This is a genomic window from Agromyces sp. P2_B3, assembly GCF_056404815.1.
This window is the reverse complement of sequence record NZ_JBFUDH010000004.1, coordinates 1-224,674: the sequence shown is the minus strand read 5'-3', so window position 1 is coordinate 224,674 and position 224,674 is coordinate 1. Positions and strand designations below refer to the sequence as shown.

At 70.5% G+C, this 224,674-nt stretch carries 211 protein-coding genes, 3 tRNA genes and 2 pseudogenes (1 of these 216 cut by a window edge); 124 read left to right on the top strand and 92 right to left on the bottom strand.

Going from position 1 to position 224,674, the window contains the following annotated elements:
* The 8 genes from AC1DZA_RS09190 to pknB form a co-directional block, all read left to right on the top strand.
* Positions 1-460 carry the final stretch of a glycoside hydrolase family 65 protein gene (locus AC1DZA_RS09190; RefSeq protein ID WP_476772493.1) on the top strand. 2,054 nt of this gene lie to the left of the window's left edge, so 460 of the gene's 2,514 nt are visible here — the last part of the coding sequence; its start codon lies beyond the left edge, outside the window; it ends in the stop codon at positions 458-460.
* Positions 461-525: 65 nt separating this feature from the next.
* The gene (locus AC1DZA_RS09185; RefSeq protein WP_476760907.1) at positions 526-1,272 is read left to right on the top strand and encodes an FhaA domain-containing protein; all 747 of its coding nucleotides are present in this window, start codon (positions 526-528) and stop codon (positions 1,270-1,272) included.
* Positions 1,269-1,841 (top strand): FHA domain-containing protein FhaB/FipA, encoded by a 573-nt coding sequence (locus AC1DZA_RS09180; protein WP_309975678.1) that lies wholly within the window; start codon positions 1,269-1,271, stop codon positions 1,839-1,841. Before AC1DZA_RS09185 ends, AC1DZA_RS09180 begins: the two co-directional genes overlap by 4 nt.
* A gap of 5 nt (positions 1,842-1,846) precedes the next feature.
* Positions 1,847-3,079 carry a PP2C family protein-serine/threonine phosphatase gene (locus AC1DZA_RS09175; RefSeq protein WP_476772492.1) on the top strand — a complete coding sequence of 411 codons (1,233 nt, stop codon included), beginning with the start codon at positions 1,847-1,849 and terminating at the stop codon, positions 3,077-3,079.
* A gap of 70 nt (positions 3,080-3,149) precedes the next feature.
* The gene (locus AC1DZA_RS09170; RefSeq protein ID WP_476772575.1) at positions 3,150-4,484 is read left to right on the top strand and encodes an FtsW/RodA/SpoVE family cell cycle protein; all 1,335 of its coding nucleotides are present in this window, start codon (positions 3,150-3,152) and stop codon (positions 4,482-4,484) included.
* Complete coding sequence (locus AC1DZA_RS09165) at positions 4,481-5,935, top strand: peptidoglycan D,D-transpeptidase FtsI family protein (RefSeq protein ID WP_476772491.1); 1,455 nt, start codon at positions 4,481-4,483, stop codon at positions 5,933-5,935. Before AC1DZA_RS09170 ends, AC1DZA_RS09165 begins: the two co-directional genes overlap by 4 nt.
* Positions 5,932-7,629 (top strand): protein kinase domain-containing protein, encoded by a 1,698-nt coding sequence (locus AC1DZA_RS09160; protein WP_476760910.1) that lies wholly within the window; start codon positions 5,932-5,934, stop codon positions 7,627-7,629. Before AC1DZA_RS09165 ends, AC1DZA_RS09160 begins: the two co-directional genes overlap by 4 nt.
* Before the next feature lie 55 nt (positions 7,630-7,684).
* Positions 7,685-9,379, top strand: a complete 1,695-nt coding sequence (pknB, locus tag AC1DZA_RS09155) for a Stk1 family PASTA domain-containing Ser/Thr kinase (protein ID WP_476760911.1) — start codon at positions 7,685-7,687, stop codon at positions 9,377-9,379.
* Between the two features lie 19 nt (positions 9,380-9,398).
* Here the strand turns inward: pknB and AC1DZA_RS09150 are convergent, their stop codons facing one another.
* The 3 genes from AC1DZA_RS09150 to AC1DZA_RS09140 are packed head-to-tail and all read right to left on the bottom strand — an operon-like array spanning position 9,399 to position 10,999.
* Positions 9,399-10,037: an anthranilate synthase component II gene (locus tag AC1DZA_RS09150; protein WP_476772490.1), complete on the bottom strand. Its 639-nt coding sequence runs from the start codon at positions 10,035-10,037 to the stop codon at positions 9,399-9,401.
* On the bottom strand, positions 10,034-10,171 hold the full coding sequence (locus AC1DZA_RS09145) for a hypothetical protein (RefSeq protein WP_476760919.1): 138 nt from the start codon (positions 10,169-10,171) through the stop codon (positions 10,034-10,036). Before AC1DZA_RS09145 ends, AC1DZA_RS09150 begins: the two co-directional genes overlap by 4 nt.
* A gap of 24 nt (positions 10,172-10,195) precedes the next feature.
* Complete coding sequence (locus AC1DZA_RS09140) at positions 10,196-10,999, bottom strand: class E sortase (protein WP_476760913.1); 804 nt, start codon at positions 10,997-10,999, stop codon at positions 10,196-10,198.
* Between the two features lie 71 nt (positions 11,000-11,070).
* On the opposite strand from AC1DZA_RS09140, the gene AC1DZA_RS09135 reads away from it, so the two are divergent.
* Entirely contained in the window at positions 11,071-11,310 is a 240-nt protein-coding gene (locus AC1DZA_RS09135; RefSeq protein ID WP_148733012.1) for a cell division protein CrgA, read from the top strand.
* A gap of 157 nt (positions 11,311-11,467) precedes the next feature.
* On the opposite strand, the gene AC1DZA_RS09130 is transcribed toward AC1DZA_RS09135, so the two are convergent.
* Together AC1DZA_RS09130 and AC1DZA_RS09125 are read right to left on the bottom strand one after the other, a co-directional pair.
* Positions 11,468-12,331, bottom strand: coding sequence for a rhomboid family intramembrane serine protease (locus tag AC1DZA_RS09130; protein WP_476760914.1), 864 nt, complete (start codon positions 12,329-12,331; stop codon positions 11,468-11,470).
* Positions 12,332-12,338: 7 nt separating this feature from the next.
* Positions 12,339-12,878, bottom strand: a complete 540-nt coding sequence (locus AC1DZA_RS09125; protein ID WP_309975698.1) for a peptidylprolyl isomerase — start codon at positions 12,876-12,878, stop codon at positions 12,339-12,341.
* Positions 12,879-12,985: 107 nt separating this feature from the next.
* Here AC1DZA_RS09125 and AC1DZA_RS09120 point away from each other — a divergent pair, with 107 nt between their 5' ends.
* Positions 12,986-13,540: a hypothetical protein gene (locus AC1DZA_RS09120; protein ID WP_476772489.1), complete on the top strand. Its 555-nt coding sequence runs from the start codon at positions 12,986-12,988 to the stop codon at positions 13,538-13,540.
* A gap of 613 nt (positions 13,541-14,153) precedes the next feature.
* The gene (locus tag AC1DZA_RS09115) at positions 14,154-14,402 is read left to right on the top strand and encodes a hypothetical protein (RefSeq protein WP_476760916.1); all 249 of its coding nucleotides are present in this window, start codon (positions 14,154-14,156) and stop codon (positions 14,400-14,402) included.
* 162 nt (positions 14,403-14,564) lie between these two features.
* Here AC1DZA_RS09115 and AC1DZA_RS09110 read toward each other — a convergent pair whose 3' ends face one another.
* From AC1DZA_RS09110 to dnaA, 11 genes are all read right to left on the bottom strand, one after another.
* Positions 14,565-15,041 carry an NUDIX hydrolase gene (locus tag AC1DZA_RS09110; protein ID WP_476772488.1) on the bottom strand — a complete coding sequence of 159 codons (477 nt, stop codon included), beginning with the start codon at positions 15,039-15,041 and terminating at the stop codon, positions 14,565-14,567.
* Between the two features lie 39 nt (positions 15,042-15,080).
* The gene (locus AC1DZA_RS09105) at positions 15,081-15,794 is read right to left on the bottom strand and encodes a hypothetical protein (protein ID WP_476772487.1); all 714 of its coding nucleotides are present in this window, start codon (positions 15,792-15,794) and stop codon (positions 15,081-15,083) included.
* A 296-nt stretch (positions 15,795-16,090) separates the two neighbouring features.
* A tRNA-Ala gene (locus AC1DZA_RS09100) sits at positions 16,091-16,163 on the bottom strand.
* A 42-nt stretch (positions 16,164-16,205) separates the two neighbouring features.
* Positions 16,206-16,279 (bottom strand) — tRNA-Ile (locus tag AC1DZA_RS09095).
* 65 nt (positions 16,280-16,344) lie between these two features.
* Positions 16,345-16,749, bottom strand: coding sequence for a DUF3566 domain-containing protein (locus tag AC1DZA_RS09090; protein ID WP_159601224.1), 405 nt, complete (start codon positions 16,747-16,749; stop codon positions 16,345-16,347).
* 6 nt (positions 16,750-16,755) lie between these two features.
* Positions 16,756-19,278 (bottom strand): DNA gyrase subunit A, encoded by a 2,523-nt coding sequence (gene gyrA / locus AC1DZA_RS09085; protein WP_476772574.1) that lies wholly within the window; start codon positions 19,276-19,278, stop codon positions 16,756-16,758.
* A gap of 82 nt (positions 19,279-19,360) precedes the next feature.
* Entirely contained in the window at positions 19,361-21,373 is a 2,013-nt protein-coding gene (gene gyrB, locus AC1DZA_RS09080) for a DNA topoisomerase (ATP-hydrolyzing) subunit B (RefSeq protein WP_476761184.1), read from the bottom strand.
* Between the two features lie 123 nt (positions 21,374-21,496).
* A complete protein-coding gene (locus AC1DZA_RS09075) occupies positions 21,497-21,988 on the bottom strand; it encodes a DciA family protein (RefSeq protein WP_476761183.1) in 492 nt (163 codons plus the stop codon).
* Positions 21,981-23,201 (bottom strand): DNA replication/repair protein RecF, encoded by a 1,221-nt coding sequence (gene recF / locus AC1DZA_RS09070; RefSeq protein WP_476772486.1) that lies wholly within the window; start codon positions 23,199-23,201, stop codon positions 21,981-21,983. Before recF ends, AC1DZA_RS09075 begins: the two co-directional genes overlap by 8 nt.
* Positions 23,202-23,289: 88 nt before the next feature.
* Positions 23,290-24,441 carry a DNA polymerase III subunit beta gene (gene dnaN, locus AC1DZA_RS09065; protein ID WP_476772485.1) on the bottom strand — a complete coding sequence of 384 codons (1,152 nt, stop codon included), beginning with the start codon at positions 24,439-24,441 and terminating at the stop codon, positions 23,290-23,292.
* Between the two features lie 474 nt (positions 24,442-24,915).
* Positions 24,916-26,262, bottom strand: a complete 1,347-nt coding sequence (gene dnaA / locus AC1DZA_RS09060) for a chromosomal replication initiator protein DnaA (RefSeq protein WP_476761187.1) — start codon at positions 26,260-26,262, stop codon at positions 24,916-24,918.
* A gap of 503 nt (positions 26,263-26,765) precedes the next feature.
* Between dnaA and rpmH the strand changes: the two genes are divergently transcribed.
* The 8 genes and pseudogenes from rpmH to AC1DZA_RS09020 all read left to right on the top strand — a co-directional run bounded on the left by rpmH (position 26,766) and on the right by AC1DZA_RS09020 (position 35,229).
* Positions 26,766-26,903 (top strand): 50S ribosomal protein L34, encoded by a 138-nt coding sequence (rpmH, locus tag AC1DZA_RS09055; RefSeq protein ID WP_022889115.1) that lies wholly within the window; start codon positions 26,766-26,768, stop codon positions 26,901-26,903.
* 8 nt (positions 26,904-26,911) lie between these two features.
* Positions 26,912-27,292 (top strand): ribonuclease P protein component, encoded by a 381-nt coding sequence (rnpA, locus tag AC1DZA_RS09050; protein ID WP_476772484.1) that lies wholly within the window; start codon positions 26,912-26,914, stop codon positions 27,290-27,292.
* A 1-nt stretch (position 27,293) separates the two neighbouring features.
* Positions 27,294-27,584 (top strand): annotated as a pseudogene (gene yidD, locus AC1DZA_RS09045) (membrane protein insertion efficiency factor YidD); the annotation flags it as partial.
* 173 nt (positions 27,585-27,757) lie between these two features.
* Positions 27,758-28,726, top strand: coding sequence for a membrane protein insertase YidC (gene yidC, locus AC1DZA_RS09040; RefSeq protein WP_309975734.1), 969 nt, complete (start codon positions 27,758-27,760; stop codon positions 28,724-28,726).
* 3 nt (positions 28,727-28,729) lie between these two features.
* Positions 28,730-29,227 (top strand): Jag family protein, encoded by a 498-nt coding sequence (locus AC1DZA_RS09035; protein WP_476761179.1) that lies wholly within the window; start codon positions 28,730-28,732, stop codon positions 29,225-29,227.
* A gap of 16 nt (positions 29,228-29,243) precedes the next feature.
* Positions 29,244-29,873, top strand: a complete 630-nt coding sequence (rsmG, locus tag AC1DZA_RS09030) for a 16S rRNA (guanine(527)-N(7))-methyltransferase RsmG (protein WP_476772483.1) — start codon at positions 29,244-29,246, stop codon at positions 29,871-29,873.
* A 3,446-nt stretch (positions 29,874-33,319) separates the two neighbouring features.
* Positions 33,320-34,246: a ParA family protein gene (locus AC1DZA_RS09025; protein ID WP_476761923.1), complete on the top strand. Its 927-nt coding sequence runs from the start codon at positions 33,320-33,322 to the stop codon at positions 34,244-34,246.
* Entirely contained in the window at positions 34,246-35,229 is a 984-nt protein-coding gene (locus AC1DZA_RS09020) for a ParB/RepB/Spo0J family partition protein (protein ID WP_476772482.1), read from the top strand. The genes AC1DZA_RS09025 and AC1DZA_RS09020 overlap by 1 nt, the downstream gene beginning before the upstream one ends.
* A 71-nt stretch (positions 35,230-35,300) precedes the next feature.
* Here AC1DZA_RS09020 and AC1DZA_RS09015 read toward each other — a convergent pair whose 3' ends face one another.
* The 6 genes from AC1DZA_RS09015 to AC1DZA_RS08990 all read right to left on the bottom strand — a co-directional run bounded on the left by AC1DZA_RS09015 (position 35,301) and on the right by AC1DZA_RS08990 (position 43,326).
* Positions 35,301-36,260 carry a D-alanine--D-alanine ligase family protein gene (locus AC1DZA_RS09015; protein WP_476772481.1) on the bottom strand — a complete coding sequence of 320 codons (960 nt, stop codon included), beginning with the start codon at positions 36,258-36,260 and terminating at the stop codon, positions 35,301-35,303.
* Between the two features lie 17 nt (positions 36,261-36,277).
* Positions 36,278-37,600, bottom strand: a complete 1,323-nt coding sequence (locus AC1DZA_RS09010; protein WP_309975744.1) for an aminotransferase-like domain-containing protein — start codon at positions 37,598-37,600, stop codon at positions 36,278-36,280.
* A 191-nt stretch (positions 37,601-37,791) separates the two neighbouring features.
* The gene (trxA, locus tag AC1DZA_RS09005) at positions 37,792-38,115 is read right to left on the bottom strand and encodes a thioredoxin (RefSeq protein WP_309975746.1); all 324 of its coding nucleotides are present in this window, start codon (positions 38,113-38,115) and stop codon (positions 37,792-37,794) included.
* Between the two features lie 38 nt (positions 38,116-38,153).
* Positions 38,154-39,128, bottom strand: a complete 975-nt coding sequence (gene trxB, locus AC1DZA_RS09000) for a thioredoxin-disulfide reductase (protein ID WP_309975748.1) — start codon at positions 39,126-39,128, stop codon at positions 38,154-38,156.
* Positions 39,129-39,257: 129 nt separating this feature from the next.
* Positions 39,258-40,886 carry a murein biosynthesis integral membrane protein MurJ gene (gene murJ / locus AC1DZA_RS08995; RefSeq protein ID WP_476772480.1) on the bottom strand — a complete coding sequence of 543 codons (1,629 nt, stop codon included), beginning with the start codon at positions 40,884-40,886 and terminating at the stop codon, positions 39,258-39,260.
* Positions 40,879-43,326 carry a DUF6049 family protein gene (locus tag AC1DZA_RS08990; RefSeq protein WP_476772479.1) on the bottom strand — a complete coding sequence of 816 codons (2,448 nt, stop codon included), beginning with the start codon at positions 43,324-43,326 and terminating at the stop codon, positions 40,879-40,881. The genes murJ and AC1DZA_RS08990 overlap by 8 nt, the downstream gene beginning before the upstream one ends.
* Positions 43,327-43,423: 97 nt before the next feature.
* Here AC1DZA_RS08990 and AC1DZA_RS08985 point away from each other — a divergent pair, with 97 nt between their 5' ends.
* Positions 43,424-44,854, top strand: coding sequence for a CCA tRNA nucleotidyltransferase (locus AC1DZA_RS08985; protein WP_476772478.1), 1,431 nt, complete (start codon positions 43,424-43,426; stop codon positions 44,852-44,854).
* 23 nt (positions 44,855-44,877) lie between these two features.
* Here the strand turns inward: AC1DZA_RS08985 and AC1DZA_RS08980 are convergent, their stop codons facing one another.
* Complete coding sequence (locus AC1DZA_RS08980; protein WP_476760976.1) at positions 44,878-45,507, bottom strand: class I SAM-dependent methyltransferase; 630 nt, start codon at positions 45,505-45,507, stop codon at positions 44,878-44,880.
* A gap of 199 nt (positions 45,508-45,706) precedes the next feature.
* Here AC1DZA_RS08980 and rpsF point away from each other — a divergent pair, with 199 nt between their 5' ends.
* The 5 genes from rpsF to dnaB all read left to right on the top strand — a co-directional run bounded on the left by rpsF (position 45,707) and on the right by dnaB (position 49,371).
* A complete protein-coding gene (gene rpsF / locus AC1DZA_RS08975; protein ID WP_159601047.1) occupies positions 45,707-46,120 on the top strand; it encodes a 30S ribosomal protein S6 in 414 nt (137 codons plus the stop codon).
* A 5-nt stretch (positions 46,121-46,125) separates the two neighbouring features.
* Positions 46,126-46,644, top strand: coding sequence for a single-stranded DNA-binding protein (locus tag AC1DZA_RS08970; RefSeq protein ID WP_309975761.1), 519 nt, complete (start codon positions 46,126-46,128; stop codon positions 46,642-46,644).
* Between the two features lie 63 nt (positions 46,645-46,707).
* Entirely contained in the window at positions 46,708-46,968 is a 261-nt protein-coding gene (gene rpsR / locus AC1DZA_RS08965; RefSeq protein ID WP_056727560.1) for a 30S ribosomal protein S18, read from the top strand.
* 11 nt (positions 46,969-46,979) lie between these two features.
* Complete coding sequence (gene rplI, locus AC1DZA_RS08960; protein ID WP_159601043.1) at positions 46,980-47,432, top strand: 50S ribosomal protein L9; 453 nt, start codon at positions 46,980-46,982, stop codon at positions 47,430-47,432.
* Between the two features lie 568 nt (positions 47,433-48,000).
* Positions 48,001-49,371 (top strand): replicative DNA helicase, encoded by a 1,371-nt coding sequence (dnaB, locus tag AC1DZA_RS08955; RefSeq protein WP_309977856.1) that lies wholly within the window; start codon positions 48,001-48,003, stop codon positions 49,369-49,371.
* 12 nt (positions 49,372-49,383) lie between these two features.
* On the opposite strand, the gene AC1DZA_RS08950 is transcribed toward dnaB, so the two are convergent.
* Entirely contained in the window at positions 49,384-49,737 is a 354-nt protein-coding gene (locus AC1DZA_RS08950; RefSeq protein WP_476760973.1) for a MerR family transcriptional regulator, read from the bottom strand.
* 91 nt (positions 49,738-49,828) lie between these two features.
* Here AC1DZA_RS08950 and AC1DZA_RS08945 point away from each other — a divergent pair, with 91 nt between their 5' ends.
* Together AC1DZA_RS08945 and AC1DZA_RS08940 are read left to right on the top strand one after the other, a co-directional pair.
* Positions 49,829-50,746 carry an NAD-dependent epimerase/dehydratase family protein gene (locus AC1DZA_RS08945; RefSeq protein ID WP_476772477.1) on the top strand — a complete coding sequence of 306 codons (918 nt, stop codon included), beginning with the start codon at positions 49,829-49,831 and terminating at the stop codon, positions 50,744-50,746.
* A 131-nt stretch (positions 50,747-50,877) separates the two neighbouring features.
* A complete protein-coding gene (locus tag AC1DZA_RS08940; RefSeq protein ID WP_476760971.1) occupies positions 50,878-51,672 on the top strand; it encodes an alpha/beta hydrolase in 795 nt (264 codons plus the stop codon).
* Between the two features lie 46 nt (positions 51,673-51,718).
* Here AC1DZA_RS08940 and AC1DZA_RS08935 read toward each other — a convergent pair whose 3' ends face one another.
* Positions 51,719-52,330 (bottom strand): dihydrofolate reductase family protein, encoded by a 612-nt coding sequence (locus AC1DZA_RS08935; RefSeq protein WP_476760970.1) that lies wholly within the window; start codon positions 52,328-52,330, stop codon positions 51,719-51,721.
* Between the two features lie 57 nt (positions 52,331-52,387).
* Complete coding sequence (locus tag AC1DZA_RS08930; RefSeq protein ID WP_476772476.1) at positions 52,388-53,278, bottom strand: LysR family transcriptional regulator; 891 nt, start codon at positions 53,276-53,278, stop codon at positions 52,388-52,390.
* A gap of 182 nt (positions 53,279-53,460) precedes the next feature.
* Between AC1DZA_RS08930 and AC1DZA_RS08925 the strand changes: the two genes are divergently transcribed.
* The 4 genes from AC1DZA_RS08925 to AC1DZA_RS08910 are packed head-to-tail and all read left to right on the top strand — an operon-like array spanning position 53,461 to position 55,767.
* Entirely contained in the window at positions 53,461-53,811 is a 351-nt protein-coding gene (locus AC1DZA_RS08925; RefSeq protein WP_476760968.1) for a PadR family transcriptional regulator, read from the top strand.
* 2 nt (positions 53,812-53,813) lie between these two features.
* The gene (locus tag AC1DZA_RS08920) at positions 53,814-54,188 is read left to right on the top strand and encodes a DUF1048 domain-containing protein (RefSeq protein ID WP_476760967.1); all 375 of its coding nucleotides are present in this window, start codon (positions 53,814-53,816) and stop codon (positions 54,186-54,188) included.
* Positions 54,185-55,006 (top strand): ABC transporter ATP-binding protein, encoded by an 822-nt coding sequence (locus tag AC1DZA_RS08915; protein WP_476760966.1) that lies wholly within the window; start codon positions 54,185-54,187, stop codon positions 55,004-55,006. The genes AC1DZA_RS08920 and AC1DZA_RS08915 overlap by 4 nt, the downstream gene beginning before the upstream one ends.
* Positions 55,003-55,767 carry an ABC transporter permease gene (locus AC1DZA_RS08910; RefSeq protein ID WP_476772475.1) on the top strand — a complete coding sequence of 255 codons (765 nt, stop codon included), beginning with the start codon at positions 55,003-55,005 and terminating at the stop codon, positions 55,765-55,767. The genes AC1DZA_RS08915 and AC1DZA_RS08910 overlap by 4 nt, the downstream gene beginning before the upstream one ends.
* Positions 55,768-55,859: 92 nt before the next feature.
* Here the strand turns inward: AC1DZA_RS08910 and AC1DZA_RS08905 are convergent, their stop codons facing one another.
* A complete protein-coding gene (locus tag AC1DZA_RS08905) occupies positions 55,860-57,050 on the bottom strand; it encodes an enolase C-terminal domain-like protein (RefSeq protein ID WP_476772474.1) in 1,191 nt (396 codons plus the stop codon).
* Positions 57,051-57,153: 103 nt separating this feature from the next.
* Between AC1DZA_RS08905 and AC1DZA_RS08900 the strand changes: the two genes are divergently transcribed.
* On the top strand, positions 57,154-57,855 hold the full coding sequence (locus AC1DZA_RS08900) for an RraA family protein (protein ID WP_476772473.1): 702 nt from the start codon (positions 57,154-57,156) through the stop codon (positions 57,853-57,855).
* 52 nt (positions 57,856-57,907) lie between these two features.
* Complete coding sequence (locus AC1DZA_RS08895; protein ID WP_476772472.1) at positions 57,908-58,666, top strand: SDR family NAD(P)-dependent oxidoreductase; 759 nt, start codon at positions 57,908-57,910, stop codon at positions 58,664-58,666.
* Positions 58,667-58,696: 30 nt separating this feature from the next.
* Here AC1DZA_RS08895 and AC1DZA_RS08890 read toward each other — a convergent pair whose 3' ends face one another.
* Positions 58,697-59,470: an IclR family transcriptional regulator gene (locus tag AC1DZA_RS08890; protein WP_476772471.1), complete on the bottom strand. Its 774-nt coding sequence runs from the start codon at positions 59,468-59,470 to the stop codon at positions 58,697-58,699.
* Between the two features lie 198 nt (positions 59,471-59,668).
* On the opposite strand from AC1DZA_RS08890, the gene AC1DZA_RS08885 reads away from it, so the two are divergent.
* The 11 genes from AC1DZA_RS08885 to AC1DZA_RS08835 all read left to right on the top strand — a co-directional run bounded on the left by AC1DZA_RS08885 (position 59,669) and on the right by AC1DZA_RS08835 (position 71,848).
* A complete protein-coding gene (locus AC1DZA_RS08885; RefSeq protein ID WP_476760960.1) occupies positions 59,669-60,619 on the top strand; it encodes a carbohydrate ABC transporter permease in 951 nt (316 codons plus the stop codon).
* Positions 60,609-61,532 carry a carbohydrate ABC transporter permease gene (locus AC1DZA_RS08880; protein WP_476772470.1) on the top strand — a complete coding sequence of 308 codons (924 nt, stop codon included), beginning with the start codon at positions 60,609-60,611 and terminating at the stop codon, positions 61,530-61,532. Before AC1DZA_RS08885 ends, AC1DZA_RS08880 begins: the two co-directional genes overlap by 11 nt.
* A 58-nt stretch (positions 61,533-61,590) precedes the next feature.
* The gene (locus AC1DZA_RS08875) at positions 61,591-62,886 is read left to right on the top strand and encodes an ABC transporter substrate-binding protein (protein WP_476772469.1); all 1,296 of its coding nucleotides are present in this window, start codon (positions 61,591-61,593) and stop codon (positions 62,884-62,886) included.
* The gene (locus AC1DZA_RS08870; protein WP_476772468.1) at positions 62,883-64,169 is read left to right on the top strand and encodes a hypothetical protein; all 1,287 of its coding nucleotides are present in this window, start codon (positions 62,883-62,885) and stop codon (positions 64,167-64,169) included. The genes AC1DZA_RS08875 and AC1DZA_RS08870 overlap by 4 nt, the downstream gene beginning before the upstream one ends.
* A 257-nt stretch (positions 64,170-64,426) precedes the next feature.
* The gene (locus AC1DZA_RS08865) at positions 64,427-65,140 is read left to right on the top strand and encodes a hypothetical protein (RefSeq protein ID WP_476772467.1); all 714 of its coding nucleotides are present in this window, start codon (positions 64,427-64,429) and stop codon (positions 65,138-65,140) included.
* A 139-nt stretch (positions 65,141-65,279) separates the two neighbouring features.
* Positions 65,280-66,440, top strand: a complete 1,161-nt coding sequence (locus tag AC1DZA_RS08860) for a Re/Si-specific NAD(P)(+) transhydrogenase subunit alpha (RefSeq protein ID WP_476772466.1) — start codon at positions 65,280-65,282, stop codon at positions 66,438-66,440.
* Positions 66,440-66,730 (top strand): NAD(P) transhydrogenase subunit alpha part 2, encoded by a 291-nt coding sequence (locus tag AC1DZA_RS08855; protein ID WP_476761486.1) that lies wholly within the window; start codon positions 66,440-66,442, stop codon positions 66,728-66,730. The genes AC1DZA_RS08860 and AC1DZA_RS08855 overlap by 1 nt, the downstream gene beginning before the upstream one ends.
* Positions 66,727-68,100: an NAD(P)(+) transhydrogenase (Re/Si-specific) subunit beta gene (locus AC1DZA_RS08850; protein ID WP_476772465.1), complete on the top strand. Its 1,374-nt coding sequence runs from the start codon at positions 66,727-66,729 to the stop codon at positions 68,098-68,100. The genes AC1DZA_RS08855 and AC1DZA_RS08850 overlap by 4 nt, the downstream gene beginning before the upstream one ends.
* A gap of 255 nt (positions 68,101-68,355) precedes the next feature.
* On the top strand, positions 68,356-70,731 hold the full coding sequence (locus AC1DZA_RS08845) for a 5'-nucleotidase C-terminal domain-containing protein (protein ID WP_476772464.1): 2,376 nt from the start codon (positions 68,356-68,358) through the stop codon (positions 70,729-70,731).
* Positions 70,732-70,919: 188 nt separating this feature from the next.
* Positions 70,920-71,504, top strand: a complete 585-nt coding sequence (locus tag AC1DZA_RS08840) for an HdeD family acid-resistance protein (RefSeq protein ID WP_476761483.1) — start codon at positions 70,920-70,922, stop codon at positions 71,502-71,504.
* Complete coding sequence (locus AC1DZA_RS08835) at positions 71,501-71,848, top strand: hypothetical protein (protein WP_476772463.1); 348 nt, start codon at positions 71,501-71,503, stop codon at positions 71,846-71,848. The genes AC1DZA_RS08840 and AC1DZA_RS08835 overlap by 4 nt, the downstream gene beginning before the upstream one ends.
* A gap of 21 nt (positions 71,849-71,869) precedes the next feature.
* Here the strand turns inward: AC1DZA_RS08835 and purB are convergent, their stop codons facing one another.
* Positions 71,870-73,249: an adenylosuccinate lyase gene (gene purB, locus AC1DZA_RS08830; RefSeq protein WP_476761481.1), complete on the bottom strand. Its 1,380-nt coding sequence runs from the start codon at positions 73,247-73,249 to the stop codon at positions 71,870-71,872.
* Positions 73,246-73,773: a low molecular weight protein-tyrosine-phosphatase gene (locus AC1DZA_RS08825; protein WP_476761480.1), complete on the bottom strand. Its 528-nt coding sequence runs from the start codon at positions 73,771-73,773 to the stop codon at positions 73,246-73,248. The genes purB and AC1DZA_RS08825 overlap by 4 nt, the downstream gene beginning before the upstream one ends.
* Positions 73,774-73,883: 110 nt before the next feature.
* Between AC1DZA_RS08825 and AC1DZA_RS08820 the strand changes: the two genes are divergently transcribed.
* From AC1DZA_RS08820 to AC1DZA_RS08810, 3 genes are all read left to right on the top strand, one after another.
* Entirely contained in the window at positions 73,884-74,792 is a 909-nt protein-coding gene (locus AC1DZA_RS08820; protein WP_476772462.1) for an aminoglycoside phosphotransferase family protein, read from the top strand.
* Positions 74,793-74,893: 101 nt separating this feature from the next.
* Positions 74,894-75,211 carry a hypothetical protein gene (locus AC1DZA_RS08815; RefSeq protein ID WP_476772461.1) on the top strand — a complete coding sequence of 106 codons (318 nt, stop codon included), beginning with the start codon at positions 74,894-74,896 and terminating at the stop codon, positions 75,209-75,211.
* 62 nt (positions 75,212-75,273) lie between these two features.
* Positions 75,274-76,779: a hypothetical protein gene (locus AC1DZA_RS08810; RefSeq protein ID WP_476772460.1), complete on the top strand. Its 1,506-nt coding sequence runs from the start codon at positions 75,274-75,276 to the stop codon at positions 76,777-76,779.
* On the opposite strand, the gene AC1DZA_RS08805 is transcribed toward AC1DZA_RS08810, so the two are convergent.
* Positions 76,754-77,137 carry a phage holin family protein gene (locus tag AC1DZA_RS08805; protein ID WP_476761476.1) on the bottom strand — a complete coding sequence of 128 codons (384 nt, stop codon included), beginning with the start codon at positions 77,135-77,137 and terminating at the stop codon, positions 76,754-76,756. The genes AC1DZA_RS08810 and AC1DZA_RS08805 overlap by 26 nt on opposite strands.
* Before the next feature lie 93 nt (positions 77,138-77,230).
* On the opposite strand from AC1DZA_RS08805, the gene AC1DZA_RS08800 reads away from it, so the two are divergent.
* The 4 genes from AC1DZA_RS08800 (at position 77,231) to AC1DZA_RS08785 (ending at position 82,090) form a co-directional block, all read left to right on the top strand.
* Positions 77,231-78,322 carry a histidinol-phosphate transaminase gene (locus tag AC1DZA_RS08800; protein WP_476772573.1) on the top strand — a complete coding sequence of 364 codons (1,092 nt, stop codon included), beginning with the start codon at positions 77,231-77,233 and terminating at the stop codon, positions 78,320-78,322.
* Positions 78,323-78,338: 16 nt separating this feature from the next.
* Positions 78,339-79,472, top strand: a complete 1,134-nt coding sequence (locus AC1DZA_RS08795; RefSeq protein WP_476761475.1) for a thiamine pyrophosphate-dependent enzyme — start codon at positions 78,339-78,341, stop codon at positions 79,470-79,472.
* Positions 79,473-79,603: 131 nt separating this feature from the next.
* Complete coding sequence (locus AC1DZA_RS08790) at positions 79,604-80,587, top strand: alpha-ketoacid dehydrogenase subunit beta (protein WP_309977860.1); 984 nt, start codon at positions 79,604-79,606, stop codon at positions 80,585-80,587.
* A gap of 54 nt (positions 80,588-80,641) precedes the next feature.
* Positions 80,642-82,090, top strand: a complete 1,449-nt coding sequence (locus AC1DZA_RS08785; protein ID WP_476772459.1) for a dihydrolipoamide acetyltransferase family protein — start codon at positions 80,642-80,644, stop codon at positions 82,088-82,090.
* Positions 82,091-82,096: 6 nt separating this feature from the next.
* Here the strand turns inward: AC1DZA_RS08785 and AC1DZA_RS08780 are convergent, their stop codons facing one another.
* The gene (locus AC1DZA_RS08780; RefSeq protein WP_476772458.1) at positions 82,097-82,582 is read right to left on the bottom strand and encodes a GNAT family N-acetyltransferase; all 486 of its coding nucleotides are present in this window, start codon (positions 82,580-82,582) and stop codon (positions 82,097-82,099) included.
* A gap of 147 nt (positions 82,583-82,729) precedes the next feature.
* Between AC1DZA_RS08780 and AC1DZA_RS08775 the strand changes: the two genes are divergently transcribed.
* The 6 genes from AC1DZA_RS08775 to AC1DZA_RS08750 are packed head-to-tail and all read left to right on the top strand — an operon-like array spanning position 82,730 to position 87,513.
* The gene (locus tag AC1DZA_RS08775; protein ID WP_476772457.1) at positions 82,730-83,809 is read left to right on the top strand and encodes a metal ABC transporter substrate-binding protein; all 1,080 of its coding nucleotides are present in this window, start codon (positions 82,730-82,732) and stop codon (positions 83,807-83,809) included.
* Between the two features lie 4 nt (positions 83,810-83,813).
* Positions 83,814-84,581 (top strand): metal ABC transporter ATP-binding protein, encoded by a 768-nt coding sequence (locus AC1DZA_RS08770; protein WP_476772456.1) that lies wholly within the window; start codon positions 83,814-83,816, stop codon positions 84,579-84,581.
* Between the two features lie 58 nt (positions 84,582-84,639).
* On the top strand, positions 84,640-85,566 hold the full coding sequence (locus AC1DZA_RS08765) for a metal ABC transporter permease (protein ID WP_476772455.1): 927 nt from the start codon (positions 84,640-84,642) through the stop codon (positions 85,564-85,566).
* Positions 85,566-86,408, top strand: a complete 843-nt coding sequence (locus AC1DZA_RS08760; protein ID WP_476772454.1) for a metal ABC transporter permease — start codon at positions 85,566-85,568, stop codon at positions 86,406-86,408. Before AC1DZA_RS08765 ends, AC1DZA_RS08760 begins: the two co-directional genes overlap by 1 nt.
* On the top strand, positions 86,405-86,830 hold the full coding sequence (locus AC1DZA_RS08755; RefSeq protein ID WP_476761094.1) for a Fur family transcriptional regulator: 426 nt from the start codon (positions 86,405-86,407) through the stop codon (positions 86,828-86,830). The genes AC1DZA_RS08760 and AC1DZA_RS08755 overlap by 4 nt, the downstream gene beginning before the upstream one ends.
* Positions 86,831-86,832: 2 nt before the next feature.
* Entirely contained in the window at positions 86,833-87,513 is a 681-nt protein-coding gene (locus AC1DZA_RS08750; protein WP_476772453.1) for a hypothetical protein, read from the top strand.
* Here the strand turns inward: AC1DZA_RS08750 and AC1DZA_RS08745 are convergent.
* Entirely contained in the window at positions 87,510-87,902 is a 393-nt protein-coding gene (locus AC1DZA_RS08745; RefSeq protein WP_476761096.1) for an MmcQ/YjbR family DNA-binding protein, read from the bottom strand. The genes AC1DZA_RS08750 and AC1DZA_RS08745 overlap by 4 nt on opposite strands.
* A 281-nt stretch (positions 87,903-88,183) precedes the next feature.
* On the opposite strand from AC1DZA_RS08745, the gene rpmB reads away from it, so the two are divergent.
* The 5 genes from rpmB to AC1DZA_RS08720 all read left to right on the top strand — a co-directional run bounded on the left by rpmB (position 88,184) and on the right by AC1DZA_RS08720 (position 91,608).
* Positions 88,184-88,420 (top strand): 50S ribosomal protein L28, encoded by a 237-nt coding sequence (gene rpmB / locus AC1DZA_RS08740; protein ID WP_056727420.1) that lies wholly within the window; start codon positions 88,184-88,186, stop codon positions 88,418-88,420.
* Positions 88,420-88,587, top strand: a complete 168-nt coding sequence (rpmG, locus tag AC1DZA_RS08735) for a 50S ribosomal protein L33 (protein WP_021760158.1) — start codon at positions 88,420-88,422, stop codon at positions 88,585-88,587. The genes rpmB and rpmG overlap by 1 nt, the downstream gene beginning before the upstream one ends.
* 3 nt (positions 88,588-88,590) lie before the next feature.
* Positions 88,591-88,896: a 30S ribosomal protein S14 gene (gene rpsN / locus AC1DZA_RS08730; protein ID WP_159601729.1), complete on the top strand. Its 306-nt coding sequence runs from the start codon at positions 88,591-88,593 to the stop codon at positions 88,894-88,896.
* A 305-nt stretch (positions 88,897-89,201) separates the two neighbouring features.
* The gene (locus AC1DZA_RS08725) at positions 89,202-89,489 is read left to right on the top strand and encodes an HU family DNA-binding protein (RefSeq protein WP_309975872.1); all 288 of its coding nucleotides are present in this window, start codon (positions 89,202-89,204) and stop codon (positions 89,487-89,489) included.
* A gap of 142 nt (positions 89,490-89,631) precedes the next feature.
* Complete coding sequence (locus tag AC1DZA_RS08720; RefSeq protein ID WP_476772452.1) at positions 89,632-91,608, top strand: bifunctional copper resistance protein CopD/cytochrome c oxidase assembly protein; 1,977 nt, start codon at positions 89,632-89,634, stop codon at positions 91,606-91,608.
* A 35-nt stretch (positions 91,609-91,643) separates the two neighbouring features.
* Here AC1DZA_RS08720 and AC1DZA_RS08715 read toward each other — a convergent pair whose 3' ends face one another.
* Entirely contained in the window at positions 91,644-92,690 is a 1,047-nt protein-coding gene (locus AC1DZA_RS08715; RefSeq protein WP_476772451.1) for a hypothetical protein, read from the bottom strand.
* Positions 92,691-92,877: 187 nt separating this feature from the next.
* On the opposite strand from AC1DZA_RS08715, the gene AC1DZA_RS08710 reads away from it, so the two are divergent.
* On the top strand, positions 92,878-94,224 hold the full coding sequence (locus AC1DZA_RS08710; protein ID WP_476772450.1) for an ATP-dependent DNA helicase: 1,347 nt from the start codon (positions 92,878-92,880) through the stop codon (positions 94,222-94,224).
* A 181-nt stretch (positions 94,225-94,405) separates the two neighbouring features.
* On the opposite strand, the gene AC1DZA_RS08705 is transcribed toward AC1DZA_RS08710, so the two are convergent.
* On the bottom strand, positions 94,406-94,981 hold the full coding sequence (locus AC1DZA_RS08705) for a hypothetical protein (RefSeq protein ID WP_476772449.1): 576 nt from the start codon (positions 94,979-94,981) through the stop codon (positions 94,406-94,408).
* A gap of 11 nt (positions 94,982-94,992) precedes the next feature.
* Positions 94,993-95,400: a DUF4383 domain-containing protein gene (locus AC1DZA_RS08700; RefSeq protein ID WP_476772448.1), complete on the bottom strand. Its 408-nt coding sequence runs from the start codon at positions 95,398-95,400 to the stop codon at positions 94,993-94,995.
* 194 nt (positions 95,401-95,594) lie between these two features.
* On the opposite strand from AC1DZA_RS08700, the gene AC1DZA_RS08695 reads away from it, so the two are divergent.
* The 4 genes from AC1DZA_RS08695 to AC1DZA_RS08680 all read left to right on the top strand — a co-directional run bounded on the left by AC1DZA_RS08695 (position 95,595) and on the right by AC1DZA_RS08680 (position 100,665).
* Positions 95,595-96,881 (top strand): serine hydrolase domain-containing protein, encoded by a 1,287-nt coding sequence (locus AC1DZA_RS08695; RefSeq protein ID WP_476761102.1) that lies wholly within the window; start codon positions 95,595-95,597, stop codon positions 96,879-96,881.
* Positions 96,882-96,896: 15 nt separating this feature from the next.
* Positions 96,897-97,463 (top strand): dihydrofolate reductase family protein, encoded by a 567-nt coding sequence (locus AC1DZA_RS08690; RefSeq protein ID WP_476772447.1) that lies wholly within the window; start codon positions 96,897-96,899, stop codon positions 97,461-97,463.
* Positions 97,464-97,564: 101 nt separating this feature from the next.
* Positions 97,565-99,202 (top strand): MFS transporter, encoded by a 1,638-nt coding sequence (locus AC1DZA_RS08685; RefSeq protein WP_476772446.1) that lies wholly within the window; start codon positions 97,565-97,567, stop codon positions 99,200-99,202.
* Positions 99,199-100,665, top strand: a complete 1,467-nt coding sequence (locus AC1DZA_RS08680; protein ID WP_476772445.1) for a DUF2252 domain-containing protein — start codon at positions 99,199-99,201, stop codon at positions 100,663-100,665. Before AC1DZA_RS08685 ends, AC1DZA_RS08680 begins: the two co-directional genes overlap by 4 nt.
* On the opposite strand, the gene AC1DZA_RS08675 is transcribed toward AC1DZA_RS08680, so the two are convergent.
* Positions 100,662-102,512, bottom strand: a complete 1,851-nt coding sequence (locus AC1DZA_RS08675) for a glycosyltransferase (protein ID WP_476772444.1) — start codon at positions 102,510-102,512, stop codon at positions 100,662-100,664. The genes AC1DZA_RS08680 and AC1DZA_RS08675 overlap by 4 nt on opposite strands.
* Positions 102,513-102,732: 220 nt before the next feature.
* Here AC1DZA_RS08675 and gad point away from each other — a divergent pair, with 220 nt between their 5' ends.
* From gad to AC1DZA_RS08635, 8 genes are all read left to right on the top strand, one after another.
* Positions 102,733-104,190 (top strand): glutamate decarboxylase, encoded by a 1,458-nt coding sequence (gad, locus tag AC1DZA_RS08670; RefSeq protein WP_476761646.1) that lies wholly within the window; start codon positions 102,733-102,735, stop codon positions 104,188-104,190.
* 11 nt (positions 104,191-104,201) lie between these two features.
* The gene (gadC, locus tag AC1DZA_RS08665; RefSeq protein WP_476772443.1) at positions 104,202-105,836 is read left to right on the top strand and encodes a glutamate/gamma-aminobutyrate antiporter GadC; all 1,635 of its coding nucleotides are present in this window, start codon (positions 104,202-104,204) and stop codon (positions 105,834-105,836) included.
* 201 nt (positions 105,837-106,037) lie between these two features.
* A complete protein-coding gene (locus tag AC1DZA_RS08660) occupies positions 106,038-106,808 on the top strand; it encodes a phosphatase PAP2 family protein (protein WP_476772442.1) in 771 nt (256 codons plus the stop codon).
* Between the two features lie 5 nt (positions 106,809-106,813).
* A complete protein-coding gene (locus AC1DZA_RS08655) occupies positions 106,814-107,596 on the top strand; it encodes a phosphatase PAP2 family protein (RefSeq protein ID WP_476772441.1) in 783 nt (260 codons plus the stop codon).
* Positions 107,597-107,691: 95 nt separating this feature from the next.
* Positions 107,692-107,883 carry a hypothetical protein gene (locus tag AC1DZA_RS08650; protein ID WP_476761641.1) on the top strand — a complete coding sequence of 64 codons (192 nt, stop codon included), beginning with the start codon at positions 107,692-107,694 and terminating at the stop codon, positions 107,881-107,883.
* A gap of 81 nt (positions 107,884-107,964) precedes the next feature.
* The gene (locus AC1DZA_RS08645) at positions 107,965-108,315 is read left to right on the top strand and encodes a PadR family transcriptional regulator (protein ID WP_476772440.1); all 351 of its coding nucleotides are present in this window, start codon (positions 107,965-107,967) and stop codon (positions 108,313-108,315) included.
* 56 nt (positions 108,316-108,371) lie between these two features.
* On the top strand, positions 108,372-109,049 hold the full coding sequence (locus AC1DZA_RS08640) for a hypothetical protein (protein WP_476772439.1): 678 nt from the start codon (positions 108,372-108,374) through the stop codon (positions 109,047-109,049).
* A complete protein-coding gene (locus tag AC1DZA_RS08635; protein ID WP_476772438.1) occupies positions 109,042-109,731 on the top strand; it encodes a hypothetical protein in 690 nt (229 codons plus the stop codon). Before AC1DZA_RS08640 ends, AC1DZA_RS08635 begins: the two co-directional genes overlap by 8 nt.
* A 29-nt stretch (positions 109,732-109,760) precedes the next feature.
* On the opposite strand, the gene AC1DZA_RS08630 is transcribed toward AC1DZA_RS08635, so the two are convergent.
* From AC1DZA_RS08630 to AC1DZA_RS08615, 4 genes are all read right to left on the bottom strand, one after another.
* Positions 109,761-110,588: a DivIVA domain-containing protein gene (locus AC1DZA_RS08630; RefSeq protein WP_476772437.1), complete on the bottom strand. Its 828-nt coding sequence runs from the start codon at positions 110,586-110,588 to the stop codon at positions 109,761-109,763.
* A complete protein-coding gene (locus tag AC1DZA_RS08625) occupies positions 110,585-111,793 on the bottom strand; it encodes a globin domain-containing protein (RefSeq protein ID WP_476772436.1) in 1,209 nt (402 codons plus the stop codon). The genes AC1DZA_RS08630 and AC1DZA_RS08625 overlap by 4 nt, the downstream gene beginning before the upstream one ends.
* 4 nt (positions 111,794-111,797) lie before the next feature.
* Positions 111,798-112,208 carry a group I truncated hemoglobin gene (locus AC1DZA_RS08620; protein WP_476772435.1) on the bottom strand — a complete coding sequence of 137 codons (411 nt, stop codon included), beginning with the start codon at positions 112,206-112,208 and terminating at the stop codon, positions 111,798-111,800.
* Positions 112,209-112,366: 158 nt separating this feature from the next.
* Positions 112,367-112,440, bottom strand: a tRNA-Gly gene (locus AC1DZA_RS08615).
* A 78-nt stretch (positions 112,441-112,518) separates the two neighbouring features.
* Between AC1DZA_RS08615 and dcd the strand changes: the two genes are divergently transcribed.
* The gene (dcd, locus tag AC1DZA_RS08610) at positions 112,519-113,124 is read left to right on the top strand and encodes a dCTP deaminase (protein ID WP_159602929.1); all 606 of its coding nucleotides are present in this window, start codon (positions 112,519-112,521) and stop codon (positions 113,122-113,124) included.
* Between the two features lie 152 nt (positions 113,125-113,276).
* Here the strand turns inward: dcd and fdxA are convergent, their stop codons facing one another.
* The 12 genes from fdxA to AC1DZA_RS08550 form a co-directional block, all read right to left on the bottom strand.
* On the bottom strand, positions 113,277-113,603 hold the full coding sequence (gene fdxA, locus AC1DZA_RS08605) for a ferredoxin (protein ID WP_159604961.1): 327 nt from the start codon (positions 113,601-113,603) through the stop codon (positions 113,277-113,279).
* Positions 113,600-115,033: an FAD-dependent oxidoreductase gene (locus AC1DZA_RS08600; protein WP_476761637.1), complete on the bottom strand. Its 1,434-nt coding sequence runs from the start codon at positions 115,031-115,033 to the stop codon at positions 113,600-113,602. Before AC1DZA_RS08600 ends, fdxA begins: the two co-directional genes overlap by 4 nt.
* Positions 115,034-115,081: 48 nt before the next feature.
* Positions 115,082-115,957, bottom strand: a complete 876-nt coding sequence (gene cobA, locus AC1DZA_RS08595) for a uroporphyrinogen-III C-methyltransferase (protein ID WP_476772434.1) — start codon at positions 115,955-115,957, stop codon at positions 115,082-115,084.
* On the bottom strand, positions 115,954-116,949 hold the full coding sequence (locus AC1DZA_RS08590; RefSeq protein WP_476772433.1) for an ABC transporter permease: 996 nt from the start codon (positions 116,947-116,949) through the stop codon (positions 115,954-115,956). Before AC1DZA_RS08590 ends, cobA begins: the two co-directional genes overlap by 4 nt.
* A complete protein-coding gene (locus tag AC1DZA_RS08585) occupies positions 116,939-117,682 on the bottom strand; it encodes an ABC transporter ATP-binding protein (RefSeq protein ID WP_476772432.1) in 744 nt (247 codons plus the stop codon). The genes AC1DZA_RS08590 and AC1DZA_RS08585 overlap by 11 nt, the downstream gene beginning before the upstream one ends.
* A 9-nt stretch (positions 117,683-117,691) precedes the next feature.
* Positions 117,692-118,816 (bottom strand): ABC transporter substrate-binding protein, encoded by a 1,125-nt coding sequence (locus tag AC1DZA_RS08580; RefSeq protein ID WP_476772431.1) that lies wholly within the window; start codon positions 118,814-118,816, stop codon positions 117,692-117,694.
* The gene (locus AC1DZA_RS08575) at positions 118,813-120,222 is read right to left on the bottom strand and encodes a sulfate adenylyltransferase subunit 1 (RefSeq protein ID WP_476772572.1); all 1,410 of its coding nucleotides are present in this window, start codon (positions 120,220-120,222) and stop codon (positions 118,813-118,815) included. Before AC1DZA_RS08575 ends, AC1DZA_RS08580 begins: the two co-directional genes overlap by 4 nt.
* 11 nt (positions 120,223-120,233) lie before the next feature.
* Positions 120,234-121,157: a sulfate adenylyltransferase subunit CysD gene (gene cysD / locus AC1DZA_RS08570; RefSeq protein ID WP_476772430.1), complete on the bottom strand. Its 924-nt coding sequence runs from the start codon at positions 121,155-121,157 to the stop codon at positions 120,234-120,236.
* A complete protein-coding gene (locus tag AC1DZA_RS08565; protein ID WP_476772429.1) occupies positions 121,154-121,897 on the bottom strand; it encodes a phosphoadenylyl-sulfate reductase in 744 nt (247 codons plus the stop codon). The genes cysD and AC1DZA_RS08565 overlap by 4 nt, the downstream gene beginning before the upstream one ends.
* The gene (locus AC1DZA_RS08560) at positions 121,894-123,681 is read right to left on the bottom strand and encodes a nitrite/sulfite reductase (protein ID WP_476772428.1); all 1,788 of its coding nucleotides are present in this window, start codon (positions 123,679-123,681) and stop codon (positions 121,894-121,896) included. Before AC1DZA_RS08560 ends, AC1DZA_RS08565 begins: the two co-directional genes overlap by 4 nt.
* 240 nt (positions 123,682-123,921) lie before the next feature.
* Positions 123,922-124,674: a sirohydrochlorin chelatase gene (locus tag AC1DZA_RS08555; RefSeq protein WP_476772427.1), complete on the bottom strand. Its 753-nt coding sequence runs from the start codon at positions 124,672-124,674 to the stop codon at positions 123,922-123,924.
* Positions 124,675-125,149: 475 nt separating this feature from the next.
* A complete protein-coding gene (locus tag AC1DZA_RS08550; RefSeq protein ID WP_476772426.1) occupies positions 125,150-126,049 on the bottom strand; it encodes an alpha/beta hydrolase family protein in 900 nt (299 codons plus the stop codon).
* A gap of 96 nt (positions 126,050-126,145) precedes the next feature.
* On the opposite strand from AC1DZA_RS08550, the gene AC1DZA_RS08545 reads away from it, so the two are divergent.
* Entirely contained in the window at positions 126,146-126,802 is a 657-nt protein-coding gene (locus AC1DZA_RS08545) for a TetR/AcrR family transcriptional regulator (RefSeq protein ID WP_476763578.1), read from the top strand.
* Between the two features lie 42 nt (positions 126,803-126,844).
* Here the strand turns inward: AC1DZA_RS08545 and AC1DZA_RS08540 are convergent, their stop codons facing one another.
* Together AC1DZA_RS08540 and AC1DZA_RS08535 are read right to left on the bottom strand one after the other, a co-directional pair.
* Positions 126,845-127,654 (bottom strand): PDC sensor domain-containing protein, encoded by an 810-nt coding sequence (locus AC1DZA_RS08540; RefSeq protein WP_476772425.1) that lies wholly within the window; start codon positions 127,652-127,654, stop codon positions 126,845-126,847.
* Positions 127,651-128,484: a FadR/GntR family transcriptional regulator gene (locus AC1DZA_RS08535; RefSeq protein WP_476772424.1), complete on the bottom strand. Its 834-nt coding sequence runs from the start codon at positions 128,482-128,484 to the stop codon at positions 127,651-127,653. The genes AC1DZA_RS08540 and AC1DZA_RS08535 overlap by 4 nt, the downstream gene beginning before the upstream one ends.
* Before the next feature lie 131 nt (positions 128,485-128,615).
* Here AC1DZA_RS08535 and AC1DZA_RS08530 point away from each other — a divergent pair, with 131 nt between their 5' ends.
* The 5 genes from AC1DZA_RS08530 to AC1DZA_RS08510 all read left to right on the top strand — a co-directional run bounded on the left by AC1DZA_RS08530 (position 128,616) and on the right by AC1DZA_RS08510 (position 136,270).
* Positions 128,616-129,665, top strand: coding sequence for an ABC transporter ATP-binding protein (locus AC1DZA_RS08530; RefSeq protein ID WP_476772423.1), 1,050 nt, complete (start codon positions 128,616-128,618; stop codon positions 129,663-129,665).
* Between the two features lie 123 nt (positions 129,666-129,788).
* Positions 129,789-130,970 (top strand): ABC transporter substrate-binding protein, encoded by a 1,182-nt coding sequence (locus tag AC1DZA_RS08525; protein ID WP_476763919.1) that lies wholly within the window; start codon positions 129,789-129,791, stop codon positions 130,968-130,970.
* Positions 130,971-131,089: 119 nt separating this feature from the next.
* The gene (locus AC1DZA_RS08520) at positions 131,090-132,040 is read left to right on the top strand and encodes an ABC transporter permease (RefSeq protein ID WP_476772422.1); all 951 of its coding nucleotides are present in this window, start codon (positions 131,090-131,092) and stop codon (positions 132,038-132,040) included.
* Positions 132,041-132,049: 9 nt separating this feature from the next.
* Complete coding sequence (locus AC1DZA_RS08515; protein WP_476761510.1) at positions 132,050-132,850, top strand: ABC transporter permease; 801 nt, start codon at positions 132,050-132,052, stop codon at positions 132,848-132,850.
* A gap of 210 nt (positions 132,851-133,060) precedes the next feature.
* Complete coding sequence (locus AC1DZA_RS08510; protein WP_476772421.1) at positions 133,061-136,270, top strand: ExeM/NucH family extracellular endonuclease; 3,210 nt, start codon at positions 133,061-133,063, stop codon at positions 136,268-136,270.
* Positions 136,271-136,401: 131 nt separating this feature from the next.
* On the opposite strand, the gene AC1DZA_RS08505 is transcribed toward AC1DZA_RS08510, so the two are convergent.
* Both AC1DZA_RS08505 and AC1DZA_RS08500 read right to left on the bottom strand, forming a co-directional pair.
* Positions 136,402-138,321 carry a vWA domain-containing protein gene (locus AC1DZA_RS08505; protein WP_476772420.1) on the bottom strand — a complete coding sequence of 640 codons (1,920 nt, stop codon included), beginning with the start codon at positions 138,319-138,321 and terminating at the stop codon, positions 136,402-136,404.
* A 244-nt stretch (positions 138,322-138,565) separates the two neighbouring features.
* Positions 138,566-139,120, bottom strand: coding sequence for a hypothetical protein (locus AC1DZA_RS08500; protein WP_476761507.1), 555 nt, complete (start codon positions 139,118-139,120; stop codon positions 138,566-138,568).
* Between the two features lie 105 nt (positions 139,121-139,225).
* On the opposite strand from AC1DZA_RS08500, the gene AC1DZA_RS08495 reads away from it, so the two are divergent.
* A complete protein-coding gene (locus AC1DZA_RS08495; RefSeq protein ID WP_476772419.1) occupies positions 139,226-139,831 on the top strand; it encodes a nucleoside deaminase in 606 nt (201 codons plus the stop codon).
* Between the two features lie 108 nt (positions 139,832-139,939).
* Here AC1DZA_RS08495 and AC1DZA_RS08490 read toward each other — a convergent pair whose 3' ends face one another.
* Entirely contained in the window at positions 139,940-140,734 is a 795-nt protein-coding gene (locus AC1DZA_RS08490; RefSeq protein WP_476772418.1) for a MarR family winged helix-turn-helix transcriptional regulator, read from the bottom strand.
* Positions 140,735-141,214: 480 nt separating this feature from the next.
* Between AC1DZA_RS08490 and AC1DZA_RS08485 the strand changes: the two genes are divergently transcribed.
* A complete protein-coding gene (locus AC1DZA_RS08485; RefSeq protein ID WP_476772571.1) occupies positions 141,215-141,535 on the top strand; it encodes a MarR family winged helix-turn-helix transcriptional regulator in 321 nt (106 codons plus the stop codon).
* Positions 141,536-141,724: 189 nt separating this feature from the next.
* On the opposite strand, the gene AC1DZA_RS08480 is transcribed toward AC1DZA_RS08485, so the two are convergent.
* The 6 genes from AC1DZA_RS08480 to AC1DZA_RS08455 all read right to left on the bottom strand — a co-directional run bounded on the left by AC1DZA_RS08480 (position 141,725) and on the right by AC1DZA_RS08455 (position 150,290).
* Positions 141,725-142,861 carry an ABC transporter ATP-binding protein gene (locus AC1DZA_RS08480; RefSeq protein ID WP_476772417.1) on the bottom strand — a complete coding sequence of 379 codons (1,137 nt, stop codon included), beginning with the start codon at positions 142,859-142,861 and terminating at the stop codon, positions 141,725-141,727.
* Positions 142,858-143,889 carry an ABC transporter permease gene (locus AC1DZA_RS08475; protein WP_476772416.1) on the bottom strand — a complete coding sequence of 344 codons (1,032 nt, stop codon included), beginning with the start codon at positions 143,887-143,889 and terminating at the stop codon, positions 142,858-142,860. Before AC1DZA_RS08475 ends, AC1DZA_RS08480 begins: the two co-directional genes overlap by 4 nt.
* Before the next feature lies 1 nt (position 143,890).
* On the bottom strand, positions 143,891-144,871 hold the full coding sequence (locus AC1DZA_RS08470) for an ABC transporter permease (RefSeq protein ID WP_476772415.1): 981 nt from the start codon (positions 144,869-144,871) through the stop codon (positions 143,891-143,893).
* Positions 144,868-145,908 (bottom strand): ABC transporter ATP-binding protein, encoded by a 1,041-nt coding sequence (locus AC1DZA_RS08465; RefSeq protein ID WP_476772414.1) that lies wholly within the window; start codon positions 145,906-145,908, stop codon positions 144,868-144,870. The genes AC1DZA_RS08470 and AC1DZA_RS08465 overlap by 4 nt, the downstream gene beginning before the upstream one ends.
* 73 nt (positions 145,909-145,981) lie before the next feature.
* On the bottom strand, positions 145,982-147,640 hold the full coding sequence (locus AC1DZA_RS08460) for an ABC transporter substrate-binding protein (RefSeq protein WP_476761523.1): 1,659 nt from the start codon (positions 147,638-147,640) through the stop codon (positions 145,982-145,984).
* A gap of 52 nt (positions 147,641-147,692) precedes the next feature.
* The gene (locus AC1DZA_RS08455; RefSeq protein ID WP_476772413.1) at positions 147,693-150,290 is read right to left on the bottom strand and encodes a beta-glucosidase; all 2,598 of its coding nucleotides are present in this window, start codon (positions 150,288-150,290) and stop codon (positions 147,693-147,695) included.
* 221 nt (positions 150,291-150,511) lie between these two features.
* Here AC1DZA_RS08455 and AC1DZA_RS08450 point away from each other — a divergent pair, with 221 nt between their 5' ends.
* Together AC1DZA_RS08450 and AC1DZA_RS08445 are read left to right on the top strand one after the other, a co-directional pair.
* The gene (locus tag AC1DZA_RS08450) at positions 150,512-151,150 is read left to right on the top strand and encodes a TetR/AcrR family transcriptional regulator (protein ID WP_476761525.1); all 639 of its coding nucleotides are present in this window, start codon (positions 150,512-150,514) and stop codon (positions 151,148-151,150) included.
* Positions 151,151-151,162: 12 nt separating this feature from the next.
* Entirely contained in the window at positions 151,163-152,302 is a 1,140-nt protein-coding gene (locus tag AC1DZA_RS08445; protein ID WP_476772412.1) for a M20 family metallopeptidase, read from the top strand.
* Here AC1DZA_RS08445 and AC1DZA_RS08440 read toward each other — a convergent pair.
* The 3 genes from AC1DZA_RS08440 to AC1DZA_RS08430 all read right to left on the bottom strand — a co-directional run bounded on the left by AC1DZA_RS08440 (position 152,265) and on the right by AC1DZA_RS08430 (position 158,584).
* Positions 152,265-153,698, bottom strand: coding sequence for an MFS transporter (locus AC1DZA_RS08440; RefSeq protein ID WP_476772411.1), 1,434 nt, complete (start codon positions 153,696-153,698; stop codon positions 152,265-152,267). The genes AC1DZA_RS08445 and AC1DZA_RS08440 overlap by 38 nt on opposite strands.
* A gap of 109 nt (positions 153,699-153,807) precedes the next feature.
* Entirely contained in the window at positions 153,808-154,590 is a 783-nt protein-coding gene (locus tag AC1DZA_RS08435) for an endonuclease/exonuclease/phosphatase family protein (RefSeq protein WP_476772410.1), read from the bottom strand.
* Positions 154,591-154,738: 148 nt separating this feature from the next.
* Positions 154,739-158,584: a S8 family serine peptidase gene (locus AC1DZA_RS08430; RefSeq protein WP_476772409.1), complete on the bottom strand. Its 3,846-nt coding sequence runs from the start codon at positions 158,582-158,584 to the stop codon at positions 154,739-154,741.
* 191 nt (positions 158,585-158,775) lie between these two features.
* Here AC1DZA_RS08430 and AC1DZA_RS08425 point away from each other — a divergent pair, with 191 nt between their 5' ends.
* Positions 158,776-161,697, top strand: coding sequence for an ATP-binding protein (locus AC1DZA_RS08425; RefSeq protein ID WP_476772408.1), 2,922 nt, complete (start codon positions 158,776-158,778; stop codon positions 161,695-161,697).
* On the opposite strand, the gene AC1DZA_RS08420 is transcribed toward AC1DZA_RS08425, so the two are convergent.
* Positions 161,694-162,584, bottom strand: a complete 891-nt coding sequence (locus AC1DZA_RS08420; RefSeq protein WP_476772407.1) for a serine protein kinase RIO — start codon at positions 162,582-162,584, stop codon at positions 161,694-161,696. The two genes, AC1DZA_RS08425 and AC1DZA_RS08420, sit on opposite strands and share 4 nt — an antisense overlap.
* A 247-nt stretch (positions 162,585-162,831) precedes the next feature.
* On the opposite strand from AC1DZA_RS08420, the gene AC1DZA_RS08415 reads away from it, so the two are divergent.
* On the top strand, positions 162,832-164,415 hold the full coding sequence (locus AC1DZA_RS08415) for an MFS transporter (protein WP_476772406.1): 1,584 nt from the start codon (positions 162,832-162,834) through the stop codon (positions 164,413-164,415).
* Complete coding sequence (locus tag AC1DZA_RS08410; protein ID WP_476772405.1) at positions 164,412-165,038, top strand: TOPRIM nucleotidyl transferase/hydrolase domain-containing protein; 627 nt, start codon at positions 164,412-164,414, stop codon at positions 165,036-165,038. The genes AC1DZA_RS08415 and AC1DZA_RS08410 overlap by 4 nt, the downstream gene beginning before the upstream one ends.
* Positions 165,039-165,040: 2 nt before the next feature.
* On the opposite strand, the gene AC1DZA_RS08405 is transcribed toward AC1DZA_RS08410, so the two are convergent.
* Complete coding sequence (locus AC1DZA_RS08405) at positions 165,041-165,307, bottom strand: hypothetical protein (RefSeq protein ID WP_476762040.1); 267 nt, start codon at positions 165,305-165,307, stop codon at positions 165,041-165,043.
* A 104-nt stretch (positions 165,308-165,411) separates the two neighbouring features.
* Positions 165,412-165,966 (bottom strand): hypothetical protein, encoded by a 555-nt coding sequence (locus AC1DZA_RS08400; protein WP_476772404.1) that lies wholly within the window; start codon positions 165,964-165,966, stop codon positions 165,412-165,414.
* Positions 165,967-166,267: 301 nt separating this feature from the next.
* On the opposite strand from AC1DZA_RS08400, the gene dnaK reads away from it, so the two are divergent.
* The 4 genes from dnaK to AC1DZA_RS08380 all read left to right on the top strand — a co-directional run bounded on the left by dnaK (position 166,268) and on the right by AC1DZA_RS08380 (position 170,329).
* On the top strand, positions 166,268-168,145 hold the full coding sequence (gene dnaK, locus AC1DZA_RS08395) for a molecular chaperone DnaK (RefSeq protein ID WP_476762038.1): 1,878 nt from the start codon (positions 166,268-166,270) through the stop codon (positions 168,143-168,145).
* Between the two features lie 2 nt (positions 168,146-168,147).
* Entirely contained in the window at positions 168,148-168,804 is a 657-nt protein-coding gene (locus AC1DZA_RS08390) for a nucleotide exchange factor GrpE (RefSeq protein WP_476772403.1), read from the top strand.
* 91 nt (positions 168,805-168,895) lie between these two features.
* Positions 168,896-169,897 (top strand): DnaJ C-terminal domain-containing protein, encoded by a 1,002-nt coding sequence (locus tag AC1DZA_RS08385; protein ID WP_476772402.1) that lies wholly within the window; start codon positions 168,896-168,898, stop codon positions 169,895-169,897.
* A gap of 15 nt (positions 169,898-169,912) precedes the next feature.
* Entirely contained in the window at positions 169,913-170,329 is a 417-nt protein-coding gene (locus AC1DZA_RS08380; protein ID WP_309977864.1) for a heat shock protein transcriptional repressor HspR, read from the top strand.
* A gap of 46 nt (positions 170,330-170,375) precedes the next feature.
* Here AC1DZA_RS08380 and AC1DZA_RS08375 read toward each other — a convergent pair whose 3' ends face one another.
* Entirely contained in the window at positions 170,376-171,185 is an 810-nt protein-coding gene (locus AC1DZA_RS08375; protein ID WP_476772401.1) for a hypothetical protein, read from the bottom strand.
* An 86-nt stretch (positions 171,186-171,271) separates the two neighbouring features.
* Between AC1DZA_RS08375 and AC1DZA_RS08370 the strand changes: the two genes are divergently transcribed.
* From AC1DZA_RS08370 to AC1DZA_RS08360, 3 genes are read left to right on the top strand one after another with little or no spacing between them, the layout of a single operon-like run.
* Positions 171,272-172,417, top strand: coding sequence for a class I SAM-dependent methyltransferase (locus AC1DZA_RS08370; protein ID WP_476772400.1), 1,146 nt, complete (start codon positions 171,272-171,274; stop codon positions 172,415-172,417).
* Between the two features lie 19 nt (positions 172,418-172,436).
* Positions 172,437-173,375, top strand: a complete 939-nt coding sequence (locus AC1DZA_RS08365) for a DUF817 domain-containing protein (RefSeq protein WP_476772399.1) — start codon at positions 172,437-172,439, stop codon at positions 173,373-173,375.
* A gap of 40 nt (positions 173,376-173,415) precedes the next feature.
* Positions 173,416-174,285, top strand: coding sequence for an EAL domain-containing protein (locus AC1DZA_RS08360; protein ID WP_476763315.1), 870 nt, complete (start codon positions 173,416-173,418; stop codon positions 174,283-174,285).
* Here AC1DZA_RS08360 and AC1DZA_RS08355 read toward each other — a convergent pair.
* The 5 genes from AC1DZA_RS08355 to AC1DZA_RS08335 are packed head-to-tail and all read right to left on the bottom strand — an operon-like array spanning position 174,270 to position 177,608.
* On the bottom strand, positions 174,270-174,539 hold the full coding sequence (locus AC1DZA_RS08355) for a hypothetical protein (RefSeq protein WP_309976020.1): 270 nt from the start codon (positions 174,537-174,539) through the stop codon (positions 174,270-174,272). The genes AC1DZA_RS08360 and AC1DZA_RS08355 overlap by 16 nt on opposite strands.
* Before the next feature lie 43 nt (positions 174,540-174,582).
* A complete protein-coding gene (locus AC1DZA_RS08350) occupies positions 174,583-174,945 on the bottom strand; it encodes a DUF7882 family protein (protein ID WP_476772398.1) in 363 nt (120 codons plus the stop codon).
* A 4-nt stretch (positions 174,946-174,949) separates the two neighbouring features.
* Entirely contained in the window at positions 174,950-175,255 is a 306-nt protein-coding gene (locus AC1DZA_RS08345; RefSeq protein WP_309976023.1) for a DUF7882 family protein, read from the bottom strand.
* Positions 175,243-176,790 (bottom strand): sensor domain-containing diguanylate cyclase, encoded by a 1,548-nt coding sequence (locus tag AC1DZA_RS08340; RefSeq protein ID WP_476772397.1) that lies wholly within the window; start codon positions 176,788-176,790, stop codon positions 175,243-175,245. Before AC1DZA_RS08340 ends, AC1DZA_RS08345 begins: the two co-directional genes overlap by 13 nt.
* Positions 176,787-177,608, bottom strand: a complete 822-nt coding sequence (locus AC1DZA_RS08335; RefSeq protein WP_476762057.1) for an alpha/beta fold hydrolase — start codon at positions 177,606-177,608, stop codon at positions 176,787-176,789. The genes AC1DZA_RS08340 and AC1DZA_RS08335 overlap by 4 nt, the downstream gene beginning before the upstream one ends.
* Before the next feature lie 245 nt (positions 177,609-177,853).
* Here AC1DZA_RS08335 and clpS point away from each other — a divergent pair, with 245 nt between their 5' ends.
* The 3 genes from clpS (at position 177,854) to AC1DZA_RS08320 (ending at position 179,939) form a co-directional block, all read left to right on the top strand.
* Positions 177,854-178,156, top strand: coding sequence for an ATP-dependent Clp protease adapter ClpS (gene clpS / locus AC1DZA_RS08330; RefSeq protein WP_476772396.1), 303 nt, complete (start codon positions 177,854-177,856; stop codon positions 178,154-178,156).
* Complete coding sequence (locus tag AC1DZA_RS08325; protein WP_309976029.1) at positions 178,153-178,647, top strand: DUF2017 family protein; 495 nt, start codon at positions 178,153-178,155, stop codon at positions 178,645-178,647. Before clpS ends, AC1DZA_RS08325 begins: the two co-directional genes overlap by 4 nt.
* Positions 178,648-178,760: 113 nt before the next feature.
* Positions 178,761-179,939, top strand: a complete 1,179-nt coding sequence (locus AC1DZA_RS08320) for a DUF998 domain-containing protein (RefSeq protein ID WP_476772395.1) — start codon at positions 178,761-178,763, stop codon at positions 179,937-179,939.
* A 4-nt stretch (positions 179,940-179,943) separates the two neighbouring features.
* Here AC1DZA_RS08320 and AC1DZA_RS08315 read toward each other — a convergent pair whose 3' ends face one another.
* A complete protein-coding gene (locus tag AC1DZA_RS08315; protein ID WP_476762060.1) occupies positions 179,944-180,345 on the bottom strand; it encodes an SHOCT domain-containing protein in 402 nt (133 codons plus the stop codon).
* Between the two features lie 176 nt (positions 180,346-180,521).
* Between AC1DZA_RS08315 and AC1DZA_RS08310 the strand changes: the two genes are divergently transcribed.
* The 9 genes from AC1DZA_RS08310 (at position 180,522) to AC1DZA_RS08270 (ending at position 189,310) form a co-directional block, all read left to right on the top strand.
* Complete coding sequence (locus tag AC1DZA_RS08310; RefSeq protein WP_476762061.1) at positions 180,522-181,865, top strand: ion channel protein; 1,344 nt, start codon at positions 180,522-180,524, stop codon at positions 181,863-181,865.
* A gap of 24 nt (positions 181,866-181,889) precedes the next feature.
* Positions 181,890-183,560: a SulP family inorganic anion transporter gene (locus tag AC1DZA_RS08305; RefSeq protein WP_476772394.1), complete on the top strand. Its 1,671-nt coding sequence runs from the start codon at positions 181,890-181,892 to the stop codon at positions 183,558-183,560.
* Between the two features lie 35 nt (positions 183,561-183,595).
* A complete protein-coding gene (locus AC1DZA_RS08300) occupies positions 183,596-184,267 on the top strand; it encodes a GAP family protein (protein WP_476772393.1) in 672 nt (223 codons plus the stop codon).
* A 2-nt stretch (positions 184,268-184,269) separates the two neighbouring features.
* Positions 184,270-185,316 carry an AI-2E family transporter gene (locus AC1DZA_RS08295; protein WP_476772392.1) on the top strand — a complete coding sequence of 349 codons (1,047 nt, stop codon included), beginning with the start codon at positions 184,270-184,272 and terminating at the stop codon, positions 185,314-185,316.
* 110 nt (positions 185,317-185,426) lie between these two features.
* Positions 185,427-185,861, top strand: coding sequence for a DUF6325 family protein (locus tag AC1DZA_RS08290; RefSeq protein WP_476772391.1), 435 nt, complete (start codon positions 185,427-185,429; stop codon positions 185,859-185,861).
* Positions 185,862-185,865: 4 nt separating this feature from the next.
* On the top strand, positions 185,866-186,234 hold the full coding sequence (locus AC1DZA_RS08285; protein ID WP_476772390.1) for an SHOCT domain-containing protein: 369 nt from the start codon (positions 185,866-185,868) through the stop codon (positions 186,232-186,234).
* Positions 186,231-187,373 (top strand): type III polyketide synthase, encoded by a 1,143-nt coding sequence (locus AC1DZA_RS08280; RefSeq protein WP_476772389.1) that lies wholly within the window; start codon positions 186,231-186,233, stop codon positions 187,371-187,373. Before AC1DZA_RS08285 ends, AC1DZA_RS08280 begins: the two co-directional genes overlap by 4 nt.
* A gap of 19 nt (positions 187,374-187,392) precedes the next feature.
* Complete coding sequence (locus AC1DZA_RS08275; RefSeq protein ID WP_476772388.1) at positions 187,393-188,133, top strand: methyltransferase domain-containing protein; 741 nt, start codon at positions 187,393-187,395, stop codon at positions 188,131-188,133.
* Positions 188,126-189,310: an FAD-dependent oxidoreductase gene (locus AC1DZA_RS08270; protein ID WP_476772387.1), complete on the top strand. Its 1,185-nt coding sequence runs from the start codon at positions 188,126-188,128 to the stop codon at positions 189,308-189,310. The genes AC1DZA_RS08275 and AC1DZA_RS08270 overlap by 8 nt, the downstream gene beginning before the upstream one ends.
* A gap of 24 nt (positions 189,311-189,334) precedes the next feature.
* Here AC1DZA_RS08270 and AC1DZA_RS08265 read toward each other — a convergent pair whose 3' ends face one another.
* On the bottom strand, positions 189,335-189,775 hold the full coding sequence (locus AC1DZA_RS08265) for a nitroreductase family deazaflavin-dependent oxidoreductase (RefSeq protein ID WP_476772386.1): 441 nt from the start codon (positions 189,773-189,775) through the stop codon (positions 189,335-189,337).
* A 78-nt stretch (positions 189,776-189,853) separates the two neighbouring features.
* On the opposite strand from AC1DZA_RS08265, the gene AC1DZA_RS08260 reads away from it, so the two are divergent.
* Positions 189,854-190,354, top strand: coding sequence for a hypothetical protein (locus AC1DZA_RS08260; protein WP_476772385.1), 501 nt, complete (start codon positions 189,854-189,856; stop codon positions 190,352-190,354).
* 160 nt (positions 190,355-190,514) lie between these two features.
* Complete coding sequence (locus AC1DZA_RS08255) at positions 190,515-192,749, top strand: ATP-dependent Clp protease ATP-binding subunit (protein WP_476772570.1); 2,235 nt, start codon at positions 190,515-190,517, stop codon at positions 192,747-192,749.
* A gap of 19 nt (positions 192,750-192,768) precedes the next feature.
* Here the strand turns inward: AC1DZA_RS08255 and AC1DZA_RS08250 are convergent, their stop codons facing one another.
* A complete protein-coding gene (locus AC1DZA_RS08250) occupies positions 192,769-194,022 on the bottom strand; it encodes an MFS transporter (protein ID WP_476761938.1) in 1,254 nt (417 codons plus the stop codon).
* Positions 194,023-194,125: 103 nt separating this feature from the next.
* On the opposite strand from AC1DZA_RS08250, the gene AC1DZA_RS08245 reads away from it, so the two are divergent.
* From AC1DZA_RS08245 to AC1DZA_RS08235, 3 genes are read left to right on the top strand one after another with little or no spacing between them, the layout of a single operon-like run.
* On the top strand, positions 194,126-195,682 hold the full coding sequence (locus tag AC1DZA_RS08245) for a carboxylesterase/lipase family protein (RefSeq protein ID WP_476772384.1): 1,557 nt from the start codon (positions 194,126-194,128) through the stop codon (positions 195,680-195,682).
* 24 nt (positions 195,683-195,706) lie between these two features.
* Entirely contained in the window at positions 195,707-196,756 is a 1,050-nt protein-coding gene (locus AC1DZA_RS08240) for a zinc-dependent alcohol dehydrogenase family protein (protein WP_476761940.1), read from the top strand.
* Positions 196,753-197,226, top strand: a complete 474-nt coding sequence (locus AC1DZA_RS08235) for a heme-degrading domain-containing protein (protein ID WP_476772383.1) — start codon at positions 196,753-196,755, stop codon at positions 197,224-197,226. Before AC1DZA_RS08240 ends, AC1DZA_RS08235 begins: the two co-directional genes overlap by 4 nt.
* A gap of 183 nt (positions 197,227-197,409) precedes the next feature.
* On the opposite strand, the gene AC1DZA_RS08230 is transcribed toward AC1DZA_RS08235, so the two are convergent.
* Complete coding sequence (locus tag AC1DZA_RS08230) at positions 197,410-198,003, bottom strand: nitroreductase family protein (RefSeq protein ID WP_476772382.1); 594 nt, start codon at positions 198,001-198,003, stop codon at positions 197,410-197,412.
* Between the two features lie 143 nt (positions 198,004-198,146).
* Positions 198,147-199,226 (bottom strand): threonine aldolase family protein, encoded by a 1,080-nt coding sequence (locus AC1DZA_RS08225; RefSeq protein WP_476772381.1) that lies wholly within the window; start codon positions 199,224-199,226, stop codon positions 198,147-198,149.
* 110 nt (positions 199,227-199,336) lie between these two features.
* Between AC1DZA_RS08225 and AC1DZA_RS08220 the strand changes: the two genes are divergently transcribed.
* Positions 199,337-203,299, top strand: a complete 3,963-nt coding sequence (locus tag AC1DZA_RS08220) for a hypothetical protein (RefSeq protein ID WP_476772380.1) — start codon at positions 199,337-199,339, stop codon at positions 203,297-203,299.
* 185 nt (positions 203,300-203,484) lie between these two features.
* On the opposite strand, the gene AC1DZA_RS08215 is transcribed toward AC1DZA_RS08220, so the two are convergent.
* Both AC1DZA_RS08215 and AC1DZA_RS08210 read right to left on the bottom strand, forming a co-directional pair.
* Positions 203,485-204,612, bottom strand: a complete 1,128-nt coding sequence (locus AC1DZA_RS08215; protein WP_476772379.1) for an ABC transporter permease — start codon at positions 204,610-204,612, stop codon at positions 203,485-203,487.
* Positions 204,609-205,493, bottom strand: coding sequence for an ABC transporter ATP-binding protein (locus AC1DZA_RS08210; RefSeq protein ID WP_476772378.1), 885 nt, complete (start codon positions 205,491-205,493; stop codon positions 204,609-204,611). Before AC1DZA_RS08210 ends, AC1DZA_RS08215 begins: the two co-directional genes overlap by 4 nt.
* 180 nt (positions 205,494-205,673) lie before the next feature.
* On the opposite strand from AC1DZA_RS08210, the gene AC1DZA_RS08205 reads away from it, so the two are divergent.
* On the top strand, positions 205,674-207,098 hold the full coding sequence (locus AC1DZA_RS08205) for an MFS transporter (protein WP_476772569.1): 1,425 nt from the start codon (positions 205,674-205,676) through the stop codon (positions 207,096-207,098).
* Here the strand turns inward: AC1DZA_RS08205 and AC1DZA_RS08200 are convergent.
* Genes AC1DZA_RS08200 through AC1DZA_RS08190 form a run of 3 tightly spaced genes read right to left on the bottom strand, consistent with a single transcriptional unit; the run spans position 207,083 to position 208,489 of the window.
* Positions 207,083-207,643 carry a dihydrofolate reductase family protein gene (locus AC1DZA_RS08200; RefSeq protein WP_476772377.1) on the bottom strand — a complete coding sequence of 187 codons (561 nt, stop codon included), beginning with the start codon at positions 207,641-207,643 and terminating at the stop codon, positions 207,083-207,085. The genes AC1DZA_RS08205 and AC1DZA_RS08200 overlap by 16 nt on opposite strands.
* Complete coding sequence (locus AC1DZA_RS08195; protein WP_476772376.1) at positions 207,643-208,155, bottom strand: SRPBCC family protein; 513 nt, start codon at positions 208,153-208,155, stop codon at positions 207,643-207,645. The genes AC1DZA_RS08200 and AC1DZA_RS08195 overlap by 1 nt, the downstream gene beginning before the upstream one ends.
* Complete coding sequence (locus AC1DZA_RS08190) at positions 208,148-208,489, bottom strand: ArsR/SmtB family transcription factor (RefSeq protein WP_476762003.1); 342 nt, start codon at positions 208,487-208,489, stop codon at positions 208,148-208,150. The genes AC1DZA_RS08195 and AC1DZA_RS08190 overlap by 8 nt, the downstream gene beginning before the upstream one ends.
* A gap of 212 nt (positions 208,490-208,701) precedes the next feature.
* Between AC1DZA_RS08190 and AC1DZA_RS08185 the strand changes: the two genes are divergently transcribed.
* Positions 208,702-209,067, top strand: a complete 366-nt coding sequence (locus AC1DZA_RS08185; protein WP_476772375.1) for a cupin domain-containing protein — start codon at positions 208,702-208,704, stop codon at positions 209,065-209,067.
* A gap of 109 nt (positions 209,068-209,176) precedes the next feature.
* Here the strand turns inward: AC1DZA_RS08185 and AC1DZA_RS08180 are convergent, their stop codons facing one another.
* Together AC1DZA_RS08180 and AC1DZA_RS08175 are read right to left on the bottom strand one after the other, a co-directional pair.
* The gene (locus AC1DZA_RS08180; protein ID WP_476772374.1) at positions 209,177-209,914 is read right to left on the bottom strand and encodes a response regulator; all 738 of its coding nucleotides are present in this window, start codon (positions 209,912-209,914) and stop codon (positions 209,177-209,179) included.
* Complete coding sequence (locus tag AC1DZA_RS08175) at positions 209,911-211,308, bottom strand: sensor histidine kinase (RefSeq protein WP_476772373.1); 1,398 nt, start codon at positions 211,306-211,308, stop codon at positions 209,911-209,913. The genes AC1DZA_RS08180 and AC1DZA_RS08175 overlap by 4 nt, the downstream gene beginning before the upstream one ends.
* A gap of 201 nt (positions 211,309-211,509) precedes the next feature.
* Here AC1DZA_RS08175 and AC1DZA_RS08170 point away from each other — a divergent pair, with 201 nt between their 5' ends.
* Together AC1DZA_RS08170 and AC1DZA_RS08165 are read left to right on the top strand one after the other, a co-directional pair.
* The gene (locus AC1DZA_RS08170; RefSeq protein ID WP_476772372.1) at positions 211,510-214,680 is read left to right on the top strand and encodes an NPCBM/NEW2 domain-containing protein; all 3,171 of its coding nucleotides are present in this window, start codon (positions 211,510-211,512) and stop codon (positions 214,678-214,680) included.
* A gap of 108 nt (positions 214,681-214,788) precedes the next feature.
* Positions 214,789-215,601, top strand: coding sequence for a DeoR/GlpR family DNA-binding transcription regulator (locus tag AC1DZA_RS08165; protein ID WP_476772371.1), 813 nt, complete (start codon positions 214,789-214,791; stop codon positions 215,599-215,601).
* Between the two features lie 13 nt (positions 215,602-215,614).
* Here the strand turns inward: AC1DZA_RS08165 and AC1DZA_RS08160 are convergent, their stop codons facing one another.
* Together AC1DZA_RS08160 and AC1DZA_RS08155 are read right to left on the bottom strand one after the other, a co-directional pair.
* Positions 215,615-216,880 (bottom strand): RNA polymerase sigma factor, encoded by a 1,266-nt coding sequence (locus AC1DZA_RS08160; protein ID WP_476772370.1) that lies wholly within the window; start codon positions 216,878-216,880, stop codon positions 215,615-215,617.
* A complete protein-coding gene (locus tag AC1DZA_RS08155) occupies positions 216,880-217,212 on the bottom strand; it encodes a YciI family protein (protein WP_476772369.1) in 333 nt (110 codons plus the stop codon). The genes AC1DZA_RS08160 and AC1DZA_RS08155 overlap by 1 nt, the downstream gene beginning before the upstream one ends.
* Positions 217,213-217,356: 144 nt before the next feature.
* On the opposite strand from AC1DZA_RS08155, the gene AC1DZA_RS08150 reads away from it, so the two are divergent.
* The 4 genes from AC1DZA_RS08150 to AC1DZA_RS08135 are packed head-to-tail and all read left to right on the top strand — an operon-like array spanning position 217,357 to position 221,494.
* The gene (locus AC1DZA_RS08150; protein ID WP_476772368.1) at positions 217,357-217,932 is read left to right on the top strand and encodes an EXPERA domain-containing protein; all 576 of its coding nucleotides are present in this window, start codon (positions 217,357-217,359) and stop codon (positions 217,930-217,932) included.
* 42 nt (positions 217,933-217,974) lie between these two features.
* Complete coding sequence (locus AC1DZA_RS08145) at positions 217,975-218,340, top strand: UBP-type zinc finger domain-containing protein (protein ID WP_476772367.1); 366 nt, start codon at positions 217,975-217,977, stop codon at positions 218,338-218,340.
* Positions 218,341-218,345: 5 nt separating this feature from the next.
* A complete protein-coding gene (locus AC1DZA_RS08140; protein WP_476772366.1) occupies positions 218,346-219,734 on the top strand; it encodes an FAD-binding oxidoreductase in 1,389 nt (462 codons plus the stop codon).
* A gap of 50 nt (positions 219,735-219,784) precedes the next feature.
* Positions 219,785-221,494, top strand: coding sequence for a SulP family inorganic anion transporter (locus AC1DZA_RS08135; RefSeq protein WP_476772365.1), 1,710 nt, complete (start codon positions 219,785-219,787; stop codon positions 221,492-221,494).
* A 4-nt stretch (positions 221,495-221,498) separates the two neighbouring features.
* Here AC1DZA_RS08135 and AC1DZA_RS08130 read toward each other — a convergent pair whose 3' ends face one another.
* Together AC1DZA_RS08130 and AC1DZA_RS08125 are read right to left on the bottom strand one after the other, a co-directional pair.
* Positions 221,499-222,308 (bottom strand): alpha/beta fold hydrolase, encoded by an 810-nt coding sequence (locus AC1DZA_RS08130; protein WP_476772364.1) that lies wholly within the window; start codon positions 222,306-222,308, stop codon positions 221,499-221,501.
* 84 nt (positions 222,309-222,392) lie between these two features.
* On the bottom strand, positions 222,393-222,779 hold the full coding sequence (locus tag AC1DZA_RS08125; protein WP_476772363.1) for a phage holin family protein: 387 nt from the start codon (positions 222,777-222,779) through the stop codon (positions 222,393-222,395).
* A 135-nt stretch (positions 222,780-222,914) separates the two neighbouring features.
* Here AC1DZA_RS08125 and AC1DZA_RS08120 point away from each other — a divergent pair, with 135 nt between their 5' ends.
* Complete coding sequence (locus AC1DZA_RS08120; protein WP_476772362.1) at positions 222,915-224,237, top strand: MFS transporter; 1,323 nt, start codon at positions 222,915-222,917, stop codon at positions 224,235-224,237.
* A gap of 142 nt (positions 224,238-224,379) precedes the next feature.
* Positions 224,380-224,674: pseudogene (locus AC1DZA_RS08115) on the top strand (hypothetical protein); the annotation flags it as partial.

Sequence of the window (224,674 nt, the reverse complement as noted above, 5' to 3'; positions counted from 1 at the left end):
CGTCGACCTCGCCGACCTGCACCACAACGCCGCCGACGGCGTGCACGTCGCCTCGACGGGCGGCGTGTGGAGCGCGCTGGTGTCCGGGTTCGGCGGATTCCGCGACCACAACGGCGTCTTCACGTTCGACCCGCGCCTCCCCGACGAGTGGAAGGAACTGGTGTTCCGCATCACGCTGCGCGACACCAGGGTGCGCGTGACCCTGCGCCCGCAGTCGATCGAGTTCACGGTCGAGGTCGGCGACGAGGCCCGGGTCCGGGTGCGCGGCGCCGAGGTGCTGGTGACGAGTGAGGCGCCGGTGACGGTGCCGCTCGAGGGCCAGGGGCCGCGGCTCTACGGCGCCCCGACGATGCGCGACGTCACCGGCTCGCGGCGCGCCGACGGCACGTATCTCACCGCGTCGATCCCGACGCTCTCACTCGACGTCGACGAGGAGGAAACGGCGATTCCGGTCGACTGAACGAGGGGGTTCTCAGCCGCTGCGGCTAGCATGTCACACAATCACGGAACGGGATCGGGAGACCTGTGGGCCTACTGGACAACTTCGAGAAGGGTCTCGAACGCGCGGTCAACGGCGCCTTCGCGAAGACCTTCCGCTCGGGGCTGCAGCCCGTCGAGATCACCGCGGCGCTGAAGCGCGAGATCGACACGAAGGCCGCAGTGGTGTCACGCGACCGCGTGCTCGTGCCGAACATGTTCACCGTGCGGATGTCGCCGACCGACCACGACCGCATGGCCGGCCTTGGCCCGGCCCTCATCGACGAGCTCACCGACCTCGTGCAGAAGCACGCCGCCAGCCAGCGCTTCCAGTTCGCGGGGGGCATCTCGATCAGCCTCCGGCCCGACGAGGGCCTCGCCGAGGGCATGGTGCAGGTCGACTCGAGCAACGTGAAGGGCCAGGTCGCGTGGACGCCGGTGCTCGACGTCGCCGGCAAGCGCTATCCGATCCTGAAGGGTCGCACCGTGATCGGGCGCGGCAGCGAGGCCGACGTCACCCTCGACGACTCGGGCGCCTCGCGGCGGCACGTCGAGGTGCAATGGGACGGCACCCGGGCGCGCGTCCGCGACCTCGGGTCCACGAACGGCACCCAGTTGAACGGCGCTCCCGTGAAGGACGCGGTGCTCGAGCCCGACTCGGTGATCACGATCGGCCGCTCCCGCATCGTCTTCCGCGTCCTCGCGCAGGCTTCCGGGCCTGCCGCGGGTCGAGCCGCCGCCGACCCGGCCACCCAGCGCCACGACATGGGCGGGTTCTGGGGGCCCGGCGAATGAGCGAACTCACCCTCCTGGTCCTCCAGCTCGGATTCCTGCTGCTGCTCTGGGTCTTCATCTTCGCGATCGTCTACTCGCTGCGCAGCGACCTGTTCGGCCAGCGCGTGCGAAAGCTGCAGCCGGATGCCGCGGCCGCGTCGCCTGCGCCGGCTGCGGCGTTCCCCGTGGCCGCCGCGGCGCCGGTCGCTGCTGGCGCATCGCCGTCCGCCCCGACCGCGGCCGTGTCCCATCCGGCCGCGCCCGCATCCGTCGGAGGCAACGAGACCGCGTCCACCGAGAACGCCACCCGCCTGGTGATCACGAGCGGGCAGAAGGCCGGCGCCGAGTTCCCGCTCGGGCGCGACGAGATCACCATCGGCCGCTCCAGCGACTCGGCGATCATCATCCGCGACGACTACACCTCCACGCACCACGCCCGACTCATGCTGTGGAACGGCCGCTGGATGATCCAGGACCTCGACTCCACGAACGGCACCTTCCTCAACGGCTCCCGAGTGACCGTGCCGACGCCAATCCCGCTCGGAGCCACCGTCAAGGTCGGAGCGACGACGTTCGAGCTGCGGCGGTAGCGCCCATGGCCACGGTCAAGGCGAGCGCTGCGGTCTCGCACGTCGGACGGATCCGCGCGAACAACCAGGACTCCGGCTACGCCGGGCGCAACCTGTTCCTCGTCGCCGACGGCATGGGCGGGCACGCCGGCGGCGACGTCGCGAGCGCGATCGCCACGCGGCGCATCGCGGAGGCCGACGACGACTACGAATCCGCGCCGGTCGCCGCGGCCGCGCTCGAGGGCGCCCTGATCGCGGCGAACCGCCAGCTCGCCGAGACCGTCGCCGAGCACTCCGAGCTCACCGGCATGGGAACGACCGTGAGCGCCCTGCTGCTCGACGGCGATCGCGTGGTCATCTCCCACATCGGCGACTCGCGCATCTACCTCCTGCGTTCGGGCGAGCTCAGCCAGATCTCGATCGACCACACCTTCGTGCAGCGACTCGTCGACGCCGGCCGCATCACCGCCGAGGAGGCGATGGTCCACCCCCGCCGGTCGGTGCTCATGCGCGTGCTCGGCGACGTCGAGGCCTCCCCTGAGATCGACTCGATGGTGCTCGACACGCGCGCCGGCGACCGGTGGATGCTCTGCTCCGACGGTCTCTCGGGCGTCGTTTCGTTCGACGAGATCCTCGAGATCATGGCGTCCGACGCCGGTGCCAAGCAGGTGGCCGACCGCCTCGTGAAGGCGTCGCTCGACGGCGGAGCCCCCGACAACGTCACCGTCGTCGTCGTGGACATCGGCGACCCGCCCGCGCCCGCGACCCCGCCGCTCGTGGTCGGCTCGGCGGCGGCCCCGCTCGCGTTCGGTGCGGCGGCCGAGCCGGCGCGTGCCCGCGGCATCCGTCTCGCGCCGTTCCGGCCGCACCCCGTGCAGGAGACGCACTTCGAGCCCGACTCGGCCGACTACTTCGACGAGCTGATCGAGGAGGACGCCCGCCGTCGCCGCCGCCGCCGCCTGGTGTGGAGCTTCTGGATCGTGCTGCTCGTTGCGGCGATCGTGGCGGTGTTCGTGCTCGGCTACCAGTGGACGCAGACCCGGTACTACGTGGGCGAGTCCAACGGCCGGGTCGCGATCTTCCAGGGCATCCAGCAGGACCTCGGCCCCATCTCGCTGCACGAGCTGCACACCGAGACCACGGTCGACGTCGCCGATCTGCGCACCTACGACCAGCAGCGCGTGGAGCAGACGATCAGCGCCGGCTCGTTCTCCGAGGCCTACCGCATCGTGCAGCGACTGGAGGACTCCGTTGACTGACCGCGCCGGCCGCATCGCCGAGGCGTCGCCCGCCGGAGGGCCGCCCACGACTCCCGTGCGCCGCATCCGCATGCCGCAGAAGCTGCGCAACATGGAGCTCTGGCTGCTCATCGTCGCCTGCTTCATCAACGCCTCGGCGATCGTGCTCGTGCAGCTCGGTGCGATGGGGCGCGTCGACACGCAGCTGGTGCTGCTCGGCGCGGGGCTGTCGGCCCTCGTCTTCGGACTGCACATCGCCATGCGATTCGTCGCGCGCGACGCCGACCCGTTCCTGCTGCCGATCGCGACCGTGCTCAACGGGCTCGGCATCGCGATGATCTATCGCATCGACATCGCCGACGGCGAGACCGGGTGGGAGAGCGCCTCGGTGCGGCAGATCGCCTGGAGCGCGATCGCGATCATCGCCGCCATCGTGACCATCCTCGTCATCCGCAATCACCGGGTGCTGTTCCGCTACACCTATGTCTCGGGGCTCCTCGCGATCGTGCTGCTCCTGCTCCCCCTCGTGCCAGGCATCGGCCGCGAGGTGAGCGGGGCGAGGGTCTGGATCGGGTTCGGCGACATCGCGACCTTCCAGCCCGGTGAGATCGCGAAGATCGCCCTCGCCGTGTTCTTCGCAGGCTACCTGGTGCGCAACCGCGACTCGCTCTCGATGGTCGGACGTAAGTTCCTCGGTATGCGGTTCCCGCGTGCTCGCGACCTCGGGCCGCTGCTCGTGGTGTGGGCCCTGTCGATGGCGGTCATCGTCTTCCAACGCGACCTCGGAACGGCGCTCCTGTACTTCGGACTGTTCCTCGTCATGCTCTACGTGGCCACCAGCCGGCTCTCCTGGGTCGTGCTCGGGCTGAGCCTGTTCATCGGCGGCGCCCTCGTGGCCAGCCAGACGCTCGACTACGTGGGCAACCGCTTCGCGAACTGGCTCGACCCGTTCAGCCCCGAGCGCTTCGACCAGGAGTTCGGCGGCAGCTACCAGCTCGTGCAGGGCCTGTTCGGCCTGGCGAACGGCGGCCTCATCGGCACCGGATGGGGCGAGGGCCGGCCCGACATCACGCCCGTGCCGCAGAGCGACTACATCATCGCCAGCCTCGGCGAGGAGCTCGGGCTCGCGGGCGTGTTCGCGATCCTCGCGCTCTACGTGCTCTTCGTCGCCCGCGGCTTCCGCATCGGGTTCGCCGGACAGGACGACTTCGGCAAGCTCCTCGGGGTGGGCCTCGCCTTCGTGCTGGCGCTGCAGGTGTTCATCGTGGTCGGCGGCGTCACCCGCGTGATCCCGCTGACGGGCCTCACGACGCCCTTCCTCGCGGCGGGCGGCTCGTCGCTCGTCGCCAACTGGATCATCGTGGCGCTGCTGCTGCGGCTGTCCGACACCGTTCGCAACCATCCGAGGCTGGTGATCGACGGATGAATCGTGAGCTCAAGCGCGTGACGATCGTCGCGCTCCTCATGTTCCTCGCCCTGTTCGTCTCGTCGACGATCATCCAGTACGTGCAGGCCGACGCCCTCGCGGCCGACCCGCGCAACTCCCGCACGTTGTACGAGAGCTACTCCGTGGAGCGCGGGCCGATCCTCGTGGGCGGCGAGCCCATCGCCTACTCGACTCCCACCGACGACAACTACAAGTTCCAGCGCGTCTACACCCCGGGCGCACTCTACGCGGCCGTGACGGGCTACATCCCGGTGAACGGTGAGGCCACCGGCCTCGAGCGGTCGCTCAACTCCTATCTGAGCGGGCAGTCGTCCAGCCAGTTCTTCGACTCGCTGAACCGCATCATCTCCGGGCAGGACCCGATGGGGGCATCCGTCGAGGTGGCCATCGACCCGGTCGCCCAGCAGGCCGCGTGGGACGCCCTGGGCGACTACACCGGCTCGGTCGTGGTCACCGAACCGTCGACCGGGCGAATCCTCGCCATGGTCTCGAAGCCGACGTACGACCCCAACACCCTCGTCGTACACGACGCCGAGCAGGTGCAGGCCACGTACGACGCGCTCCTCGCCGACCCGAGCGACCCGCTGACCAACCGCGCGACGGGCGGCGACATGAACCCGCCCGGATCCACGTTCAAGCTCGTCGTGGTGGCGGCCGCCCTCGAGTCGGGCAAGTACACGCCCGAGTCGACGTTCCCCAACCCTGCGTCGCTGACGCTGCCCGGCACCGACGCAGTGGTCCGCAACTCCGGCGGTGGCACGTGCGGCCCTGGCGCCGAGGTGACCCTCGCCGACGCGCTGCGGCTGTCGTGCAACATCCCCATGGCCGAGCTCGGCATGGAGCTCGGCGACGCCGCGATCCGCGAGCAGGCCGAGAAGTTCGGGTTCAACCACGAGTTCGAGATCCCCACGGCGACCGAGCCAAGCGTCTACCCGCGCGCGCTCGACGAACCGCAGACGGCGCTCACCGCGTTCGGACAGGGCGACGTGCGTGCGACCCCCCTGCAGATGGCGATGGTCTCGGCCGCGATCGCCAACGGCGGCATCGTCATGGAGCCCGATCTGGTCGACGCGATCACGGCGCCCGACTTCTCGCCGCTGCAGGAGTTCGAGCCGGTCGAATACGGCCGTGCGATCAGCCAGGAGACGGCCGCCACCATGGTGCAGATGATGACCAACGGCGTCGAAAACGGGGCTGCGAGTAATGCAAGAATAGACGGCGTCAGCGTGGCCGGTAAGACCGGTACCGCAGAGAACGGAGAGAGTGACCCCTACACTCTCTGGTTCACGGGTTTTGCCCCCGCCGACGACCCTCAGTATGCGATCACGGTACTCGTGGAGGATGGCGGGGGACTTGGTCAGGAGGGGTACGGCAATCTCATCGCCGCACCCATCGCAAAGCAGGTACTAGAGGCGGTGCTGAACAAATGAGACCGAGCGCAGGGCTCACCTTCGGAGGGCGCTACGAGCTGCAGTCCCGGATCGCCATCGGCGGCATGGGCGAAGTGTGGCAGGCCACCGACCTCGTGATCGGCCGCCAGGTGGCGATCAAGATCCTGAAGGATGAGTACCTCGGCGACCCCGGATTCCTCGAGCGCTTCCGCGCCGAGGCCCGGCACGCCGCACTCGTCAACCACGAGGGCATCGCGAACGTCTTCGACTACGGCGAAGAAGATGGCAGCGCCTACCTCGTGATGGAGCTCGTGCCCGGCGAGGCGCTCTCGACCATCCTCGAGCGCGAGCACGTGCTCTCGACCGACAAGGTGCTCGACATCGTCGCGCAGACGGCGGCGGCGCTGCAGGCCGCGCACGCAGCCGGCCTCGTGCACCGCGACATCAAGCCCGGCAACCTCCTCATCACGCCCGATGGGCGGGTGAAGATCACCGACTTCGGCATCGCCCGCATCGCCGACCAGGTGCCGCTCACCGCCACCGGCCAGGTCATGGGCACCGTGCAGTACCTCTCGCCCGAGCAGGCCTCGGGTCACCCTGCCTCGCCGACCACCGACATCTACTCGCTGGGCATCGTCGCGTACGAGGCCCTCGCGGGCCGTCGCCCCTTCACGGGCGAGTCCCAGGTCGCCATCGCGATGGCGCAGATCAACGAGACGCCGCCCGACCTCCCCGTCACCGTGTCCGAGCCGGTGCGCAACCTCGTCTACGCCTGCATCGCCAAGAACCCCGCCGACCGTCCGCAGTCGGCGGCCCACCTCGCACGCGCGGCCACAGCCCTGCGGCGTGGCGACGTGCAGGGCGCTGCGGCCGCGGTGCCCGCGGTGCTCGGCGCTGCGGGCCTCACCGCGGCGACCATGCTCATGCCCCAGTCGGGTGCGACCGCCGCCACCACCGTGTTGCCGTCTGCCGCTGCCGGCGGGGTGGTCGACGCCGAGGTCATCGAGGACGAGCCCGCGAAGAAGAAGCGCAGCCCGTGGACCTGGCCGCTGATCGTGCTCATCGCGATCCTCGCGATCGTCCTGATCGGCACCATCATCGCCCTCGCCATGAACAACAACGGCGGCAAGGACCCCGCATCCACGTCGAGCCGCCCGACGGCGAGCACGACGACGACGACCCCGCCGACGAGCGCGCCGCCCACGACCGAGGCGCCGCAGACCATCCAGATCGACCGCAACTCCTACATCGGCATGAACGTCGACGATGCAGCGGCGCAGATCGAGGCGCTCGGCCTGCCCGTCGTCCGCGAGGCCGGCGGCGCCGCGACCGAGCCCGGACTCGCGAACACCGTCTCCGAGGTCAACCCGAGCGGCCCCGTGCAGCCCGGCACGACCATCACGCTGACGTACCTCACCGAGCCCGAGGCCCCGAGCGCGCCGACCGCCGCGCCCACCACGACGGCGAGCAACCCGGTCAAGCCGAACGTCGGCCAGATCACGGTCAACTGGACGACCCAGTCGTGCCCGGCCGGCCAGACGCTGAGCGGCTACGAGGTCTCGGTCACCGGCGACGCCACCGTGCCGAACAACCCGGTCTTCGGTCCGGGCACCACCAGCGCACAGGTCAACGTCAACAACACCCCGGGCGGGTCGTTCGACGTGACCTACCGCTACTTCTGCGGCCAGCTCGACTCGCCGTTCTCCCCTGCCCTCACGGTCGAGATCGAATAGCATCGGCGTTCGACCCTGACGGGCCCACGAGACGACACGAGGAGGGAGCTGCACGGTGAGCGATGAAGGACGCGTGCTCGCGGGGCGCTACCGCGTGGGCGCGCTCATCGGTCGCGGCGGGATGTCCGACGTCCACGTCGGAAGCGACACCCGGCTGGGCCGGCAGGTCGCCATCAAGCTGCTGAAGCCGCAGCTCGCGACCGATCCGGCCTTCCGCATGCGGTTCCGCCAAGAGGCGCAGTCGGCAGCCCGCATGGCGCACCCGACCATCGTGCGCGTGTTCGACGCGGGCGAGGAGACCGTCATCGACGGCCGCGGCCACGAGGTGCAGTTGCCGTTCATCGTGATGGAGTACGTCGAAGGACGCCTCCTCAAGGACATCATCCACGACGGTCCACTCGAGCCCGTTGCGGCCGTGCGCGTCATCGACGGGGTGCTCACCGCGCTCGAGTACTCGCACCGCGCCGGCGTCGTGCACCGCGACATCAAGCCGGGCAACATCATGATCACCACCACCGGCCAGGTGAAGGTGATGGACTTCGGCATCGCGCGAGCGGTGTCCGACTCGGCGACCACCGTCGCGCAGACCACGGCGATCCTCGGCACGGCGTCCTACTTCTCGCCCGAGCAGGCGAAGGGCGAGACCGTCGACGCCCGCACCGACCTGTACTCGACGGGCGTGGTGCTCTTCGAGATGCTCACCGGTCGCCCGCCGTTCCGGGGCGACACCCCGGTCGCGGTCGCGTACCAGCACGTGAGCGAGCGTCCGGTCAAGCCGAGCGTGATCAACCCCAAGGTCTCGCCGGCACTCGACGCGGTCGTGCTGCACGCCCTCTCGAAGAACCGGGAGCAGCGCTACCAGAGCGCGGCCGAGTTCCGGGCCGACGTCGACACCGCGGCATCCGGTCGCGTTCCCGTGCACCGCCAGCCCGATGAGGCGACGATGCTCTTCGGCGCACCCACCGGCTCCCTCTCCAGCTCAGAACTGGCACTGCGCCAGCTCACCGAGGACGAGACGATGACCCGCACCCAACGCCGTCCGCCGGCCATCTGGATCTGGTCGGGCATCATCGGCGTGATCGTGATCGTCGTGGCGGTCATGTACTGGGCGTTCAACCTCCAGCCGACCGACGATCTCCCGTCGAACGCGCGTGAGATCCCGGTGCTCACCGGCAGCACCTACGAGCAGGCGGTGCAGCAGCTCCAAGAGCTGGGACTGCCGGCGACCCGCATCGACGAGTCCAACGACACCGTGCCGGCCGACCAGGTCATCCGCACGGATCCGCCGAGCGGCGAGATCGTCGACACCGGAACGGCCGTCACGGTCTACGTGTCCACCGGCAAGGAGCCCGTGACGGTTCCCGATGTGCGCAACAAGCCGCTCGACCAGGCGAAGGCCGACGTGCAGGCGGCGGGGCTGACTCCCGGCACCGAGAATCGGGAGAACTCCCCCACGGTGCCGGCCGACACCGTGCTCGGCACGACGCCCGAGGCGGGCACCTCCGCCGAGTCGGGGTCATCGGTCGACTTCCGCATCTCGAGCGGACTCGTGACGCTGACCGACCTGACGGGCCAGACCCTGTCAGCAGCGTCGTCCTACCTGTCCGCCGAGAACCTGCAGCTCACGCCGGTGCCCAAGCCCGACGCGTCGTGCAAGTCGCAGCCGGGCTCGCCGGTGACACAGCAGTCGCTCGCGCCAGGGGACGTGCCGCAGAAGTCGTCGGTCGAGCTCACCTACTGCGCGGGCTGACCCACGCGGTCGAGCCGGATCAGCTCGCCCGCATCAGCGGGTTGAGGTGCTCCGCGCGCTCTCGCGCCGAGGGCAGTCCGGCGACGGCCAGCCAGTTGCCGAGCATCCGGTAGCCGCCCTCGGTGAGCACGGACTCGGGGTGGAACTGCACCCCGAAGATGGGTGCGCTCTCGTGGCGCAGGCCCATGATCACCCCACCCTGCGTGCGGCTGGTGATGACGAGGTCGTTCGGCACGGTGCCGTCGACGACGGCGAGCGAGTGGTAGCGCGTCGCCGTGAACGGCTGGGGGACCCCGTCGTAGAAGTCGCTGTCGTCGTGGGTGATGCGCGAGGTCTTGCCGTGCATGAGCTCCTCGGCGTTCGTGACCGTCGCACCGAACGCCTCCGCGATCGCCTGGTGTCCGAGGCACACCCCGAGGATCGGCTGCCCCGAGGCCAGCGCCGCGTTCACCACCGGGATCGAGACGCCGGCGTCCGACGGCTTGCCGGGCCCGGGCGAGATGAGCACCGCGTCGTACTCCGCGATGCGCGCGGGCACGTCGGTCACGGCGATGTCGTCGTTGCGCACCACCTCGGTCTCGGCACCGAGCTCCTGCAGGTAGCCGTTCAGGGTGTAGACGAAGCTGTCGTAGTTGTCGACGACGAGTACTCGGGTCATGTGTCCACCGTGACTTCGATCGGGTTGATGATGGCGTCGACCCAGGGGAACACCCAGGTGAAGAGGACGAAGACGACGGCGACGAGGAGGATGAGCACGAGGAGGATCCGCACCCACACCGGTCCGGGAAGCACACGCCACAGCGCACCGTACATGGCTCAGGACCCCCAGGTGGCGACGACGTCGGCGATCTCGGCCGGCGGACCGGCGGTGCTCGGCTGCCACGATTCGAGCACGCCGTAGGCGATGATGCGCTCCGCCGTGGAGTAGAGCGGGTTGCAACTCGTGAGCGTCACGATGCGATCGGTCGGCTGCAGGTCGGGATGGTGCGGCACCGGCGCGAGCACGTCCACGGTCGAGGGGGTCACGTACTCGAAGTCACGGAAGCGGTAGGTGTACCAGCCGTCGGCGGTCTGGATGTAGATCGCGTCGCCCAGCTGCAGCTGTTCGATCTCGTGCATGCCGCCGCCGTAGGCGCTGCGGTGCGAGGCGATCGCGAAGTTGCCCACCTGGCCGGGCATCTGCGTGCCCGGGTAGTGCCCGATGCCGAGCTCGGTGCTGTTCAGCACGTTCAGGCCGGTGCCCTCAGCCACGCGTCGCTGGGAGTCCTCGCCGAAGCGCGGCACGTACATCACCGCGAACGCCTCGCCGTCGCCGTAGGTGGCGGGCCCGACGACCGGGTCGCCATACGCCGCGGGGTCTGGGGCAGGGGCGTCGCCGCGTGCCGCCTTGCCCTCCTCGAGCCATTCCGCGCCGAGGTCGGATGCCGCGGCCGACTGCTGGCTCGCCATGATCGCGTCGTTCCACCACAACTGCCAGCCGAGGAAGAGGAGGATCAGCGCGCCGGCCGTGAGCAGCAGCTCACCGAGGATGCCGACGACGCTCACCCGCCGAGGGCGCGCTGCACCCTCGTCGCGCGCGGCCGCGCGCGACGCGTGGCGCGGCGGCGGTTCGGCGGACATGAGGACGATTCTATTCGTCGCGGGCGACCCTCGGCTGGGAGTACCCGTCCGGCTCGGCTAGAATCGCCCGCATGGCACGTACGAAATCATCGAAGCCCGCGCGCGCGGAGCAGGCGAGCGGCGAAGAAGCCCCCAATCCCGTCTGGTTCAAGCCCGTCATGTTCGGCTTCATGCTGCTCGGGCTCGCCTGGATCATCGTCTTCTACGTGAGCCAGGGCCGGCTGCCCATCGCCGACCTCGGTTCATGGAACATCCTCATCGGCTTCGGCATCGCGTTCGTCGGGTTCCTCATGACGACGCGCTGGCGCTGACTCACCAGCACTGAGAGCGGGCGGATGCTGCGGCATCCGCCCGCTCTGTGCGTGTTCTCCACAGGTTATGCACACCCTTGAATGTGCCCGTGTCCCCTGTATTGGCGTCAACTACAGCCGTGTAATTCTCCCCAGCTGTGGATGCGGCTGTGGATAACTAGAAGGCGCCGATCTTCCACCGGGCGACGACCGTGCCGATGACGAAGAGCACGACGGTGAGCCCGATGAGCAGGCCGATCTGCAGGCCGCGCCGCGATCGGTTGCGGGTCTCGAGGAGGATCAGCCCCACGAGGGCGCCACCGATCAGACCGCCGAGGTGCGCCTGCCACGAGATGTTCGCGCCGGGAATGAACCCGATGGCGAGGTTGATCGCCAGCAGGATGTACAGCTGCGTCATGTTGCCGCCGAGGCGGCGCTGGATGACGACGAACGCGCCCATGAGGCCGAAGATCGCTCCGGATGCCCCGAGCACCTGCGTCGTCGGCGCGGCGAACACGACGACCCCGACCGATCCGGCCAGCCCGCTGATGAGATAGAGCGCCAGGAATCGGATGCGGCCGAGCATCGGCTCGAGCAGCCGCCCGAAGATCCACAGCGTGTACATGTTCAGGATGATGTGCACGAACAGCGACGTTGAGTGCAGGAACACCGACGTGATCGCACGCCATGGCTCGGGCAGCACCTCGGTCATGAAGACCGGGCTGAAGAACAGCGCGTTCGTCACGCCGAGCCCGGGGATCCACTGCAGCAGGTAGACCAGCGCGGTGATGCCGATGAGGGAATACGTGACCACCGGAGCACCGCGCCCGGCGGCCGAGCGCACGCGCGTCCATGCCGCGGGCTTGGTGCGCGGGGCCGTCGCCCGCTGCTCCCGCATGCACTCGGGGCAGATCACGCCGACGGGCGCCTGCGTCTGGCACTCGGGGCAGATGGTGCGCCCGCACCGCTGGCAGAGGATGTAGCTCTGCCGGTCGGGATGCCGGTAGCAGAAGTTCGTGCGATCGGTTCCCGCGTCACTCACCGGAGCGTCAGGCCTGCTCGATCGTGATGCTCTCGATGACGACGTCCTCGAGCGGGCGGTCACGACCGTCGGTGGGCACCGAGGCCAGCTTGTCGACGACGGCCTGGCTCGCGGCATCCGTCACCTTGCCGAAGATGGAGTGCTTGCCCTGCAGCCACGTGGTGGGGCCGACGGTGATGAAGAACTGCGAGCCGTTCGTGCCGCGCCCGCCCTGGATGCCGGCGTTGGCCATCGCGAGCACGTAGGGCTCGGTGAAGTCGAGCTCGGAGTTGATCTCGTCGTCGAACTGGTAGCCGGGGCCGCCCACGCCCTGGCCCAGCGGGTCGCCGCCCTGGATCATGAAGCCGGGGATGATGCGGTGGAAGACGACGCCGTCGTACAGCGGGTCGTTCGACTTCTCGCCCGTGGCGGGGTGGGTCCACTCGATCTCGCCGGTCGCGAGGCCGACGAAGTTCTTGACGGTCTTCGGGGCCTGGTGCCCGTACAGGTCGACCTTGATGGGTCCGAGGTTGGTGTTGAGGGTCGCGACTGCGGTGGGAATCGGCATGCCCTTATTCTGTCACGCGTGGATTCGTCAAGCGGCATGAAGGATTCCGACTCCCACCCCGTTTCCAGCCGTTTCGGTGGCAAGATGGAGGGGTTCGCTGCACAACGATGGAGGTCGAGATGAGCCTGTCACGCAAGCGCCGGAAGGAACTCAAGCGGCTGCGCAGCAGTGCGGAGGAACTTTGGGGGGTCCAGCAGGATGTGCTGGAGCGCGCCAATGACGTCGCACAGGAGGCCAAGCGTCAGCTCGGCTATCTGACGCGCGAGGAGGTCGTTCCGCGCGTGCGCACCGGCTACGAGAGCTACGTGCGTCCCGGAGTGGAGCAGGCCAAGGGCTACGTACGTGTCGCCGGCGGCTCTGCCGAGCGCACGCTGGGCAACGCACTCGGCTCGGTGCTCTCCATCGGCGACATCGCCAACGACGCGCGCGTTCGCCGTGCCGTCGAGCGCATCTCGCCGCGGGCCGCTGCCGTCGTCAAGGAGAAGAAGGGCACCGGGGTCGGCACCTACCTGGCGATCGGCGCGGGCATCATCGCCGCGGCGGGCGTCGCGTACGCCGTCTGGCAGACCTTCCGCGCCGACGACGAGCTGTGGGTCGCCGACGATGAGCCGACGCCGTCGACAAGTGCGACGACGAGCAGCTCGACGACGCCGACGATCTGAGATGAATCTCGAAGGCCCCGCCTGTGACGCAGGCGGGGCCTTCGTCATGCCCGGATGCTGCTCGCCGGAGCGCCGAGCCGGCACCCACGCTCAGGGCTGACACTGATTTCCGACGAATCTGGGAAATCGCCTTGCGTCGGGCCTGAATTCCCCGCTAGTCTCAACTCTCGGTCAGACACACGCAGAACCTGAGAGGAGTTGATACCCATGATGCAGTCACAGCAGCCCATCTTCACGGCGCGGCGCACGGGAGTCCTCCTCACGCAGCCGGCCTGCTAGTTCGCCCCGTCGTCACGCGCTCCTGCGCCTGACCGGCACCGCGCCTCACTCGGCGTGACCGCGCGGCATTCGTGCCGCGGCATCCGTCGCCTCGCGATCTGTTCGATCGTCGGGCCCGCGGTCGCCACCGCCAATCGGGATCCTCCGATTGCCACTCCACACTCCGCCATCGCGCCCTCGCGTGCCCGGAGTCTTCGACGTGCGTTGCTCGCGACCGGTCCGTCCGCGAGCCGCCGGCACCACCGCACACCGCACCACCGACGGACCGTTCGCTCGCTCGGCACCGTGTCGACGGGCTTCATCACCCGCACCACCATCCAACGAAGGAATCACCGTGAACACGAGTTCTCTCACCGCCGGTTCGGCTCACCAGGGCCAAGCCACCGAACTGCGTGCCCAGGCACGCCAACTGCACGAGCGCCTCGCGCGTCGTGCGGGTCTCGCGCTGCTCGCGTGGACCCGCCGACAGGACGAGCGCCGTGCGCATGACGCGGTGCACCTGCGCCGTCACACCGCTCGGTCCGCCGAGCGTGCACACCAGGACCAGTACCGTCTGGTCACCCTCGCCACCCCGCTCGCCTGATCATGGGTGGCGGCATCACCGAGCCCCCCGCGGAGCGACCTCGTCTCGAGGAGAAGATCCGCGGGGGCCTCGGCTGCACAGGCCGGCGTCGAGAGCGCATCGGCGGGCCTCGCCGCTGCGTTGTCGACGCCGGCCTGCGCGCGTGAGGCGACCCGTCGCTCGTCAGTCCTCGGCCGGAGGGGCCGGAGGGGCCGGGGGCGCCGGGGGCGCCACGCCGTCGGCGGGCTCGGCTTCGTTGAGCCGAAGCCCGACGTCGAGCAGGCTCACCCGGTGCAACCGGGGCACCTCGGCGACCGGGAACCAACGCGCCTCGTCGCTCGAGCCGCCGACCTCGTTGCGGAGGTCGCCGCCGACCACCGTCGCGCGGTACACGATCCGCATGGCGTAGAGCGGATCGGTGCCCGAGTGGCGTCGGGCCGCGGGCACGACCATGGTGTCGATGCCGAGCAGTTGGTCGATGGATGCCTCGTAGCCGGTCTCCTCGAAGATCTCGCGCTTCGCCGCGGCGACGGGATGCTCCGCTTCCTCGATGCCACCCCCGGGCAGGGTCCAGCCCGACCGTCCGTGCTCGTTCCAGTGCGAGAGCAGGATCTGCCCGTCGCGGATGATCACGCCATACGCGGCGATGCGGATGTCCATCCCGACACTGTACCCGTGGCCCGTCGCAGCCCGTCCGCGTCACCCGCCCCAGAAGATCCCACCGCCGTGGGGCAGCAACGGTACGGCGAGGAACCGGAAGTCCGCGTGGGCGACCCCGAGCGGTTCGGCGACGCTCGAGTCGCCCGGCAGCAGCTCACCGGGTTCCCCTGCGGAGTCTCCCGGCGCCCGCGTCTGCGACCAGACCGCTCGCGCCTGGGCCGGACTCAGCACGAAGCAGGCCGTCCCGGGACCTCGTTCGATGTGATGGCCGTCCTGCCCGAGGTAGGGGCTGGTGTCGTCGGCCGCATCGACCGCGAAGCTGAGGACGCGGCCGGCACGGAAGAGCGCCTGCTGCTCGGCAGGCAGGCGACGCCAGATCGATCCCACGTCTCCCAGCACCTCTCCGTGCTGGGAAGTGCCGTCCGCGTCGATCTTGCACACGGCATACCGCTCGGGCAGGACGACATCGGGGATCGGGTCGGACCACGCCGAGGCAGGCACGGTCATGCTCAGGTACAGCTCCAGATCCTGTGGCTCGAGAATCCCGCGGCGGATGAGGTCGACGCCGTGGAGGCTGAGGTGGCGTTCGAGGATGGGGCCGACATCACGATGGGAGAGCACCCGTCCGTCGTCGTACACGAAGATCCAGCCCTGGTGCATCCTGGCCCACACGGCGACGACGTCGGGCGGGTCCGTGGTGGTGGGAGCCGCGGGTATCCCGCCGTGCACGACGACGACCTCTGGCGTGGCCATCGTCGTGCGAGCCGCGGATGTCCCGCCGCCGTGCGCGTCAGGCCCGTCCGCCGGAGGGCCGGCCTGCCCCGCTATGATCCCGATCGCACCTGCCGCCAAGGCGAGCGCCGAGGCTGCGGCGATCCGCGCCAACCGGGCTCGGCCCGGTCGTCTCGGTGGTTCAGCGGTGGTCATCGTCGCCTGCTCCAACCAATGAAGATTCTTCATCAGTAGCACCATCAGATGTGAACCACGACCGAACGGTCTGACGAGGTGCTGCGAGTGATGCGCCGGCGCCGGGAATGCCGTGAATACTGTGGAGCCTAGGAGATTCGAACTCCTGACATCCTGCTTGCAAAGCAGGCGCTCTACCAACTGAGCTAAGGCCCCGGAGCGGATGCCGTGACATCCGCGGCTTTGGAATTATCGGAGTGGGGATACGAGGACTTGAACCTCGGACCTCTTCGTTATCAGCGAAGCGCTCTAACCGCCTGAGCTATATCCCCGAATTTCGGCCGAAGGAAAGACTACCTGACGCTGCAGGAATCTCCGAATCGAGCCGAGCCTCGGGTCAGTTGTTGGTGAACCCGACGAGCAGGCCGCCGGTGATCTTGACACTGAGGTTGTAGAGCACGGCGATGATCGCGCCGAGCGCGGTGGTCACGACGAGGTTGAGCAGGGCCGCCACGACCGCGAAGCCCATGACGTTGCCGAGCGAGAGCACCGACGTGAGGTCGCCACTCGAGCCCGCGACATCCTGCACCAGCGAGTTGACCTGCTCGAAGATGCCGGTGGAGCTCAGCACCGTGTGGATGAGGAACGTCACGACGATGCTGATCACCGCGAAGCAGACGGCCACGAGGAACGAGAGCTTCACCGCCGACCAGAAGTCGATGTAGACCAGGCGCAGGCGCACCTGCTTTGCCGGGGGCCGGCGGTTGGACTTGCGGGCCAGCTTCTCGGCGACGCTACTCATAGACGGTTACTCCTCTCCCGCGGGCTCGGCCGCTTCGGACTCTGCGGCCTCCTCCACGAGATTCCGTTCGGAATTCTTCGCGATGGCGATGATCCGGTCGTCGTCCGCGAACTTCGCGAAGACGACGCCCATCGTGTCCCTGCCCTTGGCGGGAACCTCGGCGACGTCAGAGCGTACCACCTTGCCGCTGGCAAGAACCACCAGCACCTCGTCGGCCCGCGAGGCAATGAGCGCGCCGGCGAGATCGCCGCGGTCGTCGCTCAGCTTGGCCACCTTGATGCCGAGTCCGCCGCGCTGCTGCTTGCGGTAGTCCTCGACGCGCGTGCGCTTCGCGAAGCCGCCCTCGGTGACGACGAACACGTAGGTGTCGGATGGGCTGAGCTTCTGGCCGGCGTCGTCGGGGCCGGATTCCGGGGTCTCGACCTCGGTGTCACCGTTCGAATGCGCGACCACGGATGCCTCGAGCAGGCTGTCTCCGTCGCGGAAGCTCATGCCCTTCACGCCCGACGTCGAACGGCCCATGGGCCGCAGCGCCTCGTCGGTCGCCTCGAAGCGGAGTGACATGCCCTTCTTCGACACGAGCAGGATCTCGTCGTCCTCGTCGGCGAGCATCGCCGAGACGAGCTCGTCGCCCTCGCGGAGGTTGATCGCGATGACCCCGCGCGAGCGGTTCGTGTCGTAGGCGGTGAGCTCCGTCTTCTTCACGAGGCCGTCGTGCGTGGCGAGCACCAGGTACTTCGCCACCTCGTAGTCGCGGATGTCGAGGATCTCGGCGATCTGCTCGTCGGGCTGCATCTCGAGCAGGTTGGCGACGTGCTGGCCCTTCGCGTCGCGTCCGCCCTCGGCGATCTCGTACGCCTTCGCCCGGTACACGCGGCCCATGTTCGTGAAGAAGAGGAGCCAGTGATGCGTCGTGGTCACGAAGAAGTGCTCGACCACGTCGTCGGCGCGAAGCTGAGCGCCCTTCACGCCCTTGCCGCCGCGGTGCTGCGAGCGGTAGTTGTCGCTGCGAGTGCGCTTGACGTAGCCGCCGCGCGTGACGGTGACGACCATCTCCTCTTCGGGGATGAGGTCCTCGACCGACATGTCGCCGTCGTAGCCCGGCAGGATGTGCGTGCGCCGGTCGTCGCCGAACTTCGCGACGATCTCGGCGAGCTCGTCGGACACGATCGTGCGCTGGCGGGCAGGCGAGGCGATGATCTCGCGGTAGTCCGCGATCTCGGCCTCGAGCTTCTCGGCCTCCTCGATGATCTTCTGCCGCTCGAGGGCCGCGAGGCGGCGGAGCTGCAGCTCGAGGATCGCGCGAGCCTGGAGCTCGTCGATGTCGAGCAGCTCGATGAGGCCGTCGCGGGCCTCCTCGACGGTGGGCGAGCGGCGGATGAGCGCGATGACCTCGTCGAGCGCGTCGAGCGCCTTGAGGTAGCCGCGCAGGATGTGCATGCGCGCCTCGGCCTCGCGGAGGAGGAACTGGGTGCGCCGCACGATGACGTCGATCTGGTGGTCGACCCAGTGCGCGATGAAGCCGTCGATCGAGAGTGTGCGGGGCACGCCGTCGACGATCGCCAGCATGTTCGCGCCGAAGTTGTCCTGCAGCTGGGTGTGCTTGTACAGGTTGTTCAGCACGACCTTCGCCACCGCGTCGCGCTTCAGCACGATGACGAGGCGCTGGCCGGTGCGGCCCGAGGTCTCGTCACGGATGTCGGCGATGCCGCCGATCTTGCCGTCCTTCACGAGGTCGGCGATCTTGATCGCGAGGTTGTCGGGGTTCACCTGGTACGGCAGCTCGGTGACGACGAGGCAGGTGCGACCCTGCAGCTCCTCGACCGAGACGACGGCGCGCATGGTGATCGACCCGCGGCCGGTGCGGTACGCGTCGGTGATGCCCTTGACGCCGAGGATCTGGGCGCCGGTCGGGAAGTCGGGCCCCTTGATGCGCTGCATGAGCGCTTCCTGCAGCTCCTCGCGGGAGGCCTCGGGGTGCTCCAGATACCACTGGGCGCCGGATGCCACCTCACGGAGGTTGTGCGGCGGGATGTTCGTCGCCATGCCGACGGCGATGCCGACGGAGCCGTTGACGAGGAGATTCGGGAACCGCGAGGGCAGGATCGACGGCTCCTGCGTGTGGCCGTCGTAGTTGTCCTGGAAGTCGACGGTGTCCTTCTCGATGTCGCGCACCATCTCGAGCGCGAGCGGGGCCATCTTCGTCTCGGTGTACCGGGGGGCGGCCGCACCGTCGTTGCCCGGCGAGCCGAAGTTGCCCTGTCCGAGCGCGAGCGGGTAGCGCAGGCTCCAGGGCTGCACGAGGCGCACGAGGGCGTCGTAGATCGCGGTGTCACCGTGCGGGTGGAACTGCCCCATCACGTCGCCGACCACGCGAGCGCACTTCGAGAACGACTTGTCGGGGCGGTATCCGCCGTCGTACATCGCGTAGATCACGCGGCGGTGCACAGGCTTCAGGCCGTCGCGCACGTCGGGCAGCGCGCGCCCGACGATCACGCTCATCGCGTAGTCGAGGTACGACCGCTGCATCTCGAGCTGCAGGTCGACCTGGTCGATCCGGCCGTGGATGCCGGGGCCCTCGTCGTTCGCGTCGGTGCCGGGGTTCACGGTGTCAGATGTCAAGGAAGCGCACGTCCTTCGCGTTCTTCTGGATGAAGTTGCGGCGGCTCTCGACGTCCTCGCCCATCAGGGTCGAGAAGATCTCGTCGGCGGCGGCCGCGTCGTCCATGGTCACCTGGAGCAGGGTGCGGGTCTCGGGATTCATCGTGGTCTCCCAGAGCTCCTGGTGGTTCATCTCGCCGAGACCCTTGTAGCGCTGGATCCCGTTGTCCTTGGGGATGCGCCAGCCCTTCGCCGTGCCGTCGGCGAGCAGCGCGTCGCGCTCCTTGTCGGAGTACACGAACTGGTGCTCGGCGTTGGTCCACTTGAGGCGGTACAGCGGCGGCTGCGCGAGGTACACGTAGCCGAGCTCGATGAGCGGGCGCATGTAACGGAACACCAGCGTGAGCAGCAGCGTCGTGATGTGCTGGCCGTCGACGTCGGCGTCGGCCATGAGCACGATTTTGTGGTACCTGGCCTTCTCGGGGTTGAAGTCCTCGCCGATGCCGGCGCCGAACGCCGTGATCATGGCCTGCACCTCGTTGTTCGCGAGGGCCCGGTCGAGGCGCGCCTTCTCGACGTTGAGGATCTTGCCGCGCAGCGGCAGGATCGCCTGCGTCTCGGGGTTGCGGCCCTGCACGGCCGAGCCGCCGGCCGAGTCGCCCTCGACGATGAAGATCTCGGAGACCGAGGGGTCCTTCGACGAGCAGTCCTTCAGCTTGCCGGGCATGCCGCCCGACTCGAGCAGGCCCTTGCGGCGCGTGGCCTCGCGGGCCTTGCGCGCCGCGAGGCGCGCGGTCGCCGCCTGGATCGCCTTGCGGATGATGTCGCGGGCTGGGCCGGGGTTGCGCTCGAACCAGTCGGTGAGCTGGTCGCCCGTGACCTTCTGCACGAACGACTTCGCCTCGGTGTTGCCGAGCTTCGTCTTGGTCTGGCCCTCGAACTGCGGCTCGGAGAGCTTCACCGAGATGACCGCGGTGAGGCCTTCGCGCACGTCGTCGCCCGAGAGGTTGTCGTCCTTCTCCTTGAGGATGCCCTTCTCGCGCGCGTAGCGGTTGATGAGGGTGGTGAGCGCCGCCCGGAACCCCTCCTCGTGCGTGCCGCCCTCGTGCGTGTTGATCGTGTTCGCGTACGTGTGGACCGACTCGGTGTAGGCCGTCGTCCACTGCATCGCGACCTCGAGGGCGATCTTGCGCTCCGTGTCCTCGGTCTCGAAGGAGATGATCTCCTCGTTCACGAGGTCGGACTTCTTCGAGCGGTTCAGGTACTCGACGTAGTCGACCAGTCCGCGCTCGTACAGGAAGGTGTCGGTGCGCGGGGCCGCGGCCTCACCCTCGGTCTCTGCGGTGTCGTCTGGATCGATGTCGACGTGGCCGACGCGCTCGTCGGTCAGCGTGATGCGCAGGCCCTTGTTGAGGAACGCCATCTGCTGGAACCGGGCACGAAGCGTCTCGTAGTCGAACTCGACGGTCTCGAAGATGTCGGGGCTCGGCCAGAACGTCGTCATGGTGCCGGTCTCGTCGCTCGGCTCGTCCTTCGAGAGCGGGGCGTCGGGCACGCCGACGGTGAACGACTGGCGCCACACGTGGCCCTGGCGGCGCACCGCCACGTCGAACTTGGACGAGAGCGCGTTGACGACGGATGCCCCGACGCCGTGGAGCCCACCCGAGACCGCGTATCCGCCGCCGCCGAACTTGCCGCCGGCGTGAAGCACGGTGTGCACGACCTCGACCGTGGAACGACCCTCGGTCTTGTGGACGTCGACCGGGATGCCGCGGCCGTCGTCGATGACCCGGACGCCGCCGTCGGCCAGGATCGTGACGTCGATGGTCGTGGCGTGGCCCGCAAGCGCTTCGTCGACCGAGTTGTCGACGATCTCGGAGACGAGATGGTGCAGGCCTCGGGGACCCGTCGAGCCGATGTACATACCCGGCCGCTTGCGAACCGCTTCGAGGCCCTCGAGTACCTGGATCTCATCAGCACCGTATGCCGGCGACTGTTGGGCCTTCGTGGGTTCGGCTGTCATGTGTGAATCGGGCTCCTGACCGTCATTCTGGCGACCCTTCATCCTATCAAACGGAGGGTGCTCACCGACCCGGAAGCGCCGATCTGAGGCGATCGAACAGGCGAAGTGACCGAATTTGCCGTGTCAGCCGTAGGTATCGCGCGGACCACGCCCTGGAACCGATCTGGGACCCCTTTTCCAGGTGGGGGCATCCGGCCCTTGGAAGCGGATCATCTCGACCCCCGCGCCGGGGTACCTGTCGAGGATGCGCGTGAGCAGGTCGGTGCGCATCAGCCGCAGCTGCGTGGCCCAGGCGGTGGACTCGCACCGCACCTGCAGCACCCCGCCCTCGATGGCGATCGCGTCGGAGTGCTTCGCGATCTCGTCGCCCGCGACCTCGGCCCACGAGGCGAGCACCTCATGCTGGGAGAGCGGTGCCGACCATCCGAGCTGCGTCGTGAGTCCGTCGATCGCCGCCGCGAGCGGTTTCGGGTCGCGGCCGGGGGTGAACGGCTCACTGCCGGATACCTCGCGGGTGCGGGCTCTGGCCCGGCCGGGTCGCGGCCGGGCGTCGCCGAAGATCTCGCGGAAGTGCTGGTAGACCCGGGCGGCCTCGGACCGGGAGGCGTCAGACATCGGTCGTCGCCTCGGACTCGACGATGCCGGCGGACTCGACGATTCGGCCGGACTCGATGTGCACGATGCGCGCCGTGAGCGGCTCGGGCACGTCCTCGAGCACCGCGGCGGTGACGAGCACCTGCTCGAAGCCGACGATCGCCTCAGCCAGTCGCTGCCGGCGCAACCGGTCGAGCTCGGCGAAGACGTCGTCGAGCACGAGCACGGGATCGCCGGTGGACGAGTCCCGGCGCAGGAGCTCGGCGGACGCGAGGCGCAGGGCGAGCGCGAATGACCACGACTCACCGTGACTCGCGTATCCCTTTGCCGGCAGTCCGTTGAGCAGCAGCAGCACGTCGTCGCGGTGCGGACCCGCGAGGGTGATGCCGCGCTCGAGCTCCTTCGGGCGCAGCACCTGCAATGCCGACGTGAACCGGGAGCGGGTGTCGGATGCCGCGGGCGCGTCGGCGTCGGGTGCCGACGCCGACCCCGATGTCGAGACGGATGCCGCAGGGGCGTCGTCGTCGGGATCGGCACCGTCGATCGACAGCGACGGTTGCAACGACGGCGCGTGGTCGGCGTCGACGATCGAGTGGTAGGCGGCGGCGAGCGGCCCGGCCAGCTCGTCGATGAGCGTGAGGCGCTGGTCGATCAGCTCCGAGCCGAGGTCGACGAGCCGTTCGTCCCAGATGTCGAGCGTGGGCAGCCGCTCGGCCGAGAGGCCTCGGGCCCGGGCGCTCTTCAGGAGCGAGTTGCGCTGCTTGAGCACGCGCTCGTAGTCGGCCATGACGCCCGAGAGCCGGGGTGTGCGCTGCACGAGCAGCTCGTCGAGCATGCGGCGGCGAACCGAGGGCTCGCCTCGGACGATCGCGAGGTCCTCAGGCGCGAACAGCACGCTGTGCGCGTAGCGCGGGAGCTCGCGCGTCTTCACGGGAGAACGGTTGAGCTGGGCGCGATTGACGCCCTGCCGGTTGAGCTGCAATTCGACGAGCAGCTCTCGCTCGCCGTGGGCGAGCAGCGCCCGCACGATCGCGGCATCCGCCCCGGCCCGGATCAGCGGCTGGTCGCTCGACACTCGGTGCGAGCCGAGCGTCGAGAGGTAGCCGATCGATTCGACCAGGTTGGTCTTGCCCTGGCCGTTGCGGCCCACGAGCACCGTGGCACCCGGCCCGAGCTCGAGCTCGGCGCGCTCGTAGTTGCGGTAGTCGGTGAGGGAGAGGCGGGCGACATGCACGCGGGGCTCCCTTCGAATCCGAACGAACCAACGCTACCCCGCGCCACCGACGGCGAGGCGGGGTCGCCTCGTGGCGCCGCGACCGGACTCAGCGCAGCAGCAGGTTCGGCTGCAGCAGGTAGCGGTAGGTGTCGGCGCCGGCCTGCTCGCGCGAGGTCTGGCTCGTGATGAGCACGGGGCCGGGCTTGTTGGGGTTCTCGGTCTTGGTGAACGAGATGCGAACGAACTCGGAGTGCACGGCGCCGAGGCCGTCGAGGAGGAACTGCGGCTTCAGCGACACCACGGTGTCGTCGCCGGTGAGGATCGCGTCGATGGTCTCGGACGCCTGGGCCTGCTCGCTGCCGATCGCCTCGAGCGTGAGCCCGTCGGCCGAGAAGCTGTAGCGGAGGGCGGCCTCGCGCTCGAGGACGAGGGCGACACGACGGGTCGCCTCGATGAGGTCGGCGGTGTTCATCACCGCGTAGTTGTCGACCGTCTCGGGGAAGAGGCGGCGCACGGGTGGGAAGTTGCCCTTGATGAGCAGTGAGGTGACCGTCTTCTTCTCGGCGCTGAACGCGATGAGCTCGCGGTCGTCGCGGCTCGTGATGGCGACCGAGATCGTGCCGGAGTGCCCGAAGGTCTTGCCGACCTCTTGGAGGGTGCGGGCGGGAACGAGCGCGGTGACGGTGTCCTCGCTACCTCCGACGTTGCCGCCGTCCCAGTCGATCTCGCGGACGGCGACGCGGTAGCGGTCGGTGGCGACCAGGCTGAGGTTGTTCTCACGGACCTCGAGCTGCACGCCGGTGATGACCGGGGTGACGTCGTCGCGGGATGCGGCGACCGCGACCTGCGCGACGGCCGAGGCGAACTCCTCGGCGGGCACGACGCCGGACTCGGCGCCGATCTCGGGAATCGACGGGTATTCCTCGACGGGCATCGAGAGGAGGGTGAAGCTCGCCGAGCCGCAGCTCACCTGGATGCGCGACTCCTCGGTCGCCACGCGCACCGGCGCATTGGGAAGGCGACCCGCGATCTCGGCGAGCAGCCGGCCGGAGACGAGCACGGTGCCGGGCTCCTCGACATCGGCCTGGATCTCGGTCTGCGACGAGACCTCGTAATCGAAGGAGGAGAGGACCAGGCCGTCGGCGTTCGCCCGGATGAGGACGCCGGAGAGGATCGGGAGCGTGGTGCGCTGGGGCAGGAGTTTGACGGCGAAGGAGACGGCCTCACTGAAGACGTCGCGATTGACCTGGAACTTCACGGTTCTCCCGTCGTGGATGTCGCTGGGTGGCTCCCATGCTAGCGGGCCTGCTTCGCGCGGCGCGGGGACATTCCGCCGCGCAGAGCGCCGAGCGCTCCCCGATCTCGATGTTGTCGGGATCCCCCGGTTAACCAGTTCTCTCTTAACGGTGTTAACCGCTGTGGAAACTGTGGATGGTGTTCAGTGATCCGCGGAACGACGCCCGAGTCGACCCATTCCATCTGTGCACAGCGTGTGGGTTTGGAGGCCGATGCCGTTGGCCGGCCATCCGGCGATCCGGCGGTTGTGCACAGGCTCACCGCCCGTCTCAACAGGCGTGGCGGGGTTGCTCGTTAACAATCCACAACTTTTCCACAGCTGTGGGAATCGTCGCCGAACGGTCGCCACAGGGCGCTGAGGGGGCGTCTGAGCGCCCCGATCGAGCCGAGCGGATGCCGCGGCGGCGGCTCGCGGCATCCGGAATCGACGTCGGGATCAGCGGTAGCGGCTGACCTGCTTGATGCGCGCGGTGAGCTCGGTGACCTGGTTGTAGATCGACCGGCGCTCCTTCATGAGCTCGGAGATCTTCTTGTTCGCGTACATCACGGTCGTGTGATCGCGGTTGCCGAACAGCTGCCCGATCTTGGGGAGCGAGAGGCTCGTCAGCTCACGGCACAGGTACATCGCGATCTGGCGGGCGGTGGCGACGGCCTGCGAGCGGCTCGAGCCGTAGAGGTCGTCGACGGTGAGCTTGAAGTAGTCGGCCGTCGCGGTGATGATGTCGACCGGAGCCACGACGTTGTCCGTGTCATCCGTGATCAGGTCCTTCAGCACCGTCTGCACCAGGGGCATGTCGACCGGAGTACGGTTCAGGCTCGCGAACGCGGTGACGCGGATGAGCGTGCCCTCGAGCTCGCGGATGTTGCTCGAGACCTTGGACGCCATGTACTCGAGGATCTCGTCGGGCACCTGGAGCCGCTCGGACTGCGCCTTCTTGCGCAGGATCGCGATGCGGGTCTCGAGGTCGGGCGCCTGCACGTCGGTGATGAGTCCCCACTCGAACCGGCTGCGCATGCGGTCCTCGAAGCCGGTGAGGTGCTTCGGCGGCACGTCGCTCGTGATCACGACCTGCTTGTTGTGGTCGTGCAGGGTGTTGAAGGTGTGGAAGAACGCCTCCTGCGTCTCGGCCTTGCCCTGCAGGAACTGGATGTCGTCGATCAGCAGGATGTCGATGTTGCGGTACCGCTGCTGGAACAGCGAACCGCGGTTGTTCGCGATCGAGTTGATGAAGTCGTTCGTGAACTCCTCGGAACTGACGTACCGAACGCGGATGCCGGGATACAGGCTCATCGCGTAGTGGCCGATGGCGTGCAGGAGGTGGGTCTTGCCGAGCCCGGAGTCGCCGTAGATGAAGAGCGGGTTGTAGGCCTTCGCCGGCGCCTCGGCCACGGCGACGGCCGCGGCGTGCGCGAACCGGTTCGACTGCCCGATCACGAAGCTGTCGAACGAGTACTTCGGGTTCAGGCGCGAATCACGTGGCCGATCGGGGCTCGTGTTCTCGAACACCGACTGCGGAGAGGCGTGCAGCTCCACCGGGTTCGGGTAGTCGTCGAGGGCCGGCGACTGCGGCTCGGGAGCGCGCGCCTCTTCGAGCTCGGGGTTCACGACCACGTAGAACGACGTGACCGAGGACGGCGAGTCGATCGCGCTCATCGCCGTGAGGAGCGACACCCGCATGCGCTGATTGAGCATGCTCGCCGTGAAGTCGTTCGGAACCTCGAGGTAGAAGGTGCCGGCCGCGATGCCCTTCGGCTCGACGAGGTTCAGGAAGCCCTGCAGCATCGGGGTGATCGCATCGTCATGGGAGAGGCGGTCGAGGACGGTGGCCCATGTGTCCGAGATGGGCTGCTCTGTCATCGTTCCCCGCATTCGTTCGGTGCCGTTGTGTGTGCCGCTGATCGATCCCCCGATCGACGATGCAAGCGGCGCGAGGCGAAGTGTTCACAGCGTTATCCACCGCCTGTGGGCAGAATTGCGACGACGCCCGGGATTCCGCGTGCGAGGCTGGGGATAACTGGTCTCAAACGGTAGCGAATGTCGCCCCCGGGGACAAATGCCCGTGCAGGGATTCGACCGCCCTGGCGTGTCGTTCCACAGGCTTTCCCGAGGAACGCGGGATACTGTGTCGTTTGCACTCCGGCGTGATCGAGTCGTGCCCGGTTTGACCACGGCCCTTCGAGGCCGTAGTTTTAATAGGTTGACCCCAGCCCTTTGGGCACCCAGTTTTCCCGCCGCACCATCGCATCATCAGCACGGCGCGGAGATCCGACAGTCGGAGAAGAAGAATGAGCAAGCGTACGTTCCAGCCGAACAACCGTCGTCGCGCCAAGAAGCACGGCTTCCGCCTTCGCATGCGCACCCGCGCAGGCCGTGCCATCCTCTCGGCACGCCGCGCCAAGGGTCGCACCGAACTCTCCGCGTAGCCGCTCCGGTGCTCGCCAAAGCCAATCGCATCACGAGCGCCGACGACTATCGAGTCATCGTGCGCCGCGGTGCGAAGGTCGCCGGTGCCCACACCGTGAGCTATGTGCGCTCACGCGAGTCGGGCACCGACGCACGCTTCGGCTTCATCGTCTCGAAGAAGGTCGGCAACGCGGTTCGCCGCAATCTCGTGCGCCGTCGACTCAAGGCCGTCTGTCATGACGCCCTGGTCGGCGGCGTTCGCGGTGTCGACGTCGTGGTTCGCGCACTGCCCGGTGCCGCGGATGCCGAGTTCGGCACCCTCCGCAGCGAGGTGCTCGACGCGTTGGCCCGTCGTGCTCGACCGTCGGTCGCCGATCATGCCCCGCTCATCGACTCCCGGGTGGGCTGACATGCGCGACCTCGCCCTCTTCGTCGTGCTCCTCCCCCGCAACCTGGGCGTGCTGCTGCTCCGCGCATATCGCGCCGCGATCTCACCGCTCTACGGCGACGTCTGCCGCTACTACCCGTCGTGCTCGGCCTACGGGCTCGGCTCGGTGCAGCAGCGCGGACTGGTCGTGGGCACCGCGCTGACGGCATGGCGCATCATCCGCTGCAATCCCTGGACGGCCGGCGGCATCGACGACGTCCGGCCGGCGGGTCACGACCGGTACCGCACCACCTCGTTCGGATGGGTGGTGCCGAAGGGCATGTTCCCGAAGGCCGAAGCGGATGCCGCGGCCGCGCGTCGCGCCCACGAACTCGCTCATCGGGCCGACGACGGCATCGCCCGCCACTCCACGCTCCGCCCGCTCACCGCCGAGCCGGCGACCATGACCTCGACCCCCGCACTGTCCCGAAAGGACTGACCCCGCACATGCCTGATCTCATCGGCTTGATCCTCTGGCCCATCAAGTGGGTCATCGAGTTGATCCTCGTCGCGTTCCACTCGATGTGGACGTTCTTCGGGCTCGACCCCAACGCGGGCGTCACCTGGGTGCTGTCGATCGTCGGCCTCGTCATCGTGGTGCGTGCCGCGCTGATCCCGATCTTCGTCCGCCAGATCAAGAGCCAGCGCCGCATGCTCGAGGTCGCGCCGCAGCTCAAGAAGATCCAGGACAAGTACAAGGGCAAGAAGGACCAGTTCTCCCGCGAGGCGATGTCGCGCGAGACGATGGAGCTGTACAAGAAGACCGGCACCAACCCGCTCTCCTCCTGCCTGCCGCTCCTGCTGCAGATGCCGGTGTTCTTCGCACTGTTCTCGGTGCTCCAGGACGCGCAGCACGACAAGGCCGGTGTCGGCCTCTTCACGCAGGAGCTCGCCAACTCGTTCGCGAATGCCGAGTTCCTCGGCGCACCGCTGAAGGCCACGTTCATCGAGCAGTGGAACCTCATGACGGCCAGCGAGCCGTTCAGCATCAACGTCATGGTCATCGCGCTCACCATGATCGTGCTCATGACGGCGTCGCAGTTCATCACGCAGCTGCAGATCGTCTCCAAGAACATGTCGCCTGAGACCAAGGCGAGCCCGATGTTCCGTCAGCAGCGCATCCTCCTGTACCTGCTCCCCCTCGTCTTCGCGTTCTCGGGTGTCGCCTTCCCCCTCGGCGTGATGTTCTACTGGCTGATCTCCAACTTCTGGACCATGGGGCAGCAGTTCCTCGTCATCCGGAACATGCCCACGCCCGGCAGTGAAGCGGCTCGCGCCCGCGAGGCTCGCCTCGCCAAGAAGGGCAAGCTCGTGGTCGAGGACAAGCCCGAGACGATCGTCGTCGAAGAGAAGAAGACCACGCAGCGTCAGCAGCCAGTCGGCAAGACGCGTGCGAAGAAGCAGGGTGGAAAGTAGACCATGACCAACGTGCAGCACGAGACGGACGACCGCTCGATCGCCCAGCTCGAAGAAGAAGGCGACATCGCCGCCGACTACATCGAGGAACTCCTCGACATCTGCGACCTCGATGGTGACATCGACATCGACGCCCGCAACGGCCGGGCGTACGTCTCGGTGAATGCCGGCGAGGGTGCCAACCTCAACCTGCTCTCGAAGCCCGACACGGTGAGTGCCCTCCAGGAGCTCACCCGGCTCGCGGTGCAGACCAAGACCGGTGCGTTCTCCCGTCTCATCCTGGACATCGGCGGCTCGCGCGACGTGCGTCGCAGTGAGCTCGGTGGCCTCGTCAGCCGCGCGATCGAGCGCATCGAGGCCGGTGCAGCCGAAGCGGCACTGCCGCCCATGTCGTCGTACGAGCGCAAGCTCGTGCACGACCTGGTCAGTGAGCAGGGGTTCCACTCGGAGTCCCGCGGTGAGGGCGCCGAGCGTCACACCATCATCACGCGTGGGGCGTGACGTTTCACGTGAAACGATGACCGACGGACTCGAGCCCGAGCCCGCGGCTGCGGCCGCGATCTTCGGCGAGCACCTCGACACGGGCCGACGCTTCACCGAGTCGCTCGCACGGCACGGTGAAGAGCTGGGACTCATCGGGCCGCTGGAGCTGCCGCGGCTCTGGACCCGTCACATCCTCAACAGCGCGCTGGTCGCTCCGCTCCTCCGCCCCGGCCGTGTCGGAGATGTCGGCTCAGGCGCCGGGCTGCCCGGCCTCGTGCTCGCGATCATGCGACCGGATGTCACGTTCACGCTCATCGAGCCGATGGAACGACGTGTGGCATGGTTGCGGCGCCAAGCCGACGAACTCGAGCTCGCGAACGTCGAGGTGGTTCGCGCGCGCGCCGAAGAGGCGAAGCTCAACGGAGCCCTCGACCAGGTGACCGCGAGGGCCGTGAGCGCGCTTCGCACCCTGATCCCTGTGACCGCTCCCCTGCTCAGGCCGGGGGGTGAGCTCGTGCTCATGAAGGGCGCAGGAGTCGACGGTGAGATCACGGCGGCCGAGAAGGTCATCCGCAAGTTCGGTGTTCGGAATCCCGAGGTGCTGGTACTCGGCGAGGGCGTGGTGTCGGAAGTGACCCGCGTGTTCCGCGCGACCGTCCGCTAGTCACCGCTCACCTGGCGCGCTCGGCGGCGTTGGGCATGCCAGCACCAACGGGTTGGTGAATCACGGCGTGCGCGGCCCCCGATGCGTCGCGGATGTCGCACCCGCGCGTGACCGGGGACGCCGCCGGTGGGTCACCCCCACTCGGGGTGATCGTCGGCGTTCGCTGCCGCTTGGAGAGCGGCGGTAGGCGATCCGACGATCGCGTGCAGTTGGCACGGGTCGCAGAAGAAGGTCTCTGTTTCTGGTGGACGTCGATTGCTGCGCAAAGCCGCACGCCACGCAACCCGGCACCCGCTGCCACTCGTGATGCTCCTCGCATCGGTTGCCCTGCTTGTCCTGCCGGGAACCACGGATCTCGGGCGGCGCTCCGCTCCCCACACCGGTTTCACGTGAAACGCTCACGCGCCAACTTGGTGGCACTCCGGTTTGTCGGCCGTCACCGCGGGCCGTATTACGCCGCTTCCGGCATTCGATTCGACCAGGGTGCAAGGCAGCGACCGCAGGCCGGCCGAGAACGGGGATGTAGGTGTTCATCGGAGTCCGCCGATCAGTCGAGCCTGGATTCGTCTGGGCGCACCAATTCCAAGTGGCCGAGCTGGTGCAGGGTTCTGAACTACCGCGACGCCGTCTTCGTCTGCCATCGTTCGGCGAGCACCGCCAGAAGCACCTTCTAGGACTGGGCGCTGGGCGCTGGCTGCGACCAGCCGGGTGCCTTCCGCCGACTGAGGGAATTGTGCGTGCGACGCCGCTCATCGGGGAAGCTGCACGGGCCGCGCCCGGTCGACTGGGTCGTCCACTGAACCGGCTGGAATGGCTCTGCGAACCCGGCGTCGAAGACGTCCACCACCTCGCTCCGAACTCGGCGTTGTAGGTCCCGCGGTCTCCGTGAACCGGGGAGAGATCTGTTCGGACCACACATCACAAGTCCCCGCCGGTATGCAGCCTCAACGTGGGTGGTTGAGGCGTTCCGTCGGGATGGCCGGTGGAATATCGATGGCTTGATCCTGCGTCTTGGCCCCCCGACGCGAGAGGCTTCGGACGCAGGCGCTCACCGTGCCACAGCGGACAGGCTCCAGTCTCATGCTTGGTTATCTGAGCTCCGCCGAGGCACAGGTCGGTTCCCTGGTAGCCGTCGGCCCCGCTCTGAGGGATGCCGCGCCAACCCGCCCACTGTGCCCACCCCGGAGTGAGGGCCACCATTCGTACCAGCGGGCGCCCGAACGTCAGCGGGTGGATCAGGGCGTTCACCCTGCTCATGTCGAAAAGGAGCCGTCGTCATGCCAGAGTGCGCGGCCGATACTCGGTGCCGTTTCACGTGAAACACCGCTCACGCTCGCGGTTCTGGTTCACGCGCGGGCTCCACTCCCCTGCGGGGGCGAGGACGCTCACCACTTGGTGTGCGCGACCGAGTCCTGAGAACCTCCGTCCTCCTGCGCGATCCGTCGGCCCACGGACGCTCTGACGCACCGAACGAATTGGCCGGGTCTGACTCCTCCCGAACCGGCACGCCAACGCCCCCGCGCCCGCGCCGGAGCTGCGCCGTGGCGGACCACCGTTCGCTTCGGCCTCCGCGCGAGCGCAGAATCCCTTCCGCGCAGTGACGGGCGGATGCGCCCCGTTTCACGTGAAACATCCGTATGGAGATGGCCACGCAGCCTCGATTCAGGGCTCTGCGGGTGGACCGGGGGTCATCGCTTCGGCCTCCGGCAACCCCGATGAGGCCCCTGAGCATGAAAGGGGTCCCGGGGTGGGTCCCCCTCGCGTCAGGCCCGCCCCGAGCGCCCGGACGCGCCTTGGTTGTGACAAGCGCGTTGCCGCGTTTCACGTGAAACATGACGATTGAGGGCGGGTGTGCTGCGGATGAGTCGCACCCACGCCCTCCGATCCATGATGGGCCGGACGGCGCAAGGTTCGCCGGCTGGTCCATCGTGGGACCGGTACAGCGGCGTGGACCCAGCCGATGCGCACCGCGTGGTCATCCCAGATGAATCGAGCCCCGTCCGGCCCTCCTCCCGCATGTTGGGTCCGGGCCGAGCCGAATCGCGTCCGTCTGACTTATACGCGCCGGAGTCGGTTCAGTGAAGTGAATAGCGCGCCGCGACGACAGGAAGCAGGGTGGTGGCGGTTAGGCTGGAATCCCAGGTCGTCGACCGCGACCGGGATCCGTGAGCACCGCATACCGCGTGACGTTTGGAGCAGTCAGCATGGCCCAAGGGGGAGGACGCGGATGGTTCCACCGAAAGCGTCACCAGCCCGAGGTCGACTCGCAGAACGGCACCACTCACGCGTCCGCTGGCTCCAGTTCCGCCGCAGCGGCTGAGCCGATCGCGGTGCCGTTCGGCAGTGATCGTGACGACCGGGCGCGATGGAGTCCCGAGGCGCGCGCGACGCCGCCGCTCTCATCCACTCCGCCGTCGCCAGCCGTCTCCACCGCTCCTCTCACGCCTGGCAACTCCGACGAATCGACAGCACACCCAGAGATGCGCGTGTCGCCGACGACGCAGGCTCAGCCGGAAACAGGGCAGGCCGCATCCCCGCTCACCAATCCGCTGGTCGCGGTGTCGGACGCAGAATCAGCGCGAAGGGTCGACGAACACAGTGGCCAACGTGTGCCCGATGTGGTAGATCAGTCGGTCGCGCGAGTGGAGCCGGCGGGCGCAGTACCGACGACGGAGGAGTCCTCCCCCCAGCCCTCGCCCGGCGATTCCGGGCGGCCTACGGACCTCGTCGGGGTCGATCGGACCGCTCAGGCGGTGCCGAGTATCGACTGGGATGTCGCGACCGCAGCCGCGCTGGCTGATGACCCCGAGGCCACGGCGGCGGCGACTCCGCATGCCGGCAGCACTGCGTCCGCCGACCGCTTGCTCGAAGACCTGATCCGCGAGATCGTCGGCGATGCCGCCGCCGACACCGTGTCATCACTGCAGCCCACTCGCGCCGCTTCCGCAGCCGCTGCTCCCGGCGCTTCCGCCGCGGCGGCGTCAACCGCGGCTCCTCCAGCCCTGGCCCCGTCGACACCGGTCCCATCCCCTTCAACCTCCCCGAACTCGGCCGAGTCCACGCTCGTCGGCGATGGATCGCCTACGACCGCGGTCACGAGGCCCCCTGTCGAACCGCGCTCCGACGAGGTTTCCGGCGTAGCGCCGCTCACCGATGGAGGCGTGGCGGCGATCGGACGAAATGACCACGACAACGTGGACGCGTCCTTCGCCCAGGGCACGGCCGCCCAGGGCGCGACCGCCCAGCGCGCGACCGCCGCAGTCACGGGGTTGTCCCCCGCGGTCGATTCAAGCGAACCGGATTCGGGCGAGCGCCTCCAAACAGACGTCGACGCGGATGGTGAACGGGTGGCCGCTACGCTTGATCTCCGGCTCCGGGTCCCCGCCGATGGCACCGCATCCACGGACACCTCGCCGACCGTTTCACGTGAAACGGACGCTCCCACTCTGCCACCCATCCCCGTTTCACGTGAAACGGACGTCCAACACGGAGGAACTCCCCTGGCCGATCAACTTGCCGAAGAGACTCGGCGCCGCATCGCCCTGGACGAAGCGGTGCTTCCCCTGCCGGCAAGTACCCGGGTCCTGACCATTTCGAACCAGAAGGGTGGCGTCGGCAAGACGACGAGCGCGGTCAACCTCGCCGCCGCACTCGCCCGTTCCGGCGCCCACGTGCTCGTCATCGACCTCGATCCTCAAGGCAACGCCTCGACGGCGCTCGGGGTCGACCATCGCTCCGAGCAGCAGAGCGTGTACGACGTGCTCGTCGCGGACCTCCCCCTTGCCGATGTCGTGCGTCCATCGACCGAACACGAATCACTCGACTGCGTACCCGCGACCATCCACCTCGCCGGCGCCGAGATCGAGCTCGTGTCTCTCGTGGCGAGGGAGCAGCGACTTCGCAGGGCACTCGATCGACACCTCGCCGACATGGAGCGTCCGTACGATTACGTCTTCATCGACTGCCCTCCGTCATTGGGCCTTCTCACCATCAACGCCTTCGTCGCGGCCCGAGAGGTGCTCATTCCCATCCAGTGCGAGTACTACGCGCTCGAGGGACTCTCCCAACTGCTGAGCAACATCGAGTTGATCGAGAAGCACCTCAATCCCGAATTGCGACTTTCGACGATCCTGCTCACGATGTACGACTCCCGCACCAATCTGGCGCAGCAGGTCGCGCAAGAAGTACGCGACCACTTCCCCGCCCAGACGCTGGAGACGATCATTCCGCGGTCCGTCCGAGTGTCGGAGGCACCGAGCTACGGCCAGAGTGTGATCAGCTACGACTTCAGCTCGAGCGGATCCTTGTCGTACCGCGAGGCAGCGGCAGAGATCGCGCTTCGCGGCGCAGTGAACCAGAAGGACGACCACTGATGGCAACCAAGCGAACCGGACTCGGCCGTGGCATCGGCGCACTGATTCCCACGGGCGAGGACATGCCTCGCCCGAACCGACCGGTCGACGTCTTCTTCCCCGACTCCGACTCCCAGTCCCCCACCGCGGTTGCGGTGGTCGAGCAAGCGGCGGCGAGCGAGGGACTCCTCGCTGTCCCGGGGGCACGACTTGCCCGCCTGAATCCCGACGACATCGTGCCGAATGCGCACCAGCCGCGCAGCGTGTTCGACCCCGAGGATCTTGCCGAGCTCGTGCACAGCGTGCGCGAGTTCGGTGTCCTTCAGCCGATCGTCGTGCGCCCCCACCCCGACCAGCCCGGCAAGTACGAGCTGGTCATGGGCGAGCGACGTCTGCGCGCCACGAAGGCAGCCGGCCTCGACACGATCCCCGCGGTGGTCAAGGACACGGCCAATGAAGCCATGCTCCGCGACGCGCTGCTCGAGAACCTGCACCGGTCGCAGCTCAACCCGCTGGAAGAGGCATCGGCGTACCAGCAGTTGCTGGCCGACTTCGGCATCACCCAAGAGGAGCTGGCGTCGCGCATCGGACGATCACGTCCCCAGATCTCGAACACGCTTCGCCTGCTGAAGCTCCCCGAGCCGGTCCAGCTCCGCGTCGCCGCCGGAGTCCTCAGCGCAGGTCACGCCCGGGCGATCCTCGCCTCTGGTGACGACCCCGAGGCGATGCAGCGCTTCGCCGACAAGATCGTGAACGAGGAACTCTCGGTGCGCGCGGCTGAGGCGATCGCGTCGAGCGAGCCGAAACCGTCGCGCGCGAAGCCGGCGGCGGGCAAGCGCCAGGATTTCCTCGACGATCTTGCCGGCCGCATGGGTGACCGCCTCAACACCCGCGTCCGTATCGCGCTCGGGGCTCGGAAAGGCCAGATCAGCATTGATTTCGCGACGGTCCAAGATCTCCGTCGCATTCTCAGCGACCTGGGTGAGGAACTCGAGGGCGTCTAGGACGAGGCTGGCCGCAGAATCGTTCCTGGCGAACTGAATCGCGCCGTTTCACGCTCGAATCGAGGGTCGACTCACGCGGCGCGAGCGGATGCGGCTCGCACGAGCCCGCTGTACACAGTGCTCGCATTCGTGCCCGACGCCTCGATTGCGAGAGGCAGCAGCGACGTCTCGGTGAGGCCGGGGATCACGTTCGCCTCGAGGAACCATGGGGTGCCGTCGGCGTCGACGATGAAATCGACGCGGGAGAGGTCGCGGAGTCCGAGGGTGCGGTGCGCGAGCACCGCGGCATCCGACACCGCATCGGCCACCTCGTCGCTCAAGCGGGACGGCGCATAGAAGGTCGTCTCGCCGGCGTTGTACCTCGCCTGGAACCCGTAGACCCCCGCCGACGGCTCGATCTCCACCGGGATGAGCGCCTGCGGGCCGTCGCCCGTATCGATCACCGCGACGGCGATCTCGGTGCCGACGATGCGACGTTCGACCACGGCGACATCGTCGTAGGTGAAGGCCTCCACCATCGCTCGGGGCAGTGCGTCGGTGTCGTCGACGATGGTGACGCCCTGCGCTGAACCGCCGGAGCCTGGTTTGACGACGAGGTCGCCCTCGAGGGCCGAGCGCACGACCCGGAGCACGCTCGCCGCACCGAGTTCCCGGAAGGCCTCATGGGACAGCACGATCGACTGGGGAACCGCGAGTCCCGCCTGAGCGACGACCGAGCTCGCCAAGGGCTTGGACCATGCCCTCCTCGCTGCAGCACCCGTCGAGCCGACGGTGGCGACGCCGAGGCCGGCCAGCAGCTCGAGCAGTGAGCCGTCCTCACCGCTCGAGCCGTGCAGGGCGGGGAACACCACGTCAGGTTGCTCGGTCGCGAGGAAGGGCAGCAACGACGCATCGGGGTCGCGCAGCACGACTCGGTGCCCGGCAGACACCAGCGCGTCGGCGACTCGCCGCCCCGACCGCAGTGAGACATCGCGCTCGTGGGAGATGCCGCCCGCCAGGACAACCACGTAGAGACCGTTGGAATCGCTCATGATCTGGGGTTTCTCCACTACTTGAGGTCGGACGGCGGGGCGGATTCGTAGCCGGAGCTGGGCGGCAGTTGCAGCGTGCCGGTGCCGGCGAAGGTGTCGAGGAGGTCGAGTTCGCCGTTGACGACCGTAGCGAGCCGACGGATGCCGACGCGGATGGCTTCGGGCGTCGGATAGCAGAACGAGAGCCGCATGGCGTGCCGCCCTCGACCGTCGGCGAAGAACGCGGTGCCGGGCGTATAGGCGACCAACTCTCGCACCGCCCGCGGCAGCATCTGCTTCGAATCGAGCACATCTGGCATGGTGACCCACACATAGAAGCCGCCGTTCGGATTCGTCCAGCTGAGTTGCGGGAGGTACTCCCCCAGCGCCTCGATCATCGCGTCCTTGCGCTCCCGATACACACCTCGGAACGTGTCGATCTGCGCGCGCCAGTCAGTGCTCGACAGGTACTCCGACACGACGAGCTGGCTGAACGAGCTCGGCGAGAGGATCGCCGATTCGGCGGCGAGGATGAGCTTCTCGCGGATGGCGTGCGGCGCGAGAGCCCAGCCGACGCGGAATCCAGGGGCGAGCGTCTTCGAGAACGAGCCCAGGTAGATGACGCCGTCCTCGTCGAGCGAGCGGAGCGCGTTCGGTGCCGGCTCATCGAAGTGCAGCAGGCCGTAGGGATTGTCCTCGAGCACGAGGATCTCGTTCTGGCGGCAGATCTCGAGGATCTCGGGCCGACGCGACGCCGCGAGCGTGACGCCGGCCGGATTGTGGAAGTTCGGGATGGTGTAGAGGAACTTGATGCGCCGACCCTGCCCGCGCAGGTGTGCGATCGTCTGTCGGAGCGCCTCGGGGATGAGTCCGTCCTCGTCCATCGCGACATGCACGACGCTCGCCTGGTACGACCGGAACACGCCGAGGGCACCGACATAGCTCGGCGACTCGGCGAGGATGACATCTCCCGGATCGATGAAGAGCTTCGCGACGAGGTCGAGGGCCTGCTGCGACCCGGTCGCCGTCACCACGTTGTCGACCGAGCCGCGAATGCCCTCGAGGGACATGACGTCGAGGATGTGCTCGCGGAGCTCGGGGATGCCCTGGCCCGACCCGTACTGCAGCGCCGTCGGACCCTGCGTGCGCATGACGCGCTCCATCGACGAGACGATGAGCTCCTGCGGAAGCGCCGAGACGAACGGCATGCCGCCGGCGAGCGAGACCACCTCGGGACGCGACGCGACGGCGAACAGGGCTCGGACCTCGGAGGCGGCCAGGCCGGCAGCTCGCTCGGCGTAGTTCGCGTACCAAGGGTCGAGGTTGTTGCCGGTCCGCTGGGGGACGCCGTCAGAGGTCACGTCACTTCCGTTTCTGCTCAGGATATTCATGCTAGTTGCTGGGTTCGGGCGGGCCGTTCGAGATGACGACACGTGCGGCCGCGGCATCCGGAGCCCCGATCGCGATCGTGGATCGACGGATGGAACCCTGGAAACGCGAAAGACCCGCCCGGCGTGTGCCGGGCGGGTCTCTGCGTATGCGAGGCGGCCGACTACGAGATGTAGGCGGCGAGGTCGGCCTCGAGTGCGGGCTTCGGCTTGGCGCCGATGACGGTCTTGACGACCTCGCCCTTCTCGAAGACCTTGAACGCGGGAATCGCGGTGATCTGGTACTTCATCGCGAGCTGCGGGTTCTCGTCGACGTTCAGCTTCACGATGTCGAGCTTGTCGGCGTGCTCGGTCGCGATCTGGTCGAGGATCGGGCTCACCATGCGACACGGGCCGCACCACTCGGCCCAGAAGTCGACCAGGACGGCCTTCTCACTGTTGAGGACCTCCTGCTCGAAGGTGGCCTCGGTCACTGCGCGTGCAGTCATTGCGTTCTCCTTTTTGGTGAAGCGGATGTCGCGTCGGGTCAGTCGACCGCGACGAATTCGTTCTCGAGCAGCGCCTCGGCGGCCTGCTCGTTGCCGAGGGCGGCGAGGTAGTGCTCGGCGTCGAGCGCGGCGACCGTGCCCGAACCGGCGGCCGTGATGGCCTGCCGGTAGTGCGGGTCGATCACGTCGCCGGCCGCGAAGACACCCGGCACCGAGGTCTTCGACGTGCGACCGTCGACCCAGATGGTGCCTTCGGGCGTGAGGTCGAGCTTGCCGTGCACGAGGTGCGTGCGCGGGTCGTTGCCGATGGCGACGAACAGGCCGTCGAGGTCGAGCGCGCGCTGGTCGCCGGTCACGGTGTCGCGGAGCGTGACTCCCGTGACGGCCGTGGTGCCATGGATCGCGGCGATCTCGGCGTTCCAGACGAACTCGATCTTCTCGTTGTCGAACGCGCGCTGCTGCATGATCTTCGACGCCTTGAGGGAGTCGCGACGGTGGATGACGTAGACCTTGTCGGCGAACCGCGTGAGGAAGGTCGCCTCCTCCATCGCGGAGTCACCGCCGCCGATCACGGCGATCGTCTTCTGGCGGAAGAAGAAGCCGTCGCAGGTGGCGCACCACGAGAGGCCGTGGCCCGAGAGGATCTCCTCCTCGGGGAGGCCGAGCTTGCGATAGGCCGAACCGGTCGCGTAGATGAGCGTCGTGGCCTCGTGGGTCTCGCCGTTGCCCAGCTTGACGCGCTTGACCGGCCCGTCGAGCTCGAGCTCGACCACGTCGTCGTACACGACCTCGGTGCCGAACCGCTCGGCCTGCGCCTGGAACTTCGCCATCAGGTCGGGACCCATGATGCCGTCGGGGAACCCGGGGTAGTTCTCGACCTCGGTCGTGTTCATCAGCTCGCCGCCGATCTCGACGGAGCTGGCGATGAGGAGGGGCTTCAGCTCGGCGCGCGCGGCGTAGATCGCGGCCGTGAATCCGGCCGGCCCAGAGCCGATGATGATGATGTCGCGCACTTCCACTCCTGTCGTCACATTGCTTCGGTGGATCGGGCGAGCCGAAGAACCACCGTCATGGTGAACACAGTCTAGGCGGCGCGTATTCCTTCACCCCCGGTGCGACGGCGAGGGTCGGATGCCGCGGGCTCAGCCTCGACGGAGACGCGCGACGAGCGGCGTGGCGAACCCGCGGAGCTCGGGCGAGCGCAGCAGCCACAGGCCGCCGAAGTAGAGCACGGCCATGACCGCGCCGATGATGGCCATCGAGACGACGGCGCCGAAGATGCCGGAGACGGCGAACCCGCCTTCCACGGTGCCGCCGAGCAGGATCAGGAGTCCGACGCCCGCGAGGAGGGGCAGCACGAGCGCTGCGAGCGAGCGAGCGAAGCCGCCGAGGATGCGCCGCCCGTCGAGTGTGTGGAGGCGACGCCGCAGCAGCCACGCGGCAACGGTGAGCTGAGCGATGCACGCGATCGTCGTGACCAGGGCGATGCCGGCAGCCAGCAGGTCCTTGGGGAGCAGGAGACATGAGAACGCACCTGCCGTGAACACGATGACCTGGAAGAGCGTGAATCGGAACGGCGTTCGGGTGTCGCCGAGTGCGTAGAACGTGCGTTGCACGACGAACAGCATCGAGAACGGCACCAACCCGAGGGTGAACGCGATGACGACGTTGCCGAGGGCCGCGGTGTCGGGGAAGCTGCCGGTCTCGAACACGGCGGCGAACGGATAGGCGATGACGAGCAGCACCGCGGCGGCGAGGTTGATGATGAGCGTGATGCCGCGGATCGCGCTGGACACGTCGTCGCGGACCTTGTCGTGGTCGTCGCGCGCGGCGTGCTCGCTCATGCGGGTGAAGTACGCGGTCGCGATCGACACGGTGATCACGGAGTGCGGGAGCATGAAGATGAGCCAGGCGTAGTCGACGGCGGCGACCGATGCGTTGCCGCTTCCGGATGCCGTACCGAGGACGAGTGTCTGGACGATGCCCGCGAGCGTCGTGAGCAGGAGCATGCCGAACGTCCAACCCGCCATGCGGCCGGCGGTGCCGAGGCCAACACCGCGCCACGCGAAGTCGGGGCGGTAGCGCAGGCCGATGCGGCGCCAGAACCAGAAGAGGATGAGCGCCTGCGCCGCGATGCCGGCGGTCGCCGAGCCCGCCAGCACGGCGACCATGCCGGGCGTCCAGGCGTCGGCCGACCTCGTGCCGTCGGGATCGACCCCGAAGAGCGCGGCGAACACGAGGAGTCCCGCGATCGCCACGATGTTGTTGAGCACCGGAACCCAGGTGAACGGCCCGAAGCTCCGGCGGGCGTTGAGCACCTCGCCGAGGAGCGTGTAGAGGCCGTAGAAGAAGATCTGGGGAAGGCACCACCACGCGAAGGCGATGGCCAGGTCGAGGGTGGCGGGCGGCAGGGTCGCCCCGTACAGCAGGGCCAGGAGGGGTGCGAGCGCGGTGGCGATGATCGTGGCGCCCGCGAGGATCACGAGCGCGACCGTGAGCAGCTTGTTGATGTAGGCGCCGCCGCCATCGGCGTGCGAGCCGGCGCGCACGATCTGGGGCACGAGCACGGCGCTCAGCACGCCGCCCGCGACGATGACGTAGACGGTGTTGGGAAGCCCGTTGGCGACCGCGAACGCGTCAGCCCCTGCGGACCCGACCACGCCGATGGTGGCGGCGACGATGATCGCCTTCACGAACCCCAGCACGCGCGAGACGATGGTGCCCGATGCCAGGAACGCGCTGGCGCGGCCGATGCGGTCGTCGTCAGCCACGGTCGCTGCCGGTCGGGTCGTCGCCGGCGTCGGGTGCGACTCGGGCGGGTTGGCTGGGGTCGGCATCGGTGATCGCCTCGGTCTCGGGTTCGGCCGTCTCAGGTTCGGCGGTCTCGGGAGCCTCGCCCTCAGGACGGGCGTTCTCGGGACCGGCAGTCTCGGCAGCCGCGGCCCGGTCACGGCGTCGTCGCCGGATGTTGCGCCAGACGCCGAGGCCGAACACGACGACCGCGATCGCCGCGAGGATCGCGGCGCCGAGCCCCTCCCAGTCGGCCTGCACGTTGACCGGGATGTCGACCGGCGTGCCGATCGGGACACCGGACGTCGAGGCGAGCGACACGGTCAGCGTGACCTCGCCGTTGCCGACGCCGGCGGCGACGGGCACGCGTACCGTGGAGCGGGACTGCGGCTCGACGGTCTGCTCGACCTGCTCCTCGACGATGAGGCGGCCGTTGGACGGGCTGACGTCGACCACGACGGTGACCGGATAGGGCAGCGTGTTCTCGATGGTCGTGGGCACGCCGGTCTCGGTCGAGACGACGTTGATGGTGCTGCTCGGCACGACGGAGATGGACCCGAGCACGCCTCGCTGGGCGATGAGCCAGTCGGTGGCGACGCCGTTCCACGCCTCGAGGTCATCGAGCCACGCCACGTCGAGCAGTGAGAGCAGCTCGCGTCGCACCGGGCCGGTCAGCAGCGCCGGATCCGTGAGGACGGTGGAGAACTCGGTGACCTGTGCCTCGACCTCGGTCAGCCGCGACACCTGCGCCCGGCGCTCGTCGGACTCGGGCTCATCGATCAGGGTGCGCGCCTCGGGGGGTGCCCCGATCGCCTCGGAGAGCCCGGCCAGGGTGGACCACGGCGAGTTGCCGATCTCGTCGATGAGCGCGGAGACGCGAGCGACCTGCGAGACCGAGCCACGGTCGAACGTCGCGAACACCGTCGTGCGCGCCGTGCCAGCATCGAGCGCGAGCGAGGCGAGCACCTGGCCGGTCGCCTCGCGCCACTCGGTGTCGGTCGAGGCGGTGGCTGCCGCTCGCAACGGCTCAGTGAGCGCGCCGTCGGCGACGAGGGCGGTCGAGCCGTCGATGGTCGCCGAGGACGGGGCGACGCCGCCCACCGGCTCGACGTTGCCCGGGGCCAGGATCGAGGTGGTGAGCCCGGATGCCGCGAAGAAGCCGAGGTCGCCGGTGGCCACCGTGTCGTCGCCCGGCCACGCGAGGTCGGTGCGCGTGTACGGCCACGACAGGAGCTGTTCGTTCGTGGGCAGGGTGCCCGGGGTCGGCTGCGGCGTGGGCGCATCGGTCGCCAAGGCCGTGGGCGTGCCGGTCGCGTCCTGCTCGGCTTCGGCGCCGACGCCGATCGAGCTCCCGCCCGCCGGGAAGTTCGCCGGATCCATCGCGTCGGCGAACGACGTCGGGCCGAGCAACGCGGGGAGTCCGACCTGCGCCTGCACCGCGACGTCGGCATCGGAGTAGGCCAGCGGGAAGATCTCGTTGGGCAGCTCGGCGAGGCGCTGCAGCCACGCGGTCGCGGTGGGCGGCGCGGTCGTTCCGAGCACGCGGATCGACGCGATGATGCGCGGGTCGATGCCGATGGCCACGCGGCGGCCGGCGAGTGCGTCGAGCTGTCGGGTGAGGAGCCCGGTGGGGCTCGTCCAGTTGATGAGCTGGTCGACGTCGATCAGGCCCGCGGCGCCGCCGGTCGTGGGCGTCGTGACAGGTGCGGCGAGGGCCACGGCGACCGAGCCCGATGCCGGCACGTCGGCGTTGGCGTAGGCCGACGTACCCGAGGCGACGACCGTGTCTCCCACGAGGAGCTCGGCGCCCAGCCCGATCACGGGCGAGTCCGCGAGCTCGGCGAACGCGTCGGCGGGGATCGTGAACGACACGACGGTGGCTCCCCCTGCGGGCAGCCCCCGCGCCTCGCCGTCGGCGATCGGCACCATGCCCGCGGCATCCGAGTCGCCGGCCTGGTCGCCGCCCTGCTCGGCGGCGAGCCACTCGTCGAGCTCACCGGCGTCGTCGATGTCGGCGTCGGCGCGCACGAGGCGCACGACGCCGGGAGCGAGGGCCTCACCCGTGGCGTTCTCGATCTCGACGGAGATCGCGACGGGCGCACCGAGCGAGACGGTGCTCGAGATGGTGGGCGACACGCTCACGCGCAGTCCGCTGTCGTCGTCGACGGCCCGCGACGGCCCCGCCGGTCGTATGCCGTTTGCGGCATCCATGTGCGAGGAGGCGTCCGGAACGGGCAGCACCGCCTGCAACGCGGCTGCCGGGTCGACGCCGGCGTTGGCGGCGATGGGCGCCCCGACCATGGTGGCGACGGCCAGGAACGCGGCGCCGCCGAGGGCGAACCGGGCCGGCCGGGAAAGCGGGCGAGTGCGTCGGGTGGGAGAGTCGGCGCGCGGGCGCGCAGGGATCGACTCGTCCACCATGCAGGCGATTCTACGGCGTGGCCCCGGGGCATCCGCTCGGCTTCCACAGGCGGGGCCGCGCACGGACGCGCTCGACGGGTCCGCTTAACATAGGGGCATGCAGAGTGTCGCGGCGGCCCTCGACCGATTGGGCGAGCTGGCTGCTTCGCCGACCGTGTCGAAGCTGGCGGCGGCGTTCGATGCGGCGGGCCACGAGCTGGCCCTCGTCGGCGGCCCGGTGCGCGACGCCTTCCTCGGGCGGGCCACGAACGACCTCGATTTCACGACGGATGCCACGCCCGACGAGATCCTCGCCATCGTCAAGCCGATCGCCGACGCCCACTGGGACATCGGCCGGGCGTTCGGCACGATCGGCGCGAAGATCGCCGGCGAGACGGTCGAGATCACGACGTACCGCGCCGACGCCTACGACGGCGAGTCGCGCAAGCCCGAGGTGGTGTTCGGCTCCAGCCTCGAAGACGACCTCACGCGGCGCGACTTCACCGTGAACGCGCTCGCACTCCGGCTCCCCCAGCTCGCGCTCGTCGACCCGTCGGGCGGCGTCGAGGACCTGATCGCGAAGACCCTGCGGACCCCGGCGGCTCCCGAGCAGTCGTTCGGCGACGATCCGCTGCGGATGCTGCGTGCAGCACGCTTCTCGGCCCAGCTCGGCTTCGACGTCGAGGAGGGCACTCGCGACGCGATGGCCGCGCTCGCGCCCGAGATCGACCGCATCTCCGCGGAGCGGGTGCGCGACGAGCTGTCGAAGCTCCTCCTGACGGCGTCGCCCCGCGGCGGCATCCGTCTGCTGGTCGATTCGGGCCTGGCCGACCGGGTGCTGCCCGAGATCCCCGCGCTGCGGCTCGAGGTCGACGAGCACCACCACCACAAGGACGTGTACGAGCACTCGCTGACGGTGCTCGACCAGGCGATCGACTACGAGGTCTCGCGCGGCAACCTCGACTCCCCCGACCTGGTCATGCGGCTCGCGGCGCTGCTGCACGACATCGGCAAGCCGGCGACGCGCAAGCTCGAGGCGGGCGGCCTCGTGTCGTTCCACCACCACGACGTGGTCGGTGCCAAGCTCGCCCGCAAGCGCCTGCGCGCGCTGCGCTTCGACAACGACACGATCGCCGCGGTCTCCCGGCTGATCGAGCTGCACCTGCGGTTCTTCGGGTATGCGGATGCCGCGTGGAGCGACTCGGCAGTGCGCCGCTACGTCCGTGACGCCGGCGACCAGCTCGAACGCCTGCACATCCTCACGAGGGCCGACGTCACGACGCGCAACCGGCGCAAGGCCGACCGCCTCGGCTTCGCCTACGACGACCTCGAGGAGCGCATCGCCGTGCTCGCCGAGGAGGAGGAGCTCGCCGCCGTGCGGCCCGAGCTCGACGGCGAGCAGATCATGCGGCTCCTCGACGTGAGGCCGGGTCCGGTGGTGGGCGAGGCGTACCGCTACCTGCTCGAGGTGCGGCTCGACGAGGGACCCATCGGTCCGGATGCCGCCCGCGAGCGCCTGCTCGACTGGTGGGCGGCGCGCGACGCCTGACCCTGCCCCGCCTTTTGAGCCCGTCAGTCGTCGACGGGCGCGAACTCGGTGATCAGGCAGCGGTACTCGGGTGCGCCGCCGTTCGAGCGGAGCTCCCACTCGGCGATGCGGCCCGCGACGAATCCGGATGCCGCGGCGAGCCGCTCGAGCGCCTCGGACGACCCGAACGGCGCGTGCGCCTCGGCCGGCGAGTGCCCGGGTTCGGGTGCCGGGCCGTGCCACGAGGGGCTGTCGTCGGCGAAGGTCGCCAGCACGAGGCATCCGCCGGGTCGAAGGACCCGCCGCCACTTCCGCAGCGCCGCGGCCGCATCGGGCAGGAGATGCACCATCGTGACGCACGTGACGAGATCGATCGACGCGTCGGGGAGGTCGAGGGTCGTGGCATCCGCGACCTCGAATCTCGCGCTCGGAAGAGCTGCGCGCGCGACCGCGAGCATGCCGGGCGACAGGTCGACGCCCGTGAGGCTCCACGGGCCGGCCGGCAACGACCGGAGCACCAGGCCGGTACCGGTGCCCACGTCCAGGATGTCGCGCACCCCGCCGAGTCGCACGAAGTCCGCGACCGCCTGGGCGAGCCCGCGATGCATCGCCGACCCGTCGTAGTCGGGGGCCCGTCGGTCGAAGCGTTCGGCGAGCTCTGCTGCGGTCTCCACGGGGCCAGCGTGGCGCGCCATCGCGCGGCGGTCAAGGCCCGGAGGCCGCCGCCCGGTTCGCGGAGAATGTGAGGAATCCGCTAGACTGTCAAGGTTGCCCGTGCGCCGCGATTGCGCGGCCTCCTCGGAGCGACGTATGCACAACCCTCCTGCTGCAGAAATACTGCAGCCGTTTGAGTCCGAAGGAGGTGGGTTAGTCATGCACCAGTACGAGCTGATGGTCATCCTCGATCCCGAGATCGACGAGCGCACCGTTGCTCCCAGCCTTGACAAGTTCCTCAACGTCATCCGAAACGATGGCGGCACTGTCGACAAGGTCGACATCTGGGGACGTCGTCGCCTGGCCTACGAGATCAACAAGAAGAACGAGGGCATCTACGCCGTCGTCGACTTCACCGCCGAGTCCAAGACCACCAATGAGCTCGACCGCCAGCTGAACCTCAGCGAGGCCGTCATGCGCACCAAGGTGCTCCGCGCCGAAGAGGCCATCGCCCAGGTCGCCGCTCACGCGAAGGCCCAGGAGGAGAAGGCTGCCAAGAAGGCCGCCGCTTCCGCCAAGGCCGGCGCGAAGGCTGCTGCCGCCGCGAAGGCCCCCGCCTCGAAGGACGCCTAGTCCTCATGGCCGGCGAGACCATCATCACCGTGGTGGGCAACCTCACTGCCGATCCCGAGCTGCGCTACACGCAGAACGGCCTCGCGGTTGCCAACTTCACCATCGCGTCCACTCCTCGCACGTTCGACCGTCAGGCGAACGACTGGAAGGACGGTGAAGCGCTGTTCCTGCGCGCGAGCTGCTGGCGTGAATTCGCCGAGCACGTCGCCGGTTCACTCACCAAGGGTTCCCGGGTCATCGCTTCCGGGCGTCTCAAGCAGCGTTCCTACGAGACCAAGGAAGGCGAGAAGCGCACCAGCATCGAGCTGGAGGTCGACGAGATCGGCCCCTCGCTCCGGTACGCGACCGCCTCGGTCACGCGTGCGCAGTCGAGCCGCGGTGCGGTCGGCGGTGCGGGCGGCTCCTTCGGGGGCGGCCAGTCCGACGACGCGTGGGCGCCCAGCGCTCCCGCAGCCCAGTCGGGCGGCGGCGGCGACGTCTGGAACACGCCGGGCACGAGCTACGGCGACGAGACCCCCTTCTAATATTCAGCGGGCCGGTCCACGCATCGAGCACGACCGACCCGCATCCACAAGACAGGAAAACCAATGGCTGGAAAGAGCAGCGGCGACCGCCGCAAGCCGAGCCGCGGGAAGGGCGCGAAGAACGCCGCCCCGGCGAAGTCGATCAAGGTCGGCGTCATCGACTACAAGGACGTTGCGACCCTTCGCAAGTTCATCTCGGAGCGCGGGAAGATCCGTGCCCGTCGCATCACCGGTGTCTCCGTGCAGGAGCAGCGCCTCATCGCCCGTGCCGTGAAGAACGCACGTGAGATGGCGCTCCTCCCCTACTCGGGCTCCGGCCGCTAAGGAGCACGACAATGGCAAAGGTAATTCTCACGCACGAGGTCACCGGCCTCGGCACCGCCGGCGACGTGGTCGAGGTCAAGAACGGCTACGCGCGCAACTACCTGGTTCCCCAGGGCTTCGCGACCCCGTGGACCCGTGGCGGCGAAAAGCAGGTCGAGCAGATCAAGGCCGCCCGCACGGCTCGCGAGCTGCACTCCCTCGAGGACGCGCAGGCCCTCAAGGCCAAGCTCGAGTCGACCAAGGTGAAGCTGACGGTCAAGGCCGGCAACGGCGGCCGGCTCTTCGGCTCGGTCAAGACGGCAGATGTCGCGGCTGCGGTGCAGGCCGCCGGCCTCGGCGAGGTCGACAAGCGCAAGATCGAGATCTCGACGCCGATCAAGTCGATCGGCGAGCACGAGGCGACGGTTCGCCTCCGCGACGAGCTCTCCGCCACGATCACCCTCCAGGTGGTTGCCGCGAAGTAGTTCGCATCGGCACGCAGACGGCGGCTCGGGCTTCGGCTCGGGCCGCCGTTCTCGTCCGGCGGCGCATCACGTGGCCGCCATGGTCGGGCCGCCGGAGCATGCGTTCCGAGCGTCGTCCGACGCCCGACCGTCCCCCTCGACGACCGGGTTCCCCCAGGTACTGCCCGCACCGGTCTACCACTCCGGAGCACTCGCCCGCAAGCTGAGCTTCGGAGTTTCCTGAGATGGTTGTGCACAGGTGTGCATGCGGCATCCGTGGACTTCTGAAGAAGTTTTCCCCCACAGGTGTGGAAACAGGGAATGCCTGATAGATCCAGAATTCAACCCGTGTAATTCACAAGAATTCCACAGTTCTCCACAGGCTGGGTGCACAGCTTCTGTGGCGTTTCGCCCAGATTGTCCCCAGACTTATCCACAGGCCGGGTTGTGCTGTGGGCGGGGCTTCCATATCGTGAAGCAGCGTCCGAATCAGCGGGTGTTACCCGGCCCGCGATCACAATGTCGGCTCCTCCCATCACACTGAGGAGTGGGCGCTTCGCACGCCCGAAGACCACTGGGAGGTCATGAGTTGTCGATCGCGCACATCGGACTCGCCGAGCCGCACGACGACGGTGACCGCCGGGGTGAACGCACACCGCCGCACGACCTCCTGGCCGAGCAGAGCGCCCTCGGCGGCATGATGCTCTCGAAGGACGCGGTGGCCGACGTCATCGAGACCGTGCGCGGCGTCGACTTCTACGTGCCGAAGCACGAGGTCGTCTTCAACGCCATCCTCACGCTCTACTCGCACGGCGAACCGACCGACGTGATCGCCGTCACCGACGAGCTCACGAAGACGGGCGAACTGCAGCGCGCCGGCGGCGTCGAGTACCTGCACACGCTCACCAGCCTCGTGCCCACCGCCGCCAACGCGGGGTACTACGCCTCCATCGTCGCCGAGCGCGCACTCCTGCGACGGCTGGTGGAGGCGGGCACCCGCATCGTGCAGATGGGCTACGCCGGCGAGGGCGAGGTCACCGAGCTCGTCAACCACGCGCAGGCCGAGATCTACGGCGTCACCGGCTCCACCGAGAGCGAAGACTACGTGCCGCTCACCGAGGCCGTCACCGCGGCCATCGACGAGATCGAGGCCGCCAAGCACACCGACGGCAAGTTCACCGGGGTGCCCACCGGCTTCGCCGACCTCGACGACCTGACCAACGGCTTCCATCCCGGGCAGATGATCATCGTCGCGGCGCGTCCCGCGATGGGAAAGTCCACGCTGGCGCTCGACTTCGCGCGCGCCGCCTCCATCGGCCACGACCTGCCGTCGATCTTCTTCTCGCTCGAGATGGGCAAGAGCGAGATCGCGATGCGCCTGCTCTCGGCCGAGGCATCCGTGCCCCTGCAGATGATGCGCAAGGGCACCGTCGACTCCCGCGACTGGACGACCATCGCGGCGACCCGTGGCCGCATCAACGACGCGCCGCTCTACATCGACGACTCGCCCAACATGACCCTCGTCGAGATCCGGGCGAAGTGCCGACGACTGAAGCAGCGCGTGGGCCTGAAGATGGTCATCATCGACTACCTGCAGCTCATGACGAGCGGCAAGCGCGTCGAGAGCCGTCAGCAGGAGGTGTCGGAGTTCTCGCGTGCGCTGAAGCTGCTCGCCAAGGAGCTGCAGGTGCCGGTGCTGGCGCTCTCGCAGCTGAACCGTGGGCCCGAGCAGCGCGCCGACAAGATGCCGGCGCTCTCCGACCTGCGCGAGTCGGGCTCGATCGAGCAGGACGCCGACATGGTGATCCTGCTGCACCGCGAGTCGGCCTACGAGCGCGACAGCCCCCGCGCGGGCGAGGCCGACCTCATCGTGGCGAAGCACCGGAACGGTCCGACCCGCACGATCACCGTGGCGTTCCACGGACACTTCTCGCGGTTCACCGACATGGTGCAGGTGTAGCGGGTCGGTCGCCTATCGCTGGTTCGCGGTCTCGAGGAACTGGGTGAGTTGGTCGCGGGTGGCGTCGAGTCGACGGGCCTTCTCGTCCATCTCGTCGCGGATCTCGCTGACACGCTGCATCAGGGCGCTGCACTCCCCGGCGATGGGGCCGGCTTCTCCGGTGCAGGGGAGCACGCGGGAGACGAGTTCTGAGGGGAAGCCGAGTTCGAAGAGGGTGCGGATCGTTGTGACGGTCTGGATTGCGGTGTCACCGAACTCGCGGTATCCGTTCGACTGCCGTTCGGACTGCAGCAGACCGGTCTGTTCGTAGTAGCGGATCGCGCGGGGACTCGCCCCGGTCTGGCGACTGAGCTCTCCGATTCTCATAACGCCGCACCTTCCGACTTGACCTTGACGTTAGCGTCACACTTTACCGTCGTTCCTGTCCGGGCACTGTCCCGCACGGAAAGGATGAGAGATGAGGATCTTCCTCACAGGCGGCACCGGGTACTTGGGCTCGGTTGTTCTGGAGCGACTACTCGCCGCAGGGCACGAGGTCGACGCGCTCGCGCGTACCGCCGCGGGTGCACAACGGCTGACCGATGCAAGCGCCAACGCCGTGCGCGGTTCGCTCGACGACACCGACGTGCTTCGCGCTGCTGCCACGTCGGCGGATGCGGTGGTGCATGCGGCATTCGACGGGAGCGCGTCCGAGGCGGCGGCCGCGGCGGAGCTCGCCGCGGTCACCGCCCTTGTCGCAGGTGCGGGTGCGTCTGGAATCGACAAGCCGGTGCTGTACACGAGCACGGGGCTGGTCTACGGGATCGATCCCGGGCAGCCTCGCGACGAAGACGCACGCCTGCCGGAGCGCAGCGCGCAGCCCGTCAAAAGCCAGGCCGAGCGTGTCGTGCTGAGCACTGCGGGCATCACCCCGATCGTGATCCGGGCCGCGCTCGTGCACGGACGCGCAGGTTCGGGCCTCGTGACCGGCCTGATCGGCGCCGCCGCAACGACGGGTGCGGCCGCGTACGTCGATGACGGCGCCCAGCCCTGGGATGCGATCCACGTCGACGATCTCGCCAACCTGTACGTCGCCGCCCTCGAGCGGCCGACCCCCGGCGTGTTCAACGCGAAAGGGGAGCATCGATTCACGATGCGGGAACTCGCTGAAGCGATCAGCGCGATCACCGGCGCCCAGACGGTCTCCCTTCCCCGCGAGAGCGCGACAGACGTGCTCGGCCCTCTCGCGCTCATCCTCGGCGCTCCCGGCACCCTCGCCGGTGACAAGGCGAGGAAGACGTTCGATTGGGCACCGGCCGGCGGGTCGATCCTCGACGACATTCGGACCGGGAGCTACCACGAGTCCGGCGCTGCGACCGTGAACGTGGGGGCGTGATGTCCAAACCGGAACCGTTCCACCCGGACGTCCGCGCTGCACGCTGGTTCCCCCGCGCTGGCGTCTCGCGCCGCACCCTGCGCCTGTTTCGCAAGCCACCCCGTCCACGTGCATCCACCGCCGATGTCGACGTGTCGACCCTGCCCATCCCGACCACAGGCGGCGAGCTCGCCTACCGGGTCTACCGGCCGCGTGCCGCTGGCGGGAGCGGTCCAGCGTTCTTCTGGATCCATGGCGGCGGGCTCGTGATGGGTTCCCCGCAGCAAGACGACCGCTTCCTCATCGGACTCGCACAGCGTCTCGGCATCGTCGTGTTCGCCGCCTCCTACCGGCTCGCCCCCGAGCACCCCGCCCCGGCAGCCCTTGAGGACCTCTCCGACGGGTGGCACGAGATCCGTGGCCGCGCCGCCGAATGGGGTATCGACCCTGACCGGATCGCGATCGGCGGAGGCAGCGCGGGCGGCGGCCTCGCCGTAGCCCTCACCCAACGACTCCACGATGAGGGCACGGCGGAGCCCGTCTTCCAACTGCTCCTGTACCCGATGCTCGACGACCGCACCGTGCTCCGCACCGATATCGACACCCGACACGTCCGCATCTGGCCGCCCTCCAGCAACCGCTTCGGCTGGGAGTCCTACCTCGGCGCACCCGCCGGCAGCCCGAACGTGCCACGGTACGCCGTACCCGCACGACGCGACGATCTCGCCGGCCTGCCGCCCTCCTGGATCGGCGTCGGAACACTCGACCTCTTCCACGACGAAGACCTCGCCTACGCGAAACGCCTCCGCAACGCAGGCGTGACCACCGAAGTCTTCGAGATCCCGGGAGTCTTCCACGGATTCGACGCAGTCTTCCGCAACGCCCGCGTAACCAGCCAGTTCCATTCGGCAGCCGCCGAAGCGCTCCGGAAGGCCCTCGAACCCTAGGCGATCAGGTCGTTGGCAGCGCGACAGTGGAGACCCGCGGGACTGATCACACCGGGTCGACCCTCCAGCGCATCAGCACGTTCCCCGACTCCTGCCACGCACGGGTCTCCAGGAGCTTCAGCGCGACCGGCGGCCGCGAATCGAAGAGGGAGACGCCACCGCCGCCGATCAGTGGGAAGGTCACGATCTGCAACTCGTCGACCAGCCCGGCCCGCATCAGGTCGTTCCAGAGGATCCGCCCGAGCAGGATCAGGATGCCGCGCCTATCCGCCTGCTTGAGCGTCGCGACCTCGGCGCGCGCGTCGGCCACTGCGACGATCCGCGTGCGCTCGTACGGCTCGAGGTCGGCCGCGGTGATGGTATCGGACACGATGACCTTCTCTACCTGGTCGAACAGCTCCGCAAACCGTCGGCGGATGGCGGTGGCGTGGGGGTCGTGGCGGACGCCGGCCCAGTACTCGAGGTTCCCGAGCGACGATCGGCGCCCCGAGAGCAGGAGCGTGTCCGCGTCGGCGAGCAGGCTCGTGGTGTGGTGATCGAACGTGTCGGCCCCGTGGTAGTCGGGGTGCTGGTGCTCGAAGAACGAGACGATGTCGTGGTCGTCGTCCTCGTACCGTCCGTCGACGGTGACGAAGTTGCAGACGGTCAGCGTACGCATGAGGGCAACGCTAGCGCCGGGTCATCACCGGGTGCGACCCAGGTTCCTCGCGCTCGATCAGACGGTGTCAGTCATCCCGCCCGTCGCCTGCGCCGCGTCGGTGAACGCGCGGACGATCGGGGCGGTGCGACCACGCCGACGGATCAGCGCCCACCGCACCGGCGCGGCGTCGCCGAAGGGGATGTACTCGACGCCCGGCCACGGGAAGTAGCGCCGTCCCTCGTCGGGGACGGGACAGACGACGTGGCCGGAGGCCACGAGGGCGAGGAGTTCCGGGTACGTCGAGACCCGCCCCGCGCGTGGGATCGGCCGCCCCGAAGGAGTGGAGAAGGGGACGACGCCCGACAACCAGTCGGCTGACCCAGCGATGGCCGGAACCGCGAATTCGGCGAGCTCCTCCAAGTCGACGGAGGAACGACCCGCGAGTGGTCCGCGCGAGGAGACGATGAGGTTGAGCGGCTCCTCGCGCAGCACGCAGGCCACGGCCAGGTCGGGTTCGTCGACGGGCAGCCACGCGGTCACGAGATCCACCTCGCCCCGGCGGAGCAGCTCGAACGGGTCGGTGAAGAACACCTCGCGGAAGCGGACCTCGGCGAACGGATGCGACGCTCGGAACGCGTCGAGCACGGGCGCGAGGTCGTGCACCTGTGCGCCCATGGCGCCGATCGTGACGGTGCCCACCGATTGACGGGCGAGTGCCGTGGCCGCAGCGACGGAGTGCCGGATGCCGTCGAAAGCCGGCCGTAGGCCCTCGAGCAGGACCTCCCCAACCTGAGTGAGCTCGACACGCCGGCTCGTGCGGGTGAACAGCGGCGCGCCGATGGCGGTCTCCTGGACGCGGATGGCATGACTGACACGCGACACCGAGACGTGCAGGCGCTCGGCGGTGCGACCGAAATGCAGTTCGTCGGCGAGCGTGAGGAAGATCTCGATCTCGCGAAGCTCCATCGCCCTCCCTCCATCGTGAACCCAGAGGTCAACGAGCGTACCGCGATCGCTCGTTGATCCGCGTCTCGACGCCGATCAGGCTGGACGTGGCCGCCGATCGGTATTCAGTGTTGCTATCTACCGGTACTTGTGCTTACTATGTACCGGTAGTCAGCAACACCGAGTAGTTGAAGGAGGGGTTCATGGGCAAGCAGTCGACCGAGATGCTGAAGGGCACGCTCGAAGGCATCGTCCTCGCGATCCTGGCCGTCCGCCCGGCGTACGGGTATGAGATCACCGCGCGCCTGCGCGACGAGGGCTTCACCGACATCGTCGAAGGCACCGTGTACGCGCTCCTGGTCAGGATCGAGCAGCGCGGCCTCGTGGACGTCGAGAAGGTCCCGTCCGAGAAGGGGCCGCCGCGCAAGGTGTACTCGCTCAACGCACAGGGCGGCGAGTACCTCGACGAGTTCTGGAGGACGTGGAGCTTCCTCGCCGAACGGATCGAACAGCTCCACCACCGCATCGAATCAGTCACGGAAGAAGGAGAGTAGTCATGGCCGCGAAGTGGTACGAGATGATCACCGGATCGCTCGACGACAAGAAGGCGTACCGCCAGTACAAGGCCCGCATCGCGGCCCTGCCCGAGCCCTACGGCACCGCCGCGAAGGCCTTCGAGCGGTACTTCATGTACAACGGCGGCATCACCGACGGCGACTCCGCCGTGATGATCACGATGCTGAACGACTCCGCCGATCTGTGGGAGCGGGCCGCCGTCGACGGGACGCCGGTCGAGGACATCGTCGGCGACGACCCGGTCGAGTTCGCGGAGGCATTCGCCTCGGCCTACGCCGGCAAGCGCTGGATCGACAAGGAGCGCAGCCGCCTCACCGAAACCATCCAGAACCTCGAAGGAAAGGAAGAGCGATGACGACCGAGACAGCGATTCGGGTACAGGGCATCGAGAAGTCGTTCAAGGACCTGCACGTGCTGCGAGGCGTCGACTTCGACGTGAAGGCGGGCAGCATCTTCGCGCTGCTCGGCTCGAACGGCGCAGGGAAGACCACCCTCGTGCGGATCCTGTCGACGCTGCTCCAGGCCGACGCCGGCACAGCCACGGTCCACGGCTTCGACGTGGCAGCCACGCCCGGGGACGTCCGCGAGTCGATCAGCCTGACCGGCCAGTTCGCGGCGGTCGATGAAGTGCTGACCGGCCGGGAGAACCTGGTGCTGGTCGCGAAGCTCCGTCACCTGAAGAACCCAGGGGCGATCGCCGACGACCTGCTGGCCCGGTTCTCCCTCACGGATGCCGGTGGCCGGCGCGCGGGGACGTACTCGGGTGGCATGCGACGCCGCCTCGACATCGCGATGAGCCTGATCGGCAACCCGCCGATCATCTTCCTCGACGAGCCGACCACCGGCCTCGACCCGCAGGCGCGCATCGAGGTGTGGCAGACGGTGAAGGAGCTCGCGAACGGCGGCACGACCGTGCTGCTCACGACCCAGTACCTCGACGAGGCCGAGCAGCTGGCGGATCGCATCGCGATCCTGCACAAGGGCACGATCATCCAGAACGGGACCCTGGCCGAGCTCAAGCAGCTCCTGCCCGCCACGACCGTCGAGTACGTCGAGAAGCAGCCCACCCTCGAGGAAGTCTTCCTCGCCCTCGTCGGCGACACCGGCGAGACCGAAACCGCACACACCGACCGTGCCGACGGCACGGTTCCGGCAGGAAAGGAACCCCGATGACCACGCACGTCCTCGGCGACACCCGGGTCCTCACCGGCCGGTCGCTGACCCACATCCTCCGCAGCCCCGACACGATCATCACCACCGCGGTCACGCCGATCGCGCTGATGCTCCTGTTCGTGTACGTGCTCGGCGGGGCGATCAACACCGGGTCCGATGAGTCGTACATCGACTACATGCTCCCCGGCATCCTGCTGATCACGATCGCGTCGGGCGTCGCGTACACCTCGTACCGGCTGTTCCTCGACCTGCAGGGCGGCATCTTCGAGCGGTTCCAGTCCATGCCGATCGCCCGGTCGAGCGTGCTCTGGGCGCACGTGCTCACGTCACTGGTCGCGAACCTCATCTCGATCGCGATCGTGATCGGCGTCGCCCTGATCATGGGCTTCCGCACCGGGGCATCCGTGGGCGCCTGGCTCGCGGTCGCCGGCATCATGGTGCTGTTCACCCTCGCCCTGACCTGGCTCGCCGTGGTCGCGGGGCTCTCCGCGAAGACCGTCGACGGGGCGAGCGCGTTCAGCTACCCGCTGATCTTCCTGCCCTTCATCAGCTCGGCGTTCGTGCCGACCGAGTCGATGCCGGGGCCGGTGGCCTGGTTCGCCGAGAACCAGCCCGTGACCTCGATCGTCGACACGACGCGTGCGCTGTTCGCCGGCCAGCCCGTCGGCAGCGACATCTGGGTCGCGCTCGCCTGGCTCGTCGGCATCCTGGTCATCGCCTACATCTGGGCGGTCTCGATCTACCGCCGCAAGTTCAGCTGAGCCGCGATCGATCGTGAACGTCGCGACCGAGTGACGGATGCCGCCCACCTCCCCTGGGGATGCGGGCGGCATTCGTCGTAGTGCAGCGAGGACTAGAACCCGCCGACCGTGGGCACCCAGTCGGGGTTGCGGTCGTCGACATGGAACCGGGCGTAGTAGTCGCCGTGCTCCTCGAAGTACCGCTCGTACTTGTCCATCTTCTCGGGGTCGAGCTCCACCCCGAGCCCCGCGCCGGTCGGAACGGCGATCGATCCGTCGCGATACTCCATGAGGCCGCCGGCGATGATGTCGTCGGTGAGGTAGTGGTAGTGCGCGTCTCCGGCGGTGATCATCTCGGGAATGGTGCTCGCCGTGTGCAGCATGGCGGCCAGCTCGATGCCGAACTCGGTGCCCGAGTGCATGGCGACACCGAGTCCGAAGGTGCGGCAGACAGCCGTGAGGTCCTTCACGCCGCGCGGTCCCTCCCAGTAGTGCAGGTCCGTCAGCACGACGTCGACGGCCCCCAGGCGGATCGCAGGGCCGAGATCGTCGAACTTCGCCGGGTACATGTTCGTCGCGATGGGGATGCGCACCTGTTCGCGGACCGCGGCGTTGCCGACGAGACCCCAGGCGGGATCCTCGAAGTACTCCGGCGCAACGGCCTCGAGCCGGCGTCCGATCCGCACGGCGGTCGGGACCGACCACACCCCGTTCGGATCGATGCGGAGGCCGAACCCGTCGCCGAGCCGGTCGCGGCACAGCTCCAGGACCCGGGCTTCCTCCTCAGGCCGCTCGACGCCGGCCTTCATCTTCATGGCGTTGACGCCGAGGCGTTCGTGCAGCGCCTCGCATTCGTCGGCCAGGTCCTCGGCCGTGGTGTCGTCACCGCCGCCCGGCCGGTCGTAGCGCCAGAACAGGTAGGCGATGAAGGGGATCTCGGCGCGCACCGACCCGCCGAGCAGGTCGCTGAGCGGCCGCCCGGCGGCCTTGCCCTGGATGTCGAGGCAGGCCATCTCGATGGCGGCGTAGAGCCGCGCGTTCGAGAGGTAGTAGATGGAGCGGAGGACCTTGAGCTTGATCACCTCGAGGTGGAACGGATCCAGCCCGAGGATGCGCGGCTTCAGCTTGAGCAGGGCACCGCGCTGGTCGCCGCCGCCCACCTCGCCGAGCCCGACCAGGCCTTCGTCGGTGATGAGCTCGAGGATCGTGCGGATGAAGTACCCGGGGTGCACGCCGCTGCTGTGCCGTAGCTTCGCGTCGGTCGGGATGGCGACGGTACGCACGCGCAGGTCGACGATCTTCATGCTGTTCCTCCGTCGCCGAGCATACTTGTTTTGTCAGTTGCAACGCTAGTAGCATCAAGTGCAACGCTTCGGACCTCCGCGGCCGCGATGATCGAGGATGCTCATGCCGAACCCCTATGCCTATCCGCTTCCGGTGCCCGAGCTCATCGCGCGCTTCCGCGACACCTACTCGGGCGCGGTGTACGACGTGCTGGACGAACTGGGGTTCCCGAACCAGGCGCTCGCGCCCGACATCAAGCCGGTCGACCCCGAGTGGACGCTCGCCGGGCCGGCCTTCACCATGAAGGGCATCCCCGAACCGACCGGCGACCCCGACCTGCGGGCGCGCCGCATCCACATGTTCGAGGCGATGAAGGCCACGGGCGTGCCGATCATCGACGTGCGCGATTGCAGCTTCGACACCCAGGTCGCGCACTACGGCGAGATGAACGCCACGGTCGGATCTGCGTGCGGAGTCATCGGAGCCGTCGTGGACGGCGGATCCCGGGACACCCGCTTCCTCCTCGAGCGCGGCTTCCCCCTGTTCTGCCGGTACCTCTCTCCGGTGGAGGCGGTCAAGCGGTGGAGCTACTACGACTGGCAGAACACCGTGTCGTTGCGTGGGGCACTGACCACGACGGTCTCGGTCTCACCCGGCGACTTCCTCGTCGGCGACCTCGACGGGGTGGTGGTCGTGCCGCGCGAGCTCGTCGTCGAGGTGCTGCAGCGCACCGAGGAGCTCATCGCCCACGAGGACGTGGTGCGGGCCGAGTTCCTCGTGAGCGACGACCCCGTCGGGGTCTACCGGCGTCACGGCCGGCTCTAGCCGGGCGGCGCCGCCTCCGCTCTAGGCTGGCGTCGATCGCGCCGAGCGCACCGTGGCCGAGCGCACCGTGGAGGGAGCCCAGATGGATGCCGCGTCGAAGCCGCCTGTCGACGGCCGTACCGCGCTCGTCACCGGGTCGACGAGCGGCATCGGCGCCGCGATCGCCGACGCGCTCGAGCGAGCCGGGGCGCGGGTCATCCGTCACGGACTGGAACCCGTCGGCCATGCCGGTCGGCCGTCGCTCGCCGAGGACCTCGCCATCGTCGGGGCCGGTGCGCGGCTCGCGAGCGCGGCGCGCGACGTCGGGCCGGTGGACATCCTCGTGCACTCCGCGTCGGTGCAGATCCGGGAACCGTGGCTCTCGATCACCGCCGAGCAGATGGAACGGCAGCTGCGGGTGAACCTCGTCGCATTCCTCGAACTGGTGCAGGGCATCGCGCCCGACATGGCCGAGCGTCGCTGGGGTCGCATCCTGGCCATCGGCAGCGTGCAGCAGGCGCGACCCCATCCTGAGATGGCGGCGTACGCGGCATCGAAGGCCGCGCAGGCGAACCTCGTGTCGAACCTCGCCAAGCAGTTGGCGCCGCGCGGCGTGACCGTCAACAGCCTGTCACCGGGCGTGATCGACACCCCCCGCAACCGCGACGCGCTCGCATCCGACGAGTACCACCGCCGGGTCGTCGGCCAGATCCCGCTCGGGCGCATCGGGACGCCGGCCGACTGCGTGCCGCTCGCGCTCCTGCTCTGCTCCGACGACGGCGGGTACATCACCGGCCGCGACCTCGCGGTCGACGGCGGCTACCTGCTCTAGCGGCGCGACCGCCCGCGAGGGCGGCGGCGGTCAGTGCCCGAGGGACTCGCTGACCGCGGCCGCGGCCGCCATGACCTCGTGCCCGAGCCGGTCGATGTCGGGCTCGACGCGGTAGGTCGGCCCGGAGAGCGTGATGGCGGCGATGGGCTCCCCGGCCGCGTCGACGATCGCCGCCGCCAGGCGGGTGACGTCGTCATGGCGGTCGACGGCCGCCCAGCCCCTCGCCACGGCCATCTCGACATCGGAACGGATGAGGGCGAGGTCGAACTCGTCGCCGGCAGCCGCCGCTTCGTCGTGCAGCGAGGTGAGCAGGATCTCGCGTTCGGCTGGTTCGAGGGCTGCGAGGATGGCCCGCCCCATGGCGGTGCGATGCAGCGGGAGCCGGGAACCGACCGCGGATCGCACGCGGATCGACCGGTCGGGCTGCTCCTGGGCGATGAAGACCACGAAGCTGCCCTCGCGGATGGCGAGGTGCACGGTCTCGTGCGTGACGTCGCGAAGCGCTGCGAGGAACGGCCTGGCACGGCTGCTGAGGTCCTCCTGACGCGAACCGTACTCGCGAGCGAGCCACAGGCACCGACTGCCGAGGACGAAGCGCCGGTCACCGGCCCGCTGCTGCACGTACCCCATCTGCCGCAGGGTCGAGAGCAGTCGCGAGACGGTGCCCTTGTCGAGGCCCGCCGCCGATGCGATCTCGGTGACGCCGATGCCGCCGCCCGCTTCGGCCACGATCTCGAGGATCGAGAGGCCGCGCACGAGCGTTCGTGAGGTGGCCGCGACCGCCGGCGGTTCTGCGAGCGTCACCACGCTCTCCCTTCGTCGATGAATGGGAATGCAACCGAGACTACTCGGCCCGGTCTCTTGACTTTGCGGGCGTCACGACTCATCCTTGATTCATTCTACACAACGTTGTTTTAGCGAATGCAACGTACGGATGGCCGGCTCGACGATGAGAGACAAGGGGTCATGGCGATTCTCATGGACTCGACAGTGGATCCGGGAGTGCCGGATCCACGATCGCAGGTCTCCGGGCATCGGTCCACGCGGCCGGCCGCAGACCGGCCCCCGCGTCGCGGCCACCTGCGTCGCGTCGACGCGGCATACGGATACGCCTTCATCGCCCCCGCCGTCCTCGGATTCCTGGTGTTCGTCGCCCTGCCGATCGCCGGGGTCTTCCTGTTCAGCTTCCAGGACTACAACAGCCTGTCCGGCCGCTCGACCTACGTCGGCATGGAGAACTACGAGCGGCTGCTCACGAGCGACGTGTTCGGCACCGTGCTCCGCAACACGGCGGTGTTCTCCGCCTTCGTGATCCCGGCCAACCTGGTCATCGGGCTCCTGATGGCCGTGCTGGTCAACCAGCGGATCCGCGCGATCTCCATCTTCCGCACCGCCTACTTCGTGCCGGTCGTCATCTCGCTCGTCGCGTGGTCGCTCGTCTGGGACGTGATGCTCCAGGACTCCGGCGGCATCAACGGATGGCTCGCGATGATCGGCATCGAAGGCCCGAACTGGCTCGCCGACCCTGACTGGGCGATGACGTCGATCATCTTCGTCCAGGTGCTCAAGGGAGTCGGCGTGAGCATGGTGCTGTTCCTCGCGGCGCTCCAGGAGGTGCCCGGTGAACTGCTCGAGGCCGCGAAGATCGACGGCGCGGGCCCGTGGCAGTCGTTCCGCAGCGTCGTCGTGCCCCTGATCACGCCGACGATCATGATGGTCGCGATCCTCGCCACCATCAACTCGCTGAAGGCCTTCGCGCAGGTGTTCCTGCTCACGGAGGGTGGTCCGGGGCTGTCGACGAACATCCTCGGCTACTTCATCTACGAGCAGGCGTTCAAGGCGTTCCAGGTGGGCTTCGCGAGCACCGCCGCGGTGTTCCTCTTCCTCATCGTGCTGGTGCTCACGCTGCTGCAGTGGTGGTCGCGGAAGCGGTGGGTCTTCAATGAGTCCTGAGCTGACCACGGCCGCGGTCGTCGCACCGCCCGGCACACGGGTCCCTCGCCGCCGCGTCCCACGAGCGGGTGGGGTCGGTGGACGGGGACGCCTCGGCACCGTCGGCATGTACCTGCTGCTCGTGCTCGTCGCCGTGCCGTTCGTGTTCCCCGTCTTCTGGATGTTCTCGACCGGACTCAAGGCCTACGGGGACGTGTTCGAGAGCCCGCCGGTGCTCTGGCCCGAGGACCCGCGATGGGGCAACTACCTCGTGCCCTTCACCACGGGACCGTTCCTGCAGCAGTTCCTCAACAGCATCTACATCGCATCGGTGACGACGATCGGCGTGCTTGCCGTCGCCTCGCTGGCCGGATACGCGTTCGCCCGCATCGAGTTCCGCGGCAGGTCGGTGCTCTTCGTCATGCTGCTGAGCGCGCTGCTGATCCCGCCGGAGGTGACGATCATCCCGCTCTTCCGCATCGTCTCGGCGTTCGGCTGGATCGACACCCACCTCGCGCTCATCGTGCCGGCGATCTTCGGCGTGCCCGCCGTCCTCGGCGTCTTCCTGATGCGCCAGTTCTTCCTCGCCCTGCCGATCGAGCTCGAACAGGCCGGTCGCGTCGACGGACTCGGCCGCTTCGGCCTGTTCACGCGCGTCGCCCTCCCGCTCGCCAAGGCTCCGCTCGCCGCCCTCGCGATCCTGACGTTCCTGAACAGCTGGAACGACTTCCTCGAACCGCTCGTCTTCCTCCGCACCCGGGAGCTCTGGACGGTGCCGATCGCGCTGCAGTCGTTCACGGATCCGATCACCGGCATCCCCATCTGGAACATCCAGATGGCGGCCACCACCCTGAGCGTCCTGCCGGTGCTCGCGGTGTTCTTCGTCGCGCAGCGCCAGTTCGTCCAGGGCATCGCCGGCACCGGCATCAAGTGACCCCGTCCTCGCGGCCGCAGAGGCGCCCGCACCCTCGATGAAGAGAGAGGCACCACCCATGAGAAGCACACAGCGAGCGGGCATCGCCGCGGCATCCGCCGCAGCACTGTTGCTCGTCGGCTGCTCGCCGAGCGCCGGCACCCCCACACCGACGGAAGTCGAGTACGACGAGCCCGTCGACCTCACGATGACGGTCTGGACGGCCGACGAGAAGATCATCGGGCAGTTCCAGGCGCTCGCCGACGAGTTCCGCGAGGACAACCCCGAGCTCGGCGAGCTCACGATCGAGACCATCCCGTTCGCGGAGTACAACTCGCAGCTCGCGATCCGGCTCAGCGGCGGTGAGGCGCCCGACCTCGGCTGGATCGTCGAGTCCGCGACGCCGGCGTGGGTCGACTCGGGTGCGCTCGCCGACGTCAGCTCGCTCGAGGGCGACGAGGACTGGGCGTACGACGACATCATCCCCAACCTTCTCAGCGCGCTGGAGGGCGAGGACGGAGAACTCTACGGTTACCCGTTCGCCGGCACGACGCATCCGATCATCTACAACAAGACCGCCTTCGAGACCGCCGGACTCGAGACGCCCAACGAGTTGCTCGCCAAGGGCGAGTGGACGTGGGATGCGCTGCGCGAGCAGGCGAAGGCGCTGGTCGACGCCGGGGTGGTGACCTACGGGTTCGACATCCCGCAGTGGGGGTACACGAGCTATGCGCTGTTCACGCCGTTCCTGAAGGGATTCGGTGGCGAGGCCTACCCCGACGGGACGTCCTGCGGGTACGCGGACGACGCGTCGGTCGACGCCTTCCAGTTCGTGCACGACATGGTGTTCGAGGACGGCTCGTACCCCGCGCCAGGCTCGGCGTCGAGCTTCCCGACCGGCGACACCGGCATGTACCTCGGCGCGCCGAGCACGCTCGCGCAGCTCGCCGACTCCACCTTCGAGTACGACATGGCGCCGCAGCCCGAGGGTGACGTCGACTACAGCCCGTTCATCGGCCAGGCCTCGATGGTCGTCTTCGCCGACGGACAGGCTCCTGAGCTGGCGACCCGCCTCTTCGCGCACCTGACGAGCGAGGAGGGGTCGGCGTCGCTGCCCTACGTCGCGCCCCGGTCGTCGCTGCAGACCGAGGAGTTCGTCTCGGGCCTGTACCCCCAGGTGCCGCCGGAGTCGGCGAAGGCGTCGCTGCTCGACACGCTCGACTCGGCACAGCAGGTCGACTATCCGGTGTCCTTCCCCGAGTTGGAGACGGCGACCAAGCCGGTGTTCGACGGGCTGTGGCAGCCGGATGCCGATGTCGAGGCGGTGCTCGAGGACGTCTGCGCGGTCGCGGACCCCATCCTGGAATCGCAGTGACCGCCGGCGCGGGAGTCGAATGGGACTTCCGCGCCGGCCTCGGCGGCCTGTCGGATCGGACCGGTCACGGTCTCACCCTCTCCGGCCCGCATCCGCCCCGCTGGGAACCCGATCCGGTGGTCGGCGGGGCGATGGTGTTCGACGGCGTGCGCGACCACCTCCGGATCGAGTCATCGCGATCCGGTCCGCTCGACGCGGCGCGCTTCGGAGACGAGGTGTCGGTCTTCGCGCTGGTCCGACGGGACACCACCTCGACCGGTTTCGTGGCGGGCATGTGGCAGGAGGACGATCGCGATCCGCGCCGCCAGTACGGCCTGTTCCTCAGCCTGCCGACGTACGGCGGCGCGCAGCAGGTCATCGGACACGTCTCGCACGACGGCCGGCCGAGCCCGGGCCTCCCCTACAGCCGCGACTATTCCGCGAGTGCCCGCCTGGTGGCGCCCGGCACGTGGCGGGTGGTCGGCTTCACGTACGACGGATGCCACGTCGTCTCGTTCCTCGACGGCACCGCCGACCGCCGGCCGGCCTTCACCGAGGTGGGGCCTCCGCTCGGTGCCGGACTGGTCTATGCGAAGAACCCGTACCGCTTCGGTCACGGGCTGAACCGCAGCGCGCGCGCCGAGTTCACGGTGGGCGCGGTGCGGCTGACCACGGGGATGGGCAATCATCTCGCCGGAGCGGTCGCGCGATTGGCCGTCTGGCCGCGTGCGCTCCCACCCGCAGAGGTCGTCGCGCTCGCCGCATCGTGGACGCCGCCCGCTCGACCGCTCGTCGACCTCGACCTGTTCAGGCCGGCGGCCGTGCCCGCGACCCAGGGCGGTGCGGGGTCCGGCCGCGGCGGCGTCGGCGGCGCGTGGCCGCTCGGCACCCTCGGGTGGACGGACCTCGCGACCACGGCCCGACGGCCGTCACCCGTGATGACCCTGCGCGGCCTCGTGATGCCGGCATCGACGTGGCCGCGCCTGGTCGCGTTCGACTCGATCGACGGTGTCGCCGCTCACGGCGTCACCCGCTTCGGCGTCGAGGTGCGCCGGGGTCGCGGCCTTCGGCTGGCGGTGCGCATCCGCGACGAGTGGTTCGCGTCGACGCCGCTTCGCGTCGGCGGCAACCGCATCGTGCGGGCGGGCGGCTGGACGCGGCTGCGGTCGTCCGGCCACGCGGCATCCGCCTGGCGTGCTTCGAGACGGATGCCGCTCCCGCCCGGTGCCATCGGCGGCATCGGGGTCCTCCGACCCGCGGCATCCGACATCGCCGTCGTGCGCCGCCTCACCATCTGGCGGTAGGGCGCGGGCGACGTCGTACGCCTGTCAAGCCCTTCACCATGCGAGCGCTCGCCCCTATGGTTGCGACGACCCTCAGCCGATGACCCGATCGTGCCGCCGACCCGAATGCAGGGCACGCTCGATGGCTCTGCCCGAGAGCCCGGTCGCCGGTGTCGCCGCCCCCAGAGGAAGTCCCGACCGCAGCGTGGCATGTGTCGGGTGGAGATGTCATGCATCCAGTTCGCGCCGATGAAGGCCCGTTCCTGTCGATACCGCGAATGATGGCGCGCACGCCGCTGCCGGTCTACGCGTCCGTCGTCCTGCCCGTGGTGGTGCTGCTCGCCGCGGCAGCGTTGCAGCCGTGGCTACCGCCGAGCGACCTGATGCGCGACAGCCAGGTGATCGCTGCGCGGCATCATGCCGTGAGCCCCGCCTATGGACTGGTGTCCAACCTCGGCATCGTCGTGCTGGCGCTCTCGAGTGGCGCGGCGGTGACGGCCCGGCTGGTCCTGCGCGAGGCCCGCGCACCCTGGCCCAGGCTGCTGCTGTGGATGGCCGTCGTGAGCCTCGCGCTCGTCCTCGACGACCTCCTCCTGCTGCACGAGGCCGCGACGTTCGCGTCGTGGATCGGTGCGGTGGTTGCGGCCGCGTACGGATTCGCGTTCCTCCGCTTCGTCGTGGAATTCCGTACCCTGATCGTCCGCGACCTCGAGGTCGGGCTCCTCGCGCTCGCGGTCGGATCGTTCGGGGTCTCGGCAGCGACCGACCTCCTCGTGGCGGCGACGCAGGCCTCCGTGCTCGTCGAGGACGGCGCCAAGCTGCTCGGACTCGTCGCCTGGTCGGCGTTCGTGCTGCGGACCGCCCTCGCCGCCTTCCGGCATTCCGGTGCGAGCACCGGCGCTGCTCCGGCGTCTCCACGGATGACCGTCGCCGACACGGCTTCCGGCGCAACGATCGTGCGCGACTCTTCCGCACAGGTGAAGAACCGCTGATCTTTCGGCCCTGACACGGGCGAATCATGGCTCGGATGCCGCGGCGGCAGGTACGCTCGCCACACGTGCAGCAGTGCCGCGGCATCGAGGTTCCTCCATGCGGGCGGCGCCGCTGCACTCCCGTGTGAGAGGAGCGACCGTGAGGGTCGGCATCGCGAGAGAGCGACGAACTGGCGAGCGGCGCGTGGCCGCCACGCCCGAGACCGTGAAGCAGTTGGCCGGCCTCGGGCTCGAGGTGCTCATCGAGCACGGTGCGGGCGAGGCATCCGGTCACTCGGATGCCTCCTACGAGCAGGCCGGGGCCACGGTGGTCGACCCCCTGGGGCTGGGCGACCTCGACGTGCTGCTGCACGTGCGTCCCCTCGAACCCGAGACGCCGGGGCGCCTGCGCCGGGGCGCGGTGACGATCGGGCTCGGCTCGCCCTCGACCGAGCTGGCCACGGTGCGCGCCCTGCGGGATGCGGGCGTGACGGCGTTCGCCCTCGAGCTGGTGCCGCGCATCTCCCGCGCCCAGTCGATGGATGCCCTGACGAGCCAGGCGCTGGTCGCCGGCTACCGGTGCGTGCTCGAGGCGGCGATGCGCCTGCCGAGGTTCTTCCCGCTCTACATGACCGCGGCCGGCACGATCCCGCCGGCGAAGGTGCTCGTGCTCGGCGCGGGCGTGGCGGGCCTGCAGGCGATCGGCACGGCGAAGCGCCTCGGCGCCCGCGTGTCCGCGAACGACGTGCGAGCGGCATCCGCAGACGAGGTGAAGTCGCTGGGCGGCACGTTCATCCACCTCGACCTCGACGCGGCCGATGCCGGAGGCGGGTACGCGAAGGAGCTGGGGGCCGATCGCGCGGCGCGGCAGCGCCAGCTGCTCGCCCCGCACGTCGCCGACTCCGACGTGCTCATCACGACTGCGGCGATCCCCGGGCGCCCGGCCCCGCTGCTCGTGACGGCAGATATGGTCCGCGCGATGCGACCCGGGTCGGTCGTCGTCGACCTCGCCGCCGAGTCGGGCGGCAACGTCGAGGGCTCGGTGGCCGGGTCGGACATCGCGGTGCCGACCGCCGACGGCGGAGGCACGATCACGCTCGTCGGCATGAAGGATGCCGCTTCGACGATGCCCGCCGACGCGTCCCGCCTCTACGCCAAGAACGTCGCCAACCTGCTCGCCCTGATGTCGCATGACGGCTCGGTCGAGCCCGACTTCGGCGACGTGGTGGTGCTCGACGCCTGCCTCACGCATGACGGCGTCGTGCGGCATCCGGCCACCGCCGAAGCCCTTGAAGCCCTCGACGCGGAAGGAGCCCGCTGATGGACGGCGTCGCCCTGCTCACCATCACCGTGCTGTCGGTGTTCGTGGGCTTCGAGGTGGTCTCGAAGGTGTCGAGCACCCTGCACACCCCGTTGATGTCGGGGGCGAACGCCATCCACGGCATCATCCTGGTCGGTGCGATCATCGTCGCAGGCCAGGCCTCCGACGGCTGGACGCTCACGATCGCCCTGGTGGCCGTCGTGCTCGCGACCGCCAACCTCGTCGGCGGGTTCGTGGTTACCGACCGCATGCTCGAGATGTTCCGCGGGCGCAAGGGGGCCGGTCGATGATCCTCCTCTCCCCCACGTGGACCGCGATCCTCTACCTGGTCGCCGCCGTCTGCTTCATCCTCGCCCTCAGGGGGCTGAGCTCGCCGAAGACCGCCCGCCGCGGCAACCTCATCGGCGCGGCCGGCGCCCTCATCGCGGTCATCACCGTGTTCCTGTCGTCGAAGCTCGACAACATCCCGTGGATCCTCGCCGCGATCGCGGTCGGCTCGGCCATCGCCGCGCCCGTCGCCCGACGCGTGCAGATGACGCAGATGCCGCAGCTCGTCGCCCTGTTCAACGGCGTGGGCGGCGGTGCGGCCGCACTCGTGGCACTGCTCGAACTCGCGCACACGGATGACGCGTGGGTGCGGGTCGCCATCGTGTTCACGCTGCTCGTGGGCGCCGTGTCCTTCGCGGGCTCGCTCGTGACCTTCGCGAAGCTGCAGGAGCTGATGACGACGCGACCGGTCGTCTTCCCCGGACTCCCGGTGCTCATGACGGCGGCCCTCGTCGCGGCCATCGCGGCGGCCGTCGCCGTCGTCGTCACGGGCGCGGCCTGGCTCGCCGTCGTGCTGCTGGTGCTCGGGCTCCTGACCGGCGTGCTCCTCGTGCTGCCCGTCGGCGGCGCCGACGTCCCGATCGTGATCTCGTTGCTCAACGCCTTCACCGGGCTCGCGGTCGCCGCGTCGGGGCTCGTGCTCGGCAACGTGCTGCTCGTCGTGGCGGGCACGCTCGTCGGCGCATCCGGAACCATCCTCACCAGGGCAATGGCCTCGGCGATGGGACGCAGCGTGTCGGGCATCATGTTCGGCGCGTTCCGCGGCGGGTCGACGGCCGGCTCCACCGAGGCATCCGACCGGCCGGTGCGCTCGTCGAGCCCCGAAGACGTGGCCGTGCTCCTCGGCTACGCGCAGAAGGTGATCATCGTGCCGGGCTACGGCCTGGCGGTCGCGCAGGGCCAGCACACCGTGGCGGAGCTCCAGTCCGAGCTCGAGTCGCGTGGCATCGAGGTGGTGTTCGCGATCCACCCCGTGGCGGGGCGCATGCCCGGGCACATGAACGTGCTGCTCGCCGAGGCGAACGTGCCCTACGAGTCGCTGAAGGAGATGGGCGAGGTGAACCCCGAGTTCAAGACGGCGGATGTCGCGCTCGTCGTCGGGGCGAACGACGTCGTCAATCCCGCCGCGAAGTCAACGCCCGGCTCCCCGATCTACGGCATGCCGATCCTCGAGGTGGCCGACGCCCGCCAGGTCGTGTTCCTGAAGCGCTCGATGCGGCCCGGCTTCGCCGGCATCGAGAACGAGCTGCTGTTCGAGCCCCAGACCACGCTGCTGTTCGGCGATGCCAAGGACTCGCTCGCGAAGGTCCTGGGGGCGGTCAAGGCGCTGTAACCGGTCGGCGGGGTTGCGCGTTGCCTGGCTGAGCCCGCCGCGGTCGCTGTGCCGCCGTCGGCCTCGGCATCGTGCGCCTCGGGCGCGTGCTCATCGAACGCAACGCGGAGGGCCGCCTGCTCATATGAGCAGGGGTCTTGTCCGGTGGACGGCGGGATGATCCAATGGCCGGGAGCGAAGCATCCTCACCCGCGTTCATTCCGGTCGGACGCTGCGTTCATCATCCCGAAATGTCCAAGCGAAAGACTGGCGCACATGTCCACAGCTCGCCGCATCGCCGCCGGGGCCGTCGGTCTCGGCCTCATCCTCACGGGGTTGTCCGCCGCACCGGCGTACGCCGCACCCACCGAGGTGCAGATCCTCGCCACCAACGACTTCCACGGTCGCATCCTCAACAACGCGACGAACGGCGAGGCCGGCGCGGCCGTGCTGGCCGGCGCGGTGGAGCAGCTGCGCGCGAGCAACCCGAACACGGTCTTCGCCGCGGCGGGCGACCTCATCGGCGCCTCGACGTTCGAGTCGTTCATCCAGCACGACAAGCCGACGATCGACGCGCTCAACGCCGCCGGGCTGGAGGTGTCGGCCGTGGGCAACCACGAGCTCGACCAGGGCTACGACGACCTCGTCAATCGCGTCATGGCCCCCTACGACGCGACGACCAACCCCTACGGCGGAGCCCAGTGGCAGTACATCGCCGCGAACCTGAAGATGAAGGCCACCGGCGACGACGCCGTGCCCGCCACCTGGATCAAGAGCTTCGGAGACGTGCAGGTCGGCTTCGTCGGCGCCGTCACGGAGGAGCTGCCCTCGCTCGTCAGCCCCGGCGGCATCGCCGACATCGACGTCAAGGGCATCGTGACGTCCGTGAACGCCGAGGCGGCCGACCTCGTCGCCGAGGGCGCCGACCTCGTCGTCATGCTCGTGCACGAGGGCGCGCCGACGACGAACTGCGCCACGATGAACACACCCGGCACGACCTGGGGCGACATCGTCAACAACATCTCGCCCGACGTCGATGCGATCGTCTCGGGCCACACGCACCTGGCCTACAACTGCTCGTTCCCCGTCTCGGCATGGGCCGGCCGCGCAGTGACCGACCGCCCCGTCGTCTCGGCCGGCCAGTACGGCACGAACCTCAACCAGCTCGTCTACACCGTCGACGGCACGACCGGCGTGGTGTCGGCGAAGACGCAGGCGATCCTGCCGCTCGAGAACTCGTCGAACGTCGCGCTGTACCCGGCCGACCCGGTGGTCGCGCAGATCGCGGCCGACGCCAAGGCCGCCGCCGACGTGCTCGGCGCGCAACCCCTCGGCCAGATCGGCGGTGCGTTCAACCGCGCGAAGCTCGCGAACGGCACCACCGAGAACCGCGGAGGCGAGTCGACCCTCGGCAACCTGGTCGCCGAGGTGCAGCGCTGGGCGACGGAAACCCCCGAGTCCGGCGCGGCGGAGATCGCGTTCATGAACCCGGGCGGTCTGCGCGACGACATGGCGGGAACCGGCACCGACCCGTTCCCGCGCACCCTGACCTACAAGCAGGCGGCCGTCGTTCAGCCGTTCGCCAACACGCTCGTCAACATGCAGCTCACCGGCGCACAGATCAAGACGGTGCTCGAGCAGCAGTGGCAGCCCCGAGACTCCCTGAACCGACTGCTCACCCGGCCGTTCCTCCGGCTCGGTGTCTCGCAGGGCTTCGAGTACACGTACACCGAGCGCACCGCGATCGAGTACCCGCTCGACAACCCGGCGACCCCTGACATCAACGAGTCGCTGACGCCGTACGAGGCGAGGTACGGCACGATCACCGGCATGTGGTTGAACGGGGTGCCGATCGACCCGGCGGCGTCGTACTCGGTGACGGTGAACTCGTTCCTCGGCACCGGCGGCGACAACTTCTTCGAGTTCGCCAACGGCACGGGCAAGCGCGACACCGGCAAGATCGACCTCAACGCGATGGTCGACTACATGGCCGCCTTCGGCGGAACGACGCCGCTTCCGGTCGACTACGAGCAGCACGCCGTGGAGGTCGAATTCCCGACCGGCGCGCCGGCCACGTACCTGCCGGGTGCCACGGTCGCGTTCAACGTGAAGTCGTGGGCGATGTCGACGGCCGCCGACGTGAAGGATGCGTCGCTAGTCGTGTCGCTCGGCGACACCGCGCTGGGCACCTTCCCGGTCGACAACACCATCGGCACGGCGCCCTACGACGAGTACGGCACCGCCTCGGTGTCGGTGCAGTTGCCTGCCGGCACTCCGGTCGGCGCGACCGAACTGACCCTCACGGGGGCCGCGACGGGCACGTCGATCGCAGTGCCGATCACGATCGCGAAGGCCGTGTCCACGGTCACCGCGACCGCGCCCTCGGTGATCAAGCAGAAGAAGGAGACCGCGCCGATCTCCATCGTCGTGACCTCCACCGGCCCGCAGGCGACCGGCACCGTGCAGGCCGTGATCGATGGCAAGGTCGTCGACTCCGCCACGCTCGCGAACGGCAAGGCGACGCTCGAGGTCGGACCGTTCAAGAAGGGCACGGTCGACGTCGAGGTGCGCTACCTCGGCGACGCGGTCACCGACGGCGACACGACCGAGGTGAGCATCTCGGTCACCGCCAGCGGGAAGGGTGGGAACTAGGCCCCAGGCCTGACTGATCCGGTCCCGAACGGGGTGGAGGTCGCGCGAGCGGCGTCCACCCCGTTCCGCGTCCCCTGTGGACTCCGTCCCGCCGGAGCACCGGTCGCACCGATCGGAGCCCGTTCGAGCGCACAGGTCGACCCACGTAGGATGGATCGGTACCCCCCTCCGATGTGAAAGAGGTCGCCGTGGCCACCGCCCGCGATACTGCCCCGGAGCGCACCCAGTACTGGGTCGTCCCGGTCGTCCGCGGACTCCTCGCCCTCGTGCCCGCCGCGGTCATCACGTTCTCACCGAACCACTCCCCCGAGCTCGGGCTCCTCGTCTTCGGGGCGTGGGCCATCGCGTCGGGCCTCGTCGTGGGGGCCCTGACCCTGCGGCTGATCGACGATCGCGGCATCCGCTCGCTCTTCCTCGTCACCGCGATCGCCACGGTGGCGGCGGGCCTGCTCGCGGTCACCGTGCCCGGTGCGCTGCCGTTCCTGCTCTACCTCGTGAGCATCTGGGCCGCCGTCACCGGGTTCGTGGAGCTCTACGCCGGGCTCCGCGCCCGCGGCCGCACCCCCGCAGCGCGCGACTGGATCGCCGCCGGTGCCTTCACCGCGATCCTCGCGCTCGTCTTCCTGCTGCTGCCGCCCGACCCCGTCACCGCGGTCGGCCTGCTGGGCGGGTACTTCGTGATCCTCGGCGTCTATCTCGTCATCGGTGGATTCTCGTTGAAGTGGGCCGTGGCGCCTGGCGCCGCGGCATCCGGATCGGAGCAGCACCCGTGACCCAGCCGAACGGCGACTACAAGCCCTCGAAGCGCGAGATGCTCCGCCCGGTCGAGTACGTCGGCGGCGCCGCGATCGCGGCGATCTTCACGGGCGTCATCACCCTCGTCGCCACTCGTGAGTGGAACCTGGCGCTCATCGCCACCGGAGGCGTGTTCATCATCGTGCTCGTCGGGCTCGCGCTCTTCTCGATGGCGGTGAAGCCCGACGCGATGGAGTCGGCCGAGATCCACGAGGCCGACCGTGCTCCCGGCACGTCGACGGATGCCGCAGGGCCGGCGTCCGATGGGCGCGAGACCGGTGTCGACCCCGACGACGACCGCGGGGCGCCCCGGGGCCACTGACCCGCGGCGGCGCGCCGCCGCTCAGAGTCGGTCGACGAGCTCCGACGCGAGGCCCGTGTACGTCGCGGGCGTGAGCGCGAGCAGGCGCTGCTTCGCGTCGTCGCCGATCTCGAGCCCCTCGACGAACGCGGCGAGGTCGGCCGCGCCGATGCGCTTGCCGCGCGTGAGGTCCTTCAGCAACGCATAGGGGTCGGCGATGGTCGAGCGCCCGGCCACGACCTCGGCGCGGATGACCGTCTGGATGGCCTCGCCGAGCACCTCCCAGTTGCCGTCGAGGTCGGCGAGGAGCAGCGCGCGGTCGAGGTCGATCTCACGGAGGCCGCGCTCGATGTTGTCGAGCGCGAGCAGCGAGTGCCCGAATCCGACGCCGATGTTGCGCTGCGCGCTCGAGTCGGTGAGGTCGCGCTGCAGGCGGCTCGTCACCAGGGTCGCGGCGAGTGAGTCGAGCACCGCCGACGAGAGCTCGAGGTTGGCCTCGGCGTTCTCGAAGCGGATGGGGTTCACCTTGTGGGGCATGGTCGAGGACCCGGTGGCGCCGGCCTGCGGAATCTGCCGGAAGTAGCCGAGCGAGATGTAGGTCCAGATGTCGGTCGCGAGGTTGTGCAGCACCCGGTTGGCGTGGGACACGCGGCCGTAGAGCTCCGCCTGCCAGTCGTGCGACTCGATCTGCGTGGTGAGGGGGTTCCACGTGAGCCCGAGCGACTCGACGAACTCGCGCGACACGTCGGGCCACGCGACATCCGGTGCCGCGACCACGTGCGCCGAGAACGTGCCGGTCGCGCCCGAGAACTTGCCGAGGTACTCCGTGCCCTCGACCTGCTTGGCGATGCGCTCGAGGCGGTGCACGAAGACGGCGAGCTCCTTGCCCATGGTCGACGGGGTCGCCGGCTGGCCGTGGGTGCGCGAGAGCATCGCGGCGTCGCGGTGCTCGACGGCGAGGGCCGCGATCGCGTCGATGACGGTGCGGTACTTCGGCAGCCACACCTCGCGCACGGCGTCGCGCACGGTGATCGCGTAGGAGAGGTTGTTGATGTCCTCGCTCGTGCAGGCGAAGTGGGTGAGCTCGGAGATCGCGTCGAGTCCGAGCAGCTCGAGCCGCCGGCGCACGTAGTACTCGACGGCCTTCACGTCGTGGCGGGTGGTGGCCTCGAGCGTGGCGAGCTCGTCGATGTCGGCCTGGCCGAACTCCGCCACGATGGAGCGCAGCTGCGCCTTCTGCTCGGCGGTGAGCGGCGACGAGCCGAAGAATCCGCGGTCGGTCTGCGCGATGAGCCACTCGACCTCGACCTGCACGCGCGCCCGGTTCAGGCCTGCCTCGGAGAGGTGCTCGCCGAGTTCGCCGACGGCGGCGCGATACCGTCCGTCGAGCGGGCTGAGCGGCTGGGGAGGCAGCGAAGTCATCGGATTCCTTGTCTGAGTGCGGGAGCGAGTTGCCGGAAGAGCGCCGACGTCGACCGCTCTATCATCCCAAGAACTCGATCGAAGGTCGCCTCGTCGGAGTAGTAGGGGTCGGGCACGTCCTGCAGTGGCGCCAGGTCGGAGTCGAATTCGAGCAGCAACCGCACCTTGTCCTGGTCGAGCGACGACGGCGCCCAGTTGCGCAGGATGCGCGCCTGGCCGCGGTCGAACGCGACGATGAGGTCGAGGTCGGGGAAGTCGCCGGCCTCGAACTGGCGCGCGCGATGCTGCGAGCCGTCGTACCCCGCCCGCTCGAGCGCGTCGATCGTGCGCTGGTCGGCACGCTCGCCCACGTGCCAGTCGCCGGTGGCCGCCGACTCGATGGCGAGGTGGTCGCCGAGCCCGGCGCGTTCGGCGAGGGAGCGCAGCACGACCTCGGCCATCGGTGACCGGCAGATGTTGCCGGTGCAGACGAACGACACTCTGAAGGGCTGCGCGGCGTCCCCCGCGGGTTCCGCTCGCGTCATGGTCCCATTGTGGACGAGAACGGCGCCGGGCACAGCAGGAAAATCGCGCCGACGATACGCTGGTCGACTCCCCCTCCGAGCGAGTCCGCTCCTTTCGAGAAGAGGCGCAGATGACGGATGCCGCGGCGAACGATGCCCCGCCGGCCGACTTCCTCGTCGATGAGTCCCTCGCGGCGCGCCTCGTCGCGCAGCAGCACCCCGACCTGGCGGCGCCGGTGCGGCTCGTGGCCAACGGGTGGGACAACGCGCTCTTCCGGCTCGGCGACGACCTGGCGGTCCGGATGCCGCGGCGGAAGGCCGCGGTCGGGCTCATGCGCAACGAGCAGCGGTGGCTGCCCGAGCTCGCCGCACGCCTGCCGGTGGCCGTGCCCGCGCCGGTGCGAGACGGACGCCCGGCACCCGAGCTCGGCTACGACGTGCCGTGGAGCATCGTGCCCTGGTTCGACGGGCAGCACGGGCTGGCGTTGGATGCGCGGTCGCGCGGTGGCGCAGCGCCGGCGCTCGCCGCGTTCGTGGCCGAGCTCGGCGCGATGGTGGCTCCGGCGGACGCCCCGGCCAACGCCTACCGCGGCGTGCCGCTCGCGAACCGGGCGGAGGAGATCCGCGCCCGGCTCGTCGGCGGGCGCATCCCCGACGCCGATCGGCTGCTCGCGGTGTGGGAGCGGGCGCTCGCGGCATCCGCCTGGACCGGACCGGCAGTCTGGCTGCATGGCGACCTGCACCCGGCCAACCTCGTCTTCACGCCGACGGGCTCCCTCGCCGCGGTGATCGACTTCGGCGACCTCACGGCGGGCGACCCGGCCACCGACCTGGCGACGGCGTGGCTCACGTTCGACGCCGCTGGCCGTCGCGCCTTCCGCGCCGAGCTCGAGCGCCGGCGGGACGTGGATGCGGCGACGTGGGACCGCGCGCGCGGCTGGGCGCTCGTCATCGCCTCGGCCGTCGTGGAGCAGGCCGGCACGGAGAGCGCCTTCGGCAGCGCCGGCGTCCACGTGCTGCGGCAGGTGCTGCTCGACTGAGACCCGGTGGCTCGTCCTCCCCAGGCGAGCCGAGACGATTCGACCGCACGGATGCCGCGACGAGCGGCCGCGCAAGGCAGGAAGCTCGGCACGATCGTGCCATGGACTCCGCCGCACCCTACGTCGCCGTGGTCACGGGCACCGCCACGGCCGACCGCCTCGACGCGGCCCGCCGCCATCTGCTCGTGCTGGCGTCGCTCTCCGACGCCGTCCGATTCGATCAGGCGAGGCTCATCCCGGCGAATCCCACCGGTTGGCGCTCGGACGCGACGATCGGGTACGTCGAGCGGCTCGACAACCTGCGCGCGGGGCTCGCGAAGGCCACGTCGCTGCTGAGCGATGCCGAGTCGTCCCTTCGACAGCACGTCCGCAACCTCGAGTTCGAGCTGGCGGGCCTCGAACGCGCCGGCACGAGATGACGTCGGCGCATCCGGGAGCCGATGGTCTCCTCATCGCCAGAGGCGGATCCACGGCCGTCGAGGTGGACGAGCTGTTCGTGCACGCGGCCAAGCTGGCGGCCGCCGCCGCGATCGTCGCGGACTGGCTCGATCGCCTCGACCGCATCTCCCGCGGGCTGGAGACGATCGACCTCGACGGCCTGTCGGGATTCGGCGCCGGCGGCTCGCCGCTCCCGAGCCTCGGGTTCGCGCGCCAGTGCCTGGGGCACGTCGAGCGCCTGGCGCGTTCGCTGCCGTCCTCGCTCCTCGACGCGGCCGAGCGATACGGCGACGCCGAGCGTCGCGTCGAGGCGCTGTGGCAGCTCGGCGCGTTCATCGCGGCTCCGTGGGTCGGGGCCTTCGCTCCCATGGTCGTGGCCAACGGCGTGCTCGCGGCGGGCGGGTACGCCGTGGGCTCGGGCATCGGGCGCGCCTTCGGCATGAACCAGACCCCGCTCGAGTCCTGGCTGGCCGAGCACCGGGGGCTGCTGTCCGATCCCGAGTTCGTGCGGCTCGTCCGGATCGCCGCCGACCACGCCGACGAGGCCGTCATGGGGCCTGGCCCGGTGTCGTCGGTCCTCGGGCCGCTCGTCCGAGCTCCCGAGAGCGCGTCGGTGCTGCTCGGCGCCGCAGGCCTGTTCGGGCTCGCCGGCAGCCGCGTGCTCGTCGACGGGCCGGTCACGGTCTCGCGTGTGATGCGGGTCGACCCGGCCGTCGCCGACCGCGAGTGCCTTCCCGGCACGCGGACCCCGACCGCGGCGCGCGGACCGCATGGGCACCCCGCGGAGGCGTCCACGCACCTCGGCGAGGTGGTGGCGCCGCCCGACGGATACGGGGACCTCGCCGAGCGGGTGCCCAGCCCCGAAGACGGCGGCGCACAGATCCGGATCGAGCGGTACGGAACGGCCGACGACGCCAGCTGGATCCTCTACGTCGGCGGCACCGTCGACCTCGGGCTCAACGCCGGCGAGCAGCCCGCCGACATGACGAGCAACCTGCACGGCATCGCCGACGACACCGCCATCGACGCCCTGCGGCTCGCGGGCGCCGACTCGGGGAGCGGCGAGCGTGCGGTGCGGGCGGCACTCGATGGAGCGGGTGCGGCTCCCGGCGACCGCCTCCTCGCCGTCGGCTACTCGGGCGGCGGCGTGATCGCGGCGAAGCTCGCCGGCGACGCCGACCTCAACGTCGTCGGTGCCCTGAACCTCGGGGGGCCTGTCGCGTCGGCGCCCCTCCGCGACGGCGTCGGCGTGGTCTCGCTCGAGCACGAGGAGGATCTCGTGCCGGCGACCGGGGGCGCCGGGCACGCGTCGCCCGAGCTCCTCACCGTCTCGAGGAGCGTCCTCGATAGCGAGCGGGAGTACGCCGGCATGCTGCCGGCGCACGAGTTGGCGCGCTACCGCGCAACGGCCGCCGCCGTCGACCGATCGGAAGACGAACGGCTCGTCGCGTTCCGGAGGCTCGTCGGCGAGGTGACCGGAGGGACGCCCGGGTTGCGCAGCGACTGGCTGGCGACGCGCGATCTCAGTCGCGCGACGGACGCACGATGAGGCCGATGAGCCAGCTGATGAGGCCGAGCACGAGCGCGCCGAGCACGCCCCACCAGAAGCCGTCGACCACGAGGCCGAACCCCATGAGGTCGCTGATCCAGGCCACGAGCAGCAGCAGGAGTCCGTTCACGATGAATGAGATGAGCCCGAGCGTGAGCACGTACAACGGGAACGCGATGATCCGCACGAAGGTGCCGACGAAGGCGTTCACGAAGCCGAAGATCAGGCCGACCAACAGGTACGTGAGCACGGTCGCGAGCGTCGTGTCCTCGTACGGCACGACCTTGACGCCGGCGACGATGAGCGTCGTCAGCCAGAGGGCGAAGGCGACGACGATGACCTTGACGATGAAGCGCATTCCTCAACTCTGGCAGACAGGCGGTCGCCGGTCACGGCAGATCGCGCCGTGGCGCGAAGGGGTACGGTGGAATCCGTGACCGCAGCCGAGCCGATGAGGGCCAGCGTGCGCCTTCGCCCCGAGATCGCCGCCCTCCCCCCGTATCGCCAGGGCCGCCCGGCGCCCGCCGACGGCTTCAAGCTCTCGAGCAACGAGAACCCCCACGCGCCGCTGCCGGGGGTGGCCGATGCCGTGGCCGCGACGGCCGGCGAGATCAACCGCTACCCCGACGCCACGGCACTCCCCCTGCGCGAGCGACTGGCGGAGCGATTCGGCGTCACGGCCGACGAGGTGATCGTCGGCGCCGGGTCGGTCTCGCTCCTCGCGCAGTTCATCGCCGCGGCCGCCGGTCCGGGCGACGAGGTCGTGTACTCGTGGCGGTCGTTCGAGGCCTATCCCGGCCTGGTCACGGTGTCGGGCGCCGCGAGCGTTCGGGTGCCGAACCGCGCCGATCACGGCCACGACCTCGACGCGATGGTCGACGCCATCACCGAGCGCACGCGCGTCGCCATCGTGTGCTCGCCGAACAACCCCACGGGCACCATCGTCACGGCCGCCGAATTCGACGCATTCATGGCCAGGGTGCCGGGCGACCTGCTCGTGCTGCTCGACGAGGCCTACATCGAGTTCGTCCGTGACGCGGCATCCGTCGACGGCCGCTCGCTCATCGGCCGTCACCCGAACCTCGTGATCCTCCGCACCTTCTCCAAGGCCTACGGGCTCGCCGGCCTGCGGGTGGGCTACGCCGTCGGCCCCGAGGCGATCCTCGACGCCGCGCGCGCGACCGCGATCCCCCTCGGGGTCACCGCCGCGTCGTCCGCCGCCGCGCTCGCCTCGCTCGAGCCCGCCGCCGAGGCCGAACTGCTCGCCCGCGTCGACACGATCGCCCAGCGCCGAGACGCGGTGCGTGCGGCCCTGCTCGCGCAGGGCTGGGGCGTGCCCGAGGCGCACGGCAACTTCGTGTGGCTGCCCACGGGCGACGCCACCGTCGAGGTCGCCGAGCGCCTGTTCGACGCCGGGCTCGTCACCCGGGCGTTCCCGCCGGAGGGCATCCGCATCTCGATCGGCGAGCCGGAGTCTGTCGAAACCCTCCTCCGCATCCTCGGTGAGCTTGTACCGGCTTCACAAGAAGGGCGTACCTCGTAGCGGGTACCGTGGAACGGTGGCAGCCCGCGAGAGAGATTTCACCGCGCCGACGGTCCAGCTCCTGACCCCGTCGGGCGAGCTGCGCCCGACGCCCGAGGCGGAGGAGTACCTGCCCCTCGTCGAGGCGCTCCCCGACTCGATGCTCGAGCAGTTCTACCGCGACATGGCCGTGTCCCGGCGCATCGACATCGCCGGGGCGAACCTGCAGCGGCAGGGCCAGCTGGCCCTCTGGGTGCCGAGCCACGGGCAGGAGGCCGCCCAGGTCGGGTCCGCTCGCGCCGCACGGCCGCAGGACCACCTCTTCCCGTCGTATCGCGAGCACATCGCCGGCATGATCCGCGGGCTCGACCCCGTCGCCATCCTGTCGCTGCTGCGCGGCGTCACGCTCGGCGGGTGGAACCCGGCTGAGAACGGCAACTTCCACCTCTACACGCTCGTGCTCGCGTCCCAGACGCTGCACGCGACCGGCTACGCCATGGGCATGCAGTTCGACGGCGCGGTCGGCACGGGCGATCCCGAAGCGGATGCCGCGGTGCTCGTCTACTACGGCGACGGCTCCACCTCGCAGGGCGACGCCAACGAGGCGCTCGTCTTCGCCTCGAGCTACCAGACCCCCCAGGTGTTCTTCGTGCAGAACAACGGCTGGGCGATCTCGGTGCCCGTCTCCCGGCAGTCGCGCAGCCCGCTCTCGCTGCGCGGGGGTGGGTTCGGCATGCCCGGCGTGCGCATCGACGGCAACGACGTGCTCATCAGCTACGCGGTCACGCGGCAGTCGCTCGAGGAGGCGCGCGCCGGCGAGGGACCCAGCCTCATCGAGGCCGTCACCTACCGGATGGGCGCGCACACCACGGCGGACGACCCCACCAAGTACCGCACGGACGACGAGGTCGCGTTCTGGGCCGAGCGCGACCCCATCACGAGGTACCGCACCTGGCTCGAGCACCGTGGCGCGTCGGCGGCGTTCTTCGCGGACGCCGATACCGAGGCGGCCGACGTCGCGTCCGACATGCGCCGGCGTGCGCTCGACGTCGCGGGGCCCAGCCGCGACAAGATCTTCCGGCACGTCTACAGCGAGCCGCATCCGCTCATGGCCGAGGAGTCCGCGTGGCTCGAGGCGTACGAGTCCGGCTTCGAGGGAGGAGCGGCATGAGCTCACGCACCGACGACGAGCGCCTGATGGACGAGGCGGTCGCGACGTCTGCCGAGGTGGGGGCGACCCGCGAGCAGGCCGCGCCCGCGGCATCCGTCGCACCCGCGGTGCACGCCGAGGCCGAAGCAGGCATGCGCGGAGTGCAGACCCTCTCGATGGCCAAGGCCATCAACGCCGGGCTCCGCGAGGCGCTGCGCGCCGATGACAAGGTGCTCCTCATGGGCGAGGACATCGGCCCGCTCGGCGGCGTCTTCCGGGTGACCGAGGGCCTGCAGGCCGAGTTCGGCGACAAGCGGGTGCTCGATACTCCCCTCGCCGAGTCGGGCATCGTCGGCTCGGCGATCGGCCTCGCGATGCGCGGCTATCGGCCGGTGGTCGAGATCCAGTTCGACGGATTCATCTTCCCGGCCTTCGACCAGATCACCACGCAGCTCTCGCGGCAGACGGTGCGGCACGACGGCACGGTCTCGATGCCCGTCGTCATCCGCGTGCCCTACGGCGGCCACATCGGCTCGATCGAGCACCACCAGGAGAGCCCCGAGGCGTACTTCGCGCACACTCCCGGCCTGCGAGTGGTGAGCCCCTCGAGCCCGCACGACGCGTACTGGATGATCCAGGAGGCCATCGCCTCGAACGACCCTGTGCTGTTCTTCGAGCCGAAGAGCCGCTACTGGCCGAAGGGGCCGGTCGACCAGGACCACTCGGGCATGCCGCTGCACGCGAGCCGCGTCATCCGGCAGGGCACCGATGTCACCGTCGTCGGACACGGCGCAATGGTCTCCACCCTGCTGCAGGCGGCCGACATCGCGGGCGGGGAGGGCACGAGCATCGAGGTCGTCGACCTGCGGTCGCTCTCCCCCATCGACTACGGCCCGCTGCTCGACTCGGTGCAGCGCACCGGGCGGCTCGTCGTCGCGCAGGAGGCGTACGGCTTCGTCAGCGTCGGCTCCGAGATCGCGGCCACGGTGGCCGAGCGCGCCTTCTACTCGCTCGAGGCGCCCGTGCTCCGCGTCTCGAGCTTCGACACCCCGTTCCCGCCCGCCTCACTGGAGACCGAGTTCCTGCCGAGCCCCGACCGGGTGCTCGAAGCCGTCGACCGCGCCCTGGCGTACTGACGGCCGCGCACCACATGACGCCGACGGCATAGATCGACTGCGAGGGTAGACAGCATGAGCGAGATCCGATTCCCCCTCCCCGATGTCGGTGAGGGACTCACCGAGGCCGAGATCGTGCAGTGGCGCGTCGCCCCCGGCGATCGCATCGTGCTCGACCAGGTCTTCGTCGAGATCGAGACGGCGAAGTCGCTCGTCGAACTCCCGAGCGCGTTCGAGGGCGTCGTGTCCGAACTGCTCGTCGACGAGGGCAAGACGGTCAACGTCGGCACCCCCATCCTCGTGATCCAGACGGATGCCGCGGTGACCGCCGCGGGGGCGCCCGCCCCGGCCGCGCCGTCGACCGCTGCGTCGGACGCCGGTGCCGCGACGACATCAACTGCGGCTCCCGCCCCCGCCTCGCCCGCCGCGGGCGCAACCGTCGCGTCGCACGCACCGGCCCCCTCGGAGGGCGGCGGCGCGGTGCTGGTCGGCCACGGCTCGTCGGGCCCGCACGCGACGCGTCGCACCCGGCACCCCTCACCCGGCGGCGCGCACGAGCACCTCGCGGCCACTGCTCCCCCGGCGCCGGCCGTGACCGCGCCGGCCATCGGCGCCGCTGCAGGCGGGACGGCACCCACGCCCGCTTCGCGGCCCGACTCGGGCATGCCAGTCATCGCGAAGCCGCCGATCCGCAAGCTGGCGAAGGACCTCGGGGTCGACCTCTCGCGGGTCATGCCGACCGGCCCGATCGGCGACGTCACCCGTGACGACGTGATCCGCGAGGCCAGTCAGGCCAGCGTGTTCCGCAACATCCAGACGCCCGAGGCTCCCGCCGACCGCGAGACCCGCATCCCTGTGAAGGGCGTTCGCAAAGCGATCGCCGCCGCGATGGTGCAGAGTGCATACTCCGCGCCGCATGTATCGGTCTTCGTCGACGTCGACGCCAGCCGCACGATGGAGTACATCAAGCGGCTGAAGGCGTCGCCCGACTATGCCGGCGTGCGCGTGTCGCCGCTGTTGATCATGGCGAAGGCCATGATCTGGGCCGTACGTCGGAACCCGTCGGTCAATGCGCAGTGGACCGACGAGGAGATCATCGTCAAGCACTTCGTGAACCTCGGCGTCGCCGCGGCCACGCCCCGCGGCCTGCTCGTGCCGAACGTCAAGAACGCCCAGGCGATGACGATGGTGGAGCTCGCGACCGCCCTCGAGCAGTTGACGCTCACGGCGCGCGAGGGCAAGACCCAGCCGGCCGAGATGCAGGGCGGCACCATCACGATCACGAACATCGGCGTGTTCGGCATGGACACCGGCACGCCGATCCTCAATCCCGGCGAGGTCGCGATCGTGGCGCTCGGCACCATCAAGCAGAAGCCGTGGGTGGTAGACGGTGAGGTGCGGCCGAGGTTCGTGACCACGATCGGGGCGTCCTTCGACCACCGCGTCGTCGACGGCGACGTGGCGAGCCGCTTCCTCGCCGACGTCGCCTCGATCATCGAGGAGCCCGCGCTCCTGCTCGAGTGAGGCCGGTCAGAACCGGATCTCGTAGATGATCGAGTCGTCGCTGCGACCCGCTTCGACGAGCCCGGCGTTCTCGAGCACGCGTCGCGCCGGAAGGTTCGCGATCTCGCACTCGGCGCGGGCCGCTCGAGCGCCAGTCGTGCGCACGAGGTCGACCACGGCGATCACCGCGTGGATCGCCAGCCCCTGCCCGCGCACCGCCGGGACGAGCCCGAAGGCGAACTCGACCGAGCCGTCGGCGGCCGGCGGCCCGAACACGTTCACGCCGCCGATGGTCGCGCCGTCGTTCGAGCGTCGCACGAGGTGCGGCCCGAACGGGGCCGGGTCGCCGGTCTCGCGCACGGCGCGAACGTATTCGCGGAGGAGCTCGGGCTCGTCGGTGAAGGCGTAACCCCCCTCCCAACCGTCGTGCGGATCGACCTCGCCGGAGAGGAGTCGCTCGGCATCGCCGACGGTGAAGGGATGCAACGTGAGCGGGGCCGTCGTCGTATCCACGTGCTTCATGCTTGCACGTCGGTGTGACACTCGTCGCATCCGTCCACAGGCGCTCGGTGGTTCGTCACGAAGAGTTCACGGGAGGCCGGCCGATGACGCGGCTAGATGGTTTTGACAATCATTATCAATAGCGGATAGCCTCGCATCATGATCTCCCGACGATCCGGTGCTCGCCACCGGCTGCGCACGGCGCTCGCAACGATCGCAGTGGCGTCCGCGGGTGCGCTCGCGCTCTCGTCGTGCGCCAGCCCCGCGGCATCCGACGAGGGCAGCAGTGGGCCGTCGATCGTGGCGACGACGACGCAGGTGGGCGACTTCACGCGCGAGCTCTTCGGAGACGACGTCGAGGTGACGCAGCTGCTGGCGCCGGCGCAGAGCGCGCACAGCTTCGACCCGTCCGCCGCCCAGCTGCTCGCGCTGAGCGAGGCGGATGCCCTCGTGGTGAACGGCGCCGGCCTCGAGAGCTGGCTCGACGACGCGGTGAGCGCCTCGGGGTTCGACGGCGTGCTGATCGACGCCAGCACCGGCATCGAGCTGTTCGGCACCGATGAGCACGATCACGCCACGGATGCCGCTGACGAGCACACGAGCGACGAGCACGGTGGTGAGCATGCCGACGAGGCATTCGCTCATGAAGGACACGACCACGGCGCCGGGAACCCGCACATCTGGACCGATCCGGCGCTCGCCGTGCACATGGTGGAGACCATCGCCGCGGGCTTGGCCGACGTGCCCGGCATCGACGCGGCAGCGGTCGAGGCGAATGAGCAGGCCTACGTCGCGAAGCTCGACGCGCTCGACGCCTGGATCCGTGAGAACGTCGACACGGTGCCGCCCGCCGAGCGGCTGCTCGTCACGAACCACGACGCCTTCACCTACTTCATCGACGCGTACGGGCTCACGTTCGTCGGCAGCGTCATCCCGAGCTTCGACGACAACGCCGAGCCCAGCGCGGCCGAGATCGACGCGCTCGTCGAGAAGATCCGTGCGACTGGGGTGCAGGCCGTGTTCTCCGAGGCGTCGATCTCGCCGAAGGCCGCGGCCACCATCGCCCGCGAGGCCGGCGTGACGGTCTACTCCGGTGACGACGCGCTCTACGGCGACTCGCTCGGTGTCGCGGGGTCGGCCGGTGAGACGTACCTCGGCAGCCAGGTGCACAACGCGACCCGCATCCTCGAGTCGTGGGGCGTCACACCTTCCCCCCTTCCGGCACTGCTGCGAGGATGACCCCATGACCGAGTCGCCCGTGCTGCGCCTGAGGGGTGCCGCCTTCACCCATCCGGGCGGCTCGGGGGTGTCGGGGCTCGAGCTCGACGTCGCCCCCGGCGACGCGGTCGCCCTGATCGGTCCGAACGGCGCGGGCAAGTCGACGCTGCTGAACGGCGTGCTCGGGCTGGTTCCGCTCACCGCGGGGAGCATGCAGATCGCCGGCCCGGGCGAACATGCCCGGAACGGAATGATCGGGTTCCTGCCGCAGTCCACCGAGCTCGACCCCGACTTCCCGATCAGCCTCGAGCAGGTCGTGATGCAGGGCCGGTATCGACGGCTCGGGTTGTTCAGGTGGCCCGGTCGTGCCGATCGGGGCGCGGTGAAGGCCGCCCTCGACGCCGTCGGACTGGGCGAGCTCGCGAAGCGTCCGTTCGGCGAGTTGTCGGGCGGCCAGCGGCAGCGCGGATTGCTCGCCCGGGCGCTGGCGGCCCAGCCCCGGCTCCTGCTGCTCGACGAGCCCTTCAACGGCCTCGACCAGCCCAACCGCGACGCGCTCATCGCCACCATCCGCACGCTGAAGGCCCAGGGCGTGGCGATCCTCGTGTCGACGCACGACCTCGAGCTGGCCCGCGTCGTCTGCGATCGCGTGGTGCTGGTCAACGGCACGCAGCTCGCCTTCGGCCCCGTCGACGACGTGCTCACGCTCGGCAACGTGCAGGAGTGCTTCGAGGGCGTCGAGGTCGAGATCGACGAGCACACGCTGGTCGTGCCCGGCCACGAGGGCCACTGATGCCGCGTTCGGCATATGCACGTGCCGGCGTGCGTGCACGGTGGGGGAGTGGGGCCGCGTGAGCCTCGGGGAGGCGCTGTTCACGGCCTTCACGGTGCCGTTCATGGCTCGAGCGCTCTTCGTCATGCTCGTGCTCGCCATCGTCGCGGGCATCGTCGGTGTGCTCGTCAACCTCCGTGGTCTCGAGTTCATCAGCGACGGGCTGACGCACGCCGTGTTCCCGGGGCTCGCGATCGGCCTGGCGGTGGCGGGCACCGCCGGGCTCCTCCCCGGCGCGGCGATCGCGGCACTCGCCGCGGCGGTGGTGCTCACGCTCCTCGACCGGGCCGGGGTCACCTCGGATGCCGCGATCGCGATCGTGCTGACCGCCGCCTTCAGCGTCGGCGTCATCGTCGTCTCGCGGAGCGACGACTACGCCGGCGAGCTCGAGGCGCTGCTCTTCGGGCGAGTGCTCACGATTCCGCCCGAGGAGGTGGTGCCGCTCATCGGCGTCTGCGCCGTCGCCCTGCTCGCCGTCGCCCTCACCATGAAGCAGCAGCTGTTCCGTGCGTTCGACGCGCGCGGCAGCCTCGCCTCGGGCGACTCCGCCCTGCGCCTCGACCTGCTGCTCAACGGCGCCGTGGCACTCGTCGTGGTGGCCGCCGCGAGCACGGTGGGCACGCTCCTCGTGCTGGCGCTGCTGATCGTCCCCGGTGCTGCCGCCCGGCTGATGACGCGGCGGCTCTGGCTGCTCTTCCCGGCGGCCGCCGTGTTCGGCGCGGTCTGCGCATGGCTCGGCTTGGCCGTGGGATTCGCCGCCTCCGTCGGCGGCGGCGTCGACCTGCCCGCCGGCAGCACGATCGTCGCGGTCTTCGTCGGCGCCTACGCCGTCGTGCTCGTCTGGCGCTGGGTGGCCGATCAGGCGGGCAACCGCCGTCAGGCCGTGACCGGCGCGCCGATCGAGCCTGCGACGGGCGTGTCCACCCCGGCGGGGGAGGAGCGCTGATGGGCTACTTCGAGCGGGCGCTCGTGGCCGCCGTGGTCATCGGCGCCGGTGCGGGCTTCGTCGGTTCCCTCGTGGTGCTGCGCCGGCGCACGTTCTTCGCTCAGGCCCTGACCCACGGCACCTACCCCGGGGCGGTGGCGGCCGCCGCGCTCGGGGTGAGCGTGCCGCTCGGTGCGGCCGCGGCATCCGTCGTGCTCGTGGCCGTGATGTCCGTCATCGCCCGCGTGCGGCGTCAGGGCGCGCAGGTCGCCGCGGGCATCGTGCTGACGGGCGGCTTCGCGGCGGGCGCGATCCTGCAGGCCGTGATCCCCGGACTCCCGGTGCGCGCCGAGTCGCTGCTCGTCGGGTCGATCCTGACGGTGACCGACGCGGATGTCGCGCTCGCGGCATCCGTGGCCCTCATCTCGGTGCTCGCGGTGCTGGCCTTCGGCAAGGAGATCGCGTTCTCGACGTTCGATCCGTCGGGGTTCCGCGCCGCCGGCTATCGCGAGTGGCCCATCGAACTGCTCGTGCTCGGCCTGACCGCCGCGACCGTGGTGAGCGCCCTGCCCGCGGTCGGGGCGATCCTGGCGATCGCGCTCATCGCCGCCCCGGCGGCTGCGGCGCGGCTCGTGGTGCCGACGTACCGCGGCATCCTCTGGACGGCACCGCTCATCGGTGCGGCATCCGGAGTCATCGGCGTGCTCGTGTCGCGCGCGTTCGTGGTGGCGGCCGGGCCCAGCATCGTGATCGCCGCCACCGCCTTCTTCGTGCTCGCGCTGGGCATCTCCAAGCTGCGCGCACTACCGTGGAACCGGGTCGCCATACCCGTGGAGACCGCAGAGGACGCACGCATCGCATGAAGCGCAACACCTGGCAACGCGAAGCCGTTCGCGAGGCCCTCGACGAGACCGAGGGGTTCATCAGCGCGCAGGCGCTGCACTCCTCGCTGCACGCCAACGGCTCGCCGATCGGGCTCGCCACGGTATACCGGGCGCTCGGCGACCTCGCCTCGAACGGCGAGGCCGACTCGCTGCAGTCGCCCGAGGGCGAGGCCCTCTACCGGGCCTGCAGCACGACCGGCCACCATCACCACCTGATCTGCCGCAACTGCGGCCTCACCGTCGAGATCGCGGCCGACGAGGTCGAGACCTGGGCGAAGCGGGTGGCGGCCGAGCACGGGTTCACCGGCGCGGCCCACGTGGTCGACGTGTTCGGGCTGTGCGCGAACTGCACCGTGCTGCTCGGCGGCGGCGCCGGCGCGGGCGCGGCGGACCGGGGCTGACCGTGAGCGCAGCCTCCACCGCCGATCGCGAACCCCTGCGCCTGCGCCACGAGGCGTGGGGCTTCGCGATCGGCTCCCTCTGCTTCATGGCGGGGGCGCTCCCGTTCTACGCCGAACGGGTCGGCGCCGTCTGGGTCGGCATCACGTTCTTCGTCGGATCGCTGTTGTTCACCGCCGCAGGGTTCATCCAGCTCAGCCTCAGCGGCCGCCGCCCGCCGCGCCGGCACACCAATCTCGCCGACCGAGCCGACTGGTGGTCGGCGGCGATCCAGTTCGTCGGCACCCTCTGCTTCAACGTCAGCACTGGTGTCGCGCTCGCCGCCGCCATCGCCAGGCCCGACGTGATCGGCGCGGGGTGGCGCCCCGACGCCTTCGGATCGATCGCCTTCCTCGTGTCGAGCGGGCTCGCCGTGGTCGCCACCCGGCACCGACTGCTCCTCTGGGACCGGAAGGCCCGCACCTGGCACGGCACGTGGCTCAACATGCTCGGCTCGATCGCCTTCGCGGTGTCGGCGGTCGGCGCCTACGTCTCGCCCGTCACCGACGACTTCGTGAGCCTGTTCTGGGCGAACCTCGGCACACTGCTGGGTGCGCTCTGCTTCTTCACCGCCGCCGTGCTGTCGCGCCGCCCGCTCCACCGGCGCGAGCGGGTGCTCGGTCCGGTGCTCGACCGGGGCGCCTAGTCGACGTTGTCGCGCAGGTACTCGCGCACGAGCTTCTCGGGCGCGGCGGCCGCCCAGGCCTCGGCGACGAGTTCCGAGAGCCGGCGCCGCAGGATGCGGTCGAGGTGCACCAGCACCGTGGCGTAGCCGTCGAAGTGCGGCGTGGTGAAGAACACGGTCGGATCCTCCGCGACGAGCGCGAGCTTCACCGCCTCGTCCTCGGTCTTCGCCGCGAGCACGGGGCCGGCCTGTTGGTCGATGCCGAGCGCGACGAGGTCGGCGCGCCGCAGCGGGCGCTCGAGCACGAATGCCTTGCCGCGCACCTTCCACTCGAGGTTCCCGCGCGAGACGTGCTCGCTCGCCTCGGGCAGGCCCAGCGCGAGCTCGCGCACGTCGTCCCACGTCGCCATGCGCGTCAGGCTACGCCTCCGGATGCCGCGGCGCAGCCCCGCGACCGGTGGCGCGGTCGACCAACGCGGCCGCGAGCAGGCCGCGCACGCGGCATCCGCTCGATTCGGCCCGCGATCAGGCCGTCTGGTAGACTCGACGTTTGGCTGGGCACTTCCACTGCCCAGACCGCGACATTCCCACCACGAGAACCGCGAGAAATCGCGGAATTCGGCGTGGGGAACGTCAGCAGACAAGAGACCTTGGGAGGGGCATCCGCCCCTCGGTATTGGAGGAAAGACCAATGGCAGCAGTGTGCCAGGTGACCGGAGCCGTTCCCGGCTTCGGACACAACATCTCGCACTCGCACCGCCGGACGAAGCGCCGCTTCGACCCGAACGTGCAGAAGAAGACGTACTACGTGCCCTCGCTTCGTCGTAACGTCACCCTGAACGTGTCCGCCAAGGGCATCAAGGTGATCGACGCTCGTGGCATCGAGGCCGTCATCAAGGACATCCAGGCTCGTGGGGTGAAGCTCTAATGGCGAAGCAGCAGGACATCCGTCCCATCATCAAGCTCCGTTCGACGGCCGGCACCGGGTACACCTACGTGACCCGCAAGAACCGTCGCAACAACCCCGACCGTCTCGTGCTCAAGAAGTACGACCCCGTGGTGCGCAAGCACGTCGACTTCCGAGAGGAGCGCTAAGACATGGCGAAGAAGAGCAAGATCGCGCGCAACGAGCAGCGCAAGGTGATCGTCGACCGCTACGCGGCGAAGCGCCTCGAACTGAAGAAGGCGCTCGTCGACGAGAACGGCACCGACGAGAGCCGCGAGGCCGCTCGCGTGGGTCTGCAGAAGCTGCCCCGCAACGCGTCGCCGGTTCGCGTCCGTTCGCGTGACGCCATCGACGGCCGCCCCCGTGGCGTGCTCACGAAGTTCGGCGTCTCGCGCGTCCGCTTCCGTGACATGGCCCACCGTGGCGAGATGCCCGGCATCACCAAGTCGAGCTGGTAGGCCACCGAGCCTCACCGCTCCACCGCTTCACCGAGAGGGGCGTCCCGGGTTTCCGGGGCGCCCCTCTCGTCGTCCCCGGCGACGGATGCCGCGTCCGCGCCTGCACCGCGCAAGGGGCCGCCCGCGGCATCCGCTCGGCGACACGCCGGGCCGAAGGTGCCCCAATGGGCTCGAAATCCGCGTCATTCCGGGGATCTCTGCTACATTCGAGGCGGCCCGATCGGCCACGGGGGCGGTTGAACGATCGTTCCCGAGAATTCACAGATAGCTGTACCGAAACAGCGGAAGTCCGAGGAGGACATTCAATGGCTGACAAGTCGCTGAACAAGACCGAGCTCGTCGCGAAGATCGCTGCGTCGACCGGGCAGAGCCAGGCCACCGTCGACGCCGTGCTCGGCGGTCTCTTCGACGCGCTCGCCGAGTCCGTCGGTTCGGACACGAAGGTCTCCATCCCGGGTTGGCTCGCCGTCGAGCGCACCTCGCGTGCCGCTCGCACCGGCCGCAACCCGCAGACGGGCGCGACCATCGACATCCCGGCCGGCCACTCGGTCAAGATCTCGGCGGGCTCGAAGCTCAAGGCTGCCGCCAAGTAGCATCCGAGACTCCCGAAGGGGCATGTGGCCGAGCGCCGCATGCCCCTTCGTGGTTCCAATGCGAGCGGATGCCGCGGGCGCCGGGATGCCGCGGGCGCACGCTCCGGGCGGGCACACGGGAAGCGGCGTCTAGGCTGGTTCGGTGCCCCGCTCCGTCCGCGTGCTCGGCCCCGCCGTGCTCATCCTCGTCGCGCTCCTCGCGACGTTCGCGGGCCTCGCGTACGGCGGCGGCGCCGCGCCGTACCCCATCCAGGATCCAGGTCCGATCGCCCGCTTCGGACTCCCGGTCGCCAAGCTCTTCGTGAACCTCGGCGCCGCGGGCATGATCGGTGCGCTCGTGATGGCGGTGTGGGCGCTCAGCCCGAAGCGGCCCGAGTTCGACCTCGCGCTCGATGTGGCCGCGGCATCCGCTGCCGTGCTCACCGTCGCCAGCGCTGCGACCGGCCTGTTCACGTTCCTCGTGGTGACCGGGGAGCCCCTCGATCTGGGCGAGGCGTTCGGGCAGAAGCTCGGGCAGTTCGTCACGTCGATCGAGCTCGGCGAGGCGTGGCTGACCACCACGCTCGTCGCGGCGGCGGTCACGGTGCTGTGCTTCGCCGTGCGCAACCACACGGCGCTGATCTTCGTCACGGTGCTCGCGGTGACCGCGCTCGTGCCGATGGCGCAGCAGGGGCACGCCGCCGGCGCCGCGGGTCACAACGCCGCGATCGCGGCCCTCGGACTGCACCTCGCGTTCGTCGCCGCGTGGGTCGGCGGCCTGCTCACGATCGTGCTGCTGCGGAACCGCCTCGACGCCGACCGGCTGCCGGTCGTGCTCGCCCGGTACTCGACGGTGGCGCTCATCTGCTTCATCGTGGTGGCCGTCTCGGGCTACACCGGCGCCGCGCTCCGCATCGGCACGTGGGACGAGCTCGGCACCCCCTACGGCGTGCTCGTGCTGGTCAAGGTCGCCGCGCTCATCGCCCTCGGCCTGTTCGGCGCGGTGCAGCGCCGCTTCCTCATCGGCCGGATGTCGCGGCCCGGCGCCTCGCCCGCGCGCGACTTCTGGCTGCTCGTCGTCGTCGAGCTGGCGTTCATGGGGCTCGCGTCGGGTGTCGCCGCGGCGCTCGCCCGCACGGCCACGCCGGTGTCAGAGGATGCGGCCGGCTCGCTCGCCCGCACGCCGGCCGAGATCCTGACCGGCCAGCCGCTGCCGCCGTGGCCCGAGTGGACGCGGTACTTCACCGAGTGGAGCCCCGACCTCATCTGGGTGCTCGCGTGCGGGTTCGGCATCTTCTTCTACCTGGCCGGCGTGTGGCGGCTCCGCAAGCGCGGCGACCACTGGCCGATCTACCGGGCGGTGCTGTGGGTGTGCGGCCTGCTGCTGCTCGCCTACATCACGAGCGGCGGCGTGAGCGTCTACGAGGAGTACCTCTTCTCGGCGCACATGGGCGCGCACATGGCGCTGACCATGGCGGTTCCCGTACTGCTCGTGCCGGGCGCGCCCGTCACGCTCGCGGCGCGGGCGATCCGCCCGAGGAAGGACGGCTCCCGCGGCGGCCGCGAGTGGATCCTGCTCGCGGTGCACTCGAAGTTCGCGTCGATCATCGCCAACCCGCTCGTCGCTGCCGCGCTCTTTGCCGGGTCGCTCTGGGTCTTCTACTACTCGCCGCTGTTCCGGTGGTCCATGGTCGACCACATCGGCCACGAGTGGATGGTGGGGCACTTCCTCATCACCGGCTACCTCTTCGTGCAGTCGCTCATCGGCATCGACCCTGTTCCCTACCGACTGCCCTACCCGTTCCGCCTGGTGCTGCTGCTCGGCACCATGGCCTTCCACGCGTTCTTCGGCCTCGCGATCATGTCGGGCACGGGCCTGCTGCTCGCCGACTGGTACGGCGCGATGGGCTGGGGCACCGATGCGCTCGCCGACCAGCAGATGGGCGGCGGCATCGCGTGGTCGGTGGGCGAGATCCCGACCGTCGCGCTCGCGATCACCGTCGCGGTGCAGTGGTCGCGCAGCGACGAGAAGGAGTCCCGCCGGAGCGACCGGCACGCCGATCGCACGGGCGACGCCGAGCTCGAGGCGTACAACGCGCGGCTCGCGGCCATCGCCCAGCAGGACGCGAACCGCAGCTGACCCGGATGAGCGGATGCCGCGGCATCCGCTCATCGTCACTTCAGCTGGATCGCGATACTGCCGTCGGGCCGGATCGTCGCGCTGAGGGCGAGCAGGAACGGCTCGTCCTCCTCGAACTGCGAGATGTCGCCGTCGAAGAGCGACTGCACCTCGACGGAGATGTGGGCGACGCCCTCGGTCGGCGGCATCTCGAACGCGGTCTCGCCGGCGGTGAGCGTGACCTGCGGACTGGTGACGATGGTCCACACGGGGTCGCCGATGACGCGGTCGTCGATCTCGACGCCGAAGGGGCATCCGGCCGGCTGGAGCACGGCCTGGGTCGTGCACTGCTGCAGGTAGTCGTCGACCTTCACCTGCACGCGCTGCACGAACGTCTCGGTGGGCTCGGAGTCGACGGTGACGGCCGGCCGGCTCGACGGCTCGACGGTGAGCGGCGCGGGCACCGCCTCGAGCAGCGTCGAGGTGTAGCCGAACTCGTAGACCGCGGGGGCGATGGCGAGGTACGGCGCGGTCTGCGTGAACGCCGTGAGCTCGTCACCCGTCTTGTTGGCGCGCGTGTCGAGCGTCAGCGTGCCGACGGTGAAGAGCGGGTTGTGCGCCGCCGTGACGTCGATGACGGCCAGCGGACTGACCGCGAACTCCCAGCGGTTGAGCACCCCGTAGAGCGGCTCGATGGGGCGGACGTCGAATGTCGTCTCCACGATCGCCAGGTCGAGGCGGTAGCTCGCCGTGACCGAGTGCGTGCCGTCGTCGCCCGCGACGTCGCTGAGGATGCGCACGTCCTCGGGCCCGGCCTCGACCACGCCGGAACGGAACATCGCGGTGGAGACGTTCGCGGGCAGGCCGAGCGCGGCGAGCTCGTCGGCGTCGAGTGCGACGCCGGGGGTCGTGGATGCCGCGGCGATGTCGTCGTCGGCGATGGCCTCGAGGTAGCGCTCGACGAAGCTGGACGCGCCGTAGATGGTCTGGTTCAGGGCGCCGAGCGCGGCGAGGAACGCCCCGACGACGAGCACGGCGAGGCCGAGCCACCCCGCGACGGCCGCGAGGGACAAGCGACCCTCGCGCACGACCGAGCTCCCCACCCGCACAGTCTATGTGGGGAGGGCCGCGCGACCCGTCCTCCACCGCAGGGCCCGCGGGCGGTGCTGATCGGACCGTCGGGACCGGTACGCCCGCGGCCGCCCGCCGCGCGGTTACAGTGGGAGCGCGCCCGCTCGGGCGTCGTCGCCGCGAGAGCCGCGCGCGGCATCCGCTCGCCGAAGGCAACCAGTGCAGAACGTCACCCTCACCCGCGAACAGGCCGCGGTGTTCCAGGCCATCGAGGGCACCCGCGAGCACGTGTTCGTCACCGGGCGCGCGGGCACCGGCAAGTCGACCCTGCTGAACCACCTGAACTGGCACACGGCCAAGCAGATCGTGATCTGTGCGCCCACCGGGGTCGCCGCGCTCAACGTGGGCGGGCAGACGATCCACTCCCTGTTCCGCCTGCCGATCGGGGTCATCGCCGACCACGACATCGACCAGAACGACGCGGTGCGCAAGATCCTCAACGCCATGGACACCCTGGTCATCGACGAGGTCTCCATGGTCAACGCCGACCTCATGGACGCGATGGACCGGTCGCTGCGCCAGGCCAGGCAGCGGCCGTTCGAGCCGTTCGGCGGCGCGCAGGTGGTGCTCTTCGGCGACCCCTACCAGCTCGCGCCGGTGCCGGGAAGCGGCGACGAGCGGCGCTACTTCGCCGACACCTACCGGTCGATGTGGTTCTTCGACGCGAAGGTGTGGAACGAGGCCGACCTGCGCATCTACGAGCTGGGCGAGGTGCATCGCCAGCACGACGACGAGTTCAAGGTCATGCTCAACGCCGTGCGGCACGGCGCCGTCACCGCCGAGATCGCCGGCGTGCTCAACGACGTCGGCGCCCGCCGGCCGTTGCCCGAGCAGGGGGCGATCACCCTGGCGACCACGAACGGCACCGTGAACCGCATCAACCACTCGCAGCTGCATCGGCTGCCCGGCCAGTCGATCGCGAACGAGGCCGAGGTGAACGGCGACTTCGGCGGGCGCACGTTCCCCGCCGACGAGCGGCTCGAGCTGAAGCTCGGCGCGCAGGTGATGTTCCTGCGCAATGACACCGCGGTGCGCGGCGACGGCCCTCGCTGGGTGAACGGCACGATCGGCACCGTCACGTCGCTGCAGCGCGAGGTGCGCGTCGACATCGACGGCGAGGAGCACGAGGTCGAGCCGGTCACGTGGGAGAAGTACCGCTACTCATGGGACGCGACGGCCAAGAAGCTGCACCGCGAGATCGTCGCCGAGTTCACCCAGTACCCGCTCCGACTGGCGTGGGCGGTCACCATCCACAAGTCGCAGGGTGCGAGTTACGAGACCGCGATCGTCGACCTCGGCCCCCGCGCGTTCAGCCCCGGCCAGACCTACGTCGCGCTGAGCCGGCTCACGGCGCTCGACGGGCTCTACCTCAGCCGTCCGCTGCGCCCCAGCGACATCATCGTCGACCGTGACGTCGAGCGGTTCATGGCCGGCGCGCTCCGCGAGATCGGGGCGGATGTCGGCGCCACGGACGCGGCGGACGCGGCGGGAGGCGCGGCCGGCTGAGCAGGGGCCGGCCGAGCAAGGGCCGGCTGCGCACAGGCCGGCTGAGCGGAGGCCGGCCGACGGGGGGCGGGGCGACGCGGGATCCTGCTCCCACGCCGCCCCTGGGTGCGACCGGGAGCGTCATCGCCACGCACTCCCGGCCGCGGTCAGTGGGCCGTCGGTGGGCCGTCGGGTGAAACCGTCAATGGTGGTGTGCCGGGTCGGGCGTCGACGACGAGCCCCCACCGCCGTGCTCGCCGTGCGGCACCGCGAGGCGTCCCGCCTCGGTCGCCGCGAGCGCCGGGGTCGCCAGCCCGGCGACGAGCAGCGCCCCCGCCACGAGTCCCACGAGTGACCGGCGGCCGTCGATCGCTGGGCGGCCGGCGGCATCCGGTGCCCCGTTCACCGCGGCACCCGGGCCCATGCCCCGAGCCCGGCGGCGCACGGCCAGCGCGGCGTCGCCGGCGACGACCGCGGCGAACACGGATGCCGCGAGCAGGGGACCGGCCGGGACGCCGGCCGTCCCGGCGAGGCCGGTGCCCACGAGCACGGCGGCACCCACGAGCAGCGCGACCCCGACCCCGAGGGTGGCGCCGGGAAGGACGGGCCGGCCGCGGTGCAGCGAGAGGACGCCCCACGCGAGCGCGGCGACGCCGACGGCTGCGAGGACGCCTCCCGCTGCTCCCCCTGCACCGGCGGAGAGGGCGAGCAGCACGAGGCCGGCGCCGAACGCCGCCAGCATCGGCCACGTTCGCGCCATCGTCGCCAGTGCGGTCATGGCCCGGCTCCCTAGGCCACGGCCACGCGTGCGGAGCGCTCGGCTCCGAGCCCGACGCCGAGCAGCACGATCGCGCTCGCGAGGTGCAGGAAGTGGTCGGCGGTGTTGAGCGCCAGGATGTTGGCCGAGGTGCCGGCCAGGAAGAACCCGACGATGCCGAGCAGCAGGTAGGCGCCGCCCACGATCGAGTTCACGGCCTTCGCGGCGGTGACCCCGACGAAGCCGGCGATCAGCAGGGCGGCCCCGATGAGCAGGTGCGCGACGTTGTGCAGCGGGTTCACCTGGAAGACGCCCAGGAGGAGTCCACCCTCCGTGGCGACGAATCCGACGCCGCCGGTGACGGCGAAGCCGAGCAGGCCGACGAGCACGTAGACCGCGCCGAACACGGTCGCGACGATGCGGTTGGGCGAGTTGCGCATGGGTGTGCCTCCTTCGTGACCCCGGTGGTCGGGGTGCACGGGTGGTTCGCTGCCGCACCCTTCGCGGATTGGAGGCCGGCGTCGGCGGATGCCCCATGCGGCATGATCGTGGCCGCAGATCCTGCCGCGCGGGCACCGAGGCCGCGCTTGCTGTGCGGGTTACAATCAGGTCTGACACAGCAAGGGGGGCTTGCGTGGGTGAACGACAGGGACCATCCCGGCGTCGACGGGGATTCCCCGCCGTCGCCACCGCGGTGGTGCTCGCGTTCGGCCTGAGCGGATGCTTCGGCGCCAGCGTCAGCCCCGTCGCCAAGTTCGACCCGGTCGACGCCCCCCTCGCCGACGACTTGGCCGAGCGGCTCGACGCCGTGCTCGACCAGGCCGTGGCACTCAGCGGGTCGAGCGGCGGCATCGCCGGAGTGTGGGCGCCGTGGGCGGGGGAGTGGACCGGGGCATCCGGCACCGTCGGCTTCGGCGAGAAGGCCGCGGCGGCGAGGGTCGACGACAGCTTCCGGCTCGCCACCGTCACCACCGAGGTCACCTGCACCGTGCTCCTGCGCCTCGTCGATGCCGGCACCGTGCAGCTCGACGACGAAGTGAACCAGTACGTCGACTGGATCCCCTCGCTCGACGGCATCACGCTCGAGCAGCTCTGCCGGGACACGTCGGGCCTCGCCGACTACTATCCCGTGCTGCGGAGCACCTTCATCTCGAACCCTGAGCGGATCTGGCCTCCGAACGAGCTCCTCTCCAACGGCCTCGCCCTCACCCGCGTCGGCCCGCCGGGCGAACAGGTGCGGGAATCGCGCACCGGCATCCTGCTGCTCGCCTTCGCACTCGAGCGGGCGAGCGGGCGATCGTGGGCCGACCTCGCCGCGCAGTACGTCTACGACCCGCTCGACCTGGAGCAGACCCGCATGCCGCAGGCGTCGGTCACCGAGCACGCCGGGGTGCTCGGCGCCTACTCGGCGGCCATCGCGCCGACCGGCGGCCCCGACTGCGCCGTGCTGGTGGACGACTCGACCCAGTCGAGCTCGATGGGGGGCGCGGCGGCCGGCGCGATCTCGACCCTCGAGGACACGCGCACCCTGAGCGAGGCGTTCGCCACGGGGGCGCTCCTCAGTGAGAAGGCCGAGAAGCAGCAGTGGACCACCATCCCGCTCGGCGGCAACGCGCCCGCCTGGCAGTCCGCAGGGATCGGCGGGCTGCAGTACGGGCCGATGCGCGGCACGGCCGGCGAGGTGCCGGGTGCGCTGACCGCGGCGTTCACCGATCCCGACAACGGCCTCACCGTCGTGGTCGCCCTCAACAACTCGACGCCCGGGCCTGATTTCGTGCGCGAGACCGCGTTCGCCCTGGCCTCCATCGCGTCGAAGGCGGATGCCGCGGAGGGGCGCAAGCGGCCGCTCACCGAGCTGCCGTGGTCGGTCGACCAGGCCACGGCCAACATGCAGGCGCTCGGCATCTGCCCGAAGGCCTGACGAAGGAGGCGCCGCATGGGTGCACTGATCTGCGCGGGCATCACGTCGCTCGACGGGTACATCGCCGATGAGAAGGGCGACTTCAGCTGGGGCAGGCCGGACCCCGAGCTGCACTCCTTCGTCAACGAGCTCGAACGACCCATCGGAACCTACCTGTACGGCCGTCGCATGTACGAGGTGATGCGGTTCTGGCAGGACGCCGACACCGAGCACGAGCTTCCCGGCCCCGAGCGGGAGTACGCGGCGATCTGGCAGGACACCGACAAGGTCGTGTACTCCTCGACGCTCACCGACGTCACGACCCCTCGAACGCGACTCGAGCGGGCGTTCGACGCCGACGCGGTGCGCCGCATGAAGCAGGAGGCCGAGCGCGACCTCTCCGTCTCCGGCCCGCACCTGGCGGAGCACGCGTTCCGGGCCGGCCTCGTCGACGAGGTCCACCTGTTCGTGCACCCGGTCGCCGTCGGCGGGGGCACGGCGCTGCTGCCCCGCGGCATCCGGCTCGACCTGGAACTCCGTGACGAACGGCGGTTCGCGACCGGCGTCGTGTACCTCCGATACGGGGTGCTCGGCGTTCGATAGCGCTCTATGCCGCGACGCCGATCGGTGGGACGATCGGCAGAGGTGAGCAGTGCCTCGCCGCATCCGCAGATCGCCTGGGGTCGGGCGGGATAGAGGTCCGAGTGAAGAACTGGCCGGTCATCGCGATCCTCGCGAGCGCGCAGTTCGTGATGGTGCTCGACGGCACGGTCATGAACGTGTCGATCTCCACGGTCGTGGAGGATCTCGACACCACGGTCGACGCGATGCAGGCCGCCATCACCTTCTACACGCTGACGATGGCGGCGTTCATGCTGCTCGGCGCGAAGCTCGGCGACATCTGGGGCCGACGTCGGGCGTTCGTCATCGGCTCGATCGTGTACGCCGTGGGCTCGCTCACCACCGCGCTCAGCCCCAACGTCGTCGTGCTCTTCCTCGGGTGGTCGATCGTCGAGGGTCTCGGCGCCGTGCTCGTCATCCCGGCCATCGCCGCACTCATCGCCGACAACTACGTCGGGCGGGCGAGGGCGGCGGCGTACGCGATCATCGGCGCCGCGTCGGGTGCCGCGGTCGCCGCAGGCCCGCTGATCGGCGGCTACATGACGACGTACCTCAGCTGGCGCTACGTGTTCGTCGGCGAGGTCGTCATCATGGCGGTGGTCGTGCTGTTCGCACGGAGGATCGCCGACCCCACCGGAGCCCGGCCGTCGCGCATCGACCTGCTGAGCGTGGTGCTCTCGGCCGCCGGCCTGGTGCTCATCGTGTACGGGATGCTGCAGAGCAAGACGTGGGGCTGGATCATCCCACAGCATCCGCCCGTCGTCGCCGGCGTCGAGTTCGCACCGCTCGGCATCTCGCCCACGACCTGGTTCATGCTCGCCGGCGCCGCGCTGCTGTGGTGGTTCGTCAGTCGCCAGCGGCAACTGGCGGCAGCCGGCCGGGCACCGCTCGTCGACATCACCCTGTTCCGGATCCTCCGCCTGCGGAGCGGCCTCACCGTGCTCCTCGCCCAGTACGCGATGACGGCAGGGCTCTTCTTCATGATGCCCGTGTACCTGCAGATGACGCTCGGCCTCGACGCACTGCAGACCGGCATCCGGATCTTCCCGCTGTCGATCTCGCTCATCCTCTTCTCGATCCTCGGCACCCGCCTCGCCGTGGTGTGGTCGCCTCGGCGGATCATCCGCGTCGGACAGCTGCTCCTCGTGCTCGCGTCCTTCGTGCTCCTCGGGGCCGTCGACATCGAGCTCAAGAGCCCGGCGTTCGGGCTCGGCATGTTCGTCGCCGGCGCCGCGCTCGGCCTTCTCGCCTCCCAGATCGGCAACGTGAACATGTCGAGCGTCGGCGAGGAGCAGTCCAGCGAGGTCGGCGGCCTGCAGGGCGTGTTCCAGAACCTCGGCTCGTCGCTCGGCACCGCCCTCATCGGCTCGGTGCTCATCGGCACCCTCGCGACGTCGTTCGCGTCGGGCGTCGCGACGAGCGACCTGCCCAAGGACACCCAGGTCGTGGTGGCGGAGGCCACCCAGGGCGGCGTGGACATCGTGCCCGCGGCATCCGTGCCCGACCTCGCCCGTGAAGCCGGCCTCGACGACGCCGAGGCGGCCGAGCTCGAGCGCGTCTACGCGAACTCGCAGATCGAGTCGCTGCGCGTCTCGCTCGTGGCCCTGATCGTGATCGCCCTGCTGTCGCTGTTCTTCTCACGCGGGATCCCGACCGACGTCGCCGGCCGGCCGCGCACTGAAAGCCCTGGAACGGATGAGGGAGCGGAGGTCGTGACATGAGCATCGACGAGACGACGGCGGCAGGCGGTGGGCGAGGGGTCGAGGACCTGGCGCCGCCGGCGCCTACCGACTTCGCAGCGAGGGCCGAATACGGCAAGGAGGCGCGACGGCGCTCGCCGCGGTCGTCGCACGCGGGCTGGACGCCTCCGGCGGGCCGCGCCGACCCGGTCGCGCTCCTCGAGGAGCAGGCCACGACGCGGGTGCCCGAGCTGGTGCCGATCCGGCACGCACGCATGCTCGTGTCGCCGTTCACGTTCTATCGCGGCGCCGCGTTGGTCATGGCCGCCGACCTCGCAGGCACCCCGATCTCGGGCATCACGACGCAGATCTGCGGCGACGCGCACCTGTCGAACTTCGGCGTGTTCGGCACGCCCGAGCGCCGCATGGTCTTCGACATGAATGACTTCGACGAGACCCTGCCCGGCCCGTGGGAGTGGGACGTGAAGCGCCTCGCGGCGAGCTTCGAGGTCGCCGGGCGCAACAACGGCTACACCGATGAGGAGCGCCACGAGATCAACCTCACGGCGGTGCGCGGGTATCGCGAGCGGATGCTCCAGGCCGCGGGGGCGCGCGTGCTCGACGCCTGGTACGACCAGCTCGACACCGAGCGCTTCCTGGCGTTCGTCGAAGCGGAGCGGCAGCGCAAGCAGCTCGGCTCCAAGCAGGTGAAGAACGCGGATGCCGCGCTCGCGAAGGCACGCACGAAGGACAGCATGCGCGCCGTGTCCAAGCTCACGGAGGTGGTCGACGGGCAGGTGCGGATCAAGGCCGACCCGCCGCTCATCGTGCCGATCGAGCAGCTCGACCCGGTCGGGCGCACGAGGGAGCAGGAGGAGGACTGGATGCGGGAGGTGCTGGCGTCCTACCAGTCGACCCTCCAGCTCGAGCACCATCCGATGCGGGAGTTCTCCTACGTGCACCTGGCCCGCAAGGTCGTGGGCGTCGGCAGCGTCGGCACCCGGGCGTGGATCGTGCTGCTGCGGGGTCGAGACGACCAGGACCCGTTGCTCCTGCAGGCCAAGCAGGCCGAGGCATCGGTGCTCGAGCGGTTCCTGCAGCCCAGCGCGTACGACAATCACGGCGAACGCGTCGTGCGCGGCCAGCGGCTGATGCAGGCGGCGAGCGACATCTTCCTGGGCTGGCACCGCCAGGCCGGGTTCGACGGCGTGGACCGCGACTTCTACATCCGCCAGCTCCACGACTGGAAGGGCGCGGCCGACGTCGAGTCGCTCGTGCCGTCGGGAGCACGCGTGTACGCCCGCGTGTGCGGGGAGACGCTCGCGCGGGCGCACTCACGTGCGGGCGACCGGGTGGCGATCGCCTCGTACCTCGGGAACACCGACCGGTTCGACCGGGCCGTCGCGGAGTTCGCCCGCGACTACGGCGACCAGAACGAGCGCGACTACGCGGCGTTCGCGGCCGCGGTCGCGTCGGGGCGGCTCCAGGCTGCGGCCACGGTCTAGCGAGGCGGTGCGCCGGCGTCGCGCCGTCCGACCCGCTGGGCGACGCGCCGCGCGATGCGTCGTGCGGTCGAGCGTGCGTCGGGGAACACCGTGGTCGTCTCGAGCTCGACGTGCGAACCCTCGAGCTCCACGGCGACGGTGCAGGCGAGCGGATGCCGCGGCCCCACGAGTGCGGTGCGGGCGGCGTCGAGGCGCCAGACGACCCGACCGCCGCGCGCTCGCCGCCGCGTGCGCACCAGCGCCCCGTCGCGACCGCGCGCGGCGAGCGTGATCACCACGAGGGCACCCGGAGGCACCTCCGCGAGGCGCACCGAGACGCGCAGCCGCCCGCGCAGGAACCGGACGCGCAGCCGCTCCACCGTCGCGTCCACCCGTGGCACCGGCCGAGCATGGCGGCGACGCGCCTGCTCGAGCACGCGAGCCCAGTCGTGGAGGATGCGCTCGTCGTCGAACCGGCCGGCCGATGCGCGCGCCGCGTCGCGCATCCGTTCGCGCGCCTCGGACGGAAGCGACGCGATGCGGGCGATCGCGGCTGCCGCCGCGTCTCGATCGCCATCGGGCACGAGGGCCCCGTCGACCCCGTCGGTGATCACGTCGGCGGGGCCGTACGGGATGTCGTAGGCCACCGGGATGCACCCGCGCGACATCGCCTCGGCGAGCACGAGCGGCGCTCCCTCCGACGTGCTCGTGAGCAGCGTCCACGAGGCGCCGCCGAAGGCCTCGGCGGCGTCGCGACGGTGACCGGCGAAGGTCACGGCGTCGCCGAGCCCGGTCGCGCTCGCCCTCGATCGCGCGCTCGCGGCATCCGGCCCATCGCCGAAGACGTCGAGCGTGACGGGCATGCCGCGTGTCCGGCACCCGGCGACGATGTCGAGGGCGTGATCGACGCGCTTGCGACGGGTGAGCTGCGCGACGACGACGCCCGCGGCCGGGTCGCGGTCGATGTCGGCGAGCGGCGGACGCCGCGGGGCGTCGATGCCGTTCGGCACGACGAACAGGTTGCCCGGGTCGGACAGCAGCGCCGCGGCATCCGCTCGCTGCCGCTCGGTGAGGAACACGACGCCGTCGAAGCGCTCGAGGTGCGCGAAGACCGGCCGACGTGACGGGCGCAGCACGCCGACGGGACGGGCGGAGCCCTGCAGGTGCGAGTTGTGCACCACGTGGACCGTGGTGACGTTCGGGCGCCGGTACCCGGCCATGAACCGCGCGGTGGTCTTGCTGTCGACGATCGCGAACGCCGGCTCGCCGCCGATGAGGGCGTCGAGCCAGTCGGCGTAGCAGTCCCAGGCGCTCGTCCACTGCCGGGCGGGCGTGCCCGACGCGTCGAACCAGGTGATCAGGCGCCGGGGGCCCGAGTCGCGCACCCGCTCGTCGAGCACGGCGATCGTGCCGTCGGCGCGACGGTGCTCGAGCGCGATCGGTCGTCCGTCCCGCCACGACTCCACGAGCGTCGAACCGTCGGATGCCTCGGCGACCGTCGTGCGGTCCACGCCGACCGCGCTCGGCTCGACGGCGACGGCCGCGGCCTCGACCGTCACGTCCGCCCCGCCGGCCGAGGCCGCTCGCGGGGTCCCGGTGCGGAGGTCCTCGTAGAGGTTCCGGAGCCGCATGCCCGGACGGAGCTCGCCCGAACGCTCGAGCCGTTCCCGCACGGCCGGATAGTCGGGGCGCCCGTCGAGCGTGAGGATGTCGACGGGCCGGCCGGCGATCCGGGCGAACGCGCGCGAGCGGTGCAGCAGGGCCGACGTCATGCCGCCGAACTGGTCGGGGACGGTCCACGTGACGGTCAGCAGCCGGCCGCCGGGAAGCGCACGCCCGGTCCCGGAGTTCGCATCGGCGGCCGTCATTCCTCCAACGCTACCCATCCGCCCTGCCGGAGCGGGACGTTGACGTGAGGCCCCCTGTACCCCGTTCGCTCGGGTTTTCACGCGATGTGGACTATTGACCGTCCACGGGGTCGGGTTCAGACTGGCGAATGGATCGCCTGGGAGCCGACACCCCTACCTCTGCCGTCTCGCGATGGTCCGGCGGTATCGATGCGCAACGAAGCAGATGCAGGGGGAACACATGACCGATCTCAAGCCACGCTCGCACTCCGGTTCCGGTGACGGAGCGGGACCCATCACACCCGACCAGTCCACCCACGCGTTCGCGGGGATCACGGGGCGCAACCAGCTGAACCCGATCTTCGCGCGGGAGGGCGAGGCCACGGACTTCCCGCTGGACCGGCTGCCCGACGCCGAGTCGCTGCCCGAGACGGCGTACCAGATCGTGCACGACGAGGCCATGCTCGACGGCAACGCGCGCCTCAACCTCGCGACCTTCGTCGGCACCTGGATGGACCCGTACGCGTCGAAGCTCTACGCCGAGTCCGCCGACAAGAACATGATCGACAAGGACGAGTACCCGCAGACCGCGGCCATCGAGACGCGCTGCTGGAAGATGATCGCCTCCCTCTGGAATGCGCCAGACCCCGAGAACGCCATCGGCACCTCCACGATCGGCTCATCGGAGGCGTGCATGCTCGGCGGCCTCGCCCTGAAGCGCCGCTGGCAGGTCGCCCGGCGAGCCGCCGGCAAGTCGACCGAGAAGCCGAACCTCATCCTCTCGAGCGCCGTGCAGGTCTGCTGGGAGAAGTTCTGCAACTACTGGGACGTCGAGGCCCGGTACGTGCCGATCAGCGACGAGCACAAGGTGCTCGACGGCCACGACCTCGACAAGTACGTCGACGAGAACACGATCGGCGTCGTCGCGATCATGGGCGTCACCTACACCGGCATGTACGAGCCGGTGAAGCAGATCTCCGAGGCGCTCGACAAGATCCAGGCCGACACCGGGCTCGACGTGAAGATCCACGTCGACGGGGCATCCGGCGGCATGATCGCGCCGTTCCTGCAGCCCGACCTCGAGTGGGACTTCCGGGTCGACCGGGTGGTCTCGATCAGCACGTCGGCCCACAAGTACGGCCTCGTGTACCCCGGTCTCGGCTGGGTGGTCTGGCGCACCGTCGACGACCTGCCCAAGGACCTCGTGTTCGACGTGACGTACCTCGGCGGGCACATGCCGACGTTCGCACTGAACTTCTCGCGCCCCGGGGCCCAGGTGCTGCTGCAGTACTACCTGTTCCTCCGGCTCGGCTGGGACGGGTACCGCAAGGTGCAGCAGGCGTCGCAGGATGTCGCGGTCTACCTGTCGGGCGAGATCGGGAAGATGGACGCCTTCGACCTCTGGAACGACGGCACCGACATCCCCGTCTTCGCCTGGCAGCTCACGCCGGGCCACACCGACAAGTGGAACCTCTACCACCTGTCGGAACGCCTGCGCCTCAAGGGATGGCTCATTCCGGCCTACCCGATGCCCGACAACATCTCCGACCTGGTGGTGCAGCGCATCGTGGTGCGCAACGGCCTGAGCCGGAATCTCGCCGAGTCGCTCGTGCTCGACATCCAGGAGGCCGTCGCCTACCTCGACGACCTCGACGCACCGATGCCGCACGAGGGCCAAGTGTCCTCCTTCACGCACTGAGGGGCTGAACCATGACTCAGATCAAGGAGCCGGCGAGTACGCCGGCGAGTTCCGCAGCACCGAAGCGGGCCGACGGCACGCCGGCGCCGTCGCCCGAGCACGTCAAGCCGCACCCGTTCGACAAAGTGCCGCACAAGCCGGCGATCGGCTCACCGGGCGTGACGTCGCAGAAGTTCATGTCGCTCATGCAGCTGGCGATCCTGACCGTCGTCGCGGTCGCCTCGCTGCGGAGCCTGCCGGCCATGGCCGGCTACGGGCTCGGGTCGATCACGCTGTTCATCATCCCGGCGATCTTCTTCCTCATCCCGACGGCCCTCGTGGCCGCCGAGCTCGCCACCGGGTGGAAGGGCGGCGTGTTCACGTGGGTGCGTGAGGCGTTCGGCGAACGCTGGGGCTTCCAGGCGATCTGGCTCCAGTGGGTGCAGAACGTCGTCTGGTATCCGACCCAGATCGCGTTCATCGCCGCATCCCTCGCGTTCGTGTTCCTCGATCCGAACCTGGCGAACTCGGGCCTGTACACGGCCATCATCATCCTGGTGCTGTACTGGTTCTCGACGTGGATCACGCTGAAGGGCGGCAACCTCTTCGCCAAGGTGGGTTCGTGGAGCGGCCTGGCGGGCACGATCTTCCCGGGACTGCTGCTGATCATCTTCGGCATCGGCTGGGTCGCGACCGGCCAGACGAGCCAGATCCCGCTCACCGCGTCGTCCATCATCCCGCCGTTCACCGGGATCGCGTCGATCGTGCTCATCGTGTCGAACGTGCTCGCGTACGCCGGCATGGAGGTCAACGCCGTGCACGCGAACGACCTGAAGAGCCCCGGCAAGCAGTACCCCAAGACGGTGCTGCTCGCCTCGATCCTGATCCTCGGGATCTTCATCGTGCCGACGATCGCGATCGGCCTCGTCGTGCCGTCGAGCCAGCTCGGGCTGACCACGGGCATCAACCTCGCGTTCCAGGCGTACTTCGAGGCCTTCGGGGTGCCGTGGCTCACGCCGGTGCTGTCGCTGCTCATCGCCCTGGGCGCCTTCGCCTCGGTCGTCACCTGGATCGCCGGCCCATCGCGAGGACTCCTCGCCGCGGCCCGCAGCGGCTACCTGCCGGCGTTCCTGCAGCGGCGCAACAAGGCCGGCGTGCAGGTCGGCATCCTCACCGTGCAGGGCATCGTGGTGACGCTGCTCGCGTCGCTGTTCATCTTCGTGCCGAACATCAACACGGCGTTCATCCTGCTCGTCGACATGGCGGCGGCGCTCTACCTCATCATGTACATGATGATGTTCGCGGCGGCCATCCGGCTGCGCTCCAAGCGGCCCGAGGTCGTGCGCAGCTACCGCGTTCCGGCCATGACGGTGATCGCGAGCATCGGGTTCCTCGCGTGCCTCGCGGCGTTCTGCCTCGGCTTCATCCCGCCCGAGGGCTTCGCGGAGGGTGCGCCCGGGTGGGCCTATCCGCTGCTCGTGGCGCTGGTCGTGATCGCGCTCGGCGTGCCGCCGCTCATCTTCTACGCGGTGCGCAAGCCGAAGTGGGACCAGCGCACCGCCGAGGAGAAGGCGACGTTCGACGACGTGCTGGTGAACCCGCCGGCCTCGTCGACGACCGCGGCGGCGACGGATGCCGCGGGCGGGCAGCCCGCGACGACCGGGTAGTCCGGACCGGCGACGAACGAGGGGTCGTGGCGCGCGCATCGGCGCCACGGCCCCTGTCGCGTGCGGCGAGAACGCGGGCTCTAGCAGGTTCCGACCGGTCGTGCAATGCTCCCCGTCTCGCTACGGCGGGGCGGCGCCTGGGCATACTGTGGAGGAGCCGAACCCGACCTCCCCCGCGGGCGCCGGCGGAAAGGCCTCACGATGACGGAGACGACGGAGCGACCCGGCCGGTTGCGGCGCTTCCACGAGAGGTTCATCGTCGAGGAGCGCGTCGTCCCGGCATCCGCCAAGCGCAATCTCTACATCGTCGCGATCGTGCTGATCGTCGTCGGACTCGCCGCGTTCCTCTTCATCTTCGACTCGGTGCTCGAGGCTGACGACATCTCGACCGTCGACAAGCCGATCGAGCACTGGCTCGACGGTACCCACGCCGAGTGGCTCACGACGGTGATGATCGTGCTCGCCACGGTGTTCGGGCCGATCGCGATGCCGATCATCATCCTCGTCACGACGGTGACCTGGGGCATCCTCGCCAAGCACGCGTGGCGGCCGCTGCTGCTCGCCGGTGGCATGCTCCTCGGCGTCATCATCGTGCAGGTGCTCGCGCCGATCATCTCCCGCGAGCGTCCGCCCGTCGGCGACATGATGCTCGAGATCGACCACACCTCCTCGTTCCCGTCTGGTCACGTGATGGGCGTGGCCGACTTCCTCTTCATCACGACCTACCTCGTCTTCTCCCGGCACCGCAGGCCCGTCATCATGGTGCTCGCGTTCATCGGGGCATCCGTCATCGTGCTGTTGACCGCGGCCTGCCGGATCTACCTGGGCTACCACTGGGCGACCGACGCGCTCGCCTCGATCGCGCTGTCGCTCGTGGTGCTCGGCATCGTCATCGCCGTCGACACCTGGCGCACCGTGCGGGTCGGCACCCCGGCCGAGGTGGATGCGTCGGAGGCGGACCAGGAGGAGTGAGCGGCATGGACGAGCACGCGCAGGCGGACACCGACCAGGTCGACCGCGAACCGCACGCGCTCGATCCGGCCTCCACCGCTCCGGCGCCGGTGAAGGTCGCCCGGCTCTGGCCCGTGGTGTCGGGCGGCGCGGCCCTCGCACTCGTCGTGGTGCTCGCCTTCGTCATCTTCTACCGGGAGCGCGACAAGCCCTTCGGCTTCGAGGTCGAGTACATGTCGGGGCTCGCCGCGAACCGGGCCGACTGGCTGACGACGCCCGCGCTCGTGTTCAACGCCATCGGGGGCGGGCTCCTCTCGACCTTCGCGGTGCCGGCCGTGATCATCGGCGGGCTGCTGCTGTTCCGAAGGCCGTGGGGCGCCGCGTACTACCTCGCGGCCACCATCGCGAGCGCGACCGTGACGCGCGTGATCAAGGTCATGGTGGCCCGGCCGCGCCCCGAGGAGATCCTCGTGCAGCCCGACTTCGGCTCGTTCCCGTCGGGGCACAGCGCCAACGCGGCGGTGACGGCGGCCGCCTTGGGCCTCATCTTCCTGCGCACCTGGGTCTGGGTGACCGGCGCGATCTACACGCTGCTCATGATGCTCAGTCGCACGTACCTCGGTGCCCACTGGATCTCCGACACGATCGGCGGCCTGCTCGTCGGTGCCGGGGTCGCCGTGATCATCTGGGCGCCGTTCGCGAACAAGCTCTACCGAGAATATCGGATGCCGCACCCGCCCATCTGGGTGCGGGCGCGGCACCCCTCCGAGGCCGTCTCGCCGCCCGCGGGTGTGCCCGACCAGAGCTGATCACCGGGTGATCGCGATGCCGATCACCGACTCCGAGGAGTTCGGCGAGCGGCATCCGGAGCCATGGGCGTAGCCTGCTCGACAGGGGGTGCGTGATGACCGACAGAAGCACGAACGCAGGCTGCCTCGCGGGCGGCGGAGCGTTCTACAGTCTCGGGATCTTCGGCGCGTGGGTCTACTTCTGGCAGCAGGCCGATGGCTTCTGGGAGTACGTGGGCGCGATCTTCCAGGGCCTCGTCTGGCCGGCGTTCATGGTCTACGACCTGTTCCACGTGCTCGGCACCTGAGCGGGGAGGCCCGCTCCCAGACGCAGAGTATCCCTCAGGTAGGTATTGACGTATGGGCACCTATCTTCCTATAGTGTCGATATGCCGCGACGACGACCCGGGGTCCTTCTGCCACTCGAGCTGGCGATCCTCGATGCCGGGTCGACACTGCAGGCCGAGGAGGGCTCGTTCTTCGGCTTCGGGTTGGCGCGGGCGCTGGCGAGTCGAGACGGAGCTGCGCTCCTCGCGCACGGCACCCTGTACAAGGCGCTCAACCGCATGGCCGAGGCGGGACTGCTCGAAGCCGAATGGGAAGCACCCGAGCCGGCCGAAATGGCCGGGCGGCCCCGCCGCCGGCTGTATCGGGTGACCGGCGCCGGAGAGGCGGCGCTCCGGGCGTCCGAGCGTGCTGCCTCGACACCGAGCTCGGTGACGAGGCCGGTGATCGCGTGAACGTCGAGTCCAGCAGCGAGTTCCACCGCGCCGCGCGCGGGGTCCTGCGATGGACGATGACGTACACCCGCGGCCTCGATGCCGCGGTCGCGGCCGCCCGGCAGGACGAGATCGCCTCCGACCTGCATGAGCACGCGGTCTGGGCACGCGAGACCGGGGTGACCACGAGGCGCCTCGCGTGGTCGATCCGGCTGCGAGCGCTCCGGGGTGTCCCGGCGGACCTGGCCTGGCGGTCGACCATGCTCCAGGGCGTCGATCCGGGAGTCCGGCTGGCACTGCGCGCCGACGCGGCCCTGTTCTCCGCCGTGGTGATGATCGGCGTCCTCGATGTCGGGCTCGGCGGGTTCGTGCTGTTCCGCCTCGTGCGGGCGTTGCTGATCGGCGACGTGCAGAGCGTGCCCGGTGCGGCGCTCGGGGCGGTCGCCCTGGGTCTCATCGCACTGATGGCGTTGATGGCGATGGTCGGAGAACAGCAGCGCGCTTGGGCAGCGTTTGCACTCGCCGTTCCGACGAGTCTCATCATCGCCGAGACCGGGCGAGCGCTGTACTTCGTCAGCGCGAGCGCGGGCGTCCTGCAGATCCGCCTTCCGTGGTGGGAACCGGCCACGTACGCCATCGGCGGTGCGCTCGCCCTCGTCTGCCTCACCGCCGCGATCCATTGGCTCCGCCTGCCGACGAGAAGCCGGGGCGGTCGTGCAGCCGACATCCAACGTCAAGGAGTGCCACGTGCCTGAGGTCGATGACCTGCTCGCCGCCGAACGAAATCGGCCACGCCGTGCCGCAGGCCGGGCCAGATTCGCGTTGATCGTCGCTGGTGTCGCCACCGTCGTCGCGGTCGGCACGGCCGCGACGCTCGTGGCGGTGGGCGCGAACTCACTCGCCGAGCACGAAGCGGAGTCGTCTGCCGCCGACGCCCTCGTCTCGTCCGCGTACGAGCGGATCACCCGAACGGCGGAACCGCGCGCGAGCGCCGGCGAGCCCGCGTCCACCGTGCCGACGCCGAGCGAGCCGTCGCTCACTGAGCCGCCCGACGCGGCCCAGACTGCCCAGAACGAGTTCGGCCTCCCCACTTACGACGCGTCCACCGACATCGCGACCATCCCCCGGCCCGTCGACGACCCGGACCCGGCGGGTACCGAGATCTGGCTCGCACAGCAGGGCATCACCGCCGACTGCATGCAGGAGAAGGGCTTGGAATATCGCTTCACGGCCCCTTGGCTCCTTGCTTGGGGTCCCACCCGCGAGCAGCAACTGGCGGCATTCCAGGCTCAGCCTGGGACAGCGGAGTTCGAAGCGCTGTACGGCGTCCCCGAGTTCGGGCCCGACGATCCCGAGGTCGCACCGGAGTACCGGTGGGAGGATGCCGGTTGCGTCGGCTATGCCGTGCATGTCACCGGCATGGACGACGCTCACTGAGCCCCGGCATTCCAGGGCTTCCAGGGCGATCAGTTGCGGGCTGCGGCTCGCGCCTCGGGGAATGTCTGGGGCTCGGAGGATGACTCCGGCAGCGAGAGCGACCCTGATTCAGAGAACGATGCCGGTATCGTGAACGATTCGGGCTCGACGTACGATCCGCGAGTGGTGGTCGGCCGTGCCCAGTCGGGTTCGCCGACCTGCTCCTCGACCGGCTCGGCAGTGGTCGCGGACGTGGCGAGCTCCGCATCGTGTTGGGGCAGGCTGCCGAGACGATCGACCTGCTCGGTCAGGGCGTCGAGCACCGAGCGGAGCTGGATCTGGGCGACCTTGGCGTAGGTGCGCACGTACTCGATCTCGGGAACGCTCGGACCCTCGGTCACGGTCGCGGTGGCCAGCGCCGTGGCCACGTGGCCGGCGCTGCGTTCGGCGCGCTCGAGTACCTCGCGGTACTGGTCGCGAGCGGCCAGCACCATGTCGCGTGCGTACTGTTCGGCGTCGGCCACCGCCCGGTCCGCGATCAGCTGCGCCTGCGAGAGCAAGCCGACGGCTCCGGCGGCGATCTCCTGCTCGAGGTCCGCGCCGGTCGCCGCGCTGAGCTTGGCGTTCTCCGCGCGCAGACTCGCCAACTCCTGGCGGCTGCTGTCGAGGGCGGCACGTACCTCGCTCACGGTTGCGGCCAGCTGCTCCAGAAACGCGTCGACTTCGACCCGGTCGTACCCGCCGCCGATGTGCCGGACGCTGAAGTTCACGTCGCCCACCTCGGGGAGGCGGCCCACCGCACCCGCCAGGGCACCCTCGTGCAGGGCGGCGGGCGGAGCTTCGGGAAGGCTGTCCTCGTCGGACCAGGTGGGCGTCATACGGGGGTCCCCACTCGCTCTACGGCAGCCGTCGCCGGCTGCAGGTTCTGGGTGTGGTGATGCGGTGCGTGGCTGTCCTCGTCGAGCGTGGCGAACTGCTCGAACCGGATGTCGGTCGACGGCATGCCGGCGTCACGCAGACGCGACACCGTGTGCCTGACCATGTCGGGCGATCCGCACACGAGGGCGAGAAGGCCGGGCCGGGCGACCTCGTCGGCGGCGATGTCGCCGACCAGGCCCTTGCGACCGGGAAAGCTCGGGTCTCCGGAGATCACCGGCGTGTACGTGAACCAGGGGCGGCTCGCGAGGTCGCGGAGCAGCTTGTTCTCGTAGAGGTTCCAGGGCACGCGGGCCCCGTGGAACAGGTGCACGTTGGGGGCGACGCCGCTCGCCTGCCAGTGCTGGTCGATGCGCTCGAGGTGCGCTCGGAGCGGCGCCAGGCCGGCGCCGCCGGCGACCATGAGCAGGTCGCGCGCGCGCTCGTGGTCGCCGAGCGTGAGCTCCTGCCCGACCGGAGCGCCCAGGCGCAGCGTCTCGCCGACGGCGAGCAGGCGCACCATCGCGCCGCTCCACTGCCCGCCCGGGACCAGCTGGACGTGGAATTCGAGGGTTCCGTCGGAACGCGGCGCGTTCGCCGGGCTGAGGTAGCGCCAGAGACGGGGTCGCGACGGATTCTCGACGGCCATCGCCTGGCCCGGCTCGAAGGGCAGCGCCGGCTCGGGCCGGACCTGGATGACCGCGATGTCGAGGCTTCGCCGCTCCACCGCGAGCACGTGCCCAGCCCAGGACGCCGGGCTCGTCTGCTCGGACTCCTCCGCGGCCTGCACCATGACGGTCGCGATGACGCCGTACGCCGCGGCCCAGTCGGCGGCGAGCTCCTCGGTCCATCCTTCGCCGAGGAAGTGCTTCAGCGTGGCGAGCAGCGAGACGCCGACCGCGTCGTAGTGCTCCGCGATCACCTCGAATCGCCGGTGGTCCCGGCCGAGCTGCTGGATGAACGCGGTGACCTCGTCGAGTTGGTCGACCCTCGACACGATGCGGCCGAGCGCGCCGACGAGTCGGTCGCGCTGCGTCGCCATCGACACCGGGAACATGCTCCGCAGCTCGGGATGGGTGAGGAAGAGGTGCGAGTAGAAGTAGAGCGGAACGTCGTCGCCGAGGGATTCGGCCGCGGCCCAGGTCTCCTTGAGAGCGGCGGTGTTCACCGAGTCAGGCTCCCGTCGAGGGCACCTCGACGATGTCTGATTCGGTCGCACCGAGCGCGGCGCCCACGCGACCGATGATCTCCGACGGCACGCCGGCCTCGGTCAGCGCCGTCACGAGGTGCTCGACGACGACGGCGAAGTCGTCGGTGGAGATGCCCATGCCCTCGTGCGCCCCGCGCAGTTCACGGCCCGAGTACTCGACCGGGCCGCCCATGACCTGCGAGATGAGGGCCACCTGGTGACGCTTGAGCCGAACCATCTCGACCCCCTCGAAGTAGCCGGCGAGCCGCTCATCGGCCACCACCAGCTCGTAGAACCTGCCGACCACCGCGGTGATCGCCGGCGCCCCTCCGACGGCCTCGTAGTCGCTCCGCTCGAGCACATCCGACTGCTGGTCACCGCTGGGAGTCGTCATTGTCATCCAATCGCTGGGGGGACTTGGCTACCCTTTACTAGCAGACGGAGCAGTCGCACGGCGAATGTTGTAGAAAGCTCAAGATCTCCCCCCGTTCGGGGGGCGACCGAACGCACTCGCATCGGGGCTTCCCTCGCCACCGGGGTGCGGTCGAACATTGGAGCGGATGACGGGAATCGAACCCGCGCTATCAGCTTGGGAAGCTGAAGTTCTACCATTGAACTACATCCGCATGCGGCATCCGCCCGCCCGTTTCTGCGGGTGACGGTGCAACGGAAGCCATCCTAGCAAGCGTTGCTACGCTGTCAGCGTGCTTCTCTCGGATCGCGACATCAGGGCCGAACTCGACCGCGAGCGCATCGGGCTCGAGCCGTACGAACCGGCGATGATCCAGCCGTCGTCGATCGACGTGCGCCTCGACCGGTACTTCCGGTTGTTCGACAACCACAAGTACCCGTTCATCGATCCGGCGGAGGACCAGCCCGAGCTCACGCACCTCATCGAGGTGCGGCCCGACGAGCCGTTCATCCTGCACCCGGGCGAGTTCGTGCTCGCGTCGACCTACGAGGCCGTCACCCTGCCCGACGACATCGCCGCCCGCCTCGAGGGCAAGAGCTCGCTCGGCCGGCTCGGGCTCCTCACGCACTCCACGGCGGGCTTCATCGACCCCGGGTTCACGGGGCACGTCACCCTCGAGCTCTCGAACGTGGCGACGCTGCCGATCAAGCTCTGGCCAGGCATGAAGATCGGGCAGATGTGCTTCTTCCGGCTGTCGTCGCCGAGCGAGCGGCCCTACGGCTCGGCCGAGTACAGCTCGCGCTACCAGGGGCAGCGCGGACCGACCGCGTCGCGCTCGTTCCAGAACTTCCACCGCACGGATGTCGGCGTGACCGAGGCGGGCTCCGCCGGCCACTGACCCGAGCCGAGCGGATGCCGCGTGCCGGCGCCGACCGCGCCGTGCGCGCCGCGCCGCCCCATCACATCGAGTGGTCGCAAATCGCCGGCTCGCGCGACCCCGAAGCGGCCGATCGTGACCACTCGAAGCGCGGTCCCGGCGCGGCGTGCGGATCAGTGCGCGGCGACCTGCGGCGGCAGCGCCGCCACGAGCGGGTGGTCGAAGTCGAGCGCGCCGACCTTGGCGGCGCCGCCGGGTGAGCCGACCTCGTCGAAGAACTCGACGTTCGCCTTGTAGTAGTCGGCCCAGACGTCGGGCAGGTCGTCCTCGTAGTAGATCGCCTCGACCGGGCAGACCGGCTCGCACGCACCGCAGTCGACGCACTCGTCGGGGTGGATGTAGAGCGAGCGCTCACCCTCGTAGATGCAGTCGACCGGGCACTCGTCGATGCAGGCGCGGTCCTTGACGTCGACGCACGGCAGCGCGATGACGTAGGTCACGAGCCGACCAGTGCGCCGGCGCGCGAGATCTGCACCTGCTCGTCGCGCGGCACGACCTTCACGCGCTCGCGAACGATGTCGGCGTGCGCGGCATCCGCCGGCTCCCACGCCTCACCGAGGCCGCGCTCGTGCGCGTCGAGCTCGAGCCATCCGGCCCAGGTCGTGAAGCGGATGCCGCGGGCCTCGAGCAGCTCGAACACCTCGCCGCCGTCGGGCCCCGCCGACACGGTCGGCTCGGGCAGCGCGCCCGCCGCGGCATCCGACAGCAGGTTCGTAATCGTCTCGAGGGCGTCGCCCTTCGTGTGCCCGATGAGTCCCACGGGGCCGCGCTTGATCCAGCCGGTCGCGTAGACGCCTGGGATCGGCGCGCCCGCGGCATCCGTCACCCGGCCGCCGTCGTTGGGGATGACCGCGCGATGCTCGTCGAACGGCACGCCCGGCAGAGCCGAGCTCGCGTAGCCGACCGCGCGGTAGACCGCCTGCACGGGCACGTCGACGAACTCGCCGGTGCCCTCGACCGAGCCGTCGCCCACCGGGCGGGTGCGCTCGAAGCGCACGCCCTCGACGCGGTCGGAGCCGAGCACCTTGACGGGGGCGTGCAGGAAGTGCAGGTGCAGGCGACGCGACGCGGTCGGCGCCCAGTCGGCGGGCTTGCGCCAGCCGTTCAGCGTGCGGGTCATGACCTTGACCTGGTTGTTCGAGGCGAGCAGCTGGTCTGCGTGCGGGTCGCCGGCGGCGCGCTCGAAGTCGTCGTCGTAGACGATCACGTCGACGTCGGGCACCTCGCCGAGCTCGCGCAACTCGATGGGCGTGAACTTCACGTGGGTGGGGCCGCGGCGCCCGAAGACGTGCACGTCGGTCACGGGCGACGCCTCGAGGCCCGCGACGACGTTGGCCGGGACATCCGTCGACAGCAGGTCCTTCGGATGCTTCGCCAGCACACGCGCGACGTCGAGGGCGACGTTGCCGTTGCCGATCACGGCGATCTGCTCGGCCTCGAGGGCCCACTCGCGCGGGACGTCGGGGTGACCGTCGTACCAGGCGACCACGTCGGCGGCGCCGTAGGAGCCCGGAAGATCGATGCCCGGGATGTCGAGCGGGGCGTCCTTCAGCGCGCCGGTCGCGAAGACCACGGCGTCGTACCGCTCGCGCAGCTCGTCGACCGTGACGTCGCGGCCGACCTCGACGTTGCCGATGAGCCGGATGGTACCCGCGTCGAGCATCTCGTGCAGCGAGTTGACGATGCCCTTGATGCGCGGGTGGTCGGGCGCTACGCCGTAGCGGATCAGCCCGTAGGGCGCGGGGAGCGACTCGAACAGGTCGATCGCGACCTCGCCGCCGGCCTCGGTGACCTGGCGGTTGAGGATATTGCCGGCGTAGATGCCGGCGGGGCCGGCGCCGACGATCGCGACGCGGAGATGACGGGGCATGGCAGCAAGGCCTTTCGGTGGGGGACCGGGAGGTCGGTGTGTCGGAGTTCAGTGCGCGGTGCGCGCGGCGGCGTGCTCGCCGATCGCCGCGGGGGCGTAGGGGCTCAACGTCACGACGTCGCCGACGACGACGACCGCGGGCGAGTGGATGCCGCGTCGCGCCGCCTGCAGTGCGATCGAGCCGAGCGTGCCGACCGTGACCCGCTGGCGCGGCCCGTAGCCGTCCTCGATGATCGCGACGGGGCAGTCGGCGCCGCGCTCGCCGCGGGCGAGCGTGATCGCGGAGTTCGCGAGCGTGCCGATGCCCATGAGGAGCACCACGGTGTGGTCGCGTCCGCCGCCGAGCGACTGGATCTGGTCGTGGCCGGTGACGACGGTGAACGTCGTCGCGAGGCCGCGATGGGTGAGCGGGATGCCCGCGATCGCCGGTACCGAGATGGCGCTGGTGATGCCCGGCACGACCTCGACGTCGACGCCGGCGTCTCGGCAGAAGGCGACCTCCTCGCCGCCGCGGCCGAAGATGAACGGGTCGCCGCCCTTGAGCCGCACGACCTGCTTGCCGTCGCGTGCGAGGGTGACCAGCAGCGCGTTGATCGCGTCCTGCGGAACGGCGTGATGACCGGGCAGCTTGCCGACGTCGACGACCTCGGCGCGCAGCTCGACGCCCTCGGCGGCGAGTCCGTCGAGCACGCCGCGCGCGCCGAGCCGGTCGGCGACGACGACGTCGGCGGCCTCGAGCGCACGCAGCCCGCGGATCGTGAGGAGTCCGGAGTCGCCGGGTCCGGCCCCGACGAGCGTGACGCGGCCGGTGACGGACTCTCGAGTGGGCGATGTTGGCGATGACGCGGGGTGCGCTGCCGCCAACTTCGCCCACTCGGTGGCGGTGCGGGAGCCGGAGCCCCGGTCGTTCGTGGGCGCGGTCATCGCGTGCCTCCCTGGAGCAGGCCCCGGCGGCGCAGCATCCGTCGCTCGAGGGGGGCGAAGAAGACGAGCTCGATGAGGATGCCGATGAACAGGATCACGAGCACCGTCGCGAGCACGCCGCCGATGTCGGCGAGCTCCCGGCTCTGCTGCAGCATCGAGCCGAGCCCGAAGCCGATCGTGCCGCCGACGGCGATGATCTCGGCGGCCATGAGCGAGCGCCACGAGAACGCCCAGCCCTGCTTGAGGCCCGCGACGTAGCCCGGCAGCGCCGCGGGGAGCACCACGAGGGTGGCGAGCCGCGTGCGGTTGGCGCCGAGCACCGTGCCCACGCGGCGGAGCTGCGGCGGCACCTGCTCGACGCCCGCGATGAGGCCGTTCACGATGGAGGGCGTCGCGCCCATGAGCACGACGAAGTACACCGTGGCATCCGTCAGCCCGAACCAGAGAATCGCGGCCGGCACCCACGCGACCGACGGCAGCACCTGCAGGCCCGAGATGATGGGGCCGATAGCTCGGCGCAGCGGCTTCACCTCGGCGAGGAGCAGCCCGAGGGGCGTGCCGACGATGACGGCGATGAGGAAGCCGACGACGCCGCGCTCGAGGCTCGTGATCACGGCGAGCTGCAGGCGACCGGACTCCCAGCCGGCGAGCATCGCGTTGAACACGTCGACCGGGCCGGGCACGATGTCGGGGCGCGGCTGGGCGATCACCACGTAGAGCTGCCACGCGGCGATGAGGGCGACCACGAAGAGGATGGGCGGCAGCACGCTCGTGGTGAAGCGGCGCCAGGCGCTCTGTGCGCGCTCGGGGGAGGTCTGCAGGCGGTCGAGTCCGGCCTCGAGGCTGCGCAGGTCGTCGTGGTGCTCACGGGCATCGTGAGCGGATGCCGCGGGCGCGCGCTCGGAGTCGGTCGCCGCCGCGGCGGCGGCGCGGGCGGCGGCCGCGCGGGCGGCGGCCTCGCGCTCGTCGAGGAGAGTGGCGTCATGCGGCATTTCGGCGGATCTCCTTCCGGAGCTGCTCGGTGATCTCGATCGAGAGCGCCGCGACCTCGGGCGACTCGATGCGTCGGCCGGCGGTCTCGGCGATGCGCCACTCGCCGGCTACCCGACCGGGGCGGCTGGAGAGCAGCACCACGCGCTGGCCCAGCCGCGCCGCCTCGCGCACGTTGTGCGTGACGAACACGATCGTGCGGCCGGTCCGGCGCCACACGCGCTCCAACTCCTCGTGGAGCAGGTCGCGCGTGATCGCGTCGAGCGCGGCGAACGGCTCGTCCATGAGGAGCACGGGCCGGTCCTGGGCGAGGGCGCGGGCGAGGGCGACGCGCTGTCGCATGCCGCCCGACAGCTCGTGCGGGCGCTTCTCCGCGGCATCCGCGAGGTTGACGACGTCGAGCAGCTCGAGTGCCTCGCCCCGGCGGGCGGTGCGCGGCACGCCCCGGAGGCGCAGCGCGAGCTCGACATTCTGCCTGGCGGTCAGCCACGGCATGAGCGCCGACTCCTGGAACATCACCGCGGCGCCCTCGGCGGGCACATCGATCGAACCGCTGGTCGGCGCATCCAGCCCCGCGATGAGGTTGAGCAGCGTGGACTTGCCGCAGCCCGAGGCGCCGAGCAGGCAGACGAACTCGCCCGACTCGATCGACAGGTTCACGTCGTCGAGCACCAGCGGGCCGGCGCCGAAGCGCTTGCCCAGCCGGTCGATGCGGATGGCCGTCTGCCCGCTCATGGGTGGCTCCTACTCCTCGCCGAGGCCGCCGGCGGAGACCGGCTCGGCGTCGTCGGACTCGAGCAGCTCGTTGAGGAGGCGCAGGTCGAACAGCCCGTCGATCGAGCCGTCCTTCTGCGTTCCCGCCTCGAGGCCGTTCTCGACGAGCGTCTCGAAGGTCTCGGCGTGCGGGTCCACCCCGAACGTCACGTGCTCGAGCGCCCGGGTGATGACCGCCTCGTCGAGGGTCTTGCCGGTGTCGGCCTCGAGCGCGGCGTTGATCACCGCGGGTGCCTCGTCGGCGTGCTCGTCGAGCCAGGCGACGGATGCCACGTGGCCCTCGAGCAGCGCCTTCACGGTCTCGGGGTGCTCCTCGAGGAAGTCCGCGCGCACGAGCAGCACGGTCGTGGGGAACGCGCCGTCGTCCCAGAGGTCGGCCTCGTCGACGAGCACGTGCGCGCCGCGGCCGCCGTCGGCGAGGAGGCGGGAGACCCAGGGCTCGGGCAGCCAGGCGCCGTCGAGGCCGCCCTGCTGGAAGAGGGTGAGGGTCTGCGCGTTCTCGGTGGGCGTGATGTGCACGTCGCCGCCGCCGGTGGTGTCGGTGGTGTAGCCCTCGTCGGCGAGCCACGAGCGCAGCGCCACGTCCTGCGTGTTGCCGAGCTGCGGCGACGCGAGCGTGGTGCCCTCGAGGTCCTTCGCCGAGTCGATGCCCTCGCGCACGACGAGCGCCGCACCGCCGGTGGCCGCGCCGGCGACGACATGCGCCGACTCCCCGCCCGACTGGATGAACGTGTTGATCGACGGGTTCGGCCCGATGTAGGTCGCGTCGATGGCTCCGGCCGAGAGCGCCTCGATGGCGGCGGGTCCGGCGTTGAACACCTGCGTCGTCAGCTTGGTTTCGCCGAGCGCGTCGGCGAACAGGCCCTCCTGCAGTCCCACGAGCGCAGGGGCGTGCGTGACGTTCGCGAAGTAGCCGAGGCGCAGCTCCTCTGCGGGAGTGGTCGACGCCGAGGCATCCGCCGCCGCCGTCTCACCCGCCGCGGACTGCGGGGCGCAGCCGCTCAGCGCGAGCACCGCCGTGGTGACGATGGCGGCCGCGAGCATCATGCCCGCGACCAGGCCGAGGCGGGAACGGGCGCGTGAGGTTGCGGTCATGCTGCTACTCCTTCGGTGTCGGTGGTTGTGCGGGTGGTGCTGGTGCTGCCGGCGTCGCCGGTGGCCGGCGTCACCGGTGCGGTGACGATTCCGGCAGCGAGCGTGGCGCCCGACTGCGGGTCGATGACGAGGAACGCGCCGGCGCGACGGTGCGCGGCGTACTCCTCGACGGGCAGTTCGGCCGCGAGGCGCACGCGCACCTGGCCGATGTCGTTGACGGCGAGGCCGTCGGCGGGCTCGAGGGCGAGCGAGTCGAGGTCGCGGCGGCCCACGATCTCGGGCACGAGGGCCTGCACCGTGCTGGTGCCCGACTTCACGAGCACGCGGGCGCCGGGCCGCAGCGGCTGGGCGCCGAGCCAGAACAGCGCGGCGTCGAGCTCGCGACGCGGCTCGGGCAGCGCACCGGCCGCCACCACGACGGCACCGCGGGCGGCGTCGAGCTGGTCGGCGAGCCGCAGCGACACCGACTGCGGGGCGGATGCCGCGTCGAGCTCACGCGGGCCCGCGTCGATGCCCGTCACGGTCGTGCTCGCGCCGCCCGGGAACACCTGCACGCGGTCGCCGACGCGCACGGTGCCGGAGGCGATGCGTCCGGCGAAGGCGCGGTAGTCGCGGAAGCGTTCGGGGTCGGCCACGTCGGGTGCCAGGGCGCCCTGCGGCCGGATGACGAGCTGCACCGGCATCCGCAGTGCCTCGAGCTCGGTCTCGAGCTCGTCGACCGACGGCAGGGTCTCGAGGAGCTCGAGCAGGCTCGGGCCGTCGTACCACGGCGTGTTCGCCGAGCGGTCGACGACGTTGTCGCCGGCCAGGGCCGACACGGGGATGACGTGCGCCTCGGGCAGGCCGAGCTCGCGCGTGAGGGTCGTCACCTCGTCGGCGACCGATACGAACGCCGCCTCGGAGTAGCCGAGCAGGTCGATCTTGTTCACCGCGACGATGACGTGCGGCACCCGCAGCAGCTGCACCACGGCGAGGTGGCGGCGGGTCTGCTCGAGCACGCCGTTGCGGGCGTCGACGAGCACGACGACCGCGTCGGCCGTGGTCGCGCCGGTCACCATGTTGCGCGTGTACTGCACGTGGCCGGGGCAGTCGGCGAGGATGAACGACCGGCGACCGGTCGAGAAGTAGCGGTAGGCCACGTCGATCGTGATGCCCTGCTCGCGCTCGGCGCGCAGGCCGTCGGTGAGGAGGGCGAAGTCGATCGCGCCGGGCTCGCCGCCGAAGCCGCGTTCGGCCGACGTGCGGGCCACCGACTCGAGCTGGTCGGCGAGGATCGCCTTCGAGTCGTGCAGCAGGCGGCCGACGAGGGTCGACTTGCCGTCGTCGACGGAGCCTGCGGTCGCGAAGCGGAAGAGTGCGTCGCTCACGCGCGCATCGCTTCGTGCGTCGCCCAGGGCGCCAGTCAGTGCGTCGCTCATCAGAAGTACCCGTCCTTCTTGCGGTCCTCCATGGCGGCCTCCGAGATGCGGTCGTCGGCCCGGGTCGCGCCGCGCTCGGTGAGGGTCGACGTGGCCACCTCGGCGACGACGTCGGCGACGGATGCCGCGGCCGACTCGACCGCGCCGGTGCAGCTCATGTCGCCGACCGTGCGGTATCGAACCGTGCGACGCTCGACGACCTCGTCGGCCCGGGCCGGCGAGACATCCGACACCGCGCGCCACATGCCGTCGCGCCGGTACACCTCGCGCTCGTGCGCGTAGTAGAGCGGCGGGAGCTCGATGCCCTCGCGCTCGATATAGCGCCACACGTCGAGCTCGGTCCAGTTCGAGATCGGGAAGGCCCGCACGTGCTGGCCGACGGTGTGCCGGCCATTGTAGAGGTCCCAGAGCTCGGGGCGCTGGTTGCGCGGGTCCCACTGGCCGAACTCGTCGCGCAGGCTCAGGATGCGCTCCTTCGCCCGGGCCTTGTCCTCGTCGCGGCGGGCGCCGCCGAAGACGGCGTCGTGGCGGCCGGCGGCGATGGCGTCGAGCAGGGGCTGCGTCTGCAGCGGGTTGCGGGTGCCGTCGGCGCGCTCCTGCAGCCGGCCGTCGTCGAGGTAGTCCTGCACGGCGGCGACCTCGAGGCGCAGGCCCAGGCGCTCGACCGTGCGGTCGCGGAAGTCGATGACCTCGGGGAAGTTGTGGCCCGTGTCGACGTGCAGCACCGGGAACGGCACCTTGGCCGGCCAGAACGCCTTGGCGGCGAGGTGCAGCACCACCACGGAGTCCTTGCCGCCCGAGAAGAGCAGCACGGGGCGCTCGAACTCGGCGACGACCTCGCGGATGATGTGGATCGACTCGGCCTCGAGGGTGTCCAGCGCGTCGAGGCGCGTGCCCCGGGCCAGGGTGTCGGTGACGCTCATAGGTGCAGCCCGCATTCCGTCTTGGCGAGGCCGGCCCAACGGCCCGACCTCGGGTCCTCGCCCGCGGCGACGGGCTTCGTGCACGGTTCGCAGCCGATCGAGGGGTAGCCGTGCGACATCAGGAGGTTCACGGGCACCTGGTGCGCGCCCGCGTGGTCGAGGAGCTCGTCGAAGGTCCACGCCGCCAGCGGGTTCACCTTCACGAGGCCGTTGCGCTCGTCCCACTGCACGAGCGGGGTGTTCGTGCGGGTCGGCGCCTCCTCGCGGCGCACGCCCGTGAACCACACCTCGTAGCCCGAGAGCGCCTGCTGCAGCGGCGCGACCTTGCGAAGCGCGCAGCACTGCGCCGGGTCGCGCGAGAACAGCTGCGCCCCGTACTCGGCGTCCTGCTGGGCCACGGTCTGCTCGGGCAGCACGTCGACCACGCGCACGTCGAGGGCGCGGGCGACCTCGTCGCGCGTCACGTAGGTCTCGGTGAAGTGGTACCCCGTGTCGAGGAACAGCACGTCGACGCCCGGCAGGTCGGCGGCGACCACGTGCGGCAGCACGGCGTCGGCCATCGAGCAGGCGACGGCCGCGGCATCCGGCGAGAAATTGCGGGCCACCCAGGCGATGACCGCGGCGGCGGATGCCTCGTGGTCGGTGAGGCTGCCGAGGTCGGCGTTGCCCGCCTCGGCCAGGGCGCGCAGCTCTTCGTGCGACCGCAGGGTCGCGGCCCGCGGTGCGAGGGACACGCTCATTGCAGGGCCTCCTCGTCGGCTCGGTGCGCCCACTCGGCGAACGTCTCGTCGGAGGCCGCCTCGCGCTCGGCGAGGAAGCGGCGCACGACGCGCTCGACGTAGTCGGCGAGGCCGTCGGCGGTGACCTTGAGGCCGCGCACGGTGCGACCGGTGCCGGCCTCCTCGCGGGTGGCGGAGGCGAGGCCGCCGCCGAGGTGCACCTGGAAGCCCGGAGTCTGTCCGCCGTCGCCGTCGGGGAGGAGCTGGCCCTTCAGCCCGATGTCCGCGGTCTGGATGCGGGCGCAGGAGTTGGGGCATCCGTTCACGTGCAGGCTGATCGGGTGCGGCAGGTCGATGCCGGCGAGTCGCTCCTCGAGTGCGATGACGGCGTTCGTGGCCGTCTGCTTCGTCTCGACGATCGCGAGCTTGCAGAACTCGATGCCCGTGCACGCGATCGTGCCGCGGCGGATGAGGCTCGGGCGAGCCTGCAGCCCGATGGCGTCGAGCTCGGCGATGACCTGCTCGACCTCGGCCTCCTCGATGTCGAGGAGCACGAGCTTCTGGTGCGGCGTCGTGCGCAGGCGGGTGGACCCGTGCCGCTCGAGCACGTCGGCGATGGCGGTGAGGATCGATCCCGAGACGCGCCCGACGAACGGGGTGACGCCGATGTAGAAGCGTCCGTCCTTCTGGCGGTGCACGCCGACGTGGTCGCCCTGCGTGAGGGGCTTCGGCGCGGGCGGTCCGTCGGGGAGGGGTGCGCCGAGGTACTCGGTCTCGAGCACCTCGCGGAACTTCTCGGCGCCCCAGTCGGCCACGAGGTACTTCAGGCGAGCCTTGTTGCGGAGGCGCCGGTAGCCGTAGTCGCGGAAGATCGACGTGACGCCGAGCCACACGTCGGGCACCTGCTCGGGCGCCACCCAGGCGCCGAGGCGCACGGCGAGGTGGGCCGCCGTCGAGAGGCCGCCGCCGACCCAGAGGTCGTAGCCGATGCCGAGTTCCGGGTGGTCGACCGCGACGAACGCGACGTCGTTGATCTCGTGCACGACGTCCTGGCTCGGGTGGCCCGTGATCGCCGTCTTGAACTTGCGCGGCAGGTTCGCGAGCTCGGGGTCGCCGATGTAGCGGGCGGTGATCTCGTCGATCGACGGCGTCGGGTCGATGAGCTCGTCGGCGGCGATGCCCGCGACCGGCGAGCCGAGCACGACGCGCGGCACGTCGCCGCACGCCTCGGTGGTGCCGAGCCCGACGGCTTCGAGGCGACGCCAAATCTCGGGCACGTCCTCGACGCGCACCCAGTGCAGCTGAATGTTCTGCCGGTCGGTGAGGTCGGCGGTGTCGCGGCCGAACTCGGTCGAGATGCCGCCGATCACCCGCAGCTGCTCGGTCGTGAGCTGCCCGCCGTCGATGCGGACGCGGAGCATGAAGTACTCGTCCTCGAGCTCGTGCGGCTCGAGCGTCGCGGTCTTGCCGCCGTCGATGCCCGGCTTGCGCTGCGTGTAGAGCCCCCACCAGCGGAATCGGCCGTGCAGGTCGGTGGGGTCGATGCTCGCGAAGCCGCCGGCGGCGTAGGTCGACTCGATGCGCTCGCGCACGGCGAGGCCGCCGTCCTCCTGCTTCCACGCCTCGTTGGCGTTGAGCGGGGCCGTGCCGTCGACCTTCCACTGCCCGTGCGGGCGCGAGGCGGGACGCGGCGGGCGTGCGGGGCTGTCGGCGCGGGCGGTACGGTCTGCGCGCTCGGCGCGGGCGGGGCGCTCGCCGGCGTCCGAGCGGGCGGGCGCGGCATCCGTCGTCGTCGGTGTGGTCATCGGCGTCTCCTCTCCTCGTCCGGCGCAGCACACCTGGGGCAGTGCGCTTCAGGTGGGGTGTCCGGTCGAAGCTAGGCGAGGTCGGCGGCATCCGACAGGGCGCGTGTCATGCCCGGTCATGCCGTGTCGCATTGCGTCACACGACGTCGTGTTTCGACACAGGCGGTTGCAGGGCGTCGGTGGACGGTAGAGGGCGACGGATGCCGCGTGGCGCGGGTGCGCGGGTGCGCGGGTCGCCGATCAGGCCAGGCGGGCGGACGCCGCGGCGTGGCGGTCGAGCACGATCTCCACGAGCTCGGCGGGTGCGGGTTCGTCCTCCACGAGCAGCGGGCGTGCGGTCACGTCGGCGCCGGCCGCGCGGGCGAGGTCGTCGAAGTAGCCGGGGGCGAGCAGGTAGTTCGCGACCACGACCCGGGCGCCGTCGGCGGCGGCATCCGCTCGGGCCATCGCGACCGCCTCGGGCAGGCGCGGCTGGGCGGCCGAGAGGAACCCCGCCGTGACCGCGCGTCCGGATGCCGCGGCGAGCCGCTTCGCCATGTCGAGGCAGTCGACGACCGCACGCCGGTCGCTCGACCCGGCGACGGCGAGCACGATCCGGTCGTCGTCGCGGAGTCCCGCTTCTTCGAGCCGCCGCAGCAGCACCGTCGCGAGCCGGTCGTCGGGGCCGAGGGCGCCGGCGAGCACGACCGTCCGCCCGCCCTGCTCGTTCTGGTGGTCGACCGCCTCGGTGAGGTCGACGTACACGTGGTACCCGGCCGACAGCAGCAGCGGCACGACGACCGCGGGCTCGTCGGGCTCGAGCGAGGCGAGCGTGGCGGCGACGTCGGGCTGTTCGACGTCGACGTGTCCGAGCCGCACGCTCGGCGGGGCATCCGGATGCCGCTGCACCACCGCCGCGGCGACCGCGTCGTGCAGCCCGCGCACCGCACGGCGGCCTTCGTCGGACGAGGTGCCGTGCGAGATGCCCACGAGGGCAGGGGTGCGAGCGGCCATGCCCCCATCGTCGCAAATCGGGGCGGCCCGCCGCACCCCGGCGACGTCGCGTGACCGGGCCGCGCTGGTGCCGGGGGTCTCGCCGTCGCGTGGCTGGGCCGGGCGTGCTCGCCGCGCCTGGTGGCGTCGGGGCCGCATGCCCCACGGAGTAGATCCGCACGAGCGGAGGTGCCCGCGCGACGTGGCGACCTCCCGCGGCGCGGATCTCCTCCCGCGGGAGTCGGTTCGAGCGGGGTGCGCGAGCGCCCCTCAGGCAAACGGCCGCCGCTCAGGCCGATTCGGGCGGAAACCGCCTGAATCCCGGACGATCGCCTGAACCACCGGCGCGTGCAGGGGTGCACGGGCGGCGCCGAGCTGCCGTGCGGGGTGGATGGGGGCGGCGCCTCCGCCACGGGAGGGATCCGCGCAGGGGGAGGTACCCGTGCGGCGTGACGACCTCCGGTGTGGCCGATCTCCTCCCGCGGCGCCCGGCGCGTCAGGCGGAGGCGGCCGGCACGCCCTCGGCGCGCAGCCGGTCGAACGCGGACAGGCCGCCCACCGTGAACGCGGTGACCGCGTCGAGCGTCGCGTCGGCGCCGAGCACCATGGAGTGTCCCGCGCCCTCGGTGACCACGAGGCGTGAGTGCTCGCCGTGCGCGGCGTGCAGGCGCTCCGACTCGGCGACGGGCACCTCGCGGTCGGTGCGATCGTGCACGAGCAGCAGCGGCACTCCGGCGGGCAGCGGATGCCGCACCGCGTCGAACCTGGCGTAGACGTCGGGCACGTCGGGCAGCACCCGACGGGCGAACCGCCCGGCCAGCACGCCTGCGGTCGCGGGGCCGACGCCGACCCGCGCGGCGAACGAGTCGACGAGGAAGCGCGCGTCGGCCATGCCGGCGATCGCCACCACGCCCCCGGCAGCAGTGCCCTCGTGCACGGCGGTGAGCGCCGCGAGCGCGCCGAACGAGTGCCCGATCACCGTGCGGAACATGCCGTGACGGTGCTGGAGCTCGTCGATGGCACCCAGGTAGTCGCGGATGTCGGTGCGGCGTCCGTCGGAGTCGCCGTTGGCGGGCGCGTCGAAGCCGACCACCCGGTAGCCGGCGGCGCGAAGCTCGCGCACGATCGGGCCGAACTGCGAGGCGCGGCCGCGCCAGCCGTGCACGACCAGCACGGTCTCGGGCCCGTGCCCCCACGAATACGTCGTGATCGAGCGGCCGCGCACGGAGATCGTGCCGCGATCGGCGTGCTCGTGCACGGCCCGGTCGGTCGGCCGCACGGGCAGCGGCGGCCCGACCCGTCGGAACAGGGGCAGCGCGAGTCGCCCGGCGAGGGCGGGAGAGACGCGATCGGCCGCACGCACGGCGGCGACGAGTGCGGTGGTGGCGGGGTGCATGTCGGCCTCCAGAATGGTGCCCGGTGCGGCATCCGATGAATGAGTACGAACGATCGTACTTACACTATACGAACGATCGTGCGTAAACTGAAGCCCATGAACGATATCGACGGCCGGCGGGTGCGCGGCGACGCTTCGCGACGCATCGTGCTCGAGCGCGCCGCCGACCTCGCGTCCATCGACGGACTCGACGGCCTCTCGATCGGGCGCCTCGCCGCGGCCGCCGACGTGAGCAAGAGCGGCGTCGCCACGCTGTTCGGCACGAAGGAGCGCCTCCAGCTCGCGACGGTGGAGGCCGCCACCCAGCGGTTCCGCGAGGCCGTGCTCGAACCGGCGCGGGTCGAGCCACGCGGCATCCGTCGCATCGCCCTGCTCCTCGACCTGTGGATCGCCTACTCCCGCGACCGCGTCTTCCCCGGCGGGTGCTTCTTCGCGGCCGCCGCCGCCGACCTCGACGCGAAGACGGGGCCCGTGCACGATGCGGTCGCGCAGGCCTTCGACAGCTGGGGCAGCTACCTCGAGGTCGCGATCGGCTATGCGATCGATGCCGGCGAGCTCGACGGCCACGCGGATGCCGCGCAGCTGGCGTTCGAGGCGACCGCACTGCTCGACGGTGCGAACGCGCGGTCGGTGCTCTCGGGATCCCGGGAGCCCTACCTCCGTGCCCGGCGTGCGCTCACCGATCGGCTGCTGGCCGCGGGGGCCGAGCCCGGGGCGATCCGCGCGCTGACCGAGGGCGACGACCTCGCCTGACCAGCGCGGCGCAACCTGCCCGGCCGGACCGGGCCCGGGATCTCAGGCCTCGAGCACGAGGGCCAGCGACGTGTCGCCGCACGGCAGCACGGCTTCGCCGCCCGGCAGGCTCGCGGCATCCGTCACGGCGACCGCGTCACGCAGCGGGGTGAGCGCCTCGGGGAGTCCCTCCAGTCGCAGCAGGGCGCCGGTCGCGCGCCTGGCGTCGGTCGAGGCGACGATGCGGCCCGACGCGTTCACGAGGGTGCACGGATGCCCCGACTCGCGGATGACCGGGAGCAGCACCTGCTCGAGGCGGGCGACGTACAGGTCGGTGCCGATGAGTCCGACCATCTCGCCGTCGACGCGCACTGGCGTCGTGATGGTCACGGTGTAGTCGTCGGTGCACAGGTAGTCGACGTAGGGACCGGTGAGGTGCCGGCTGCCCGTGCGAGCGGGGACGCGCCACCACTCGAGGGTCGTGTAATCGCGGAACTGCTCGGAGTCGGGGTCGCTCACCGCCTCGAGGCGGCGGAGCTTCGGGTCGGGGCCGGCGCCGAAGGTGTTCGAGCCGCTCAGCCACCACGCCAGATGCCAGGGCGCGTCCGCGAGGAAGCCCGGCGCGGCGACGAACCCAGCGCCCGTGATGAGGGTGCCGTCGCGCTCGAGCTCGGTGCTCACGAGGGCGGCCACGATCGGGTCGAGGGTCTCGGCGGTGGGCTCGGTGGAGCCGGTGAGGGCGCCGGCCAGCGGGCCCGACAGCTCTCGCTCGAGCACGTCGCGCCACCCGTCGATCATGGCGAAGACGGGGTCGATCGTGGAGGCGATGCGCCGTGCGATGTGCTCGGCGGCGACGTCGACGGTGACGCTCATGGCCTCGCTCCTTCCGATGATGCGACCGCGGGTGCTGCGACCGCGGATGCCTCGGCCGCCGGCGTCTCGGCGTGGGACGGGCTCGCCTGCTCGAGGCGCACCTTCTCGTCGATGAGCCACTCGACGGCCGAGGCGATGTGCTCGGTGGTCGCGCGTCGTGCACGTTCGGGTTGCACGGTGCGGATCGCCTGGATGACCTCGAGGCGAGCGGTGCGACTGCGGTCACGAGAATCCTGCTCCCTCAGGCACAGCCAGAGCAAGGGCCCGGCCTCGGCCTGCAGGCGCAGCTCCTCGTGCACCAGCCGCGGGGACTGGCTGACCGCCGCGATCTCGAGCTGGAATCGTCCGACCGCGCGCCGCGCGCCGCCCGGGGTGGTCAGGTCGGCGCGGGCGTCGACCTCGACGAGGCTGGCGAGGTCGTCCTCGCTCGCGCGGTCGGCCGCGACCTCGGCGGCCATGCCCGCGATCGCGGCGTAGTGGAGCGACAGGTCGCGCAACTCGATGCGGCTGAGCGAGCGCACGCGCTCGTCGATCATGCGCATCGCCGCATCCCGGTCGTGGGTGATGAAGCTGCCGCCGTCGCGTCCGCGCCGGGTCTGCACGAGGCCCTTGTCGCGCAGCGCGACGAGCGCCTCGCGGGCGGTGACGACGGCCACGCCGAGGCTGCGTGCGAGCTCGGATTCGCTCGGCAGGCGCTCGCCGTCGCGGAGCACGCCCGCGACGATCGCGTCGGTGAGGCGCTGCTCGACGAGCTCCGCGCGGCCCGCGCCGTCGAGCGGTGAGAAGACGACCGCGCGCGTGGCGTCGGCGCGGCCCGTGGCCTGCGGCATCCGACCTCCCGGCATGCGTCACGACGGCGTTCCGGCCCGTCGTCGGAACTGTGACACGACCGTAACACGCGGGTCTGGCGGAAAGCATCTGGATCCATATGATTTGAATCACGCACATCGAAGGAGACGTCATGACCGACCAGCAGCCGGCCATTCGGCTGACCGGGCTCACGAAGGAGTTCGGCGCCGTCACCGCCGTCGACCACGTCGACCTCGAGATCGGCGCCGGCGAGTTCTTCTCCATGCTGGGCCCGTCGGGGTCGGGCAAGACGACGGTGCTGCGTCTCATCGCCGGCTTCGAGCAGCCGACCGCCGGCACCATCGAGCTCTTCGGCCAGGACGTCACCAAGCGCGCCCCGTTCGACCGCGACGTCAACACGGTGTTCCAGGACTACGCGCTGTTCCCGCACATGAGCGTGCTCGACAACGTGGCCTACGGGCTGCGCGTGCGCGGACTCGGCCGCAGGGAGCGCAACGACCGCGCCATGCGGGCACTGGCCTCGGTGCGGCTCGAGCAGATGGCGGCTCGCAAGCCCTCGCAGCTCTCGGGCGGCCAGCGGCAGCGCATCGCCCTCGCCCGGGCCACGGTCGTGCAGCCGAAGGTGCTCCTGCTCGACGAGCCGCTCGGCGCCCTCGACCTGAAGCTCCGCGAGCAGATGCAAGTCGAGCTCAAGGAAATCCAGCGCGACCTCGGCATCACGTTCATCTTCGTGACGCACGACCAGGAGGAGGCGCTCACCCTCTCCGACCGCATCGCGGTCTTCAACGACGGTCGCATCGAGCAGCTCGGCACTCCCGCCGAGCTCTACGAGCGGCCCAGCTCGCGGTTCGTCGCCGACTTCGTCGGCACCTCCAACCTGTTCGACGCCGACCGCTCGCGCGACCTGCTCGGGCGGGAGGGCCACCACTCGGTGCGCCCCGAGAAGATGACCGTCACCCGCGACGGGCTTGCCGGGGAGGGCGTCGTGAACCTGCCGGGCACGGTCGTGGAGGCGATCTACCTCGGCAGCGGCGTGCGCCTCGTCGTCGACCTCGACGACGGCACGCGCGTGACCGTGCTCGAGCAGAACGACCGCGATCGCATCCACGACGACGAGCGCGGCGATCGCGTCGTGGTCTCGTGGCACGCCGACGACGTCGTGCACCTCGGCACCGAGGTGCTGCCGGGCATCTCCGGCTGAGGCATCCGCCCGGCCGCGGCATCCGCCCGACCGGCACCGACCAGACCACCGCCACACGGCATCACCACCGACCAGCACCACCACCACCACCACACGGCATCACCCGAAGAAGAGGAGAGAACCATGAAGCGGATTCCGCGCACGGCCCGCCGCGGCGCCACCGTCGGGCTCGCGATCGCATCGGTCGCGTTGCTCTCGGCATGCGGCACCACCCAGGCGGGCGGCTCCGGAGGCGGCGAGGCCGCCACCGAGCTCGGCGACATGGAGGGCCAGGTCTCGCTGCTCGCGTGGCCCGGCTACGTCGAGGACGGCTCGAACGACCCGGCCGTCGACTGGGTCACCCCCTTCGAGGAGGACACCGGCTGCAAGGTCACGGCGAAGACCTTCGGCACCTCCGACGAGGCGCTGAGCCTCATGAAGACGGGCGACTACGACGTGGTGTCGGCGTCGGGCGACGCGTCGCTCCGCCTCGTCGCCGCGGGCGACGTCGCGCCGGTGAACACCGACCTCATCCCGAACTACGCCAACGTCTACGACTTCCTCAAGGACCAGTCGTGGAACTCGGTCGACGGGGTCCCCTACGGCGTGCCGCACGGCTACGGAGCGAACCTCCTCATGTACAACACGGAGGTCTTCCCGACCGCCCCCACCTCGTGGGACGTCGTGTTCGACAAGGCGAGCGAGAACGCGGGCAAGGTCACGGCCTACGACTCCCCGATCTACATCGCGGATGCCGCGGTGTACCTCATGGCGCACAACCCCGAGCTCGGCATCGAGAACCCCTACTCCCTCGACGAGGAGCAGCTCGCCGCGGCCGTCGACCTCCTGAAGGAGCAGCGCGCCAGCATCGGCGAGTACTGGTCGGACTACCTCAAGCAGACCCAGGCCTTCGAGACCGGCGACTCGGTCGTCGGCACGACGTGGCAGGTCACGCAGAACGGACTCGCCGCATCGGGTGCCCCCACCGAGGTCGTGCTCCCCGACGAGGGCACCACCGGTTGGTCGGACACGTGGATGATCTCGTCGAAGGCGAAGAATCCGAACTGCGCCTACGCGTGGCTCGACTACATCGCGAGCCCCGAGGCGAACGCGGCGGCCACGTCGTACTTCGGCGAGGCGCCCTCGAGCGATGAGGCGTGCGAGTACCGCGAGGACTGCGAGGCGTACCACGCTGGCGACGCCGACTACGCGTCGCAGATCTGGTACTGGTCGACGCCGATCGAGAAGTGCCTCGACGGACGCACCGACGTGAAGTGCACCGACTACGCCGCGTGGACGCAGGCGTGGCAGGAGATCAAGGGCTGACCCGGCCCTGACGACGGAGCGCTCGGCCCGACGAGCTGCTCCACCCCCTGCGGGTCGAGGCCGCCACTCCCTCCGGCGCCTCGGCCCGCAGGATCCCCGTTCGAGATGAAGGACCACGCATGACGACGCACGCTCCCGCTCCGCCCGGCGCCCCGGCGAACGCGCCCGGCCCGGCGCGCGACGCGGTGCCGCAGCCCCGCCGCACGCCGGCGCGCGCGGCATCCGTGTTCCTCAGCACCCACCCGCGCACGCGGCTGGCCCTGCTGCTCAGCGCGCCGCTGTTCTGGCTCGGCATCGTCTACATCGTGGCGCTCGTCCTGCTGCTCGTCACCGCGTTCTGGTCGGTCGACAGCTTCACCGGCGAGATCAGCCAGACCTGGACGCTCGACAACATCATCACGGTCGTCACGGGGTCCCTGTACCAGACCGTGACCCTGCGCACCCTCGGCGTGGCGCTCGCCGTGACCCTGATCGACGTGCTCCTCGCGCTGCCGATCGCGTTCTTCATGGCGAAGGTCGCGTCGCCCCGGATGCAGCGCATCCTCGTGATCGCGGTGCTCACGCCGCTGTGGGCGTCGTACCTCGTCAAGGCGTACGCCTGGCGCTCGGTGCTGTCGCAGGACGGCATCCTCGAGTGGCTGGTGGCGCCGTTCGGCGGGCACACGCCGGGCTACGGCCTGCCGGCGACGATCATCACGCTGTCGTACCTCTGGCTGCCGTACGTGATCCTCCCCATCTATGCGGGACTGGAGCGCGTGCCCGACTCGCTGCTCGAGGCATCCGCGGATCTCGGCGGCCGCACCTGGCCGACCATCCGCCTGGTGGTCTTCCCACTGGTGCTGCCCGCCATCATCGCGGGCACCATCTTCAGCTTCTCGCTGTCGCTCGGCGACTACATCACGGTGAACATCGTGGGGGGCGCGAACCAGATGCTCGGCAACCTCGTCTACACGAACGTGGGCGCGGCGAACAACCTGCCGCTCGCGTCGGCGATCGCGCTCATCCCGATCGTGATCATCTTCGGCTACCTCTTCCTCGTGCGTCGCACCGGCGCCCTCGACAACCTCTAGGGGCGACGGATGCGACTCTCCCGACTCTCCCGCACGACACTCGGCGTCGTGACGGGGCTGATCCTGCTCATCGTGTACGTGCCGCTGTTCGTGGTGCTCGTGAACTCGTTCTCGACGTCGACCTCGCTGACCTGGCCGCCGCCCGGGTTCACGCTCGAGTGGTGGGGCCGCGCGTTCCAGAGCGCCGGCGCCATGGAGGCGGTGGCCACGAGCGTGCAGATCGCCGTGGTCGCCACGATCATCTCGCTCGTGCTCGGCACGCTCATCTCGATCGCGCTGCAGCGGTTCTCGTTCTTCGGCCGCGACGCGATCAGCCTGTTGATCATCCTGCCGATCGCGCTGCCCGGCATCATCACCGGTATCGCGCTGAACAACTTCTTCCGCACGATCATGGGAGTGCCGCTCTCGATCTGGACGGTCGTGATCGCCCACGCCACGTTCTGCATCGTCACGGTCTTCAACAACGTGATCGCGCGCCTGCGCCGACAGGGCACGAACCTCGAGGAGGCCTCGGCCGACCTGGGCGCCGGGGTGTGGACCACGTTCCGGCTGGTCACGTTCCCGCAGCTGCGGTCGGCGCTGCTCGCGGGCGGGCTGCTCGCGTTCGCGCTCTCGTTCGACGAGATCATCGTCACGACGTTCACCGCGGGCTCGGGCGTCACGACGCTGCCCATCTTCATCCTGAACAACATGTTCCGGCCGAACCAGGCGCCGGTGGTGTCGGTGATCGCCGTCGTGCTCGTGGTTGTGTCGATCATCCCGATCTACATCGCGCAGCGGCTGTCGGGGTCGGAGCAGCAACGCCGGTAGATCGAGCCGAGTGGATGCCGCGGGGCGGCGTCGGGCGTCGGCGGGCCAAGCCCGCTGCTCATGTGAGCGCGGATGTCGCGGCATCCTGCACATGTGGGCGGTTCACCGACTCTTCACGCGCTCGGGCCTTCCCCGGCGTCGGAACGCTCCCGTAGTCTGACCCCGTTCGGGGGCCGGGAGGGCTCCGTTTCCGTGAGGCAGGGAGTTCCCATGATCCACTCCGTCCGACGCGTCGCCGTCACCGTCGCCGCAGCATCGTTGCTGGCGGTCGGGGTGTCCGCGACTCCAGCGCTCGCGGCGGAACCCGCGACCGACCTGCTCATCAGCGAGGTCGTCGAGGGCAGCTCCAACAACAAGGCGTTCGAGATCGCGAATCCGACGGATGCCGCGGTCGACCTCTCGACCTACTCGGTGGCCATGTACTTCAACGGCAGCGCCACGTCGACGCTCTCGGTGCCGCTCACGGGCACCGTCGCCGCGGGCGATGTGCACGTCGTCGTCAACGCGCTGGCGGGCGCGCCGCTGCTCGCGTTCTCCGACCAGACCGTCTCCGGCAACTGGTTCAACGGCGACGACGCCCTCGTGCTCCGACACGGCGACGCGGTCGTCGACTCGTTCGGCCAGGTCGGCTCCGACCCGGGCACCGAGTGGGGCTCCGACCAGGCCTCCACCCAGGACAACACGTTGCGCCGCCTCGCATCCGTCTGCGTCGGCGACACGAACACGACCGACGCGTTCGACCCCGCCACGCAGTGGGCCGGATTCCCCGTCGACACGTTCGACGGGCTCGGATCGCACACGACCGACTGCGGCGACGTGGAGCCCGCGGCCCCGGTCATCAACGAGTTCTCGGCGAGCACCGCCGGCGACGACGTCGAGTACGTCGAGCTCCTCGCCGAGCCCGGCACCGACCTCAGTGGTCTTCGGGTCCTCGAGATCGAGGGCGACTTCGCGGCCGGCGCGCCCACCGCACCGGGCACGGTGGACGAGGTCATCTCGTTCGGCGCACCCGACGCCGACGGGCGGGCGCTGGCCACGCTCCCGGCCAACGCACTCGAGAACGGCACCGTCTCGCTCCTGCTCGTGCAGGGCTTCGCCGGAGCGCTCGGCAACGACCTCGACGCGAACGACGACGGCACGCTCGAACTGCCCGACGGCGTCACCCTCGTCGACGCCGTCGCGGTCAACGACGGCGGCGCCGGCGACCGTACCTACGGTGGCGTCACCCTCGGGGTCGCCTACGACGGGCTCGCATTCGCGCCCGGCGGCGCCTCCCGCATCCCCGACGGCGCCGACACCGACACGTCGGCCGACTGGGTGCGAAACGACTTCGACAAGGCCGGCATCCCGGGCAACACCGGCACCCTCATCGAGGGCGAGGCGCTGAACACGCCGGGTGCGGCGAACTCGACCGGCAACGACCCCGAGCCCCCCGGCGGTGCGAACTGCGAGGCGCCGACCGTGACGATCGGGTCGGTTCAGGGCGCCACGGATGTCTCTCCCGCGGTCGGCTCGACGGTCGAGCTCGAGGGCACCGTCGTCGGCGACTTCCAGACCGGCGGATTCGACGGGTACTACCTGCAGGACGCGGGAGACGGCAACGCCGCGACCTCCGACGGCATCTTCGTCTTCGCATCCGGCGGCCTCGACGTCGCCCTCGGCGACCAGGTCCACGTCGTGGGCAAGGTCAGCGAGTTCTTCGGCATGACCGAGGTCACGGCCACGGGCGCCGCGATCTGCGCCACCGGCGGCGAGCTGCCCCCGGCCACCCAGATCACGCTCCCCGCCGACCCCGCCGGCTACGAGGCCCTCGAGGGCATGCGGGTCACGCTCCCGCAGTCGCTGAAGATCGAGGAGTACTTCGAGTTCGGGCGCTTCGGCACGGTCACGCTCGGCACCGAGCGCCACATGCAGCCGACCGCCGTCTACGACGCCGGCTCGCCCGAGGCGATCGCGCTCGCCGAGGCCAACGCCCGCGACACGATCACCCTCGACGACGGCCGCAGCCAGGAGAACCCCGACCCCGCCATCCACCCGAACGGTGAGGTCTTCACGCTCGCGAACACGTTCCGCGGTGGCGACCTCGTCGCCAATGCCACGGGCGTGCTCGACTACCGCTTCGACACGTGGGGCGTGCAGCCCACCGAGGGCGCCGACTTCACGTCGGTGAACCCGCGCCCCGCGGTGCCCGAAGTGGGTGGCACCACCACGGTGGCCAGCTTCAACGTGCTCAACTACTTCACGACGCTCGACGATCGCGGCGCGAACACCGCCGAGGAGTTCGAGCGGCAGGAGGCGAAGATCGTCAGTGCGATCTCGCAGCTCGACGCCGATGTCGTGGGGCTCATCGAGATCGAGAACAACGGCGGCACCGCGGTGAACACCCTCGTCGACGCCCTCAACGAGGTGATGGGCGCCGGCACCTACGACGCCATCGACACCGGCGTGGTGGGCACCGACGCGATCACGACGGCCTTCATCTACAAGCCCGCCGAGGTCGAGCCCGTGGGTGGATTCGCGATCCTGGACACGAGCGTGGACCCCCGCTTCCTCGACGACTTCAACCGCCCGGCGCTCGCGCAGACGTACCGCGACCTCGAGACCGGCGGCGACGTGACCGTCGTCGTCAATCACCTGAAGTCGAAGGGCTCCGACTGCAACGCGGTCGGCGACCCCACCGACCCCGACGGGCAGGGCAACTGCAACGGCGTCCGCACGGCGGCGGCTGAAGCCCTCGTCGACTGGCTGGCCACGGGACCGACCGGCGCCGAGCCGGGCCGCGACCTGATCATCGGCGACCTGAACTCGTACGACAAGGAGGACCCGATCCAGGTCATCACGGGCGCGGGCTACACCGACCTCACCCTGCGCGACCAGGGCGAGTTCGCCTACTCGTACGTCTTCGACGGCCAGCTGGGCTACCTCGACTACGCGCTCGCCGGCAGCGGCATCGCCGATGAGGTCACCAAGGCGGAGCACTGGAACATCAACTCCGACGAGCCGAGCCTGCTCGACTACGACATGACGTTCAAGAAGCCCGCCCAGGACGCGCTGTTCGCGCCCGACCCCTTCCGGTCCAGTGACCACGACCCCGTGCTCATCGGCCTCGACCTGACGCCGCCCGACACGACCGCTCCCGAGCTCGTGCTCACGGCGACGCCCGATCGGATCTTCCCGCCGAACAACAAGTGGCGCACCGTCACGGTCGACGTCCAGGCGACGGATGACTCGGGCGGCCCGGTCACGGTCGAGCTGGTGGACGCGCAGGCCGCGGGTCACAAGGCCGAGGTCCGTGTCGTCTCCGACACCGAGTTCCAGGTCGTCGCTCGCATCGGCGCGGAGTACACCTTCACCTACGAGGCCACCGACGCGAGCGGCAACACCGCCGCTCAGTCGGTCACGGTGCGAGTCGGCCCCTGAGGTCCCCCGACGACTCGCCCACGATGACGGATGCCGCGCAGCCCCTGGCTGCGCGGCATTCGCCGTTCTCACGGACTCCGCCGCACCACCTGGTGCTCCATGCGCGGCGCCGGGACTGAAGCGGTCGGGTCTCAGAAGCTCGTGACGAGGTCGCCCAGCACGTCCCCGACCTTGGTCGGGTCGGTGGCGTCGTAGTAGTGGGCGCCGGTCGCGCTGGAGATCGACTGCAGCGTCGCGACGTCGGCGTCGGCGCCATAGGCGAGCGTGAAGACGAGCACCGGGTTGTGATCGTGGTGGCCCTTGAGGCCGCCCAGCATCTGGTCGGCGGAGATCGTCGGATACAGGGTCTCGTTCTTCCCGTCGCTCAGTAGCACGATGGCGTTGATGCGATCGGCGTGCCAGTCTTCCGAGCGCTCATGCACGAAGGTGTCGACGGCCGAGTAGAGGGGCGTGAACTCGACGGGCTTCAGGGCTCCAAGGGCCTTCAGGAAGCCCGCGCGCTCAGTGCCGATGTCGGCCACGGGGCTCACGAGTCCTGGGGTGATGGCGCCGTCGTCGTCAGCGGAGAAGGCGGCGAGGCCGACGTTGTCGCCCGGCGTGAAGTGGCCGAGCGCCTGGGTGATCGCATCCTTCGCTGCGGCCAGCTTGGTCTTGCCCCCGGCGATCGGCTCCTCCATCGAGCCGGAGACGTCGACGAGGAACAGCACCTCGGCGCGCTTGCGCACCTCGGGGAACGCCTCGTGCGATGCACGGATGATGCGTGCGCTCGGGAAGGGCAGCGCTCCGGTCTGGTCGGTCGCGAGCGTGCCGACCTGCGCCACGAGCGGATCGAGCGCGCCGTTGAGGTCGCGGTATCCCGACTCCCGGACGATCTGCTGCCCCTGCCTGGTCGCCGTGTAGCGCAGGAAGTCCTGGCCTGCCGCGCTCTCGGCCTCGTCGACCCACGTGCCGTTCATCACGACGGCCGGGTTGTCGGCCTCGTAGTAGCCGTCGCTCGGGTAGATCGGCACGAGCTGCTCCTCGGGAGGATCGCTCTGCACGCGCGTGACGCCGTCGCGGCTGGTGATGCCACGGTTGTAGTCCCACACCGACTTCTCGTCGACGATGACGGCGGAGAGGAAGTCGGCCACCGACCCGGCGTCCTCGGACTGGCGCGCGTGCCAGAGGAAGTGCTCGGGGGTCGCCATGTAATGGCTCGTCGAGAGCTCATGCTGCCGCACCTCGTCGGTGATGTCGGCATCCTCGATCTGGTCGACGGTCAGGTCGGCGAGCGAACCCGCCGCCGAGCCGTAGGAGGCGAGGAGCGCCGCCTCCCCGGAGCTGGCGATGAGCGGGCTGGTCTTGCCGAGCTTGAACGTGCCCCACTCGGGGTGACCGAGATCGGCCCAGGCGTTCTCGTCCTCTGATGCCGCGAAGACCTCGTCCCACGTGGGGGCCTCCGCATCCCAGCCGATTGCCGTCGCGAGGGCCTTCGGCATCGCGAGCACGATGTCCGAGGACCCGATGCTCGCGCTCTCCGCAGGTACGCTGGCGCCACCGCCGGTATTGCGGGCGATCCCGATCCACGAGCTGGCGTCGGGAATCCACACCGTCGGGCGCTGGTCCTCGGGAAGATTCTGGAAGTTGGCGGACGCATGCTCGGCGGCGATGCCGGACTTGTCCTTCGTGGGGACGATCGACACGCACCTGCCGTCGACGTCGCGCGGCTGGCCGTTGTAGCCGTCGACGAGCCGCGAGACCATCTCGGAGTTCTCGAGCGAGGAGAGCACGGTCACGGTCGTGCACGGCGCGGCGCCGGCCGCAGCAGCCGGCTCGTCATCCGCGAACACGACCGGCTCGGCCGCGACGGGCGTCTCGGTTGCCCCGCCGGCCTCGTCGGGCTGGCCTTGGCCGTTGAGCATCAGTGCCGTGGCGGTGCCGCCTGCGACGAGCACCAGGACGAGCGCGCCTGCGACGACGATCCACCGCCTGCGTGAACGGCGGCGGCGCTGCTCACGCTCTCGGCGCTGCGCGCGGCGCGGCTCGGGGGCCCCGGCACTCACTCGGTCCATCCGATCTCGGGATCGCGAGCGAACGGGGCATCGTCGATCACCGACGATCCGACCGCAAGCGGCGATACGGTCGCGCGACGAACGGCAGGGGTGGGCAACGTGGTGTCCTCTGATGGGGGGTTGGGACGAAGCCGAGCATATATCGGAGACCTGAGCAGACCCAAGGGTCTCCTTGGGTGAACACCGTGAGGAAGCTGTGCGTGGTCTGACCGCCGACTGATCCCTCTGCGGCGAGGGGCCGCGATCAGGAGGTGGAGTTGACCATGCCGATGATGACGGCAGTCCACCAGGCGACCTGCGAGACGACAGCGCTCCCGATGAACCGCGCACGAGCCCGCTTGGGAAGCGCCGCGAAGCGCATCTTCCGCGGGAAGCGGGCGAAGTACATCGTCCACCGGGTCAGTGCGACGCCGTTCAGCGAGAGCACGAGCACGGCGGCCAGCTTGACGAGCGTCGCCGGCGACGAGAGGTCGGGATGGAGAAGAGCACCGCTCGCGAGGAGGCCGATCAGTCCTGCCCAGATCGGCAGCTTCAACGTGAGGTCGACTTGGCGCAGGTCGCGTACCGATCGCCACTCCGTGATCCACAGCACGCCGTACCACTCGACCATCAGCACTGCACCGAACCCGACGATGAGGGAGGCGAGGTGCACGAAGAGCGCGACCGCGTGCAACCACGGCGGGGCCACGATGAGCTGGCTGACCCAGATCGACGCGGCCCATCCCGCTGCGATCGCGACGTAGGCCACCGCACGCCGGCGTCGCCGGTGGCGCTGCTTGGCCTTGAGGGTCGTCGTCACGATCCAGCGCCGGCCTCTCGCTCGTCCTGGGTACGCGGTCGCGTAGTTCGTCCGCCGACAGATTACCGAACCCACCGGAGACCCGGGCACGGCAGAATGGGGCGCATGGACGCACCGCACGCCTCCACCTTCACCGCATCGCTGCCCCCGTGGCTCGTCGAGGAGCTGCCCGGGCTCGCCGCAGCGCCGCCGCTGCGCACGCCCGAGCAGCGGGTGCAGCTCGCCAATCGGCTCGCAGATCGCAACTGGCGGGCGGGCAACGGCGGCCCGTTCGCCGCGCTCGTCGTCGACGCGGCATCCGGTGCCCTCGTCTCGGTGGGCGTGAACGTGGTGCTGCAGGAGAACCTCAGCGGGGTGCACGCCGAGATGATGGCGCTGAGCCTCGCGCAGCGTCGACTGGGCCGGTGGGATCTCGGCGCCGGCGGCGAGGAACTCGAGCTCGTCGTCAACTGGCGACCGTGCGTGATGTGCTACGGCGCCACCATGTGGGCCGGCGTGCGGTCGCTCGTCATCGCGGGCGAGGGTGCCGAGGTCGAACAGCTCACCGGGTTCGACGAGGGGCCGATGCCCGAGGACTGGTCGGGGGAGTTCGAGCGACGGGGCATCCGCGTGTCCGTCGGGGTGGGTCACGACGACGCGCTCGAGGTGTTCCGTGCCTTCGGCGCGTCGGACGCGGTCGTCTACAACGCGCGCGGGGCGACCGGCTCGTAGCGCTCGTCCGCCTCGACACGACGAAGCCGGGAGCACTGGTGCGTGCTCCCGGCTCCGGTGCCTCAGTCCGGCTCAGCGGCCGGGCGGCGGCGTGCGGACCGACGGGGCTCAGGCCTCGGGGTTCGGCCCGTCGTGATGACGTCGGCCGTGTCCCTTGTGACGCCGGTCCTCGTGCAGGTGCACGTGGACGTGGACGTCCTGCACGCTCGGCTGCGGGCCGAATCCGGGACGCGGCCCGAATCCGGGGCCGAAGCCCGGGCGGTGCTCGAAGCGCCCGCCGTGACCCTCGTGGCTCTCGTGACCGGCGTGGGCGTCGGGGCCCTCGGCACCGGCAGGGGCGCCGAAGCCATGGTGCATGCGAGCGCCGTGCCATCCGCCGAAGCCGTGGCGGCGTCCGCCGTGCCCGGCGTGCCCGCGGCGTCCACCGCGATGTCCGCGGGGGAGTGGCTGCGACTCGTCCCAGCCGAGTTCGCGGGCGACCGCCTCGAGCGTGCGAAGCGTCGTCGCGAAGTCCTCGGCCGGGACCGCGCCGGCGACCCGCTCGCGGAGCGCGCGGACCTGGTCCTCCAGCCGGACGCGGGCCGCACGGCCGGCGTCGGTGACCTTGGGCGGCATGCCGTCGATCCAGCCGCGCTCCACCAGGCGGTGAAGTGCATGCGGCTTGGCGCTGAGCCGCTCGGTGAGCCGCTCGTCGCGGACCTCACCGGCGAGGAGGTTGAGGATGCGCCAGTCCCGGCGCGTGATGCCGTCGGCGGCGAACAGGGTCTCCATCTCCTCGGAGAGGCGACGGTCGACGAGCTTGAGCCAGAACCCGAACGGGCGGCCGGTGGGCTCGGACTGCTCGGGCTGGCCGGACTCGTCGGGCTGGTCGGGCTGGTCTGGGTTGATCTGATCGGTGGTCATGGTGTTCCTTTCCCGGTGCGCTCGATTGGCGCCCGGCGCGCGTTGCGCGATTCTCGTGTTGCATGTCAATGGACATGTATATGTACGATGACATGTATGACCCCGCCTCGTCAAGACGGACTCGGCGAACCCCCAGGTTCGGACCGTTCGGGCGGTTCGGACGGTTCGCGGCGCTCGGACGGATCGGGCGGCGCCGTCGGGCCGGTCGACCCCGTCGCGGCGGTCGAAGCCGCGCTGGCCGTGTTCCGCGACCGCGGGCCTGGCGGTCCGTTCGGACCCGGCGGCGGCCCGAGCGGCATGGGGCCGCGAGGATGGGGCGGCCCCGGTTCGCGAGGCGGGCGAGGCGGACCCTTCGGCGTGGGCGGGCCCGGCGGCGAACACGACCACGACGAGCCGCACCATCATGGCGATCCACGCGGTGGCGGACCAGGACGCCACGGCGGCTGGGGAGGCCCGGGCGGGCGTGGCGGTCACGCCGCCATCCGCGTCCTGATGGTGCTGGCGAACCATGGACCGAACTCGGTGAGCGACCTGGCGGCGGCGATCGGCGTCGACCAGCCCAGGGCCAGCCGGCTCGTGCAGGCCGCCGTCGACGCCGGCCACGTGCGACGCGAGGTCGACCCGGGCGACGCGCGCCGCAGCATCCTCGTGATCACGGAGGCGGGCCGCACCGCCCTGTCGGCGGTGCTCGACCACCGTCGCACCGCGATCGAGCAGGCGCTCGCCGACTTCACGCCGGCGGAGCGCGACGAGTTCGCGCGACTGCTATCGCGCTTCGCGGAGGCCTGGCGCCGCGGCTGATCGGCGCTGCCGGACCGCCAGTCCGCTGCCCAGCCGGAGGAGTTCCGCGCGCGCGAAGGACCAGTGCGGGGCTTCCTACCTCCGCTCGTGTGATGCTCCTCCGCCCGCGCGGACCGCTCCGTACGCAAGTGGTTCGGTGCGCGGAGGCGTGGCGCCGATCGCCTGAATCGCCGCAGGGCGCGCCGCCGCTCAGCGCAGCGACAGCTCCGCGGGCACCGGCAGCGGCTCCTCGCCGACCGCGCGCACCGCGGCCGGGTCGTGGCGCAGGCACGCGACCGAGCGCCGGGGGTCATCGCCTTCCACGTTCGGGTGCACGAGCTCGGGGTTCACCTTCGAGCAGGCGTCGAATGCGAATGCGCAACGGTCGCGGAAGGGGCATCCGCCGCCGAGCTTCGACAGGTCGGGCGGCGAGCCGGGGATGCCGGTGAGCTCGCGTCGAGGCCCGCGCAGCGGCGGGAACGAGTGCAGCAGGGCCGACGAGTACGGATGCCGCGGCCGCTGGTACACGTCGAGCGCGGCCGCGTCCTCGACGATCTCGCCCGCGTACATGATGGCGATGCGGTCGGCGATCTCGATGAGCAGCGACACGTCGTGGGTGATGAAGATCACCGAGAAGCCGAGTCGCTCGCGCAGGTCGGAGATCTGCTCCACGATCTGCCGCTGCATCACGACGTCGAGCGCGGTGGTGGGCTCGTCCATGATGAGCACCTGGGGGTCGAGGGCGAGCGCCATCGCGATCATCACGCGCTGGCGCATGCCGCCCGACAGCTGGTGCGGGTACGACCGCAGGCGGTCGGGCGAGATGCCCACGAGCTCGAGGAGCTCGGCCGATCGCTCGAGCGCCTCCTTCTGCGAGACCTCGGGGCGGTGGGCGCGGATGCCGTCGGCGATCTGCCGCCCGATGCGGAACACCGGGTTGAGCGAGTTCATCGCGCCCTGGAACACGATCGCGAGGTCCTGCCACCGCGAGGCGCGCAGCTGCGTGTCGTTCAGCCGCAGGATGTCGGTCTGGCGGCCGTCGCGGTCGGTGAAGAGCACCTCGCCGCCGGTGATGAGCCCAGGCGGGGGGAGCAGCCGCGTCGCCGCGTAGGCGAGCGTGGACTTGCCGCAGCCCGATTCGCCGGCGAGGCCGAGCACCTCGCCGCGGCCGAGCGTGAGCGAGACCTGGCGCAGCACGTGCACGGGGTCGCCATCGTAGCCGTAGTCGACCGAGAGGTTCTTGATCTCGAGCACCGGGTCGCTCACGGGCGTGAGCGACTGCGGGTGGCCGAGTGGCCGGCCGAGCGGGTTGCCGAGCGGCCGGCCCTGCGGATTCGTGAGCGTCATGCGCGGTCCTCCTTCGCCTCGTAGACGACCGGCGTGAAGCCGATGCGGGGTCGGATGCCGCGCTTGCGCAGCGACTTCGCGTTCAGGCCGGTGGAGCGCAGGCGCGGGTTGACGAACTCGTCGATGCCGAAGTTGATGAGCGTCAGCGACATCCCGAGCAGTGCGATGCAGAGTCCGGCGGGCACGAACCACCACCAGGCGCCGCGCTGGAGCGCGAGCTGCGACTGCGCCTGGTAGAGCACGGTGCCCCAGTTCCACTCGCCGGTGTTGCCGATGCCGATGAACGACAGCGTGATGAGCGAGAGCACCGCGAAGGCGACCGTGCCGACGAAGCCCGCCGCGATGATCGCCGTGAGGTTGGGCAGGATCTCGGCCGTGATGATGCGCCACGTGCGCTCGCCGTTGGCGCGAGCCGCCTCGACGAAGTCGCGTCGCCGCAACGAGAGCGTCTGGGCGCGCAGCACCCTCGCGCCCCACGCCCAGCCGGTGATCGCGATCACGAGGGCGACGGTCACCCCGCCGACGGTCGGCAGCTGCCCGGCGATGAGGATGATGAGCGGCAGCTGCGGGATCACGAGGAACACGTTCGCGAGCACGGACAGGGTCTCGTCGCCCAGGCCGCCCACGTACCCGGCCGTGACGCCGACGATCACGCCGATGGTCGTCGCGACGATGCCGGCGACGAAGCCGACGACGATGACGCCGCGGGTGCCGACGAGGATCTGCGAGAACACGTCCTGCCCGAGGTGCGTGGTGCCGAACCAGTGCTCCCACGACGGCGGCTGCAGGATGTCGTCGCTGCGGGCGCTCGGGTCATAGGGCGCGATCCACGGGCCGATGATGGCGATGAGGAAGAAGAACGCGAGGATCACCATGCCGGCGATCGCCTTCGAGTTGCGCAGGAAGAGGAACTTGCGCGGTCCGCGCGACGAGCGCCGCGGCGCCGCCGAGACCACCCCCGTGGCGGGCGCCTGCGACGGGCGCGCGAGCTCTTCGCCCTCCTCGACGATGCTGGTGTCGATCGTCATCTCAGCCCTCCTGTCGGGTGCGCGGGTCGAGCACCCCGTAGACGAAGTCCGCCACGATGTTCGCGAAGAGCACCGCGAGCGTGATGACGAGGAAGATGCCCTGCATGAGCGGGTAGTCCTTCGCCGCGACCGCGGTGAAGAGGAAGTAGCCGATGCCCTGGTAGGAGAAGACGATCTCCATGACGAGGGTGCCGCCCACGATGAACCCGAGCGAGAGCGCGAAGCTCGACACCTGCGGCAGCACCGCGTTGCGGGCGGCGTAGCCGAACATCACGGCGCGCTCCGACAGGCCCTTGGCCTGGGCGACGGTGACGTAGTCCTCGGAGGAGACGGTGACCATCATGTTCCGCATGCCGAGGATCCACCCGGCGATCGACGAGATGACGATCGTCATCGCCGGCAGGAAGCCGTAGTAGATCACCGAGCCGATGAACTCCCACGACCAGGTCGGCACGAGCGACCGGTCGTAGCTGCCGCTCGCGGGGAACCAGCCCAGCGTCACGGAGAACAGCGAGATGGCGATGAGGGCCAGCCAGAAGTACGGCACCGACGAGAAGAACGTCGAGATCGGCAGGAGCGAGTCCGCCCACGTGCCGCGGCGCCAGCCGATGCCGGTGCCGACGAGCGTGCCGATCGTGAAGCTGATGATGGTGGCGATGCCCACCAGCCCGATCGTCCAGGGCAGCGCCTGCTGGATGACCTCGGTGACCGGCGTCGGGAAGTAGGTGAACGAGATGCCGAGCTCGCCGTGCAGGATGAGGTTCCAGTAGTCGAGGTACTGCTGCCAGATCGACACGCCTTCGTCGAGGCCGAAGAGGTCGCGCAGCGCCTCGGTCGCGTCGGGCGAGATGCGGCCCTGGTTCTTCGCGATGAGCGCGCTCACCGGGTCGCCCGGCAGGAGCCTCGGGATGATGAAGTTGATCGTCACCGCGGCCCAGAACGTGATCACGTAGAACATGAAGCGACGCAGGAAGAACCTCATGCGCGGTCCTCCTTCGCGAGCGCCTCGACGACGGATCCGACGCGGGGGCGATCGGGGCGATCGGAATAGCCCCAGCAGGCGGCCTCACGGCCCTCGCCGACGGCCATGAGCGGCGGCACCTCGGTGCGGCACAGGTCCGTGGCGAACGGGCAGCGCGGGTTGAAGCGGCATCCGCTCGGGGGATTCACGAGGCTCGGGGCCTCGCCGCGTGCGCCGCGGGCGCGCGCCTCGAGGTCGTCGGGATCGGGCGCCGAGCGCACGAGTAGCTGGGTGTACGGATGCTTCGGGTCCTGCGTCACGGACTCGGAGTCGCCGCTCTCGACGATGCGCCCGGCGTACATCACCATCGTGCGATCGGCGAAGTAGCGCGCCGACGCGATGTCGTGGGTGATGTAGAGGATCGCGAGGTGCAGGCGGTCGCGCAGGTCCTGCAGCAGGTTCAGGATGCCGAGGCGGATCGACACGTCGAGCATCGAGATCGGCTCGTCGGCGAGCAGCACCTCAGGGTCGGCCGCGAGAGCTCTGGCGATGGCGACGCGCTGGCGCTGGCCGCCCGAGAGCTCGTGGGGGAACTTGTCGATATACCGCTCCGAGGGCGTGAGCTGCACCCGGTCGAGGAGTTCCTCGAGGGCGTCCTCGAGGGCGGCGCCGCGGAGGCGGCCGCGGTGGATCCGGATGCTTCGCGTGAGCGTGTAGCGCACGGTGTGCACGGGGTTCAGCGACCCGAACGGGTCCTGGAAGATCATCTGCACGCGACCGACGTAGGCGCGGAACGCCGGGCGGCGGCGGGCCGTGGCATCCGTGCCGTGGAGCAGGATGCGACCGCCCGTGGTGGGCATGAGCTGCGCGAGCAGCCGGGCGATGGTCGACTTGCCCGAGCCCGACTCGCCGACGAGGGCGAGCACGCGGCCGCGGTGCAGCTCGAGGTTCACGTCGTCGACGGCGTGCACCACGCCGCCGCGCCGCCCCGACCCGCGGAGCTTGAAGTGCTTCTGCAGGCCGACGGCCTGCAGCACGGGAGGCTCGGATTGCGTCATGGTCACATCCTCGTGAGGTGGGGAGCCGGTGCGGTGCGATGCGAAGGCATGCACCGCACCGGCTCGGAGCGTACTACTCGGTCGGCTTCAGCTTCGACAGGATGAGCGCCGCCTGCGGACCCGTCGGCTGCGGGTTCACGTAGGGGTCCTCGCTCGTCGGGAAGCCCGTGTAGTTCACCGTGGAGTACTGCGCCACGGCCGGACGCGACCAGATGATGATGCCGGGCACGTCCTCGACGAACCGCTGCTCGATGACGTCGAGGGCCGCCTGGCGGTCCTCATCGCTCGTCGCCGACTTGTACGTGGCGAGCGCCTGGGTGACCTCGTCGTTCTGGTAGCGGCCGAAGTTCCAGTTGGCCGTCTCACCGAGCGGGACGTAGGAGGCGCCGTCCATGATGTTCGAGTACATGTTCCACGGGGTGGTGCCGCCATCGGTCCAGTGCAGCGACGCCTGGAAGTTGCCGAACGGGATGGTGTCGTTGAACCACGTGTCCTGCACGATCGGCTCGACGGTGGCCTCGGCGCCGATCGACTCCGCACCCTCGGCGATGATGCCGAGCGCGTCGAGGTAGTCGGTCCAGCCGCTCGGGTTCGTGAGCGTGAAGGTCACGGGCTCGCCGTCGGGGTCGATGAGCTTCTCGCCCTCGTAGGTGTACCCGGCATCCGTCAGCACCTTCTTCGCACCGTCGACGTCGACCGAGAGCTCCTGGCCTTGGTACTCGTCGGAGATGAACGCGTCGCCCGAGGGCTGCGGCAGTCCGGTCACGCTCGTGATCTCGGGCCACACGCCGTACCCGGCGGTCTCGGAGATGTCACCGCGGTCGACGACCATGTTCAGCGCCTGCCGGAACGCCACGTTGTTGAACGGCTTCGTCTCGGTGTTGAGGTAGAGCACGTCGACGCCGAAGCCGCCGCCCGCGACCTGCGCGTAGTGGTCGGGGTTCTTGGCGATGAACGTGGACTCGTAGTCGGGGATGAACGTCCATCCCCACTGCGCGTCACCGGTCGTGAGGGCCGTGGTGAGGCCGGCGTTGTCGTTGAACGCGTCGTAGCGCAGCTGGCCGACCGTGGGCTTGCCGCCCCAGTAGTCTTCGTTCGGCACGAGCGTCACGGCCTGCGGGGTGAACGTCTTGAGCGTGTAGGGACCGGTGCCGATCATCTCGTCGTCGGTCCAGTTCACGGCGTCCTGGTCGGCCCAGAGGTGCTCGGGCACGATGAGGAGCTTGTAGAGCTTCGCCCGGTTGACGAACTGGCCGGTGGTGAAGTCGACGGTGACCTGGTTGCCGTCGACGCTGATGTCGCCGTACTGGTCGGGGAAGTCGATGTTCAGCTCGGGGTTGTCCTTGCGGAGCTGGATCGAGAAGGCGATGTCCTCGGCGGTGAAGTCCTCGCCGTCCGACCACTTCACGCCGTCGCGAGCGGTGATGATCGCCTGGGTCGAGTCGTCGTTCCACTCCACCGACTCGGCGAGCCACGGGATGGGGTCCTGCGTCGGGTCGATGTCGTTGACCTGCATGAGCGACTCGTACACGGCGTACGCGTAGCCGAGCGACAGCGACGCGGAGCCCGTGGCGAGCGGGTTGTGGTTGGGCTGCTGCGGGCCGTTCGGCATGCCGACGGTGAGCACCTTGCCACCGGTGTCACCGTCCCCGCCGCTGCCTGCGCTGCACCCGGTGAAAGCCAAGCCGGCGGCGACCAGTAGGGCGCCTGTGGCGAGGATGCTCTTTCGCATTTCCATGCCTCCTTGCATTTCGTGTGTGGGTTGGTGCGTGGTTCTGTGGTGCTCAGCCCGAGATCGTGTGCGTGGTCTCGAGGCGGAGGTCTCGTGAGCTGCGCCCGGCGCGCAGGCGGTAGGCGCCGACGGGCAGCGTCCAGCCGGCGGCATCCGTCGACCAGGTCTCGAACGACCGGCGTGCGAGCGGGATGTCGACGGTGGCGGTGTCGCCCGCGGCGACGTCGACGACCGCGAAGCCGGCGAGCCAGCGCACGGGGCGCGACTCGTCGTCGTCGGCCGAGAGGTAGAGCTGCACGACCTCGCGGCCGTCGCGGGCCGCGACGTTCGCGATGGTCACGCGTGCGAGCGCGAGGTGGTCGGTGCTGCCGTCTTCGCCGGTTCCGGATGCCGCGTCGACGAGATCGAGCGAGCGGTACTCCCACTCGGCGTACCCGAGTCCGTAGCCGAACTCGCGGGCGGGCGTTCGGCCGAGGCGGTCCCAGCCGCGGTGGCCGACGTCGACCCCTTCGGCGTAGTCGATGAACCCGTCGACGGGGATGCCGTTCGGCACGGGCGCGTCCGCCTCGTCGGCGGGGAGCGTCCACGGCAGGCGCCCGCTCGGCTCGATGGCGCCGCTCAGCACGGCCGCGAGCGACCGGCCGGCCTCCTGGCCGGGCAGCCACCACCAGAGCACCGCGGCGACCTCGTCGAGCCACGGCAGCAGCACGGGCGCGCCGGCGTTCACGACCACGACGGTGCGGGGGTTGGCGGCGACCACGCGGCGCACGAGCTCGTTCTGGCGGGCGGGCAGCGCGAGGTTCGGGCGGTCCCAGCCCTCGGACTCGGTCTCGGGGTTCGTGCCCACGACGACGACCGCGAGGTCGGATGCCGCGGCCGCCGCCACGGCCTCGTCGAGCTCCTCGTCCACCGTCCGGCCCGGCGCGCGGTAGCGGAAGTGCAGTCGCACGAACCGCCCATAGGACTCGCCGTCGATGACCTGCAGGTCGGCCTCGATGCGCACGGTGCGCGGGGCGGCGGTCTCGACCACCGTCTCGACGGTCGGCGGGTTGGCGTAGCTCGAGTTCAGCACGACCTCGACGCCGACGTGCGTGTCGGACTCGGCCCGGTGCACGCCGTCGACCGCGACGCGGTGCGCGCCGACGGGTGCGAGCTCGATGACGTGGCGTCCGGCGCGGTCGAGCATGACGTCGGTGATGAGCCGCACGGATGCCACGCGGTCGTCGTCGATCGGGAACCAGAGGCTCGCGGCATCCGGAACCTGCTGGGAACCGATGACCGCGCCGGCCGCGTCGAGGTGCTCGATGCGGATGCCGCGCCCGCCCTCGGGGGTCGTCAGCAGCTCGGCGGGGGTGAGGGGTGCGCCCATCGTGGTGGCGCCGCCGCGGTGCAGCTCGACCTTCGCGGCGGGGAACGCGGCGCGGATCGCGTCGAGCGGGTCGCTCACGTGGGGTGCGGTGACGAAGGCGCTGCCCCCGCCCTGCGTGAAGGGCGTGACGGCGTTGTGGCCGATGAGCGCGATGCGGGCGGGTCCGTCGGCGCCGGGCGAGACGGGGAGCAGGCCGCCGTCGTTGCGGAGCACGACGGTGGAGCGGGCGGCCGCCTCGGTGAGGAACGCGGTCACCTCGTCGTCGCCCGGATCGCCGGTGGCGCCGGTGGCGTCGAACGGGAGCGTCTCGCCGGCGAGCCCGCTGAGGGCGCCGACGCGCTCGGCGAGGCGCACGATGCGGGCGACCTTGTCGTCGATCGCGGCCTCGGGGACGCGTCCGTCGCGGACGGCGGCGAGGAGGCCGTCGGCCCAGGGGCCGCCGGGGCCGGGCATGACGAGATCGAGGCCGCCGAGGGCCGGCTCGACGGTGGTCTTCGTGGCGAGCCAGTCGCTCATCACGACGCCGTCGAAGCCCCATTCCTGCTTCAGGATGCCGTTCAGCAGGGGTCCGTGCGCCGTGGAGGTCTGTCCGACCCCATGGAGGACGAGGCCGTTGTACGCGGCCATCATCGTCCACACGCCCGCCTCGACGACCGCCTCGAACGGTGCCAGGTACACCTCGCGCAGGGTGCGCTCGTCGATGCGGCTGAGGTACTCGGTGCGGTCGGTCTCGGTCTCGTTGCCGACGAAGTGCTTGACGCAGGCCGCGATGCCCTGCGCCTGGATGGCGTCGACGAACGCGACCGCGAGGCGCGCGGTCAGGAACGGGTCCTCGGCGAGGCATTCGAAGTGGCGCCCGCCGACGGGGCTGCGCTGCAGGTTCACGACGGGGGCGAGTACGACGTCGACGGCCTTGCGCCGGGCCTCGGCGGCCATCAGCGTGCCGAGGCGGGCCTGCAGGTCGACGTCCCAGGTCGCGGCGGTGGCCGACGGGGCGGGCAGCTGCGCCGACGGCAGGCCGTCTTCGCCGGTGCCGCGCACGCCGATGGGGCCGTCGGAGACGGTCATCGTGCGGAGCCCGATCTCGGGGATCGCCCGGAGGGTCCACGTGGCGGCGCCGGTGAGCAGCGCGACCTTCTCGTCGAGGGGGAGCGTGGCGGCGACCGCGATGGCATCGAGAGCCGGGGAATCGGCGATCGTCTCGGTGCCGGCCGTGGACTTGTCGGAGTCGAGGGACTCGTTGGAGTCGAGGGCGCCGGCGGCGGTCGTCGTTGAGCTCACGCCTATACTCCATTCACGTCTCGTCGTTGAGTGACGAGGGACATGCTGGCACACTTACTGACTTGTAAGTAAGTTCGAGAACGTCACAGTTCGGTAACGTCGCGAGCGGGCCCGTATCGGGTCCGCGCCGCGGGTGCTGCACTCGACTCGCGGGCTCGCCGAGGCATCCGGCAGCGTTGCGGATGCCGCGACGACGAGCCGCACAGGAAGGAACCACCGTGGTGGACACAGCCCGAGACGACCCGCGGGGCAGGCCCGCCGCCGAGCGCGTGCAGCGGCCGCAGGCCCGCACGACCGAGCGTCGCGAGGCCGTGCTCAAGGCCGCCATGAACGTGTTCGGAGCCCGCGGCTACAACAAGGGCGCCCTCGTCGAGGTGGCCGAGCAGGCCGGCATGACCCACGCGGGCGTGCTGCACCACTTCGGCAGCAAGGAGGGCCTGCTCGTCGCGATGCTGAAGTACCGCGACGGCGAGGAGGTCGCCGGCGTGCCGGCCCGGGCGCAGACCGAGGGCCCCGCGTTCCTGCAGCACCTCGTCGACACCGTCGAGGAGAACACGCATCGCCGCGGCGTCGTGCAGGCGTACTCCGTGCTGTCGGGCGAGTCGGTCACCGACGGGCACCCGGCCCATGACTACTTCCAGGAGCGGTTCCACATCCTGCGCGCGAAGATCGCCGGCGTGCTCGGGGAGGTGTCGGGCAACACCGACGAGCAGGAGCTCAGCGACGCGGCATCCGCCCTTATCGCCATGATGGACGGTCTGCAGGTGCAGTGGCTCCTCGAGCCCGACGCGATCGACATGCCGCGCATCCTGAGCCGCACGATGGACGAGCTCGTCGACCGGCTGCGCGGCACGGCGTAGGCCGTCGACTCCATGCGCGTGACTCCCGATCGCGTCGAGGCCATGCTCGACGACCTCGCACGACTCGTGCGCGCCGAATCACCCTCCGACGATCTCGTCGCCGTCGCCGACAGCGCCGGGGTCGTGGCCGACATCATGACCGCACGACTGGGCCGGGCACCCGAAGTCGTCTCCGTCGACGGGGTGCACCACGTGATGCTGCGGGGGCGCGATCCCCGGGTGCTCGTGCTCGGCCACCACGACACCGTGTGGCCGATCGGCACCCTCGCCGAGCTGCCGTTCCGCGTCGCCGACGGGGTCATCACCGGGCCGGGCACGCTCGACATGAAGGTCGGGCTGGTGCAGGCGATCCACGCCCTCGACCTCGTGCGCGCCGAGATCGGGCTCGACGCCGTCACCCTCCTCGTCACCGGCGACGAGGAGGTCGGATCCCCCACCTCGCGCGCGCTCATCGAGGCCGAGGCCGCCCGGTGCGACGCCGCCCTCGTGCTCGAGCCAGGTGGTGGCGGCGGCGAGCTGAAGGTCGCGCGCAAGGGCACATCCAACTACCGGATCGAGGTCGAGGGACGGGCGGCGCACGCCGGGCTCGAGCCCGAGCGCGGCGTCAACGCGGGCATCGCGCTGGCCGGCATCGTGCTCGCCCTCGACGCCATCGCCGACGCCGACGCGGGCACGACCGTCACCCCCACCACCCTGGCGGGCGGGACCACGGCGAACACCGTGCCCGCGCGGGCGCACGTCCAAGTCGACGTGCGTGCGCGAACCGTCGGCGAGCAGCAGCGCGTCGACCGTGCGATCCGCGCGCTCACCACGCCCGTGTCCGGCGCCCGTATCACGGTCACCGGTGGGCCGCACCGCCCTCCGCTCGAACGCTCGGCCACGAACGGCCTGTTCGAGCGGGCGCGCGCGCTCGCCGATGTGCTGGGGCAGCCCGAGTCGGTCGGCATCGCCGTCGGCGGGGCATCTGACGGCAATTTCACCGGCGCGCTCGGCGTGCCGACCCTCGACGGCCTCGGCGCGGTCGGCGGCGGCCCCCACGCACCCGACGAGCACGCGCTCGTCGGGTGGATCGCGCCGCGCACGGAGCTCCTCGCGGCCCTCGTCGTCGACGTGGTCACGCGCGCTCGGCCGGCACCTTCACGTACAGCATGAGCACGAACCCGGCCGCGATCACGATGACGATGCCGAGGATGCCCCAGTACGTCGCGCCGAACACCGCGATGAACGTCGCCCAGAGCAGCGGCGACAGGAAGCTCGCGGCACGTCCGGTCGTCGCGTAGAGGCCGAAGATCTCGCTCTCCCGACCGGCGGGAGTGACGCGGGCGAGGAACGACCGCGAGGCCGCCTGGGCCGGCCCGACGAAGAGCGTGAGCACCAGGCCGAAGACCCAGAACACGAGCTTGCCCGAGTCATGGAGGAAGAACACGAGGAGCCCGGCGGCGATCAGGCCGCCGAGTGCCGTGAGGATGACGGCACGCGGCCCGAAGCGGTCGTCGAAGCGGCCGGCCACGATCGTGGAGACACCGGCGAGCAGGTTCGCCGCGATGCCGAAGATCAGCACCTCGTTCGACGAGAAGTGGAACGCGACCGCCGCGATGACCGCGCCGAACGCGAAGACGCCGGCGAGCCCGTCGCGGAAGACCGCGCTTGCGAGCAGGAACCAGAACGTCGGGCGCGAGCCCTTCCAGAGCGCCGCGATGTCGTGCACCAGCACGACATAGCTGCGGAAGAACGACACCCGCTCGCGGTGCGGCGCCGGCGGCGCCTCGGGTACGTACACGAGCACCGGCCAGGCGAAGAGCAGCGTCCACACCGCGCAGCCGAGCGCGATCACCCGGTAGGCGAGTCCGTTGTCGGTCGGCATCCCCCACCAGTCGAACGTCGTCGCGACGACGACGAGCACGAGCGCCACGATGCCGCCGACGTAGCCGAGTCCCCAGCCGAGTCCCGAGACCTTGCCGACCGTCTTCGGCGTCGACACCTGCACCAGCATCGCGTTGTAGTTCACTCCGGCGATCTCGCTGAACACCGTGCCCGCGGCGATCAGCGAGATGCCGAGCACGAAGTACGCCGGAGCGCCCTGCACGAAGAACAGCGCGACCATGCACGCGACGAGGGCGGCGGTGGCGCCGCCGAGCCAGAGCTTCCGACGGCCCGCGACATCCGCCCGCTGGCCGAGCACCGGCGCGAGCACCGCGATGAGCACGCCCGAGATGGTGATCGCCCAGCCGAGGGCGCTGGCGAGCTCGCCCAGCCCGCGTTCGTACGCCGGGTCGCCCTCGCCGAGCGCCGCGACGGCCGGGTCGAGGAATGTGTCGCTGGTCAGGTACAGCGCCGTGAACACGAACGTGAGGATGACCGAGTTGAACGGCTGCGTCGCCCAGTCCCAGAGCGCCCACGAGATCACCTGACGACGCGGGATGACCCGGCCCTCCTGCAGCTGCAGGCCCATCACCCGGATCGCGCCGGAATCGGCGGTCGCCGGGGGGACGGGCGTGCCGGGATCGGCCGGCGTCGTGCCGGCGGGCGGCTCGGGGGGAAGGGTCATGACGGAAGCCTCGTTCGGTCGAGTGAACGGAAGATGACGAGCCTCGGGCGGCCCGGCATCCCCGGTGGATCGGCGCTGATCCTGCTGCACTGTAACGCTCGAGAACCCCTCAGGGGAACCGCACATCCGCGACGACCGGGAAGTGGTCGGATGGGAACCGCCCGTCGACCGGTGCGTCGACCGTGAACGCGGCATCCGCCACCGCACCGGCGCCGCGCCGCACCAGCACGTGGTCGATGCGCCGGTCGATCTCCTTCGTCGCCTCGAGCGGCGCGAAGGGCACCGCGGAGCTCAACGTCACGGCCTCGGGGTCGCCGCCGGCGAGTTCCCACGTGTCGTCCGCGACGGCGGCGAGCGGGACGAACTCGGGCTGGCTCGCGTCGCAGTTGAGGTCGGCCAGGAGGAAGCGTGGCAGGCCGGACGCCGCCGCCGCGAGCAACTCGGCGAGGCGCCGGGTCTGCGCCAGGTGGTCGTCCGCGAAGTCGGGCTCCCATTCGGTCGCCGCCACGATCACCTCGAACGGGGTCTCGGGGTGATCGATGCGCGCCGTGAGCGCCGTCGGCGCGACCTGGCGGTGGCTGACGGGGAGCTCGTGGCTCCCGATGTCGCGGATCGGCCAGCGGCTCACGAGCCCGATGCCCATGAGCACGCCCGCCTGGTCGGGGTGCTCGGGCGGATCGGGCACCGGCGGCAGCGACGGCGCCACGAAGGCCGCGTGGAGTCCGAGGTGCTCGGCGACGACGTGCGCCTGCGACGTCTCGTCGGTGCCCCAGCACTCCTGCAGGCCGATCACATCGGGCTCCAGCTGCTCGAGCGTCGTCAGGATCCCGGCCTCGCGGGCCCGCCAGTCGGGCCCGAAGCGCCACAGCACGTTCCACGTCACGAGTCGCACGGCCGCGAGACTAGGCCGCGCCGCGGCATCCGGAAACCCCTTGACCCGGTGTCCGCCGTCGACTCGGTGACGACGCTCATCGAGATGCGCGGATGCCGCAGCGGCGCCGCCCGGGATGGGCGACGCCGCTGGTGGGATGACCCGTCGACTACCCGGCCGGCAGCGGATCGACGTACGACAGCGTGGTCATGTCGGAGTCGCTCTCGTCGAAGCCCTCCAGCACCGCGCTCGAACCGCTCACGAAGACGCGGAGCCGACCCTCGTCGGTCACGTCGCTCGTGATCGAGGTCGCCGCATCCGTGCCGGAGCCCGCGTCGTAGTCAGCCGACCACACCTGCTCACCCGTGGCAAGGGAGTAGGCGATGGTCTCGTAGTCTCGGCGCGACTCGACGTTGTCCACGAACCCGGTGATGATCACGTGGCGGCCATCCGGGGTCACCGTGGCCGACTGCGCGATGTCGAGCGCGTTCGCCGTGCCGGCGTGCCGGGCGACCCACAACTGCGCTCCCGTGGCGGTGTCGTACGCCACGGTGGCGTAGTCGGAGTCGGTGCCGACTCCGTCTGAGTTGCCCGTGACGACGAGGGTCGCTCCGTCGGGCGAGACGACCGACGTACGCGGGGTGTCCGTCGCTGCGCCGTCGCCGTCGTAGCGGGTCGTCCAGAGCTCCTCGCCGGTCGTGCCGTCGTAGGCGATGGTCGCCCAGTCGTTGCTCTCGGCGCCGCTCGACCCCGAGACGAACACGGTGCCGGTCTCGGCGATGGCGACGGCCGTCGGGAGGTCGATGCCGTGTGCGGGGCCGTCGTGCTGGGCGGACCACAGCTCCGCTCCGGTGGCGGCCTCGTAGGCCACCGTGCCGAAGTTGGTGAGTCCCGATCCCTCGGCGCCCGCGCTCTGGCCGGTGACCACGACGGTGCTGCCGTCGGGGCTCACGGCGATGTCGCGAGGGTCCTCGGTCTCCTGGCCAGGACCGTCGAAGTACGAGATCCACACCTGCTCGCCCGTCGTGGCGTCGTAGGCGATGGTCGCGTAGTCGGTCGACTGCTCCCGGGTGGCCATGCCGGTGATGAAGACCAGGTCACCGGTCGGACTCACCGTCAGGCCGGCCACGAAGTCGCCCACGCCCTGCTCGTCGAACCGCTGCAACCAGCGCTGCTCCCCGGTCGTGGAGTCGTAGGCGATGGTGACGAAGTCGGACTCGGTGCCCTCGCCGCCGGAGCTGCCGGCAACGAACACCGTCGAACCGTCGGGGCTCAGGCCGAACCCGGTCAGTTCGTCGCCGCCCTGGACCGGGCCGTCATAGGTGGTCGACCACAGTTCCTCACCCGACTCGGGGTCGTAGGCGGCCGTGATGAAGTCGGGTCGGAAGGTGCCGAAGCCCGCGGGGTAGCTGTTCCCCGCGACGATGAGGCGCGAACCGTCGGAGGTCACGGCCGATCCGAACGCCTCGTCGTCGGGCCGGCCTGCCGGCCCCGCAGGCCCGTCGAAGCGTGCCTCCCACGTCTCGGCGCCGTTGCGAAGGCCGCGCACGACGATGGGACTGCGCACGTCGTGATCGCCGTCGCTCCAGGTCAGCTGTCCCGCGAGCGCGCCGCTCTGGGTGCCCTCGGGAACCGTGAGGGTCAGCGCGAACTCGGCGCTCTCGCCGGGTTGGAGCGTCAGCGTGCTGGGCTCCACGGTCACCTCGAGTCCCTCGAGTCCCGTCACCTGGGCGGTGTACGTGCTCGCGGCATCGCCGACGTTGGTCACCGATCGCGTCACCGTCTGCTCCGTGCCGTTCACCCGGCCGACCGCGATCGACGCGAGGTTCAGGTCGCTCGCGTCGAGCGAATGGCCCGCCGCCTCCAGGTCGTCGCAGGATTGCTGCTCGACCCCGTTCGTCGTCCCGCACAGGAAGGCCACCCAGTCCTCCAGGCCGCTGTCATAGACCAGGCCGGGATCCACGGCGGAGTTCGGGGCGACGTGCCCCGCACCCTGCCCGTAGAGGGTGGTCGGATCGTTCGGGTCGGCGTCGAGCACGTCGGTGCCGGTGGTCATGAGCGCCGACTTGATCATCATGGGCGACCAGTCGGGGTGCCGGTCGGCCAGCAGGGCCGCCAGTCCCGCCACATGCGGTGCCGACATCGACGTGCCGCTCATCAGGTTGAACTCCATGCCGGCCTGGCCGGGAGGGGCGACCGCGGCGAGGATGTCCTGGCCGGGTGCGATGAGGTCGGGCTTGAGCAGGTCGCCGCCGGCGGCGCTGCTCGGCCCCCGCGAGGAGAACGCCGCCACGGTGGGTGCCGGTGCGTCGAGGTTCACCTCGCCCGCCGCGATCGTCGCCGTCGCGCCCGCCGTGGCCGCGTAGGCCTTGAGGGCGGCGCGCTCGGTGTCCGCCACGTGCACCGTCGGCACCGCGTGGAAGTCGGCTACGACGTTGTCGGGCGCCGTGTTCACGAGCACCATTCCGACGCCGCCGGCCTCCGCGACCGCGCGGCTCTTGTTGACGCGCGGGTTCTCGCCGCGGTCGCAGAGGACGATCTTGCCGGCGACGAGCGCAGGGTCGAGCACGGGCGTGCCGCCGTTGTCGGACGCGGACCAGCACTGCTCGACCTTGTAATCGGCAGCGCCGCGGATCCCGGCGCGGGCCGAGTCGATGAAGGGGGCGGGTCCGACGGCGGTCGGGGCCGCCGAGGCGCCGGCGTGCTCGGAGCCGTCACCCAGGGTGACCGATCCGACGAGGCTCCGGTTGTGTGTTCCCGCAGCCACCGTGGTGACCCACGGCGACGGGTGCGCGACGGTGCCCGCCGTGGGGCCGTCGTTCCCTGCCGACGCGGCGACGAAGATGCCGCTCGCGGCCGCGTTGAGGAAGGCGATCTCGGCGGGGTCGAGCAGGTCGCTCGCCGTTCCCGAGACGGAGAAGTTGATGACGTCCACCCCGTCGGCGACGGCCTGGTCGATGGCGGCGACGATGTCCGAGTTGTAGCCGTTCGCCGTCGAGCCGTCCTCGGCCGACCACAGCGCCTTGTAGGCGGCGACCCGGGCGCGCGGGGCGATGCCCGTGATCGCACCGAGCGGAGCGGCCGGCCCCGTCACCTCGACGTCGTGGTTGCCGGCCGCGGTCGACGCGGTGTGCGTGCCGTGCCCGTTGTAGTCACGGGGAGACAGGAACTCCCACGGGAGCTCCGCGGCCACGCCGGCGTCGCCGCCCCAGGCGGCATTGAAGTGGCGCGCCCCCACCAGCTTCTTGTTGCAGAGGTCGGCATCCCATGAATCGTCCCCGACGGTCTGCTCGGAGTCGCAGCGACCGGCGAACTTCAGCGGCTTGTAGGCCAGCTTGCCCTTCTCGGCATTGCCCACCCGGTCGGAGAAGCTCGGGCTGTCTGGCCAGATGCCCGAGTCGATCACGCCGATGACGATGTCCTCCCCGGCACCCGCCGTCTTCGTGGAGCCCTCGGGGCCACCGAGCTGCTCCCAGATGCCGCCGGGTGCATCGAGGCCGAGGAACGAGGCCGTGTTCGAGGTCGTCGACTCGACGAGCTCGTCGGGGGTCACCGCGACGACCTCCGGCTGCGCGGCCAGGTCGGCAGCCTGGGCCGCAGTCAGCTCGGCCGAGAAGCCGTCGAACGCGTAGACGTACTGCTGCTGTGGCGTGCCCTTGCTCACCTTGGCCAGGGCTGCGCGCTGGGCGCCGTGCAGGTGCTCCGAGTACGCCGCGACCTCCGACGCCTGGGGGTCGAGCTTCTTCCCTCGTTCGGGCCGGGTGCGGTTCAGGCCGGGCACACCGCCGTCGTACGACGCGACCGGGTCGAGGGCCAGCTGCACGATGTAGGTCTGGGGCTCCGTCTCGGCCTTCGCCTCCGCCCCTTCCGCGGGCTCCGGCGTCGCCCCGGGTACCGTCACCTCGACCTGCGCCTCATCGTCTGCCCCGGCCTGGGCGGCTCCGGCCGGGTCAGGCGCGGCGACCGCAGCCTGTGCCCCGGTCGCCAGCAGCGCCGTGGCGGCGAGCGCCGCCAACCAGCGCCGCCCCCCGCGTGATCGTGTCCAACCTGCGTGTCGCATGGTGCCCTCCGAGTCCGCCCGCCGACGCGGGTCCGCTGTGGGGACGCTATGCGGGGAAACACCGTCGGAACATCCGTGTTTTACACTGGCTTTTGCTCAGCGCACCGGGTTCGCACCACGGGCCCGCACCGTGTCACGGATGGGAGTTGCCCGAGATCAGCGCCCACCATCGCCCCCCTCCCCGGCCGTCATCGTCGGCCTCGGCGCTCGTGGGCCGCGACCGCGACCTGGATCTCCTGCGCGCCGCGCTCAGCACGACCCCGTCCCTCACGATCGTCGAAGGTGAGGCGGGCATCGGCAAGAGCCGACTGGTGCGCGAGGTGGCCGGCGACCCGGCGCTGTCCCGGATGCTCGTGCTCATCGGCCAGTGCGAGCAGTTGCATGAACCGTTCCCACTCGGCCCGGTGCTCGACGCGCTCCGACAGGCCGCGCCGGCGATCAGGCCGGAGGCACTGGGAGCGCTCACCGGAGCGCTCGCCCCCCTCATGCCCGAGCTCGCGCACCTCCTGCCACCCCCGCCGCCCGCCGTCGCCGAGCCTGGTGCCGCTCGGCACCAGGTGTTCCGTGCCGTGGCCGAACTGCTGGAGCACCTGGGGCCGGTGGCGCTCGTCATCGAGGACGCGCACTGGGCCGACGGCGGCACCTTCGACCTGCTCCGATTCCTGGCCTTCCACCAGCCGCCGAACCTCGCGGTGCTCCTGACCGCCCGAGCGGAGTCGGGGCCGCTGCCGATCGGCGAAGCCTTCGCCCGGGCCCCCGCCGGCCCGGCGACCATGCTCAGGCCGGCGCCGCTCGACACCGCCGAGGTGCGGGAGCTCGCACGGCAGGTGCTGGGAGTCGACCTGTCGGCACGCGTCGCCGAGGAGCTGCGGGAGAAGACGGGCGGCATCCCGTTCGTGCTCGAAGAGGTGCTCCGCACGCTGCTCGAGCGCCTGCCCGAGAGCCTCGAACTGCTGGACGGCCTCACCGTGCCGACCGCGCTGCGCGAGGTGGTGCTGCAGCGGCTGTCGGTGCTCGACCCGTTGGCCCGCGAGATCGTGGGCGTGGCGTCGGTGCTGTCCCGTCGCGTGGATGTCGAACTGCTCGCCGCCGTCGCCGAGCGCTCCACCCGCGAGGTGGTGGGCGCCATCGCGAGCGCCCAGGCCGTCGGCCTGCTCCAGGACGAGGATGATCGACCGCAGTTCCGGCACGCACTCGCCCAGCAGGTCGTGTACGAGAGCCTCCCGGCCACGAGTCGGCGCTGGCTTCATCAGCGGGCGACGGCGGCGATCTCGGCACGCCCCGGCCCTGCCCCCAGCGCGCGGCTGGCGTACCACAGCAAGCGGGCGGGGAACACGACCGAGTTCGTCCGCTACGCCGAGCAGGCGGCGGATCTCGCCGTCACGAACGGCGACGACTCGGCGGCCGCCCGGTTCCTCCTCGAGGTGGTCGAGTCCGGTCGGGTGCCGCTCGCCGTCCGGGTGAGGCTGGCCGGGAAGCTCGGTCGCGTGGCGGTCGACGGACTCGCGCACACTGAGGCCGTGCCCATCCTCACCCGGCTGTTGGAGGGCGGCTCGCTTGCGCCGGCGGTGCGTGGCGAGTTGCGCTTCGCATTGGGACGGATGCTGCGCCAGCAGGGGCTGGCCCGAGCCGGCTTCGACCAGATCCGGATGTCACTGCCCGACCTGCGGGACCGGCCGGCCCTGGCGGCCAGGGCGCTCGCAGTGCTGGCGGTGCCCGAGATCGCCGTGGGCGCGCACCTCGACGCGCATGCCGCCTGGGGTGAGCAGGCCGAGGAGGCGGCGCGGTTGAGTGGGGACGCCGCGGTCGACCTCGCCGTGCGGATCGCCCGTACCTCCCTGCTGCTGGAGCAGGGCGACCCCGGTGCCTGGCGCGCGATCGACGAGGACCGGAACGGCGCGGCGCTCGCATCGAATCCACGCGAGCACACCCGCGCCTGCCTCAACTGGGCGCAGGGTGCGCTGCACGTCGGACACGTCCACCGCGCCGACGCGCTGATCGCGGAGGCGAAGCAGGTCGCGGCCCGCGCCGACTACGTGAGGGTGGCTGGCGTGATCGACCTGGTGTCGCTCGCGACCGACTTCTTCGCCGGACGGTGGGCGACGATCGCCGAGCGCGTGGACGCGTTCATCGCGGAGCCGACCGAGTTCGGGGGCGCGGTGGTCGACGCGCGGCTGCTGCAGGCGGCACTCCTCGCCTCCACCGGCAGTGCCGTCGAGGCGGCTCGGGCGCTTCGGGGCGTCATCCGCGACGCCGCGGAGGTCGGCGTGGTGTGGCCGCTGGTCGCCGCTCGGACGACGCTGGCGCAGTTGCTGCTGGTGGTCGACGATCCCGTGGCGGCCCACGAGCAGGCGACCCTGGCGCTCGACCTCATCCGGGCGAAGGGGCTGTGGGCGTGGGCGGGAGAGCCGGTGCAGTGCATCGTCGAGGCACGGGCGGCACTCGGGGAGGTGGCCGGCGTCGGGCCGCTGGTCGACGAGTTGGCTGCCGGGATCTCGGGGGCGGATGCCCCGTCGGCGCAGGCCGCCCTCCTCGTCTGCCGGGCGATCGCGGCCGAAGGGAGCGAGGAGGGAAGCGACGCCGCCGAGGCCGAGCGGATGCTCGACGAGGCACTGTCGATCGTGCAGCACGCCGGAGCGCGCGTGGCGGAGGCCAGGATCGCCGAGCGCCTCGGCACGTTCCGCCTCTCGCGTGGTGACGACCGCGGGTCGGCCCCGCTCGCATCGGCGCTCGCGATCTTCGGCGAGCTCGGTGCCCGTCGGGACTTCTCACGGGTCTCACGGGAGATGCGCGAGCACGGGATCGCCATCCCGTCCCGGTGGCGGGGCGGGCGGCGCTCCCTCGGGGTGGAGCTCTCCGAGCGCGAGCGCGAGGTCGTGGAGCTCGCCGCGGCCGGCCTGACCAACAAGGAGATCGCAACCGAGCTGTTCCTCTCGATGCGCACCGTCGAGAGCCATATGTCGAAGGCACTGCGCAAGCTCGGCGCCCGCTCGCGGCGCGACCTGGCCCAGTCGCTCCAGGAGGCGGCGGCCGCGGCGGACCCGGGGCCGACGGCCGCCCGCGCCTAGAACCCCACCTCGCCGACGAGCTCACTGAACAGCTCCTCGGCGTCGCACTCGAGCCGCTGCCTGGTGAACCAGTCGCACACGTTGACGCAGTCGCGGTGCAACAGGTCGAAGCCCTGCGGGTTCGAGACGAGGTCGACGACCTGCGGCAGGTCGATCGCGACGACGCGGCCGTGGTGCACGAGCAGGTTGTACGGCGAGAGGTCGCCGTGCGCGAGCCCGGCGCGGGCGAGGAGCCGCATGAAGTCGACCACCTGGTGGAAGAGCTCGCGGAGCTCCGGGGCATCCGCTCGCACCTGTGCGAGTCGCGGCGCGGCGACCCGGCCGTCGCCGATGAACTCCATGAGCACCTCGGTGTCGTGCACCTGCACCGGGTACGGCACGGATGCCCCGAGCTCGGTCAGCCGGGTCAGCGCGTCGAACTCGGCGTAGGCCCACTGCACGCGGGCCACGGCTCGACCGAACGAGGTGCCCTTGGCGACCGCGCGCACGTCGCGGGTGCGACGCAGGCCACGGCCCTCGGTGTAGATCGCCGACCGGTGGAAGTCGGAGTGCTCGCTCGTGCGATACCGCTTCGCGGCGAGCAGCACGCGGTTGCCCGGCACGTCGGCCGGGGCATCCGGGATCGCGCGCTCGATGAGCTCGAGGTTCGCCTCCTTGCCGGTCTTCACGACGCCGAGCTCGGTGTCGATCGCCGCGGCCGAGGTCACGAGCCAGTCGGGGCGCGGCTCGGGGCCGCGCTCGGTGGGGATGGTCGCCGGCCAGGTGGACCAGCGCTGTCCCTCGCCTGGCTCGGCGGCCTGGAATTCGAGGGAGTCGGATGCCGCGCCGAACGGCGTGGCGGAACGGGTGCTCGAGGTGGTGTCGTCGAGCGACGAGAGGAAGGTCACGGTGTCTCCGAGGTTGCGGAGGCCACCGACGTGCCGGCCTTGCGGCTACGGGCGGGAGGCCTCACAGGAAAGGGTGTCTGCGATGCGCGCGACGACAATGACGTTCATCGGACTCTCCCTTCGTCTCGGTGCTGCGGATGCCGCGACTGCGGCCAAGACGCGAGCATACGCCCCGCGCGGCGGGCCTGTCCAGAGCTTCTCCCCCGCGCCTCTATCGGCGGCGACCACGAGTGTGGTTGGGTGAGCCATGAGCGCAGGGCAGGGCGCCACGGCGCCGTTCAACGGACGACTCGCGATCCTCCTCGCGATGGCCATGTTCGTGCTGGTCGTCGACACCTCGCTGATGAACGTGTCGATCTCGGCCGTGGTGCACGACCTCGACACCACGGTGAGCGGCGTGCAGGGCGCGATCGCCCTCGAGGCGCTGGTCTCGGCGGCATTCATCCTGATCGGCGGCAAGACCGGCGATCTCATCGGCCGCAAGCTCGCCTACGTGCTCGGACTGCTCGGCTATGCGATCGGCGCGATCGCGATGGTGTTCGCCCAGGACCTCACGGCGATCATCATCTTCTGGGCGATCATCGGCGGGATCGGCGCCTCGCTGCTGCTCCCGGCCATGCAGTCGCTCATCCACGGCAACTTCGAGGGCGCCCAGCAGAAGCGGGTGTACGCGCTCGTCGGGGCATCCGCTGCCATCGCTGCCGCCGTGGGGCCGCTGCTCGGCGGGTTCATCACGACGTTCCTCTCGTGGCGCGTCGGCTTCGCGCTCGAGGCCGTCATCATCGCCGTCGTCCTGGCCGGCATCGGGCTGGTGAAGGATGTGCCGTACCACGGCGATCGGTCGATCGACCTCGTCGGCGCCCTGCTGTCCATCGTCGGCATGGGCGGCGTCGTGACCGGCATCCTCGTCTGGCAGGAGGGCGGCGGCTACGTCGGGCTCATCATCGGCATCGGCGTGCTCGCCCTCGGGCTGCTCGTCTTCTGGCTGCGCAGCCGCAAGCGCCGCGGCAAGCCCACGCTCCTCGATCCCGCGCTCTTCGAGTCGAAGATGTTCCGCGCCGGGGCCAGCGGTCAGCTGCTGCAGCAGATCACGCTCGGCGGCACGATGATCGTGCTCCCGATCTACCTGCAGATGGTGTTCGAGTACAACGCGCTCCAGGCGGGACTCTCCATCGCACCGCTCTCGCTGAGCATGTTCGCGGTCGCGCTGCTCGCCGGGCGTGGACTCAAGCAGCGTCCGTCGAACATCATCCTGTGGGGCTTCGTGCTCGTCGTGGCGGGCCTGGCGATCCTCGTGCCGCTCGTGCCCATCGCCGACTCGGGCTGGTACCTCACGATCCCGCTCATCATCTCGGGCTGCGGCCTCGGCCTGCTCGTCTCGCAGCTGAACAACTACACGCTCTCGCCGATCTCCGACGAGCGCGTGAGTGAGGCGGCGGGCGTCAACTCGGCGGCCGGCTCGTTCGGCCTGTCGTTCGGGCTCGCCTTCGCCGGCGCGATCATGCTCGCCACACTGGCCTTCACGTTCACGGCGAGCGCCGACGCGAGCACCGTGCTCTCGACGGAGGAGCAGCAGCAGGTCTCCTCGGTGCTCGAGGAGGATGCCGAGATCATGACCAACACCGGGCTCGCGGAACTGCTCGTCGACCAGACGCCCGAGGTGCAGGAGGAGATCCTCGCGATCAACGCGGATTCCCGCATCATCTCCCTGCAGGTGGCGCTGCTCGTCCCGATCCTCGCGGGCCTGCTCGGCGTGCTCAACGCGTTCCGCATGCGGCGGCTGCCCGACCCGAAGGCCTCCGCGGCGGCGGAGGGGACCATGCTCGGATGACTCGTGAACCGCGCGGCGGTCTCGATACCGGGGTACGCGGTCCCGCCATGGACGGGGCTGAGGCGTCGACGGTGGTCCTCGTGGAAGGGGAGAGCGATCGTCGTGCACTGCTCGCCCTCGCGAGGCGGCTGGGCCTCGACCTGACGGCCGCCGGCGCCGTGGTGATCGCGATGCACGGAGTCACCAACCTGCGCCACCACCTCGCCGAGCTCGACGGGCGGCCGACGCCACCCCGGCTCCTCGGGTTGTACGACATCGGCGAGGCCGCGACGGTCGGGCGCATGCTGGCGTCGGCGGGCCGGCCGGATGCCGCGTCGTCGGGCGATCTCGAGGCCCAGGGCTTCTTCGCCTGTTCGCTCGACCTCGAGGACGAGCTCATTCGCGCCGCGGGCCCCGCCGTCATCGAGGAGGTGCTCGCCGTCCATCGCGATCTCGCGCGATTCCGGGTGTTCCAGCGGCAACCCGCGCAGCGGGAGCGCCCGATCGAGGGGCAGCTCCATCGATTCGCCGGGACTGCTGCCGGGCGCAAGGCCTGGTTCGCCGCGGACGTCGTCGAGGTGCTGCCGCTCGATCGCGTGCCGCTGGGGATGGCGCGTCTCCTGGGTGAGGCGACGGCCGACTGAGGTCAGCGGCCGTGCTCGGCGAGGATCTGGTCGATGTCGATCTGCCCGAGCAGGCGCTGCCAGTCGAGCTCGCGCGCGATGGCGGCGACGTCGGGGTCGGCGAAGGCCTTGCCGTTGCGGTGCACCACGACGCCGGTGGGCACGAGCTCGTTCAGCCGGGCGAGGATCGCGTCGTCCACCGCCTCCGTGTCGAAGTCCGCGCCGATGCGCGAGTAGGCCTCGGCGGAGAGCGTGTACGAGACGAGTCCGACCTCGATGGGTTCCGGCATGGCGTGTCCTCCCTGGGCAGCGTGGTCGTGTCCAGTCTGGCAGTCGCGTTCGGCTGCCGCTCCACGCGTCGAACGGCGACAGCCGCGGACGTATCCGCTTCGGGCTACGCGGGCGGGGCGAGCATCGTCGCGTACGTCGGCGCGCTGACGAACGTGAGCGTTCCGCCCGCGAGCACCGCGACCGAGCTGATGCCGCTTGCGGGATCGACAGGACCGGTGAAGGAGCCGGCGACCGGCTGGCCGCTCTCGACGTAGCCCAGCTCCGCGAGCGTCGACCGCCACGCCGCCTCGTCCGCCGAACCGAGCGGCAGCTGCACGACGGTGAGCGCGATGTCGGTCTGCGGCTTTCCCCACGCGCACGCGAGCGCTCCTGCCTCGGTCATCCGCTCGACGAGCGGGTACCCGACGCCGACCCCCGTCGGGGCGAGGCCGTCGTCCGCGAGCTTCTGGTAGGCCTCGTCCGTGAGGAGGGTGTCGCAGGTCGCGGCGGGCGCGGCGTCGGGAGACGGGACCGGTGACGGCTCCGACGTCGAGGACGGTGCCGTCGTCCGCGACGGCGACGGGGTCTCGCCGACGTCGCCCGGCTGTGCGCATCCGGCAAGGAGCATGATGGCGAGCACGGCGACGAGCGAGCCACCGATGGCAGGGCGTCGGATCATGGACCGGAGCCTACGGTTCGCCGCGACCCGTGTCCATCAGGGCGGTCCCCGATGCAGTCGGAATGTGGCTCGGGTATCCGCCGGGGCGGAATGCTGGCAGGCCGCTGAGAGTTGAGTCTTGTGTACTCAAGTTTTGCGGCGTCGACTTGACACGTCGAATGGCCGCTGGAACACTTGAGTCGTCGGGACTCAAGTTCCGGCGACACGGACTTCGGTCGCGGGCCAGGACGGCCGGGCCGACCCGCCACGGAGCGCACGCGGCATCCGCTCGCGCCGTCTCCCGGCAGAAGGAGAAACACACATGTCACGAGCAGTAGGCATCGACCTCGGCACCACCAACTCGGTCGTCAGCGTCCTCGAGGGTGGCGAGCCCACCGTCATCGCGAACGCCGAGGGCTTCCGCACCACCCCGTCGGTGGTCGCCTTCACGAAGGACGGCGAGGTGCTCGTCGGCGAGACCGCCAAGCGCCAGGCCGTCACCAACGTCGACCGCACCATCGCGTCGGTCAAGCGCCACATGGGCACCGACTGGACCCAGGAGATCGACGGCAAGAAGTACACGCCGCAGGAGATCTCGGCGCGCATCCTGCAGAAGCTGAAGCGCGACGCCGAGCAGTACCTCGGCGACACCGTCACAGACGCGGTCATCACCGTGCCGGCGTACTTCAACGACGCCGAGCGCCAGGCCACGAAGGAGGCCGGCGAGATCGCGGGCCTCAACGTGCTGCGCATCATCAACGAGCCCACGGCCGCGGCCCTCGCCTACGGCCTCGACAAGGGCAAGGAGGACGAGCTCATCCTCGTCTTCGACCTCGGTGGCGGCACCTTCGACGTCTCCCTCCTCGAGGTGGGCAAGGACGACGACTTCTCCACCATCCAGGTGCGTGCGACCGCCGGTGACAACCGCCTCGGCGGCGACGACTGGGACCAGCGCATCGTCGAGTGGCTGATCAAGCGCTTCAAGGACTCGACGGGCGTCGACGTCTCGAAGGACAAGATCGCCCTCCAGCGCCTCAAGGAGGCCGCCGAGCAGGCGAAGAAGGAGCTGAGCTCCTCGATGAGCACCAGCATCCAGCTGCCCTACCTCTCGCTCACCGAGAACGGCCCCGCGAACCTCGACGAGACGCTCACCCGCGCGCAGTTCGAGAACATGACGAGTGACCTGCTCGACCGCACGAAGAAGCCCTTCGAGGACGTCATCCGCGAGGCCGGCATCAAGCTGGCCGACATCGCGCACGTCGTGCTCGTCGGCGGCTCGACCCGCATGCCCGCCGTCTCCGAACTCGTGAAGCAGGAGACCGGCAAGGAGCCCAACAAGGGCGTGAACCCCGACGAGGTCGTCGCCGTGGGCGCGGCCCTGCAGGCGGGCGTCCTCAAGGGCGAGCGCAAGGACGTGCTGCTCATCGACGTCACCCCCCTGAGCCTCGGCATCGAGACCAAGGGTGGCATCATGACCAAGCTCATCGAGCGCAACACGGCCATCCCGACCAAGCGCAGCGAGACCTTCACGACCGCCGACGACAACCAGCCGTCGGTCGCGATCCAGGTCTTCCAGGGCGAGCGCGAGTTCACCCGCGACAACAAGCCGCTGGGCACGTTCGAGCTCACCGGCATCGCGCCGGCGCCCCGCGGCATCCCGCAGATCGAGGTCACCTTCGACATCGACGCCAACGGCATCGTGCACGTGTCGGCCCGCGACAAGGGCACCGGCAAGGAGCAGTCGATGACCATCTCGGGCGGCTCGGCCCTGCCCAAGGAGGACGTGGAGCGCATGGTGCGCGACGCCGAGGAGCACGCGGCAGAGGACAAGAAGCGCCGTGAGTCGGCCGAGACCCGCAACCAGGCCGAGCAGCTCGTCTACTCGATCGAGAAGCTCATCAAGGACAACGACGACAAGCTGCCCGCCGACGTCAAGTCCGAGGTGCAGGGCGACGTCGACGGCCTGAAGTCGGCCCTCGCGGGCGACGACGACGACGCGGTGAAGGCCGCGTTCGAGAAGCTGTCGCAGTCGCAGGGCAAGCTCGGCGAGGCGATCTACGCGCAGTCGCAGCAGCAGTCGGCGGATGCCGCGGGCAACCCCGGTGAGGACGCGAACGCGTCCGGCGCCGCCGGCGACCAGTCCTCCGACGAGGACGTGGTCGATGCCGAGGTCATCGACGACGAGGACGAGAAGAAGTAATCATGTCGGACGAGAACCAGAACCACGAAGAGCCGGTCATCCGCGACAAGCGGCGGATCGACCCCGAGACGGGTCAGGTTCGCCAGCCGGCCCCCGACGCCGGTCAGCCCGACGCGGGTGAGCCGGCCGCCGGTGAGGCGACGGATGCCGCAGCAGACGCTGCCGCAGCATCCGCGCCGGCCGACGACGACGACGTGCTCACCGTCGACGACATCCTGAACGCGGCCCAGGCCGAGGTGCAGGAGCCGACCGACGAGCACCTCGCCGACCTCAAGCGGGTCACCGCCGAGTACGCGAACTACCGCAAGCGCACCGAGGCGAATCGCGAGATCGAGCGCGAGCGCGCGGTCGGCGCGGCCGTCGCGGTGCTGCTGCCGGTGCTCGACGACCTCGACCGGGCCGAGAAGCACGGCGACCTCGAGGGCGACGCCCCGTTCGCGACGATCGCGGCGAAGCTGCGCGCCGCCGTCGAGAAGCTCGGGCTCACCCCGTTCGGCGAGGTGGGCGAGCCGTTCGACCCGCAGCGCCACGAGGCGATCTTCCAGCAGCCGTCCGACGAGGTCGAGGTCGACACGGTCGCCGACGTCGTCGAGACCGGCTACACGCTGGGCGGCACGCTGCTGCGCGCCGCGAAGGTGGTCGTGAAGACGCCGCTGTAAGGCAGTTCGGCCGGCCCGCGGCATCCGCTCATCGGATGTCGCGGACCGGCCGTCACGGATTTCAGACAGACTTCAGGGAAGGGAGGTGCCGGTGGCCAGTCAGGATTGGTTCGACAAGGACTTCTACAAGGTGCTCGGCGTCTCCAAGGACGTGAGCGAGGCGGAGCTCAAGAAGGCCTACCGCAAGCTCGCACGCAAGTACCACCCCGACTCGAACCCGGGCGACGCCGCGTCCGAGGCGCGGTTCAAGGAGATCAGCGAGGCGCACTCGGTGCTCTCCGACCCCGAGCAGCGCAAGGAGTACGACGCGATCCGGGCGATGGGCTCGGGCGCACGGTTCACCGCGCCCGGCGGCGGCGGTGGCGCGGGCGGCTTCGAGGACGTGTTCGGCACGATGTTCGGCGGCCAGGGCGGCGGCCGGCAGCAGTACACGTTCCAGCAGGGCGGCGGCGACTACGACGACCTGCTCGGCGGCCTCTTCGGCGGCGGCCGGTTCGGGCAGCCGAGCGGCGGCTACCGCGGCTTCGGCGGCCCGTCGCGCGGTCGCGACGTCACGGCATCGACGACGCTCGACTTCATCACCGCCACCAAGGGCGAGCAGATCACCCTCGAGACCTCCGACGGCAAGCCCATCACGGTGCGCATCCCGGCTGGCGTGGCCGACGGCCAGAAGATCAAGCTGCGCGGCAAGGGGCACCCCTCGCCCGACGGAGGGGAGCCCGGCGACCTGATCCTCACCGTGCACGTGCGCAAGCACCCCGTGTTCGAGCGCGACGGCCTCAACCTGCGCGTCAACGTGCCCGTGACGTTCACCGAGGCGACGCTCGGCGCCACCATCCAGGTGCCGACGCTCGGGGGCGAGCCCGTGAAGCTCCGGGTGGCGCCCGGCACGCCCAGCGGACGGGTGCTGCGCGTCAAGGGCCGCGGGGTGCAGACCTCGAAGGGCACGGGCGACCTCCTCGCCGTCGTGCAGGTGGCCGTGCCGTCGCACCTCTCGAAGGAGGCCGAGGAGAAGCTCAAGGAGTTCGCGGCGCTCCTGCCCGACGAGAACCCGCGCGACGAGCTGCTCGCCAAGGCACGGGCGCAGCGCTAGGCCATGGCCGCGAGCATGGACGAGACCAGCCCCCTCTTCGTGATCTCGATCGCGGCGGAGCTGGCCGGCATGCACCCGCAGACGCTGCGGCAGTACGACCGCCTGGGCCTCGTGTCGCCCACCCGCACCGCCGGCAAGTCCCGCCGCTACTCGATGCGCGACGTCGCGCAGTTGCGTGAGATCGCGCAGCTGTCGAGCGAGGGCGTGAGCCTCGAGGGCATCCGCCGCGTGCTCGACCTCGAGGACGAGGTGACGGTGCTGCGCGACCGCGTGCGCGAGCTCGAGGCCATGCTCGCCGACGAGCTGCTCAACCGTCCCGGGCGGCGCGTCTTCGCCGCCGGCTCGGCGGGCGACATCGTGTCGCTGCGCGCCGGTACCCGGGTGCGCCGCGAGAACGCCGTCGTCGTGTGGCGTCCGCTCGAGCGCGGCTAGTCGGCCGCATGCTCGACGCCAGGCGCGACGCCCACGGGCTCGCGGCTCAGCGTCCCCAGGCTGAGGCCGGCGCCTCGATGACCTCGTAGGGGCGCGAGCTCCAGTGGGTGCCGTAGCCGTAGTGGCTCGAGGCCCACGCCGACGCCCAGATGGCCTGCGCCGTCGCATCCGCCGAGTCGCCGCGTGCGAGTGCCGCGTCCACCGCGGGGTAGCGGCCCGACTGGAGGTTCTGCGCCGCGTAGAACGCCGCCTCGATGAGGGTCGGGTAGCTGCCGAGGCCGGATCCGCCGCCTGAGCCCTGGCCGTTGTTCAGCGGGTTGTTGCGGTTCCACCAGTTGTCGGCGCCGTTCTCCTGGCGCATCCACCGCATCATGAACGTGATGTTCTCCTCGGTGACCGGCCAGTCCCCGTCGATGAGCACGAGCTTCGCCCAGTCCACGTTCGTGCCGCCCTCGATGAGCGTCTGCGATCCCGTCGTCGTGACGTATGACTCGTGCGAGACCGTCGGCGCCGCGATGTCCGCGGCGACGTCGAACGTCTGCGTGTCGCCGCCGAGGGTGTCGGATGCCGCGGAGGGGGCCGTGATCGCGGCGGGCTGGGGCGCCAGGGCGAAGGTCAGGGCGAGCCCCAGCACCGCGACGGATGCCGCGAGCGGCGCGAGCCGGCGCGCGAGGCGGGCGGGTGCGGCCGGCGTGGGCGCCGAGCGCCGACCCGCCGAGGACGTCGGGCGCGGACCCGTCGAAGGCGACGAGCGAGCCGGGCGACCGGACGCCGTGGGCGCAGCAGAACGACGGCCCGCGGCCCCGTGTCGAGCCGCGCGCCGTTCCCCCGAAGGCCGCTGGTCTGTTTCCCGCATGCGGGGTCGAGGGTAGCAAACGCACCTGCGAGGTGCATCCGGGCCCGGATCGTCGCGCGTCCTGGGCTGCGTCATACCCTTGACGCATGCCATTCGAGCTGCGCGCGCTGCGACGCCATCCCGACGTCGAGGGCCGCGGGCTCGAGGCGTCGGATGCCGCGGACCGGCTGATCCTCGACGAGTCGGCCGCACTGGCCGGGGGCCTCGGCGATGGCGTGCTCGTCGTGCTCGACGACGCCTACGGCGCGCTGGCGCTCGGATCGGCCGCGGCCGGTGCTCGCGGCATCCGGGTGCACCAGGACCTCGTGACGGGCGAGCGCGCGCTCGCGGCCAACGCCGCGCGGGCGGGCCTGGACGGCGAGGTGCGGTCCATGCCGCTCGGGCCCGGGCTGCTCGCGGGCGCCCGGCTCGTGCTCCTGCGCCTGCCGCGGTCGCTCGACCGGCTCGACGAGCTCGCCGGCCTCATCGCGAGCCACGCGGCATCCGACGTCGTGGTCGTCGCCGGCGGCCGCCTGAAGCACATGTCGCTCTCGATGAACGAGGTGCTGGGGGCGTGGTTCGAGCGGGTCGACGTGTCGCTCGCGCGCCAGAAGTCCAGGGTGCTCATCGCGCGCGCGCCCCGCGCGCACCGTCAGCCACCCGCGCTCGGCTGGCCCCGAGGCGAGCGGCACGACGACTTGGGCGTCACGCTCGTCGCACACGGCGGCGTCTTCGCGGGCGCCGGCGTCGACATCGGAACGCGGTTCCTCCTCGAGCACCTCGGCGACGCGGTGCCGGATGCCGCGACCGCCGTCGACCTCGCGTGCGGGTCGGGGGTGGTGGCCGCCTGGCTCGCGCGCACGCGCCCCGTGCTGCGGGTGACGGCGACCGACCGATCGGCGTCGGCCGCGGCATCCGCTCGGCAGACGGCGGAGGTGAACGGCCTCGCCGACCGCGTCGACGTCCGCCAGGCCGACGGACTCGAGGGCATCCACGATGCGAGCGAGCGCCTCGTGGTGCTGAACCCGCCGTTCCACTCCGATGCGGCGCTGCACACGGGCATCGCGGCGCACCTCTTCGCGGACGCCGCCCGCGTGCTCGTGCCCGGCGGGGAGCTGTGGTGCGTCTGGAACTCGCACCTGCGCTACCGGCCGCTGCTCGAGCGCGTCGTGGGCCCCACGCGCCAGGTCGCCCGCAACGCGAAGTTCACGGTGACGGCGTCGGAGCGCGCGGCGTCGGAGTGGTCGGCGTGATCCCCTCGGAGCGCACGGCATGACCGCAGCCGGCGCCGCCCGCGAGTCCGACCGCACGGCGGTCGAACGGGCGATCGACCGAGCCGCGCACCGCCTCCTCGCCGACGCATCCGATCGCGGCGTCCGTGCCGGACTCATCGAGTTCCTCGTGTTCGGCGCGAAGCAGGCGTGGGCTTGCATCTTCGGCGCGTCCCTGCTCGCGGTCATCGTCGCCGCGCGGGTCTGGTATCCCGACGACGCGGCCCTCGCGCGGAACGACGCGCTGACGATCGCCGCGGTGCTCATCCAGGTCGTGATGGTGGCGACGCGGCTCGAGAGCGGGCGCGAGCTGTGGGTGGTCGTGCTGTTCCACCTGACCGGCACCGTCATGGAGTTGTTCAAGACCGACGTCGGGTCGTGGACGTACGACGGCGACGGGGTGCTCCGCATCGCGGGCGTCCCGTTGTTCTCGGGCTTCATGTACGCCGCGGTGGGCTCCTACATGGTGCGCGTGTACCGCCTGTTCGACCTGGGCTTCACGCGGTACCCGCGACGATGGGTCACCGTGGTCGTCGCCGCCGCGATCTACGCGAACTTCTTCACGCACCACTACGTCATCGACCTGCGATGGGCGCTGCTGGCGGCGGTGGTCGTCGTCTGGTGGCCGACCGTCATGCACTTCCGGGTGTGGCGTCGACGGCCCCGGATGCCGCTGCTCATCGCGTTCGGCCTCGTCGCCCTGTTCATCTGGCTGGCCGAGAACATCGCGACCTGGGCCGGCGCCTGGTTCTACCCCGACCAGCTCGACGGCTGGCAGCTCGTGTCGCCGTCGAAGCTCGTCTCCTGGTTCCTGCTCATGATCATCTCGGTGGTGCTCGTGACGCTCGTGTATCCGCCGCGGCCGCCGGCCGAGCAGCGGGAGTATACGCATCCGAGCGCTCGTTGTCTGCCGTTTCGTCGAATGCGCGATCGCGCGTGACAATGGCGCGGGCGTCGTGGACGCCCGAGGAGGGAACACCATGGCAGACGACGAGCGCCTCGCACGCGAATTGCGCCTCGCGGCGCAGCGCGGCGAGATCATCGCGCAGTACCAGCCGCAGGTCGACCTCCACGACGGCGTCCTCGTCGCCATCGAGGCGCTGAGTCGCTGGCGTCACCCCAGTCGCGGGGTCATCCCGCCCGCGGAGTTCATCCCACTCGCGGAGGCGACCGGGGCGATGATCGCCATCGGCGACGCCATGCTCGAGACGGCCTGCCGGTACGGCGCGGCGCTCGTGCGCGCCGGTCGGCGCATCGAGGTCGCGGTGAACGTGGCGGCCGCACAGCTGTCGGAGGGGACGTTCGCCGAGCGGGTCGCCCACCACCTCGCCGCGACGGGCATGCCCCCGACGCTCCTGACGCTCGAGCTCACGGAGACGAGGGCCGTGCCCGAGGAGGCCGCCGAGACCCTCGAGGGGATCCGCGCCGCCGGCATCGGCATCTCGGTCGATGACGTGCGCACGGTGGAGGAGGCGGAGCTCCGCGTGCGGTCGCTCCCCATCACCGAGCTCAAGGTCGATCGCTCGGTCATCACGCTCCTGCCCGGCGACCGGAGCGTGGCGGCGCGACTCGTCGGGTTCGCACGCGACCACGGCCTGCGCGCGGTGGCCGAGGGCGTCGAGACGGAGCCCCAGTTCGTGGCCGTGCGGGAGCTCGGATTCGATCGGGCGCAGGGTTACCTGTTCGGTCGGCCGGCTCCCGAGCGGAGCATCTCAGCCCGCCTCGCGGTCGCGACGGCGCCGGGCGTGCCCGGCGGACGCACGGCAGCGCCCGGTGCGGTCGCAACCGCACCGGGCGTGCCGGGGCCGGGCGTGCCGCCCGGTGGTCGAATCGCTCAGAGCGCGCCGTAGGGCGGGTCCTGGTAGGCCTCGTCCTCGTCGGAGCTGACGGCCTCTTCGGGCTCGCCGCCGACGTCGATCTGCGACCAGGTGACCGGCATGCCCGGGGAGAAGAGGATGTCGATGCCGGGTCCGCCGCGCAGGGGCGGCACGTTCACGTAGCCGCCGCCCGCCTGGATCGCCTTCAGGATCTCGGCGCGCAGCGCATCGATGGGCTCGGGCAGGAAGTAGTCCCGGCCGTCGACTGTCAGGCGGTGGATCTTCACACCGCACCTCCGTTCTCTCGTGTGGTCATCGGACGCTCGTCGTTCATTCGGGCACCCCGGCCCCGGCTGCCGCTTCGGGGATCGGATGCAGCCCGGCGGGGCTGTTCGCGCCGTCGATCATCAGCTCCAGCCACGCCCGGTTGAGCTTCGGCGGCCGGTTGCCGTTGTACTTGAAATGCACGGGCACGTACGCGCTGATCCAGATCGAGCTGCGCCCGCTGCCGCGTTCGACCCCATGATTCCAGGTGAGCATGAACTGCTCGCCGCGTCGCAGCTTGGTGGCCACGACGAACTGCAGGTGGGCGAGCACGCGGTCCTCGATCTCGAACTCCGAGATGCGCGCTCCGCCGTAGATCAACTGGCCCATGGCATTCCTCCTCGTGCACTGGTGGTCGTGCTGCGCCATCCGTTCATGCGGCGGCCTCGGGCTCGGGCACCGGCCGCAGCCCACCGGCCGAGTTCGCCGACTTCGTCAGCACCTCCAGCCACCGCGGGTTGAGCTCGGACGGATCACCGGGCTCGTCGAACTGGAAGGCCATCGGCACGGTGGGGCTGCACCACACCGACGTGCGCTTCGCCGGCGGCGCCTCGTCACCGAAGGTGAACGCGAAGTGCTCGCCGCGGCGGAGCTTCGACCAGATCACCACCTGCAGGTGGGTGAGCGTGCGATCGTCGAACTCCGCGGTGATGGTGGAGTCGTATCTCAGTGTTCCCATGAAGCCTCCGCTCGGGGGTCGTGTGCAGTGTCAGTGGTGCTCGTCTCGTCGGCCATCACGATCGTGACGCGATCCCGGCCCGCATCCTTCGAGGCGTACATCGCCTCGTCGGCGATGCGCAGCAGGAGGTCGGGCGTGGGCTCGGGGCGCTCGCCCGGCTCCCAGACCGCGACGCCGATGCTGGCGGCGATGTCGTAGCGCGGAGGCACGCTGTCGAGGGGTCGCCCGACCGCCTCGCGGAATCGCTCCGCGACGGTGGCGCTCGCCGGTGCCGCCGCGTCCTCGCAGATGATGACGAACTCGTCGCCGCCGTACCGGGCGACCGAGTCGCCCGCCCGCGCCACCGACCGCAGCCTGGCCGCGACCTCGACGAGGACGTCGTCGCCGACCCGGTGGCCGAGGGTGTCGTTGATCGCCTTGAAGCCGTCGAGGTCGACGAAGACCACCGACAGTGGCCGCCCGTTGCGGGTGGCCGCCGAGATGGCGGCGTCGAGCCGTTCCTCGAGCAGCTTGCGGTTGGCGAGCCCCGTGAGCTGGTCGTGCAGCGCGCGGTGGGCGAGCTCCTCCTGCAGGCGCACCCGGCGCAGCACCTGGCCGGCCTGCCGCGCCAGCGCCGCCTGGATCTCGCGACTCTCGGCATCGAAGGTGCGATCTCGTCCGAAGAGGGAGATGACGACCCCGGCTGCTCGCTCATCGGTGCGGAGGGGGATGATGCTGACGGCGGCGAGGCGATGCCGGTGCAGGGCGTCGTCGAGCCCGGGCATGATGGCGGCGGCCTGGGAGAGGCTGGAGACGGTGATGATCTCGCCGCTGCCGATCGCCTGCTCGGCGAGCGCCTCGAGGCCCTCGGGCAGCAGTGCCATGGTGACGTCGTCGCCCTCGACGAGTTCGAGCGGACCCGACCCGTCGGAAAGCAGGACGGCGGCACTCGAGGCACGGAGCGCCGAGCCGGCACTCGCGAGCAGCGCGGCGGCGAGCTCCTGGGCGGTCGTGGCGAGGCCGAAGGCGCTCGACGCGTCCTGCAGCACGCGGACCCGCGCCTCGGACGCCTCGGCATCGCGTCGGGCGAGCAGCAGCTGGCGCTCGTAGTCCTGGCGTTCGGTCGCGTCGAAGACCGCCGTGCGGATCGCCTGCGGCTCGCCGTCGGCGCCCCTCACCATCACGGCGTTGACCAGGATGGGCAGTTCGTGCTCGTCGGCGCAGCGGACGGCGAGCGACACCTCCCGCACCTCCCCCGCGAGGCTCAGCACCATGGCGTACCGGGTCTCGTAGAAGAGCTGCCCGGGCGAGGTGAGGAGGTCGACGAAGGCGGTGCCCAGCAGGGCCCGCCGGTCATGACCGGTCCATCGTTCGAAGGTGCGGTTGACGCGGGTGATCGTGCCATCGGGGGTCGTCTCGAGGTAGCCGCAGGGCGCGTCCTCGAACAGGTCCAGGTACGGGTCGTCGGCGCGGGGGTGCGCGGCGGCGGGGGCGCCGATGCGCGTGTCGCTGTCGTCGCGCTCCCGGTCGAGGGGCGCGGCGTCGGAGATCGTCACGGCAGGAACGACCTGATCTCGCGCACCAGCTCGTCGGGCGCCGACAGGTTGGGGCAGTGCCCGGTCGCGGCGAGCTGCACGAACCGGCTCGCCGGGATCTGCTCGTGCACGTATCGGCCGGCCGAGACGGGGGCGATGACGTCGTCGGAGCACTGCAGCACGAGCGTGGGCGTGCGCACCGCGCTGAAGTCGCGGCGGTTGTCCGAGAGGAAGGTCACGCGGGCGAAGTGGCGGGCGATCTCGGGATCGACCGCGCAGAAGCTCTCGGTGAGCTGGCGACCGAGCTCGGGCCGCTCGGGATTGCCCATGATGGCGGGTGCCATGTCCGCCGACCAGCCGAGGTAGTTGGCGTCGAGCGCGTCGAGGAGCCCGTCGATGTCGGACCGCGCGAACCCGCCGCGGTAGTCCTCGTCGTCGAGGTACCGCGGCGACGGGCCGACGAGCACGAGCGCACCGAACCGGGAGGCATCCGTGGTCTCGGCGAGGACGCCGATGGTGGCCGCGACCGAGTGTCCGACGTAGACCACGTCGTGGAGGTCGAGCGCGTCGAGGACCTCGAGGACGTCGTCGGCATAGCCGTGCAGCGAGTCGTACTTCACGGGATCGTAGGCGTCACGGTCGGAACCGCCTGCGCCGACCAGGTCGAGGAGCACGACGCGGTGGTCGGCTTCGAAGAGCGGGGACACCGACCGCCACATCGCCTGGCTGCAGCCGAAGCCGTGCACGAAGACGATGGGACGCCCGTTCGGGTCTCCGGAGACCGTGACGTTGTTCCGCCGGAGCGCATCGGTCTGGGCGCGGGGGGCCGTGAAGGTCATGGGGTTCCTGCCGGGGGTCTGTGGTGTGGCCCCGGCGAACCGGGCGCGGAGTGGGGGCTCTCCATCACGTCCGACACTACCCGCGGGCCGTTCCGAGCAGAGGGTCTCGGCGACAATGTCAAGGGGGCTTGACCCGCTTCGATTCGTCCACTACGCGGCGACGGAACCGATGGCGGCCTCGGCCCCTGCGGAACGTCCGCCTCGCGCGGGTTCCGCCGAGCGAGCCGTCGTGTCAGGCTGGAGAGGTGACCGCGACCCTCGAGCAGCTCGACACCGACACGTCCGCCGATGCGGCGACCGTGGTCGTGGCCGACGTGCCCTGGCGCACGATCGTGTGGGACGACCCGGTGAACCTCATGACCTACGTGAGCTACGTGTTCCGCAGCTACTTCGGATACCCCCGCGACGAGGCCGAGCGGCTGATGCTCCAGGTGCACACCGAGGGTCGCGCGGTGGTGGCCACGGGCAACCGCGAGGCGATGGAGCGGCACGCGCAGGCGATGCACGCCTACGGGCTGCAGGCGACCGTGTCGAGGGCAGAGGCGTGATCGTCGCCGGGCGCAGCGGCGGCGAGGGCGTGCGCATCGTGCTCGAAGCCGAGGAGGCGATGCTGCTGTCCGAGCTCGCCGACCAGGTCGACTCCGTGCTCCTCCTCGGCGAGGCCGACGACCCGGCGCTCGGGCGCCTCCTGCCGAACGCCTACCCCGAGGACGCTGCCGCGTCGCACGAGTTCGCCCGCTACACGCGCGACAGCCTCGTCGACGGCAAGCGGCAGGCCGCGCAGCGGGTGCGCGACGCGACCGCGGTGGAGGACGGCGACGACACCGTCGTGCAGATCGAGCTCGACCAGTCCGAGGCGTGGGGCTGGCTCACGTTCCTCACCGACCTCCGGCTCATCCTCGCCGAACGGGTCGGTGTCGTCGAGGAGGGCGAGGACGGCGCGGACGAGACCCGTGACGACTACCTCCGCGCCGCGTACGAATGGGCGGGATTCGTGCAGGGCTCGATGCTCGAGGTGCTCGACCCGATCGACTCCTGAGCTCCGACCCACGGCTCGCGCGCCGGCGTCGTGGACACGCGACCCCCGGGCTGGCAGTGTGGTGCCAGACGCGGCCGTCCCCCAGGCGGCCGCACGAGCGAACGGGGTGCTTCGTGGCCGAATCGTCGTCGATCTCCCGGGTGCTGCGGCATCCGGCCGCCAGTGCCGAGTCGCTGGAGTCGATCGCGCTCCTGCTCGGGGCGGCCTTCTTCGTGGTGGGCGGCGCGATCTCGTTCGTGGTGTTCTGGGGGCGCGACCTCCCCATCTCGGGCCCGGGGTCGCTCGGCGAGTACGTCGGGATCGGCGGAGCGCTGACGGCGCTCATCGCGTTCGTGCTCGGACGGATCCTGATGGCCAGGCACCGGCACCCGGCGATCCTGCACGACCCGTCGCCCGGACTGAACATGCCGGGCGCGCGCCTGCACTGGTTCGACGTCGCCGCGCTCGCCGTCGCCCACGGCGCCATTGCGCTGCTCGGCTGGATCGGCCTGGCCAACCTGCTCGAACGGAGCTTCGTGGGCGCCGTCGTGTTCCCGCTCGCCGGCGCCATCCTCGCCGGCGTCGCGTTCGCGGTCACCTCCTACGTGTCATTCCTCTCCTCCGTGCACCTGACGCCGATGCTGCTCTCGCTCGTGCTCGCGACGTTCCTGGTGGTGGGCGCGCTCGCCGCCATGCTCAGCGCGAGCGACCCCCAGTGGTGGAAGATGAACCTCAGCGCCCTCGGCATGAGCGATGAGGCATCCGCACTGGCCTTCAACGTCACCCTCATCGTGGCCGGCGCCATGGTCACGATCATCGCTCGCTACGCCACGGCCTCGCTGCCCACCCGGACGGGCCAGGAGGTGCGAGGTCGCAACCTGCTCCGACTGGGCCTCATCCTCATCGGCATCTTCCTCGCGTGCGTCGGCATCTTCCCGGTCGACGAGTTCTTCGCGGTGCACAACACGGTCGCCACGGGCATGGCCGTGATCTTCGCCGGGCTGGTCCTGGGACTGCGATGGCTGGTGCCCGCGATGCCGAGGGTCTTCGTGCTGCTCGGGTACGTCTTCGTCGGCGTGATCGTGCTGCTCGCGATCTTCTTCGCCGTGGGCTACTACAACCTGACGGCCGTCGAACTCGTCGCCGGTGTGCTGATCTTCAGCTGGATCATCGTGTTCCTCCGGAGTGCGGGCAGCATGCAGGCACCCGGCTCGCAGGCCGCGTTGGCGGCCCACGGCGGCGCCATCACGGGTGCGGACACACGGACGGGGCCGGATGCCGCGGCATCCGACCCCGTTGCGGTCTCGAGCTAGACGACTACGCCGAGTGGGCGAGCGCCTTGGCCTTCAACTGGTCGTACTCGGCCTGGCTGATCGTGCCTGCATCGAGCAGGGCCTTGGCCTTGGCGATCTCGTCGGACGGGCTCGCGCCGGTGGCGACCGTCTGGCGGATGTAGGCGTCGGTGGCCGCCTGGTACTGCTTGGCCTCCTTCTGGGAACGCTCCGCCATGCCCCTGCCGCGGGCGATCAGGTAGACCAGTGCGGTGAGGAAGGGCACGAAGATCAGGAAGATCACCCACACCGCCTTCCACCAGCCGTTCAGCGTGTGGTCACGGAAGAGGTCGCCGATGATCGCGAACAGCGCCATGAGGTAGGCGATGAAGACGAACGCCCACAGGAACCACCAGATGACGTCTCCGAAACTGTTCCAGAAATTCATTCGCAGCCTTTCGATGTGCTCGAGCGCCCCCCAGTGAGCGCTGCTGAGGTGAACCTACCGCGTGGCGCGAGGGGTCGTCCACCGACGCCCGGCGCTACGCTCATCGCGGGGGAGTCGTGGGCGGCGGGACTCCGGTCGACCGCCCATGCGCCGCACCACACGAGGAGGAGCTCACGATGAGCCTCGCGCGTACGCCGACCGACGGAGGAGCCTCTCCACGCCAGCTGCTGGTCCTCGCGATCCCCGCGATCGTGCTCGGCGCGTTCGCGGCGCTGCTCCTCTGGGCCCTCGAGAAGCTCGCCGACCTGCTGAGCGACGTGCTGTGGACCAACCTCCCCGATGCGCTCGGCGTCGACCCGAACGGGTGGTGGATCGTGCTGATCCTCACCCTCACGGGCCTCGCGGTCGGCATCGGGCTCCGGTACCTCCCGGGTCATGGCGGTCCCGACTCGGCGACGACCGAGCTGATTTCGCCGCCGCTGAAGCTGCGGGTGCTCCCCGGCCTCGCCGTGGTGACGGTGCTGAGCCTCGCCGGCGGCGTGAGCCTGGGGCCTGAGAACCCCATCATCGCCATCAACGTCGCCATCATCGTCGCCGTGTTCGCGCGGTTCCTGCCGAGGGTGCCCGCGCAGATCGGGGTGCTGATCGCCGGGGCCGCAACCGTGGGTGCCCTGTTCGGCACCCCCGTGGCCGCGGCGCTGCTCTTCACGGGGATCGTCGCCGCGGCGAAGGGCGGCGGATCGCTGTGGGATCGGCTGTTCCTCCCCGTCGCGGCCGCCGGTGCCGGCGCCATCACGATGCACCTGCTCGGGCAGCCGCCGATGTCGTTCGACCTGCCGCCCTACGGCAGCCCGCAGGCGATCGACCTGCTCACCGGTTCTCTCGTCGCATGCGGGGCGGTGGTCATCAGCCTCGCCGCGCTCGTGGCGTTCCCGATCTTCTGGCGCGGGCTCCATGCCCTGCGGCATCCGATCCTCATCCCGCTCGTGGGCGGGTTCCTCCTCGGCATCCTCGGCCTCATCGGCGGTCCCATCACGATGTTCAAGGGCCTCACCCAGATGGGCGAGCTCCTCGAGAACGAGGCCGACTACGACGGCACCCAGCTCGCCGTGATCGCCGGCATCAAGATCCTCGCCCTGCTGGTCGCGGCGAGCTCGCTGTTCCGCGGCGGGCGCATCTTCCCCGCCGCGTTCATCGGGGTGGCCCTCGGCCTGCTTGGGCACGTGCTGATCCCGAGCATGCCGCTCGGCCTCGCCGTCGCCTGCGGCGTCGTCGGCGTCGTCCTCGTCATCGGCCGCGACGGGTGGCTGGCACTCTTCCTCGGCGTCGCCATCCCCACCGACATCACGCTGCTGCCGGTGCTCTGCGTCGTCATCCTCCCGGCGTGGCTGCTGGTCTCCCGTGCGCCCGAGTTCCGCATCGTGCCGCCCGGGTCGCCTGAGGCGCCCGGGGCGCCCGCGGCAGCGTCCACGCCTGCCCCCGCCCCTGCTCCGAGCGACCCCGACCCCAGCGCCCGCTAGATGCCCGGCCCCGATGCAGCCACCATGCCACGACCGCTGGCAGGGCTGACCCGCCACAACCTCGTGCGCGAGCTCCTCGCGGGCATCACGCTGCTCGCCATCGCGATCCCGCTGAACATCGGCTACGCGCAGATCGCCGGCCTGCCGCCGACCGCCGGCCTCTACGCGCTCGTCGTGCCCTCGGTCGTCTACGCGCTGACGGTGTCGTCGCGGCAGCTGGTGGCGTCACCGGATGCCGCGGCCGCCGCGCTCGTCGCCTCCTCGATCGGCGGGCTGGCCGTCGCCGGCAGCGCCGACTACCTCACCCTGGCGCTCGCGCAGGCGATCCTCGGCGGCATCCTGTTCCTGCTGCTGGCCGTGTTCAAGCTCGGATTCCTCGCGAACTTCCTGTCGAAGCCGATCCTCATCGGATTCGTCGGGGGCCTCGCGTTCGACATCCTCGTGGCCCAGGTCGCGAAGATGCTCGGCGTCAAGATCGACTCGGGCGGCGAGTTCGTCGACAAGCTCGTCGGGCTGTTCACCGGCCTCGACACCCTGAACTGGTGGTCGGTGCTCATCTCGGCCGTGTCGCTCGCCATCCTCCTGGTCGGCCGGCGGGTCGCCCGCGCGGTGCCGTGGGCGCTCGTCGTGCTGGTGCTCGCGACCATCGGCGTGGTCGTCGCCGACCTCGATGAGGCCGGGGTCGCCGTGCTCGGACCGGTCGAGGCGGGACCGCCCACCCTGACGTGGCCAGTGATCGACTGGACGACGTGGTTCGTGCTCGTGCCGTCGGCGATGGCACTGACCCTCGTCACCACCGCTGAGGGCCTGCTCGTCTCGCGCTCCTACGGCGAGAAGCACAACTACCCGACCCGGCCGAACCGCGACCTCTTCGCCTTCGGCCTCGGCAACATCGCCGCGGGCGCCACCGGCGGGTTCACGGTCGGATCGTCCACGTCGCGCACCGCCGCGATGGACCAGGCCGGCTCGCGCACGCAGCTCCCGTCGCTCGTGACGGCGCTCGGCACTCTGCTGCTCCTGGTGTTCGGCACCGGCCTGCTCGAGGACATCCCGTCGCCGGCGATCGGCGCCATCGTCGCGGTCGCGATCGTGCCGCTCCTCGGCATCCGCGAGTTCCGGGCACTCTGGCGGGCCGACCGCTTCGAGTTCCTCATCGGCGCCACCTGCTTCCTCGTGACGCTCTTCATCGGCTCGATCCCCGGCATCCTCGTCGCGTTCGTGCTCGCGCTCGTGAACCTCGCCAAGCGCGCGGCGAACCCCGCCATCGACGTGCTCGCCGGGAGCGGCGAGCCCACGGAGTCGCTGCTCCAGGAGGCGCCCGAGGGCAGCGTCACCGCGCCGGGCGTCATCGTCGTGCGCCTCGCCGCGCCCCTGTTCTTCGCCAACGGCTCGGTGTTCGGGGACGCGGTGAAGCGTGCGGTGACGGCCGCGCCCGCGGCATCCGTGCACCACCTCGTCGTCGACATGGAGGCGGTGACCGACGTGGACGTCACGGGGGCCGAGAGCTTCGAGGCCCTGCAGGAGTGGCTGGCGGAACGCGACATCGTGCTCGCCTTCAGCCGGGTGCGTCCCGACGCCCGCGCCCGCCTCGTGCACCTCGGCCTGCTCGGCGACCACGAGGTCTACGACACCAACCGGGCCGCGCTCGCCGCGCTCGCCGCGGGTCCGAACCGACACGACGCCGACCGACGCTGACACGACGCGGCACCCGCCGCACGGAAGGGGAACCCATGGGCCCGATCATCGGCGACATCCTGCCGCTCGCGCTGGGCATCGCGATCAGCCCGATCCCGATCATCGCCGCGATCCTGATGCTGCTCTCGCCGAAGGCGAAGGGCACGAGCGTCGGCTTCCTCATCGGGTGGGTGCTCGGCATCGTCGTCGCCGTCGTGCTGTTCACGCTGCTCGCCTCGGTGATCCCCGAGGACGATCCGGATGCCTCGAAGCCGATCTCGGGCGTGATCAAGATCGTGCTGGGCATCGCCCTGCTGTTCCTCGCGCTGCGGCAGTGGCGCAGCCGCCCGAAGCCCGGCGAGGAGGCCGAGCTGCCGAAGTGGATGGCGGCCATCGACCAGATGACGGCCGGCCGTGGCCTCGTGCTCGGATTCCTGCTGTCGGCGGTCAACCCGAAGAACCTGCTGATGGCGGTCGCCGCCGGCGTGATCATCGGCACCGCCGGGCTGGCCGTCGGCGAGGCGGCGGTCGTCATCCTCGTGTTCGTGCTCATCGCGGCCTGCACGGTGGCCGTCCCCGTCGTCGCCTACCTCGTCGCGTCGAAGCGCATGGCGGGCCCGCTCGAGGCCCTGCGCGGCTGGCTCGTGCACAACAATGCGACCGTCATGGCCGTGCTGCTGCTCGTCATCGGCGTCGTCGTCATCGGCAAGGGCATCGGGAGCTTCTGAGCATGACCGACGAGGTGGCACCTCCCGGGCTCGCCCGCGGCACCCGGGTGCTGCTCACCGTCGCGGCGGCGGTCGTCGCGTTCGTGGGCATCTGGTTCGCCCGCGACATCCTGGTGCCGGTGGCGGTCGCGGCGGTCGTCGTGATCATCGCGCACCCGGTTCGCCGGCCGCTCGAGCGCCGAGGCTGGCCGAGCTGGCTCGCCACGACCGTGGTCATCCTCGTCGGGTACGCGATCCTCGCCGTACTCGGGGCGCTGCTCGTCGTGGCATCCGCACAGTTCATCGGCATGCTGCCCGACTACGCCGACGAGCTGCAGGCGACGGCGCAGGGGATGCTCGGCTGGCTGGAGTCGCTGGGCTTCTCGAGCGACGCGGCCGGCTCGGCGGCGTCGGCGATCGATCCCGAGCAGCTGCTCGCGGTGGCGACGGGCGTGGCCGATGCCGTGCTCGGCGCCGCGACGGCGTTCTTCTTCGTGCTCGCCTACGTGCTGTTCATGGCGGCGGATGCCTCGCGCTTCTCCCGCGCCGGGCAGCACGTGTTCGGCGGGGCCGTCGCCGACGCGATCGGCGCGCGCTACTTCTCGGGCGTGCGCCGCTACTACGTGGTGAACGCCTCGTTCGGAGCGGTCGTCGCCGTGCTCGACGGCCTGCTGCTGTGGGCGCTCGGGATCCCCGTGCCGATCACCTGGGCGATCCTCGCGTTCGTCACGAACTTCATCCCGAACATCGGCTTCGTGATCGGCCTCATCCCGCCCGCGGTCCTCGCCCTCGTCATCGGGGGCTGGCCGTTGGCGCTCACCGTGGTGCTCGCCTACTCGCTCATCAACGTGATCCTGCAGGAGTTCGTGCAGCCGAAGTTCGTGAGCGACGCCGTCGGCCTCACCCTCACGATCACGTTCGTCTCGGTCGTGTTCTGGACGCTCGTGCTCGGGCCGATGGGCGCGCTGCTCTGCATCCCGCTGACGCTGCTGGTGCGGGCGCTGCTGCTCGAGCCCGACCCGCGCACGGGCACGTTGCGTCACCTCACGGGTGATCCGCAGGCGCCCTAGAACGCGGGAGAACCGGGCAATCCGCATGTTCGCCGAGGATTCGCGAGCGATGCTGGCGCCGCCTTCGAGGCCCGGGCTAGTCTGCAATCACACCGATCAAGGGGGACCACATGGCGGAGTTCGAATACGGCCCGGTCGAGCTGTATCTCGTCGGATTCGAGGGGGACCGTCCTGACGACGCCACCCTCGACGCGATCCGGGAACTGGTGGAGGGCGGCGAGATCCGCCTCATCGACCTGCTCGTGATCTCGCGGGAAGACGACGGGTCGGTGCTGATCACCGACTACGACGAGATCAGCGACGAGTACGGGTTCGGCGACATCGAACTCGCGGCCATCGGACTCGTCGCCGAGGAGGACGCGCAGGAGTTCGCGCAGGGCATCCCGCCGGGGACGTCTGGTGCGATCTTCGCGATCGAGCTGCTGTGGGCCAAGAAGCTCGCATCGAAGTTCGCCGCGTCCGGTGGCATCGTGCTGCAGACCGAGCGCATCCCCGCGCCGGTCGTGAACGCTGCGCTGGCCGAGGCCGAAGACGGGGAGGAGTAGGGCCATGCCGTTCAGGAGGATGGGACGCCCCGGACTGGTCGGGATGGCGGCCCGCACGGCCGTCGTCGCCGGCACCGCCACCGCCGTGAGCGGCAACGTGCAGCGGCGCCAGGCGGGCAGGCAGCAGGACGCGTACGAGCAGCAGCAGTACGAGGCCCAGCAGCAGCAGGCGCAGATGCAGGCTGCGGCCCAGCAGGCCGTCGCGCAGCAGCAGGCCGCGATGGGCTACGCGGCCCAGCCGGCTGCGCCCGCGCCCGCTGCGCCGGCCGGCACCGACCTCGTCGGCGAGCTGCAGAAGCTGGGGGCGCTGCGCGACCAGGGCATCCTCAGCGACGCCGAGTTCGCCGCGGCCAAGGCGAAGCTGCTCGGGTGACCGTCGCGCTTCGGGCGGTCGCCACGGCGGTGCCGCCGACGGTGCTCGTACAGGAGCAGGTGCGCGACGTGTTCGCCGCCCAGCCGGGGCTCAACCGGCTGGCGCAGCGGATCGTCGCCACCTCGTTCAACGTGTCGGGCATCGAGACGCGCCACACGGTGCTCGAGGAGCTCAGCTGGGATCCTCGCACCGAGGAGCCCGTCTTCTTCGACCTCGCGAGCGGGGAGCTGCTCCTGCCGGGCACCAAGGTGCGCAACGAGATCTACGCCACCGAGGCGACGAAGCTCTACGTGCAGGCCGCGCAGGCGGCGATCGACGGATGCCCCGGCATCGAGGCATCCGACATCACCCATGTGGTCACGGTGTCGTGCACCGGCTTCTACGCACCCGGCCCCGACTTCATGCTCGTGCGCGAGCTGGGCCTCGGCCCGGCCGTGCAGCGCTACCACCTCGGATTCATGGGGTGCTACGCCGCGATGCCCGCGCTCCGCACCGCGAAGCAGTTCTGCGAAGCGGATGCCGCGGCGGTCGTGCTCGTCGTCTCGGCCGAGCTCTGCACGCTGCACCTTCGCACCTCGAACGACCCCGACACCATCGTGGCCTCGTCGCTCTTCGCCGACGGCGCCGCGGCCGGGATCGTGACGGCCAAGCCGCTCGCCGACGGCGAGCGAGCCTTCGACCTCGACCGGTTCGAGACGCGCATCACGCCGAACGGCGAGGACGACATGGCGTGGAAGATCGGCGACCACGGCTTCGAGATGGTGCTCTCGAACGCGGTGCCGACGATCATCGACGATCACATCACCGGCGCCATCGAACCGCTGCTCGACCACGACGAGGCGCTGACGGAGGCGCTGGCGACCGACGCCGCGAGCGAGGCGATCGAGCACTGGGCGATCCATCCCGGCGGCCGCAGCATCCTCGACAAGGTCGAGACACGGCTCGGGCTCACCGAGGCGCAGTTGGTGCCCGCGCGCGAGACGCTCCGCGACTTCGGCAACATGTCGAGCGCGACGGTGCTGTTCGTGCTGCGGAACATCCTCGATTCGGATGCCGCCGACGACGGCGATCGCGTCGTCGCCATGGCGTTCGGCCCCGGCCTCACGGTCGAGTCGGCGCTCATGACGGTGCGCGCCTGACCGATGGGCACCTGACCCGATGAGCACCGTGCCCGGGTTCTTCGATTCGGGATTCCTGCGGCAGCGCGACGACACCGCGACCGAGCTGATGGACGACCACGACGGCGACGTCGCGGCGCTCGCGCGCACGTACGAGCGGTTCCGCCTGGTGAACGCGGTCGTGTCGAACCAGCGGGCGGTGTACCGCCGGTGGGTGCGCCCATGCCTCTCGCCGACCGAGACGCGCCGGGTGCTCGACATCGGCACCGGCGGCGCCGACCTGCCCCGCGCGCTGCTGCGGTGGGCGCGCGCCGACGGATTGCGGCTCGAGGTGACCGCGGTCGACCCCGACGCGCGATCGCTCGACTGGGCGCTCGCCCAGCCTGCCGACCCGGGCCTCGTGCTGCGGCGCGTGTCGAGCTCCGAGCTCGCCGACGCGGGCGAGCGGTTCGAGGTGGTCACGTCGAACCACGTGCTGCACCATCTCGACGGCCACCAGTTCGGGGCGCTGCTCGCCGACTCCGAGCGGCTCGCGGCCGACGGCGGGGTCGCGGTGCATGCCGACATCGAGCGGTCGCGATACGGCTACGCCGGGTTCGCGCTCGGCACCCTCCCGTTCTCGCGCAACCTGCTCGCCGGCTCGTACATCCGCGCCGACGGGCTCACCTCGATCCGGCGCAGCCACACCGCGGCGGAGCTGGCGGCGGTGCTGCCGCCCGGATGGCGCGTTCGCCGGGGCATCCCGTCGCGACTCGAGGTGGTGTGGGGGGCGGATGCCTGAGCACGAGGCCGAGGTGCACGAGGCGCCCGAGCTGCACGAGGCGCGGCACGACGTGGCCGTGGTGGGCGGCGGGGCCGTCGGCCTGCTGCTCGCCTGCCTGCTCGCGCAGCGCGGTCTCGACGTCGTGGTGTTCGAGCGGCGGTCGGGTCGCTCCGACCGGTCGCGGGCGATCGGCATCCACCCTCCGGGGCTGCGCGCCCTCGCTCGCGCGGGCGTCGAGGAGGAGGTGCGGTCGAGGGCGATCGAGATCCACGACGGGCGGGTGACCTGCGAGGGGCGCACGCTCGGCGCCATGTCGTTCGCGAAGGCGGGCACCGTGCTGTCGTTGCCGCAGCTCGAGACCGAAGAGCTGCTCGAGCGCCGGCTGGCGGACGTTCGCCCCGGGTCCCTCCGGCGCGGCATGGAGGTGCGGGGCCTGCACGACCGCGGCACGCACGTCGAGCTCGACGTCGCCGTGACCGAGGGCGGCGAGCGGCTGCCCGTCGTCGCCGCGCGCTACGTGGTCGGGGCCGACGGCGTGCGCAGCGGCATCCGGAGCATGGTGGGCGTCGACTGGGTGGCCCACCGTGGCCGCGCGCACTACGTGATGGGCGACACCCGCGATGACACCGGCGAGCCCGGCAGCGCCCTGCTGCACTTCGAGCCTGCGGGCGTCGTGGAGTCGTTCCCGATGCCCGGCGGGCTGCGGCGCTGGGTGGCCTGGGTGCGCCGACCGCTCGCGGCGCCCACGTCGGCGCAGCTCGCGACGATCGTCCGCACCCGTGCCGGCGGGGTCTTCGACGTCGACGCGGCATCCGAGCCGAGCGGGTTCGAGGCACGCCAGCACCTCGCCGGTCGGATGTCGCAGGGCCGCGTCGCGCTCGCCGGCGACGCCGCGCACGAGATCAGCCCCATCGGCGGCCAGGGCATGAACCTCGGCTGGATCGACGCGATGCGGCTCGACCACGACCTCGCCGCGGCGCTCGCGGTGGGGGCGCCCTACGAGCCGTTCGAGACGTACGACCGGGTGCGGCGGCCCGCCGCGCGCCGCGCCATCCGCCAGGCGGCGTTCAACATGCGCATGGGCGCGCCGGCAGCGGGTCTTCGTCTGCGCGCCCGCAACGGCATCGTGCGGACGCTCGCGGTGCCGCCGCTTCGAGCACTGCTCGCGCGGGCGTTCACGATGCGCTGGCTCTGAGCGCGCAGGCCCGGACCGTTTGGCTCAGAGCACGACGCGCGTGAGGAGGAACACCGGGATCAGCCGGTCGGTCTTGCGCTGGTAGTCGGCGTAGGGCGGGTACGCCTCGACCGCGCGAGCCCACCATTCCTCGCGCTCGGCCCCGTCGAGCTCGCGCGCCTCGTAGTCGTGCCGCTCGGCGCCGTCCTGCAGCTCGACGTGCGGGTGCTTCTTCAGGTTCCAGTACCAGACCGGGTGCTTCGCGGCGCCGCCGAGCGATGCGACGACCGCGTACGCCCCGTCGTGCTCCACGCGCATGAGGGCGGTCTTGCGCAGCTTGCCGGTCTTCGCGCCGACGCTCGTGAGCAGGACGATGGGCAATCCGCGGAGCGTGTTGGCCTGCGCGCCGTTCGACGCCTCGAACGTCTCGGCCTGCCTGCGTGCCCATCCCGACGTGCTCGGCTCGTACTCGCCTTCCAGTGGCATGGAACCTCCTCGATCTCTCTTCGACCATACGCGGCCCGCCCGTATCCGGAATCGAGCGGATGCCGCAGAATGGCGAGCATGACCGACCCGCACCTGCTCGGACCCGGCTTGCTGCCGACGCCCTTCACCGCCGACGAGATCCGCACCGGTTGCCCTGACGGGCGCACGATCCGGCTCTTCGTCGAGCCCGCCGAGGGCGAGCCGTTCGAGCGGGTCAACCGATTCGTCGAGGCCGACGAGACGGGAGCGACGCTGGAGCGCTGGTGGGTCGGCCCCGACGGCCTGGTCGACGGCGAGGTGGAGCGGGAGCGCACGAGCTGGCTCGACCTCCAGCGGCACGCGGCGTTCCCGGCCGACCGCACGACGTCGTCGCGCGAGACCCTCGACCTGCCGGTCGGCACCGTCGAGTGCGTTCGGTTCGACGTGCGGCCGGAGGCATCCGTCGTCGATGGCGCCGCCGTCGCGACGTTCTGGTTCTCGCTCGCTCACCCCGGGATGCCCGTGCGGTACGAGCAGCCGGCCGACTCCGGCGGAATCGATCGCACGACGATGGTGGGCGACGAGGTCGAGGTCGACTGAGGGCGGGCGCGGACGAACTCGCCCAGACGGTGGCGGTGGCCGGGGCATCCGTCTACCGTGAGTGACGGGCGGATTCCGCCGCTCGTTCCGGAATACCCGCCTTCCGAGCAAAGTTGAGTTAAGTACACTCAAGTTTGACGAAGGGATGCCCGTGGCCAACATGCAGGGCGCGCCGAACTCCCAGGAGGAGCAGAAGTCGGCGCTCGAACAGTACGGCGTGAACCTCACCGACCTCGCGAAGGCGGGCAAGCTCGACCCGGTGATCGGCCGTGACGCCGAGATCCGCCGGGTGAGCCAGGTCCTCACCCGTCGCACCAAGAACAACCCCGTGCTCATCGGCGAGCCCGGCGTCGGCAAGACCGCGGTCGTCGAGGGGCTCGCCCAGCGCATCGTCGAGGGCGACGTCGCCGAGTCGCTGAAGGACAAGCAGCTCGTCTCGCTCGACATCTCGGCGCTCGTCGCCGGCGCGATGTACCGCGGCCAGTTCGAGGAGCGGCTCAAGGCCGTGCTCAAGGAGATCAACGATGCCGAGGGCGGCATCATCACGTTCGTCGACGAGCTGCACCTGCTCATGGGCGCCGGCGGCGGCGAGGGGTCGGTCGCGGCCTCCAACATGCTGAAGCCCATGCTGGCGCGCGGCGAGCTGCACCTCATCGGCGCGACCACGCTCGACGAGTACCGCGAGTACATCGAGAAGGACGCGGCGCTCGAGCGCCGGTTCCAGCAGGTCTACGTCGGCGAGCCGAGCGTCGAGGACACGGTGGCGATCCTCCGCGGGCTCAAGGGCCGCTACGAGGCGCACCACGGCGTGACGATCTCGGATGCCGCGCTCGTCGCCGCGGCATCCCTCTCCAATCGCTACATCACCGCACGACAACTGCCCGACAAGGCGATCGACCTCATCGACGAGGCGATGTCGAGGCTGAAGATGGAGATCGACTCGTCGCCCGTCGAGATCGACGAGCTCAAGCGCCAGGTCGACCGCATGAAGCTCGAGGAGCTCGCGCTCAAGCGCGAGAAGGACGACGCCTCGAAGGAGCGCCTGGCGCGGCTCCGCGAGACGCTCGCCGAGAAGGAGCGCGACCTCGCCGAGCTCGAGGCCCGCTGGTCGCGCGAGCGCATGGGCCTGAACCGCGTCGGCGAGCTGAAGAAGAAGCTCGACGAGGCGATCACCGAGCGCGACCGCGCGATGCGCGAGGCGGACTACGCCCGCGCCTCGAAGCTCGAGTACGAGACGATCAAGCGGCTGCAGCAGGAACTCGAGGCCGCCGAGCAGGCCGAGGCCGCGCCCGACGAGCCGCGAATGGTGAACGAGCAGGTCACCGAGGAGGACATCGCGCAGGTCATCGCCGCGTGGACGGGCATCCCCGTCGGCCGGCTGCTGCAGGGCGAGACCGAGAAGCTGCTGCACCTCGAGACCGAGCTCGGCAAGCGGCTCATCGGGCAGAAGCGCGCCGTGGGTGCCGTGGCCGACGCGGTGCGACGCTCGCGCGCCGGCATCAGCGACCCGAACCGCCCGACCGGCTCCTTCCTGTTCCTCGGCCCGACCGGCGTCGGCAAGACCGAGCTCGCGAAGGCGCTCGCCGAGTTCCTCTTCGACGACGAGCGCGCCATGGTGCGCATCGACATGTCGGAGTACGGCGAGAAGTTCTCCGTCTCCCGGCTCGTCGGCGCGCCCCCCGGGTACATCGGCTATGAGCAGGGCGGCCAGCTCACCGAGGCAGTGCGCCGGCGCCCCTACTCGGTGATCCTCCTCGACGAGGTCGAGAAGGCGCACCCCGAGGTCTTCGACGTGCTCCTGCAGGTGCTCGACGACGGGCGCCTCACCGACGGCCAGGGCCGCACGGTCGACTTCCGCAACGTGATCCTCATCCTCACGTCGAACCTCGGCTCGCAGTACCTGATCGACCCGACGCTCAGCTGGGACGAGAAGGAGCAGGCCGTGCTGCAGACGGTGCGGCAGGCGTTCAAGCCCGAGTTCGTCAACCGCCTCGACGACATCGTCGTGTTCTCCGCGCTCAGCGAGGAGGAGCTCGGCGAGATCGTGAACCTCTACATCGACCGGCTCTCGACGCGACTGCGCGAGCGGCGCCTCGACCTCGGGGTCACCCCCGACGCCAGGGCGTGGCTGGCCGAGCGCGGGTACGACCCGCTCTACGGGGCGCGCCCGCTGCGCCGGCTCATGCAGCACGAGATCGACGACCGGCTCGCGCGCGCCCTGCTCACGGGCGAGATCCGCGACGGCGACCGGGTCATGGTGGAGTTGGCTCCCGACGGGGAGTCGCTCACCGTGGCACGAGCCGAGGTCGACGAGGCGTCCCCGAGTGCGACCGGTGACGGCGCCGGCGGCGCCGGGGAGGACGACGTCATCGACGCGGAGATCGTCGAGGAGTAGTCGGCGTCGACGCGGCTCGTCAGCCCTCGACGGGCGCGGCCGTCGGAACCCCGTTGGCGCTGGCCGGGATGCGGCGTTCGAGCGCCAGCGCGAGCACGCCGATGCCGAGGCATCCGATCACCATGACCGCGATGTACCACGCCTCGAGGCCGTTGGCGAGCAGCAGGCCCGCCGCGATGGGACCGGTGATCGCACCGCCCTGGAACGCCGCCGAGTTGATCGCGTTGTAGCGGCCGCGGTTGTGGTCTGAGGCGAGGTCGTTGTAGACGGCCGGCACGGTCGGCTGCAGCAGCGTCTCGCCGAAGGCGAAGACCCCCATGAACGCGAGCACGCCGATGGCGGCCGCGACCGTGTCGGGCAGCAGGCCCGCGGCGCCGAGGATCAGCCACGACGCCGCCCACACGCCGGCCATGACCATCATCACGCGGGTGCGCCGGCGGCCGCTGATGCGGTTGAGCACCGTGAACTGCAGCAGCACGATGACCGCGGTGTTGACGGCGAACGCGAACCCGATCACCTGCGTCGAGACCTCGGCCACCTGCCGGGCGTACGCCGGGAAGCCCGCCTCCATCTGGCCGTAGCCGATGAACATCGCGATGAACGTCAGCAGGGTGACCCACAGCACGGCCGGCTGGCGGAGGATCTCGCGGTAGCCGCCGGTCGCGGGCGCGTCGGGCGACGGCTCGGACTGCGTGCGGACGTGCCGCAGCGGACCGAGCAGCAGTGCCATGGGGATGAGGCTGGTCGCCGCGTCGACCAGGAAGATCACGGTGAACGTCTCGGGCGCGTGGACGTCGACGTAGAAGCCGCCGAGGATGCCGCCGATGCCGATCCCGAGGTTCACGAGCGCGAAGTTCACGCCGAAGTACTGCTGCCGCAGGTCGCCCTGCACGACGGTGGCGATGAGGGCGTTGAACCCGGGCCAGGAGACGCCGAAGTTCACCCCGATGAGCACGAGCGCCACCGCGGCGACCGCGGGGTGGGTGGCGAACGCGAGCAGCGTGCAGCCGGCGATCATCGAGGTGAGACCGGCCAGCAGGATGGTGCGGGCGCCGTAGCGGTCGATGAGGGTGCCGCCCGGACCGGTGACGACGAGCCCGGTGATGGCGATGAGGCTCATCAGCGCGCCCGACAACCCGAGGTCGAAGCCGCGCACCTCGTGCAGGTAGATGATCGTGAACGGGAGCGTGAGCCCACGGCCGAGCGTCTGGATGGCGACCGTCGACAGCAGCCATCGACCCTCGGTGGGGAGTGCCCCCCAGAAGCTCCGCATTCCGACCACCGTGACATTCTGCCGCAGGCCCACGACATCGGTCTCGGTCCGAGTTCGGGCCGCCCCAGTCCCCGCATTCACCCGACCGGGGTAGGCTCCCGCCATGCTGCGCGAGGGACCCGTGCTCGTCGGCGACGGACTCGTCGTCGAGACCGATGCGGGCGCCGTGCGCGGTGTGCGTCGGCGCGGGCTGCGCATGTGGCGCGGCATCCCGTACGCCGGCACGACGGGCGGCGGGCAGCGCTTCCTCGCCCCGGCCGCGGTGACGCCGTGGGACGGCGTGCGCGACGCCGCCGAGTTCGGGCCGGTCGCGCCGCAGAACCGGAAGGGCCAGTTCATCGGGGCGCATCCGCGGCTGCCGCGCAGCGAGGACTGCCTCCGCCTCAACGTGATCGCGCCCGACGAGCCGGTCGGCGGCCGCCCCGTCATGGTGTTCCTGCACGGCGGCGCGTACAGCGTGGGCTCGTCCGACGAGTACCCGCGGCAGGGCGAGGGGCTCGTGCGTCGGCACGGCATCGTCTACGTCAGCCTCAACTACCGGCTCGGTGCGCTCGGCTGGCTGGACTTCCGGGCATACGCGTCGGCGCGGCATCCGTTCGACTGCAATCTCGGGCTGCGCGACCAGGTCGCCGCGCTCGAGTGGGTGCGGCGCAACATCGCCGCGTTCGGGGGCGACCCCAGCAGGGTGACCCTGTTCGGGGAGTCGTCGGGCGCGAACTCGGTGACCACGCTGATGGCCGTGCCGGCGGCCGAGGGGCTCTTCGCGCGCGCCATCGCGCAGAGCTCGCCGGCGAACGCGGTGTACACGCCCGAGGTCGCCGCGAGGTGGGCGGCCGAGTACGTGCGCACCCTCAGCCGGCTGGTCGACGACGACGACCTCGAGAGCGATTCGGGCGAGGATGCCGCGGAGATGCTGCACACCGCAGACCCGGTGCTGCTCGCCGAGGCGACGACCCAGCTGTCGCTGCGGACGCCCGACGAGAATCCCGGCACCATCAGCCTCGCCCCCGTGATCGACGGGGAGTTCCTGCCGCAGCGGCCCCTCGACGCGTTCGCCGACGGCACGGCGCACCGCATTCCGCTGATCATCGGCACGAACGATCGCGAGGGGTCGCTGTTCGTCGGGCGCATCAGCATCCTGCCGACGACGAAGCCGCGTATCCGCGCGATCTTCGCGAACACGCGCAAGAAGTCGCGCAAGGCGATCAAGCGCCAGTACCCGGGGCTGCCCGAACGGCGCCCGGCCGCCGACTTCGCGGGCGACTTCACGTTCTGGTTCCCCAGCGTGAAGGTCGGCGAGCGGCACTCGCGACACGCGCCGGTCTACTTCTACCGCTTCGATGCGGCCCCACGGATGCCGCGCCTGATCGGCCTCGACGCGACCCACGGCCTCGACCTGTTCGCCCTGTTCGAGAAGTTCGACACGCTGACCGGTGCCGGGCTCACCCTGCTCGGCGGGCGCCGTCTCTATCGCGAGGTCGGGCGACGGATGCAGCAGCACTGGACCTCGTTCGCGGCATCCGGCGCACCCGACCCCTCGTGGCCCGTCTACGACGAGGCCGACCGGCGCACGCTCGTCTTCGACCGGGTCGACCGCGTCGAGCTCGACCCACGCAGTGCGAAGCGGATCGCCTGGCAGGAGTTCGTGCCGCACGTGTGAGGGGCCGCGCGTAGGCTCGAACGCATGCTTGCCACGATCATCCATGCACCACGCGACATCCGCGTCGAGACCGTTCCCGACCCCGAGCTGTCGACCGGCGGCGACGCCATCGTGAGGGTCGTCGCCGCGTGCGTGTGCGGCTCCGACCTCTGGCCGTACCGGGGCGTCACGCCCACCGACGAGCCGCACCGCATCGGCCACGAGTTCGTCGGCGTCGTCGAGGCGGTCGGCCACGACGTGCAGCACATCGCGGTCGGCGACTTCGTCATCGCGCCGTTCTACGTGTGCGACAACACCTGCGTCAACTGCCGCAACGGCGTCTCCACGTCGTGCCTGAACGGCGGCTGGTGGGGCGGCGACGACCGGTTCGGCGGATTCGCCGACGGCGGCCAGGGCGAGCGCGTGCGCGTGCCGCTCGCCGACGGCACGCTCGTGCCCGTCGGCGGCCCGATCACCGACGACCTGGTTCCCGGGCTCCTGACCCTGTCCGACGTGATGGGCACCGGCCACCACGCCGCCGTCAGCGCGGGCGTGCAGCCGGGCGACTCGGTCGCGGTCGTGGGGGACGGAGCCGTGGGCCTCTGCGCGGTCATCGCCGCGAAGCGACTCGGGGCGACGACGATCATCGCGATGTCGCGGCATCGTGACCGGCAGGAGCTGGCGCGCGCGTTCGGCGCGACGCACATCGTCGCCGAGCGAGGCGACGTCGGCGTGACCGCCGTGCAGGAGCTCACGGGCGGCATCGGCGCCGACCGGGTGCTCGAGTGCGTCGGCACCAAGGAGTCGATGGACCAGGCGATCCGCTCCGCCCGGCCCGGCGGCATGGTCGGCTACGTCGGCGTGCCGAACGGCGGCCCCGAGCTGCCCGTGCGACCGCTCTTCAACCGCAACGTCGGCGTGAACGGCGGGGTCGCACCCGTGCGCGGGTACATCGAGGAGCTGCTCCCCGATGTGCTGTCGGGCGCGATCGAGCCCGGCCGGGTGTTCGACCTCGAGCTGCCGCTGGCCGACGCGGCCGAGGCGTACGCCGCCATGGACGAGCGCCGCGCGATCAAGGTGCTGCTGCGGCCATGAGCGAGCTGCGCGAACGACTCATCGCCGAGGAGGCCGAGCTCGTCTTCGACCGGTTCACGCTCGACGACGCGTGGGCGCTCGGGGTGCGGCTCCGTGCCGCGGCGGCCGAGCGCGGGCTGCCCATCGCGATCGCGATCTGGTTCGGCCCGCAGCGGGTCTTCCACGCGGCGCTGCCCGGATCCTCGGCCGACAACGACGGCTGGCTCGACCGCAAGCACCGTGTCGCCGAGCGCTTCGGCCACGCGTCGATGCTCGTCGGGGAGTCGTTCCGCTCCGACGGCGGCGACTTCGACACCGACGCCCGCCTCGACCCGCGCGAGTACGCCGCGCACGGCGGCGTCGTGCCGATCCGGGTCGTGGGCGGCGCGGTCATCGGCGCGGTCGGCGTCTCGGGGCTGCCGCAGCAGGACGACCACGACCTTGCGGTCGAGCACCTGCGCGCGCACCTGGCGGAGCAGCGCGCGGGCTGACGCGCGGCCCGCGCATGCCGCCGAAATGGAGGAACAACCGACGGGCGCGCCCAGCGGGAGGCGGTCCGGGACGGCGGGTCCGCCGATTCTTCCTACATTTCGAACCAGCGAAATCGAGCGGATGCCGCGGCGTGCTGCCGTGGCATCCGCTCGTCGTGTGCTCGGGCGAGGGGCGAGCGGGGGCTACTCGCCGACGAGCACGAGCTCCTCGAGGGGCTTGCGGAGGCGGGGGGCGACCTCGCGCTCGCGGAGCGGGTCGGGCAGCGTGTCGACGTCGCCGAGCACGCCGATCGCGGTGACCGAGACGACCTCGAGGCGCTCGTCGAGGCCGAACGCCTCGTGCAGGCGGGCCGCGTCGAAGCCGCCCATCTGGTGGGTGTGCAGGCCCTCGTGCTGCGCCTGCACGGTGAGGTGCGCGACGGCCTGCCCCAGGTCGTAGCGCGCCCACGGCCGGGCCTTGCCCTCGGGGTCGACGATCTCGGCGATGTTCACGATGAGCGCCGCGGCCGAGTCGGCCCAGGCCTGGTTGAAGCCGAGCAGCGCGTCGTGCACGGTCGTGAAGGCGGCGGTGCCGCGGCGGGCGACGATGAAGCGCCACGGCTGCACGTTGTTCGCCGACGGGGCCCATCGGGCGGCCTCGAGGATCGTGCGCAGGGCGTCGGTGGACACCTCGGCGGCCGGGTCGTACGCGCGGGGGCTCCAGCGCTCGACGAGCGGGTTGATGAGCTGCGCGGTGGTGTCGGCGCGGCGGGACGTGAGGTCGGTGACGAGCGTCATGGTGATGCTGCTTTCGTACGAGGAACGGATGCCGGGGCGCCGTCGTCCCGTTCCATTACAACGCATCGAGGCTGGGCGTATTCCGGATGCCGCAACGGTGCGTCATCCGGCGTGCCGCTCGCGCTGTGCGCCCGAGCCAAGCGTCAGGCGACGCGGTGCAGCTCCTCGCGGATGCCCGCGACGAAGGCGTCGATGTCGTCCTCGCTCGTGTCGAACGAGCACATCCAGCGCACCTCGCCCTTGGCGGCATCCCAGTCGTAGAAGCGGAAGCCGCGCTCACGCAGCCGGTCGGCCACGCCCGCCGGCACCACGGCGAAGACACCGTTCGACTGCGTCTCCTGGCTGAAGCCGAGGCCGGGCAGGTCGCCGGCGGCGATGCCCGCGTCGAGCGCATCGCGAAGGCGCCGGGCCATCGCGTTCGCGTGCGAAGCGCTCCGCAGCCACAGGTCGCCCTCGAGCAGCGCGATGAGCTGCGCCGAGACGAACCGCATCTTCGAGGCGAGCTGCATGTTGAGCTTGCGCAGGTACTTCAGGCCCTCGGATGCCTCGGGGTTGAGCACGACGATCGCCTCGGCGCCGAGCGCGCCGTTCTTGGTGCCGCCGAAGCTCAGCACGTCGACGCCGGCTTCGCGCGTGAAGGCGCGGAACGGCAGGCCGAGGGATGCGGCCGCGTTCGACAGGCGGGCGCCGTCCATGTGCAGCTTCATGCCGCGTTCGTGCACGTGGTCGGCGATCGCGCGGATCTCCTCGACCGTGTACGCGGTGCCCAGCTCGCTCGTCTGCGTGATGGACACGACGAGGGGCTGCGCGCGGTGCTCGTCGCCCCAGCCCCACGCCTCCTGGTCGATGAGCTCGGGGGTGAGCTTGCCGTCGGGGCTCTGCACCGTGAGGAGTTTCATGCCGCCGACCCGCTCGGGCGCCCCGCCCTCGTCGGAGTTGATGTGCGCCGTCGACGCCGAGATGACCGCACCCCAGCGGGGGAGCATTGACTGCAGGCCGGTGACGTTCGCGCCGGTGCCGTTGAAGACGGGGAACACCTCGACGCCGTCGCCGAAGTGCTGCGCGAACACCTCCTGCAGGCGCTCGGTGTAGGCGTCCTCGCCGTATGCGACCTGGTGGCCGCCGTTGGCGGCGGCGATCGCGGCGAGCACCTCGGGGTGCACGCCGGAGTAGTTGTCGGAGGCGAAGCCGCGAACGGCGGTGTCGTGGAGCTGATCGGTCACCGGACCATCCTCGCATCCGGGTCGGAGTTGCCCGAACGGGTCGAGTTGCCTGCCCGCACGGATGCCCGGCCGGCACCGCCCTCGCACGCGGCATCCGGGAGGCTCGGCACATGGCCGGCACGCGACTGGCGGCCGATTCCAGTCGGTCGGGAATGACCCGCGCCCTCGCCGACGCCCGCGCACGGGCCGTCGGCGGGCCGTCGCGCGCGGCCGCCGGTCCGGCCGCCGTGCTCATGGCGCTGCAGCGGGACGCGGGCAACTCGGCGGTGAGCGCCCTCATGGCGGCCAAGCTCAAGTCGCCGGGGGAGGCGGCGATCGTCGACATCGACGGTGCGCTCGCCGAACTGCGTCGCGACGAGCCGGGCCTCGACGCGGTCGAGCGGGGCCTCAAGCAGGCCAAGGCCGTCGGCATCCCCGTCGAGCTCGAGGGGCCGAAGCCGCCCGCCTCGGCGCTCGCCGTGACGAAGACGGGGTTCGGTCCGGGGTCGGTCGCGCCGAAGAGGCCTGTGCCGGCGCCGAAGCCAGTGCCGGCCGTGTCGCCGCTCGCCAAGGCCGTGACGGCGAAGCCGAAGATCGCCGGACCCGCGGCCGGCGCCGGCGCGGGGGCCGCGCCACAGGTCGCGGCCGCCGGCGGGGCGTCGCCGTCGTCGGCCGCCGCCGTCGCCGCGCCGCTCGGCCGCGAGAAGCTGCTGCTGCCGCCGGTGCCGCCGACTGGAGTGAAACCCACCAAGGACCCCGCGTTCGCCCAGGTGAAGGGCGGAGTGAAGGGCTTCGCCGCTGCCAAGCGCGCGCATCCGCCGGCTGCATCGAAGGCGAAGGAGGCGCAGGATGCCGCGCTCGCGCCGGCTGACGACCTCGCGGGCCAGGCGAAGGCCACCAAGGCCGACACCATGGACGCGCAGCAACCCGGCTCGTTCGACAAGCAGGCCTTCATCGCCGCGGTGAAGACGGCCATCGAGGCGAAGTCGCCGAAGACGCTCACCGAGGCCGACGAGTACGCGGAGTCGGGCAAGGCCGGCGAGGTCAAGGGTGAGGTCAAGGGCCTGGTCACGAAGGGCAAGGAAGGCTCGGCGCACGACATCGAGGCGGCGACCGAGGCGGCGCCCGACACGTCGAAGGCGGTCGCCAAACCCGTGACCCCGATGGCGCAGGAGGCGCCCGGGCAGGCCGTGCCGATCGCGGCGACCGGCGCTGTGCCCAAGCCCGCCCCCGCCGAGCAGGTCAACCTCGAGGCCGGCAAGCACGAGGTCGACCAGGAGATGACCGACGCCAAGGTCACAGACGAGCAGCTGGCGAGGTCGGGCGAGCCCGAGTTCCAGGGCGCGCTCGCCGAGAAGCAGACCGCCGCCGCCCACGCCGACGCGGCGCCCGCCGAGTACCGCGCCCAGGAGCAGGCGACCATCGCGCAGGGCAAGGCGCAGGCCGGTGCCGTCACGGCAGCGGGCGTGCAGGGTATGCAGGGAGCGAAGGGCGCTGCGCTCGCCAAGCTCGTCGCGTCGAAGGGCGCCACCAAGTCGAAGGACGAGCAGCGTCGTGCCGAGGTGACGACGAAGGTCCAGTCCATATTCACCGCGACCGAGACCGAGGTGAAGAAGATCCTCGAGGGCATCGACCCGAAGGTCGAGACCGAGTTCGAGACGGGCGAGGCCCGCGCGAAGGCATCCTTCGAGTCGTACGTCGCGGCCAAGATGTCGGCGTACAAGAAGGACCGGTACAGCGGATGGCTCGGCGGCCTGCGCTGGGCCAAGGACAAGCTCGTCGGCATGCCCGACAAGGTCAACGAGTTCTACGAGGCCGGGCGCGAGCTCTACCTGAAGCAGATGGACGGCGTGATCTCCCGCGTCGCCGACATCGTCGGCTCGAACCTCACGGCGGCCAAGCGGCGCATCGCCACCGGTCGCGCCGAGATCGCCACCTACGTGAAGTCGCTCCCGCAGGACCTGCAGAAGGTCGGCTCGGAGGCCGCGCAGGACATCGGCGACAAGTTCGAGGCGCTCGAGAGCGAGGTCAAGGACAAGGAGAACGAGGTCGTCGAGACGCTCGCGTCGAAGTACGTGGAGGCGCGAAAGGGACTCGACGAGCGGATCGAGGCGCTCCAGGCCGAGAACAAGGGCCTCGTCGACAAGGCGATCGGCGCGATCAAGGGGGTCATCAACACGATCCGCGAGCTCGCCGCGATGCTCGGCAACGTGTTGGCCAGGGCCGCGAGCGTCATCGGCGACATCATCGGCGATCCGGTCGGATTCCTCGGCAACCTCATCAGTGGGATCAAGGGCGGCATCGACAAGTTCTTCACGAACATCACCACGCACCTCAAGAAGGGGCTCGTGGGCTGGCTCTTCGGGCAGCTCGGCGACGCCGGCATCGAGATCCCCGACACGTTCGACCTCAAGGGGGTCGTGAAGCTGCTCGCGTCGGTGTTCGGACTCACCTGGGCCAACATCCGGGCCCGGATCGTGCGGCAGATCGGCGAGACCGCCATGGCGGCCGTCGAGAAGGGCGTGGAGATCTTCCAGGTCATCAAGGAGCAGGGCATCGCCGGCCTCTGGGAAAAGCTCGTCGAGAAGATCGGCGACATCAAGGAGATGATCCTCACCCAGCTCGAGGACTTCGTGATCACGAAGATCATCACCGCGGGCATCACGTGGCTGATCAGCCTGCTCAACCCTGCTGCCGCCTTCATCAAGGCCTGCAAGCTCATCTACGACGTCGTCATGTTCTTCGTGAACAACGCGGCCCGCATCGCGCAGTTCGTGAACACCGTCATCGACGGGGTCGTCGACATCGCGAAGGGCAACGTGTCGGCCGTCGTGGACAAGGTCGAGAACGCGCTCGGCCAGATGGTGCCCATCCTCATCGGGTTCATCGCGAGCGTCCTCGGCATCGGCGGCATCGGCGAGAAGGTCCGCTCGATCGTCCAGGCGCTGCAGCGGCCCGTGAACAAGGCGCTCGACTTCGTGATCAAGACGGGGCTCAAGCTCGCCGGGCCGGTGATCCGTGCGGCCAAGGGCATCAGCGCGAAGGTGAAGGCCAAGGTCGCGGCCGGCAAGGCCTGGGTGAAGGGCAAGGCGGAGGCGGGGAAGGCCAAGCTGCGCGATCTCGCAGCGGCAATCCCCGGCGTGTTCGGCTTCCGGGCGGGTGGTGAGTCGCATCGCGTGTGGATCGAGAAGACGGGCGCGCGGCGCGTCATGGTCGCCAGTTCACCGACGGAAGCGAGCGTGCTGCTCACTCATTACGTGGGTCAGATCGAGGAGTTTCCGGAGAAGACCCCGAAGGAGCAGAAGGAGAAATCGCATCTGCGTGAACGCGTGGCCATCGCGCGTGACCGTCACGAAGGCGTTCGGGGTGAGGTGGCACTCCTCAACAACGTCACCGACATGACGGCAGGACGGAACGCGCTCTCGAGTCGCCAGCGGAGGTTCGCCGAGAGCCTCGTGGAGCTCTTCACGGCAGTGCACAAACAGCGGATGAAGCTCGCGGGCCAGGTCCCGAAATACACCACGCCTGGCGGGAAGAAATCCGCAGGGTCAGTGAAGTGCGTCGCTCGCTTCCAGGTCGACTGCATTCCGGGCCAGCGCGCCTACCCCTCCAATGGCGGAGCCGCTCCGGTCGGGTCCATGGGCGTCGTTGGAACGACGAAAGGCGCGAACAAGCGGGACATCCACGCGCTCGATTCGAGCGACAGCGCACTCACCGGGCAGACGGGCGCTCACGCATTCGAGAGCGCGGAGGCACCCCACCACACAGAGCAACGCGCCGAGTTCGTCACTCGCGCAACCGGTGACGAAGCGCCGTCAACGCATGCGGAGGCGCGACTGCTCTCCCAGGTTGAACGCATGCTCGCGCAGGACCCCGATTGGAAGCATCGCGTGAGGACCATCGAGATCAACGTCTCCCACAGCCCGTGCCCGAGTTGCACCGGCCAACTGCTGAGGCTCCACGGCCTGCTCGCGAATGCTGATCTGCGGTTGGCGATCGTCCAATGGGGCAAGCGATATGACAACGGGCCGTATCCCACCACCGCGCAGTCGATCGGTGAGCTGCGGGGAAAGTACTCCGCGATCGGCCCCTGAACCCGGCGTTTGCCCCGCTCCCTTCGGCAGGCGCTGACACGAGTGGGCGAAGTTGGCGGCGGGCGGCGCGAGAGCCAGCCAAGATCGCCCACTCGCGGCATCCGCTCGCGCCGAGAGGTCGCAATCTGCGGGTTGTGGCAGCAGCGCACCCGCAGATCGCGACCTCTCGAGGAACGGAGAGGCGCCTACCCCTGCAGCGCCTCGGCGAGCTTCACCCGCGGGCCGGTGCGAAGCAGCGAGTTGCGGTAGATGCGCTCGCCGACCCACACCGCGAGCGCCGCGGTCGCGAGGAGGATCGCCAGCGACACGAAGGGCTCCCACCACTGCGCGTCGCCGAGGAACACCCGCATCGGCATGCCCACGGGCGCCGAGAACGGCACGTAGCTCATGATCGTGAGCACGACCGGGTCGTCGTTGAAGAAGATGACGAGGAAGTACGGGATCATCACGAGCATCGTCACGGGAGTCGTGACCGAGCCGATGTCCTCCGCGCGCGACACCATCGCGGCGGTCGCGGCGAACAGGGCGGCGAGCATCACGAAGCCGACGGCGAAGAACACGACGAACCAGACCACCGACCCGCCGAGGCCGCCGAGCAGCACCCGCTGCCCCGTCACGATGAGCCCGAGGATCGCGAGCACCGCGATCGCCACGATCTGCGCCATCGCCATGACGCTGTTGCCGATGACCTTGCCGGTGAGCAGCGCCCGCGCCGACACCGTCGACAGCAGGATCTCGACGATCCGCGTCTGCTTCTCCTCCACGACCGACTGCGCGATCGTCGAGCCGAACGTGATCGCCGACATGAAGAACACGAGGCCGAAGCCGAAGGCCACCAGGTAGGCCAGCGTCGGGTCGGTGGCGGCCGGTTCGAGTAGCTCGACGGTCGGTTCCACCGACAGTGCCGAGACCACCGAGTCGGGCGGCGAGTCCAGCCCGTACACGGTGATGCCGAGCGGTTCGGATGCCGCGGGCGCGACGATCGCGTCGACGTCGCCGGCTCGCAGCATCCGCTCGGCGTCGTCCTGGTCGGATGCCGCGACCGGCTCGAGTGCCGGGTTGCCGTCCACGACCGCGGATGCGCCCGCCACGACGGCCACCTTGGTGGTCGACTCCTGCGCGCCGAAGATGCTGCCGAGGATGACCGACGCGAGCACGGCGAGCATGAGCACGCCCGTCGACCAGAGGAACGCCTTGCTGCGCAGCCGCATGGTGATCTCGCGGCCGGCGATCAGCCCGACGCCGTCGACGAAGCGGGGCGTGTGGCGCTCGGGCGCACTCGTCGTGTGGGTGGGGTTCGCTTGGGTGCTCATCGCACGACCTCCCGGAAGATCTGGGCGAGCGTGGTGTGCTCGCGGCTGAAGGAGACGACCTCGCCGCGGGCGACGGCCTCGCTGAGCACCGCCTGCCGTGCGGCATCCGACTCGGCCTCGAAGACGGCCCAGCCACCGTCGAACGCGTCCACGCGGATGCCGGGCGCCTGCCGCAGCCAGCCCGCGTCGCCCGACATCAGCAGCTCCCACCGCTCGGTGCCGTGCTCGGCGCGCAGCTCGTCGCCGGTGCCGGCGGCGCGGATGCGTCCGTCGGCGATGATCACGAGGTCGTCGCAGAGGCGCTCGACGATGTCGAGCTGGTGCGACGAGAACAGCACGGGCGCACCGGATGCCGCGGCATCCGACAGCACCGACTGCACCGTCTCGACGGCCATCGGGTCGAGGCCCGAGAACGGCTCGTCGAGCACGAGCACCTCGGGACGGTGCACGAGTGCCGCGGCGATCTGCGCGCGCTGCTGATTGCCGAGCGACAGGCTCTCGATGGTGTCGTTCGTACGCTCGCCGAGGCCGAGGCGATCGAGCAGCTCGAGCGAGTTACGGCGCGCGGCGGCCGGGGTCCACCCGTGCAGGCGGGCAAGGTAGACCGTCTGCTCGAGCACCCGCATCTTCGGGTAGAGCCCGCGCTCCTCGGGCATGTACCCGAAGCGGCGGCGGTCGGCCTCGGTGACCTGGCGCCCGTCGAGGGTCACGGTGCCGCGGTCGGCCGCGAGCACGCCGAGGATGATGCGCATGGTCGTGGTCTTGCCGGCGCCGTTGCCGCCGACGAATCCGGTGAGGCGGCCGTCGCCCACGGTGAACGAGACCGCGTCGAGGGCGAGGCGCTCGCCGTAGCGTTTGGTGACGTCGTGGAGTTCGAGCATGGGGCCACCGTACGGATGCCGCGTGGCCGGCGGCATCCGCCGTGCGACGGGTTTCGACGACTCCGTCGTGCGGCGGAGGGGTTCCGGATGTCGGAGGGGCTCGTTATCCTCGCAACCGTGTCCGAGGAACACACGCAGAGCAGCACGGTGGCCGGCCACGTCTCGCCGCCGCCCGGCGGCATGCGCACGTTCGTGCAGGTGCTCGTCAACACCGCGATCGCGAACATCACGACGAGCTTCCTCTGGTTCGCGCTGACGTTCTGGGTGTACCTCGAGACGAAGTCGGTGCTCGCTACGGGCATCATCGGCGGCGCCTACATGCTGCTCATCGCGTTCTTCGCGATGCTCTTCGGCTCGATCGTCGACCGCCACCGCAAGATCCGGGTGATGGTCTTCTCGAGCCTGCTCACCCTCGGGGCGTTCGTGATCGCGGGGGTGCTCTACCTGCTGCAGCCCGAGTCCGCACTCCTCGACCTCGGCGGGCCGTGGTTCTGGGCGTTCGCGGGCATCATCCTCTTCGGCTCGGTGGTCGAGCACATGCGCAACATCGCGCTGTCGACGACGGTCACGCTGCTCGTGCCCGAGGAGCGCCACGCCAACGCGAACGGCCTGGTCGGCACCGTGCAGGGCCTCGCCTTCATCGTCACGAGCGTGTTCAGCGGCCTCGCGATCGGGCTCCTCGGCATGGGGTGGACCCTGGTGATCGCGATCGCGCTCACCCTCGTGGCCCTCGTGCACCTGCTCTTCCTGCGCGTGCCCGAGCAGCAGCCGGTGCCGGCCGAGGGCGAGCGGGCATCGACGATCGACTTCAAGGGCAGCGTCGCGGCGGTGCGCCGGGCGCCCGGGCTGTTCGCGCTCATCCTCTTCTCGACGCTGAACAACCTCATCGGCGGCGTCTACATGGCGTTGATGGACCCGTACGGCCTCACGATCTTCTCGGTCGAGGTGTGGGGCATCGTGCTCGGGGTCACCGCCACCGGCTTCATCATCGGCGGGCTCGTGGTCGCGAAGTTCGGCCTCGGCAAGAACCCGATCCGGACGATGCTGCTGGTCGTGATCGGCATGGGCGTGCTCGGCTCGCTGTTCACGATCCGCGAGTCGTGGGTGCTCTACGGCCTCGGCATCTGGGCCTACATGTGCCTCATCCCGGTGGTGGAGGCGTCCGAGCAGACGGTGATCCAGAAGGTGGTGCCGTTCCAACGTCAGGGCCGGGTCTTCGGCCTCGCGGCCGCGATCGAGTCGGCGGCGGCTCCCGTCACGGCGTTCCTCATCGCGCCGATCGCGCAGTTCTGGATCATCCCCTACATGGAGTCGGGCAGCGGCCAGGAGACGTGGGGCTGGCTGCTCGGCGACGGTGACGCCCGCGGCATCGCGCTCGTCTTCCTGTTCTCGGGGCTCGTGATGGTGGTGCTCGCACTGCTCGCCTTCACGACGCGGTCGTATCGTCTCCTGTCGGTCGAGTACCAGCGGGCGCCGGCGTCGGAGCAGACCGAGGCTGCTTCCGACGCCGGCGAGGCTGCCCCCGACGCCGGCGAGGCGGACGCGTCCGACGCCGGCGAGGCGGCTGCGTCCGACGCCGGCGAAGCGGCTCAGCGCACGCGGTAGGAGAGGCCGAGGTGGCCGCTCGGGTGCGTGGCCACGTGGTCGAGCTCGAGCCGGCGCTCCCCGAGGCCGGCCGGGGTGATCGACCGTCCTTCGCCGATCAGCACCGGCACGACGCGCAGGCGCAGGTCGTCGACGAGGCCGGCGGCGAAGAGCGCGTCCGCGAGCATGAAGCTGCCCCAGACGACGATCCCGCTGTATTGCTCCTTGAGCCCGGCCGTCGCTTCGGCGGCGTCGCCTCGGAGGATCTCGATCGACCCCTCGCCCCACGGTGCGGACTCGAGCGTGTTCGACACGACGAACTTCGGCAGGCGGTTGATCGGCTCGGCGACCACCTCCACCTCCGGGTCGGCGACGGGCCAGTACTCGGCGAACATCCGGTAGGTGTTCGCGCCGAGCAGGATGGCGTCGATGCCGTCGAGGAATGCGAGCTGGTCGGCGTCGTTCGGGTTGCCGCCGCGGGCGGTCTGGATGAAGCCGAGGCCGCCGTCGGCGTCCGCCCCGTACCCATCGACGCTCACGATCTGCTCGACGGTGAGCCGGCCCATCAGTCGGCCCCGCCCGTCGGCACCCCGCCCGTCGCGTCGCCCTTGCGCGCGACGGCGAGGTGCTCGTCGAGCAGGTCGAACGCGGACTCCCATCCGTCGTAGACGTTCTCGTCGCCCGGTGCCGCGTCGATGCCCCGCACGTGGAACGTCATGAGCGTCTGCTCTCCGCGCTCGCCGTGTTCGGCGAGGTCGATCGTGATGAGCGGCGCGATGTCGTCGGGATCGTCGGGGTCGGCCCACGTGAACACGAGCCGCGAGGGCGGCGTGATCTCGCGGTAGGTGCCGCCCGTCGGATACTCGCTCCCGTCGGGCGCGACCATCGTGTAGGCGTAGCGTCCGCCCGGCCGCGGGTCGAGCTCGACCGACTCGCGCGGGGTGGTGAGCCCGCGCGGGTGCCACCACGTGGCGGCCTCGTCGGGGTCGGTCCACATGCGCCAGATGGTCTCGCGGGGGGCGTCGAAGACGCGGGTGATGGTGAACTGCTTCGTGCTGGTGGCGGTCTGCTCAGGCATCCGTCGGTCCTTTCAGCTCGCGGAGTCGCTCGTCGAGCAGGTCGAAGCGCTCGTTCCACGCGTCACGGTGCCGGTCGACCCAGGCGGATGCCTCGTCGAGGGGCTCGGTGCGGAGCGTGCAGCGGCGCCACTGCGCGTCGGCGGTGCGTTCGATGAGGCCGGCGCGCTCGAGCACCTTGAGATGCTGCGAGATCGCGGGGCCGCTCATCGCGAACGGCGCAGCCAGCTCCCCGACCGTCGTCGGCCCGCCGCGGAGGCGCGAGATGATCGCGCGCCGCGTCGGATCGGCGAGGGCCTGGAACACGAGGCTCAGCTCGTCCGTCGCACCGACCATGTAAGCAACTCCTTAATTAATGAAGTGCTTAACCATATGTCGCAGCGGATGCCGCGTCAACAGGTTCTTCGCGCGTCACGCGCTCACCCGCGCCGAAGTGTAGGAAGTTTCGCCCGACTCGCGGTTCGGCGACGCATGGACACGCGTGCTGAGCCCGGGGATTCCTCCATTTCGGCGGCGTGCCCGAGCCCGGATCGGGGAGGATCGGGGATATGACACATCAGGTACGCAACGTGCAGGCCGCCCTCGACTCGTTCTCCGAGCCGTGGCAGCCTCGGAGGCTCGTGAGCGTGAACGACTACGACGTGAAGGTGGTGAAGCTCCTCGGCGAGTTCACGTGGCACAGCCACCCCGAGACCGACGAGCTGTTCATGGTGATCTCGGGCGACCTCGTCATCCAGCTGCGCGACGGTGACGTCGCGCTCGGCCCGGGCGACGTCTACGTGGTGCCGCGCGGCGTCGAGCACTGCCCGCGCGCCGACGGCGAGGTGTCGGCGATCCTCATCGAGCCGCAGGGCACCGTCAACACGGGCGACACCCCGAGCGAGCGCACCGCCCAGCTGCGCGACCTCGACTGATCCGCTCGGACTGGATCACATCCCATCGAGAGGACGCGAACGCGCGGTATGACCCCGAGCAAGCCGGCGCTCGCGCCCACTCGTTCAGCACGCGTCAGGATGCGCAGCGTCAGGACGCCGGGCGCACGACCCCGTGCTCGTAGGCGAAGACGACGGCGTGCACGCGGTCGCGCAGGCCGAGCTTCATGAGCACCTTCGAGACGTGCGTCTTCACCGTCGCCTCGCCGACCCACATGCGCTGCGCGATCTCGGCGTTCGAGATGCCGAGGGCGAGCAGCTCGAGAACCTCCCGCTCGCGCTCGGTGAGCGTCGCGAGCGCGGGCGGTGCCGAGCGGGCCGTCTCCGTCGCGGGAGGGGTCGGCCGCACGGTCGGCGCGGTCGATGACAGCGCCGGCGAACGAGCCGCTTCGAGCCCTCGGCCGCCGGATGCCGCCACCGCCTCGATCACGCGCCGCGTGACATCCGGCGACAACAGCGCGTCGCCGCGCGCCACGACCTGCACCGCCTCGATGAGCTGCTCGGGGCTGGAGTTCTTGAGCAGGAACCCGCTGGCACCGGCCTCGAGCGCCGCGAACAGGTAGTCCTCGCGGTTGAACGTGGTGAGCACGAGCACGGCCGCAGCGGATGCCGCATCCGCCGTGATGCGCCGGGTGGCCTCGAGCCCGTCCATGCCGGGCATCTGCACGTCCATGCACACGACGTCGGGCGACAACCGGGCGACGGCCGCCACCGCCTCGGCCCCGTCTGCCGCCTCGCCGACGACCTCGATGCCGTCCTCCGAGTCGAGGATCGTGCGGAAGCCGCCGCGGACGAGGGCCTGGTCGTCGACGACGAGCACGCGGATCACGATCGCACCTCTTCGCGCCGCAGCGGGAACGAGGCTCGCACGAGGTAGCCGCCGCGGGCGCGCGGGCCGAGCTCGAGGGTGCCGCCGACCGCGGCGACGCGTTCGCGCATGCCGACCTGGCCGAGTCCCGCGCCGACTGCCGGGCTCCCGTCCCCGCCGTCGCCCGCGCGGTCGCGACCGCCGACGCCGCCAGTGCCAACACCGCCACGGACACCGGTGTTCGTCACCTCGACCTCGACCGCGGCATCCGACCACCGCACCCGCACCTCGGCCGTCGTCGCCGCGCCCGCGTGCTTCCGCACGTTCGTGAGCGCCTCCTGCACGATCCGGTACGCGCTGACGCCGATCACCGCCGACACCGGGCGCGCCTCGCCGACGATGGCGAGCTCGGTGGGCACGCCGGCGGCCACCGACTCGGCCACGAGCTCGTCGAGCCGGTCGATGCCGCGCGTGCTCGTGCTCGTCGCGGCGGGCTCGGCGGCAGGCGCCGATGCAGCCGGAGCCGATGCGGCCGGCGCGACGACCGGCCCGGTGTCGCTGCGCAGCGTGCCGAGCAGCCCGTGCAGCTCCTCGACGGCGTCGCGGGCGCTCGACTCGATGGCCGAGAGCGCCGCCGCCGCGGCATCCGGATCCTTCGCGAGCACGCGTCGTGCCGCGCCGGCCTGCACGCCGATGACCGAGACGTGGTGCGCGACGACGTCGTGCAGCTCGCGGGCGATGCGGAGGCGCTCGATGGCGACGGCCTGCGATCGGGTGCGCTCGCGCTCGGCGGCGAGCTCGGCGGTGCGCTGCTCGAGCTCGGCTCGCGACCGCGCCGAGCGGTACGCGGAGTCGCCGAAGTACCAGGCGCCGCCGAAGTAGAGCAGGTTGGTGAGCACGTTGATGAGCCCGTAGGCGAGGTACGGCGAGATCACGCCCTCGCGCGACATCTCGGGCAGCTGGTCGGGCGTGAGCGAGCCGACGATGAGGCCCCAGAACAGCCACACGAACATGCCCACGACGATGACGCCGCGCACCACGTTGGCGCGCAGCCGGCTGCGGCCCCACGCACCGACCGTGTAGATGGCGATGAACAGCGCGATGTTCGAGAAGAGCACCTCACCGACCTCGGTGACGGCACCGATGACGAAGGCGACGGATGCCACGAGCCCGACGATCTCGGGCCAGCGCCGCCGCGCGGCGAGCGGCAGGTTCATCGCGGCGACCCACAGCACCGAGCCCCACCACGGGGCATCCTCGCCCCATCCGGTGATGCGGTAGAGCACCACGCTCGCGGCGGTGCCGGCGGCCATCACGAGTGCGAGGATGAGGTCGTATCGGTACGCCGCCCGGAGCGGTCGCGGTCGTACCCACTCGACGCCGTCGAGCACGGGTGGCGCTGCTGGCACGGACATCCCTCCACGCTAGCGACCCGCAGTGGGCGCACGGATCCGTCGCGCGACGGAGTTCAGCCCGCGTCGAGGTGATCGTTACTGACCGGTTGAAGGCCACGAGCGATCGATACCGAACAGGTCGTTGACCGTTTCGATCACGGGTTCCTAGCCTGACGTCGAGACCCTCGGACGAGGGCCATCGCGAACGTCGAAGGAGACCTCGTGCCCCGTCACACCCATCGCCGTCGAGCCGCCACCACCGCGCTCGTCGTCACCGGAAGCCTGTTGGGAGGCGGGCTCGCAGCCGTCTCCGGAGCACTGCCCGCGAGCGCCGACGTTCCCGTCGGCGACGTGTTCATCTCGGATCTGCCCTGGCTCAACGAGTCGAACGGGTGGGGTCCGGTCGAGCGCGACACGTCCAACGGCGAGTCGGCGTCGGGCGACGGCAAGCCGATCACCATCGGCGGCGTCGTGTACGACAAGGGGGTCGGCATGCACGCCACCGGGGCGCTGTCGGTGGAGCTCGGTGCGAACTGCACGGCCTTCAGCGCGATGGTGGGGCTCGACGACGAGGTGACGTCGGGCATCGGCACCGTGCAGTTCCAGCTGTTCGGCGACGGCACGCTCCTCGCCGAGACTGGCGTGATCACCGGCAACGATGAGGCGGTCGCGCTGACCGCCGACGTGACGGATGTCGACGTGCTGCGCCTGGTGGCGAACGAATCGACCAACGGCAAGAACTTCGACCACGCCGACTGGGCGGACGCGAAGCTCAGCTGCGACGACGAGGTGCCGGAGGAGCCGGTGGTCGTCGAGCAATGGGCGATCGACGGCTCCGACGCCTCGACGCTCGACGGCGTCCTCACGCTCGACTCGGCAGGGCAGGTCGCCCTCGACGTGACCCACGACGGCGCGACCGTGGTGCGGGCCAGCCGGCTCGGACTCACCGGAAGCGACGGCGACTTCCGCGACGGTCTCGTCTTCGTCGGACGCGACGACCACGTCGTCGAGGACGACTACGAGATGTTCACCGGCAAGGAGGAGCAGCGCTCGTACTCGTTCCAGGAGTCGGTGTTCGAGTTCGAGAACGCCGACGGCGAACGGTTCGCGATCGCCGTGCGGCTCTCCGACGACGGCGCCGCCTATCGGTACCTGATCGCAGGCGACGGCGAGCATCGCGTCGACGACGAGTCGGGTGCCTGGGAGATGCGGGCCGACGGCTCAGCCTGGATGCAGCGCTCCTACACCCCCAACTACGAAGCCGAGTGGATGCAGACGACCGCCAGCGCGTCGAACGGGACCGGGAGCGTGGGCTACCCCGCGTTGTTCCAGCAGGGTGACGACTACGTCCTGCTCACCGAGTCCGATGTGCACGGCGACTACTCGGGCTCCCACCTCGCGCACACGCCGGGCACGCTGCGCTACGGCGTCGACCTCTTCGAGGGCGCACCGGTCACCTCGACCGGCGACCTCTCGACCCCATGGCGCGTCGCGATCGTCGGTGGCCTCGACACGGTGGTCGAATCGACCCTCGTCGACGACCTCGCGACGCCGAACGCGCTCGAGGGCGAGGACACCTCGTGGATCAAGCCCGGCGTGTCGAGCTGGAGCTGGCTGACCGACTGGAACAGCCCGAAGGACGAGGCGCGTCAGCGGGACTTCGTCGACCTCTCGGCCCGCAACGGCTGGGAGTACGTGCTGCTCGACGAGGGCTGGGACGCGAGCTGGGTGCCGCGCACCGTGCGGTACGCCGAGACGAAGGGCATCGACGTCATCATCTGGTTCCACAGCCGCGATCTGCGCACGCAGGAGCAGCGCGACGAGTGGCTGCCGCGCATCGCGTCGTGGGGCGTCAAGGGCATCAAGGTCGACTTCATGGACACCGACAGCCAGGCGATCCACCAGTGGTACGACCAGATCGCGGCCGACACTGCTGCGAACCACCTCATGATCAACTTCCACGGGGCGTCACTGCCTACCGGCTTGCAGCGCACCTGGCCGAACATCATGAGCTACGAGGCCGTCCGCGGCGCCGAGAACGGCATCAGCCCCGCCCGGAGCCTCATGGTGCCGTTCACCCGCAACGTCGTGGGCTCCATGGACTGGACGCCGGTCACGTTCTCCCGCGGCAACGGCAACTCCTCGAAGGCCCACGAGGTGGCGATGAGCATCGTCTACGAGTCGGGCTGGCAGCACCTCTCCGACAAGCCCGAGGCGTACGCGGCCGAGCCGAATGCTGAGCGGTTCCTGCAGAACCTCCCCACGACCTGGGACGAGACCCAGCTGGTCAGCGGGACACCGGCAGCCGACGTGGTGCTCGCCCGGCGAGCCGGCGACCGCTGGTACGTCGGCGGCATGCGCGCGGGATCGGGCGAGCCGCTGCAACTGCCGCTCGAGCAGTTCGGCGGCAAGCATCTCATCGTCGACCTGCTGACGGACGACGGTGCGAACGGATCCGCGACGGTGCTCACGACGACGCGCACGACGAAGGACCAGACCTTGTCGATCCCGACCGCGGACAACGGCGGATTCGCGGCAGTGGTCTGCCTCGCGAAGCCGCACCGCGACAGCTGCCTGGACCCGGCGGAGCCCTGGGCTGCGGTCGACCTGGCGGTCGAGCCGTCGTCGGCGGAGGTCGCACCGGGAACCGCGGTGGAACTGACGGCGTCGTTCTCCGTCGAGGCGGATGCCACGAAGGTCGCCGTGACCCCGGTCGTGCCCGAAGGGTGGACGGTCGAGGGCGGAGCCGTCACGGCGAAGAAGCTGGCAGCTGGAAAGGTGCTCAGGGGCTCGTGGACTGTCACGGTCCCCGAGGACGGCGTCAGCGGAACCGTCGAGATTCCCATCGAGGCGTCCTACCGCGTCGACCGCAACGAGGAACGCACCGCGGCCACGCAGTCCACGCTGTGGGTCACGCCCGAGCCGCTCGACGGGGTGAACTTCGTGTCCGACCTCGAATGGCTCGAGCAGTCCAACGGCTACGGTCCGGTCGAGCGCGACCAGTCGAACGGCCAGGCGGCTGCGGGCGACGGCCGGCCGATCGAGATCGACGACGTCGTCTTCGGCAAGGGCGTCGGCATGCACGCGACGGGCTCGGTCACGGCCTGGCTCGGCGCCACCTGCTCGACGTTCGACGCGATCGTCGGCATCGACGACGAGGTGCTCGAGACGCCCGGTGAGAGCGGCATCGGCTCGGTCCGGTTCCGCGTCTACGGCGACGACGTGCTGCTCGCCGAGACGACGGTGCTGACCAACGACGACCAGGCCTTCCCGCTGCACGTCGACGTCACCGGCGTGAAGCGGCTTCGGCTCGTCGCCGACGAGGCGACGAACGGCAAGAACTACGACCACGCCGACTGGGCCGACGCCAAGGTCACCTGCAACGCGGGGTGACCAGGGGGTGGGCACCGGATGCCGCGGCGCCGGTGCCCACCGGATCGATCCTGCCTAGGCTGGTCGACGGTCGTGCTGCTCGCGATCGCGCCTTGAGGGGGAGGTCAGATGTTCACCGAGGAACGGCGACAGGTCATCCTCTCCGCACTGTCGGTGCACGGGTCCTCCTCGGTCGCCGATCTCTCCCGGATGGTCCGTTCGTCGGAGATCACGATCCGCCGCGACCTGAAGGCGCTGGAGGAGGCCGGCCTCGTCGTGCGGCATCGAGGCGGGGCATCCGTCGGCCGCTCGAGCATGGACGAACCCAGCTATCGCGAGAAGGCGGTCGTCGCCGCCGACGAGAAGCTCGCGATGGCGGAGCTCGCGGCGGAGCTCATCGACGACGGCGACGTGATCATGCTGTGCGCCGGCACGACCACCCAGGCACTCGCACAGCGACTCACGCGGCGGCGTCTCATGGTGGCGACCACCTCGGTGCTCGTCGCGAATGCGCTGTTCGACGCACCCGACGTGGAGGTGCTGCTCATCGGCGGCATCCTCCGGGGGAGCATCCGCGGCGTCATCGGCGGTGAGGCCGAGAAGGCCGTGTCGCGGCTGCGGTTCCACAAGCTCTTCCTGTCGGGGAACGGCCTGACTGCGGCGAACGGCCTCAGCACCCCGAACATGCACGTCGCGAGCGTCGACCGGGCGGCCGTGGAGTCGGCCAAGCGGGTGATGGTTCTCGCCGACCACACGAAGATCGGCGTCGACTCGATGGTGCAGACGGTGCCGACCGACCGCATCGACACGCTCGTGACCGACGCCCGTGCCGACCGTCAGGAGCTCGAACGGCTCGCCGAGTCGGGCGTCGAACTCCGCGTGGCGGCACCGCCGGACGCGCTCGAGGAGGACGGCAGGAAGGCCGTCGACACGCGCCGCTGAGCGACCTGGCGGCTCAGCCCGCGTCGAGTGACCGGATGCGCCCGGCGAGGAAGTCGCGCTCCACCTCGTTGTCGGTGAGGATGAGCGCCTCGTCGTAGGCGATCCGCGCCTCCGCGGTGCGACCGAGCCGCCGCAGGCAGTCGGCTCGGGCCGCGGCGAGGTAGGGATACCTCGCGAGCCGCGGATCCGCGGCGAGTTCGTCGAGCTCGGCGAGGCCGGCCGCGGGCCCGTCGGCGAAGCCGAGCGCGATCGCCCGGTTCAGCTCGACCACGGGCGTCGGCCACGTGACGCGGAGCACGTCGTAGAGGGCGAGGATCGCATCCCAGTCGGTGTCGGCCCACGTGGGGCTCTCGTCGTGCACGGCGGCGATCGCGGCCATCACCGCGTACCGCCCGGGCGGTCGGCCGGGTCGCACCGCACTCAGCGCCTCCGCGACGAGCGAGGCTCCCTCGGCGATTGCTGCGCGATCCCAGGTGGCGCGGTCCTGGTCCTCGAGCAGCACGAGCTGGCCGGCGGGGTCGACGCGGGCGGCCCGCCGCGCGTCGGTGAGGAGCACGAGTGCGAGCAGCCCCGCGACATTCGGATCTGACGGCAGCAGGGCACGCAGCATGCGGGCGAGCTCGACACCGCGCTCCGCGAGGTCGACCCGCGTGAGCTGCGCACCCGACGGCGCGGAATGCCCTGTCGTGAAGACGAGGTGCACGACGTCGAGCACCTGCTCGAGCCTTGCGGGCAGCTCGTCGCCCTCGGGCACGCGGTACGGGATGTTGGCCACCTGGATCTTGCGCTTCGCCCGCGTGATGCGAGCGGCCATCGTCGCCTCCTGCACGAGGAACGCCCGTGCGATCTCGGGGGTCGAGAGGCCGCAGACGAGGCGGAGGGTCAGCGCGACCTGGGCCTCGGGCGCGAGCGCCGGGTGGCAGCACGTGAAGATGAGCCGCAGCCGCTCGTCGGGGATGCCGTCCATCGCCTCGACCTGCTCGTCGATCGGCTCGGGCTCGGGGTCGACCAGCTTGGGCAGCGCCCGTCGGGCGGTCGCCTCGCGGCGGTGCACGTCGAGGGCGCGGCGCCGGGCCGTCACGGTGAGCCACGCGGCCGGATTGGCCGGGATGCCGCGGGCGGGCCAGGTCACCAGCGCGCTGGCGTAGGCGTCCTGCACGGCCTCCTCCGCGGAGTCGATGTCGCCCGCGACGCGGATGGTGGCCGCCAGCACGAAGCCCCACTCGCGGTGCGCCTGCTCCAGCGCGAGTGCGACGTCGGCGCCGGCGGCCCCCCGCATCAGCTGACGACCCGCACGGGCCGCACCTCGACGCCGATGCCCGCGGGAACCTCCTTGGCGATGGCGAGCGCCTCGTCGAGGTCGGCCGCCTCGATGAGGAACGTGCCGCCGAGCGCCTCCTTCGACTCGGCGAACGGGCCGTCGGTCACGATCGACTCGCCCGACTCGTCGCGCCGGATGGACGTCGCCGTCGCCGGGTTCTCGAGGGCGACCCCGCCGCGGAGCGCCCCTGCGTGCTTCTCCATGAAGGCGCGGTAGTTGGCGCTCACGGAGTCGCCGGACGGCTGCGCGGCCGCCTCGTCCTGGAAGATCAGGATCAGGTACTGGGACATGTCGTCATCCTCTCGCTCCGGCGCGCGATTCGCGCCGTCACCATACCGACGCGGTCGACCGGCCGGAATCGACAGCGACGAGCAGGACCGGTGAACGAAGACCGTCTCGACGACGATGCAGCGGCGCCGCTACGCTCGTGCCCCATGACCGCCCCGACCAGCCCCGACGTCGAGGCGCCCCGCGCAGGCGCTCCCGTCGCCGCGGCATCCGCCGACCCCTGCCGCCCGCCCAACCTGCCGCTGCGCGAGCGCCCGTTCGACTGGTTCTTCCTCGTCGTGTTCTCGCTGTTCGCGGTGACGAGCATGATCAGCGACATGGTGCCGACGCTGGGCATCGACTTCTCGGAGCCGTCGCCGAACTTCCTCGTGAACGCGAACTGGTGGTACGCGCACGACACCGACCCGCTGTTCATGCAGCCGCCGGTGTGGATGCGCTTCGTCACGGGACTCTCGGCCTTCGTCTACCCGGTCTTCTACGTGCTGCTCGTCATCTCGATCGTGAAGGGCTGGAACTGGATCCAGCTGCCCAGCGTGATCTACGCCACGATGATCGCGTCGATCACGGGCATCATCGTCTTCGGCGTCGAGTTCTTCGGCGAGCCCGAGTGGATCACGCCCAACCCCGCGAAGTTCCTCGCCTTCAACCTGCCCTACGTGCTCATCCCGATCCTCCTGCTCGTGCGCATGCGGAAGCCGCTGCCGTTCGCCAGGAAGTTCTGACGGGCGCGCGCGGCGCGCGACGCCCGGGTTAGGCTCGCTCGCATGACCGACGAGACCCCGGCGATCGATCCCGATGTTCCGCCCTCCGGCGAGGGCTGCGCCGAGTGCGTCGCGGCGGGCGGCTGGTGGTTGCACCTGCGGCGCTGCGCGCAGTGCGGGCACGTCGGATGCTGCGACAGCTCGCCCGAGCAGCACGCCTCCCGGCACGCGCGCGAGGAGGGACATCCGATCGCCCAGTCGTTCGAGCCGGGCGAGGACTGGTTCTGGGACTACGCCGCCGCCCGTTCCGTCGATGGCCCGAAGCTCGCCGCGCCCGACAGCCGGCCGACGGCGCAGGGTGCTCCGGCGCCCCGCGACCGGGTTCCCGACGACTGGCGTTCGCTGCTGCATCCGCTGGCACCGAGCTAGCGCGCATGCAGGCCAGTGAGACGGTCGTCGCCGAGCTGCACCGGATGCTCCGCGCCGACCAGGTGCTGACGGATGCCGCGTCCCTCGACGCCTACGCGCACGACGACGCCGAGTGGGCGCCGTACGAGCGGCCCCTCGCCGTGGTGCTCGCCGAGCACGAGGACGACGTGTCGGCCGTGGTGAGCCTCGCCGCGGCATTCGGTGTGCACATCGTGCCGCGTGGTGCGGGCACGGGCCTCTCGGGCGGCGCGAACGCCATGGCGCAGAGCATCGTGCTCTCGCTCGAGCGGATGACGCGCATCGTCGAGGTGAATGTCGCCGAGCGCTACGTGGTCGCCGAGGCGGGCGTGATCAACGACACGCTGCGCGAGGCGGTGGCGGCGCACGGGCTCTGGTACCCGCCCGACCCCGCCAGCTACCGCATCTCGACGATCGGCGGCAACGTCGCGACGAACGCCGGCGGCATCTGCTGCGTGAAGTACGGGGTGACCCGCGACTACGTGCTGGGCCTGCGAGTCGTGCTCGCCGACGGCGACGTGGTCGACCTCGGCCGGCGCACCGCGAAGGGGGTCACGGGCTACGACCTCACCGCGCTGATGGTCGGCTCCGAGGGCACCCTCGGCATCGTCACGCAGGTCACGCTCCAGCTGCTGCCGCTCGGCGGCCGCGAGGAGCGAGCCGTCGTCGGCTCGTTCGGCTCCCTCCGCGAGGCGGGTGTCGCCGTGGCCGAGATCACCGCGGCGGGCATCGTCCCCGCGGCGCTCGAGCTCATCGACCGCACGTGCGTCGAGGCCGTCGACGCGTGGCAGTCGCTGGGCCTCCCGCACGGCGTCGACACCATGCTGCTCGCCAAGGTCGACGAGGTCGGTGCGGCGGGCGAGGAGCTCGCGGCATCCGTGGCTCGCATCATGACGGATGCCGGTGCCGTCGGCGTCGAGCGGGCGACCGACGCCGAAGAGATCGACCGCCTGTTCCTCGCCCGCCGCCTCGCCTACCCGGCGCTCGAGCGGCTGGGGCCGGTGCTCACCGAGGACATCTGCGTGCCGCGCGGCGCGGTCCCCGAGATGCTGTCGCGGATCCAGGCGACCGCGGAGGCGCACGACGTGGTGATCGCGAACATCGCGCACGCGGGCGACGGCAACCTGCATCCGCTGATCATCGCGCCCGACGGCGACGAGGCCGCGAAGGCCAGGGCGAAGCTCGCCTTCGACCGCATCGTCGACGACTGCCGCGAGCTCGGCGGCACGGTGACCGGCGAGCACGGCGTGGGCCTGCTGAAGCTCCCGGGCGCCGCGGAGGAGCTCGGCCCGCGGGTGATCGCACTCCACGCGGCGATCAAGCAGGCGCTCGATCCCCTCGGCACGCTGAACCCCGGCAAGGCGTTCCCGGCGTAGCGGCGTCGCGCACCTGTCGCGGCGGGAGCGGCGGGGCTAGGGTCGGGTCCATGACGAACGCGCCGCCCCGCGTGCCCGCCTTCGCCGCGTGGTGGCGCCGCGTGCGCTCGGTGTTCCGCCGCGAGACGCTCGGCAAGGACGCGCTCGCCGGCACCATCCTCGGCATCGAGAGCGTGCCCGACGGGCTGGCCATCGGACTGCTCGCGGGCGTCAACCCGGTCGCCGGCATCTACGCGTTCCTGTTCGGCATGGCCGGCGCCGCCGTGCTCACGAGCAGCACGTTCATGGCCGTGCAGGCCACGGGGGCGATGGCCCTCATCGTCTCGGACACCGACCTCGGCGCGCTGCCCGACCCGGATCGCGGCCTCTTCACGCTCGCCATGCTCACGGGCGTCTTCATGATCATCGCCGGCGTGCTCAAGGGCGGGCGGATGCTGCGCTTCGTGCCGACCGCGGTGATGGTGGGCTTCGTGACCGCCGTCGGCGTCAACATCATCCTCGGGCAGCTGACGAACCTCACGGGGTACACCGGGCTCGGCGCGAACCGCGTGTTGCGGGCCTTCGACACCGTGACCCACTTCTGGCTGATCGACCTGCCCACGCTCACCGTCGGGCTCGTGACGATCGCCCTCATCGTGGTGCTGACGCGGACGCGGCTCCGCTCGCTCGGTCTCGTCGTGGCGATCGTCCTAGGGTCGGCGCTCGCCGCCCTGTTCACCTTCGTGTTCGGCTGGGACGTGCTGACGGTGGGCGACGTCGCCGATGTGCCCACCGGGCTTCCGGCCCCGGTCCTGCCCACCTTCGGCGACCTGGCCTACCTGACCCTGCCGGCCCTGTCGCTCGCGTTCGTGGGGCTGGTGCAGGGCGCGGCCGTCGCCGGAGCCGTTCCGAACGCCGACGGCAAGCCGGCGGACGCCTCACGCAACTTCGTCGCTCAGGGGCTCGGCAGCATCGTCGCCGGCGTGTTCCGGGGCATGCCCGTCGGCGGCTCGATGTCGGCATCGTCACTCGTGCGAGCGGCCGGCGCGCGCACCCGCCTGGCGCTCTTCATCGCGGCGATCGTGATGACGCTCGTCATCCTCGTCGCGTCGGGCGTCGTCGCGCTCGTCGCAATGCCAGCCCTCGCGGGCCTGCTGATGGTCGTCGGCGCCGGCGCGATCAAGCCGGCGCGCATCGTCTCGGTGATGAAGACCGGTGCGCTGCAGGCGGCCGTCATGGCGGTCACGTTCGTGCTGACCCTGCTCATCCCGCTGCAGTTCGCGGTACTCGTCGGCGTCGGCCTCGGCATCATCCTGTTCGTCGCGCAGCAGTCGAATCGCCTGCGCGTGCGCCAGCTCGAGTTCCACGACGACGGCCGGATGCGCGAGATCGACCCCGTCGCCACCGTTCCCCCGCACGATGTCGTGGTGCTGCAGCCCTACGGCAACCTGTTCTACGCGAGCGCGCCGGTGTTCGAGGCGCAACTGCCGGCGGTCGCCGACGACTCGCGGGGCTCGGCGGTCATCCTGCGCCTCCGTGGCATCGACGAGCTGGGCCTGTCGTCGGTGGCGGTGCTCGAGCGCTACCTCGACGATCTCGAGGCGCACGACTCGTCGCTATGGCTCGTGGTCACCGGCGATCGCGTGCGCGAGCTGCTCGCCGCGGGCGGCCTGCTCGAGCGGATCGGCGCCGATCGCGTGTACACGAGCTCGGAGTGGATCGGCGAGGCCGTGCACCACGCGCACCGCGACGCGCGGGAATGGGTCCGTCAGCGGCAGTGAGCGGTCAGCGCGCCAGATACCCGAGCAGCGCGTCGTTGAACTTCTGCGGCTGCTCGATGTTGGCGGCGTGGCCGTCGCGCTCGATGACGGTCGAGGTGGCCGCCGGGTTCAGGGCAGCGGATGCCGCGGCATGCTCGGCCGGCCAGAACTCGCTCTCGGCGCCCGCGATGAAGAACGCGGGGCGGTCGAGGCGGGCGATCACCTCGCGCCAGTCGCGGGTGGCGTGGTCGTGCAGCAGCTCGAGCTCGGCCGCGGTGAACGTGGGCCTGCCGCCCTTGGGGAGCTCCATCGCCTTCAGCACGCGGGCGATGCGCACCAGCCCCTTGGACTTCGCCGGATGGCGGCCGGGGTCGGGGATGCCGGTGGCGAAGAACGTGTCGGCGTTCTCCTGGTGGTAGTCGTAGAAGCCGTATGCCCAGTCGGCGGCGTTGAGCATCTTCGGCGTCTGGTCGACGATGACGATGTCCCGGATGCCGGTCGCGCCGAACTGTTGCACGAGCGCCCAGATCGCGTTGCCGCCCATCGACTGGCCGACGAGGGTGACGTCGTCGAGCTCGAGCGCCGTGAGCAGGTCGTGGATGTCGGCGCCGTGCCGGTCCATGGTGTGGTCGCCCGCCCCGATGCCCGACCGGCCGTGGCCGCGCCGGTCGAACGCGATCACGCGATGGCCCGCCCGGGCGAGGGGCTTGAGCTGATAGTGCCAGCTCGTCGCGGACGCCTTGAACCCGGCGATGAGCACCACGGGCCTCGCGGCCGGATCGCCAGTCTCGACGTAGTTGAGCGAGACTCCGTCGGAACTGGTGATGGTGGGCAACGGCGCCTCGATCCTCGTCGGCTCCCCGGAGCATCCGGAGATGGTCAAGTCTCGCCGCGACTGCCCCGTCGGGCAAGCCTACGCTCAGCGCTGGCGCGCTGCGGCCTGGTCGTGGAGCAGGAACTTCGCCGCGAGCCAGCCGAGCACCGCGGTCGTGAGCCAGACGACCACGGCGGCGAGGATCCATGCGCCGACCCCGTCGAAGCTGAGGCCGTCGGTGATCAGGGTGGCGATCCAGAGCGCGATGAACGTCGACAGCAGGCCGGCGATGCCCGCGACCGTCGGCGCCGACCGGTGGAAGATCTTCGCGACCAGCCACTCGATGAGCCACTGGACGAGCGCGAACACGATGATCGCCACGAGGAATCCGGCCAGGTGCACGTGGAATCCGGGGATGAGCAGCGACGCGAGGAAGAGCCCGAGGGTCGCGGTGCCGAGGAAGACCGCGGCACGAATGAGGAAGCGCACCATGTGCGGAGGCTATCGGCGGCATCCGGTCGGGTCAACGCGCCGCGCCACGGCGGCTCGCCGCGCGCGCGCCCTGCCTCTTGGCACGCGCCCGACACCGGAGCAAGATGATCGGGTGAAGCTTCAACGGAGCGACTCGTGACCACGGCGATCCGGCCGGCCCGCACGCCGACGCCGCGAAGCGTGCAGGCGGTCTACTACACGCTCACGCTCGGGAACACCCTTGCGGCGTCGTTCATCTGGGGCATCAACACGCTGTTCCTGCTCGACGCGGGGCTCACGAACCTCGAGGCCTTCGCCGCGAACGCGTTCTTCAGCGCCGGCATGTTCCTCTTCGAGATCCCGACGGGCGTCGTGGCCGACACGCTCGGACGTCGCGCCTCCTACCTGCTCGGCACCGTGACCCTCGCCGTGACCACCGTGCTCTACTGGCTGCTCTGGGTGTGGGAGTCGCCGTTCTGGGCGTGGGCGGTGGTCTCGATCCTGCTGGGGCTCGGGTTCACGTTCTTCTCTGGAGCGGTCGACGCCTGGCTCGTCGACGCGCTGCGCGCCACCGAGTACCACGGCAGCCTCGAGACCGTCTTCGGTCGCGCCATGATCGTCGGCGGTGCGGCCATGCTCGCGGGGTCCGTGCTCGGCGGCGTGATCGCGCAGCTGACGAACCTCGGCGTGCCGTTCCTCATCCGCGGGGCCGTGCTCGCCGTGATGTTCGTCGTGGCGGCGCTCACGATGCGCGACCTCGGCTTCACGCCCGAGCGCGGCGAGGGGCCGATCAAGGCGACCGGCACGGTGCTGCGCGCCTCGGTGAAGTACGGCCTGGGCAACCCGCCCGTGCGCTGGCTCATGCTCGCGACCCCGTTCACGGCGGGCGTCGGCATCTACGTGTTCTACGCCCTGCAGCCCTACCTGCTCGAACTGTGGGGCGACGAGGGCGCCTACTCCATCGCGGGCCTGGCGGCGGCGATCCTCTCGGGCGCGAGCATCGTCGGCGGCGTGCTGGCGCCGTTCGTACGGCGGCTGTTCCACAAGCGCACCTCCGCGATCCTCCTCGCCACCATCTCGAGCGCCGTCGTGCTCGTCGCGCTCTCGTTCACGAGCAACTTCTGGGTCGCCCTCGTGCTCCTGGCGGTATGGGGCATCGCCTCGTCGGTCGACGATCCGGTGCATCGCGCGTACCTCAACGACATGATCCCGTCGAAGCAGCGCGCGACCGTGCTGTCGTTCGACTCGCTGCTCGGCAGCGCCGGCGGCGCGGTGTTCCAGCCGATCCTCGGTCGCTCGGCCGACCTCTCCGGCTACGCGGGGTCGATGCTCTGGAGCGGCCTCATCACGGCGGTGGCCGCGCCGTTCGTGCTGCTCAGCCGGGCGCAGCATCCGACCGCCGACACGGTCGTCGAGGTGACATCGGCCCCGCCCGCGGGCGACGAGCCGGCGACGGATGCCGCGACGCCGACCCCCTGACACGCGGGCGAGTGGGCGGCGGGCGAGCGCGTGCCCGGGGCGGTCCCCCATTGTGCCCCTTTCGGGGGGCAACGATCGCGGCTAGCATGTCCGGACGCACGTGCCGCCGAACGGCGCGCCGGTCGACGACGGGGGAGGCGACATGCGCACCAAGATCCTGCTGCTCGGCGGCGGCGTGGCCGTCGCCCTCGTCGCGGCGATCTTCGTCGGCGCGGCCGCAGCCACCACGGGAGCGCCCGTCTTCTACGACGCGCGATACCCGGCCCCGGCGACCAGCGGCGCAGAGCGCTACGAGATCGCCGAGGGCGACGACGCGCCGTCCGGCGGGCCGGCAGGCTCCGTCGACGAAGCGGATGCCGGTGAGTCCCCGGTGACGAGCCCCGACGCCACCCCCCAGCCGCCGAGCCCACCGCCGACGCCCCCCGTCGGCGGTGGGC

What these genes read in the sequence shown, in the direction of transcription:
- AC1DZA_RS09180 (WP_309975678.1), top strand. Translation starts at nt 1,269, where the DNA reads ATGAGCGAACTCACCCTCCTGGTCCTCCAGCTCGGATTCCTGCTGCTG.
- AC1DZA_RS09175 (WP_476772492.1), top strand. Translation starts at nt 1,847, where the DNA reads ATGGCCACGGTCAAGGCGAGCGCTGCGGTCTCGCACGTCGGACGGATC.
- AC1DZA_RS09170 (WP_476772575.1), top strand. Translation starts at nt 3,150, where the DNA reads ATGCCGCAGAAGCTGCGCAACATGGAGCTCTGGCTGCTCATCGTCGCC.
- AC1DZA_RS09165 (WP_476772491.1), top strand. Translation starts at nt 4,481, where the DNA reads ATGAATCGTGAGCTCAAGCGCGTGACGATCGTCGCGCTCCTCATGTTC.
- AC1DZA_RS09160 (WP_476760910.1), top strand. Translation starts at nt 5,932, where the DNA reads ATGAGACCGAGCGCAGGGCTCACCTTCGGAGGGCGCTACGAGCTGCAG.
- AC1DZA_RS09150 (WP_476772490.1), bottom strand. Translation starts at nt 10,037, where the DNA reads ATGACCCGAGTACTCGTCGTCGACAACTACGACAGCTTCGTCTACACC.
- AC1DZA_RS09140 (WP_476760913.1), bottom strand. Translation starts at nt 10,999, where the DNA reads ATGTCCGCCGAACCGCCGCCGCGCCACGCGTCGCGCGCGGCCGCGCGC.
- AC1DZA_RS09135 (WP_148733012.1), top strand. Translation starts at nt 11,071, where the DNA reads ATGGCACGTACGAAATCATCGAAGCCCGCGCGCGCGGAGCAGGCGAGC.
- AC1DZA_RS09125 (WP_309975698.1), bottom strand. Translation starts at nt 12,878, where the DNA reads ATGCCGATTCCCACCGCAGTCGCGACCCTCAACACCAACCTCGGACCC.
- AC1DZA_RS09120 (WP_476772489.1), top strand. Translation starts at nt 12,986, where the DNA reads ATGGAGGTCGAGATGAGCCTGTCACGCAAGCGCCGGAAGGAACTCAAG.
- AC1DZA_RS09110 (WP_476772488.1), bottom strand. Translation starts at nt 15,041, where the DNA reads ATGGACATCCGCATCGCCGCGTATGGCGTGATCATCCGCGACGGGCAG.
- AC1DZA_RS09105 (WP_476772487.1), bottom strand. Translation starts at nt 15,794, where the DNA reads ATGGCCACGCCAGAGGTCGTCGTCGTGCACGGCGGGATACCCGCGGCT.
- AC1DZA_RS09090 (WP_159601224.1), bottom strand. Translation starts at nt 16,749, where the DNA reads ATGAGTAGCGTCGCCGAGAAGCTGGCCCGCAAGTCCAACCGCCGGCCC.
- gyrA (WP_476772574.1), bottom strand. Translation starts at nt 19,278, where the DNA reads ATGCAGCGGTCGTACCTCGACTACGCGATGAGCGTGATCGTCGGGCGC.
- gyrB (WP_476761184.1), bottom strand. Translation starts at nt 21,373, where the DNA reads ATGACAGCCGAACCCACGAAGGCCCAACAGTCGCCGGCATACGGTGCT.
- AC1DZA_RS09075 (WP_476761183.1), bottom strand. Translation starts at nt 21,988, where the DNA reads ATGTCTGACGCCTCCCGGTCCGAGGCCGCCCGGGTCTACCAGCACTTC.
- dnaA (WP_476761187.1), bottom strand. Translation starts at nt 26,262, where the DNA reads ATGCTGCAGGGCTTCCTGAACCTCGTCGAGCCGAAGGGCATCGCGGCC.
- rpmH (WP_022889115.1), top strand. Translation starts at nt 26,766, where the DNA reads ATGAGCAAGCGTACGTTCCAGCCGAACAACCGTCGTCGCGCCAAGAAG.
- yidC (WP_309975734.1), top strand. Translation starts at nt 27,758, where the DNA reads ATGCCTGATCTCATCGGCTTGATCCTCTGGCCCATCAAGTGGGTCATC.
- AC1DZA_RS09035 (WP_476761179.1), top strand. Translation starts at nt 28,730, where the DNA reads ATGACCAACGTGCAGCACGAGACGGACGACCGCTCGATCGCCCAGCTC.
- rsmG (WP_476772483.1), top strand. Translation starts at nt 29,244, where the DNA reads ATGACCGACGGACTCGAGCCCGAGCCCGCGGCTGCGGCCGCGATCTTC.
- AC1DZA_RS09020 (WP_476772482.1), top strand. Translation starts at nt 34,246, where the DNA reads ATGGCAACCAAGCGAACCGGACTCGGCCGTGGCATCGGCGCACTGATT.
- AC1DZA_RS09015 (WP_476772481.1), bottom strand. Translation starts at nt 36,260, where the DNA reads ATGAGCGATTCCAACGGTCTCTACGTGGTTGTCCTGGCGGGCGGCATC.
- trxA (WP_309975746.1), bottom strand. Translation starts at nt 38,115, where the DNA reads ATGACTGCACGCGCAGTGACCGAGGCCACCTTCGAGCAGGAGGTCCTC.
- AC1DZA_RS08990 (WP_476772479.1), bottom strand. Translation starts at nt 43,326, where the DNA reads ATGGTGGACGAGTCGATCCCTGCGCGCCCGCGCGCCGACTCTCCCACC.
- AC1DZA_RS08985 (WP_476772478.1), top strand. Translation starts at nt 43,424, where the DNA reads ATGCAGAGTGTCGCGGCGGCCCTCGACCGATTGGGCGAGCTGGCTGCT.
- rpsF (WP_159601047.1), top strand. Translation starts at nt 45,707, where the DNA reads ATGCACCAGTACGAGCTGATGGTCATCCTCGATCCCGAGATCGACGAG.
- AC1DZA_RS08970 (WP_309975761.1), top strand. Translation starts at nt 46,126, where the DNA reads ATGGCCGGCGAGACCATCATCACCGTGGTGGGCAACCTCACTGCCGAT.
- rpsR (WP_056727560.1), top strand. Translation starts at nt 46,708, where the DNA reads ATGGCTGGAAAGAGCAGCGGCGACCGCCGCAAGCCGAGCCGCGGGAAG.
- rplI (WP_159601043.1), top strand. Translation starts at nt 46,980, where the DNA reads ATGGCAAAGGTAATTCTCACGCACGAGGTCACCGGCCTCGGCACCGCC.
- AC1DZA_RS08950 (WP_476760973.1), bottom strand. Translation starts at nt 49,737, where the DNA reads ATGAGAATCGGAGAGCTCAGTCGCCAGACCGGGGCGAGTCCCCGCGCG.
- AC1DZA_RS08945 (WP_476772477.1), top strand. Translation starts at nt 49,829, where the DNA reads ATGAGGATCTTCCTCACAGGCGGCACCGGGTACTTGGGCTCGGTTGTT.
- AC1DZA_RS08935 (WP_476760970.1), bottom strand. Translation starts at nt 52,330, where the DNA reads ATGCGTACGCTGACCGTCTGCAACTTCGTCACCGTCGACGGACGGTAC.
- AC1DZA_RS08930 (WP_476772476.1), bottom strand. Translation starts at nt 53,278, where the DNA reads ATGGAGCTTCGCGAGATCGAGATCTTCCTCACGCTCGCCGACGAACTG.
- AC1DZA_RS08925 (WP_476760968.1), top strand. Translation starts at nt 53,461, where the DNA reads ATGGGCAAGCAGTCGACCGAGATGCTGAAGGGCACGCTCGAAGGCATC.
- AC1DZA_RS08920 (WP_476760967.1), top strand. Translation starts at nt 53,814, where the DNA reads ATGGCCGCGAAGTGGTACGAGATGATCACCGGATCGCTCGACGACAAG.
- AC1DZA_RS08915 (WP_476760966.1), top strand. Translation starts at nt 54,185, where the DNA reads ATGACGACCGAGACAGCGATTCGGGTACAGGGCATCGAGAAGTCGTTC.
- AC1DZA_RS08910 (WP_476772475.1), top strand. Translation starts at nt 55,003, where the DNA reads ATGACCACGCACGTCCTCGGCGACACCCGGGTCCTCACCGGCCGGTCG.
- AC1DZA_RS08905 (WP_476772474.1), bottom strand. Translation starts at nt 57,050, where the DNA reads ATGAAGATCGTCGACCTGCGCGTGCGTACCGTCGCCATCCCGACCGAC.
- AC1DZA_RS08900 (WP_476772473.1), top strand. Translation starts at nt 57,154, where the DNA reads ATGCCGAACCCCTATGCCTATCCGCTTCCGGTGCCCGAGCTCATCGCG.
- AC1DZA_RS08880 (WP_476772470.1), top strand. Translation starts at nt 60,609, where the DNA reads ATGAGTCCTGAGCTGACCACGGCCGCGGTCGTCGCACCGCCCGGCACA.
- AC1DZA_RS08875 (WP_476772469.1), top strand. Translation starts at nt 61,591, where the DNA reads ATGAGAAGCACACAGCGAGCGGGCATCGCCGCGGCATCCGCCGCAGCA.
- AC1DZA_RS08865 (WP_476772467.1), top strand. Translation starts at nt 64,427, where the DNA reads ATGATGGCGCGCACGCCGCTGCCGGTCTACGCGTCCGTCGTCCTGCCC.
- AC1DZA_RS08855 (WP_476761486.1), top strand. Translation starts at nt 66,440, where the DNA reads ATGGACGGCGTCGCCCTGCTCACCATCACCGTGCTGTCGGTGTTCGTG.
- AC1DZA_RS08850 (WP_476772465.1), top strand. Translation starts at nt 66,727, where the DNA reads ATGATCCTCCTCTCCCCCACGTGGACCGCGATCCTCTACCTGGTCGCC.
- AC1DZA_RS08845 (WP_476772464.1), top strand. Translation starts at nt 68,356, where the DNA reads ATGTCCACAGCTCGCCGCATCGCCGCCGGGGCCGTCGGTCTCGGCCTC.
- purB (WP_476761481.1), bottom strand. Translation starts at nt 73,249, where the DNA reads ATGACTTCGCTGCCTCCCCAGCCGCTCAGCCCGCTCGACGGACGGTAT.
- AC1DZA_RS08825 (WP_476761480.1), bottom strand. Translation starts at nt 73,773, where the DNA reads ATGACGCGAGCGGAACCCGCGGGGGACGCCGCGCAGCCCTTCAGAGTG.
- AC1DZA_RS08820 (WP_476772462.1), top strand. Translation starts at nt 73,884, where the DNA reads ATGACGGATGCCGCGGCGAACGATGCCCCGCCGGCCGACTTCCTCGTC.
- AC1DZA_RS08815 (WP_476772461.1), top strand. Translation starts at nt 74,894, where the DNA reads ATGGACTCCGCCGCACCCTACGTCGCCGTGGTCACGGGCACCGCCACG.
- AC1DZA_RS08805 (WP_476761476.1), bottom strand. Translation starts at nt 77,137, where the DNA reads ATGCGCTTCATCGTCAAGGTCATCGTCGTCGCCTTCGCCCTCTGGCTG.
- AC1DZA_RS08800 (WP_476772573.1), top strand. Translation starts at nt 77,231, where the DNA reads ATGAGGGCCAGCGTGCGCCTTCGCCCCGAGATCGCCGCCCTCCCCCCG.
- AC1DZA_RS08790 (WP_309977860.1), top strand. Translation starts at nt 79,604, where the DNA reads ATGCGCGGAGTGCAGACCCTCTCGATGGCCAAGGCCATCAACGCCGGG.
- AC1DZA_RS08785 (WP_476772459.1), top strand. Translation starts at nt 80,642, where the DNA reads ATGAGCGAGATCCGATTCCCCCTCCCCGATGTCGGTGAGGGACTCACC.
- AC1DZA_RS08775 (WP_476772457.1), top strand. Translation starts at nt 82,730, where the DNA reads ATGATCTCCCGACGATCCGGTGCTCGCCACCGGCTGCGCACGGCGCTC.
- AC1DZA_RS08770 (WP_476772456.1), top strand. Translation starts at nt 83,814, where the DNA reads ATGACCGAGTCGCCCGTGCTGCGCCTGAGGGGTGCCGCCTTCACCCAT.
- AC1DZA_RS08760 (WP_476772454.1), top strand. Translation starts at nt 85,566, where the DNA reads ATGGGCTACTTCGAGCGGGCGCTCGTGGCCGCCGTGGTCATCGGCGCC.
- AC1DZA_RS08755 (WP_476761094.1), top strand. Translation starts at nt 86,405, where the DNA reads ATGAAGCGCAACACCTGGCAACGCGAAGCCGTTCGCGAGGCCCTCGAC.
- AC1DZA_RS08745 (WP_476761096.1), bottom strand. Translation starts at nt 87,902, where the DNA reads ATGGCGACGTGGGACGACGTGCGCGAGCTCGCGCTGGGCCTGCCCGAG.
- rpmB (WP_056727420.1), top strand. Translation starts at nt 88,184, where the DNA reads ATGGCAGCAGTGTGCCAGGTGACCGGAGCCGTTCCCGGCTTCGGACAC.
- rpmG (WP_021760158.1), top strand. Translation starts at nt 88,420, where the DNA reads ATGGCGAAGCAGCAGGACATCCGTCCCATCATCAAGCTCCGTTCGACG.
- rpsN (WP_159601729.1), top strand. Translation starts at nt 88,591, where the DNA reads ATGGCGAAGAAGAGCAAGATCGCGCGCAACGAGCAGCGCAAGGTGATC.
- AC1DZA_RS08725 (WP_309975872.1), top strand. Translation starts at nt 89,202, where the DNA reads ATGGCTGACAAGTCGCTGAACAAGACCGAGCTCGTCGCGAAGATCGCT.
- AC1DZA_RS08705 (WP_476772449.1), bottom strand. Translation starts at nt 94,981, where the DNA reads ATGACCGCACTGGCGACGATGGCGCGAACGTGGCCGATGCTGGCGGCG.
- AC1DZA_RS08700 (WP_476772448.1), bottom strand. Translation starts at nt 95,400, where the DNA reads ATGCGCAACTCGCCCAACCGCATCGTCGCGACCGTGTTCGGCGCGGTC.
- AC1DZA_RS08690 (WP_476772447.1), top strand. Translation starts at nt 96,897, where the DNA reads ATGGGTGCACTGATCTGCGCGGGCATCACGTCGCTCGACGGGTACATC.
- AC1DZA_RS08680 (WP_476772445.1), top strand. Translation starts at nt 99,199, where the DNA reads ATGAGCATCGACGAGACGACGGCGGCAGGCGGTGGGCGAGGGGTCGAG.
- AC1DZA_RS08675 (WP_476772444.1), bottom strand. Translation starts at nt 102,512, where the DNA reads ATGACGGCCGCCGATGCGAACTCCGGGACCGGGCGTGCGCTTCCCGGC.
- gad (WP_476761646.1), top strand. Translation starts at nt 102,733, where the DNA reads ATGACCGATCTCAAGCCACGCTCGCACTCCGGTTCCGGTGACGGAGCG.
- gadC (WP_476772443.1), top strand. Translation starts at nt 104,202, where the DNA reads ATGACTCAGATCAAGGAGCCGGCGAGTACGCCGGCGAGTTCCGCAGCA.
- AC1DZA_RS08660 (WP_476772442.1), top strand. Translation starts at nt 106,038, where the DNA reads ATGACGGAGACGACGGAGCGACCCGGCCGGTTGCGGCGCTTCCACGAG.
- AC1DZA_RS08655 (WP_476772441.1), top strand. Translation starts at nt 106,814, where the DNA reads ATGGACGAGCACGCGCAGGCGGACACCGACCAGGTCGACCGCGAACCG.
- AC1DZA_RS08650 (WP_476761641.1), top strand. Translation starts at nt 107,692, where the DNA reads ATGACCGACAGAAGCACGAACGCAGGCTGCCTCGCGGGCGGCGGAGCG.
- AC1DZA_RS08645 (WP_476772440.1), top strand. Translation starts at nt 107,965, where the DNA reads ATGCCGCGACGACGACCCGGGGTCCTTCTGCCACTCGAGCTGGCGATC.
- AC1DZA_RS08640 (WP_476772439.1), top strand. Translation starts at nt 108,372, where the DNA reads ATGACGTACACCCGCGGCCTCGATGCCGCGGTCGCGGCCGCCCGGCAG.
- AC1DZA_RS08630 (WP_476772437.1), bottom strand. Translation starts at nt 110,588, where the DNA reads ATGACGCCCACCTGGTCCGACGAGGACAGCCTTCCCGAAGCTCCGCCC.
- AC1DZA_RS08620 (WP_476772435.1), bottom strand. Translation starts at nt 112,208, where the DNA reads ATGACGACTCCCAGCGGTGACCAGCAGTCGGATGTGCTCGAGCGGAGC.
- AC1DZA_RS08600 (WP_476761637.1), bottom strand. Translation starts at nt 115,033, where the DNA reads ATGCCCCGTCATCTCCGCGTCGCGATCGTCGGCGCCGGCCCCGCCGGC.
- cobA (WP_476772434.1), bottom strand. Translation starts at nt 115,957, where the DNA reads ATGACCGCGCCCACGAACGACCGGGGCTCCGGCTCCCGCACCGCCACC.
- AC1DZA_RS08590 (WP_476772433.1), bottom strand. Translation starts at nt 116,949, where the DNA reads ATGCCGCATGACGCCACTCTCCTCGACGAGCGCGAGGCCGCCGCCCGC.
- AC1DZA_RS08585 (WP_476772432.1), bottom strand. Translation starts at nt 117,682, where the DNA reads ATGAGCGGGCAGACGGCCATCCGCATCGACCGGCTGGGCAAGCGCTTC.
- AC1DZA_RS08580 (WP_476772431.1), bottom strand. Translation starts at nt 118,816, where the DNA reads ATGACCGCAACCTCACGCGCCCGTTCCCGCCTCGGCCTGGTCGCGGGC.
- cysD (WP_476772430.1), bottom strand. Translation starts at nt 121,157, where the DNA reads ATGAGCGTCACCGACACCCTGGCCCGGGGCACGCGCCTCGACGCGCTG.
- AC1DZA_RS08565 (WP_476772429.1), bottom strand. Translation starts at nt 121,897, where the DNA reads ATGAGCGTGTCCCTCGCACCGCGGGCCGCGACCCTGCGGTCGCACGAA.
- AC1DZA_RS08560 (WP_476772428.1), bottom strand. Translation starts at nt 123,681, where the DNA reads ATGACCACACCGACGACGACGGATGCCGCGCCCGCCCGCTCGGACGCC.
- AC1DZA_RS08555 (WP_476772427.1), bottom strand. Translation starts at nt 124,674, where the DNA reads ATGGCCGCTCGCACCCCTGCCCTCGTGGGCATCTCGCACGGCACCTCG.
- AC1DZA_RS08550 (WP_476772426.1), bottom strand. Translation starts at nt 126,049, where the DNA reads ATGCACCCCGCCACCACCGCACTCGTCGCCGCCGTGCGTGCGGCCGAT.
- AC1DZA_RS08545 (WP_476763578.1), top strand. Translation starts at nt 126,146, where the DNA reads ATGAACGATATCGACGGCCGGCGGGTGCGCGGCGACGCTTCGCGACGC.
- AC1DZA_RS08540 (WP_476772425.1), bottom strand. Translation starts at nt 127,654, where the DNA reads ATGAGCGTCACCGTCGACGTCGCCGCCGAGCACATCGCACGGCGCATC.
- AC1DZA_RS08535 (WP_476772424.1), bottom strand. Translation starts at nt 128,484, where the DNA reads ATGCCGCAGGCCACGGGCCGCGCCGACGCCACGCGCGCGGTCGTCTTC.
- AC1DZA_RS08530 (WP_476772423.1), top strand. Translation starts at nt 128,616, where the DNA reads ATGACCGACCAGCAGCCGGCCATTCGGCTGACCGGGCTCACGAAGGAG.
- AC1DZA_RS08525 (WP_476763919.1), top strand. Translation starts at nt 129,789, where the DNA reads ATGAAGCGGATTCCGCGCACGGCCCGCCGCGGCGCCACCGTCGGGCTC.
- AC1DZA_RS08520 (WP_476772422.1), top strand. Translation starts at nt 131,090, where the DNA reads ATGACGACGCACGCTCCCGCTCCGCCCGGCGCCCCGGCGAACGCGCCC.
- AC1DZA_RS08515 (WP_476761510.1), top strand. Translation starts at nt 132,050, where the DNA reads ATGCGACTCTCCCGACTCTCCCGCACGACACTCGGCGTCGTGACGGGG.
- AC1DZA_RS08510 (WP_476772421.1), top strand. Translation starts at nt 133,061, where the DNA reads ATGATCCACTCCGTCCGACGCGTCGCCGTCACCGTCGCCGCAGCATCG.
- AC1DZA_RS08505 (WP_476772420.1), bottom strand. Translation starts at nt 138,321, where the DNA reads ATGGACCGAGTGAGTGCCGGGGCCCCCGAGCCGCGCCGCGCGCAGCGC.
- AC1DZA_RS08495 (WP_476772419.1), top strand. Translation starts at nt 139,226, where the DNA reads ATGGACGCACCGCACGCCTCCACCTTCACCGCATCGCTGCCCCCGTGG.
- AC1DZA_RS08490 (WP_476772418.1), bottom strand. Translation starts at nt 140,734, where the DNA reads ATGACCACCGATCAGATCAACCCAGACCAGCCCGACCAGCCCGACGAG.
- AC1DZA_RS08480 (WP_476772417.1), bottom strand. Translation starts at nt 142,861, where the DNA reads ATGACGCTCACGAATCCGCAGGGCCGGCCGCTCGGCAACCCGCTCGGC.
- AC1DZA_RS08475 (WP_476772416.1), bottom strand. Translation starts at nt 143,889, where the DNA reads ATGACGATCGACACCAGCATCGTCGAGGAGGGCGAAGAGCTCGCGCGC.
- AC1DZA_RS08470 (WP_476772415.1), bottom strand. Translation starts at nt 144,871, where the DNA reads ATGAGGTTCTTCCTGCGTCGCTTCATGTTCTACGTGATCACGTTCTGG.
- AC1DZA_RS08465 (WP_476772414.1), bottom strand. Translation starts at nt 145,908, where the DNA reads ATGACGCAATCCGAGCCTCCCGTGCTGCAGGCCGTCGGCCTGCAGAAG.
- AC1DZA_RS08460 (WP_476761523.1), bottom strand. Translation starts at nt 147,640, where the DNA reads ATGCGAAAGAGCATCCTCGCCACAGGCGCCCTACTGGTCGCCGCCGGC.
- AC1DZA_RS08445 (WP_476772412.1), top strand. Translation starts at nt 151,163, where the DNA reads ATGCGCGTGACTCCCGATCGCGTCGAGGCCATGCTCGACGACCTCGCA.
- AC1DZA_RS08440 (WP_476772411.1), bottom strand. Translation starts at nt 153,698, where the DNA reads ATGACCCTTCCCCCCGAGCCGCCCGCCGGCACGACGCCGGCCGATCCC.
- AC1DZA_RS08415 (WP_476772406.1), top strand. Translation starts at nt 162,832, where the DNA reads ATGAGCGCAGGGCAGGGCGCCACGGCGCCGTTCAACGGACGACTCGCG.
- AC1DZA_RS08410 (WP_476772405.1), top strand. Translation starts at nt 164,412, where the DNA reads ATGACTCGTGAACCGCGCGGCGGTCTCGATACCGGGGTACGCGGTCCC.
- AC1DZA_RS08405 (WP_476762040.1), bottom strand. Translation starts at nt 165,307, where the DNA reads ATGCCGGAACCCATCGAGGTCGGACTCGTCTCGTACACGCTCTCCGCC.
- AC1DZA_RS08400 (WP_476772404.1), bottom strand. Translation starts at nt 165,966, where the DNA reads ATGATCCGACGCCCTGCCATCGGTGGCTCGCTCGTCGCCGTGCTCGCC.
- dnaK (WP_476762038.1), top strand. Translation starts at nt 166,268, where the DNA reads ATGTCACGAGCAGTAGGCATCGACCTCGGCACCACCAACTCGGTCGTC.
- AC1DZA_RS08390 (WP_476772403.1), top strand. Translation starts at nt 168,148, where the DNA reads ATGTCGGACGAGAACCAGAACCACGAAGAGCCGGTCATCCGCGACAAG.
- AC1DZA_RS08380 (WP_309977864.1), top strand. Translation starts at nt 169,913, where the DNA reads ATGGACGAGACCAGCCCCCTCTTCGTGATCTCGATCGCGGCGGAGCTG.
- AC1DZA_RS08375 (WP_476772401.1), bottom strand. Translation starts at nt 171,185, where the DNA reads ATGCGGGAAACAGACCAGCGGCCTTCGGGGGAACGGCGCGCGGCTCGA.
- AC1DZA_RS08370 (WP_476772400.1), top strand. Translation starts at nt 171,272, where the DNA reads ATGCCATTCGAGCTGCGCGCGCTGCGACGCCATCCCGACGTCGAGGGC.
- AC1DZA_RS08365 (WP_476772399.1), top strand. Translation starts at nt 172,437, where the DNA reads ATGACCGCAGCCGGCGCCGCCCGCGAGTCCGACCGCACGGCGGTCGAA.
- AC1DZA_RS08360 (WP_476763315.1), top strand. Translation starts at nt 173,416, where the DNA reads ATGGCAGACGACGAGCGCCTCGCACGCGAATTGCGCCTCGCGGCGCAG.
- AC1DZA_RS08350 (WP_476772398.1), bottom strand. Translation starts at nt 174,945, where the DNA reads ATGGCGCAGCACGACCACCAGTGCACGAGGAGGAATGCCATGGGCCAG.
- AC1DZA_RS08345 (WP_309976023.1), bottom strand. Translation starts at nt 175,255, where the DNA reads ATGGGAACACTGAGATACGACTCCACCATCACCGCGGAGTTCGACGAT.
- AC1DZA_RS08335 (WP_476762057.1), bottom strand. Translation starts at nt 177,608, where the DNA reads ATGACCTTCACGGCCCCCCGCGCCCAGACCGATGCGCTCCGGCGGAAC.
- AC1DZA_RS08315 (WP_476762060.1), bottom strand. Translation starts at nt 180,345, where the DNA reads ATGAATTTCTGGAACAGTTTCGGAGACGTCATCTGGTGGTTCCTGTGG.
- AC1DZA_RS08310 (WP_476762061.1), top strand. Translation starts at nt 180,522, where the DNA reads ATGAGCCTCGCGCGTACGCCGACCGACGGAGGAGCCTCTCCACGCCAG.
- AC1DZA_RS08305 (WP_476772394.1), top strand. Translation starts at nt 181,890, where the DNA reads ATGCCACGACCGCTGGCAGGGCTGACCCGCCACAACCTCGTGCGCGAG.
- AC1DZA_RS08300 (WP_476772393.1), top strand. Translation starts at nt 183,596, where the DNA reads ATGGGCCCGATCATCGGCGACATCCTGCCGCTCGCGCTGGGCATCGCG.
- AC1DZA_RS08295 (WP_476772392.1), top strand. Translation starts at nt 184,270, where the DNA reads ATGACCGACGAGGTGGCACCTCCCGGGCTCGCCCGCGGCACCCGGGTG.
- AC1DZA_RS08290 (WP_476772391.1), top strand. Translation starts at nt 185,427, where the DNA reads ATGGCGGAGTTCGAATACGGCCCGGTCGAGCTGTATCTCGTCGGATTC.
- AC1DZA_RS08285 (WP_476772390.1), top strand. Translation starts at nt 185,866, where the DNA reads ATGCCGTTCAGGAGGATGGGACGCCCCGGACTGGTCGGGATGGCGGCC.
- AC1DZA_RS08275 (WP_476772388.1), top strand. Translation starts at nt 187,393, where the DNA reads ATGAGCACCGTGCCCGGGTTCTTCGATTCGGGATTCCTGCGGCAGCGC.
- AC1DZA_RS08270 (WP_476772387.1), top strand. Translation starts at nt 188,126, where the DNA reads ATGCCTGAGCACGAGGCCGAGGTGCACGAGGCGCCCGAGCTGCACGAG.
- AC1DZA_RS08265 (WP_476772386.1), bottom strand. Translation starts at nt 189,775, where the DNA reads ATGCCACTGGAAGGCGAGTACGAGCCGAGCACGTCGGGATGGGCACGC.
- AC1DZA_RS08260 (WP_476772385.1), top strand. Translation starts at nt 189,854, where the DNA reads ATGACCGACCCGCACCTGCTCGGACCCGGCTTGCTGCCGACGCCCTTC.
- AC1DZA_RS08255 (WP_476772570.1), top strand. Translation starts at nt 190,515, where the DNA reads ATGCAGGGCGCGCCGAACTCCCAGGAGGAGCAGAAGTCGGCGCTCGAA.
- AC1DZA_RS08250 (WP_476761938.1), bottom strand. Translation starts at nt 194,022, where the DNA reads ATGCGGAGCTTCTGGGGGGCACTCCCCACCGAGGGTCGATGGCTGCTG.
- AC1DZA_RS08245 (WP_476772384.1), top strand. Translation starts at nt 194,126, where the DNA reads ATGCTGCGCGAGGGACCCGTGCTCGTCGGCGACGGACTCGTCGTCGAG.
- AC1DZA_RS08240 (WP_476761940.1), top strand. Translation starts at nt 195,707, where the DNA reads ATGCTTGCCACGATCATCCATGCACCACGCGACATCCGCGTCGAGACC.
- AC1DZA_RS08235 (WP_476772383.1), top strand. Translation starts at nt 196,753, where the DNA reads ATGAGCGAGCTGCGCGAACGACTCATCGCCGAGGAGGCCGAGCTCGTC.
- AC1DZA_RS08230 (WP_476772382.1), bottom strand. Translation starts at nt 198,003, where the DNA reads ATGACGCTCGTCACCGACCTCACGTCCCGCCGCGCCGACACCACCGCG.
- AC1DZA_RS08220 (WP_476772380.1), top strand. Translation starts at nt 199,337, where the DNA reads ATGGCCGGCACGCGACTGGCGGCCGATTCCAGTCGGTCGGGAATGACC.
- AC1DZA_RS08215 (WP_476772379.1), bottom strand. Translation starts at nt 204,612, where the DNA reads ATGAGCACCCAAGCGAACCCCACCCACACGACGAGTGCGCCCGAGCGC.
- AC1DZA_RS08210 (WP_476772378.1), bottom strand. Translation starts at nt 205,493, where the DNA reads ATGCTCGAACTCCACGACGTCACCAAACGCTACGGCGAGCGCCTCGCC.
- AC1DZA_RS08205 (WP_476772569.1), top strand. Translation starts at nt 205,674, where the DNA reads ATGCGCACGTTCGTGCAGGTGCTCGTCAACACCGCGATCGCGAACATC.
- AC1DZA_RS08200 (WP_476772377.1), bottom strand. Translation starts at nt 207,643, where the DNA reads ATGGGCCGGCTCACCGTCGAGCAGATCGTGAGCGTCGATGGGTACGGG.
- AC1DZA_RS08195 (WP_476772376.1), bottom strand. Translation starts at nt 208,155, where the DNA reads ATGCCTGAGCAGACCGCCACCAGCACGAAGCAGTTCACCATCACCCGC.
- AC1DZA_RS08190 (WP_476762003.1), bottom strand. Translation starts at nt 208,489, where the DNA reads ATGGTCGGTGCGACGGACGAGCTGAGCCTCGTGTTCCAGGCCCTCGCC.
- AC1DZA_RS08185 (WP_476772375.1), top strand. Translation starts at nt 208,702, where the DNA reads ATGACACATCAGGTACGCAACGTGCAGGCCGCCCTCGACTCGTTCTCC.
- AC1DZA_RS08175 (WP_476772373.1), bottom strand. Translation starts at nt 211,308, where the DNA reads ATGTCCGTGCCAGCAGCGCCACCCGTGCTCGACGGCGTCGAGTGGGTA.
- AC1DZA_RS08165 (WP_476772371.1), top strand. Translation starts at nt 214,789, where the DNA reads ATGTTCACCGAGGAACGGCGACAGGTCATCCTCTCCGCACTGTCGGTG.
- AC1DZA_RS08160 (WP_476772370.1), bottom strand. Translation starts at nt 216,880, where the DNA reads ATGCGGGGGGCCGCCGGCGCCGACGTCGCACTCGCGCTGGAGCAGGCG.
- AC1DZA_RS08155 (WP_476772369.1), bottom strand. Translation starts at nt 217,212, where the DNA reads ATGTCCCAGTACCTGATCCTGATCTTCCAGGACGAGGCGGCCGCGCAG.
- AC1DZA_RS08150 (WP_476772368.1), top strand. Translation starts at nt 217,357, where the DNA reads ATGACCGCCCCGACCAGCCCCGACGTCGAGGCGCCCCGCGCAGGCGCT.
- AC1DZA_RS08145 (WP_476772367.1), top strand. Translation starts at nt 217,975, where the DNA reads ATGACCGACGAGACCCCGGCGATCGATCCCGATGTTCCGCCCTCCGGC.
- AC1DZA_RS08140 (WP_476772366.1), top strand. Translation starts at nt 218,346, where the DNA reads ATGCAGGCCAGTGAGACGGTCGTCGCCGAGCTGCACCGGATGCTCCGC.
- AC1DZA_RS08135 (WP_476772365.1), top strand. Translation starts at nt 219,785, where the DNA reads ATGACGAACGCGCCGCCCCGCGTGCCCGCCTTCGCCGCGTGGTGGCGC.
- AC1DZA_RS08125 (WP_476772363.1), bottom strand. Translation starts at nt 222,779, where the DNA reads ATGGTGCGCTTCCTCATTCGTGCCGCGGTCTTCCTCGGCACCGCGACC.